Annotated in this window: 205 protein-coding genes, 1 other RNA gene, 4 pseudogenes and 1 riboswitch (2 of these 211 running past the window's edge); of the genes and pseudogenes, 109 read left to right on the plus strand and 101 right to left on the minus strand. The window is 64.9% G+C overall.

Translation table 11 applies throughout. The annotated features are described in order from the left end of the window. The 4 genes and pseudogenes from P6U27_RS08925 to P6U27_RS08940 all read left to right on the plus strand — a co-directional run. Positions 1-254: pseudogene (locus tag P6U27_RS08925) on the plus strand (hypothetical protein) (it extends 411 nt beyond the left edge of the window). Between the two features lie 297 nt (positions 255-551). After that, entirely contained in the window at positions 552-2,495 is a 1,944-nt protein-coding gene (locus P6U27_RS08930; protein WP_122401849.1) for a PrkA family serine protein kinase, read from the plus strand. Positions 2,496-2,525: 30 nt separating this feature from the next. Next, positions 2,526-3,803, plus strand: a complete 1,278-nt coding sequence (locus P6U27_RS08935; RefSeq protein ID WP_407194427.1) for a YeaH/YhbH family protein — start codon at positions 2,526-2,528, stop codon at positions 3,801-3,803. After that, positions 3,800-5,338 carry a SpoVR family protein gene (locus P6U27_RS08940; protein WP_129144077.1) on the plus strand — a complete coding sequence of 513 codons (1,539 nt, stop codon included), beginning with the start codon at positions 3,800-3,802 and terminating at the stop codon, positions 5,336-5,338. The genes P6U27_RS08935 and P6U27_RS08940 overlap by 4 nt, the downstream gene beginning before the upstream one ends. 56 nt (positions 5,339-5,394) lie before the next feature. On the opposite strand, the gene P6U27_RS08945 is transcribed toward P6U27_RS08940, so the two are convergent. The 4 genes from P6U27_RS08945 to P6U27_RS08960 are packed head-to-tail and all read right to left on the minus strand — an operon-like array spanning position 5,395 to position 6,849. After that, on the minus strand, positions 5,395-5,841 hold the full coding sequence (locus P6U27_RS08945) for a DUF1801 domain-containing protein (RefSeq protein ID WP_407194428.1): 447 nt from the start codon (positions 5,839-5,841) through the stop codon (positions 5,395-5,397). A gap of 13 nt (positions 5,842-5,854) precedes the next feature. After that, positions 5,855-6,058, minus strand: a complete 204-nt coding sequence (locus tag P6U27_RS08950) for a hypothetical protein (RefSeq protein WP_162500159.1) — start codon at positions 6,056-6,058, stop codon at positions 5,855-5,857. 42 nt (positions 6,059-6,100) lie between these two features. Continuing rightward, a complete protein-coding gene (locus P6U27_RS08955; protein ID WP_407193881.1) occupies positions 6,101-6,529 on the minus strand; it encodes an SRPBCC domain-containing protein in 429 nt (142 codons plus the stop codon). Beyond that, positions 6,526-6,849, minus strand: a complete 324-nt coding sequence (locus P6U27_RS08960) for a helix-turn-helix transcriptional regulator (protein ID WP_129144079.1) — start codon at positions 6,847-6,849, stop codon at positions 6,526-6,528. The genes P6U27_RS08955 and P6U27_RS08960 overlap by 4 nt, the downstream gene beginning before the upstream one ends. A gap of 165 nt (positions 6,850-7,014) precedes the next feature. Here P6U27_RS08960 and P6U27_RS08965 point away from each other — a divergent pair, with 165 nt between their 5' ends. Continuing rightward, a complete protein-coding gene (locus P6U27_RS08965) occupies positions 7,015-8,004 on the plus strand; it encodes an integrase core domain-containing protein (protein WP_160118749.1) in 990 nt (329 codons plus the stop codon). Between the two features lie 154 nt (positions 8,005-8,158). On the opposite strand, the gene P6U27_RS08970 is transcribed toward P6U27_RS08965, so the two are convergent. Both P6U27_RS08970 and P6U27_RS08975 read right to left on the minus strand, forming a co-directional pair. Beyond that, positions 8,159-8,620: a DsrE family protein gene (locus P6U27_RS08970; RefSeq protein WP_209295732.1), complete on the minus strand. Its 462-nt coding sequence runs from the start codon at positions 8,618-8,620 to the stop codon at positions 8,159-8,161. 38 nt (positions 8,621-8,658) lie between these two features. Beyond that, positions 8,659-9,282 carry a hypothetical protein gene (locus tag P6U27_RS08975; RefSeq protein WP_209295731.1) on the minus strand — a complete coding sequence of 208 codons (624 nt, stop codon included), beginning with the start codon at positions 9,280-9,282 and terminating at the stop codon, positions 8,659-8,661. Positions 9,283-9,802: 520 nt separating this feature from the next. On the opposite strand from P6U27_RS08975, the gene P6U27_RS08980 reads away from it, so the two are divergent. Then, positions 9,803-11,332, plus strand: coding sequence for an SUMF1/EgtB/PvdO family nonheme iron enzyme (locus P6U27_RS08980; protein WP_129144082.1), 1,530 nt, complete (start codon positions 9,803-9,805; stop codon positions 11,330-11,332). A gap of 16 nt (positions 11,333-11,348) precedes the next feature. Continuing rightward, a complete protein-coding gene (locus tag P6U27_RS08985) occupies positions 11,349-11,813 on the plus strand; it encodes a DUF4399 domain-containing protein (RefSeq protein WP_122401859.1) in 465 nt (154 codons plus the stop codon). On the opposite strand, the gene P6U27_RS08990 is transcribed toward P6U27_RS08985, so the two are convergent. From P6U27_RS08990 to pqqA, 10 genes are all read right to left on the minus strand, one after another. Further along, positions 11,814-12,869 (minus strand): 2-oxoacid:ferredoxin oxidoreductase subunit beta, encoded by a 1,056-nt coding sequence (locus P6U27_RS08990; RefSeq protein ID WP_122401860.1) that lies wholly within the window; start codon positions 12,867-12,869, stop codon positions 11,814-11,816. It lies immediately after the preceding gene. A gap of 130 nt (positions 12,870-12,999) precedes the next feature. Further along, on the minus strand, positions 13,000-14,847 hold the full coding sequence (locus P6U27_RS08995; protein ID WP_162500161.1) for a 2-oxoacid:acceptor oxidoreductase subunit alpha: 1,848 nt from the start codon (positions 14,845-14,847) through the stop codon (positions 13,000-13,002). Further along, positions 14,817-16,616: an FAD-dependent oxidoreductase gene (locus P6U27_RS09000; RefSeq protein WP_209295730.1), complete on the minus strand. Its 1,800-nt coding sequence runs from the start codon at positions 16,614-16,616 to the stop codon at positions 14,817-14,819. Before P6U27_RS09000 ends, P6U27_RS08995 begins: the two co-directional genes overlap by 31 nt. A gap of 238 nt (positions 16,617-16,854) precedes the next feature. Continuing rightward, positions 16,855-17,532 carry a DUF4286 family protein gene (locus tag P6U27_RS09005; protein WP_209295729.1) on the minus strand — a complete coding sequence of 226 codons (678 nt, stop codon included), beginning with the start codon at positions 17,530-17,532 and terminating at the stop codon, positions 16,855-16,857. Positions 17,533-17,641: 109 nt separating this feature from the next. After that, entirely contained in the window at positions 17,642-18,628 is a 987-nt protein-coding gene (gene pip / locus P6U27_RS09010) for a prolyl aminopeptidase (RefSeq protein ID WP_122401864.1), read from the minus strand. Further along, positions 18,618-19,811: a pyrroloquinoline quinone biosynthesis protein PqqE gene (gene pqqE / locus P6U27_RS09015; RefSeq protein WP_209295728.1), complete on the minus strand. Its 1,194-nt coding sequence runs from the start codon at positions 19,809-19,811 to the stop codon at positions 18,618-18,620. Before pqqE ends, pip begins: the two co-directional genes overlap by 11 nt. Next, entirely contained in the window at positions 19,808-20,119 is a 312-nt protein-coding gene (gene pqqD / locus P6U27_RS09020) for a pyrroloquinoline quinone biosynthesis peptide chaperone PqqD (RefSeq protein ID WP_129144088.1), read from the minus strand. The genes pqqE and pqqD overlap by 4 nt, the downstream gene beginning before the upstream one ends. A gap of 12 nt (positions 20,120-20,131) precedes the next feature. Next, positions 20,132-20,887: a pyrroloquinoline-quinone synthase PqqC gene (gene pqqC / locus P6U27_RS09025; RefSeq protein ID WP_407194429.1), complete on the minus strand. Its 756-nt coding sequence runs from the start codon at positions 20,885-20,887 to the stop codon at positions 20,132-20,134. Positions 20,888-20,907: 20 nt separating this feature from the next. Continuing rightward, entirely contained in the window at positions 20,908-21,837 is a 930-nt protein-coding gene (gene pqqB / locus P6U27_RS09030; RefSeq protein WP_209295726.1) for a pyrroloquinoline quinone biosynthesis protein PqqB, read from the minus strand. A 132-nt stretch (positions 21,838-21,969) separates the two neighbouring features. Then, entirely contained in the window at positions 21,970-22,050 is an 81-nt protein-coding gene (gene pqqA, locus P6U27_RS09035) for a pyrroloquinoline quinone precursor peptide PqqA (RefSeq protein ID WP_007595659.1), read from the minus strand. A gap of 262 nt (positions 22,051-22,312) precedes the next feature. On the opposite strand from pqqA, the gene P6U27_RS09040 reads away from it, so the two are divergent. The 5 genes from P6U27_RS09040 to tarD all read left to right on the plus strand — a co-directional run bounded on the left by P6U27_RS09040 (position 22,313) and on the right by tarD (position 26,257). Then, positions 22,313-22,570, plus strand: a complete 258-nt coding sequence (locus tag P6U27_RS09040) for a DUF6894 family protein (protein WP_122401869.1) — start codon at positions 22,313-22,315, stop codon at positions 22,568-22,570. A gap of 212 nt (positions 22,571-22,782) precedes the next feature. Beyond that, positions 22,783-24,183, plus strand: a complete 1,401-nt coding sequence (locus P6U27_RS09045; RefSeq protein WP_407193882.1) for an amidase family protein — start codon at positions 22,783-22,785, stop codon at positions 24,181-24,183. 2 nt (positions 24,184-24,185) lie between these two features. Then, entirely contained in the window at positions 24,186-24,662 is a 477-nt protein-coding gene (locus P6U27_RS09050; protein WP_122401871.1) for a glutathione peroxidase, read from the plus strand. Positions 24,663-24,673: 11 nt separating this feature from the next. After that, a complete protein-coding gene (locus P6U27_RS09055; RefSeq protein WP_035730878.1) occupies positions 24,674-24,916 on the plus strand; it encodes a DUF3297 family protein in 243 nt (80 codons plus the stop codon). Positions 24,917-25,087: 171 nt separating this feature from the next. Further along, complete coding sequence (gene tarD, locus P6U27_RS09060; RefSeq protein ID WP_407193883.1) at positions 25,088-26,257, plus strand: D(-)-tartrate dehydratase; 1,170 nt, start codon at positions 25,088-25,090, stop codon at positions 26,255-26,257. Positions 26,258-26,404: 147 nt separating this feature from the next. On the opposite strand, the gene P6U27_RS09065 is transcribed toward tarD, so the two are convergent. The 3 genes from P6U27_RS09065 to P6U27_RS09075 all read right to left on the minus strand — a co-directional run bounded on the left by P6U27_RS09065 (position 26,405) and on the right by P6U27_RS09075 (position 30,206). Then, on the minus strand, positions 26,405-27,544 hold the full coding sequence (locus tag P6U27_RS09065; RefSeq protein ID WP_209295723.1) for a DUF418 domain-containing protein: 1,140 nt from the start codon (positions 27,542-27,544) through the stop codon (positions 26,405-26,407). 176 nt (positions 27,545-27,720) lie between these two features. Then, positions 27,721-29,073 (minus strand): malonyl-CoA decarboxylase, encoded by a 1,353-nt coding sequence (locus tag P6U27_RS09070; RefSeq protein WP_122401874.1) that lies wholly within the window; start codon positions 29,071-29,073, stop codon positions 27,721-27,723. 332 nt (positions 29,074-29,405) lie between these two features. Then, a complete protein-coding gene (locus tag P6U27_RS09075) occupies positions 29,406-30,206 on the minus strand; it encodes an AraC family transcriptional regulator (RefSeq protein WP_407193884.1) in 801 nt (266 codons plus the stop codon). 63 nt (positions 30,207-30,269) lie between these two features. On the opposite strand from P6U27_RS09075, the gene P6U27_RS09080 reads away from it, so the two are divergent. Continuing rightward, positions 30,270-31,442 carry an MFS transporter gene (locus tag P6U27_RS09080; RefSeq protein ID WP_407193885.1) on the plus strand — a complete coding sequence of 391 codons (1,173 nt, stop codon included), beginning with the start codon at positions 30,270-30,272 and terminating at the stop codon, positions 31,440-31,442. 431 nt (positions 31,443-31,873) lie between these two features. After that, positions 31,874-34,129: a cation:proton antiporter gene (locus P6U27_RS09085; protein ID WP_122401877.1), complete on the plus strand. Its 2,256-nt coding sequence runs from the start codon at positions 31,874-31,876 to the stop codon at positions 34,127-34,129. 227 nt (positions 34,130-34,356) lie between these two features. Here P6U27_RS09085 and P6U27_RS09090 read toward each other — a convergent pair whose 3' ends face one another. Together P6U27_RS09090 and P6U27_RS09095 are read right to left on the minus strand one after the other, a co-directional pair. Beyond that, entirely contained in the window at positions 34,357-37,506 is a 3,150-nt protein-coding gene (locus P6U27_RS09090; protein ID WP_407193886.1) for an efflux RND transporter permease subunit, read from the minus strand. 12 nt (positions 37,507-37,518) lie between these two features. Then, positions 37,519-38,712 (minus strand): efflux RND transporter periplasmic adaptor subunit, encoded by a 1,194-nt coding sequence (locus P6U27_RS09095; RefSeq protein ID WP_122401879.1) that lies wholly within the window; start codon positions 38,710-38,712, stop codon positions 37,519-37,521. A 240-nt stretch (positions 38,713-38,952) separates the two neighbouring features. Here P6U27_RS09095 and P6U27_RS09100 point away from each other — a divergent pair, with 240 nt between their 5' ends. After that, on the plus strand, positions 38,953-39,471 hold the full coding sequence (locus tag P6U27_RS09100; protein ID WP_209295721.1) for a GNAT family N-acetyltransferase: 519 nt from the start codon (positions 38,953-38,955) through the stop codon (positions 39,469-39,471). Between the two features lie 68 nt (positions 39,472-39,539). Here the strand turns inward: P6U27_RS09100 and P6U27_RS09105 are convergent, their stop codons facing one another. The 3 genes from P6U27_RS09105 to P6U27_RS09115 form a co-directional block, all read right to left on the minus strand. Next, positions 39,540-40,613 (minus strand): hypothetical protein, encoded by a 1,074-nt coding sequence (locus P6U27_RS09105; RefSeq protein WP_407193887.1) that lies wholly within the window; start codon positions 40,611-40,613, stop codon positions 39,540-39,542. Positions 40,614-40,684: 71 nt separating this feature from the next. After that, a complete protein-coding gene (locus tag P6U27_RS09110; protein ID WP_209295719.1) occupies positions 40,685-42,172 on the minus strand; it encodes an NAD(P)/FAD-dependent oxidoreductase in 1,488 nt (495 codons plus the stop codon). Positions 42,173-42,272: 100 nt separating this feature from the next. After that, positions 42,273-42,722, minus strand: coding sequence for a cupin domain-containing protein (locus P6U27_RS09115; protein ID WP_024339447.1), 450 nt, complete (start codon positions 42,720-42,722; stop codon positions 42,273-42,275). Positions 42,723-42,909: 187 nt separating this feature from the next. Here P6U27_RS09115 and P6U27_RS09120 point away from each other — a divergent pair, with 187 nt between their 5' ends. Continuing rightward, positions 42,910-43,935 carry an AraC family transcriptional regulator gene (locus P6U27_RS09120; RefSeq protein ID WP_122406495.1) on the plus strand — a complete coding sequence of 342 codons (1,026 nt, stop codon included), beginning with the start codon at positions 42,910-42,912 and terminating at the stop codon, positions 43,933-43,935. Between the two features lie 125 nt (positions 43,936-44,060). On the opposite strand, the gene P6U27_RS09125 is transcribed toward P6U27_RS09120, so the two are convergent. Further along, positions 44,061-44,693, minus strand: a complete 633-nt coding sequence (locus P6U27_RS09125; protein WP_209295718.1) for a cupin domain-containing protein — start codon at positions 44,691-44,693, stop codon at positions 44,061-44,063. Positions 44,694-44,910: 217 nt separating this feature from the next. On the opposite strand from P6U27_RS09125, the gene P6U27_RS09130 reads away from it, so the two are divergent. From P6U27_RS09130 to P6U27_RS09165, 8 genes are all read left to right on the plus strand, one after another. Further along, positions 44,911-46,602 carry a peptide ABC transporter substrate-binding protein gene (locus P6U27_RS09130; protein ID WP_407193888.1) on the plus strand — a complete coding sequence of 564 codons (1,692 nt, stop codon included), beginning with the start codon at positions 44,911-44,913 and terminating at the stop codon, positions 46,600-46,602. Positions 46,603-46,629: 27 nt separating this feature from the next. Then, complete coding sequence (locus P6U27_RS09135) at positions 46,630-47,580, plus strand: ABC transporter permease (RefSeq protein WP_122401886.1); 951 nt, start codon at positions 46,630-46,632, stop codon at positions 47,578-47,580. A 3-nt stretch (positions 47,581-47,583) separates the two neighbouring features. Continuing rightward, complete coding sequence (locus P6U27_RS09140) at positions 47,584-48,459, plus strand: ABC transporter permease (RefSeq protein ID WP_209295716.1); 876 nt, start codon at positions 47,584-47,586, stop codon at positions 48,457-48,459. A 40-nt stretch (positions 48,460-48,499) separates the two neighbouring features. Further along, positions 48,500-49,828 (plus strand): NAD(P)/FAD-dependent oxidoreductase, encoded by a 1,329-nt coding sequence (locus P6U27_RS09145; protein ID WP_407193889.1) that lies wholly within the window; start codon positions 48,500-48,502, stop codon positions 49,826-49,828. A gap of 8 nt (positions 49,829-49,836) precedes the next feature. Beyond that, positions 49,837-50,763, plus strand: coding sequence for a glyoxylate/hydroxypyruvate reductase A (locus tag P6U27_RS09150; RefSeq protein WP_209295714.1), 927 nt, complete (start codon positions 49,837-49,839; stop codon positions 50,761-50,763). A 207-nt stretch (positions 50,764-50,970) separates the two neighbouring features. Further along, positions 50,971-52,752: an ABC transporter ATP-binding protein gene (locus tag P6U27_RS09155; protein WP_407194430.1), complete on the plus strand. Its 1,782-nt coding sequence runs from the start codon at positions 50,971-50,973 to the stop codon at positions 52,750-52,752. Positions 52,753-52,890: 138 nt separating this feature from the next. Beyond that, positions 52,891-53,709 carry a hypothetical protein gene (locus P6U27_RS09160; protein ID WP_407193890.1) on the plus strand — a complete coding sequence of 273 codons (819 nt, stop codon included), beginning with the start codon at positions 52,891-52,893 and terminating at the stop codon, positions 53,707-53,709. A 241-nt stretch (positions 53,710-53,950) separates the two neighbouring features. After that, positions 53,951-57,274 carry an adenylate/guanylate cyclase domain-containing protein gene (locus P6U27_RS09165; RefSeq protein WP_407193891.1) on the plus strand — a complete coding sequence of 1,108 codons (3,324 nt, stop codon included), beginning with the start codon at positions 53,951-53,953 and terminating at the stop codon, positions 57,272-57,274. A 49-nt stretch (positions 57,275-57,323) separates the two neighbouring features. Here the strand turns inward: P6U27_RS09165 and P6U27_RS09170 are convergent, their stop codons facing one another. Beyond that, positions 57,324-58,547 (minus strand): polyhydroxyalkanoate depolymerase, encoded by a 1,224-nt coding sequence (locus P6U27_RS09170; RefSeq protein WP_407193892.1) that lies wholly within the window; start codon positions 58,545-58,547, stop codon positions 57,324-57,326. 165 nt (positions 58,548-58,712) lie between these two features. Between P6U27_RS09170 and P6U27_RS09175 the strand changes: the two genes are divergently transcribed. Continuing rightward, a complete protein-coding gene (locus P6U27_RS09175) occupies positions 58,713-59,369 on the plus strand; it encodes a glutathione S-transferase family protein (RefSeq protein ID WP_407193893.1) in 657 nt (218 codons plus the stop codon). 280 nt (positions 59,370-59,649) lie between these two features. Here the strand turns inward: P6U27_RS09175 and P6U27_RS09180 are convergent, their stop codons facing one another. Beyond that, positions 59,650-59,874, minus strand: coding sequence for a hypothetical protein (locus P6U27_RS09180; protein ID WP_024339451.1), 225 nt, complete (start codon positions 59,872-59,874; stop codon positions 59,650-59,652). 182 nt (positions 59,875-60,056) lie between these two features. Here P6U27_RS09180 and P6U27_RS09185 point away from each other — a divergent pair, with 182 nt between their 5' ends. After that, a complete protein-coding gene (locus P6U27_RS09185; RefSeq protein WP_122401894.1) occupies positions 60,057-60,413 on the plus strand; it encodes a hypothetical protein in 357 nt (118 codons plus the stop codon). Positions 60,414-60,420: 7 nt separating this feature from the next. Here P6U27_RS09185 and P6U27_RS09190 read toward each other — a convergent pair whose 3' ends face one another. After that, positions 60,421-61,524: a mandelate racemase/muconate lactonizing enzyme family protein gene (locus P6U27_RS09190; RefSeq protein ID WP_407193894.1), complete on the minus strand. Its 1,104-nt coding sequence runs from the start codon at positions 61,522-61,524 to the stop codon at positions 60,421-60,423. 172 nt (positions 61,525-61,696) lie between these two features. Here P6U27_RS09190 and P6U27_RS09195 point away from each other — a divergent pair, with 172 nt between their 5' ends. From P6U27_RS09195 to P6U27_RS09220, 6 genes are all read left to right on the plus strand, one after another. After that, positions 61,697-62,530 (plus strand): AraC family transcriptional regulator, encoded by an 834-nt coding sequence (locus P6U27_RS09195; protein WP_164936978.1) that lies wholly within the window; start codon positions 61,697-61,699, stop codon positions 62,528-62,530. A gap of 136 nt (positions 62,531-62,666) precedes the next feature. After that, the gene (locus tag P6U27_RS09200; protein ID WP_407193895.1) at positions 62,667-63,593 is read left to right on the plus strand and encodes an SMP-30/gluconolactonase/LRE family protein; all 927 of its coding nucleotides are present in this window, start codon (positions 62,667-62,669) and stop codon (positions 63,591-63,593) included. A gap of 128 nt (positions 63,594-63,721) precedes the next feature. Then, a complete protein-coding gene (locus P6U27_RS09205) occupies positions 63,722-64,315 on the plus strand; it encodes a GNAT family N-acetyltransferase (RefSeq protein ID WP_122401897.1) in 594 nt (197 codons plus the stop codon). 111 nt (positions 64,316-64,426) lie between these two features. Continuing rightward, entirely contained in the window at positions 64,427-66,073 is a 1,647-nt protein-coding gene (locus P6U27_RS09210) for a GMC family oxidoreductase (RefSeq protein ID WP_407193896.1), read from the plus strand. Between the two features lie 708 nt (positions 66,074-66,781). Beyond that, positions 66,782-67,882 carry an IS4 family transposase gene (locus P6U27_RS09215; RefSeq protein ID WP_122404748.1) on the plus strand — a complete coding sequence of 367 codons (1,101 nt, stop codon included), beginning with the start codon at positions 66,782-66,784 and terminating at the stop codon, positions 67,880-67,882. Positions 67,883-68,267: 385 nt separating this feature from the next. After that, positions 68,268-69,227 carry an IS110 family transposase gene (locus tag P6U27_RS09220; RefSeq protein WP_122406484.1) on the plus strand — a complete coding sequence of 320 codons (960 nt, stop codon included), beginning with the start codon at positions 68,268-68,270 and terminating at the stop codon, positions 69,225-69,227. 532 nt (positions 69,228-69,759) lie between these two features. Here P6U27_RS09220 and P6U27_RS09225 read toward each other — a convergent pair. Beyond that, the gene (locus tag P6U27_RS09225; RefSeq protein WP_407193897.1) at positions 69,760-70,602 is read right to left on the minus strand and encodes an AAA family ATPase; all 843 of its coding nucleotides are present in this window, start codon (positions 70,600-70,602) and stop codon (positions 69,760-69,762) included. A gap of 102 nt (positions 70,603-70,704) precedes the next feature. Beyond that, positions 70,705-70,950 (minus strand): GlsB/YeaQ/YmgE family stress response membrane protein, encoded by a 246-nt coding sequence (locus tag P6U27_RS09230; protein ID WP_129146197.1) that lies wholly within the window; start codon positions 70,948-70,950, stop codon positions 70,705-70,707. A gap of 174 nt (positions 70,951-71,124) precedes the next feature. Here P6U27_RS09230 and P6U27_RS09235 point away from each other — a divergent pair, with 174 nt between their 5' ends. The 4 genes from P6U27_RS09235 to sseA all read left to right on the plus strand — a co-directional run bounded on the left by P6U27_RS09235 (position 71,125) and on the right by sseA (position 75,134). Beyond that, positions 71,125-72,300, plus strand: coding sequence for a vWA domain-containing protein (locus tag P6U27_RS09235; RefSeq protein ID WP_407193898.1), 1,176 nt, complete (start codon positions 71,125-71,127; stop codon positions 72,298-72,300). Between the two features lie 110 nt (positions 72,301-72,410). After that, the gene (locus P6U27_RS09240) at positions 72,411-72,824 is read left to right on the plus strand and encodes a rhodanese-like domain-containing protein (protein WP_018641027.1); all 414 of its coding nucleotides are present in this window, start codon (positions 72,411-72,413) and stop codon (positions 72,822-72,824) included. Positions 72,825-73,036: 212 nt separating this feature from the next. Further along, on the plus strand, positions 73,037-74,206 hold the full coding sequence (locus tag P6U27_RS09245; protein ID WP_122402679.1) for an IS481 family transposase: 1,170 nt from the start codon (positions 73,037-73,039) through the stop codon (positions 74,204-74,206). A gap of 73 nt (positions 74,207-74,279) precedes the next feature. Next, positions 74,280-75,134: a 3-mercaptopyruvate sulfurtransferase gene (gene sseA, locus P6U27_RS09250; RefSeq protein ID WP_122401903.1), complete on the plus strand. Its 855-nt coding sequence runs from the start codon at positions 74,280-74,282 to the stop codon at positions 75,132-75,134. 54 nt (positions 75,135-75,188) lie between these two features. Here the strand turns inward: sseA and P6U27_RS09255 are convergent, their stop codons facing one another. Next, positions 75,189-75,968 (minus strand): hypothetical protein, encoded by a 780-nt coding sequence (locus P6U27_RS09255; RefSeq protein WP_209294246.1) that lies wholly within the window; start codon positions 75,966-75,968, stop codon positions 75,189-75,191. Positions 75,969-76,333: 365 nt separating this feature from the next. On the opposite strand from P6U27_RS09255, the gene P6U27_RS09260 reads away from it, so the two are divergent. Together P6U27_RS09260 and P6U27_RS09265 are read left to right on the plus strand one after the other, a co-directional pair. Further along, positions 76,334-77,530 (plus strand): L,D-transpeptidase family protein, encoded by a 1,197-nt coding sequence (locus P6U27_RS09260; protein WP_407194431.1) that lies wholly within the window; start codon positions 76,334-76,336, stop codon positions 77,528-77,530. 152 nt (positions 77,531-77,682) lie between these two features. Continuing rightward, positions 77,683-78,651 carry an NAD-dependent epimerase/dehydratase family protein gene (locus P6U27_RS09265; RefSeq protein ID WP_407193899.1) on the plus strand — a complete coding sequence of 323 codons (969 nt, stop codon included), beginning with the start codon at positions 77,683-77,685 and terminating at the stop codon, positions 78,649-78,651. 49 nt (positions 78,652-78,700) lie between these two features. On the opposite strand, the gene P6U27_RS09270 is transcribed toward P6U27_RS09265, so the two are convergent. Beyond that, positions 78,701-79,663, minus strand: a complete 963-nt coding sequence (locus tag P6U27_RS09270; RefSeq protein WP_407193900.1) for a D-2-hydroxyacid dehydrogenase family protein — start codon at positions 79,661-79,663, stop codon at positions 78,701-78,703. Positions 79,664-79,793: 130 nt separating this feature from the next. Continuing rightward, a complete protein-coding gene (locus P6U27_RS09275; RefSeq protein ID WP_407193901.1) occupies positions 79,794-80,009 on the minus strand; it encodes a hypothetical protein in 216 nt (71 codons plus the stop codon). Positions 80,010-80,243: 234 nt separating this feature from the next. Between P6U27_RS09275 and ettA the strand changes: the two genes are divergently transcribed. Further along, positions 80,244-81,893 carry an energy-dependent translational throttle protein EttA gene (ettA, locus tag P6U27_RS09280; protein WP_129146201.1) on the plus strand — a complete coding sequence of 550 codons (1,650 nt, stop codon included), beginning with the start codon at positions 80,244-80,246 and terminating at the stop codon, positions 81,891-81,893. Positions 81,894-81,900: 7 nt separating this feature from the next. Further along, entirely contained in the window at positions 81,901-83,127 is a 1,227-nt protein-coding gene (locus tag P6U27_RS09285; protein ID WP_407193902.1) for a lytic murein transglycosylase, read from the plus strand. A gap of 74 nt (positions 83,128-83,201) precedes the next feature. Here the strand turns inward: P6U27_RS09285 and P6U27_RS09290 are convergent, their stop codons facing one another. Both P6U27_RS09290 and P6U27_RS09295 read right to left on the minus strand, forming a co-directional pair. Further along, a complete protein-coding gene (locus tag P6U27_RS09290; protein ID WP_122401911.1) occupies positions 83,202-83,483 on the minus strand; it encodes a hypothetical protein in 282 nt (93 codons plus the stop codon). 210 nt (positions 83,484-83,693) lie between these two features. Beyond that, complete coding sequence (locus tag P6U27_RS09295; protein ID WP_129146203.1) at positions 83,694-84,014, minus strand: hypothetical protein; 321 nt, start codon at positions 84,012-84,014, stop codon at positions 83,694-83,696. Between the two features lie 152 nt (positions 84,015-84,166). On the opposite strand from P6U27_RS09295, the gene P6U27_RS09300 reads away from it, so the two are divergent. The 3 genes from P6U27_RS09300 (at position 84,167) to bfr (ending at position 85,532) form a co-directional block, all read left to right on the plus strand. Beyond that, on the plus strand, positions 84,167-84,475 hold the full coding sequence (locus tag P6U27_RS09300; RefSeq protein WP_407193903.1) for a hypothetical protein: 309 nt from the start codon (positions 84,167-84,169) through the stop codon (positions 84,473-84,475). Positions 84,476-84,637: 162 nt separating this feature from the next. After that, positions 84,638-84,910, plus strand: a complete 273-nt coding sequence (locus tag P6U27_RS09305) for a bacterioferritin-associated ferredoxin (RefSeq protein ID WP_122401913.1) — start codon at positions 84,638-84,640, stop codon at positions 84,908-84,910. A 133-nt stretch (positions 84,911-85,043) separates the two neighbouring features. Continuing rightward, a complete protein-coding gene (gene bfr, locus P6U27_RS09310) occupies positions 85,044-85,532 on the plus strand; it encodes a bacterioferritin (protein ID WP_025034463.1) in 489 nt (162 codons plus the stop codon). Positions 85,533-85,648: 116 nt separating this feature from the next. Here bfr and P6U27_RS09315 read toward each other — a convergent pair whose 3' ends face one another. From P6U27_RS09315 to P6U27_RS09325, 3 genes are all read right to left on the minus strand, one after another. Continuing rightward, entirely contained in the window at positions 85,649-86,251 is a 603-nt protein-coding gene (locus P6U27_RS09315; protein ID WP_407193904.1) for an MSMEG_1061 family FMN-dependent PPOX-type flavoprotein, read from the minus strand. Positions 86,252-86,321: 70 nt separating this feature from the next. Then, complete coding sequence (locus tag P6U27_RS09320) at positions 86,322-86,675, minus strand: hypothetical protein (RefSeq protein ID WP_122406499.1); 354 nt, start codon at positions 86,673-86,675, stop codon at positions 86,322-86,324. Between the two features lie 166 nt (positions 86,676-86,841). Next, a complete protein-coding gene (locus P6U27_RS09325) occupies positions 86,842-87,918 on the minus strand; it encodes an alpha/beta fold hydrolase (protein ID WP_407193905.1) in 1,077 nt (358 codons plus the stop codon). A 125-nt stretch (positions 87,919-88,043) separates the two neighbouring features. Between P6U27_RS09325 and P6U27_RS09330 the strand changes: the two genes are divergently transcribed. Both P6U27_RS09330 and P6U27_RS09335 read left to right on the plus strand, forming a co-directional pair. After that, positions 88,044-88,313, plus strand: a complete 270-nt coding sequence (locus P6U27_RS09330) for a DUF2277 domain-containing protein (protein WP_407193906.1) — start codon at positions 88,044-88,046, stop codon at positions 88,311-88,313. Between the two features lie 94 nt (positions 88,314-88,407). Next, positions 88,408-88,623 carry a hypothetical protein gene (locus tag P6U27_RS09335; RefSeq protein WP_407193907.1) on the plus strand — a complete coding sequence of 72 codons (216 nt, stop codon included), beginning with the start codon at positions 88,408-88,410 and terminating at the stop codon, positions 88,621-88,623. A 9-nt stretch (positions 88,624-88,632) separates the two neighbouring features. Here P6U27_RS09335 and P6U27_RS09340 read toward each other — a convergent pair whose 3' ends face one another. The 3 genes from P6U27_RS09340 to P6U27_RS09350 form a co-directional block, all read right to left on the minus strand. Further along, positions 88,633-89,154, minus strand: a complete 522-nt coding sequence (locus P6U27_RS09340; RefSeq protein ID WP_407193908.1) for a collagen-like protein — start codon at positions 89,152-89,154, stop codon at positions 88,633-88,635. A gap of 107 nt (positions 89,155-89,261) precedes the next feature. Further along, a complete protein-coding gene (locus P6U27_RS09345; protein WP_027572640.1) occupies positions 89,262-89,510 on the minus strand; it encodes a helix-turn-helix domain-containing protein in 249 nt (82 codons plus the stop codon). 262 nt (positions 89,511-89,772) lie between these two features. Then, on the minus strand, positions 89,773-90,540 hold the full coding sequence (locus tag P6U27_RS09350) for an SDR family NAD(P)-dependent oxidoreductase (protein WP_407193909.1): 768 nt from the start codon (positions 90,538-90,540) through the stop codon (positions 89,773-89,775). Positions 90,541-90,651: 111 nt separating this feature from the next. Here P6U27_RS09350 and P6U27_RS09355 point away from each other — a divergent pair, with 111 nt between their 5' ends. Continuing rightward, positions 90,652-91,137, plus strand: a complete 486-nt coding sequence (locus P6U27_RS09355; protein WP_129146205.1) for a J domain-containing protein — start codon at positions 90,652-90,654, stop codon at positions 91,135-91,137. Between the two features lie 88 nt (positions 91,138-91,225). Here the strand turns inward: P6U27_RS09355 and P6U27_RS09360 are convergent, their stop codons facing one another. The 3 genes from P6U27_RS09360 to P6U27_RS09370 all read right to left on the minus strand — a co-directional run bounded on the left by P6U27_RS09360 (position 91,226) and on the right by P6U27_RS09370 (position 92,464). Next, on the minus strand, positions 91,226-91,477 hold the full coding sequence (locus P6U27_RS09360) for a hypothetical protein (protein ID WP_407193910.1): 252 nt from the start codon (positions 91,475-91,477) through the stop codon (positions 91,226-91,228). Between the two features lie 199 nt (positions 91,478-91,676). Then, positions 91,677-91,937, minus strand: a complete 261-nt coding sequence (locus tag P6U27_RS09365; RefSeq protein ID WP_122401920.1) for a hypothetical protein — start codon at positions 91,935-91,937, stop codon at positions 91,677-91,679. 143 nt (positions 91,938-92,080) lie between these two features. Beyond that, on the minus strand, positions 92,081-92,464 hold the full coding sequence (locus tag P6U27_RS09370) for a RidA family protein (protein WP_122401921.1): 384 nt from the start codon (positions 92,462-92,464) through the stop codon (positions 92,081-92,083). Positions 92,465-92,936: 472 nt separating this feature from the next. On the opposite strand from P6U27_RS09370, the gene P6U27_RS09375 reads away from it, so the two are divergent. After that, positions 92,937-93,371, plus strand: coding sequence for a hypothetical protein (locus P6U27_RS09375; RefSeq protein ID WP_129146209.1), 435 nt, complete (start codon positions 92,937-92,939; stop codon positions 93,369-93,371). Between the two features lie 70 nt (positions 93,372-93,441). Here the strand turns inward: P6U27_RS09375 and P6U27_RS09380 are convergent, their stop codons facing one another. From P6U27_RS09380 to P6U27_RS09395, 4 genes are all read right to left on the minus strand, one after another. Further along, entirely contained in the window at positions 93,442-94,551 is a 1,110-nt protein-coding gene (locus tag P6U27_RS09380) for an IS110 family transposase (protein WP_407193911.1), read from the minus strand. 317 nt (positions 94,552-94,868) lie between these two features. Further along, entirely contained in the window at positions 94,869-95,561 is a 693-nt protein-coding gene (locus P6U27_RS09385; protein WP_407193912.1) for a glutathione S-transferase family protein, read from the minus strand. A gap of 219 nt (positions 95,562-95,780) precedes the next feature. Further along, the gene (locus P6U27_RS09390; RefSeq protein ID WP_407193913.1) at positions 95,781-96,428 is read right to left on the minus strand and encodes a glutathione S-transferase family protein; all 648 of its coding nucleotides are present in this window, start codon (positions 96,426-96,428) and stop codon (positions 95,781-95,783) included. Between the two features lie 351 nt (positions 96,429-96,779). Continuing rightward, entirely contained in the window at positions 96,780-97,292 is a 513-nt protein-coding gene (locus tag P6U27_RS09395; RefSeq protein ID WP_129145540.1) for a mismatch-specific DNA-glycosylase, read from the minus strand. Positions 97,293-97,321: 29 nt separating this feature from the next. On the opposite strand from P6U27_RS09395, the gene P6U27_RS09400 reads away from it, so the two are divergent. After that, positions 97,322-97,891 (plus strand): DUF4262 domain-containing protein, encoded by a 570-nt coding sequence (locus P6U27_RS09400; RefSeq protein WP_129145541.1) that lies wholly within the window; start codon positions 97,322-97,324, stop codon positions 97,889-97,891. A 100-nt stretch (positions 97,892-97,991) separates the two neighbouring features. On the opposite strand, the gene thiC is transcribed toward P6U27_RS09400, so the two are convergent. The 6 genes from thiC to P6U27_RS09430 form a co-directional block, all read right to left on the minus strand. Continuing rightward, complete coding sequence (thiC, locus tag P6U27_RS09405) at positions 97,992-99,890, minus strand: phosphomethylpyrimidine synthase ThiC (protein WP_407193914.1); 1,899 nt, start codon at positions 99,888-99,890, stop codon at positions 97,992-97,994. A gap of 165 nt (positions 99,891-100,055) precedes the next feature. Then, the gene (locus P6U27_RS09410) at positions 100,056-100,682 is read right to left on the minus strand and encodes a thiamine phosphate synthase (protein ID WP_407193915.1); all 627 of its coding nucleotides are present in this window, start codon (positions 100,680-100,682) and stop codon (positions 100,056-100,058) included. Continuing rightward, positions 100,669-101,451, minus strand: coding sequence for a thiazole synthase (locus P6U27_RS09415; RefSeq protein WP_407193916.1), 783 nt, complete (start codon positions 101,449-101,451; stop codon positions 100,669-100,671). Before P6U27_RS09415 ends, P6U27_RS09410 begins: the two co-directional genes overlap by 14 nt. A gap of 175 nt (positions 101,452-101,626) precedes the next feature. Continuing rightward, complete coding sequence (gene thiS, locus P6U27_RS09420; protein ID WP_122401929.1) at positions 101,627-101,824, minus strand: sulfur carrier protein ThiS; 198 nt, start codon at positions 101,822-101,824, stop codon at positions 101,627-101,629. Then, positions 101,815-102,825 (minus strand): FAD-dependent oxidoreductase, encoded by a 1,011-nt coding sequence (locus P6U27_RS09425; RefSeq protein WP_407119963.1) that lies wholly within the window; start codon positions 102,823-102,825, stop codon positions 101,815-101,817. The genes thiS and P6U27_RS09425 overlap by 10 nt, the downstream gene beginning before the upstream one ends. Continuing rightward, a riboswitch (TPP riboswitch) is annotated at positions 102,813-102,954 on the minus strand. (Overlaps the previous gene by 13 nt.) Positions 102,955-103,142: 188 nt before the next feature. Next, a complete protein-coding gene (locus tag P6U27_RS09430; protein WP_407193917.1) occupies positions 103,143-103,676 on the minus strand; it encodes a transglycosylase SLT domain-containing protein in 534 nt (177 codons plus the stop codon). A 230-nt stretch (positions 103,677-103,906) separates the two neighbouring features. Between P6U27_RS09430 and P6U27_RS09435 the strand changes: the two genes are divergently transcribed. From P6U27_RS09435 to P6U27_RS09445, 3 genes are all read left to right on the plus strand, one after another. Further along, on the plus strand, positions 103,907-104,107 hold the full coding sequence (locus P6U27_RS09435; protein ID WP_122401932.1) for a hypothetical protein: 201 nt from the start codon (positions 103,907-103,909) through the stop codon (positions 104,105-104,107). A gap of 463 nt (positions 104,108-104,570) precedes the next feature. Beyond that, complete coding sequence (locus P6U27_RS09440) at positions 104,571-105,092, plus strand: PRC-barrel domain-containing protein (protein ID WP_122401933.1); 522 nt, start codon at positions 104,571-104,573, stop codon at positions 105,090-105,092. Between the two features lie 167 nt (positions 105,093-105,259). Then, entirely contained in the window at positions 105,260-106,426 is a 1,167-nt protein-coding gene (locus tag P6U27_RS09445; protein WP_407119947.1) for an IS110 family transposase, read from the plus strand. Between the two features lie 526 nt (positions 106,427-106,952). Here the strand turns inward: P6U27_RS09445 and P6U27_RS09450 are convergent. The 8 genes from P6U27_RS09450 to P6U27_RS09485 form a co-directional block, all read right to left on the minus strand. Then, positions 106,953-108,164, minus strand: coding sequence for an ABC transporter substrate-binding protein (locus P6U27_RS09450; RefSeq protein WP_407193918.1), 1,212 nt, complete (start codon positions 108,162-108,164; stop codon positions 106,953-106,955). 388 nt (positions 108,165-108,552) lie between these two features. Next, a complete protein-coding gene (locus tag P6U27_RS09455) occupies positions 108,553-109,380 on the minus strand; it encodes an ABC transporter permease (RefSeq protein WP_162500166.1) in 828 nt (275 codons plus the stop codon). Further along, positions 109,377-110,627, minus strand: a complete 1,251-nt coding sequence (locus tag P6U27_RS09460; RefSeq protein ID WP_407193919.1) for an ABC transporter permease — start codon at positions 110,625-110,627, stop codon at positions 109,377-109,379. Before P6U27_RS09460 ends, P6U27_RS09455 begins: the two co-directional genes overlap by 4 nt. Before the next feature lie 282 nt (positions 110,628-110,909). Beyond that, positions 110,910-111,959 (minus strand): ABC transporter substrate-binding protein, encoded by a 1,050-nt coding sequence (locus P6U27_RS09465; protein ID WP_407193920.1) that lies wholly within the window; start codon positions 111,957-111,959, stop codon positions 110,910-110,912. Positions 111,960-112,024: 65 nt separating this feature from the next. Then, positions 112,025-113,134 (minus strand): ABC transporter ATP-binding protein, encoded by a 1,110-nt coding sequence (locus P6U27_RS09470; protein ID WP_407193921.1) that lies wholly within the window; start codon positions 113,132-113,134, stop codon positions 112,025-112,027. A gap of 332 nt (positions 113,135-113,466) precedes the next feature. Then, on the minus strand, positions 113,467-115,038 hold the full coding sequence (locus P6U27_RS09475; protein ID WP_407193922.1) for a DUF4403 family protein: 1,572 nt from the start codon (positions 115,036-115,038) through the stop codon (positions 113,467-113,469). Positions 115,039-115,179: 141 nt separating this feature from the next. Then, positions 115,180-115,818, minus strand: coding sequence for a DUF5074 domain-containing protein (locus P6U27_RS09480; RefSeq protein WP_164937171.1), 639 nt, complete (start codon positions 115,816-115,818; stop codon positions 115,180-115,182). Between the two features lie 30 nt (positions 115,819-115,848). Beyond that, positions 115,849-117,069 (minus strand): helix-turn-helix domain-containing protein, encoded by a 1,221-nt coding sequence (locus tag P6U27_RS09485; protein WP_407193923.1) that lies wholly within the window; start codon positions 117,067-117,069, stop codon positions 115,849-115,851. 150 nt (positions 117,070-117,219) lie between these two features. Between P6U27_RS09485 and P6U27_RS09490 the strand changes: the two genes are divergently transcribed. Next, positions 117,220-118,014 (plus strand): DUF899 domain-containing protein, encoded by a 795-nt coding sequence (locus P6U27_RS09490; protein WP_407119958.1) that lies wholly within the window; start codon positions 117,220-117,222, stop codon positions 118,012-118,014. Next, positions 118,007-118,330 (plus strand): hypothetical protein, encoded by a 324-nt coding sequence (locus P6U27_RS09495; RefSeq protein WP_407193924.1) that lies wholly within the window; start codon positions 118,007-118,009, stop codon positions 118,328-118,330. The genes P6U27_RS09490 and P6U27_RS09495 overlap by 8 nt, the downstream gene beginning before the upstream one ends. A gap of 135 nt (positions 118,331-118,465) precedes the next feature. Here P6U27_RS09495 and P6U27_RS09500 read toward each other — a convergent pair whose 3' ends face one another. Beyond that, positions 118,466-118,885, minus strand: a complete 420-nt coding sequence (locus P6U27_RS09500) for a cytochrome c family protein (protein ID WP_122406503.1) — start codon at positions 118,883-118,885, stop codon at positions 118,466-118,468. A gap of 112 nt (positions 118,886-118,997) precedes the next feature. Then, positions 118,998-119,713, minus strand: a pseudogene (locus P6U27_RS09505) (L,D-transpeptidase). Positions 119,714-119,986: 273 nt separating this feature from the next. Between P6U27_RS09505 and P6U27_RS09510 the strand changes: the two are divergent. The 3 genes from P6U27_RS09510 (at position 119,987) to P6U27_RS09520 (ending at position 122,555) form a co-directional block, all read left to right on the plus strand. Then, positions 119,987-121,039, plus strand: coding sequence for a glycosyltransferase family 4 protein (locus tag P6U27_RS09510; RefSeq protein WP_407193925.1), 1,053 nt, complete (start codon positions 119,987-119,989; stop codon positions 121,037-121,039). 34 nt (positions 121,040-121,073) lie between these two features. Continuing rightward, the gene (locus tag P6U27_RS09515; protein ID WP_036038402.1) at positions 121,074-121,763 is read left to right on the plus strand and encodes a methyltransferase domain-containing protein; all 690 of its coding nucleotides are present in this window, start codon (positions 121,074-121,076) and stop codon (positions 121,761-121,763) included. Positions 121,764-121,895: 132 nt separating this feature from the next. Continuing rightward, on the plus strand, positions 121,896-122,555 hold the full coding sequence (locus P6U27_RS09520; protein ID WP_407193926.1) for a hypothetical protein: 660 nt from the start codon (positions 121,896-121,898) through the stop codon (positions 122,553-122,555). 329 nt (positions 122,556-122,884) lie between these two features. Here the strand turns inward: P6U27_RS09520 and P6U27_RS09525 are convergent, their stop codons facing one another. Continuing rightward, positions 122,885-124,549, minus strand: coding sequence for an aminotransferase class III-fold pyridoxal phosphate-dependent enzyme (locus P6U27_RS09525; RefSeq protein WP_122401946.1), 1,665 nt, complete (start codon positions 124,547-124,549; stop codon positions 122,885-122,887). A gap of 35 nt (positions 124,550-124,584) precedes the next feature. Here P6U27_RS09525 and asd point away from each other — a divergent pair, with 35 nt between their 5' ends. Further along, positions 124,585-125,448 carry an archaetidylserine decarboxylase gene (asd, locus tag P6U27_RS09530; protein ID WP_122401947.1) on the plus strand — a complete coding sequence of 288 codons (864 nt, stop codon included), beginning with the start codon at positions 124,585-124,587 and terminating at the stop codon, positions 125,446-125,448. 69 nt (positions 125,449-125,517) lie between these two features. Next, a complete protein-coding gene (locus P6U27_RS09535) occupies positions 125,518-126,105 on the plus strand; it encodes an NUDIX hydrolase (RefSeq protein ID WP_122401948.1) in 588 nt (195 codons plus the stop codon). A 261-nt stretch (positions 126,106-126,366) separates the two neighbouring features. Here P6U27_RS09535 and P6U27_RS09540 read toward each other — a convergent pair whose 3' ends face one another. Further along, positions 126,367-127,827, minus strand: a complete 1,461-nt coding sequence (locus tag P6U27_RS09540; protein WP_244607930.1) for a FecR domain-containing protein — start codon at positions 127,825-127,827, stop codon at positions 126,367-126,369. Between the two features lie 296 nt (positions 127,828-128,123). Beyond that, complete coding sequence (locus P6U27_RS09545; RefSeq protein ID WP_122401950.1) at positions 128,124-128,900, minus strand: DUF2147 domain-containing protein; 777 nt, start codon at positions 128,898-128,900, stop codon at positions 128,124-128,126. Between the two features lie 537 nt (positions 128,901-129,437). On the opposite strand from P6U27_RS09545, the gene P6U27_RS09550 reads away from it, so the two are divergent. Continuing rightward, on the plus strand, positions 129,438-130,640 hold the full coding sequence (locus tag P6U27_RS09550; RefSeq protein WP_122401951.1) for an extensin family protein: 1,203 nt from the start codon (positions 129,438-129,440) through the stop codon (positions 130,638-130,640). A 78-nt stretch (positions 130,641-130,718) separates the two neighbouring features. On the opposite strand, the gene P6U27_RS09555 is transcribed toward P6U27_RS09550, so the two are convergent. Then, positions 130,719-131,054, minus strand: coding sequence for a DUF6665 family protein (locus tag P6U27_RS09555; RefSeq protein ID WP_122401952.1), 336 nt, complete (start codon positions 131,052-131,054; stop codon positions 130,719-130,721). A 43-nt stretch (positions 131,055-131,097) separates the two neighbouring features. Then, the gene (locus P6U27_RS09560) at positions 131,098-131,733 is read right to left on the minus strand and encodes a TetR/AcrR family transcriptional regulator (protein ID WP_122401953.1); all 636 of its coding nucleotides are present in this window, start codon (positions 131,731-131,733) and stop codon (positions 131,098-131,100) included. A 195-nt stretch (positions 131,734-131,928) separates the two neighbouring features. Here P6U27_RS09560 and P6U27_RS09565 point away from each other — a divergent pair, with 195 nt between their 5' ends. The 4 genes from P6U27_RS09565 (at position 131,929) to P6U27_RS09580 (ending at position 138,520) form a co-directional block, all read left to right on the plus strand. Next, positions 131,929-133,227: an HlyD family efflux transporter periplasmic adaptor subunit gene (locus P6U27_RS09565; RefSeq protein ID WP_407193927.1), complete on the plus strand. Its 1,299-nt coding sequence runs from the start codon at positions 131,929-131,931 to the stop codon at positions 133,225-133,227. A gap of 95 nt (positions 133,228-133,322) precedes the next feature. Beyond that, entirely contained in the window at positions 133,323-134,909 is a 1,587-nt protein-coding gene (locus P6U27_RS09570) for a DHA2 family efflux MFS transporter permease subunit (protein WP_407193928.1), read from the plus strand. 338 nt (positions 134,910-135,247) lie between these two features. Then, the gene (locus P6U27_RS09575) at positions 135,248-137,047 is read left to right on the plus strand and encodes an ABC transporter ATP-binding protein (RefSeq protein WP_162500168.1); all 1,800 of its coding nucleotides are present in this window, start codon (positions 135,248-135,250) and stop codon (positions 137,045-137,047) included. A 66-nt stretch (positions 137,048-137,113) separates the two neighbouring features. Further along, on the plus strand, positions 137,114-138,520 hold the full coding sequence (locus tag P6U27_RS09580) for an MATE family efflux transporter (protein WP_407119950.1): 1,407 nt from the start codon (positions 137,114-137,116) through the stop codon (positions 138,518-138,520). 50 nt (positions 138,521-138,570) lie between these two features. Here the strand turns inward: P6U27_RS09580 and P6U27_RS09585 are convergent, their stop codons facing one another. Beyond that, positions 138,571-139,314 (minus strand): sulfite exporter TauE/SafE family protein, encoded by a 744-nt coding sequence (locus tag P6U27_RS09585; RefSeq protein ID WP_122401957.1) that lies wholly within the window; start codon positions 139,312-139,314, stop codon positions 138,571-138,573. 231 nt (positions 139,315-139,545) lie between these two features. On the opposite strand from P6U27_RS09585, the gene P6U27_RS09590 reads away from it, so the two are divergent. After that, a complete protein-coding gene (locus P6U27_RS09590) occupies positions 139,546-139,806 on the plus strand; it encodes a hypothetical protein (protein ID WP_162500169.1) in 261 nt (86 codons plus the stop codon). A gap of 7 nt (positions 139,807-139,813) precedes the next feature. Here the strand turns inward: P6U27_RS09590 and P6U27_RS09595 are convergent, their stop codons facing one another. Continuing rightward, complete coding sequence (locus P6U27_RS09595) at positions 139,814-141,184, minus strand: PLP-dependent aminotransferase family protein (RefSeq protein ID WP_407193929.1); 1,371 nt, start codon at positions 141,182-141,184, stop codon at positions 139,814-139,816. Positions 141,185-141,263: 79 nt separating this feature from the next. Here P6U27_RS09595 and P6U27_RS09600 point away from each other — a divergent pair, with 79 nt between their 5' ends. Beyond that, entirely contained in the window at positions 141,264-141,692 is a 429-nt protein-coding gene (locus tag P6U27_RS09600; protein WP_162500171.1) for a DUF983 domain-containing protein, read from the plus strand. 270 nt (positions 141,693-141,962) lie between these two features. Here P6U27_RS09600 and rnpB read toward each other — a convergent pair. Beyond that, positions 141,963-142,443: RNase P RNA component class A (gene rnpB / locus P6U27_RS09605), an RNA gene on the minus strand. A 150-nt stretch (positions 142,444-142,593) separates the two neighbouring features. Between rnpB and P6U27_RS09610 the strand changes: the two genes are divergently transcribed. Together P6U27_RS09610 and P6U27_RS09615 are read left to right on the plus strand one after the other, a co-directional pair. Continuing rightward, a complete protein-coding gene (locus tag P6U27_RS09610; RefSeq protein WP_122401961.1) occupies positions 142,594-142,947 on the plus strand; it encodes a YciI family protein in 354 nt (117 codons plus the stop codon). A gap of 22 nt (positions 142,948-142,969) precedes the next feature. Further along, positions 142,970-144,202, plus strand: coding sequence for an RNA polymerase sigma factor (locus tag P6U27_RS09615; protein ID WP_407193930.1), 1,233 nt, complete (start codon positions 142,970-142,972; stop codon positions 144,200-144,202). Positions 144,203-144,387: 185 nt separating this feature from the next. On the opposite strand, the gene P6U27_RS09620 is transcribed toward P6U27_RS09615, so the two are convergent. After that, complete coding sequence (locus P6U27_RS09620) at positions 144,388-145,248, minus strand: N-acetylmuramoyl-L-alanine amidase (protein WP_174221563.1); 861 nt, start codon at positions 145,246-145,248, stop codon at positions 144,388-144,390. A gap of 437 nt (positions 145,249-145,685) precedes the next feature. Between P6U27_RS09620 and rsmH the strand changes: the two genes are divergently transcribed. From rsmH to ligA, 20 genes and pseudogenes are all read left to right on the plus strand, one after another. Further along, the gene (gene rsmH / locus P6U27_RS09625; protein ID WP_407193931.1) at positions 145,686-146,675 is read left to right on the plus strand and encodes a 16S rRNA (cytosine(1402)-N(4))-methyltransferase RsmH; all 990 of its coding nucleotides are present in this window, start codon (positions 145,686-145,688) and stop codon (positions 146,673-146,675) included. A 3-nt stretch (positions 146,676-146,678) separates the two neighbouring features. Continuing rightward, a complete protein-coding gene (locus P6U27_RS09630; protein ID WP_122401964.1) occupies positions 146,679-147,071 on the plus strand; it encodes a hypothetical protein in 393 nt (130 codons plus the stop codon). Beyond that, positions 147,068-148,822: a peptidoglycan D,D-transpeptidase FtsI family protein gene (locus tag P6U27_RS09635; RefSeq protein ID WP_407193932.1), complete on the plus strand. Its 1,755-nt coding sequence runs from the start codon at positions 147,068-147,070 to the stop codon at positions 148,820-148,822. The genes P6U27_RS09630 and P6U27_RS09635 overlap by 4 nt, the downstream gene beginning before the upstream one ends. A gap of 84 nt (positions 148,823-148,906) precedes the next feature. Continuing rightward, complete coding sequence (locus P6U27_RS09640; protein WP_407119944.1) at positions 148,907-150,379, plus strand: UDP-N-acetylmuramoyl-L-alanyl-D-glutamate--2,6-diaminopimelate ligase; 1,473 nt, start codon at positions 148,907-148,909, stop codon at positions 150,377-150,379. Further along, a complete protein-coding gene (murF, locus tag P6U27_RS09645) occupies positions 150,376-151,758 on the plus strand; it encodes a UDP-N-acetylmuramoyl-tripeptide--D-alanyl-D-alanine ligase (protein ID WP_122401967.1) in 1,383 nt (460 codons plus the stop codon). The genes P6U27_RS09640 and murF overlap by 4 nt, the downstream gene beginning before the upstream one ends. 182 nt (positions 151,759-151,940) lie before the next feature. Then, complete coding sequence (gene mraY / locus P6U27_RS09650; protein ID WP_122401968.1) at positions 151,941-153,044, plus strand: phospho-N-acetylmuramoyl-pentapeptide-transferase; 1,104 nt, start codon at positions 151,941-151,943, stop codon at positions 153,042-153,044. 12 nt (positions 153,045-153,056) lie between these two features. Further along, entirely contained in the window at positions 153,057-154,454 is a 1,398-nt protein-coding gene (gene murD / locus P6U27_RS09655; protein WP_122401969.1) for a UDP-N-acetylmuramoyl-L-alanine--D-glutamate ligase, read from the plus strand. A 219-nt stretch (positions 154,455-154,673) separates the two neighbouring features. Next, positions 154,674-155,610 (plus strand): annotated as a pseudogene (locus P6U27_RS09660) (IS630 family transposase). Between the two features lie 123 nt (positions 155,611-155,733). Then, a complete protein-coding gene (locus P6U27_RS09665) occupies positions 155,734-156,885 on the plus strand; it encodes an FtsW/RodA/SpoVE family cell cycle protein (protein ID WP_122401970.1) in 1,152 nt (383 codons plus the stop codon). A 98-nt stretch (positions 156,886-156,983) separates the two neighbouring features. After that, positions 156,984-158,087 carry an undecaprenyldiphospho-muramoylpentapeptide beta-N-acetylglucosaminyltransferase gene (murG, locus tag P6U27_RS09670; RefSeq protein ID WP_122401971.1) on the plus strand — a complete coding sequence of 368 codons (1,104 nt, stop codon included), beginning with the start codon at positions 156,984-156,986 and terminating at the stop codon, positions 158,085-158,087. 121 nt (positions 158,088-158,208) lie between these two features. Beyond that, positions 158,209-159,612 carry a UDP-N-acetylmuramate--L-alanine ligase gene (murC, locus tag P6U27_RS09675; RefSeq protein ID WP_122401972.1) on the plus strand — a complete coding sequence of 468 codons (1,404 nt, stop codon included), beginning with the start codon at positions 158,209-158,211 and terminating at the stop codon, positions 159,610-159,612. A gap of 4 nt (positions 159,613-159,616) precedes the next feature. Next, positions 159,617-160,534, plus strand: coding sequence for a UDP-N-acetylmuramate dehydrogenase (gene murB / locus P6U27_RS09680; RefSeq protein WP_122401973.1), 918 nt, complete (start codon positions 159,617-159,619; stop codon positions 160,532-160,534). 121 nt (positions 160,535-160,655) lie between these two features. Continuing rightward, positions 160,656-161,642 carry a D-alanine--D-alanine ligase gene (locus tag P6U27_RS09685; RefSeq protein ID WP_122401974.1) on the plus strand — a complete coding sequence of 329 codons (987 nt, stop codon included), beginning with the start codon at positions 160,656-160,658 and terminating at the stop codon, positions 161,640-161,642. Between the two features lie 346 nt (positions 161,643-161,988). Beyond that, the gene (locus P6U27_RS09690; protein ID WP_122401975.1) at positions 161,989-163,011 is read left to right on the plus strand and encodes a cell division protein FtsQ/DivIB; all 1,023 of its coding nucleotides are present in this window, start codon (positions 161,989-161,991) and stop codon (positions 163,009-163,011) included. After that, a complete protein-coding gene (gene ftsA, locus P6U27_RS09695) occupies positions 163,008-164,330 on the plus strand; it encodes a cell division protein FtsA (RefSeq protein WP_122401976.1) in 1,323 nt (440 codons plus the stop codon). Before P6U27_RS09690 ends, ftsA begins: the two co-directional genes overlap by 4 nt. 87 nt (positions 164,331-164,417) lie before the next feature. Continuing rightward, positions 164,418-166,205, plus strand: a complete 1,788-nt coding sequence (gene ftsZ / locus P6U27_RS09700) for a cell division protein FtsZ (RefSeq protein ID WP_122401977.1) — start codon at positions 164,418-164,420, stop codon at positions 166,203-166,205. Between the two features lie 364 nt (positions 166,206-166,569). Then, positions 166,570-167,532 (plus strand): UDP-3-O-acyl-N-acetylglucosamine deacetylase, encoded by a 963-nt coding sequence (gene lpxC / locus P6U27_RS09705; RefSeq protein WP_122401978.1) that lies wholly within the window; start codon positions 166,570-166,572, stop codon positions 167,530-167,532. 243 nt (positions 167,533-167,775) lie between these two features. After that, positions 167,776-168,666: an outer membrane protein assembly factor BamD gene (locus P6U27_RS09710; protein WP_122401979.1), complete on the plus strand. Its 891-nt coding sequence runs from the start codon at positions 167,776-167,778 to the stop codon at positions 168,664-168,666. Positions 168,667-168,680: 14 nt separating this feature from the next. Further along, complete coding sequence (recN, locus tag P6U27_RS09715) at positions 168,681-170,354, plus strand: DNA repair protein RecN (RefSeq protein ID WP_122401980.1); 1,674 nt, start codon at positions 168,681-168,683, stop codon at positions 170,352-170,354. A 178-nt stretch (positions 170,355-170,532) separates the two neighbouring features. Further along, positions 170,533-172,680: an NAD-dependent DNA ligase LigA gene (ligA, locus tag P6U27_RS09720; protein WP_122401981.1), complete on the plus strand. Its 2,148-nt coding sequence runs from the start codon at positions 170,533-170,535 to the stop codon at positions 172,678-172,680. A 113-nt stretch (positions 172,681-172,793) separates the two neighbouring features. Here the strand turns inward: ligA and P6U27_RS09725 are convergent, their stop codons facing one another. Together P6U27_RS09725 and P6U27_RS09730 are read right to left on the minus strand one after the other, a co-directional pair. After that, positions 172,794-174,071: a multidrug effflux MFS transporter gene (locus P6U27_RS09725; RefSeq protein WP_407193933.1), complete on the minus strand. Its 1,278-nt coding sequence runs from the start codon at positions 174,069-174,071 to the stop codon at positions 172,794-172,796. A 323-nt stretch (positions 174,072-174,394) separates the two neighbouring features. Beyond that, positions 174,395-176,224 carry an aminopeptidase P family protein gene (locus tag P6U27_RS09730; RefSeq protein ID WP_407193934.1) on the minus strand — a complete coding sequence of 610 codons (1,830 nt, stop codon included), beginning with the start codon at positions 176,222-176,224 and terminating at the stop codon, positions 174,395-174,397. A 187-nt stretch (positions 176,225-176,411) separates the two neighbouring features. Between P6U27_RS09730 and P6U27_RS09735 the strand changes: the two genes are divergently transcribed. After that, on the plus strand, positions 176,412-176,591 hold the full coding sequence (locus P6U27_RS09735; protein ID WP_122401984.1) for a hypothetical protein: 180 nt from the start codon (positions 176,412-176,414) through the stop codon (positions 176,589-176,591). A 67-nt stretch (positions 176,592-176,658) separates the two neighbouring features. Here P6U27_RS09735 and P6U27_RS09740 read toward each other — a convergent pair whose 3' ends face one another. Beyond that, positions 176,659-177,546, minus strand: coding sequence for a 50S ribosomal protein L11 methyltransferase (locus P6U27_RS09740; protein WP_407193935.1), 888 nt, complete (start codon positions 177,544-177,546; stop codon positions 176,659-176,661). Positions 177,547-177,709: 163 nt separating this feature from the next. Between P6U27_RS09740 and P6U27_RS09745 the strand changes: the two genes are divergently transcribed. Next, the gene (locus P6U27_RS09745) at positions 177,710-177,865 is read left to right on the plus strand and encodes a Flp family type IVb pilin (protein ID WP_122406505.1); all 156 of its coding nucleotides are present in this window, start codon (positions 177,710-177,712) and stop codon (positions 177,863-177,865) included. Positions 177,866-177,985: 120 nt separating this feature from the next. Here the strand turns inward: P6U27_RS09745 and P6U27_RS09750 are convergent, their stop codons facing one another. After that, positions 177,986-178,171: a hypothetical protein gene (locus tag P6U27_RS09750; RefSeq protein ID WP_407193936.1), complete on the minus strand. Its 186-nt coding sequence runs from the start codon at positions 178,169-178,171 to the stop codon at positions 177,986-177,988. Positions 178,172-178,343: 172 nt separating this feature from the next. Then, positions 178,344-179,954 (minus strand): phytoene desaturase family protein, encoded by a 1,611-nt coding sequence (locus P6U27_RS09755; RefSeq protein WP_407193937.1) that lies wholly within the window; start codon positions 179,952-179,954, stop codon positions 178,344-178,346. A gap of 229 nt (positions 179,955-180,183) precedes the next feature. Between P6U27_RS09755 and P6U27_RS09760 the strand changes: the two genes are divergently transcribed. Continuing rightward, positions 180,184-182,463, plus strand: coding sequence for a fused MFS/spermidine synthase (locus tag P6U27_RS09760; protein ID WP_407119937.1), 2,280 nt, complete (start codon positions 180,184-180,186; stop codon positions 182,461-182,463). Between the two features lie 83 nt (positions 182,464-182,546). Here the strand turns inward: P6U27_RS09760 and P6U27_RS09765 are convergent, their stop codons facing one another. Continuing rightward, on the minus strand, positions 182,547-183,542 hold the full coding sequence (locus P6U27_RS09765; RefSeq protein WP_407193938.1) for a glycerophosphodiester phosphodiesterase: 996 nt from the start codon (positions 183,540-183,542) through the stop codon (positions 182,547-182,549). 38 nt (positions 183,543-183,580) lie between these two features. Then, on the minus strand, positions 183,581-184,354 hold the full coding sequence (locus P6U27_RS09770; protein ID WP_407193939.1) for a L,D-transpeptidase: 774 nt from the start codon (positions 184,352-184,354) through the stop codon (positions 183,581-183,583). A 301-nt stretch (positions 184,355-184,655) separates the two neighbouring features. Here P6U27_RS09770 and P6U27_RS09775 point away from each other — a divergent pair, with 301 nt between their 5' ends. After that, entirely contained in the window at positions 184,656-184,976 is a 321-nt protein-coding gene (locus P6U27_RS09775) for a hypothetical protein (RefSeq protein ID WP_407193940.1), read from the plus strand. 48 nt (positions 184,977-185,024) lie between these two features. On the opposite strand, the gene P6U27_RS09780 is transcribed toward P6U27_RS09775, so the two are convergent. Together P6U27_RS09780 and P6U27_RS09785 are read right to left on the minus strand one after the other, a co-directional pair. Beyond that, positions 185,025-185,786 (minus strand): ABC transporter permease, encoded by a 762-nt coding sequence (locus tag P6U27_RS09780; protein WP_122401991.1) that lies wholly within the window; start codon positions 185,784-185,786, stop codon positions 185,025-185,027. Next, positions 185,783-186,706: an ABC transporter ATP-binding protein gene (locus P6U27_RS09785; RefSeq protein WP_407193941.1), complete on the minus strand. Its 924-nt coding sequence runs from the start codon at positions 186,704-186,706 to the stop codon at positions 185,783-185,785. Before P6U27_RS09785 ends, P6U27_RS09780 begins: the two co-directional genes overlap by 4 nt. 289 nt (positions 186,707-186,995) lie before the next feature. On the opposite strand from P6U27_RS09785, the gene P6U27_RS09790 reads away from it, so the two are divergent. Together P6U27_RS09790 and P6U27_RS09795 are read left to right on the plus strand one after the other, a co-directional pair. Beyond that, complete coding sequence (locus tag P6U27_RS09790) at positions 186,996-187,715, plus strand: hypothetical protein (RefSeq protein ID WP_122401993.1); 720 nt, start codon at positions 186,996-186,998, stop codon at positions 187,713-187,715. Between the two features lie 101 nt (positions 187,716-187,816). Then, positions 187,817-188,758, plus strand: a complete 942-nt coding sequence (locus P6U27_RS09795) for a LysM peptidoglycan-binding domain-containing protein (RefSeq protein ID WP_129146010.1) — start codon at positions 187,817-187,819, stop codon at positions 188,756-188,758. 43 nt (positions 188,759-188,801) lie between these two features. Here P6U27_RS09795 and P6U27_RS09800 read toward each other — a convergent pair whose 3' ends face one another. After that, positions 188,802-189,875 carry a tartrate dehydrogenase gene (locus tag P6U27_RS09800; RefSeq protein WP_407119934.1) on the minus strand — a complete coding sequence of 358 codons (1,074 nt, stop codon included), beginning with the start codon at positions 189,873-189,875 and terminating at the stop codon, positions 188,802-188,804. 21 nt (positions 189,876-189,896) lie between these two features. Next, the gene (locus P6U27_RS09805) at positions 189,897-191,195 is read right to left on the minus strand and encodes an MFS transporter (RefSeq protein ID WP_407119933.1); all 1,299 of its coding nucleotides are present in this window, start codon (positions 191,193-191,195) and stop codon (positions 189,897-189,899) included. 280 nt (positions 191,196-191,475) lie between these two features. Between P6U27_RS09805 and P6U27_RS09810 the strand changes: the two genes are divergently transcribed. After that, positions 191,476-192,393, plus strand: a complete 918-nt coding sequence (locus P6U27_RS09810; protein WP_122401997.1) for a LysR family transcriptional regulator — start codon at positions 191,476-191,478, stop codon at positions 192,391-192,393. Positions 192,394-192,429: 36 nt separating this feature from the next. Beyond that, a complete protein-coding gene (locus P6U27_RS09815; RefSeq protein ID WP_122401998.1) occupies positions 192,430-193,254 on the plus strand; it encodes an aspartate dehydrogenase in 825 nt (274 codons plus the stop codon). A 3-nt stretch (positions 193,255-193,257) separates the two neighbouring features. Here the strand turns inward: P6U27_RS09815 and P6U27_RS09820 are convergent, their stop codons facing one another. The 8 genes from P6U27_RS09820 to P6U27_RS09855 all read right to left on the minus strand — a co-directional run bounded on the left by P6U27_RS09820 (position 193,258) and on the right by P6U27_RS09855 (position 201,176). After that, positions 193,258-194,562, minus strand: coding sequence for a PQQ-dependent sugar dehydrogenase (locus P6U27_RS09820; RefSeq protein ID WP_407193942.1), 1,305 nt, complete (start codon positions 194,560-194,562; stop codon positions 193,258-193,260). 174 nt (positions 194,563-194,736) lie between these two features. Continuing rightward, positions 194,737-195,363, minus strand: coding sequence for an isoprenylcysteine carboxylmethyltransferase family protein (locus P6U27_RS09825; protein WP_028178310.1), 627 nt, complete (start codon positions 195,361-195,363; stop codon positions 194,737-194,739). A 27-nt stretch (positions 195,364-195,390) separates the two neighbouring features. Next, complete coding sequence (locus tag P6U27_RS09830; RefSeq protein ID WP_407193943.1) at positions 195,391-196,422, minus strand: NAD-dependent epimerase/dehydratase family protein; 1,032 nt, start codon at positions 196,420-196,422, stop codon at positions 195,391-195,393. A 28-nt stretch (positions 196,423-196,450) separates the two neighbouring features. Further along, positions 196,451-196,969, minus strand: a complete 519-nt coding sequence (locus P6U27_RS09835; protein WP_162500174.1) for a DUF962 domain-containing protein — start codon at positions 196,967-196,969, stop codon at positions 196,451-196,453. 170 nt (positions 196,970-197,139) lie between these two features. Then, entirely contained in the window at positions 197,140-197,808 is a 669-nt protein-coding gene (locus P6U27_RS09840; RefSeq protein WP_129144021.1) for an OmpA family protein, read from the minus strand. Beyond that, positions 197,808-198,224: a hypothetical protein gene (locus tag P6U27_RS09845; RefSeq protein ID WP_407119930.1), complete on the minus strand. Its 417-nt coding sequence runs from the start codon at positions 198,222-198,224 to the stop codon at positions 197,808-197,810. The genes P6U27_RS09840 and P6U27_RS09845 overlap by 1 nt, the downstream gene beginning before the upstream one ends. A gap of 88 nt (positions 198,225-198,312) precedes the next feature. Further along, the gene (locus tag P6U27_RS09850) at positions 198,313-198,600 is read right to left on the minus strand and encodes a type II toxin-antitoxin system HicB family antitoxin (RefSeq protein WP_129144020.1); all 288 of its coding nucleotides are present in this window, start codon (positions 198,598-198,600) and stop codon (positions 198,313-198,315) included. A gap of 8 nt (positions 198,601-198,608) precedes the next feature. Then, positions 198,609-201,176 (minus strand): ATP-dependent helicase, encoded by a 2,568-nt coding sequence (locus P6U27_RS09855; protein WP_407119928.1) that lies wholly within the window; start codon positions 201,174-201,176, stop codon positions 198,609-198,611. A 235-nt stretch (positions 201,177-201,411) separates the two neighbouring features. On the opposite strand from P6U27_RS09855, the gene P6U27_RS09860 reads away from it, so the two are divergent. Then, positions 201,412-201,585: a DUF1328 domain-containing protein gene (locus P6U27_RS09860; RefSeq protein ID WP_008556598.1), complete on the plus strand. Its 174-nt coding sequence runs from the start codon at positions 201,412-201,414 to the stop codon at positions 201,583-201,585. Between the two features lie 56 nt (positions 201,586-201,641). On the opposite strand, the gene P6U27_RS09865 is transcribed toward P6U27_RS09860, so the two are convergent. Beyond that, positions 201,642-202,148 (minus strand): thioesterase family protein, encoded by a 507-nt coding sequence (locus P6U27_RS09865; RefSeq protein ID WP_122402005.1) that lies wholly within the window; start codon positions 202,146-202,148, stop codon positions 201,642-201,644. A gap of 83 nt (positions 202,149-202,231) precedes the next feature. Between P6U27_RS09865 and P6U27_RS09870 the strand changes: the two genes are divergently transcribed. The 4 genes from P6U27_RS09870 to P6U27_RS09885 all read left to right on the plus strand — a co-directional run bounded on the left by P6U27_RS09870 (position 202,232) and on the right by P6U27_RS09885 (position 205,500). After that, positions 202,232-203,656: an FAD-binding oxidoreductase gene (locus P6U27_RS09870; RefSeq protein ID WP_122402006.1), complete on the plus strand. Its 1,425-nt coding sequence runs from the start codon at positions 202,232-202,234 to the stop codon at positions 203,654-203,656. 100 nt (positions 203,657-203,756) lie between these two features. After that, positions 203,757-204,092, plus strand: coding sequence for a hypothetical protein (locus P6U27_RS09875; RefSeq protein ID WP_407193944.1), 336 nt, complete (start codon positions 203,757-203,759; stop codon positions 204,090-204,092). Next, positions 203,999-205,102 carry a Spy/CpxP family protein refolding chaperone gene (locus P6U27_RS09880; RefSeq protein ID WP_407193945.1) on the plus strand — a complete coding sequence of 368 codons (1,104 nt, stop codon included), beginning with the start codon at positions 203,999-204,001 and terminating at the stop codon, positions 205,100-205,102. The genes P6U27_RS09875 and P6U27_RS09880 overlap by 94 nt, the downstream gene beginning before the upstream one ends. Before the next feature lie 32 nt (positions 205,103-205,134). After that, the gene (locus P6U27_RS09885) at positions 205,135-205,500 is read left to right on the plus strand and encodes a hypothetical protein (protein ID WP_122402008.1); all 366 of its coding nucleotides are present in this window, start codon (positions 205,135-205,137) and stop codon (positions 205,498-205,500) included. 133 nt (positions 205,501-205,633) lie between these two features. Here P6U27_RS09885 and P6U27_RS09890 read toward each other — a convergent pair whose 3' ends face one another. Continuing rightward, positions 205,634-207,109: a caspase domain-containing protein gene (locus tag P6U27_RS09890; protein ID WP_407193946.1), complete on the minus strand. Its 1,476-nt coding sequence runs from the start codon at positions 207,107-207,109 to the stop codon at positions 205,634-205,636. A 424-nt stretch (positions 207,110-207,533) separates the two neighbouring features. Between P6U27_RS09890 and P6U27_RS09895 the strand changes: the two genes are divergently transcribed. The 5 genes from P6U27_RS09895 (at position 207,534) to P6U27_RS09915 (ending at position 214,290) form a co-directional block, all read left to right on the plus strand. Further along, entirely contained in the window at positions 207,534-208,565 is a 1,032-nt protein-coding gene (locus P6U27_RS09895) for a TRAP transporter substrate-binding protein (protein WP_129144015.1), read from the plus strand. A 22-nt stretch (positions 208,566-208,587) separates the two neighbouring features. After that, complete coding sequence (locus tag P6U27_RS09900; RefSeq protein WP_407194432.1) at positions 208,588-210,441, plus strand: TRAP transporter large permease subunit; 1,854 nt, start codon at positions 208,588-208,590, stop codon at positions 210,439-210,441. A 12-nt stretch (positions 210,442-210,453) separates the two neighbouring features. Next, positions 210,454-211,431: a hydroxyacid dehydrogenase gene (locus tag P6U27_RS09905; RefSeq protein WP_407193947.1), complete on the plus strand. Its 978-nt coding sequence runs from the start codon at positions 210,454-210,456 to the stop codon at positions 211,429-211,431. A gap of 250 nt (positions 211,432-211,681) precedes the next feature. Then, on the plus strand, positions 211,682-212,977 hold the full coding sequence (locus P6U27_RS09910; RefSeq protein WP_122402011.1) for an MFS transporter: 1,296 nt from the start codon (positions 211,682-211,684) through the stop codon (positions 212,975-212,977). A gap of 383 nt (positions 212,978-213,360) precedes the next feature. Beyond that, positions 213,361-214,290 carry a helix-turn-helix transcriptional regulator gene (locus P6U27_RS09915; protein WP_407193948.1) on the plus strand — a complete coding sequence of 310 codons (930 nt, stop codon included), beginning with the start codon at positions 213,361-213,363 and terminating at the stop codon, positions 214,288-214,290. Between the two features lie 8 nt (positions 214,291-214,298). Here the strand turns inward: P6U27_RS09915 and P6U27_RS09920 are convergent, their stop codons facing one another. Continuing rightward, positions 214,299-214,586: a hypothetical protein gene (locus P6U27_RS09920; RefSeq protein ID WP_407193949.1), complete on the minus strand. Its 288-nt coding sequence runs from the start codon at positions 214,584-214,586 to the stop codon at positions 214,299-214,301. Between the two features lie 39 nt (positions 214,587-214,625). After that, the gene (locus P6U27_RS09925) at positions 214,626-215,237 is read right to left on the minus strand and encodes a TetR/AcrR family transcriptional regulator (RefSeq protein WP_129144011.1); all 612 of its coding nucleotides are present in this window, start codon (positions 215,235-215,237) and stop codon (positions 214,626-214,628) included. Positions 215,238-215,368: 131 nt separating this feature from the next. On the opposite strand from P6U27_RS09925, the gene P6U27_RS09930 reads away from it, so the two are divergent. The 4 genes from P6U27_RS09930 to P6U27_RS09945 all read left to right on the plus strand — a co-directional run bounded on the left by P6U27_RS09930 (position 215,369) and on the right by P6U27_RS09945 (position 222,044). After that, a complete protein-coding gene (locus tag P6U27_RS09930) occupies positions 215,369-216,598 on the plus strand; it encodes a cytochrome P450 (protein ID WP_407193950.1) in 1,230 nt (409 codons plus the stop codon). Positions 216,599-216,728: 130 nt separating this feature from the next. After that, on the plus strand, positions 216,729-220,397 hold the full coding sequence (locus P6U27_RS09935) for an AsmA-like C-terminal region-containing protein (protein WP_407193951.1): 3,669 nt from the start codon (positions 216,729-216,731) through the stop codon (positions 220,395-220,397). A gap of 239 nt (positions 220,398-220,636) precedes the next feature. Continuing rightward, positions 220,637-221,761: a DUF2336 domain-containing protein gene (locus P6U27_RS09940; RefSeq protein ID WP_407193952.1), complete on the plus strand. Its 1,125-nt coding sequence runs from the start codon at positions 220,637-220,639 to the stop codon at positions 221,759-221,761. Between the two features lie 40 nt (positions 221,762-221,801). Then, positions 221,802-222,044: a hypothetical protein gene (locus P6U27_RS09945; RefSeq protein ID WP_122402016.1), complete on the plus strand. Its 243-nt coding sequence runs from the start codon at positions 221,802-221,804 to the stop codon at positions 222,042-222,044. A 122-nt stretch (positions 222,045-222,166) separates the two neighbouring features. Here P6U27_RS09945 and P6U27_RS09950 read toward each other — a convergent pair whose 3' ends face one another. The 5 genes and pseudogenes from P6U27_RS09950 to P6U27_RS09970 form a co-directional block, all read right to left on the minus strand. Beyond that, positions 222,167-222,664, minus strand: a complete 498-nt coding sequence (locus P6U27_RS09950) for a GNAT family N-acetyltransferase (RefSeq protein WP_407193953.1) — start codon at positions 222,662-222,664, stop codon at positions 222,167-222,169. 223 nt (positions 222,665-222,887) lie between these two features. Further along, positions 222,888-223,121 (minus strand): hypothetical protein, encoded by a 234-nt coding sequence (locus tag P6U27_RS09955; protein ID WP_407193954.1) that lies wholly within the window; start codon positions 223,119-223,121, stop codon positions 222,888-222,890. Between the two features lie 280 nt (positions 223,122-223,401). Then, a pseudogene (locus P6U27_RS09960) lies at positions 223,402-223,889 on the minus strand (GNAT family N-acetyltransferase). A gap of 170 nt (positions 223,890-224,059) precedes the next feature. Then, the gene (locus P6U27_RS09965; RefSeq protein ID WP_407193955.1) at positions 224,060-224,341 is read right to left on the minus strand and encodes a hypothetical protein; all 282 of its coding nucleotides are present in this window, start codon (positions 224,339-224,341) and stop codon (positions 224,060-224,062) included. A 909-nt stretch (positions 224,342-225,250) separates the two neighbouring features. Then, positions 225,251-225,738, minus strand: partial view of a ferrous iron transporter B gene (locus tag P6U27_RS09970; protein ID WP_122402021.1) — the final stretch only. 1,384 nt of this gene lie beyond the right edge of the window; only the last 488 of its 1,872 coding nucleotides appear in the window; its start codon lies beyond the right edge, outside the window; its stop codon occupies positions 225,251-225,253.

Here is a 225,738-nt window from a genome sequence, read left to right on the forward strand (position 1 = left end):
GATTTCGGCTGACGAACGCCGCGGCCACAAAGCGATCGTGCTGACGCCGTCGCCGGCATTGCGGCGCCAGCTGTGCGCCATCCCGACTCTGGCCCGTTGCGCGCGGGATGGTCGCATCCGCGCGGACGGCCTGGCGACCGATTTTGATACATTGCTGCGCGCCCGCCGCGACCGCCACGCTGCCAGCAGCGCGCGCCGCATTGCAGCAGGAAGATGACCGCGGCGCCCAAAGCTTCGCCGTACAAGTGTCATAAGATCGCCGCTCCCGGATCGCTATGTTGCATTGCCGGATCAGCACATCCCCGGGAACGCCCGGATGTTGCGACCAAGTGACATTTTCTGGAAATGAGCCAATATAGACAGAGATTCGCACAAAATACAGGCATGTGCCTGTTCGTAACTCATAGAGTGCCTACGTTGTGCGTTGCGTCGTATCGGCACCCGGGTGTCCAATGATCGTCATGTGCTCACGCTGATTCGAAACGGCCTGAGGAACGGTCCGGTAACTGCTTTCGTTTCAGCTTGTAGCGGAACTCACGCGGAGAGGGATCATGTACAACGATTCTCTATTCAACGCTTTCGCTCGGTCGTTCGAGGCGAGAAGCCAGCACGACATGTCGATGGCGGAATATCTGGAATCGTGTCGAAGCGATCCCATGAAATACGCGAACGCGGCCGAGCGACTGCTAGCGGCGATCGGTGAGCCTCAGACGATCGACACGGCCAAGGACCCACGCCTTGGCCGTATTTTTTTGAACCGCACGATCCGCACCTATCCGGCCTTCGCCGGCTTCTACGGCATGGAAGAAACCATCGAGCGCATCGTCGGCTTCTTCCGCCACGCGGCGCAGGGCCTCGAAGAGCGCAAGCAGATTCTTTATCTGCTTGGCCCGGTCGGTGGCGGCAAGTCTTCGCTCGCCGAGCGGCTCAAGTCGCTGATGGAAGTGAACCCCATCTATGTGCTCAAGGCCGGCGACGAACTCTCGCCCGTGTTCGAGAGCCCGCTCAGCCTGTTCGATCCCGATCAGCTCGGTCCGATGCTGGAGGAGAAGTACGGCATTCCGCGCCGCCGTCTCACCGGCCTGATGAGCCCGTGGTGCTACAAGCGGCTCGAAGCCTTCGGCGGTGACATCTCGCAATTCCGCGTCGCCAAGATCCAGCCGTCGCGGCTGCGCCAGATCGCGGTCGCCAAGACCGAGCCCGGCGACGAGAACAACCAGGACATCTCCTCGCTGGTCGGCAAGGTTGATATCCGCAAGCTCGAGACCTACGCCCAGAACGATCCCGACGCCTACAGCTATTCCGGCGGCCTCAACCGCGCCAATCAGGGCATCCTCGAATTCGTCGAGATGTTCAAGGCGCCGATCAAGATGCTGCATCCGTTGCTGACCGCGACGCAGGAAGGCAACTATATCGGCACCGAGAACATCGGCGCGATCCCGTTCACCGGGATCATCCTGGCGCACTCGAACGAAGCCGAGTGGGCGAGCTTCAAGGCCAACAAGAACAATGAAGCCTTCATCGACCGCATCTGCGTGATCAAGGTGCCCTACTGCCTCAGGGTCACCGAAGAGCAGAAGATCTACGAGAAGCTGATCCAGGGCTCCGAGCTCGCCTCGGCTCCTTGCGCGCCTTCGACACTGGAGACGCTGGCGCGGTTCTCGGTGATGTCGCGCCTGCGCAAGCACGAGAACTCCACCTTGTTCGCCAAGATGCGGGTCTACGACGGCGAGAGCCTGAAGGAATCCGATCCGAAGGCGCGCAGCGTGCAGGAATATCGCGATGCCGCCGGCGTCGACGAGGGCATGGACGGTGCCTCCACCCGTTTCGCCTTCAAGGTCCTGGCCGCGACCTTCAATCACGATCCGCAGGAGGTCGCCGCCGACGCCGTGCACCTGATGTACGCGCTGGAACAGGCGATCCGCCGCGAGCAGCTTCCGGAGGAAACCGAGAAACGCTATCTCGAATTCATCAAGGCGGAGCTGGCGCCGCGCTACGCCGAGTTCATCGGCAACGAGATCCAGAAGGCCTATCTGGAATCCTACTCGGATTATGGCCAGAACCTGTTCGACCGCTACGTCGACTATGCCGACGCCTGGATCGAGGACCAGGACTTCAAGGATCCCGACACCGGCCAGCTGCTTGATCGCGAGCTTTTGAACCAGGAGCTGACCAAGATCGAGAAGCCGGCGGGTATCGCCAACCCCAAGGACTTCCGCAACGAGGTCGTCAAATTCTCGTTACGGTCGCGGGCCCAGAACGGCGGCAAGAATCCGACCTGGACCTCCTATGAGAAGATTCGCGATGTGATCGAAAAGCGGATATTCTCCCAGGTCGAGGACCTGCTTCCCGTCATCTCCTTCGGGTCGAAGAAGGACGGCGAGACGGAGAAGAAGCACGGCGAGTTCGTCGCACGCATGGTGGAGCGCGGCTACACCGAGCGCCAGGTTCGCCGGCTCGTCGAATGGTACATGCGCGTGAAGCAGGCCGGCTGAGGCGGATGGGAGGCGGATGGTAAAGTGCCCATTCACATCATCGACAGGCGCCTGAATCCAGGCGGCAAGAGTCTTGAGAACCGCCAGCGGTTCTTGCGTCGGGCCAAATCCCTGGTGCAGGGCGCCGTCAAGAAGACCTCGCAGGAACGCGACATCAAGGACGTCCTGGAGGGGGGTGAGGTCACGATCCCGCTCGACGGCATGCACGAGCCGCGTTTCCGCCGTGAAGGCGGAACGCGCGACATGGTGCTGCCCGGAAACAAGAAGTTCGTCGAGGGCGACTATCTCCAGCGCCAGGGCCAGGGCAGCGCCAAGGATACCGGCCCCGGCGAAGGCGACAGCGAGGACGCCTTCCGCTTCGTGCTGAGCCGTGACGAGTTCGTCGATCTTTTCCTCGATGACCTCGAGCTGCCGGATCTCGCCAAGCGCAAGATCGCGCAGACCGAGAGCGAAGGCATCCAGCGCGCTGGCTACACCACGTCGGGCTCGCCCGCCAACATCTCGGTGAGCCGGACGGTGAAGCTCGCGCTGGCGCGCCGCATCGCGCTCCGGCGTCCCCGCAAGGAGGAGATCGAGGAACTGGAGGCGGCGATCGCTGCCTGCACCGACGAGGACGAACGGGCGGAGCTGGTCGCCGAGCTCGAAAAGCTGAAGGCGAAGTCCAAGCGCATCCCCTTCATCGACCCGCTCGACATCCGCTACCGACGCTTCGAGACGGTGCCGAAGCCCGTCGCGCAGGCCGTGATGTTCTGCCTGATGGACGTTTCCGGCTCGATGTCCGAGCACATGAAGGACCTGGCAAAGCGCTTCTACATGCTGCTCTACGTGTTCCTGAAGCGGCGCTACAAGCACGTCGAGATCGTCTTCATCCGCCACACGGACCGCGCCGAGGAGGTGGACGAGCAGACCTTCTTCTACGGTCCGGCCTCGGGCGGCACGCTGGTCTCGAGCGCGCTGCAGGCGATGCACGAGATCGTGCGCGAGCGCTTCAACCCGTCGGACTGGAACATCTACGCCGCGCAGGCCTCCGATGGCGACAATTCCTATTCCGACGGCGAGCTCACGGGGCTGCTGCTGACCGACAAGATCCTGCCGGTCTGCCAGTTCTTTGCCTATCTCGAGGTCGGTGAATCCGGCGGCAGCGCCTTCGATCTCTCCGACTCCTCGCTCTGGGCCCTCTATGAGCGCCTGCGCAACAGCGGCGCGCCGCTCTCGATGCGCAAGGTCTCGGAGCGCAGCGAGATCTTTCCGGTGTTCCACGATCTGTTCCAGCGCCGCGAAACTGCCCAGGAGAAGACCGCTCCATGACGGAACGTTTGTTCGAAGGCGCCGATTGGGATTTTCACACCTTGCAGCGCATCACCGATGCCTGCGAGCAGGTGGCGTTGAAGGATCTCGGGCTCGACGTCTATCCGAACCAGATCGAGGTCATCACGGCCGAGCAGATGCTGGACGCCTATTCGTCGGTCGGCATGCCCCTGTTCTACAAGCACTGGTCGTTCGGCAAGCACTTTGCGTTCCACGAGGCGTCCTACCGCAAGGGCCTGATGGGGCTCGCCTATGAGATCGTGATCAACTCCTCGCCCTGCATCTCCTATCTGATGGAGGAAAACACGGCGACGATGCAGACGCTGGTGATCGCGCACGCCGCCTTCGGCCACAACCACTTCTTCAAGAACAATTATCTGTTCAAGCAGTGGACCGATGCCGACGGCATCCTGGACTATCTCGACTTCGCCAAGAACTACGTCATGCAATGCGAGGATCGCTACGGCCGCATCGAGGTCGAGCGCACGCTCGATGCCGCGCATGCGCTGATGTCGCACGGCATCGACCGCTATCCCGGCAAGAAGAAGCTCGATCTGCGCGCCGAGGAGAAGCGGGCAGGGCGCCGCCGCCAGCACGAGGAGGAGGTCTTCAACGATCTCTGGCGCACGGTCCCGAAGGGCGCGGCCAAGAGCCGGTCCGCGCTCAGCATCGAGCGCCGCCGCAAGCTGCTCGGCCTGCCGCAGGAGAATTTGCTCTATTTCCTGGAGAAGAGCGCGCCGCGGCTGGCGCCCTGGCAGCGCGAGCTGCTCCGCATCGTCCGCCACATCGCGCAATATTTCTATCCGCAGAGCCAGACCAAGGTGATGAACGAGGGGACGGCGACCTACGTCCACTATCGCATCATGACCAAGCTGCATGAGCAGGGTCGCATCAGCGACGGCAACTTCCTCGAATTCCTGGGATCGCACACCAACGTCGTGTTCCAGCCCGAATTCGACGACCCCCGCTTCTCCGGCTTCAACCCTTACGCGCTCGGCTTTGCCGTGATGCAGGACATCGAGCGCATCGTCACCAAGCCGGAGGATGAGGACCGCGAATGGTTCCCCGACATCGCCGGCAAGGGCGACGTCATGGGCGTGCTGCGCGACGTCTGGGCCAACTACCGCGACGAGAGCTTCATCGGCCAGTTCCTGAGCCCCAGATTGATGCGGCACTTCCGCATGTTCCATCTGCACGACGATCCCGAGGAGCGCGCCGGCATCCGCGTCGATGCCATCCATGACGAGCGCGGTTTCCGCCGCGTGCGCCGCGAGCTGGCGCGGCAGCACGACGTCGGCTTCATCGATGCCAACATCGAGGTGGTCGATGTCGATCTCTCCGGCGACCGCCGCCTGATCCTGCATCACCACGTCATCAAGGGCTCGCAGCTCAACGAGACCGATGCCAAGCGGGTGCTCCAGCATCTCGCCGACCTCTGGACCTACGACGTCGCGCTGATCGAGGTCGATGCCAAAGACAAGGTCCTGCGCGAATATGTCGTGAGCCCGCGCCCGATCCCGGCGGCGGTGGCCTGAGGCCAGCGGCCAAAGCATGATCCGGAAAACCGCTTCGCACTTTTCCGGATCATGCTTTAGACCGATCGCTTCTTCGCCGGCTTCTTCTTTGCCTTCGACGCATTCAGCTGCACCGCCGCGCGGATCAGCGTCTTCAACGCCTTCTCGTTGATCTCTACGCCCTCGCGAATATCGATCGCGCGCCGCACATTGCCCTCGAGACTGGAGTTGAACAGGCCCGCGGGATCCTCCAGCGCCGCGCCCTTCGCGAAGGTCAGCTTCACCACGTTCTTGTAGGTTTCGCCGGTGCAGATGATGCCGTCGTGCTCCCAAACGGGAACGCCGCGCCATTTCCACGCCTCGACGACGTCGGGGTCCGCCTGCTTGATCAGACCGCGGATCCGCGCGAGCATCTCGCCGCGCCAGTCGCCGAGCTCCTTGATCCTGCCGTCGATCAGTTTCGAGGGCGAAGGTTCATTCGTTTCTTTCACGCGTACCTTTTTCGATGTCATGGCCTTCTGCATCATCCCGCCTCGTTCACGCGTTGCCGCGGCTGACATGGGGCAACGCGAACAGATAGAGCCCGGTCGCGAGCAGCGGGATGAGCGGCACGAGCGCCAGGACGCCGATCCACACGGCCTGGAGCTGCATGGTCATCGCCACGATGTTGGCGATGACCGCGAGCGTGAACGCCATCGACAGCCAGCGATGAATCTGCCGAATCCACATTTGGGTGCTCATTGAGACCTCCTCCGAGATTGATCGAAATGGACGCCGGCGGAGCTAGCCTGCCCGCGCCAGTACTTCGTCCAGCTTGGCCAAAAACTGCTTCCAGCCGGCATGCGCGCCGCCAAAGGCCTGCTTCTGCGTCGGGTGGAAGCCCGCCTGCTCGACGCGCAGGCGCGTGCCCGCGCCCGTCGGTGTCAGCGTGAAGGTCACCACGCTCTTGAGATCGAAGGCGGCGTCCTCATGCGAGAAATTCCAGGTGTAGGCCAGCGTCTTCTGCGGCTCGATGGTGAGCACCTCGCAGTCCAGCACGCCGCCCCATTCGCCGCGCAGGTTGAAGCGATGACCGACGACGGGCTTGAAGTCGTTCTTCATCAGCCATTCCTCGATCAGATGCGGCTGCGTCAGTGCGCGCCACAGCCGCTCCACTGGGGCGGCAAATTCGCGCTCGAGGACGACGGAGCGTGTCTCGGCAGGTTCGTTCATTGGTCCATCCTCTTCAGGAGATCGTCGAGGGCGTCGAGCCGCCTCTGCCAGAAGCCGGTCATCTGGCTAGTCCAGTCGACCAGCGGGTTGAGCGCGCCGGGCTGCGCGCTGTAGTGCGTCTGTCGTCCTTCATGGCGGTCGCGCACCAGCCCAGCCTGCTTGAGCGCGCCGAGATGTTTCGAGACCGCCGGCTGGGACACACCGGATCGCGCGGTCAGCGCCCCGACGGTCTGCTCGCCCTCGCGGCACAGCCGCTCGAAGATCGCCCGCCGGGTCGGGTCGGCAAGCGTCCTGAACAGGAGATCGTGCGCGGCGGACATGCGAGATCCATAACCGGGAAGTTATGGGTTTAATCTATAACCGTAGAGTTATGGGTAAGTCAAGCGGGGTGGTGATGAGGCGAGAGGGCGCCACGTACTCCGCTGTCATTGCTGTGCATGTTCAATAATTCGCTGATTGGATCGCTCCAGCGGAGGAACGATCCGATGCGAGACAACAGCTATGACCGAACGGTTGAACGCAACTATCTGCAGAAGTGGCGTTTTCTGATTTCGGAGTATGAGGCGGTGAAGGCTGGCCGATCGCCGCTGTTCAAGCGGGTCGGCGACTTCTACCGGCACCACGGGACCTGCTCGCAGACGTTCCGCAAGTATTACAATCGCTATCTGCAGAGCGGCGAGGACGCGGATCTGCTGCCGCGGCGGCGCGGCCCGAAGTGGCGGGAACGGCGCGAGCCGGAAGGGATCGAGGCGGAGATCGTCGCCCATCGCAAGCGGGGGATGAACCGTTATGAGATTCATGCCGTCTTGCGCGAAACGCGCGACACGGTACCTTCGCCGATCACGATCTATCGGGTGCTGAAGCGCCACCGCCTGAACCGCCGCACGCCGGCGATGCGCGAGGAGAAACGCCGTATTATCAAGGACAAGCTCGGGGAGCTGGGCCACGTCGATCTGCATCAATTGCCGCGCGATATGTTCCTCGCGCCACCCCCGGTCACGGCCTACATCATCAGCCTGATCGACAGCTGCTCGCGTCTGGCCTGGGCCGAGGTCCTGACATCCAAGAAGGCGCTGCCGGTCATGTTCAAGACCCTGAAGATGATCAACACCCTCAACGTCACCTATGGGCTCGTCTTCCAGGAAATCCTGTCCGACAACGGCGCCGAGTTCGCCGCCCGCACCAAGCCGGCCGAGCATCCATTCGAGGCCATGCTGCTCGAGCTCGGCATCAAGCACCGCTACACCAGGCCCTATCGGCCGCAGACCAACGGCAAGGTCGAACGCTTCTGGCGTACCCTCGATGACGACGTCATCGAGGGTACGACCTTCGACAACCTGGACCACTTCGCCAATGAACTGTTCGAGTACCTCGTCTACTACAACAACCACAGACCCCATCAGGCCTTGGCAGGACAAACTCCCAAGGCTTTCGCCGCTTCCAAGACCACCGCAATCCAATCAGCGAATTATTGAACATCGACAATTGCGAGGAGCCCTTGCGACGAAGCATCCAGATTGTCTCGGCGCAGGGATTCTGGATTGCTTCGCGGAGCCTGTCATCGGGCCGCGCTTCGCGCGGACCCGTTGGCTCGCAATGACGGTGGATGAGGTGACGCCATCCACAACGCTACGGCCGCAAATACAGATACCCCTGCGACTGCAGCTCGGCCAACCGCACTACGCCGCCCTTCTCGGCGCTGACGAAGCCCGGCAGCAGCTCGTTGAGCGTAACGTTCTGCGCCTTCATCGTGTTGCCGCAGGCGGCAAGCTCGACGCCGTCTTTGGAGAAATCGCCGACGCGTTTGCTGACCTCGGGGTTGGCCTGCGCCGAGTGAAACGCCCTCAGCGCCGGGCCATGGATCACCAGCGCGATCGTCACATGCTCGGGCCCGCCGACGCCGTCGATGTGGTTCTGGATATTGCCGAGCACGAAATTGACCTTCTCGGCATCGCTGAGATGATAGACGACCTTCAGCTTGCTGCTCGCGCCCGCTTCGGTCGCGGCTTTCGCACTGGAGGCGCCAAGTGCGGCGCCAAGTGCCGCGCCCAAGGTCGAGGCGGCGCTCCACAACATGTTCCGCCGGTTCATGGCGATCTCCTTCGGCTGACTGAGCCCGGCGACCGATATCACTTGTGGCGCAGTGCGGCGAGCTCCTTGCGGTCGGTCACCAGCGAAGCGCATTCGCTGGTGTCGGTGCGGTCGAGGCGGAAAATCTTGTCGTCGGCGCCGGCGACCAGCGATCGCTCGGCCTCGTCGTCCGGCTTGTTGTTCTGCCAGACCCTGATCTGCTCGAGGCGGATGATCGCGGACTTGTTGTCCTTGGACAGCGCCACTTCGATGCCGCCGCCTTCGCAGTCGACGCCGCAGCCCATGCGGACCTCGTCCCCCCGGCTGAGAAGGACGGCATGGCTGCCGCACGAGCCGCTGGAGTCGAAATCGCCGGAGCGGTGCCGATAGCGGAAGCCCAAGCGGAAGGAATTGTGCAGCTGCTTGTCCTCCTTGTCGGTTTCCGCCGAGATCAGCAGCTTCATGGATGCCACCTTCTGCTTGGGATGCCGCGCCAGGTGTTCGGCATCGTAGCGGCGGACGAAGCAGGCGTAGGACTTGTCGGCGGGTGTCCCCGCATAGAGCCGCGCATTGAAGGCGTCGGCTTCGGCCGTTGTGGTCTCCCGGACCTTGTCGGCCTCGTCGGCGTGGGCGACGCCGACGAAGGCGGCAAGGACGAGCGGCAGGAAAAGAGCAAGCTTCATGATAGCACCCAGCGTGTGAACCGTCGTCAATCCGCAACGAGCAGGCGGGAGCCGACTGGCGGTTAGTCGCAGGCGGCGAGCGGCGCGTTCAAGCGCTTCTGGGCACGCCTTGCGCACGCTCTGGACGCTGCTCTTCTCCAGGGCGCCGGTCGTGTTCATCACTCGGGTCGGCATTCGCGACACTGGGATCGCCGATGACACCATTGCCTGGAGATCGGTCTGCGATGTATCGGCCCGGCAATTTTGCGACCAGGGCGCAGCCGAGGCGGTGGCCGCATGCGTGGCGCGTTCAGCTCGCACACGCGCGCAGAGCGGAGCGGGCAGCGCGGTTCCATGCACCGCCTTAGTCGAGCGTAAGGCCGCAAAGGTTCAATCGAGGTGGGCCCTTCGCCCCTAGGGAACTCGATGTCGCGCAGCCTTCGACATTGTTCCCATTCGGCGATGTGATAGCCTTCACAGGCGATTGCTCTTGGCAGTCGTAGAGTGGGACCGCCTCTTGTCGTGTGTGGAGTCCCCCCGCATGGGCGAAATTCGCAACTTCAGATCCGGAAATCAGGATGAGCCGCCGCCGCACGGCGCAATGCCTCGTCGTCTCGCCGCGATCATCGTCGGCGACATCGCCTCCTACAGCCGGTTGATGCAGGCCGACGAGGAAGGCACGCATGCTCGCGTCAAGCGGATCGAGCGAGATCTCATCCAGCCCAGCATCATCGAACACCATGGAAGCCTGGTGAAGACGACCGGCGACGGCTTCATCGCCATTTTCGACAGTCCCGTGGAGGCCGTTCGATGCAGCATCGTCATCCAGCAAAATCTCGTCGCTCGCAACGCTTCGGTTCCCAAGCATTCCCGGCTCGAATATCGGATTGGCGTCAATCTCGGCGACGTCATCGTGGAGCCGGACGACATCTATGGTGACGGCGTCAACATCGCCACGCGTATCGAGGGCATCGCGGAGCCGGGGCAGGTCTACATCTCCGGCGCGATCTACGAGCAGATCAAGCACAAGATCGTGTGCGGCTATGAGTCGCTCGGCGACCGCAAGGTCAAGAACATCACCGATCCCGTGCGCGTCTATCGCGTGCTGCCGGATGCAGATGCCGTCGGCAGGACAAGAAGCCGGCGCGAGAACGCGCTGATCTTTTTCCTGGCCGTCACGCTGCTCGTCATTGCCGCCGGCGCACTCTGGTATTTGCTGGCACAGCCGCAAGGCAGGGGCGGCCAGCAGGTCGCAGCGCCCGCCGTCTCTCCGGCGCCATCCCCGGTCCCGCAAGCTCTGCCGCGCGAAGCCGCGACGCAGGCGCCGCAACCATCTCCTTCATTGGCGTCGGCGCCTTCATCGCCCGCACCGGCGCCGAGCCCGTCCTCGACACCGCTGCGCGAGCCCGAAATGATCGCCATTCGCGGCGGCAGTTTCGCGATGGGAAGCAACGACGATCCGACCGAGCGTCCCGTGCACCAGGTCACGATCAAGCCGTTCTCGATCGGAAAATATCCGGTGACCGTGCAGGAGTGGAACGAATGTGCGGCTGCGAAGGCGTGCTCCTTCACGGCCACCGGCAAGGACGATGCGCCGGTCAGCAATGTGAGCTGGACTGACGCGCAGCAATATGCCGCCTTTCTCTCGCAGGCGACGAAAAAGCAGTACCGGCTCCCGAGCGAGGCCGAATGGGAATACGCAGCCCGCGGCGGTACGCAAACGAAGTATTGGTGGGGCGACAAGCTCCAGCCGGGCATGGCCGGATGCAAGGATTGCGGCGACCTCGCGGCCGAGCAGCCGGCGAAGGTAGGCAGATTCAAGCCCAATCCATTCGGCCTCTACGACATGGGCGGCGGCGTCGACCAATGGGTCGAGGATTGCTGGCACAAGAATTACCAGGGCGCGCCCGTCGACGGCTCGGCATGGACCGGCGGCGACTGCTCATCGCACGTCCTGCGCTCGGGCTCCTGGAAGAACGATTCGAGATATGTGCGGCCGTCCAACCGCGATGGCTATGATACCAATGTTCGTTACCCGACGCATGGATTCCGTGTCGCGCTCAGTCCTTAGGTCTGGAGTAGGTTTGATGAAAATCATTCGCTGCGCCGCGCTGGCAGCGGCGCTCGCATTGCTGCCCATCGTTCTGCTGACAAGCGCTGCTTACTCTCAGGGCAAGACCGCTCCCAAGGACGCCAAGCTCTATTTCATCACCCCGCAGGACGGCCAGAAGGTCCGTGGTGGCTTCTGGGTCCGGTTCGGTCTGCGCAATATGGGCGTGACGCACGCCGGCGATGACTACCAGAACGCCGGTCATCACCATTTGCTGGTCGACGTCAACGACCCCATCGATACCAAGGAACCGATCCCGCAGGACAAGTCCCATCTGCATTTCGGAGCAGGGCAAACCGAAACGCTTCTCGAGCTTCCGCCCGGCACGCACACGCTGCAACTGGTGCTGGGCGATGCGAAGCACTATCCCTTCGATCCGCCCGTCGTGTCTGACAAGATCACCGTACGAGTCAGGCAGCCCGGTTCAGTGCGGCGCCGTTGATCACCGCAGGCTGGCGTTGATCTTGTCCAGAACCGCCGAGCCTGGGCAGAGCGTGTCCGCTTCCAGCGTGTTGAGCGGGGTCTCGACCGTGTTGAGATGCTCGTGCAGATCTTCCGCGTCCGGGTCGACATAGAGCAGGCCGGTGACGATCTGCCCCTTGGCCGCGTGCCTCGCGAGGAAGGTCTGGGCTCCCAACCGGTCATGCGGATCGTAGTCGGCGTCGATCTTGCGCAGCGCGACCTTGCTGCCGTCGTGCTGCTCGACCACCTGCACCGTGCCCGGTGCGTAATCGACGGCGATCGGATCGCGGCTGACCAGCACGTCGAGCCGGTTCACGGCATCGTTGTGCTCGCGGACGTAGTCAAAACTCTTGGTCGAGCCGGCGTGGTTGTTGAATGCGATGCAGGGGCTGATGACGTCGATGAAGGATGCGCCCTTGTGGCGGATCGCGGCCGCGATCAGCGGCACCAGCTGGGCCTTGTCGCCGGAGAATGAGCGCGCGACGAAGGTTGCGCCCAGCTGCAGCGCGATCGCGACGAGGTCGATGGCGTTGTCGGTGTTGGTGACGCCCTTCTTGCTCTTGGAGCCGCGGTCGGCGGTGGCCGAGAACTGGCCCTTGGTCAGGCCGTACACGCCGTTGTTCTCGACGATATAGGTCATGTTGACGCCGCGCCGGATCGAATGCGCGAACTGGCCGAAGCCGATCGAGGCGGAATCGCCGTCGCCGGAGACGCCGAGATAGATCAAATCGCGGTTGGCGAGGTTGGCGCCGGTCAGCACGCTGGGCATGCGGCCGTGAACCGAGTTGAAGCCGTGCGAATTGCCGAGGAAATAGTCCGGCGTCTTCGACGAGCAGCCGATGCCGGAGATCTTCGCCACCCGGTGCGGCTCGATCGAGAGCTCATAACAGGCCTCGATGATCGAGGCCGTGATTGAGTCGTGGCCGCAGCCCGCGCACAGCGTCGAGATCTTGCCCTCGTAGTCGCGATGCGTGTAGCCGAGCTCATTCTTCTTCAGGCCGGGATGATGGAATTTCGGCTTGGCGATATAGGTCATGCGAGCACCTGAAATTTCCGCGGCGTCATGGCCGGGCTTGTCCCGGCCATCCACCTCTTGGCCAGGAGAAAGAAAGGCGTGGATGCCCGGCTCAAGCCCGGGCATGACGGAGAAGAGCGCAAGGTGTTGTTCATGACACGGCCTTGCGGAGCGGGGTCACCTTGAGGTGATCCTGGTGGTCGCCAATGGCTTTCGCGATGAAGCGGGCGGTGATCGGCGTGCCGTCGTAGTGCACGATCGGCACGAGCCGGACGGGATCGATGCCGTTCTCATTGACGATCAGCTGCCGCAGCTGGCTGTCGCGGTTCTGCTCGACCACGTAGACGAAGTCGTGCTCGGCGAGGAAGCTCGCCACGCTCGAATGGAACGGGAAGGCGCGGATGCGCAGGCGGTCCAGCTGATGCCCGCGCGCCTCCAAAAGTCCGATCGCCTCGTCCATCGCCGGCGAGGTCGAGCCGAAATAGATCACGCCGTATTTCGTCGGCCGTTCCGCATTGGCCTGCAGCGGCCGCGGCACCAGGTCTTGCGCGGTCTCGAACTTGCGCACCAGGCGCTGCATGTTGTCGGCGTAGACCGTGCCTTCCTCGGAATAGCGCGCATAGCGATCACGCGAGGTGCCGCGCGTGAAATAGGAGCCCTTGGTCGGGTGCGTGCCGGGATAGGTGCGGTAGGGAATGCCGTCACCGTCGACGTCGAGATAGCGGCCGAAGTCGCGGCCCTCCTCCAGCATCTCCGCGGTCATGATCTTGCCGCGGTCATATTGCCGGGCATCGTCCCACTTCAACGGGCGGCAGAGCCGGTGGTTCATGCCGATGTCGAGGTCGAGCATCAGGAAGATGGTGGTCTGCAGCCGGTCGGCGAGATCGAACGCGGCGGCCGCGAACTCGAACGCTTCGGCCGGATCTTCCGGGAACAGCAGCACATGCTTGGTGTCGCCATGGGAAGCATAGGCGCAGGCGATGATGTCGCATTGCTGGGTGCGCGTCGGCATGCCTGTGGAGGGGCCGGCACGCTGGATATTCATGATCACCGCCGGAATCTCGGCGAAGTAGGAGAGGCCGATGAACTCCGTCATCAGCGAGATGCCGGGGCCGGAGGTCGCGGTGAAGGCGCGGGCGCCGTTCCAGGAGGCGCCGATGACGATGCCGATCGAGGCCAGCTCGTCCTCGCCCTGCACGATCGCGTATTTCGCCTTGCCGGTTTCCGGATCGTGCCGGTACTTCTTGCAATGGGCGGTGAAGGCCTCCGCCACCGACGAGGACGGCGTGATCGGATACCACGCGCACACCGTGGCGCCGCCATAGACGGCGCCGAGCGCGGCGGCGCTGTTGCCCTCGATGAAGATGCGGTCGCCGACCTTGTCGGACTTCTTTACCCGCAGCCCGATCGGACATTTCAAATTCTGCAGCGCCCAGTCGCGGCCGAGATGCAGCGCATGGACGTTGGAGGAGAGCAGCTTCTCCTTGCCCTTGTACTGCTCGCCGATCAGCTGCTCGATCAGCTTCGGGTCCATGTCGAGCAGCGCACTGAGCGCGCCCAAATAGATGATGTTCTTGAACAGCTGGCGCTGGCGCGGATCGGTATAGGTCGAGTTGGTGATGGCGGTGAGTGGCACGCCGATCACGGTGATGTCGTCGCGGAACTTGGTCGACGGCATCGGCTTGGTGGAATCGTAGAACAGGTAACCGCCGGGCTCGATGCCGGCGACGTCCTTGTCCCAGGTCTGCGGGTTCATCGCCACCATCATGTCGACGCCGCCGCGGGCGCCGAGATGTCCGGCCTCCGTCACCCGTACCTCGTACCAGGTCGGCAGGCCCTGGATGTTGGAGGGGAAGATGTTGCGCGGGCTCACGGGGACGCCATGGCGCAGGATCGCGCGCGCGAACATCTCGTTGGCGCTGGCCGACCCCGAGCCGTTGACGTTGGCGAAGCGGACGACGAAGTCGTTTACGCTGCTGATCGGCTTTTTGTCGGGCATGTCGAACCTGCGTGAGTCATCTCGATGAAATACTTCTGCATGTCCCAGGCTCCGGTGGGACAACGCTCGGCGCAAAGCCCGCAATGCAGGCAGACATCCTCGTCCTTCACCATCACGCGCCCGGTCTTGAGGTCGCTGGATACGTAGAGGTCCTGATCCGGATGCAGTGAGGGCGCCTTCAGGCGCTGGCGCAAATCGCTTTCCTCGCCGTTACCCGTGAAGGTGATGCAATCCATGGGGCAGATATCGGCACAAGCGTCGCACTCGATGCAGAGCGAGGTCGAGAACACGGTCTGTACGTCGCAGTTCAGGCAGCGATGGGCCTCGCCGAGGGCGAGCTTGACGTCATAGCCGAGCTCGACCTCGGCGCGGATGTCCTTCAGCGCGACGACCTTGTCGCGATGCGGCACCTTGAAGCGCTTGTCGATCGAGATGTCATTGTCATAGCTCCATTCGTGGATGCCCATCTTCTGTGAGGAGATTTGCACCTCCGGCAGCGGACGCTCACTGATGTCCTCGCCTGACAGCATCTTGTGGATCGACAGCGCGGCGTCATGGCCGTGCGCGACCGCCCAGATGATGTTCTTCGGACCGAACGCGGCATCGCCGCCGAAGAACACTTTCGGATTGGTCGATGCAAAGGTCTTGGGATCGACCTTCGGCATGTGCCATTTGTCGAACTCGATGCCGCAATCCTGCTCGATCCAAGGGAAGGCGTTCTCCTGACCGACCGCGACCAGCACATCGTCGCATGCGAAGGTCTGGTCCGGCTCGCCCGAGGGAACGAGGTTGCGGCGGCCCTTGGCGTCGTACTCGGCCTTCACCTTCTGGAACGTGACGCCGGTGAGCTTGCCGTTCTCGTGCACGAAGGCGACGGGGACCAGGAAATTGAGGATCGGAATGTCCTCATGGATCGCATCCTCCTTTTCCCAGGGCGAGGCCTTCATCTCCTCGAAGCCGGAGCGCACGATCACCTTGACGTCCTCGCCGCCGAGACGGCGCGCGGTGCGGCAGCAATCCATTGCGGTGTTGCCGCCGCCGAGCACGATCACGCGCTTGCCGATCTTGTCGACATGGCCGAACGAGACCGAGGCCAGCCATTCGATGCCGATATGAATGTTGCTTGCTGCCTCTTTCCGGCCGGGAATGTCGAGCTCGCGGCCGCGCGGCGCGCCGGAGCCGACGAAGATCGCATCGTACTTCTCTGCAAGCAGCGACCTCATGCTGTCGATGCGGTGGCCGCCCTTGAAGTCGACGCCGAGACCCAGGATGTAGCCGGTCTCCTCGTCGATCACGGAGTTGGGCAGGCGGAATTTCGGGATCTGCGTCCGCATCATGCCGCCGGCTTCCGGATCGGCATCGAACACGGTGCAGTGATAGCCGAGCGGCGCGAGATCGCGCGCCACCGTCAGCGAGGCAGGGCCGCCGCCAACGAGCGCGACACGCTTGCCGTTCGTCGGCACGGGCTTCGGCAGGCGCTGCTTGATGTCGTCCTTGAAGTCGGCGGCGACGCGCTTGAGGCGGCAGATCGCCACCGGATTCTCCTCGACGCGTCCGCGGCGGCACGCCGGCTCGCAGGGACGATCGCAGGTGCGTCCCAGAATTCCGGGAAACACGTTCGATTTCCAATTGATCATGTAGGCATCGCTGTAGCGGCCTTGTGCGATCAGTCGGATGTATTCGGGAACCGGGGTGTGCGCAGGACAGGCCCACTGGCAATCGACCACTTTGTGAAAGTAGTCGGGGGCCGCGATATCGGTCGGTTTCATTCCTACCCTGTCCGCCCAGGCTCAAAGGACCCGGCGGCCTCTTCTTGAGCTTGGCGAACGCTTAACGCGCGTCGATCTGGTTTCTGAATGACGTCATTAGGTTAGCTTATTAGAACCACTCCGAAGTACAACGGCAAATTTGCGCGCTTCCGCTCTTTCATGGGAGCCAAGCGCGCACAGCATCAATGGCCGCACGCAATGTGCGTGCGGTGCAACATGCTGCGATGGGGATGCGGGTTCAGCTGCGTGCGATATCGCTCTTCGCGAGGTCCCACATCAGGCAATAGGTGCCGACGGAGATCGGAAGCGGGAAGGGCGCCGCAGCCGGACCGGTGAAGCGCTCGGCGATGACGGCGGAGACCGCGCCAACATGCGTGCCGTCGATCAGCACGAACCAGTCGCGCGCGCCCTCGTTGCGCACCGCCGGTATTTCCGCCGTTGCACCCGACAATTCCGGCTCGCTTTCGAGCAGATGCATCGAGATGATGCCGTCGCGCTCGTCCGGCGTCAGTCTGTCTTGCAGTGCATCCCGCCAGGACGCTGCATTGTCGGGCGTCGGCCGCAGCCGTACAACGCCGAGCGCAGCGCCGCGTCCGGTGCCCTTGCTGATCGTGATGCGTGCGACGACCCGGAGCATGTCCTTGAAGCGCGCCATGGTCTGCCGCGACCAGTCGGTCGGGTTCGCGAGCCGCGCCTTGTAGGCGGGACTATCGAGCACGTCGAGCCTCGCGGTCGAGTACAGGCACAGATATTTGGGATTGCCGGCATGCGCGACATAGCGCCGCGCTTCGAGGAATCCGTCGATCGCGACACGCTCTTCCAGATGCTCGCGATCATACCAACGGTTGAAATCGATCTCATCGGCGGCGTCAATATTCATCGACGTCAGCAGCATGCCTTTCCCGGCGAGCGGCATTGTTCTTGTCCTTCCATGCTAGCCCCTCATGGTGAGGAGCGCGTCTCTCGGCCTTCATCCTTCGAGACGCGCGCGAAGGGCGCGCTCCTCAGGATGAGGGGCTAGATCCTTATCGCGGAATCTTCGAAGCAAGGTCGGCGATCGACTTCATGACGGCATCCCTCACGCCGCCATCATAAAGCGAATGTCCAGCCTCTTCCACGATGCGAAGCTCGGAACCGGACCAGACTTTCGCAAGGGCCTGGGACGTCGCGGGAGGACACAACAGATCATAGCGCCCCTGCACGATAATGCCGGGAATGCCTTCGAGCCGGCCCGCGTTTCGCAGCAGCTGGTTTTCGCTCATGAAGCTGTCGTTGACGAAATAATGCGCCTCCATGAACGGCGTCGCCGGCAGCGTCCGCCACACGTTCAGCGAGGCCAGGTCCAGCCGTGTCTTTGCGGGCTTGTGCTCCGAGAGCGTGCGCTCGGTGTCGTGCCAGGCCTTCGCCGCCGGGCCGTGCACGGCCGGATCGGCATCGAGGATGCGGCGCCAATAGGCCTCCACCGGCCGGTCGCGTTCTTCCCGAGGCAGCGCGCTGAGGAAATCCTCGTACAGCGCGGGATGGAATTGCGACAGGCGCGAGGTGAAGGCCGTCTCGACCTCGGCCCGCGTGCCGAGAAACGTCGCGCGCAGCGCGATGCCCGACACGCGCTCGGGGTGCGCTTCGGCATAAGCCAGTGCCAGCGTCGCACCCCAGGAGCCGCCGACCACGATCCAGCGCTCGAATCCGAACTTTTCGCGGATCTTCTCCATGTCCGAGATCAGGTGCGCGGTGGTGTTGTGCGCGCGCGATCCCTTGGGACGGCTGCGGCCGCAGCCGCGCTGGTCGAACAGCACGGCGCAGAAGCGATCGGGATCGAACAGCCGGCGATGGTCGGGCTGGCAGCCGCTGCCGGGCCCGCCATGCAGATAGACCGCAGGGATTCCGTCCGCGCGCCCGATGCTCTCGACATAGAGCTCATGGCCGTCGCCGACGTCGAGCATGTCCGCGGTCAGCGGCGCAAAAGGATCGGCGCGCCTGATCGAGCTGGCTGCGTCGGCGTCAGGCGTCATTCTCGGATTCCAGAGTGCCGCCGGCGAAATTGCGATACAGGAAGCGGTTGGTCTCGCCCTCGGCCTCGCGCTCGGCCTGTTTGAAGATGGTCTCGTGCAATGGCGACAGCGCGCAGGCCGGGTCGGTGTTGGCGGCATCGCCCGTCAGCGCAAAGGCCTGGCAGCGGCAGCCGCCGAAATCGATCTCGCGGAATTCGCAAGACTTGCACGGCTCCTTCATCCAGCCGGTGCCGCGATAGCGGTTGAAGGCCTCCGAGTTCTGCCAGATCCAGGCGATCGAATGGTTGGAACGCACCGATTCGAACTCGAGCCCGGTGATGCTCTCGGCGGCGTGGCAGGGCAGCACCTTGCCGGCGGGCGAGATGTTGAAGAACTGCCGGCCCCAGCCGCCCATGCATTTCTTCGGCCGTAGCGCGTAATAATCGGGCACGACATAGTCGATGGTCAGCCGGCCCTTCAGCCGCTCGCGCGCCTCCTCGACCAGGCGGGTGCATTCGTCCAGCTGCGCCACAGTCGGCATCAAGGCAGCGCGGTTCTTCAGCGCCCAGCCGTAATATTGCACGTTGGCGACCTCGAGCCGGTCGGCGTCGAGATCGAGGGCCATCTGGATGATATCAGGGAGATGGTGCAGGTTCTGCCGGTGCATCACCGCGTTCACGGTGAGCGGCAGATCGAGCTCGCGCGTCCATTTCGCCACTTCGAGCTTCTTGCGATGAGCGTTCTTGTAACCGGCGACGCGATCGGCGAGGCCTTCCTCGACACCCTGGAACGAGATCTGCACATGGCAGAGCCCGGCATCCGCCAGATCGCTCAGGCGTTCGCGCGTCAGCAGCACGGCCGAGGTGATCAGATTGGTGTAGAGGCCGGCGTCGCTCGCATGCTTGACCAGCTCGACCAGGTCCTTGCGCGCCGTCGGCTCGCCGCCGGAGAAATGCACCTGCAGCACGCCAATCTCGGCGAGCTCGCTCAACACCTTCTTCCATTCCTCGGTGGTCAGCTCCTTGCCGGAGCGGTCGAGCTCGACCGGGTTGGAGCAATAGGGGCATTGCAGCGGGCAGCGATGGGTGATCTCGAGCAACACCGCGAGCGGGATGCCAAAAGTCTCCGCCGTCGAGCGCTGCTTCTCCAGCACCGCGAGGCTGTCGCTGGTCTCTGGCGGGGTGTTGCCCAGCACATCGCTCATGACGTCTTCTCCCGGGCTTCGGTGAGAAAGCCCTTGTCGGCGAGATCCTGCAGCATGGCGATGACATCGGTGAGGATCGCCTCGCGCGGCGCGGCATATTTCGCGGCCAACTGATCTGCGACGTCGCCGACGCTGCGCTCGCCGTTGCAGAGCTGCAGCACCTCGACCGCGATCTCGTCCGGCGCCAGCACCCGTTCCGGCGCCAGGATCACCCAGACCTTGCGGGTCTCGTCGAACTTCAGCTTGGCATGCCGCGGCAGCACGGGGCGGCTTGCCTCGCTGACGCTGATGTTCCGCGGCCCAGCCATCGATCCTCCTCTTCAGCTCGCTTTGGGCACGAAGGCGCCCGGCGGAATGTGGCCCTCGACATAGGCATGCTGGAGCGCATCGAGCTGCACCCACAGCACGTTGGTCTTGAAGATCAACGCGTTGCAGACCTGCGCGCGCTGCTCCGGCGTCGTGGCGTGCGTCTTGACATAATGAAGCGCGAAATTGGCATCGCGCGGTGCCTGGGTCAGGCGGCGCTTGAAATAGCTCATGATATCAGGATTGACGAAGTCGTAATGCTCCAGCATGCCGGAGATGCGCTCTTCATGCAGGTTCGGCGCGAACAGCTCGGTGAGCGAGGAGGCGATCGCCTCCAGCGGGCTTTTTTCGCGGCAGTAGTGGACGTAGGCTTCGACCGCGAACCGCGTCGCCGGCAAAATGCCTTCGGTGGATTCGACGTAGGCGGTGTCGAGGCCAAGCCCTTCGGTCAGCTTGAGCCAGCGTTCGATTCCACCCTCGCTGCCGACATCGCCGTCATGGTCTTCGATGCGGTGGCGCCATTCCACGCGCGTGGCGCGGTCGCGGAAGCGCGAGATCACCACCGCGTCCTTCATCGGGATGGTGCTCTGGTAATAGTAGCGGTTGAGCGCCCAGGCCTGCACCTGGCCCTTGTTGAGCTTGCCGCCATGCAAGAGCTTGTGGAACGGATGCAGGCTGTGATAGCGCGTCGCCCCGATATGGCGCAGCGTCGCCTCGAGCTCCTCGGCAGAGTTGAGCTTGATGTCCTTGCCGATCGAGAGCGCGGTCATTCCAGTCGATGATGCGGCATTCACAGCACGATCTCCGTTCCATCCGCGGGTATCTGCCAGCCCGCCTCCTCAGTGATCTTGCGCTCGGGCGAGCCGGGCAACAGCGCCGGATTCGAGTTATTGATATGCAGAAACAGCTTCCTGTCGATATTGAGGTCGGCCAGCCGTGCGATGGCGCCGTCGTCGCCGGACATGGCGACATGTCCCATGCTCTTGCCGGTCTTGTGGCCGAGGCCGGCCCTGATCATCTCGTCGTCGCGCCAGACCGTGCCGTCGAAGAACACCAGCGCCGCGCCGTCGATCTCGGCCTTCAGCGCGTCGGTCACCTCGGCGCAGGCCGCAATGAAGTAGAAGAACTTGCCCGTGGCCTTGTCGGTGATCTTCAGGCCCAGAGTGTCGCCGTCGCCGCTCCCGCCGCCCGGATGCACCTTGCCTTCGAGATACCAGGCCGACTTGCCCGGCACTGCGAAGGGTAGCACCTCCAGGCCGGAGCGCGCCCCATCCGGCAGCCGGGGCTCGAACGGCTCACTGACACCGATCGGCTGGCGCCGCACGTTCTTCTCATTCAGCACATTGAAGATGCTGTTGCTGGCAAGGATCGCCAGCACCTTCTCGTGCGCATACACCGTAAAGGGCGAGCCCTCGCGCATCGACAGCAGGCCGGCTACGGCATCGACTTCGCCGTTGGTCAAAATCACGCCCGCAATCGGCGTGTGACGCAGTGCGCCCGCCTTGGGGTGCAGCTGCGGCGTGGCATTCAATTGCTGCCGCAGGTCGGGAGAGGCGTTGATCAGGAACCAGTGCTCGCCGTCACCGCTGAAGGCGACCGAGGCTTGGGTCCTTTGAAGCTCGTGGCCGTCGCTGCGGGCCGCTCGGCAACCCTCGCAGCCGCAATTCCATTGCGGAACTCCGCCGCCGGCCCCGGCGCCCAGGACGACGACGCGAAGCATGATCCGTCTCCTGGAGACAAATTCGCGAGGTGGATCTCAGGCCGACACAAAAGCTGTCTTCCGGACATCATCGTGACCGGAAGAAGTCGGGCCGAAAGATCCACCTGCGCAGAACGCGATCTCACCAACCGCTTACTTGCGGGTGGCGCTCACATACATGTTGATTTCCATGCCGCAGGGCACTTCGACGATCTTCGGGGCTTTCCAGGCCATTTCGGCTCTCCATCTTGCGAATTCGGGACGTATCCGCCCGCCCGTTAAACTAATGCTGGCGGAAAAGTTCGCCAGTGAAATTTTCCCGACCTAGGTAGTAGCCAGCGGAATTGTTGCACTGCAAAGTGAGCGCATTGCGGCCGTAAAGATGAACGAATGCCGTCCGCAAAATCGCCGATAGGTCGTGATCCCTGTCGGGATAAACGAGTTGTGAGTATGCAACGGCTTCTGTTCGGCTCCAGGCGACCCCATTGGATCAGGCATGCCCAGATATTTCTTCAACACCCGTATCGGCGACGAATTGATCGTGGATCCCGACGGCGAGGACCTGCGTAACCCCGATCGCGCCTGGGAGGTCGCGCGCCAGATGATCCTTGAGGTCGTGAAGTCGGAAGGCACCCAACGGGCCTTGCTGGACGCGGTGATCGAGGTGACCGATACCGACGGCGAGATCGTGCTGGAGTTTCCCTTCACCGAGGCCCTGCTGGATATGCCGGACCAGTCGGCGACGAAGCATTAGCCGGACGCGCGGTCGGGTAAGGGGCCCGCCGCTCTCTCCACCGTGATTGCGAGCCAACGGGACCGCGCGAAGCGCGGCCCGATGACAGGCTTCGCGAAGCAAATCCAGAATGAGGCACCAGCCAGCGCCAAACCTGCCCTTCACCCCCGCGAAATCCGCATGGCTTTGCCGCGTTGCCGGCGCTAAAAGACGCCGATCATACGGAGCAAACCATGCAAGACCTCTGGCGCCTGTCGGCCGCCGACCTCGCGACCCTCGTCAAGTCCAAGAAAGTCTCTGCCAGGGAGGCCGCGCGGGCTGGCCTCGCGCGGCTCGATGCCGTCAATCCCCAGCTCAATGCCGTGATCGACCACCGGCCGGAGGACGTGCTCAAGCAGTCCGATGCCGTCGATGCGGCCATCGCGCGGGGCGAGGACCCCGGTGTGCTCGCCGGCGTGCCCGTCACCATCAAGGCCAATGTCGACCAGGAAGGCTTTGCCACCACCAACGGCCTGAAGCTCCAGCGCGACCTGATCGCGCGCGAGGACAATCCGGTGGTCGCCAATTTCCGCAAAGCCGGCGCCGTCCTGCTCGGCCGCACCAATTGTCCGGCCTTCTCCTACCGCTGGTTCACCACCAATCTGATCCATGGCGACACCAAGAACCCCCGCGACGCTTCGCTGACCCCGGGCGGCTCCTCCGGCGGCGCCGGCTCGGCGGTCGCGGCCGGCATCGGCCACATCGCCCATGGCACCGACATCGCCGGCTCGATCCGCTATCCCGCCTATGCCTGCGGTGTGCACGGATTGCGCCCGACGCTCGGCCGCATCCCCGCCTTCAACCCGGCACTGCCGGAGCGCCCGATCGGGCCGCAGATCATGGCGGTGTCAGGCCCGCTGGCGCGCACGGTCAACGATTTGCGCATCTCGCTCGAAGCAATGTCGGCCCGTGACGTCCGCGACCCCTGGTTCGTGCCGGTGCCGCTGCACGGCCCGACACGGGAAAAGCGCGCCGCGCTCTGCCTCAATCCGGGCGGCCTTGCCACCACGCCGGAGGTGAAGGCGGCGGTGAGCGATGCCGGCAAGCGCCTCGAACGCGCCGGCTGGACCGTCGACATCATCGCGGACACGCCGCCAATGCGCGAGGCGGTCGAGTGGCAAATAAAACTCTGGCTCGGCGACGGTTATGAGGCGCAGCTGGAAATGGCCGAGCGCGAGGGCGATCCCGGCGCGCTGGCCTGTCTGCGCGGCAACCGCACAAGGGTCACGCCGATGGACCAGGCCAATTACGCCAAGGCGCTGACCCGAAGAGCCACGCTGACGCGCGAATGGATGCTGTTCTTCGAAAGATACTCGGTGCTGCTGACGCCGGTCTCAGGCGAGTTGCCGTTCCCGGATCATCTCGACCGCAAGGACGACGAATCCTTCAAGCGCGTCTGGGAAGCGCAGCTGCCGCAGATCGCCATTCCCTTCATGGGCTTGCCGGGCCTCGTCGTCTCCACCGGACTCGTCGGCAAGGCCCCGGTCGGTGTGCACATCGTTTCCGGCCGCTATCGCGAGGATCTCTGTCTGCTGGCAGGTGAAGCGATCGAGGCCGGCGGCGTGCCGCCGTCGCCGATCGATCCCGTGGGCTAGCGATGAGCACCATCTACGACTTCAAGGCCAACTCGCTTGCCGGCGAGGAGGTGCAGATGCGCCGGTTCGAGGGGCAGGTGCTCTTGATCGTCAACACCGCGAGCAAATGCGGCTTCACGCCGCAATATCGCGGTCTCGAGGATCTCTATCGCGACCTCTCCCCGCGCGGTTTCTCGGTGCTCGGCTTTCCCTGCAACCAGTTCGGCGCGCAGGAGCCGGGGCAGGCGAGCGAGATCCAGGAGTTCTGCTCGACCCATTACGACGTCACCTTCCCGCTGTTCGAGAAGATCGACGTCAACGGGCCGAAGGCGCATCCTCTGTACGAGTACCTGAAACGTCAGCAATCCGGCCTGTTGGGCGCCTCCATCAAATGGAATTTCACCAAATTCCTGGTGGACCGTGAGGGCCGCGTGGTCGCGCGCTACGCGCCGACCGCACGGCCTGAAGGATTGCGGCAGCAAATCGAAACACTGTTGTGAGCGAGACAAGCATGAGCGACGAATTTCCCGACCGCCTGTCGGTCGACCCGAACAGCCCGTACTACAACGCGGACATCCTGGCGCGCGACGTCGGCATCCGCTTCAAGGGCATCGAGAAGACCAATGTCGAGGAGTATTGCATCAGCGAAGGCTGGGTCCGCGTCACCGCAGGGAACGCCAAGGACCGCTACGGCAACCCGCTGACCATCAAGGTGCACGGCCCGGTGGAGCCGTATTTCAGGGATAAGAAATAGTTTGAACTGAGCGCGCGCCGCTCTCTCCTCGTCATTGCGAGGAGCTCGCGACAAAATTGCGCAGCAATTTTGCGCGGATGCGACCAAGCAATCCAGGATCTTTCCGCGGTGACAATCCGGATTGCTTCGCTTCGCTCGCAATGACGACAACAACCACCAAAGGCCAACCCCATGTCCGTCCGCATCACCGACGTCCGCGAGATCACAAAACCGATCTCGTCCCCGATCCGCAACGCCTATATCGACTTCACCAAGATGACGACGAGCTTAGTTGCCGTCGTCACCGACGTCGTTCGTGACGGCAAGCGCGTCGTCGGCTACGGCTTCAACTCCAACGGCCGCTACGGGCAGGGTGGCCTGATCCGCGAGCGCTTTGCCTCGCGCATTCTCGAGGCCGATCCGAAGTCGCTGCTCAATAGCGCCGGCGACAATCTCGACCCCGACAAGGTCTGGGGCGCGATGATGACCAACGAGAAGCCCGGCGGTCATGGCGAGCGCTCGGTCGCGGTCGGCACCATCGACATGGCGGTGTGGGATGCGACGGCGAAGATCGCCGGCAAGCCGCTGTTCCGCCTGCTCGCCGAACGCCACGGCGTCACCGCCAATCCGCGCGTCTTCGTCTACGCCGCCGGCGGCTACTATTATCCCGGCAAGGATCTTTCGATGCTGCGCGGCGAGATGCGCGGCTATCTCGATCGCGGCTACAACGTCGTCAAGATGAAGATCGGCGGCGCGCCGATCGACGAGGATCGTACGCGTATCGAGGCGGTGCTGAAGGAGATCGGCAACGACGCGCAACTCGCCGTCGACGCCAACGGCCGCTTCGATCTGGAAACGGGAATCGCCTACGCAAAAATGCTGCGCGACTATCCCCTGTTCTGGTACGAGGAGGCCGGCGATCCCCTCGACTACGCGCTGCAGGCGGCGCTCGCCGAATTCTATCCGGCTCCCATGGCGACAGGCGAAAACTTGTTCAGCCACCAGGACGCCCGCAACCTGATCCGCTACGGCGGCATGCGCCCCGATCGCGACTGGCTGCAATTCGACTGCGCGCTGTCCTACGGCCTGTGCGAATACCAGCGCACGCTCGAGGTGCTGAAGACCTACGGCTGGTCCCCCAGCCGCTGCATACCGCACGGCGGCCACCAGATGTCACTCAACATCGCCGCCGGCCTCGGCTTAGGCGGCAACGAAAGCTACCCCGACCTGTTTCAGCCCTACGGCGGCTTCCCGGACGGCGTCCGCGTCGAGAACGGCCACATCACCATGCCCGAGCTTGCAGGCATCGGCTTCGAAGGCAAGTCCGATCTCTACAAGGAAATGAAGGAGCTGGCGGAGTAGCCCGACTGTGGCGACACACACGTCATTGCGAGCGAAGCGAAGCAATCCAGAATCTCACCGCGGAGGCAAGTCTGGATTGCTTCGCTGCGCTCGCAATGCCGGCGGAAAGAGCCGTGACGTTCTCGTATGTCTCCGCCTGCGGCGGCTTCATCGCTCTTTCCCCGCCTCCACCGCCGCCATCGGCTGTCGCGCCCCATACATCAACGACCGCCACAGCCATTCGAGCGGGCCGTAGCGATAGCGACGCAGCCACCAGACGCTGAACAGCGCCTGTGCGGCGTAGACGGCAATGCCGATGGCGAGAGCCTCGGCGACGCCAAGCCGGCCGAACAGGCCGAGGCCGTAGCCGTAAAAGATCCAACCGAAGATGAGGGACTCCGCTATGTAGTTGGTGAAGGCCATCCGTCCCAGCGGCGCGGCCCAGCCGAGCAGCTTCTTGCCGCGATCGAAATGGGCGATGCCGAGGATGGCGGCGCCATAGCCCAGCGCCAACAGGGTGGCGCCGAGCGGCTCGATGCCGCGATAAAGCAGGCCCGCGCCGAGAGCGAGCGCGGGAAGCCCGATGACGAACAGGGCGCGGGTGTTTTGCACGATGCCGCTCCGCCAGGCCAGTATTCCCAGAAGAAATAGCCCGATCGTACGCAGAAAGACGAATGCGTGGAGCGAAGCGATCAGGGGAATTTCGCGCAGCCGAAACGCCAGCACATCGAGAAAGCCGCCCGTCGCATAGATGCGATTGGCGTCCATGGCATCGCGCCAGATCATAGTCCGGCTGGGAAACAATCCAGCCGGCGGAAAAGCCTGCATCGCCAGATACAGCCCCAGAGATGTCACTGCGGCGAAAGCGAGCAGCCAGCGCGGGCCAAACAGCAATGGTAGCACGATGAATCCGGCTAGCGCATATTCGGCGAGGATATCGCCATTCCAGATCAGGCAAAGGTGGATAATGCCGAACATCAGCAGCACGGCAAGCCGGCGCAGGAGCAAAACGGTGCGACGTTTGCTGGCGGCGAGCCGGTCGAATTGAATGGCAAGACCTGCGCCGAACAGCAGCGAAAACAGCGCGAATGCCTTGAGCTCGATAGCCTGTGTCAGGATCGTTTCGATGGTCTGGTCGATGGGCGAAGCGAGTGTCTTGGGGCCGAGAAACTGCTCGAAGATCGAAACGCGAAATTCCATCACGAGATTGATCGCCATGACGCCGAACAGGGCGATGCCCCTGAGCACGTCGATGGCATCGATCCGCTCTACGGACGGTGTCGGAGCTGCCGGGCTATATGGCGTCATGCAATTCTCGGCTAATTCGGCCTTGCTGCCGCAGCTGCGCCCGGCCAGGCTCGGTGCAGGCGAGGTGCCGCCACGTTCTTTGTCATTGCGAGCGAAGCGAAGCAATCCAGAGTCTGTCCGCGAAGGCAGTCTGGATTGCTTCGCTGTGCTCGCAACGACGCTGTGACGCGGCCTCTTTACGACAGCCGCATGTCCAGCAGCCTTCGTCCCTCGCCCTTCAGCAGCTTCTTCACCGCACTGGACGCCACCACCTCGCCGTCGTTCGCATAGGCCTCGTGGTTCTTCTCGATGTCGTCGAGGCGGTAGAGGTAGTTGACCATCACGCCGGCGGACTCCCGCACGCCCTTGGGCGAGAGGTCGCCCATCCAGTTGATGCGCTCGAGCCGGGCACCGTTGCCGAGATGGAAGCGGGCGACGGAATCGATCAGCCGGCCCTTCGGCGTGCGCGCCCTCAGGAAATAGTAGGCGGCGAGCGGCTCCAGCACGCCGCGAAGCAGTGCTGCCGTCTCGGGGCTTTCGAACCATTTGGGATCATCGAGACGCTTCAGCGCCTCGCGGTCCTCGTCCGCCAGCGGCAGCTCCTTGTCCTGCTTCACCCAGGCCATGAAGCCGGGCACCGGCGACAGCGTCACGAAGGTGTCGAGCTTCGGCAATTCGCGGCGCAGCTCCTCCACCACCTGCTTGATCAGGAAGCTGCCGAAGGAGATGCCGCCCAGGCCGCGCTGGGTGTTGGAGATCGAATAGAACACGGCGGTGCGCGCCTTCTCGATGGGAAGGTGCTGGCGGTCGACCGCGAGCAGCGGCGCGATCGCGCCCGGGATCGTCTCTGTCAGCGCCACCTCGACGAAGATCAGGGGCTCGTCCACCATTGCGGGATGGAAGAAGGCGTAGCAGCGGCGGTCGACCGGGTCGATACGGCGGCGCAGATCGTCCCAGTCGGAGATCTCATGCACGGCTTCGTAACGGATGATCTTTTCGAGGATGTTGGCCGGGGTCGACCAGTCGATCCTGCGCAGCACGAGAAACCCCCTGTTGAACCACGAAGAGAGAAGGTGCGAGACGTCGCGGTCGAGCGCGGCGAGATCGGTGTGCCCGTTCATCATGCCGAGCAGATCGGCGCGCATCTTGACGAGATCGCCGGTGCCACCCGGCGCGCGGTTGAGGCGGCGGATCAGTTCCTGCCGCCGCGGCTCGGAGGCGAAGTGCAGGGCACTGGCATCCTCGTCGCTCGGCTTGGCGCGCCATTGTTCGATCGCCTTGGAAAGTCGTTCCCGGTCGGGGCCGAAAAAGCGCACCAATCCTTCGAAAAAGGCGCGGCGTCCCGCCGCATCCAGCTCCTGATAGAGATCGAGCACCTCGCGCGCCATGGCGGTGCCGGAGGCTTCGCCCCGGCCGGACAGCAGCGCGCCGCAAAGCTCGAGCAGTCCATCGGCATCTCGTTTGGTGTCCGAGGCGTCGCCGCGGCGAAGCAGCGTGCGGCCGCGCTCGGAGATGGTGGCGAGCAGGTCGGAGAAGAAGGCGTTGGCCATCTGGGCTTTCGATTCAGGTTTGTGCGTTGCGGAAGCTTACATGGGATTTGGGCAGAAGCCGATCACAATCAAGGAGGGGGATGCGGCATCTTTAGTTGGAGTGTGCATTTGGCGAATGACGGCATGTTCAGACCAGCGGGATTTGGAGAACGTGGCGGCCACCTCACCCGCCGTCATTGCAAGCGCAGCGAAGCAAATCCAGACTGCCTCCGAGGAGGGATTCCGGATTGCGTCGTCGCATCCGGGCAAAATTGCTGCGCAATTTTGTCGCGAGCTCCTCGCAATGACGGGGGAGAGAGTTACGCAAGGCGCTCGCAATGACGAGATTGGGGCTACCCCTTCCCCGCAAACTCCGTCGGCGTCCGCCCCGTCACCTGGCGGAACGCCGCCGAGAACGCCGGCACGCTCGCATAGCCAAGCTGCGTGGCGAGCTGTTTCACCGAGACATTTGCATCCGTCGACAGCCGCTGGATCGCAGCCGCAATCCGCGCGCGCTGGCACCAGCTCTTGAAGCTGAGCTGCGTCTCGGTCGAGAACAGCCGTGACAGCGTCCGCACGGAGGTTCCGACCGCGCGCGCCAAGGTGTCGATGTCGTGCAGGCCGGTGGGATCGTCGAGCACGATCATCGCGGCGCGGCGGCAGCGCACTTCGCGCGGCAGCGGTACGAACGTCGTGGAATCCTCGGCCTGGTGCAATTCCAGCATCACCAGGCGCACCAGCAGTTCGGTGCGCTCCTCGCTGTTGCCTGCATCGAACAACGCGAGGATCGCCTGATTGAGCAGCGGTGACACCCGCACCACGAATTCCCTGGTCAGGCCGTCATAGCGCTGCTGGCGCTTCAGCCAGGACAGGTCGAAATACAGCGTGCGCATCTCGATGTCGGCGAGCAGGTCGATGGCGTGCTCGAGCCCGGCCGGCACCCAGACCGCCCGGTCCGGCGGCACCAGCCAGCGTCCCCCGGGCGTCGTCACCTGCATGGTGCCCCTGGTCGCATAGATCAGCTGCGCCTCGCGGTGCAGGTGCGGCTCGATCCGCATCCCCTTGGGATAATCGCGGGCGACCAGGTGCACGCCCGCGGGCGAGCGGTGGTTGCTCCGGACCTCGCGGAGGATTGGCGTTTCCAAGACAGTCATTGGCAGCATCCCGTCATTCGCAAGACATATACCTCATTTTCGGAGCAGGAGAGGATTCGGGAAATGAACAGCCCCAGCCGGGTCATCAGTTTCGTCAATGCAGGCCATTTCATCGACCATTATTCGATGCTGATCTTCGCCGCCGCCGTCATCATCATGGGCCCGGCGCTCGGCATGGCCTATTCGGAACTCCTGCCTTACGCGACGCCGGGCTTCGTTGCCTTCGGGGCGGGCTCGCTGCTCACCGGCTGGCTCGGGGATCGCTGGAGCCGCCGTCACATGATGCTGATCTTCTTCATCGGCATCGGCGCCTCCATGATCGCGGTCGGCTTCGTGCAGACTCCCGTGCAGCTCGGCGCCGCGCTGCTCGCCATCGGCATCTTCGCCTCGATCTATCATCCCGTCGGCACTGCCATGATCGTGTCCTATGCCGACCGGCTCGGTCGCGAGATGGGCATCAACGGCGTCTGGGGCAATCTCGGCGTCGCCTCGTCGGCCCTGGTCACCGGCGTGATCGGCCAGTATCTCGGCTGGCGCTTTGCGTTCATCGTTCCCGGCGTGGTCACGATCCTGATCGGCATCGGCTTAGCGATGAGCGTCGTGCATGAGGACCGCAAGGCCTCGAAGCAGGCGGCGGCCCAGGCGCGGGTGGCAAAACAGGACATGTGGCGCGTGGTGCTGTCGCTGCTGATCGTGGTGATCGCGATCTCCACGACCTTCAACGCCGTCACAGTCGCGCTGCCAAAGCTGTTCGCCGAGCGGCTCGCTGATCTCACCAAAAGCCCGGCGCTGCTCGGGGTCATCGCCGCCTGCGTCTACGTGTTCGGCGCGATGACGCAATATACGATCGGCCGGCTGCTCGACCGCTACTCGCTGAAGACGGTGGCGCTGCCGCTGTCCTTCATGCTGGCGCCGTTCCTGTATCTGGCCGCGAGCCTGAACAATCTGCCGCTGATCGTGGTCTCGATCGGCATCGTCATGGGCGCGTTCGGCCAGGTCACAGTGAACGATGCCATGGTCGGCAAGTACACCACCGAGGAGTGGCGCTCGCGCGCCTATGCCGTGCGCTATTTCGTCGGCTTCACCGCGGCCGGCGCCTCCGTCGGCCTGGTCGCCTGGCTCTACGAGCAGGGCGGCTTCGTCACCATGCTGCACGCCTTCGCCGCCCTCTGCCTGCTCGCGATCGCCGCCGCGCTGATTCTGCCGCGCGAGATCAGGACGCCGCAGCCGGCGTGAGAGGCTCTCGTGTCCCGGACAAGCTGCAACGCGTTGGCGTTGCTGCGCAGAGCCGGGACCCAGAAAAAAATTACAGGCGAGTGTCTCGGCGGCATGGGCCCCGCCTCAGCAGCGCACCGTCGAAGAGACGCAGCGCTGCGCCCGCAATGACGGGGAATGTGGCGGGCGGCGGGACCTGCGGCGGTACTTCCCCCGCTGCCTGCCCATTATCCCATTCTGCCAGTGTTTTGCCCGACGGAGCAAGTCGTTTCGGCAAGTCCGAAATTTCGTGAGGTTTTTCAACCCCATCTCTACTGTGCATGGGGTTGTTTTCGCACTTTTTGTTTTCGCCCCCTGAACCCGCCGGTGCGGCGGAACCCGCTCTGCCTTCCGCGGGTTCTATCCCCTGTGGCCCCGACGCCCGGGATAGATCAAGGGGGAAAGATACCTGCATGCCATGGCGCCTGCTCCGAACGGTCGGCCTTGTCCCCGCGGCGCTTATCCTCACCACCATTGCAGTCGCCGCCGAACGCGGCAAATCGGCCGGACCCTCCGAGTCGCTCCTGATCCTGCAGATCGCGCTGCTGATGGCGCTCGGCCGCGGCCTCGGCGAGATCATGCAGCGGATCGGCCAGCCCTCGGTGATGGGCGAACTGCTCGCCGGCATCATCCTGGGGCCGTCGCTGTTCGGCTGGATCTGGCCGGAGGCGCAAGCCGCGATCTTCCCCAAGACGCCCGAGCAGAAGGCGATGATCGACGGCATCGCGCAAGTGGGCATTCTGCTGCTGCTCTTGCTGACCGGCATGGAGACCGATCTCAAGCTGGTCCGGAAGGTCGGCAAGGCCGCGATCGCGATCTCGATTGCCGGCATCCTGGTGCCCTTCGCCTGCGGCTTCGCACTCGGCGAGTTCCTGCCGGATGCACTGCTGCCCAATCCGCAGGAGCGCCTGGTGGCGTCGTTGTTCATGGGCACGGCGCTGTCGATCTCCTCCGTGAAGATCGTCGCCGTGGTGGTGCGCGAGATGAATTTCATGCGCCGCAATGTCGGGCAGATCATCGTCGCGACCGCCGTCATCGATGACACCATCGGCTGGATCATCATCGCCGTCATCTTCAGCCTGGCCTCGCACGGCACGCTCGACATCGCCTCGGTGGCCAAAGCCGTGCTGGGGACGCTCGCCTTCCTCGCCATCAGCTTCACGATCGGCCGCCGCCTGGTGTTCCAGCTGATCCGCTGGGCCAACGACAACCTGGTCAGCGCCGCGCCTGTCATCACGGTGATCCTGGTGCTGATGGGCGTCATGGCGCTGATCACGCACCTGATCGGCGTCCACACCGTGCTCGGGGCCTTCGTCGCCGGCATTCTCGTCGGCGAGTCCCCGATCCTGACGCGGCAGATCGACGAGCGCCTGCGCGGCCTGATCTCGAGCTTCTTCATGCCGGTGTTCTTCGGCCTGGCGGGGCTCAGCGCCGACCTCTCGGTGCTGCGCGATCCCAGCCTCCTGATGCTCACCGGCCTCCTGGTCGTGATCGCCAGCGTCGGCAAGTTCGGCGGTGCCTTCGTTGGCGGCACCTTGGGAGGGCTGAATGCCAGGGAGTCGCTGGCGCTCGCCAGCGGCATGAATGCGCGCGGCTCGACCGAGGTGATCATCGCAACCATCGGCCTCTCCATCGGCGTGCTCAGTCAGAACCTGTTCACGATGATCGTGACCATGGCAATCGTGACGACGATGGCGATGCCGCCGATGCTGCGCGCGGCGCTGGCCAGGCTGCCGATGAACGAGGAGGAGAAGGAGCGGCTCGAGCGGGAAGAATTCGAGAAGCGCGGCTTCATCGCCAATCTCGAGCGTCCCCTGCTGGCGGTGGACGAGAGCCCCAACGCTACCTTCGCCGCCCACGTCGCCGGCCTGATCGCCGGCATGCGCGGCCTGCCGATCACGGTGCTGCATATCGGCAAGCACGCCGAGGAGCAGGAGAAGGGCCGCCATGAGAGTCACGAAGCCGTGGTCAAGAAGGCCGCCGAAACCGTCTCCGCCAACGGCGATGGCAATGCCGGCAGCATCGACGTCGTCACCCGCACCGGGCGCGCGGAGCTCGGCGAGACGATTGCCGACGAAGCGCGCAAGGGCTTCGACCTCCTGGTCGTCGGCGTCGCCAAGGTGGCCGCCGCCAAGGACCGTTTCGATCGCAAGATCGAGGATATCGCCGCAACGTTCGACGGACCGCTCGCCATCGTGGCCGCCAAAGGCAAGCATCTGAAGCAGCCAATGCCCGATGCGCTCAACATCCTCGTTCCCGTTTCCGGCAGCGCCGTTTCCAAGCGCGGTGCGGAGATCGCGGTGGCGCTGGCGGGCTCAGGCTCGCTCCGGGTGATCTATGTGACGACGACGCGCGACAAGGGCGCACAGCGCGGCACTTCGCGCGGGCTGAGCCAGGAGATGGGCATCCTCAAGGACACCAGCGATCTCGCGGCCCGATACGACGTCGACATCACCACCACGCTGCGGCTGAACCGGGCGCCGGAGGCCGCGATCCTGCGCGAGATCGATACCACCGACGTCGACCTCGTCGTCATGGGTGTCGACCGCATCCAGGCCGATCACCTTTCCTTCGGCGGCGTCGCCGACGCGGTGCTCAGGCAATCGAAGGTCTCGGTGCTGCTGGTGTCGAGCGGCGAGGCGCGGCAGGCGCCGCCGGAGAAGGCTTAGGCTACATCGAGTTCAGTCCGGCTGCACCTGCGCAGGAGGTGCGCTCCCTCTTGCGCTTGCGGGAGAGGGTTGGGGAGAGGGCTGTCTCCTCATTGAGACACTCCCCTTAGCGCCGATCCCTCTCCTCCGTCATTGCGAGCGCAGCGAAGCAAATCCAGACTGTCACCGTGGAAAGATTCTGGATTGCTTCGCTGCGCTCGCAATGACGATGTGGATGCCTCGGCGCCTTAAGTCTTCACCGCCACCGCCTTCGGCGCCTTCTTCGAAGCGCGCCAGTTCTCAAACCGCTGCACCACCACGAAGAAGGCCGGCACGAACAGTACCGCAAGGCAGGTCGAGGCCAGCATGCCCGAGAACACGGTGATGCCGATCGACTTGCGCGCGCTGGCGCCGGCGCCGGTCGCGAGCACCAGCGGCACGACGCCGAGGATGAAGGCGAAGGAGGTCATCAGGATCGGGCGGAAACGGGCACGCGCGGCTTCGATCGCGGACTCCAGGATCGGCTTGCCGTCGCGGCCGTGCAGCTCGAGGCCGACCTCGACGATCAGGATGGCGTTCTTGGCCGACAGCGCGATGAGCAGGATCAATCCGATCTGGCAATAGAGGTTGTTGTCGATCTTGAGCCCGGAGAGGATCAGCATCGGCCCGAGCAGCGACAGCGGCACCGCGAGGATCACCGAGATCGGCGCGTACCAGCTCTCATACTGGCCGGCGAGCACGAGATAGACCAGCAGCATGGCGAGGCCGAACACCCAGTAGATCTGGTTCGAGACCGCCTTCTCCTGATATGACATCGCGGTCCACTCATAGCCGGTGCCGGGCGGCAGCGTCTTGTCCGCGATCTCCTCCATCAACTTCAGCGATTGGCCCGATGAATAGCCCTGCGCCGGCAGGCCGATCACCGTCGAGGACGGATAGAGGTTGTAGAGGCTGATCAGCGACGGACCGGTGGCCGGCGTGATCTTGGCGACGGTGCCGATCGGGATCATGTCGCCGTTGGAGTTGCGCACCTGCATGTTGGCGATGTCGCGCTCGGTGACGCGGAAGGCCGGATCGGCCTGGGTGTAGACCTGGAAGACGCGGCCGAACTTGTTGAACTGGTTGACGTAGGACGAGCCGAGATAGGTCGATAGCGCCGAGAACACCTGGTCCGTCGTGACGTGCAGCGTCTGGGTCTTGATGCGGTCGATCTCGACGTTGAACTGCGGCACCGACGAGCGGAACGAGGTCTGCACGCGCTGCAGCGCGCTCTGGCTCTGCGCGTTGCTGACCATCGCACCGGTGATGGCCTGCAGCTTGGCGAAATCGCTGTTGCCGTCGCGCAGCTCGACCTGCATCGAGAAACCGGCGGCGTTGCCGATGCCCTGGATCGGCGGCGGCGGCAGCACAATAGTGCGCGCCTCCATGATGGTTGCGAGCTTGTCGTTCAGCCCGAAGACCAGCGAGCGCAAATCCTCGCCGGGTCCTTTGCGCGCGTCCCAATCCTTCAGGATGATGTAGGCGACGCCGGCATTGGCGAGGCTGGCGCTGTTGTCGAGCGCGGAGATGCCGGCGATGGTGATGACCTGCTGGACGCCGGGCGTATCCTTGATGATCTCGCTGGCCCTGTCGAGCACGTTCTGGGTCCGCTCCAACGCTGCGCCGTCGGGCAGCTGGATCGCGGCGATCAGATAGCCCTGGTCCTCGATCGGCAGGAAGCCCGTCGGCACCCGCGACAGGCCGTAGCCGCCGGCTCCGATGACCAGCAGCGCGAACGCGACCGAGATGGTGGCGTTCTTCACCAGGAACGTGATCAGCCTGGTGTAGCCGCGCTCGACGCGGTCATAGACGGCGTTGAAGCCTCGATAGAAGAAATTGCGCTGCTCCGGCGGCACCGCCGGCCGCAGCCATAGCGCACACTGCGTCGGCTTCAAGGTCGCCGCGTTGATCGCGGAGAGCAGCGCGGTCGCCGCGATCACCAGCGCGAATTGCGAGTAGATGCGCCCGGTGAGGCCGGCAAGGAACGAGGCCGGCAGGAACACCGAGATCAGCACCAGGGTGATGCCGACGATCGGCGCGAACAGCTGGTCCATCGCCCTGATCGCTGCGTCGTGGCCGTTCATGCCCTGCTCGATGTTGTGCGCCGCGCCTTCCACCACCACGATGGCGTCGTCGACCACGATGCCGATCGCGAGCACGATCGCGAACAGCGTCGACATGTTGATGGTGAAGCCGAGCGCCGCCATCGCGGCGAAGGCGCCGATGATGGTGACGGGCACGGTCGTCGCGGGCACCAGCATCGCGCGCCAGTCCTGCAGGAACACGAGGATCACCACCAGCACCAGAAGGCCGGCCTCGATCAGCGTCATGTAGACCTCGTGCACCGAGGCTTGCACGAACTTGGTGGTGTCGAACGGCGTGTCGTATTTGATGCCTTCGGGGAAGCGCTTGGCGAGCTCGGCCATCTTCTTCTCGACGGCCTGCTCGACCTGGAGCGCGTTGGCGCCGGGCGACTGGAACACGCCGATGCCGGTGGCGGGCTGCTTGTTGAGCGAGAAGATCTGGCTGTAGGTCTGTGCGCCAAGCTCGACCCAGCCGACGTCGCGCACCCGCGTGACGTCGCCGCTGGTCCCTGTCTTGACGATGATGTTCTCGAACTGGGTGGTGTCGTCGAGCCGTCCGTTGACGTTGAGCGTGTACTGGAACGCCTGGCCCGGCGGCGTCGGCGGTGCGCCGACCTGGCCGGCGGAGACCTGCTGGCTCTGCTGCTGGATCGCGTTGATGACGTCCTGCGGTACCAGGCCCCGGGCCTGCAGTTTGCTCGGGTCGAGCCACACCCGCATCGAATACTGGCCGGCGCCGAACACCGTGACGTTGCCGACGCCGGGCAGGCGGGAGAGCTCGTCGCGGATGTTGATGGTGGCGTAGTTGCTCAAATAGAGGCTGTCATACTTCGCCTCGGGCGAGGTCAGCGTCACGAACAGCAGGATAGCGGTCGATTTCTTCTGGACGGTGACGCCCTGGTTCTGCACCGCCTGCGGGAGCTGCGCCAGCGCACTGGAGACACGGTTCTGCACCAGCACCTGTGCGAAGTTGAGGTCGGTGCCGATCTTGAAGGTCACGGTCAGCGTGTAGGTGCCGTCCGAGCCGCTGTAGGACTGCATGTACAGCATGTCCTCGACGCCGTTGACCTGCTGCTCGATCGGCAGCGCCACGGTGTCGATCACGGTCTTGGCGCTGGCGCCGGGATAACGCGTGGTGACCTGCACCGTCGGCGGCACCACGTCGGGGTATTGCGCGATCGCAAGGTTGAACAGCGCGACGCCGCCGATCAGGATCATCAGGAGTGCGATGACGTTGGAGAGGACCGGCCGCTCGATGAAGAATTTTGAGATCATGGCTGGCGGCTCCTACTTGGTGGACGCCTGGGACTGGTCGATCTTCGTCACCTGCGGGTCGATCTTCTGCCCCGGGATCACCCGCAGCAGTCCCGCGATCACGACGCGGTCGTCCGGCTTGAGGCCGCTTTCAATCACGCGCAGGCCGTTGTCGGTCGGCCCGATCTGCACCTTGCGCTGCTCGACGACATTGTCGTTGTTGACGACGAGGAGATAGCGGCCGCCCTGGTCGCTGCCGAGCGCGGTGTCGGGAACGAGCAGGGCTTCCTTCTCCTGGGTGAAGGGTACGCGGACGCGCACGAAATAGCCGGGCAGCAGCACCCGCTTGTCGTTGGGTATGACGCCGCGCACGGCGAGCGTGCCAGTCGATGTATTGAGGGTCGGCGAGACGTAGTCGAGGTGGCCTTCATGCGGGTATCCGGTCTCGGTCTGGAGGCCCACCTGGACCGGCAACTGTCTGAGATCGGCGACCGTCAGCCCGCGGCGGGCCGCTTCGGCGCGGATGCGAAGGACGTCCTGCTCGTTGACGGTGAAGTTCACCCAGATCGGGTCCAGCGCGACGATGGTCGCGAGCTGGGTCGGGGAGGAGACGCCGACGAGCTCGCCGATCGAGACCAGGTGCGCGCTGACGATGCCGTCGAACGGCGCCGTCACCTTGGTGTAGCCGTAATTGACCTCGGCGAGCCTGGTATTGACCTGCGCCTGTTGGAGACTGGCCTGCGCGTTTTCGCGGTTCGAGGTCGAGGTGTCGAGGGTGGACTGCGAGACCGCCTGGCGCTGCACCAACTCGGTCTGCCGCTTGAAATCGGCCTCTGCCTGCTTCAGCGTGGCCTGCGCGCCGGCCTCGGCTGCCTGTGCCTGCTCGAGCTTGAGCTTGTAGGTCTCCGGCTCGATTGTGAACAGCTGGGTGCCCTGCTTGACGAAGGTGCCGTCCTGGTAGTCGATCGATTGCAGGAAGCCCTGCACGCGCGCGACCAGATCGACGCTCTTGATCGGCGCGGTGTTGCCGGTCGCCTCGACGTAGCGCGTCACTGCGCGCTGCACCGGCGTCGCGACGTCCACCTTGGGCGGCGGTGGCGCCACGAAGGTGTTCTTGTCCTCGCAGCCGGCGAGCGCGATGACCGCGGTTGCCGTTGCCAAGGCCCGCCCGACATGTTTCCGCGCTTGCCTAGTTCGTGCGGGAGATGCGAGATTCGCGCGCGTCATTCGGTGGCTCCCGGGTTGCTGTCTGTCGGTGCGGCAGGCTACCAACAAATGCCCGGCCGCGGAACACCATAGCCATGGCAGTCAGAGGCCTTGCACTGCAAACGGCGGCGTGCCCTTTGGCAGGTTCATCATGACAAATCGCTTTTCACTGAGCGCATGATCGACCAGAATTGGCGAAGGCGGTGTGATTGATGCGCCGGAAGGATTCGCCGATCCGGACGGAGTAGCGGCAGCGGCTGCATGACAACTGAAATTCAGATTCGCGCCTTCGCGCCGCTCGATGCGGTTCCTGTGCGCGAGCTGTTCATCCGGGTAAATCGTCTGTTGGCACCCGCGCATTTGGCGGAGGCGTTCGAAAAATACATCACTCGCTCGCTCGTGGAGGAGATAGATCGAATCGCCGAATACTATTCGAGCCGGGACGGCGGTTTTTGGGTCGCTGTCGACGACGACGAAATTGTTGGCATGTTTGGGCTGGAGAGCGTTGGCGGGGAAGCGATGGAGCTGCGGCGCATGTACGTCGCTCCCGGCGCGCGACGCCGGGGAATTGCGCGGAACATGCTGGCGTTTGCGGAGCAGGAATGCCGCCGCCGGAAGCGGTTACAATTGCAGCTGAGTACGTCCGAGCTTCAGCAGGATGCGCTGGCGCTGTACCGTAACGCCGGATACGAGAACGCGGGCGAAGAGATCGCCGATGCCGCCACCAACAAGACGCTAGGCGGTGGCATTCGCCGCTACCATTTCATCAAGCGGCTCTGAGGTGAAAACTGGCTCTGCCGAGAGGAGGATGCGCATGCGATTGTCCCTGGTGATAGCTTCGTGATCGTCTACCGCCTCTTGATCTCCTCATACTTCGCCATCGCGCGCTCGAACTTCCGGTTGAACAGCCACATCGCAGCGAGGATCTCGCGGAAGCTCGCCGAGGTGCGCGCCCGGTCGGTCTGTCCGAAAGCAAAAATGCTATTGTTGCGCAGGTGCTTCATGATCATGGGGCTGGACACCCTATAGTTCAGGAGATCGCCCGATTTGAGCGCAGCCCGCGTCGGCGTGGGAACGATCTGGATCAGTTCGAACAGCTTCATCTGGTCGATCGGATCAGGCAGCGTCTTCACGATTTGCGGGATCTCACGGAACAGGTCGGCATGCGCGTTCATCAGCCCGTCCCGCACGTTGGTCCAGTGGTTGAAGCGGTGATCTGTGCCGCGGGCGCGTGCCTCCTCCTTGTCGTCGCGCGCGCTCAGCGCCGGATCGATCGCGGCGATGTCACCCTTGACGGCCTCCCATTTCCGGCGGCCGTTGCGGTCTTCGGAGGGGCCGGTCTGGAAGCTGCCCATGTAGGTGTTCGAGCGCGCATTGCGGACATTCTGCTTGCCGTTGGTCTCGGCGAAGAACAGCCCGAGGCTGATGCGCCCCGCGGCCTCCGCATGCTCAGGCGCAAGCCCCCTGGCGCGCGCAATGGCGACCGCGAGATCGACGACGTCCTTGAACGGCGTTGGCGAATTCTGCGCGCTGGCAGGCGGCGCCTCCATGATGTCGAACAGCTTCGAATATTCGTCGATCAAAGGCTCGATGTCGGCGTCGAAATAGGCCGGAGGAATCTCGAACTTGTTGGGCCTCCCGATCCGCGCCGGCATGGCGTCCGTCAGGTCCTTGTAGCTGCTGATCACCGCGACGCGCGCGAGATAGAGCGCCTGTCCCGGCAGATTGGGCAGCGGCTCCTTCGCCTCGATCTGGCGTCGTCGCTCGGCGAGGATGGATTTGAAATCGGCGAGCGCCCGCTCGTAGGTGGCGAGCGCCTCGGATTGCCTTGGCGTTGGCGCGCCTTTCTGTGCAACGACGGGCGCCGCGACGAAGAAGGCAGCGGCCGCAAAGAACGCGGCGGCAAGTCGTCTCGATCCCATGGTTGGTTCCCGTCGATTCGATGGCCAGGGAGATCGTAAGCATCAGACGCGAGCTGCCGCAATTCTTCCTCTCACGCGGCCCGGTAGTCCGGCGCGGTCGCCAGGAACTTCGCGTAGATATCCGCGTCCGGCGGCGAGAAGCGCCCGGCGAACCCGCCGCGCTTCCAGTTCTTCGCACCGATGTCGGCCATCAGCTCGTCGAAATGACGGTAGTGATAGGGCGCGACGCAGAGCCCGCCATAGACGCCTGCCGCCGGCCGCTCGACGCGCTTGAAGTGCAGCATCATCTCGATGTTGTCGCGCATCTGCTTGGTCGACGGCTGGTTGGCGAGCTGGCCGTCGGCGTAGCGCACCAGCCAGTTGGCGGCGAGATCAGCGCAGAGCACGGTGCAGAACGACGAGTTGAAGCCGACGAAGCCGAGCTCCGGCAGATCGGGGTTGGCGATCAGACGATAGAGCCGGTACTGGCCGTCGGCATCGACCAGTTTCTGCCGGTAGGCCTCGGGCAGGAACGGCACGCCGAGCTTGTAGCCGATCGCGAGCACCGCGAGGTCGGCCTTGATGCGCTCGCCGCCGCTCATCACGATGCTGTCGCCTTCATAACGGTCGAACGTGCCGAACACCGCCTTGATGCGGCCGTCGGCGACCATCGGATAAAAGCCCGGCGTTGCGATCGGCACCGAGCAGTTGACGCCGTCCTCGATCCGCTCCTTCGGGACCATCTTGCAGCGGCCGAGCTTGAGCTGCGCCTTGAGCAGGCTCTCCAGCCCGCGCCAGTTCGCCCAGACCAGCGGCGCGGCTATGCGATGTGCAAATCTCGCCATCGCGCTCGCGCCCCAGCCCAGAAACATTTCCTCTTGCGCGCGGATGTAGAGGATGCGCTTGAAGTTCACGAGTCCGCCAATGAAGTAAGGGATGCGCCAGACCGGCTCGCGCATTACGATCGTGACCTCGCGCGCGCCTGACTTCACCGCGTTCACGGCGATGTCGGTCGCGGACTTCGAGCCGCCGAGCACGACGACGCGGCGTCCTTTTGCAAGTACTGGGTCGCCGTATTTCGACGAGTGCAGGATCTGGCCGCCCTGCGCCAGAAAACCGTCCTCGCCGGGGCAATGCAGCTCGCGCGGCTCATTGAATTGGCCGGTGCAGACGGCGACGAAATCGAAGTCTTCGTTCGTCGTGCCGTCTTTGCTCGTCAGGGTCAGCGTCCAGCCGGGTGTGCCGTCCGCGCGACGCGTCATGCCGGCAACTTCGGTGTCGAGGCGCAGCATGCGGTCGAGGCCAAAACTCCTGGCGTAGTCGGCGAGATAGGCATGGACCTGCGGCCCGGTCGGCCATTCCGGATAGGCATCCGGCATGGCGCGGTCGGTGTAGCGATAGAGTTCCTTCGGGCTCTGCGTCTGCACCTCAGGATAGGAGCGCGCCGGCTCCCAGACGCCGCCGAGATCCGAGCTGCGCTCGACGATGGTGACGCGGTGGCCGCGGCCGGAGAACGCCTTGGCGGCGGCAAGGCCGGAGACGCCGGCGCCGATCACGCAGACATGTTTGGGACTGACCATGGGATTGCTCGCTATCGATGTGTTTTCCGGGCAAGCGGCCACGTTCGGCCGCAAGGCGCGGCCGGTAGGCCTGCAAGCAGATGACAGTGGACGAGGAAGCCTAGTCGTTGGCCTCGGGCGGCAGGAAATCGACCTCATGCAGCGCCGAGATACGCACCACTTCGGCAGGGTCGGTCAGATTGTGCAGCTGGTTGAACAGCGCCTCCAGCTTCTGCATCGGCGAGACCCAGAACAGCGCGCGGCACGGCTTGTCGGACTTGTTGAAATAGCCGTGCGGAATGCCGCGCGGCATGCGCACGAGGTCGCCGGCATGGGCCTTGACCCATTGGCCATCCAGCTTGAGGTCGAGCGTGCCTTCCTGCACCAGGATGAACTCGTCCTGGGTCGGATGGATGTGCACCGGCACGAACTGGCCGGGATCGCTGTTGGTCTCGAACGCGAAGGTGGAGTCGGTCACGGCTTTGGGGAAATAGACCTGGCCAAGGATGTTCCAGCTCTTGCCGCCATAGCCCGTGCCGTTAGCGGTAATGCCCTTTTCGAGTGCAGTCATGGCTTGCTCCTCATGGATTCCGGCGGGGACGGAGCTTTCGCCAGCGATAGGCGCCTGTCTATCCGCTAAACGAATCCGAACGCCGCCATTGCCATGCAGCACGAGGATTTTGCAGGAGCCGCTCTTTTCGCATCCGCGGAACTATTATAGGCTTAAAGCAATTCCGTGACGCGAAGCGTGGTCGATGATGTCCGCAGCCGTGCTGGAAATGAACGCAAGGGCGCCTGCAGCCGAGCGGCTTGCGGCCTTCGCGCGCGTCACCACCGACAATGTCGACGAAGCCGCCGAGCAGATCGGGCGCATCTTCTGCCCGCACGATCTCGAGCCGGGAGAGGCGCGGGCGGCCGGCTTCTCCGCCCGGCACAATTGCGCTGATTTCGCCGGCTTCTCCATCAACTATGTCGCCTATGGCGGATCGGTCAGTATCGATCCCGGCTGCCTCGAGCGCTTCTTCCTGGTGCAGGTCCCGCTGGCTGGCGCCGCCCGCATTCGTGCCGGCGGCTGTGAACTCGATTCCGCGCCGGACCGGACGGCGTCACTGCTGTCGCCGACGATCCCGACGCGGATGATCTGGACCGACTGCGCCCAAGCGATCCTGCTGCTCGAGCGCCGCATGGTCGAGCAGCGAGCCGCGGCGCTGGCGGGCAGGACGGTCGGCACGGTCGAATTCGATCCCGTGATCGAACTCGACGCGCCCTCCGGACGGGCCCTGCAGACCAGTCTTGCCGAGTTGATGACGCTCGCCGAGCGTGTCGGTCCCTCCGGCAGGCTGTCGCCGGTCGCGATGGCCGATTGGCGCGAAGCGCTGCTCGATCATCTCCTCAACGGGCAGAGGCATGGCCTGTCGGACGCGATTCGAACGTTCTCAGGGCAGGCCGAGCGCTTGCCGCGCGCGCTCCGGGCCGCGCGCGACCATCTGGCGGACAATGCCGGCGAGCCGCTCGATCTCGCGCAGCTCGCCTGCGTGTCCGGCATCGGCATTCGCGCGCTTCAGCTCGGCTTCCGCCGTCACTTCGGCGTGTCCATCTCGCAGATGCTGCTCGACATGCGCCTTGCTGGCCTGCACGCGCGCCTCGCGCAGGCGGCACCCGATGCCTGCATCACCGAGATCGCCTTCGATCTCGGCTTCACCCATCTTGGCCGCATGGCCGGCGCCTACCGCGATAAATTCGGCGAGACACCGTCGGCCACGCTGCGGCGACGGATGAGCTAGATGAAGTGAACTCGGGCAGCTGTTCGCGGTTTGCCTCTCCTACAGGAGCCCTACAGGATAGGTGTTCCGAGTTCTGGGCGCCGTCAACTCAACCAAAACTCATCCAACTCTGCTTCCGTGCCGCCTCAACCCGACGGCGAATCGGTCTGGAGCAGCGTCGTCACCCAGATCGCGCGCGCCACCTGCTGCGTCGGGTTGTCGAACATGTGCGGCACGATGCTCGGGAAACGAAAGCTGTCGCCGGCTTCCAGCAGGTGAGCCTGGTTGTCGAGCCACAGCCGCAGGCTGCCTGAGAGGATGTAGCCCGCCTTCTCACCGGTGTGCTGCAGGAAGTCGGTGCCGGACGAGGCTCCGGGATTGAGCGTGAGCTCGTAGAGCTCGAGCTGGCCTTTTCCTGCAGGGGTCAGCGCTTCCTTGACGACGCCGCTGGCGGTGAGCCGCAGCAGCCGCCGGCTGTTCTTGCGCACGATGTAGCGTTGCCCGTCGGCGGGATCGCTGCTTTCGAAGAAGTAGGAGATGGGAACGTCGAGCGCGATGCTGAGCAGGCGCAGCGTACGGACCGACGGCATGGCGCGCGCGCGCTCGAGCTGGCTGATCATGCCGGTGGACAGGCCGGTCTTGTTGGCGACGTCCTGGATCGAGAGGCCGGCGCGCTGACGCAGCAGCCGCACCGTTTCACCCAGGCGCTGGTCGACCGCATCGTCAGCTTCGATCGCCGGAGCGTCCTTGGTGCCGTTCGTGTCGCCGCGACCATCCATGTCGCTCTCCCATGCATCATCTCAGCCTCGGGCATCGGCTCCGTGACTTTAGTCAGAGTGAAAAGATTGCGCATACTAGCAATGTGATTGACAGCTGTATTTAGTCATGATGAACTTTTGATCGAAAAATTTAGAAGCACTAAAGCCCACTCCTGTCCCTCTGCCGGGGTCTCGGGGCGCGGGAGACGGTGCCGCGTGCGGAAACGGAGAGTGGGTGATGGCACACGACACTGGCAAGCGTGGCGTTGGGGCACTGCTTCTCGGCATTCCGAATCGCCGTCAATTCGTCCAGCTCGGCGCGGGCGCCGCAGCGGGATGGACGCTTTCAGGCAACGCCTTCGCCCAGACCGAACGTCCCACCAATCCGCCGGACAAGCCGCGCGGCCAGGTGATCGCGGCGCTGTCGCAGGAGCCGACCGTCTTTCATCCCTTGATGCCGGGCATCGAGGTCGACCAGGGCATCTGGTGGCAGGTGTTCTCGCTGCTCTGGTACATCGATCCCGCCGGCAATTTCGTTCCAGATCTCGCGCGCGAAGTCCCGACCCTCGAGAATGGCGGTCTATCGGCCGACGGTCTGACCTGGAAGATCAAGCTGCGCAATGACGTGAAATGGCACGACGGCACGCCTTTCACGGCCGAGGACGTGAAGTTCTCGCTCGAATTGATCAACGACCCCAATTTCCGCGCCCGCAGTCGCGTCGGCCACAGCCTCGTCAAGGACATCAAGGTCGTCGCGCCCGACGAGATCCATTGGCGCATGGAAGCGCCCTATTCGCCCTACATGTCGATCCTGGGATCGCTGACCTTCATCGTGCCAAAACACATCCTGGAGAAGGTGTCCGATCCGAACGCCTCGCCGTTCCACAATGCGCCTATCGGCACCGGGCCGTTCCGCTGGGGCGAACGCGTGCCCGGGGACCACATCCTGCTCAACGCCCACATCGGCTATCACGGCAAGGGGCCTTACGTCGAACGCGTGGTCTTCAAGTACATCCCCGACCTCACCGTGCTCTACACCCAGTTCCGCACCGGCCAGGTCGACTACACCGGCCTGCAAGGCATCTTGCCGAACTTCGTGCAGGAGGCGAAGACGCTGAAGGGGCGCAATATCGTCGTCTCCTCGACCTCCTCGGTGGAGCATATCGCGCCCAATCTGGAGTTCGGTCCCTTCGCTGATCGCGCGGTGCGCGAGGCGCTCTATCTCGCCATCAACAAGCAAGCGATCATCGATGCGCTCAATTACGGATTGCCAAAGCAGACCGAGAGCTTCGTGCCGCAGCAGGCCTGGTCGTTCCAGCAGGGACTGCCGCAGCATAAATACGATCCGGCCAAGGCCAACGCGCTGCTCGATGCCGCCGGATGGGTACGCGGCGCCGGTGGCATTCGCGAGAAGGGCGGCGTCAAGCTCGAATTCGCCAACTCCACGACGTCAGGCAACGCGGTGCGCGAGCAGACCCAGCAGCTTCTGATCCAGGACTGGCGTGCGATCGGCGCTGCGATGCGCGTCAACAACATGCCGGCGGCCGTGATCTGGGGCGACTTCTGGCAGCAGTCGAAGTTCAACTCGGTGATCGTGGGCGTGAATTTCATGTTGGGCAGCGACCCCGACGTGACGCCGCGCTTCGGCTCGGGCTCCATTCCCGCCAAAGGCGGGCGCGGCTACAACACCTATCAGTACCGGAGCGCGGAGGCCGATCGGCTGCTCACCGAAGGCGCCAAGCAGTTCGATCTGTCACAGCGCAAGGCGACCTATGGCGAGCTGCAGAAGCTGATCCGTAACGATCTCGCCATCCTGCCGCTGTTTCAGGGGTTCATTGCCGAGGGCGTCAAGGAGGGCCTGCAGGGCTTCCGTCCCAACATCAACACCTCGATCAACTGCTGGAATATCCGCGAATGGTATTGGGCCTGATGTCCTGGCCACGCCGGATCGCCTGAGATGGCCCGTTACGTCGTCAATCGCCTGGCGCAGGCAATCATGCTGCTGGTGATCGTCTCGGGAATCGGCTTTGCCGTCCTGCATATGGCGCCCGGCGGTCCGCTGTCGCAATTCGCGGCCTCCGCGCAGATGACGCAGGAGGATCTCGATCGCGTCACCAGGCAGCTCGGGCTGGATCGGCCGCTCCCGATCCAGTATCTCGACTGGTTCGGCCGCATGCTCAAAGGCGATTGGGGCCGCTCCTACCGTGACGGCGAGGCGGTGCTGTCGGTGATCTCCTCGCATCTCGGCGCCACGCTGGAGCTGATGGCGACGGCGACGATCATCGCGGTGCTGCTCGGCTGCTGGATCGGCATCCTCGGCGCGCTGCGCCGCTATTCGCTGTTCGATGCGCTCGCCACCGTCGGCGCCATGATCGCGCTGTCGATTCCGACCTTCTGGTTCGGCCTCGTCACCATCTACGTCTTCTCGGTGAAGCTCGGCTGGTTGCCGTCCGGCAACCGCGAGACCGTTGGCGACGGCTCCTTTCTCGACCTGCTGCATCATCTGATCGCGCCGGCCATGGTGCTGGCGCTGGTCGAGACCGCGATGTGGGGCCGCTTCATGCGCTCCTCGATGCTCGAGGTCATCAACCAGGATTACATCCGCACTGCGCGCGCCAAGGGCATGCCGGAATGGCGCATCCTCACCGTGCATGCCTTGCGCAACGCGCTGCTGCCGATGATCACGGTGGCGGGCCTTCAGTTGCCGACGCTGCTCGGCGGCGCGCTGGTCGCCGAGACCGTGTTCACCTGGCCCGGCATGGGCCGGCTGTTCCTCGATTCCATCGGCTATCGCGACTATCCCGTGGTGATGGGCATCCTGATGTTCTCGGCGACGATGGTGCTGATCGGCTCGCTGCTCGCCGACATCCTCTACGCCGTGGTCGATCCGCGCATTCGGGTGGGCTAGGCGATGGCGACCGCAGTCCTCTCCACCGCCCAGCTGGCGCCCGGCCAGGCCGCATGGCGGCGCTTCCGCCGGCACCGGCTGGCGCTCGCGGGCGCCGTGATCATCCTGGTGCTCGTGCTCGGCTCGGCCTTCTGTCCGTATCTGCTGCCGTTCGACGACACCTATATCGACATCATGAAACGGTTCGCGCCGCCGCTTTCCGGCGCGCACATCCTCGGCACCGACGAGCTCGGCCGCGACGTGCTGGCGCGGCTGATGATGGGCGGGCGTGTCTCGCTCTCGATCGGCATCGTCGCGATGGTGATCGCGATGGCGGCCGGCATCGTGGTCGGCGCGTTCGCCGGATTCTATGGCGGCGTGGTCGGCGCGGTGCTGATGCGGCTGGTCGATGCCGTCTTGTGCTTTCCGACGATCTTCCTGCTGCTTGCGCTGGCGGCTCTCACCGAGCCGGGCCTCGTCACCACCACCGTGCTGATTGCGGCCACCGCCTGGATGGCGGTTGCCCGCGTCGTCGAAGCCCAGGTGCGGTCCTTGCGCGAGCGTGAGTTTGCGGTGGCCGCGCTCGCCTTCGGCTCGTCGAACTTACGGATCATGTTTCGCGAGCTGGTGCCCAATGCGATCGCACCGATCGTGGTCGCTGCGACGCTCAACGTCGCCAAGGCGATCCTGCTCGAATCCTATGTCAGCTATCTCGGCTACGGCATCCAGCCGCCGGCGGCGAGCTGGGGCAACATGCTCAACAACGCGCAGATCTATCTCACCAGCGCGCCCTGGCTCGCGATCGCGCCGGGCATCGCCATCACGCTCGCCGTGACCAGCTTCAACTTTCTCGGTGACGGCCTCCGCGATGCGCTGGATCCGCGAATGAACATCCCATGACGAGCAAGATCTCGATCGAACTGACCTCCAGGAGTGCCCCATGTCCCCGCCGCTCAACCGTACAAATAGCGACGAACGCCTGCCGACGCAGGTGGATGTCGTCGTCATCGGCGGCGGCGTCATCGGCGTTTCCGCGGCCTATCATCTGGCCAAGAAGGGCCATTCTGTCGCGCTGGTCGAAAAGGGCCATGTCGGCGGCGAGCAGTCCAGCCGCAATTGGGGCTGGTGCCGCCAGCAGGGCCGCGCGCGCGAGGAGATTCCGCTCGCCCGCGAGGCGCTGCGGCTTTGGGAGGACATGCAGAACGATGCCGGCGTCGATGCCGGCTTCCGCCGCACCGGCGTCCTCTTCCTCACCAAGAGCAAGGATGAACTCGCAAGCTGGGAGCGCTGGGCGGCGATCGCGCGCGAGCAGCAGGTCCACTCCACCGTGCTGACTCCGGCGGAGGTTGCCGAGCGCATGCCTGGGAATGCGGACCAATGGGTCGGCGGCCTGCACACGCCCGGCGACGGCCGCGCAGAGCCATCGATGGCCGTGCCCGCGCTCGCCACCGCCGCGCGAAAACACGGCGTCACCATCCATCAGGGCTGCGCCGCGCGCGGCCTGGAGACGCGAGGCGGGAAGGTCAGCGCGGTCGTCACCGAGAAGGGCACCATCCGCACGCAAGCGGTGCTGCTGGCGGGCGGCGCGTGGTCCTCGTTGTTCTGCCGCCGCCACGGTATCGAGCTGCCGATCGGTCTCGTCAACGCCACCGCGTGCCGGACCACGCCGGGGCCGGAGATCACCTCCGGCGCGCTCGGCACCGATTTCTACTGCATCCGCCGCCGCCTCGACGGCGGCTTCACGCTGGCGCTGCGAAACCGCGGCACGGTCGAGCTGTCGCCGGACCTGTTCCGCTACGCGCGCACCTTCTGGCCGACCTATCAGCATCGCAGGAACGGCCTGAAACTGTCGTTCGGCAAGTCGTTCTTCGACCAGCTCATGCGCGGCACGCGCTGGAGCTTCGACAAGCCGTCGCCGTTCGAGGCCGAGCGCGTGCGTGATCCCGCGCCTGACATGTCGCTGGTCAATTCGGCGCTGGCAGCGCTGATCAAGTCGAATCCGGAATTGAAGGACATCGAGATCGCGGAAGCCTGGGGCGGCACGATCGACTGCACGCCGGATACGATTCCGGTGATCTCGCCGGTCGATGCGCTGCCCGGTTTCTTCCTCGCGACCGGCTTCTCCGGCCACGGTTTTGGCATCGGCCCCGCGGCCGGCAAGCTCGCCGCCGACATCGTGACGGGCTCGACGCCGCTGGTCGATCCCGCCGCCTACAGCCACAAGCGCATGATCGACGGTCGGCGGCTCGCGCCGGTCAGCCCGTTCTGAGGGCCGGTATGACGGTTCTCTACAAGGCCAACATGGTGCGCGGCGCCGAGTGGGCGCGCTTGTTCGCCGAGCGCGCGCCCGAGATCCCGTTCCGGCTCTGGCCCGACATCGGCAATCCCGCCGACGTCCGCCATCTCGTGGCATGGGTGCCGCCGGATGACATCGCGACGACCTTTCCCAATCTCGAGCTGGTCTTCTCGGTTGGTGCAGGCGTCGATCAGTTCGACACCTCGAAAGTCCCAGCGCACATTCCGCTGGTCCGCATGCTGGAGCCCGGCATCGCCGAGACCATGGTCGAATACGTCACCATGGCCGTGCTCGCGCTGCATCGCGACCTTCTGCACTTCATCAATCAGCAGAAGCAGCAGGTCTGGCGCGAAATCCGGATCACGCCGGCCAAGCGCCGGCATGTCGGCGTGATGGGGCTCGGCCAGCTCGGTCAGGCCGTGCTCGCACGTCTCAAGGCGTTCGGCTTTCCGCTATCGGGGTGGAATCGCTCGCCGCGCCAGATCGAGGGCGTCACCTGCTACGCGGGTGCCGACGCCTTGCCGGACTTTCTGGCGCAGGTCGACATTCTCGTCTGCCTGCTGCCGCTGACGGATCAGACGCGCGGCATTCTCAATGCCGATCTGTTCGCGTGCCTGCCGCGCGGGGCAGGGCTCGTTAATGTCGGGCGTGGCCCGCATCTCGTCGAGTCCGACTTCCTTGCGGCCCTCGACAGCGGCGCGCTGTCAGGCGCGGTGCTCGACGTCACCGATCCCGAGCCGCTGGCTGCAGGACATCCGTTCTGGAGCCATCCGCGTATCCTGCTGACCCCGCACAATGCCAGCATGACGACGCCCGATACGGCCGTTGATTTCGTGCTCGACGTCATCGCCCGTCACCGCCGCGGCGAGGAGCTGCCGGGGCGTGTCGATCGCACGCGCGGTTATTGAGGTGATGATGGGAGCATCGGTGCAGCCACGAGCGCAGTTCACCTCTCCCGCTTGCGGAGACACCCTCTCCCCAACCCTCCGCAAGCGGGGGAGGGAGCGCACTTTCTCCGCGGCAGGCTCCGAGGTCCATCTGTGAGCGGCGCCGCGACCAAACCCGTCATTGCCGAAGCCCCCGTGCTCTCGGTCGCCGGCCTGACCACCTCCTTTATGCTCGACCGGAGATGGATCCCTGTCGTCCGCGACGTCTCGTTCGATATCGCGCCGCGCGAGACCGTCGCGATTGTCGGCGAGTCGGGCTCGGGCAAGAGCGTCACCGCGCTCTCGATCATGCGGCTGATTCCGCAGGAGGTCGGCCGCGTCGAGGGCCGCATCATGCTTGCGGGGCGCGATTTGCTCGGGCTGCCCGAAGCGAGCATGAAAGACATCCGCGGCAATGACGTCGCCATGATCTTCCAGGAGCCGATGACGAGCCTCAACCCGGTGCTCACCATCGGCTTCCAGATAGCGGAGGCGCTGATCCAGCATCGCGGTCTGTCGCGCGCGGCGGCGGAAGCCGAAACCATCCGTCTGCTCGATCGCGTCCGCATCCCGGCGGCGACATCGCGCTTCCACGAGCATCCGCATCGCTTCTCCGGCGGCATGCGCCAGCGCGTGATGATCGCGATGGCGCTGGCCTGCAAGCCGAAGCTCTTGATCGCGGACGAGCCGACGACCGCGCTCGACGTCACCATTCAGGCCCAGATCCTCGAGCTGTTGAAGGAGCTCCAGCGCGAGGAGGCGATGTCGATCCTCTTCATCACCCACGACATGGGCGTGGTCGCCGAAATCGCGGATCGCACCGTGGTCATGTATGGCGGGCAGGCGGTCGAGCTCGATGCCACCTCGCGCATCTTCGCCGCGCCCTCGCATCCCTACACAAGGGCACTGCTCGCCGCCGTGCCGCGCCTCGGCTCGATGGACGGGCGAGCGCGGCCGATGCGGTTTCCGATCGTCGACAAGGTGACGGGGACTTCGGACGAGCCGGCGGAGACGCCAGACACGGTCTCGACCGCCGAGCGGCCGCTGCTCGAAGTCTCAGGCCTCACCACGCGCTTTCCGATCCGCTCGGGCCTGTTCGGCAAGGTCTCGGGCCGCGTCCATGCGGTCGAGAACGTCTCCTTCACCCTCCGCGCCGGCGAGACGCTGGCGCTGGTCGGCGAATCCGGTTGCGGCAAGTCGACCACGGGCCGATCCATTCTGAAGCTGACGGAGCCGGACAGCGGAACGGTCCTGATCGATGGCCAGGATGTACTGGCCATGAACGGCCGAGCTCTACGCGATTTCCGCAAGAACATGCAGATCGTGTTTCAGGATCCGTTCGCGAGCCTCAATCCGCGCATGTCGGTGGGAACGGCGATCGCAGCACCATTGCTCGCCAACGGACTCGCCTCGGCGTCGCAGGCGCGCGACAAGGTCGCCGACCTCCTCGTCCGCGTCGGCCTCGTCGCCGACATGGCCGCGCGCTTCCCGCACGAATTCTCCGGCGGCCAGCGCCAGCGCATCTGCATCGCGCGCGCACTCGCGCTCGGACCGAAGCTGATCGTCGCGGACGAAGCCGTCTCGGCGCTCGACGTCTCGGTCAAGGCGCAGGTCGTCAATTTGATGCTCGACCTCCAGGCCAGCATGGGCCTTGCCTACCTCTTCATCTCCCACGACATCGCCGTGGTCGAGCGCATGAGCCACCGCGTCGCCGTGATGTATCTCGGCGAGATCGTCGAAATCGGCCCGCGCGCTTCGGTGTTCGGCAATCCCCAGCATCCCTATACCAGGAGGCTGATGGCCGCCGTGCCGGTGCCCGACCCGTTGCGCCGCGGTATGCGCCGCGAAGCATCCAACGACGAGATCAGAAGCCCGGTGCGCGCGCCGGATTATCAGCCGCCAGTGCGTCAATATCGAGAAGTGTCGCCCGGCCACGTCGTCCAGGTCTGGGGTGAGGAGTGGTCGGGCTGACACTGCGAACTTCACGATGCCAAGCGCGGATCTTCGATTATCGGCAAGACCGGGGCGCTCCTGACCAACCGCGCGTTGCAGATCCAGCGTGTTCGCGGTCCGGTTAGCGCGACGGTGCAGACGCGTCCTCCGGAAAATGTGACCGAATGGAGCGACAGCGAAGAGCAGTGTGTGAACCGCTTCATACTCGATCGCTCGGTTTCTGAACTACCACTCCCGCAAGAAATTGCCGCACCCGCACATTTGCCAAACTCGGGTGAGATGCAATGCCTGCGCAGCCGCATGCTCGCAGCTTTGGATTGGCTCCGTTTTGCTCACGAGCAGGCCAATCCCATCACTCAGCATCTTTTCAGAAATTGGAATGGAAGGGCATCGCGCAACTCACGCAGCTTCTGTTCGGGGTCGGCCGGTAGGCTGCTACTAGCTCAGAAGGAGCTCCCTATGAAGATAAGCAGCGCAATTTCCAGCGCCTTCTCTTTGACCAGGCGCGTCAGCAATCTCCGGATCGCCCGTTCCAGTCTGATCAAAACGGCTCATCTTCTTGAAAGGATCGGACTGGCAGCCGTTGGGGGCTCTTGCGGCCTGTATGTTGGTGCGACCCTGTTACGTCAGAAAGGTGGACTGTTTGAAAGCGGCTGGATCGTGCTGATAACGATGCTCTATGGGGCTCTCGGCTATTACGTCGGAATTGATTTGTCCGGCAATGTTGCAAGGAGGCCGACGTCGAGCATCTCGGAAGAATGGAACGGTTCCGAGCCGGTCGAGATCATGAGTGCGGCCGGAACGTTCAGCGCGGCGATCGCCGCAACCATGTCCGTCAGCATCCTTGTCCTTGACCAAAACCTGCCTAACGGCCTGATAGGCTTTGTTGCCGGCTGTTGGGTGGTTGGTTCTTCGCTTCAAGTTGCGGCGGGCACGATGGCTCGCAGCTATGAAGCGCCGATCAGCGAGCAATGAAGTGAACTGCGGTGACGGAAAAAGCCCGCCTGGTACTGTAGGTGAGCACAAGCCGCAGTATTGCAACGATGTGTAACGGCAAGGCCGTTCGCATCGAGTGGTGCCGTTGCTTGAAAGCGGTATCGGTAACCTAAGCTGTCGCGAACAAACAAGACGTGCCATCATGGTGGCATTGGTATATTGTCCCCCGCGCCGTGATCCAAAATTCTGCTAATTGCCAACCACACGATCGGTGGAGCCAATGCAGATTGCGGAGTGGCTCGAAAAGCTGGGGCTAGCGCAATACGCAGAGCGCTTTGCGCAAAATGGGATCGACATAGGCGTCCTTCCCGAACTGATGGACGAGGACTTCGATAAGCTCGGAGTCCTGCTCGGCCATCGCCGCAAAATGTTGCGTGCGATCGCCGACCTCGATCCAGCCGCGTCGATCGCATCGCCGGTTCATCCTCATGACGCCGAGCGCCGTCACCTCACCGTCATGTTCTGCGATCTGGTCGGCTCGACTGCGCTCTCGGCGCGTCTCGATCCCGAGGATATGTGGGAAGTGATCCGGGCCTACCGCGCGGCCTGCGCGAGCGTTGTTGCGGCCTATGATGGCAGGATAGCCCGGTTCGTCGGTGACGGAATACTCGTCTATTTCGGCTATCCCCGCGCTCACGAGGATGATGCGGAACGGGCAGTGCGGGCGGGTCTCGAGGCGATCTCTGCGGTTGGGCAACTCAATACAGCCGATGGCGAACGGGTCGAACTGCGAATCGCAATCGCGACAGGGCTTGTGGTGGTTGGCGACCTCATCAGCGGAGAGGCGTCAGAGGAGCACGGAACGATCGGCGATACACCAAACCTCGCCGCCCGGCTCCAGAGCCTTGCGGAGCCGGGGGCGGTCGTCGTTGCCTCGTCCACGCGCAGGCTGCTGGGAGATCTCTTCACTTTTCGCAATCTGGGCCGCCGCGAGGTCAAGGGAATAGCCGAACCCATCGCGGTCTGGGCGGTCGAGGGAGCGACCGCATCGGAGAGCCGTTTCGAAGCGGTCCGCCCGGCGCGCTCGATCGGGTTTGTCGGCCGCAAGAACGAGATCGAATTCATCCTCTCGCGGCAGCAAGAGGCATGGCAGGGTCAGGGCCGGATCGTATTGATTTCTGGTGAAGCGGGCATCGGCAAGTCGCGTATTGTCGCAACGCTCTCCGAAAGCCCCTCGCTGGGGGTGCACCGCCGCGTGCGGTATCAGTGCTCGCCTTACCACACCAACAGTGCGCTTCATCCCTTTGTCGCGCAGCTCGAGCGCGGCGCCGGCATCCGCCCGCATGACACGCCCGGGCAAAAGCTCGATAAACTCGAGGCTATGCTGGCGCTCGGAACACAGCAGGTCGTTCAAGCGACACCGCTCATCGCGGCTCTCCTTTCTATTCCCACCGGCGACCGTTATCCGTCGCTCGGATTGAGCCCGGCGCAGCAGCGGCGACAGACGTTTGCCGCGCTTCTCGACCAGCTCGAGGGCTTGGCGCGAGAGCAGCCGCTGCTGATCGTTTGCGAGGATATGCATTGGGCCGATGCCACCACGCTTGAACTGTTCGATCTCGGAGTCGACCGGATCAGGGGGCTGCCGATCCTCGTGCTCATGACCTCCCGGCCGGAGTTCGAGCCCTCCTGGTCGGGCCTTGCCAACGTCAGTCTGTTGCGGCTCGATCGGCTCGACCGACAGGATACGCGCGCGCTGGTCGAGCAGGTGGCGGTCGGCCGCCAGCTGCCGCGCGAGATGATGGAGCAAATCATCGACAGGACGGACGGCATTCCATTGTTCGTCGAGGAACTGACCAAGATGGTGCTGGAGTCCGGATTGCTCGTCGAAGAGTCCGGACGCTATCGCCTCGACAGTCCGCTCCCGCCGCTCGCCATTCCAGCGACGCTGCAGGACTCGCTGATGGCGCGGCTCGACCGGCTGGCTCCAGTCAAGGAGGTGGCACAGATAGGCGCCGCCATCGGCCGCGACTTTTCATACGCTCTGCTGAGATATGTGACGGGACGCGACGATCTGACGCTGAGCAATGCGCTGGGACAACTGGAAGAGGCCGAACTGCTGGTCCGTCGCGGCACTCCGCCTGAAGCAAATTATAGCTTCAGGCACGCTCTCGTTCAGGAGGCAGCCTATGGGGGCCTGCTCAGGAGCAAACGGCAGGTGCTTCACAAGCGCATCGGCGATGTCCTGCGCGACAAGTTTCCAGTCGTTGCCGAGACTGAGCCGGAAGTTCTGGCGTACCACTTCACCGAGGCGGGACTGAACGAGATCGCTCTCGAATGGTGGCGCAAGGCGGGCCAGCAGGCGCTCAAACGCTCGGCCTATTCCGAGGCGATCGCACATCTCGGCAAGGCGATCGCCGCCGCCGATCAGTTGCCCGATGATCCCGGCCGGATGATGGGCCGGCTTCATCTTCAAATCGCATATGGCCGCGCATTACGGGGCGGCCTCGGGCACAACGCTCCCGAAACGGTAGCGGCATGGACGCGCGCGCGACAGTTCGCGGCCGATATCGATGATCCCGTTGAACTTGCGCCGGTCCATTCGGGTCTCTTCAATGCTTGCCTGACACACGGCGAACTCGCTCCGATGCGGGAGCTGGCGGATGCCATCTGGAGCGTTGCCGACCGACGGCCAGACTCGCCGGTGGCCGCCGTCGTTGCCCATTGGACGAGTGGCGTCACCTGCTGGTTCGGAGGCGACTATTTGAACGCGCGAACGCATCTTGAGCGGGCGCTGGCGATCTATGGGGCCGAACCGGATCCCGCGACATTCAGGGCTTCGGCGCTGGATCTTCCGTTCGTGATCATGAGGTTTCTCGCCCTGGTGCTCTGGCCGCTTGGCGCAGTCGCTCGCGCGCGCAGGCTCGCCGCCGACGCGGTGAGTGCTTCAGGAGAAAAGCGGGCGCTTTCCCAGGCCAACGCGCTTGTTCATCGCGCCGTGTTCGATGGACTATGCGGGGGCATGTTGCAGCAGACAGAGACGATCCTGGCGCTCGGTCTCGCGCGCGACCATACGATGCCGCTGTACGTGGCCGCCGGCACCTACCTGAATGGCCTCGCCAAGTGGCGTGCCGGCGACCGAATCGCCGGTCTGGCGGACATGCGTCACGGCTGGACCTTGCTGCACGAGAACGACTGCTACCTCTGCGAACCGTTTTGGGGAATGCATGTCGCCATGGCGGAAGCAGAGGTGGGCCAGGTCGACACCGGGCTCGAACTATTGAACGAGTTGATCGCCTCGACGGGACAATCCGGCCAGCATTGGCTTGATGCCGAGCTGCACCGCGTGCGGGGAGAACTCCTGTCGCGCCATGATCCTTCGAACAGTGCCGAGGACGCCCTCAAGCGAGCGTTGGAGATCGCCCGACACCAACAGACGAAGACCTTCGAATTGCGCAGTGCCCTTGGACTTGCGCGCCTGCACAAGATGCACGGTCGAGCGGGCGCGGCATTCGATGTGCTCGCTCCCACGCTCGCCGAATTCGGTGCCGAGGGAAATCTTCCCGAAGTCGAACAGGCGAAGGAGCTGCTCAAGCAAGAGCATTGAGGCATGTCCCGTCAACTCTTGCTGGCGCCTTGGGGGCCAGGCGTGACGGTCACGAATTGACGTGCACGAAATCCCGCAGCAGCGGGTAGATCTCGTTGTTCCAGCGCTTGCCCGAGAACACGCCGTAATGGCCGACGCCGGCCTGCATGTGGTGGACGCGGCGATAGGCGCGCACGCCGGTGCAGAGGTCTTGTGCTGCGAGGGTCTGGCCGATCGAGCAGATGTCGTCCTTCTCGCCCTCGACCGTCATCAGGCCCATGCGGCTGACGGCTTTGGTGTTCACCGGCCGTCCGCGATGCATCAGCTTGCCCTGTGGCAGGAGATGCTCCTGGAATACGTCGCGCACGGTCTCGATGTAGAATTCCGCCGGAAGATCCATCACGGCGAAATACTCGTCGTAGAACGTCTTGATCGTCGCGGCCTTCTCCTTCTCGCCCTTGGCGATGTGGTTGGCGAGATCGAGATGCTGCTTGATATGGCGTTCGAGATTCATCGAGACGAAGGCGGTCAGCTGCACGAAGCCGGGATAGACCTTGCGCAAGGCGCCTCGGCACTGCATCGGCACGTAATTGATGAGGTTGCGCTCGAACCACTCGATCGGCTTGCTCTTGGCGAACTCGTTGACCCTGGTCGGCTGGATCCGCGTATCGATCGGGCCCGCCATCAGCGTCAGCGTCGCCGGGCGCGAGGGATGGTTGTCCTCGCACATGATCGCGGCGGCCGCGAGCGCCGACACCGACGGCTGGCAGATCGCCACCATATGCGGCCGCGGGCCGAGTTGTCCGAGGAAATCGATCAGGTGCTCGGTGTAGTCGTCGAGCCCGAAGCGGCCTTCGCTGCGCGGAATGTCGCGCGGATTGTGCCAGTCGGTGATGTAGACGTCGTGGTCCTGGAGCAGCGTCTTAACGGTGCCGCGCAGCAGCGTGGCGAAGTGTCCGGACATCGGCGCCACCAGCAGCATGCGCGGCTGCTCGGGGGCGCCATCCTTCTTGAAGTGCAGCAGCGAGCCGAACGGCGTCGCGTAGGCGATCTCCTCGGTGACGGCGATTTCGCGATTGCCCACCATGACGCTGTCGATGCCGTAGGCCGGTCGGTCATAGGTCAGGGTGGAGCGCGAGATCAGCTCCAGCGCGGCCGAGAGCCGGCCGACGACCTGGTCCGACAGGCCCTGCGGCACCAGATTGAGGAGTTTGAGCGCGGACGAAGCCCCCGCGCGCCACGGCGCCGTCAGGTCCATGTGGTTCTGAAATGCCTGATAGTACATCGACATCATACCGAAATGCCCATCTGTCCCCCGTCGTGATGCAATATCGAAGCCAGACGGGAGCCGGACCGCCCGGAAAATTGGCACGTCGCTTGCTGCTCTCTGGGCGGGAAGCACCGGTCACGGGCCCGCACGCGTGGCGGTGCGTTGCCCCAGGCGTGAGGGAAGGGCTCTATGGCGAAGGCGACACTGACCATCAGCAGCAAGAACTACTCGTCCTGGTCGCTGCGTGGGTGGCTGCTGACGAAATTCTCTGGGCTCGATTTCGAGGAGATCGTCACCGCGCCCGACGATCCGTCGGCGCGCGCCGAAATCCTGCTGCTCTCGTCGTCGATCCTGGTGCCGTGCCTGCGACGCGAGGGCGCCGTGGTCTGGGATACGCTGGCGATTGCCGAATATCTCAACGAGGTGATGCCGGACGCCGGCCTGTTGCCGGCCGACCGCATCCAGCGCGCGCATTGCCGCTCGATCTCAGGCGAAATCCATTCCGGCTTCACCACGCTGCGCGCCTCGTTGCCGGTCAACCTGAAGGGGCACTTTCCCGGCTTCAAGATCTGGTCGCGGGCGCAGGCCGACATCGACCGCGTCTGGTTCATCTGGCGCGACTGCCTGGAGAAATCGGGCGGGCCCTTCCTGTTCGGCGCGCAGCGCACCATGGCGGATGCGATGTATGCCCCGGTGGTGACGCGCTTTATGACCTATGACGTCAAGCTGGCGCCGCCGCTGAAGGCCTATGCCGAAACCATCATGGCCATGCCCGAGATGCAGGAATGGATCGCGGCGGCGAGGGAGGAGCCAGCCGAGATCGAGGAACTCGAGGTCGAATATTAGGCAGGTATTGCGCAGCCCTGCCTGTTTCGGCGGCGGGGCCCCTGCCGCGGCGGCCTCACGGCGATGCCTTTGCCACGATTAACCTTTGGCGCCGGTGCCAGGCCCGGCCCATCCAGCGCGCCGCCGAGATATTGTACACGTCCCTAAAGCTGCATCGACATCTAGCCGTGAACAGGTGCGTACACGGCCTTTCAGCTGATTCGGACGTGATTCGTTCGGGCCGCGTTCCGAAGGTTAAAGCGAAGCGCGGCCCCGTCGCATTTTGAAACAGAGACCGCCTTCAGGCGGCACCGCGCTGCTTCACGCGTGGCAGGCGCCAGCCGATCACGGTTGCTTCGACCGCGATGCCGGCTTCGTGATTCTGCCAGCGTCCCTCGACATAGCGGCAGGCGAACGGCAGTTGATACGTTCCGCTGTGATCCTCGCACAGCACTTCGAGTGGCAGGCCCGGCGGTGGTTCTCCGGCGCCATCGAACTCCGCCAAACGTCTATCGCGCGTTGCCATTCCAAAAATCTCCCTAATCAAAGCGCGGGAAGAGCGCCCACTTCTTCCGCGTGCGGTTCACTGCTCCCCGTCCCGGGGCAACGAGCCAAGCTCAACGCGAGAATGCGGTGCGAGTGTGGTAGCTTCACGCGGCTGTGCGCAAACAGCGCACATTGCCGTGATCGACTGGCCGAGGAACTTTCATGCTGCTTCGAAACGCTGGCATTCGTTTCGCGATGTTGCTGCTCGCAGCGCTGGCGCCTCTGCCGGTGCACGCGCAGGACGTGCCCGGCATCGAGATCTGCACCGTCGAGAAGACGATGGAGCGGCGCACCAGCTGTCTGCAGAGCAATGTTGATTTCCTGCAGAAGACCATCACCAAGCTCAATCTCGACCATCAGCAGAAGCTGGATGCGGCCAACCGCCAGATCGACGCGCTGAAGACCAGCCTCGCCGGCTTGCAGAAGACGCTCGGCGACCTGCAGGCTGCGCAGGCGAAGACGGCCGAGGATCTGAAAAAGAAGCAGGACGCGCCGCCGCCCAAGGACGCGGCGAAATAACCGCCGTTCACGCGACGCGATATCGCTCCATCACGCCACGATCGGGCTCGTAACCGAGCCCGGGGCCTGAGGGCACCGCGACATGGCCGGTGGCATCGACATCGGCGCGGCCGTTCCAGAGGCAGGCCTCGCGCTTCAAATAGAACATCTCGACCGGCCCGTCGTCGCGCGTCGCGAGCAGATGCAGCGTCGCCAGGAGGCCCGGGCCAAAATAAGGAGAGTGCGGAACGATCTTGACGCCGGACCGATCGGCCAGCGCCGCGACCTTCAAAAATTCCGTGATGCCGCCGACCTTGATCACCGAGGGCTGGGCGTGGCTCACCGCGCCGGCCTCCATCATCTGGCGGAATTGATATTCAGTGCAGGCATTCTCGCCGGCAGCGATCCCGAGTCCAGCCTTGCGGCGCACCTCGGCGAGTGCGGTGAAATCCTCGGGCGGCCAGACCGGCTCCTCGAGAAACATCGGTTGCGCGTCCCGGCACGTCGCCGCGAATGCGATCGCCTGCTCGGCCGTGAGCGGGCAGTTCATGTCCACCATCAGCGGAACGGTCGGCCCGATCGCCTCGCGTGCGGCGAATACCGCCGGCTGCGTGGTTTCGTGCAGCTTGATCGCGCCATAGCCGAGCGCGAGCGCCTTCCTGCATTCGGCGGCGATGTTGTCGGGCGAGCCGATCCGCAGCAGGCTCGCGTAAGCCGGAATGGCCGTGCGCCTGATCTCGCCCAGCAGGCGATGCACCGGCACGCCTTTGACCTTCGCGGCCAGGTCCCACAATGCGATATCGAGCCCTGATGTCGCGAACATGGTGATGCCGTAGCGGCCGAACAGATGCAGATTGCGCTGGATCTGTTCCATCACCGCGGGAATGCCGGCGGCATCGGGCACCTTCAGCCCGCGGGCCTGCGGCGCGATCATCTCCTCGACGGCGCTGCGCGTCGTGCGCGGGCAGACATAGGCGAAGGCATCGCCCCAGCCGGTCAGCCCGGAATCGGTCGTGACCTCGACGAGGACCATGTCGAGCGCCGTGATGGCGGAGGCACCCTGGCGAAAGCTCGCGACACCGGCCTCATAGGGAACGCGGATATGGTGCGCCCGCACATCGGTGATTTCCATGATCCGGTTCCTCTTTCTGGTGAGCGGTTTCGACGAATGTAGCCACGAACGGCAGGGCGTTGCCAGTGGCGATTGCCGGACTATCCTTAGGCGAAGCACAGCAATGCCGATCAAGCGGAGCGGTCGAGACAGGCGCATCATGGCCGCGCTTCGAACGAGGGCCCGAACCGCCATGAATCCAGCCCAGCGCGCGCTCTGGTATATCGAGAGCCATCTGGCCGAGCCGATGACGCTCGACGAGATCGCGGAGATCGCCGGCGTGTCGCGGTTCCACCTTGTGCGTGCGTTCGCCGCAGCGGTCGGTCTTCCGGTGATGCGCTACGTGCGGGCGCGGCGGCTGACGCAAGCGGCGCGCAGTCTGGCAAAGGGCACGCCCGACATCCTGTCGCTGGCGCTGGAGGCGGATTACGGCTCCCACGAAGCTTTCACCCGCGCGTTCCGCGACCAGTTCGGCACCACGCCCGAAGCGGTCAGGGCGGCAACGTGCGTCAGCCACCTCAATCTTCAGGAGCCGATCCTCATGGATTCCACGATGCTGGATACTCTCGCCCCACCGCGTTTCGAGACCGCCAAGGCCTTTCTCATCGCCGGTCCCGCCGAGCGCATCTCCTGCGACAATGGCGCCGTGATCCCCGGTCTGTGGCAACGTTTCCACCAGGAGGTCGCCGACATCCCCGCCCGCGTCGGGAACGTCGCCTACGGCGTTTGCTGCAACGCCGATGATGCCGGCAATTTCGACTACATCGCCGGCGTCGAGGTCGCCGACTTCTCCGACCTGCCGCGCCGCTTCGCCCGCATCCGCATCCCCGAGCAGCGCTACGCGGTGTTCTCCCACAAGGACCACGTCGCCTCGATCCGGCGCACAGTGAATACGATTTGGAATCAGTGGTTGCCGGCGTCGGGTTTCAAAGCCGCGGACGCGCCGAACTTCGAGCGCTATGACGAGAAATTCGACCCCGCCACCGGCAACGGCGGCTTCGAGATCTGGGTGCCGGTGAAGGAGTAGCGCGCAACGCTGGCATACCGTCCCGCTTGCTTGGCAAGCCTTGGCGACTTTGCCATAACCGCAGGCAAATCTTGCCTGCGGGGCCCGTGCTGGACATCCCGTGCAAGCCATAACAAGCAGCCGGGAGGGTCCCAAAATGCCTGACGTCCGCGTTCTCGCCACCGACCTCGAATTTCCCGAAGGGCCGGTCGTGATGCCGGACGGCTCGGTGGTGCTGGTGGAGATCCGCGGCCAGCGCCTGACGCGCGTTTATCCCGACGGCCGCAAGGAGATCGTCGCCAAGGTGCCCGGTGGCCCGAATGGCGCCGCCCTCGGCCCCGACGGCAAGATCTACATCTGCAACAATGGCGGCTTCTCCTGGATTCCGACCCGCAACATGATCATGCCGGGTCCGCAGCCGGACGACTATCTCGGCGGCTCGATCCAGCGCGTCGATCTGCAATCCGGCAAGGTCGAGACCGTCGTCGCCAAATGCGGCGCGCACGATCTGCGCGGGCCGAACGACCTGGTGTTCGACAGGCAGGGCGGCCTCTGGTTCTCCGATCTCGGCAAGCGCCGCGCCCGCGAGATGGATGTCGGCGGCATGTATTACCTCAAGCCCGGCATGACCGAGATCGTGGAAGTCGTGCATGGCGTGCTGCCGGCCAACGGCATCGGGCTGTCGCCGGACGAGAACACGGTCTACATCGCGGAGACGCCGACCGGCCGGCTTTGGGCCTATGAGCTCTCGGCGCCGGGCACGCTCAAGCCGCGCGATGCGATCTATCGCGGCGAGCGCGGCAAGCCGATCTGCGGCCTCGGCGGCTACCAGATGTTCGACTCGCTCGCAGTGGAAGCGAACGGCAATGTCTGCGTCGCCACCCTCGTCTCCGGCTGCATCTCCGTGATCGCGCCCGACGGCACCCTGGTCGAGCAGGTTCCGACCGGCGACCGCGTCACCACCAACATCGCCTTCGGCGGCCCCGAGCTGAGGACCGCCTACATCACGCTGTCGGGTAAGGGCGAGCTGATCGCCATGGACTGGCCGCGCGGCGGTTTGCCGCTCAATTTCCTAAACAAGTAAACGGTGCTAGTGACCGTCATTGCGAGCGAGGCAAAGCAACCGGAATGCGTCCACGGTGACAGGCTGGATTGCTTCGTCGCTTCACTCCTCGCCTTCACTCCTCGCAATGACAACGGAGAGTAACTCAAATGCCCTGGCCCGATCCCATCACCCTGCGCGGACAGCACGCCCGTCTCGAGCCGCTGTCGCATCAGCATCGCGAGGGTCTGGTCGAGGCGGTCAAGGACGGCGAGCTGTCAAAACTCTGGTACACGGCGATCCCGCTGCCCGAGAACATGGGCAAGGAGATCGACCGCCGCCTCGGCTTGCAGGCCGCAGGGTCGATGCTGCCGTTCACCGTGTTCGATGCTGGCGGCAGGATCGTCGGCATGACCACCTACATGAACATCGATGCCACCAACCGCCGCGTCGAGATCGGCTCGACCTGGTATGGCAAGAGCGCTCAGCGCGGTCCGCTCAACACGCAGTGTAAGCTGTTGCTGCTGCGCCATGCCTTCGAGACGCTGAACTGCATCGCGGTCGAGTTCCGCACGCATTTCTTCAATCACCAGAGCCGCCGCGCCATCGAGCGCCTGGGCGCCAAGCAGGACGGCATCCTGCGCAGCCACCAGATCGCGCCGAACGGCACGCTGCGCGATACGGTTGTTTACAGCATCACCGCCGCCGAATGGCCGACGGTACAGGCGCATTTGGAATTCCAACTCAACGACAAGCCGCGCTAGACAGATGTGCACCGCATCGGCCGCGCTCTCGATCACCTCTCCCATGGGGAGAGGTGTCGGAAACCCGCAGCTGCAGTTCACTCGAATTCACGACATGCTGGGAGTAGCCGAATGGACAGATTTGATTATGTGATCGTCGGCGCGGGTTCCGCCGGTTGCGTGCTCACCAGCCGGCTCAGCGAGGATCCCAATACGACCGTCTGCGTGCTCGAGGCGGGCCCTTCCGACTGGCACCCGTACATCCATCTGCCGGCGGGTTTCATCAAGACCTTCCACATGAAGAGCATCAATTGGGCCTACCAGCAGGAACCGGGGCCCTGGACCGGCGGGCGCAGCATCTATGCGCCGCGCGGCAAGACGCTCGGCGGCTCGTCCTCGATCAACGGCCACATCTACAACCGCGGCCAGCGCATGGATTTCGACACCTGGGCGCAGATGGGCAACCGCGGCTGGGGCTATGCCGACGTGCTGCCGTACTTCCGGCGATTGGAGAGGCGGGTCGGCGAGGGCGAGGACACCTATCGCGGCCGCGACGGCAATCTCATCGTCACCACCATGAACTGGCGCGATCCGCTCTGCGAAGCCTTCATGGAAGGCGCGGTCTCGCTCGGCATCCCCCGCAACCCCGATTATAACGGCAAGACCCAGGAGGGTGTCTCCTACTGCCAGCGCACCATCAACAACGGCCTGCGCGTCTCCGGCGCCACCGCATTCCTCAAGCCCGCGATGAAGCGGCCGAACGTGCACGTGCACACGCATGCGCACGCGACCGAGATCATTTTCGAAGGCAAGCGCGCCGTCGGTGTGCGCTACATGAAGGGCGGCCGCGGCGGCCATCCTGTCGAAGTGCGCGCCAACAAGGAAGTCATCCTCTCCGGCGGCACCTATAATTCGCCGCAGCTCCTGCAGCTCTCCGGCGTCGGCTCGCCCGATCTGTTGCAGCAGCACGGCATCGCGGTGCGTCACGCGCTCCCCGTTGGCGAAGGCCTTCAGGACCATTACGCCCCGCGCACGGTCGCGCGCGTCAAGAACATCAAGACCATCAACGAGCTTCGCCGCGGCTTCTCGCTGTGGATCGAGGCGATGAAATGGGCCACCGCGCGGCGCGGGCTGCTGTCGCTGTCGCCGACCATGGTCTACTGCTTCTGGCATTCCGGCGAGAGTGCCGAGAGCTCTGATCTGCAACTCACCTTCACGCCGGCCAGCTACAAGGAGGGCGTGCAGGGCCAGCTCGAGGACGAGCCCGGCATGACCGTGGCGTCCTGGCAGCAACGCCCCGAGAGCCGCGGCTATGTCCGCATTCGCTCGGCTGATCCGTTCGCGCCGCCGATCATCCAGACCAATTATCTCGACGCCGAGCTCGACCGCCGCGTCATCGTCGGCGGCATGAAGCTCGCGCGCAAGCTTTTGAAGAGTGCCCCGCTGTCGCCCTACTACGCCTACGAGGATTTCCCCGGCCCCAACGTCAACACCGACGACGAATTTCTGCACGCCGCCACCCAACGCGGCACCACCACCTTCCACCCCGGCTGCACCTGCCGCATGGGCCCGGCGGACTCAACCTGGGCCGTGGTTGACGACCACCTCCGCGTCCACGGCCTGGAGGGCCTGCGCGTCATCGACGCCTCGGTGATGCCGCGCATGATCTCGGCCAACCTCAACGCCTCCACCATGATGATCGCCGACCGCGCGTCGGACCTGATCCGCGGCAAGCAGCCAATGGAAGCGGCGCGGATTCCGGACGCCGCGGTGGCGTGAGGCGCCACTTCTGCCGATATGGAGGTCCGGATGGAGCGCAAGCGCAATCCGGGGGCGTTGGCCCCGGGTCCGACGTTTTGCCCGGATTACGCTTTCGCTTCATCCGGGCGACGAGGTGTAGCGACCTGTGACTGTCTCGTCGGGCAAAACACCTTGCCGCCCGTCAACCCCTGCTCGCGAAAATATTCTCCTTTGCCGAAATTCGGAAATGCAGCATAAGCCGAAACAGCCCGGCTCACGGAAAGAGGGGCGGTTCGCGAGTCGTTCGAAATGCGGGCCGGGTTGCGGTGGACGCGGCAGCGTCGTGCGCGAGATGTCAAGGGCAGGGCGGATTGCTCTCCGTGAGCCCGAGGCTTCGTGCGGACGAGCGGCGCTGTGTGCGTACGGCAAAACCGTGTGGTCCTGGCCGTCGTTGCTACGGTCAAGCTCTTGCGGATGCGGCAGTCGCGTCAACCGGCGCGATGGCCGGTGACTTTCGCGGGAGTGAGGGAGGCCAGAACGAATTCGGCTCCCGGGAGAGCGCGGCATAAGCCGTCCGACCATCGCGCAGGGAAGGCCGTGTGTTCGGCACCACCTGTATGCTGCTGTGCGGTTTTCTGCGTGTGCCTTTTGCGCAGCAGACCGCGGGTGCGAGGTCAGCACCCGGCCTTCCCCATAGGCGTTAAGTTTGTTCTTGAGTGTTGGAATCACACGTGATTCCAAGGCGGGATGGCAGACGAATCGCTTCTGAACGAGGACTGGACGAGAGTGGTTACGCAGCTCGGCGGGGCTGCGCAGCTTGAAATAAGTGCGCGCCAGACGAAGGCTTTCGTGCGGCGGCGCCAAATTCCAGATGCGGTGGCGTTACTTCGGCTGATGCTGGCCTATTGTCTGGGTGAAAGAGGGTTGAGATCGACAGCCGCGTGGGCCGCTTCTGTTGGCCTTGCCGACCTCAGCAGCGTGGCGTTGTTCTATCGCCTGCGTCAATGTGGCGATTGGTTTGCAGTGCTGGTGGAGGGCTTGCTCGCTGCGGCAGCCCCGAAAGCGAGCCGAGGCCGCCTGATCCGCATTATCGATGCGACGACAGTGCCTCAGGCAGGACCGGCTGCGCGCAGGAACAGTGAGCTTTGGCGCGTTCATAGTGCATTCGATCTGCCATATGAGCGCTTTGGTCACTTCGAGCTGACAGATCAGCAAGAAGGCGAAACGTTTGACCGGATACCGGTGGTCAAGAACGAGATCCGCATTGCTGACCGCGCTTATCTACAACCTGACCGCATCGCCGCTGTGCGCGACGCCGGGGCAGACGTTTTGATCCGAGCGGGCTGGAAGAACGCACGTTGGCTTGATGCCAAAGGCCTTGCGTTCGATCTGATGGCCCAATTGCGTGCGGCGAAGGCGCACGGACTGATCGATCGGAGGATTTGGATCAAACGCAAGGACGGTGCGCCTCTGGCTATGCGTCTGGTCGCAGTCAAGAAGCCCGCCGGTGCAGTCGCGGCTTCGCGCCGTAAAGCCCGGCGCGACGCACAAGACGAAAACCGCGTCATCTCCAAAGAAACTCTGGAAGCCGCGGATTGGGTCATTCTGGTCACGTCGCTCGCGCGGGACGAGTTCTCCACCAAGGATGTACTCGCGCTCTATCGACTGCGATGGCGCATCGAACTTGGCTTCAAGCGACTGAAGAGTCTGATTGGTCTCAAGACGCCACCTGGAACCGATCCGCGCTCCGCCAAGCCCTACTTGCTGGCACACCTCTTGATCATCCTGCTGCTCGAGCCGCTTGCCCGCGACTTCGAGGACTCTCCCCGCTGGACGCAGGCCGCCTGACGGCACCTGGCGCTTGGCGTGTTTTGCAACAACTCGTTGCATCCTTGCTACAAGCGATCATTCCACAACCAACCATCCGTTGCTTTCGCCGCAGAAAGCGAGCGCTTGGGCGGCACCTGCGCGAGCCTCCTCGAAAACGTCCGTATCAATCGATGCTCGCGCTACCTTAACGCCTATGCGGCCTTCCCTGCGCCCTTGTGTCCCCGAAATCTGCCAGAATGTGGCAACGGGCGGTTGGATCAGAACCGCCCGTTGCCGGAACTGAGCCCGTTGCGCCCAAAGGCGACAGAGCCTGCTAAAGAGCAAGGGACAGCTCCGGTGTCTTCCTCAACCCGAACAGTTGCAAGGGCTGCGAGCCCGTACCAGGCAAGGAAGGGAGTGGATGATGACACAAGACGATCTGGTTGTCGTCGGCATCGATGTCGCTAAAGACAAGATTGATGCGTGCATTCGGACCGTAACGGAGCGGAAGACTTGCCCAACAACCGCGGCGGGGCGACGGAGCTTGATTGCATGGCTTCGCAAGCATCAGGTCGGCAAGGCAGTGATGGAGGCAAGCGGCGGCTACGAGCGGGTATGGGCCAAGGCGTTGCGCCAAGCAGGGCTGGAAGTACGGATCGTCGATCCCAAACGGGTTCGCCACTTTGCGGAATCGGCGGGACGCCTTGCGAAAAATGACAAGATCGACGCGGAGATGATCTCCTGGTTCGCCGAGACATTCGGCGAGGCTCCCAGCCAAGTCGACAATCCCGCTCACGAGGAGATGAAGGCACTGGTGAAGGGACGCCAAGGCCTGCTTGACGTCAGGGCTCGCCTGGAAATGCAGAAGGAGCATGAGGCGCCGGCCCTTGTTCAGAAGGCTCGCGCGCGTCTTCTTAAGAAGCTGGCTGACGAAATCGCCGCGCTCGAGACCGCGATCGCGGCGACGATCAAGACAACGCCGGACTTTGCCAAACGCGCCGAGATCATCCAGAGCGTACCAGGCTTTGCTGAGGGGACCGCAATGGCGCTGCTTGGAGGACTACCGGAGCTGGGGCAGGTGAGCGACGAAGTTGCCGCCGCGTTGATGGGCGTTGCTCCTTATGACGATGATAGCGGCAAACGTCGAGGTGAACGCTGCATCAAGGGTGGCCGCCGCTGGGTGCGAAATGCCCTCTACATGCCCTGTGTCGGTGCCGCAACGCTGAACAATCCGGTGTTCAAGGCCTTCTACGAACGGCTGATTGCCAAGGGCAAGCCGCCAAAGGTCGCGATCGTCGCCTGTATGCGCAAGCTGATCATCATCCTCAACACCATGATCGCGCGCGGCGAGACGTGGGATCCGAAGAAATACAGGGTGGCCTGACGAGCGCGCCTATCTCGCGCTCGGACCTCGGCCGAGCGCATGCAAAGCCAACAGACCGGTGAGCGGACGGGGTCAAGGCCGTCAGCCGCCGCAGGCGGGGGCGCGCCAGCGCCAGCCTTGAGGCCGGCCGATCGCCGGGCTACTTCGCCACAGTTGCTCTTTCTTCGGAAGAGGCGATGGAATGAAGCAAAGCTCGGGCGAGATGAGCCGCGAGGCTGCGAAGCTGTGTCTGCTGGTCAAAACGTGAGTCAGAGAGCGACGCCATGCGTCTTCGTCATTGCGAGGAGCTCCTGCGACGAATCAATCCAGACTGCTGCGGTGGAGGGATTCTGGATTGCTTCGCTGCGCTCGCAATGACGATGTGAGGCAGCGTGCACAAATCTCTCACCATCACCCTGAGATGGCCGCTTCTTCAGCGGCCCGCGAAGGGCGACGGCCCGGCTGCATCTCGGCCATTCATCCTTCGAGGCTCCCCATGGGACGCTTTGCGTCCCATGCCTCGTACGTCAGGATGACGGGAGCTGCAACGAGCTCAGACTTCCCGTCGGCTCAAAAACGCCAGCCGCTCGAACAAATGCACGTCCTGCTCGTTCTTGAGCAGCGCGCCATGCAGCGGTGGGATCAGTTTGCGCGGATCCCGCTCCCGCAGCTGCTCGGCGCTCATGTCCTCGTTGAGCAGCAGCTTGAGCCAGTCGAGCAGCTCCGAGGTCGACGGCTTCTTCTTCAGGCCGGGCACCTCGCGCACCTCGAAGAAGATGCGCAGCGCCTCTTCAACGAGGCGCTTCTTGATGCCGGGGAAGTGGACATCGACGATGCGGCCCATCGTGTCGGCATCGGGGAACTTGATGTAGTGGAAGAAGCAGCGGCGCAGGAAGGCGTCCGGCAGCTCCTTCTCGTTGTTGGAGGTGATCATCATGATCGGGCGCTGTTTGGCCTTGATCGTCTCGCCGGTCTCGTAGACATGGAATTCCATGCGGTCGAGCTCGAGCAGGAGGTCGTTCGGGAATTCGATGTCGGCCTTGTCGATCTCGTCGATCAAGAGCACCGGGCGCTGCTCGCTGGTGAAGGCTTCCCACAGCTTGCCACGCTTGATGTAGTTCTTGATGTCCGAGACGCGGGCATCGCCGAGCTGGCTGTCGCGCAGGCGCGACACCGCGTCGTATTCGTAGAGGCCCTGCTGCGCCTTGGTGGTGGACTTGATGTGCCAGGTCAGCAGCGGGGCGTTCAGCGCCTTCGCCACTTCCTCCGCCAGCACCGTCTTGCCGGTGCCGGGCTCGCCCTTCACCAGGAGCGGGCGCTCCAGCACGATCGAAGCGTTGACGGCGACCTTGAGATCGTCGGTCGCAACATAGTCCTTGGTGCCGGTAAATTTCATCGCGCGTCCTTGTTGGTCGTCGTCCGAGGCATCGCCACTTTCATCGCGGTCGCGACATGGGAACGGCCGCGTAGCGCGGCCGTTCCTGGTTCGGTCAGGCTTTCAGACCCGTCTTATCAGCGAAAGGATCACCAGCACAATCACCGCGCCGATCGTGGCGTCCACGATGGCGCCAACCGTGCCGGTGGCGAGCGCGATATGCAGCTGCGGCAGCACCCAGCTCGCGACCAGCGCGCCGATGATGCCGACGACGATGTTGCCGATCAGCCCAAATCCCGCCCCGTGGACAATCTTGCCCGCGAGCCAGCCTGCGATCGCGCCGATGATCAGCGCCGCGACAATTCCCATTGCAAACGTCCCCAAAACAACCCCTTGAGGCCGGCAATTCTAGAGCAAAAAGCCCTTGGGTCCACGCTGAATCACCGCGGTCGTGATCCTGCTTCGTCTCTCCCTATGGGCCCCTATGGGAGAGGTGAAGCGCCGCCCCTTGACGCCAGCCACCCGACGGGCAATCTGTCACCCATGTTCCTGCAATTCTTCACCTCTCTGCGCGATGCGCAGGTCCCCGTAACGCTGCGCGAATACCTCACGCTGATGGAGGCGCTCGACGCTGACCTCGCAGACTACACGGTCGAGAATTTCTACTATCTGTCGCGCGCTTCGCTCGTGAAGGACGAGCGAAATCTCGACAAGTTCGACCGCGTCTTCGGCACCGTTTTCAAGGGGCTGGAAAGCCTGCTCGACGCCATGGAGAAGGCCGAGATCCCCGAGGAATGGCTGAAGAAGCTCGCCGAGAAATACCTCACCGAGGAAGAGAAGAAGCAGATCGAGGCCATGGGCTGGGACAAGCTCATGGAGACGCTGAAAAAGCGCCTCGAGGAGCAGAAGGGCCGCCACCAGGGCGGCTCGAAGTGGATCGGCACCGCCGGCACTTCACCCTTTGGGGCCTACGGCTACAACCCCGAGGGCGTCCGCATCGGCCAGGAGAAGAACCGCAACAACCGCGCCGTGAAGGTGTGGGACAGGCGCGAGTTCAAGGATCTCGACGGCAATGTCGAGCTCGGCATCCGCAACATCAAGGTGGCGCTGCGGCGCCTGCGCAAATTCGCGCGCACCGGCGCGCCCAACGAGCTCGATCTCGACACCACCATTCGCGAGACCGCCAATCACGGCTATCTCGACGTGCACATGCGCCCCGAGCGCCGCAATGCGGTGAAGCTCTTGGTGTTCTTCGACATCGGCGGCTCCATGGACGCACATATCGAGCAGGTCGAGGAGCTGTTTTCGGCGGCCAAGAGCGAGTTCAAGCACATGGAGTATTTCTACTTCCACAACTGCCTCTATGAAGGCGTGTGGAAGCAGAACAAGCGCCGCTTCACCGACCGCACGCCGACCTGGGATGTGCTGCACAAATACCCGCACGACTACAAGGTCGTGTTCGTCGGCGACGCCTCGATGTCGCCTTACGAGATCATGGTGCCGGGCGGCTCGGTCGAGCACGTCAACGAGGAGCCGGGCTCGGTCTGGCTCGACCGCATCATCCGCACCTATCCGCACGCGGTGTGGCTGAACCCGGTGCAGCAGAAGCACTGGGACTATTCGGAATCCACCACCATCATCAAACGCATCTTCGCGGGCCGCATGTACCCGATCACGATCGAAGGCCTGGAAAGTGCGATGAAGGAATTGACGCATTAGCGCTGCCGTCATTCCGGGGGCGCGTGCAGCGCGAATTCCGGAATCTCGAGGTTCCGGGTTCGCTCGCTTCGCGATCGCCCCGGAACGACGGAAGAAGAAGGGAAGACCCCATGCCCCAGACCATTACCCGCGGCATCAAGGCGCTGATCGACGAGGCCAATGCCGAGATCGAGACGCTGACCGCCAAGGACGCCATCGAGATCTCCAAGAACGGCGATGTCGTCATCGTCGACATCCGCGACCCCCGCGAGATCGAACGCGACGGCCGCATCCCCGGCGCCTTCGCCTGCACCCGCGGTATGCTCGAATTCTGGATTGACCCGCAGAGCCCCTACGCCAAGCCGATCTTCCAGGAGGACAAGAAGTTCGTCTTCCACTGCGCTGGCGGCCTGCGCTCCGCGCTCGCGGCCAAGACCGCGCAGGATATGGGGTTGAAGCCCGTCGCCCACATCGCCGGCGGCTACGCCGCCTGGCGTGACGCAGGTGGCCCGACCGAGCAATGGGAGCCGAAGAAGAAGGGGTGAGAAGGTGCTGCGCTGTTGCGCCATTCTCCGCTGTCATTCCCCGCGAAAGCGGGGAATCGAGTACGCCGCGGCCTCTCGACTCAATCACAACCGCCTCTGGAATACTGGATCGCCCGGTCAAGTGTTCAGCCCGGGGACATGACCGACGGGTGTTCGGGGACATAGCCGACACATCATAGTGCAGGGATTTGGCAGTAAAGGAGGCCAAGTCCATGCCCTGGCGAGAGGTGTCGGTGATGGATCAGCGGCGGGAGTTCGTGCGGCTTGCGATGCAGGAGGGAGCGAACCGGCGGGAGCTCTGCCGGCGGTTCAATATCCATCCCGACACGGGCTACAAATGGCTTGCACGATGGCAAGCGGATCAGAATGTCGACGACCGCTCGCGCCGACCGCATGCGAGCCCGGGACAGACCGATTGCGAGCTTGAGGCACGTATTCTCGCGGTACGCGATGCCCATCCGGCATGGGGAGCTCGCAAGATAGCTCACTGCCTGGAGCGCAATGGCTTGCGTTCGCCAGCAGTCTCAACAGTTCATCAGATCTTGCGTCGGTCTGGCCGCATCAAGCCTCCGATCGGCGGCCCGACGGCAAGCCAGCGTTTCGAGATGCCGGCCCCCAATCTGTTGTGGCAGATGGACTTCAAAGGCTGGGTTCGGCTCGGCAATGATACCCAGTGCCATCCTCTGACGGTGGTGGATGACCACTCCCGCTATGATCTGTGCCTGCAGGCCTGTGCCGATCAACGCACAGATACCGTGCGCAGCCGCTTGGAGAAGACCTTTCGCCACTACGGGCTCCCGGAGGCTTTCTTCGTCGACAATGGTTCGCCCTGGGGTGATCCTTCCGGCGAGCGATGGACACGGTTCTCGGTGTGGCTGCTCAAGCTTGGCGTCGCCGTCATCCACAGCCGCCCATATCACCCGCAAAGCCGCGGCAAGAATGAACGATTCCACCGCACCCTCGCGGCTGAGGTGTTCGCACTGCGACAGTTCCGCGATCTCGCAGAGACGCAGCGTGCCTTCGACGCCTGGCGGGAAGTCTACAACTTCGAACGGCCACACGAGGCGCTCGGACAACAGGTCCCGGCCAGTCGATATCGGCCCAGCCAGCGACCAATGCCCGATCGATTGCCACAGGTCGAATACGACAGCCATGAGATCGTGCGCCGCGTCTCCACGACCAAAGCCTATGTCAGCTTCAAGGGACGTCTTTGGAAAGTGCCACAGGCCTTCCGTGGCGAGCGCCTCGCCATCCGCCCCTCGGCAAACGATGCGCAATACGGGATCTTCTTTGCCGCCCACCAAGTCGCTATCATCGACTTGGCGAGCGGAGAATGTGTCGGCTATGTCCCCGAACACCCGTCGGTCATGTCCCCGGGCTGAACATCAAGCCGGGCGATGACAGCGGAGTTCGATGCGCATTGCCTCAACTTCGGAACGACAAGAAAGACATCATATGACCGCCACCGACCCCCTCGTCTCCACCGAATGGCTCGCCGCCCACATGGGCGATGCCAACATCAAGATTCTCGATGCCAGCTTCAAGCTGCCGGGCGTGCTGCCGCTGCCGAAGGACGACTATCTCGCCGCGCATCTGCCGGGCGCGGTGTTCTTCGACGTCGATGCGGTGTCGGATCATTCCAACCCGCTGCCGCACATGTATCCGAGTGCCGAGCAGTTCGGCCGCGACGTCGGCAATCTCGGCATCGGAAACAGCGACACGGTCGTGCTCTACGATGCCGGCGGCTGGGTTGCAGCGCCCCGCGCGTGGTGGATGTTCCTGGCCTTCGGCCACGGCAATGTGCGCATCCTCAATGGCGGCCTGAAGAAGTGGCGCGCCGAAGGGCGTCCGGTCGAGAGCGGCGAGGTGAAGCCCAAGCCTACGACGTTCAAGGCGAGTTATGATTCAAAACGCGTGCGCAGCATGCAGCAGCTCATCGCCAATCTCGAAAGCAGCAAGGAGCAGGTGATCGACGCGCGCGCCGCCGACCGTTTCGAGGGGCGCGCGCCGGAGCCGCGGCCGGGCATCCGCTCCGGCCACATCCCCGGCGCCCGCAACGTGCCCTACAATCTGCTGTTCGATGCCGCGACCGGTGAGATGAAGCCGCTCGACGATCTCCGCGCCGCCTTCACGAATGCCGGCGTCAAGCTCGACGCGCCCATCGTGACGAGCTGCGGCTCCGGTGTGTCCGCGGGCGTGCTCACGCTCGCCCTCTATCGCCTGGGGATCACCGACACCGCGCTCTATGACGGCTCCTGGTCGGAATGGGGTCAGGCCGGCGGCCCGCCGATCGCGACCGGGCCGGCGTAGTCGCCACGATGACAGTGCGCTCCCTCGCCCCCTTCTTACGGGGAGAGGTGAAGATCAGCGCGTGCGCGCCGTCGCCGTCGCGGTGAACGCCTGCGGCTGACCGAATGGATCGAGCTGCTGCTGCACCTGCTGAGGCGGTGGGCGGCGCACCACGCGGTGCCGCTTCTTCGCCTTCGCCTTGCGCTTGGCCGCCTTGCTGTCCGATGCGCTGCTGTCCGGCTTCTTGCTCTCGGCTTTGGCCTTCGCCGGCGCAGCCTTCACCGCCGTCGTCGCCGGATCGTTCAGCACGGCCAGCTTCGCGGAGGCGGTATCAACCGCCGGGGAGGCGAGGGCGGCAGTGGGCTCGGGCGGCGCCGGCTCGCTGTTCGTTGCGGCGGGCTGGGCCGCTGCAATCGACGCCGTGGTGTCGGCCGGGGTGAGCGTGTCGGTGGCCGTTGGCGGTGCAGCCTCTACCGTCGCTTCGGGCTTGGCTGGTTCGACAGCCGGGACTTCAGCCAGAGGCGCGGTGGCCTGCGGCTGAACGGCGGTCTCGGTGGCCAGCGCGGCCACCTGTTCGGGCTCGCTCGCCGGCAATCCAATGGTCGGCACCTGGTCACGCAGCGATAGCGTGGTCTCGGCGGGCACCTCCGGCTCCGCCCGCAATACCGCGAGCACCGGCTGGGCCGGTTCGGGGCTCTGCGCAAACACCTGCTCCTGCGGGCCGTTCCGCCAGGAGGGGTTGCTGACATACTGCTGATGGGTCGCCCGCAGCAGCGCGGCGGCACCTAGGCCGAACACCAGGATGGAGGTTGACAGCAGGATCGCGGCAAACAGGAAGCGAAAGCCGGGAAGCATCGAGCGATTGCGAATTTCCGCCCCGGCGGCGACTGGGCCGGGGCCAAAGAGCCATCTGAACGCGGTGACGGTACTGCTTGCCGCGTTCGCCACGCGGATCCGAGCTCAAAAGGTGGCGAATCAGGCTGATTCGACCATATCGCAACGCTTCGGCATCGTTCTGTTAAAATCGCGACCGAACATCGCGGCAATTGATGCCGCGATACGATTTCAGCCCCGTGATGCAACGGGGCAACGGTAGTCTTGCGGATCACAAATCGGCCAATCCGGCGCAAATAAGCCTGATATGTCTTGAATGTGCCGCTATCTTCCGTCATCTGGCCGTTAACGGTCCGATCGGGCTTGGGGACTATACAAGAGCGATGATGATCAAACACTTTCTGACGATATGCGCTGCCGCGACAGTCGCTGCGGCGGGGACCTCGCTCGCTCAGGCTCAGAGCTATCCGGTCCAACAGGCGCCAGGTTATGGTGCCCCGGCCGAATATCGGCCCGGCGACCGCATGCCGAATTTCGACGCGCTGGACGAAGACGACGAGGCGATGCCGCAGGCTTCGCTGCCGCCGCCCGGTCCGGCTGACGATCCGCGCTACGGCCGCCCGGCCGGCGCGCCTCCGGTTTATTCGGCCGCCCCGCCGCAGGGGCCGGTGATGTCGCCGGATGATCCGCGTTATGGCCGTCCGGCTGGCGCTCCGCCGGTCTATTCGGCGGCGCCGCCCCAGGGCCCCGTGATGTCGCCCGACGATCCCCGCTATGGCCGGCCCGCCGGTCCGCCGTCGGTGATCTACGCCGACCGTCCGGCTCAGGCGCCGGCCAACGATGGCCTACGTCCGCCGGAGGCAGTCGGTGGTCCGGCCGCGACCGGAGCGGTGCAGTCCGGCCAGCCGCCTGTTGGCGCCGACGGCCGGCCGATGACGGTCGCCTCGCTGCCACCCGAGGAGCAGCCGGATGCTGCGCCGGCGCAGCTGCCGCCGAATCTGCGCCGCCAGGAAGTTGCGTTCCAGACCAAGGAGCCGGCCGGCACCATCGTGGTCGATACGCCCAACACCTACCTCTATTACGTGCTCGGCAACGGCCGCGCGGTCCGCTACGGCGTCCGCGTCGGGCGCGACGGCTTCACCTGGACTGGCGTGCAGAAGATCACCCGCAAGGCCGAGTGGCCGGATTGGCATCCGCCGACCGAGATGATTGAGCGTCAGCCCTACCTGCCGCGCTTCATGGCCGGCGGCCCCGGCAATCCGCTTGGCGCCCGCGCGATGTATCTCGGCTCGACCGTCTATCGCATCCACGGCACGAACCAGCCTTCGACGATCGGCAAATTCGTGTCCTCCGGCTGCATCGGCATGCTGAACGAGGACGTCTCGGACCTGTTCGACCGCGTCAAGGTCGGCACCCGCGTGGTGGTGCTGCCGGGCGGCCCGTCGCCGGGAACGGCGACTGCCTCCGCTGCGCCGACCCCCGGTGCCGCCGGTCCGGCTCCGATGGCCGCTCAGGCCGGTCCGGTGCCCGGCACCCAGCCGACGGTGGTGCCGCCGCTCCCCGCGCCGGTGACGGTGCGCTAAACCGGCTCGCAGAACCGACCAATCGGCGGCGCGTGTGCTTTGGCCACGCGCCGCACTCATTTGACGCATGCTCGTTCGCGCCTCCGCTCGCTTGAATCCACGCCCGGCCCGACTACGTCCCGGCTGATTGCAGCGAATGCGAGGAGCACAGGATGCGAATCTTTGTTGCGGGCGCCACTGGCGCCGTGGGCCGTCAGCTCGTCCCTCTCCTTCTTGCCAGCGGCCACTCGGTCGTCGCTTCGACGCGGAGCGCGGCGAAAACGGGCATGCTCGAGAATTTCGGCGCCGAACCTGTCATTGCCGACGGCCTCGACGCGGCGGACATGCGCGCGGCCGTAATCGCGGCAAGGCCTGATGTGGTCATCCATCAGATGACCGATCTAGCCGCCGCCACGGATCTGCGGCATTTCGATCGCGCGTTCGCGCGGACCAACGAGTTGCGGACCCGCGGAACCGACATTCTGCTCGCGGCCGCGCGCGAGGCCGGTGCCAAGCGCTTCATTGCACAGAGCTTCTGTGGCTGGACCTTCAGCCGCGATGGCGGAGCGATCAAGACGGAAGCGGACGAACTTGAGCCGAATCCTCCGGAAGAACTGCGTCGTACACTCGAGGCGATCCGGTATCTGGAGCGAACGGTTACGGCATCGTCTGCACCCGAAGGCATCGTGTTGCGCTACGGATTCTTCTATGGCCCGGAAACCGGCACGCTGTCGCCGGCGATGCAAGATCAGCTTCGCCGGCGGCGAGTGCCGGTTATCGGCGATGGCGGCGGACATTGGTCGTTCATTCACACCGAAGACGCTGCGTCAGCGACCGTGGCTGCGGTCGAGCGCGGACGCGCCGGCAACATCTACAACATCGTCGACGACCATCCGGCACTGGTCAGGGATTGGCTGCCGGCGCTCGCCGAGTTCCTTGACGCCAAACCCCCGCTTCACGTTCCGGCGTGGCTCGGGCGACTGCTTGCGGGCGAACACATGGTTGCGATGATGACCGAGGTGCGCGGGGCCTCCAATGCCAAGGCCAAGCGCGAGCTCGGTTGGCTGCCGGCCCATCCCTCCTGGCGAGACGGCTTCGTCGACGCTGTGAGGCATTCCGTGGGCCATCGCACGGCGGCTTGAGCTTCTATGTGAGGGAGCGATGACGGTTGATGCCCGGCCTCATCGCGTTTCAGGCAAGCCGCCGCGGCAGCTCGCTGCCCCTGGTCCAGGCGTCGATCGCCTCGACCATCTGGCCGTAATGGATGCGCAATCCATCGGTGGTGGCGTAGCCGAGATGCGGCGTCAGCACGAGATTGTCGAGCTTGCGAAAGGGGTGGCCGGCCGGCAGCGGTTCGATCGAGAACACGTCCAAGCCGGCGCCCGCGATCTGGCGCTGCTGCAGCGCCTCGAGCAGCGCTTGCTCGTCCACGATCGGCCCACGCGCGGTGTTGACGAGGAAGGCCGTCGGCTTCATCCGCGCGAGATCGGCGCGGCTGACGAGGCCACGCGAACGCTCGCTCAGCACCACGTGGATGGTGACGATGTCGGCCTTGGCGAACAGCTCCTCCTTGGTAGCGTAGCCGACGCCGACTTCCCTGCACTTCTCGGGCGTGAGATTCGGGCTCCAGGCGATCACGTTCATGCCGAACGCCTTCGCGATCCCAGCCATCTTGCTGCCGAGCTTGCCGAGCCCGACGATGCCGAGCGTCATCCCCTCGATCTCGACGCCGGCAAAGCTCTGCCAGGGCTCGCCGGCATGCATGCGTGCATTCTCGCGGCCGATGCCGCGGGTCAGCTCCAGGATCAGGCCCATGGCGAGCGGCGCGGTCGGATCGCGGGAATATTGGGTGCCGCCCACGGCCACATTGCGCGCCTTCGCAGCCTCCATATCGATGGAAGCGTTGCGCATGCCTGAAGTCAGCAGCAGCTTCAGCTTCGGCAGGCTCTCAAACAGGCTCTTGGGAAACGCGGTGCGCTCGCGCATCGCGCAGACGATCTCGAAATCGGCCAGTGCGCTGGCTGCCGCCTGCTCGGAGGCGAAGGGATGGCTGAACACGGTGACGTCAAGGCGGTCGGATAGTTTCGGCCAGTCGGCGACATCGAGAGCGAGGTTGAAATAGTCGTCGAGAATTGCACAGCGCAGCCGCGTCATCAGCGTTCATCCATGGCGAGAGGTGACGGCGCGAGCGGGGCGCCTTCGTCGGAACCGGACCATGGTTGCGCGCAATCAGGACGGCGCGCAAGCCGCCGAGGTCTTCAAAAGTCCGACAGGAAAGAGGGGATCAACGGTCGCGGGGCTTCAGGCGGAACGGCGCATCCATGCCGTGCTTGGCGCGCCAGGCCGGGCCGGGGCCGCGCATGTAGTGCAGCTCGGGCCGATACGGGTTGAAGGCGGTGGTGACGAAACGCTTCCAGAAGGCCTTGATCTCCGAGGCGAACTCGGAGACGTGCCCGGCTGCCGCCGGAACAGGAAGAGAGTTGGTCTCGATCAGAGCCATGATGCGGCCTCGCTGTGCTGCCCGTTCGTTCTGAGCGGGTGGCGCTGTTTCCGCGCGAAACCGAGCTTTGGCCTGCTTTATTAAAAAATGGTTTCAATTGTCCGGATCGGTGGCCGGATGGTGTCCGTCCCGTATTCAACCGTGGTGAACGGACGGAAAACGTTGCCCTTTGGGGGCGGGATCGTTACATCGGCGGCAAGCAAATTTCCTCAAATCGAAGGTTTCACGGGACCGATGGCGCGCCAGTTCATCTATTTCATGCAGGGCCTGACCAAGAGCTACCCGACCCGGAAGGTGCTCGACAATATTCACCTGAGCTTCTATCCGGACGCCAAGATCGGCGTGCTCGGCGTCAACGGGTCGGGTAAGTCGACCCTGCTCAAGATCATGGCTGGCCTCGACAAGGAATACACCGGCGAGGCCTGGGTCGCCGAGGGTGCCCGCGTCGGCTATCTCGAGCAGGAGCCGCAGCTCGATCCCAAGCTGACCGTGCGCGAGAATGTCATGCAGGGTGTCGCCAAGCAGAAGGCGATCCTCGACCGCTATAACGAGCTCGCCGTCAACTATTCGGACGAGACCGCCGAGGAGATGACCAAGCTTCAGGACGAGATCGAGGCGCAGGGCCTGTGGGATCTCGACAGCAAGGTCGACCAGGCCATGGACGCGCTGCGCTGTCCACCCGACGACGCCGACGTGACCAAACTCTCCGGCGGTGAGCGCCGCCGCGTCGCGCTGTGCCGCCTCTTGCTCGACCAGCCCGAGCTCCTGCTGCTGGACGAGCCGACCAACCATCTCGACGCGGAATCCGTATCGTGGCTGGAAGGGCACCTGCGCAACTATCCCGGTGCGATCCTGATCGTCACCCACGACCGCTACTTCCTCGACAACGTCACGGGCTGGATCCTCGAGCTCGACCGCGGTCGCGGCATCCCCTATGAGGGCAACTACTCCTCCTGGCTGGTGCAGAAGCAGAAGCGGCTTGAACAGGAGGGCCGCGAGGACGCTGCGCACCAGAAGACGCTGGCCCGCGAGCAGGAATGGGTGGCATCCTCGCCGAAGGCGCGCCAGGCCAAGTCGAAGGCGCGTTATCAGCGCTATGAGGAGCTGCTCAAGAAGGCGAGCGAGAAGCAGACCCAGACCGCGCAGATCATCATCCCGGTCGCCGAGCGGCTCGGCACCAACGTGGTGGACTTCGAAGGGCTCAGCAAAGGTTTTGGCGATCGTCTCCTGATCGACAATCTCACGTTCAAGCTGCCGCCGGGCGGCATCGTCGGCGTGATCGGTGCCAACGGTGCCGGCAAGACCACGCTGTTCAGGATGATCACCGGCCAGGAGCAGCCGGACTCCGGCACAATCACGATCGGTGAGACCGTGCATCTCGGCTATGTCGACCAGTCGCGCGACGCACTCGACGGCAAGAAGACCGTGTGGGAAGAAATCTCCGGCGGCAACGAGCTGATCCTGCTCGGCAAGAAGGAAGTGAACTCGCGCGGCTATTGCTCGGCGTTCAACTTCAAGGGCGCGGACCAGCAGAAGAAGGTCGGCGCGCTCTCCGGCGGTGAACGCAACCGCGTGCATCTCGCCAAGATGCTGAAGTCCGGTGCCAACGTGCTGCTGCTCGACGAGCCGACGAACGATCTCGACGTCGACACGCTGCGCGCGCTCGAGGAGGCACTGGAGGACTTCGCCGGCTGCGCCGTCATCATCAGCCACGATCGCTGGTTCCTCGACCGCATCGCGACCCACATCCTGGCCTTCGAAGGCGACAGCCATGTCGAATGGTTCGAGGGCAACTTCCAGGACTACGAGAAGGACAAGATGCGCCGGCTCGGCCAGGACAGCATCATCCCGCATCGCGTGAAGTACAAAAAGCTGACGCGGTGATCCCGGCATGATGCGGCGGGCGCTCATCGCGGCCGCGATCGTCGTCACCTGCGGCTGTTCGTCCGCCCACGCTGCCGACGCGGCCTTCACGCAGTTCGTTGATTCGCTCTGGCCGGAGGCGCAGGCGGCCGGCGTCTCGCGCGCGACATTCGAGCGTGAGACGCGCGGGCTCGAGCCCGACTACAAGCTGCCCGATCTGATCCTACCCGGACGGCCCGCGACCGGCGCGCCGTCGCAGGCCGAGTTCGTGCAGGTCCCGGCTGACTACGTCAAGGAAGCTTCGATCGCGCGGCTTGCCGGCGAGGGACAGCGACTGCTGCAGAAATATGGCACGGCACTGACCGGGATCGAGAGAAGCTCCGGCGTGCCTGCCACCGTCATGCTCGCGATCTGGGGCCGTGAGACCGATTATGGCCGCTACACGCTGCCCTACGATCTCGTCCGCGTGCTGGCGACGCAGGCTTATGTCGGCCGCCGCAAGGACCAGTATCGCAACGAATTCGTCCTCGCGCTGAAGATCCTGGGAGAAGGCGTGGTGACGCGCAAGGACATGCGTTCGTCCTGGGCCGGCGCCACCGGGCTGACGCAGTTCCTGCCCTCGGAATACTACAAGCATGGCGTCGACTTCGACGGCGACGGCCGTATCGATATCTGGCACTCCGTGCCGGATGCGCTGGCCTCGGCCGCGCAGCAGCTCGTCAACAAGGGCTGGCAAAGCGGCCTGCGCTGGGCCTACGAGGTGCAGGCGCCGGCGAACGTCGATTGCACGGTTGGCGTGCCGGAGGTGACGAAGCCGATCGGCCAATGGCTGCGCGAAGGTTTTGTGCCGGTGCGTGGGCAAAAGCTCAGCGCGGCCGAGCAGGCCCAGCCAGCCTCGCTGCTCCAGCCGGAGGGCATCTACGGCCCGTCGTTCCTGACCACGAAGAACTACTTCGTCATCAAGGAATACAATTTCTCCGATCTCTACGTGCTGTTCGTCGGCCATCTCAGCGACCGCATGATGAGCCCGCTGCCGTTTGCAACGCCCTGGTCGGCCTCCAAGCAGTTGCGCACCAAGGATGTCGAGACCATGCAGCGCGGGCTGACGCGTATCGGGCTCTACAGGGACAAGATCGACGGCAAGGCCGGCATGCAGACACGCGCAGCGCTCGGCGCCTATCAGAAGTCGGCGGGTTTGAAGGTCGATTGCTGGCCCAGTGAAGAGGTGCTGCGCTCGATCCAGGCTGCGCGATAGCAGAGCAGCAAAAGAAAAAGCCCGGCCGAGATGCTCGGCCGGGCTTCGATCGCGGCGCGCGCGTAACGATCAGATCAGTAGCAAACGCGGACCGGGCGGACGACCCAGCCGTAACCGTCCCAATACCGCTCACGACGCCAGTAGCAGGGCGGGGGCGGCGGGCCGGGCTCGGCGACATAGACGGGGCCGCCATAGGCGGGACGGCTCGACGCAATGGCGCCGCCGACGATCGCGCCGCCAATCAGGCCAGCCGCGATGCCGGCACCGACGTCACCGGCTTTGGCAGGCGGGGTGGCGGTCACCAGCGAACCGGCGACCGTCGCAACCGTGAGGGCGGCAACTAAAGTCTTCTTCATGCTCAGGGCTCTCCTGGGAGATGGGCTCCCCTTGTTAGAGGTGCCCGGGTTTCAAAGGTTCACGCACACTCTGATGGAATTGGCCGTTGGGCTAGCAAGCGCGCAAATGGTCAATCCACGGTAAACGCACACGGAGCTGTGACGAGAAAAAGCGGTCTTTTTCGGGCTCCGAGATGAACGGCCCATCCGTGGTGAGCCGGTCCTGGCGACTTAGCCACAGACTCTGACACGGCGGACGCGCCAGGCATAGCCGTCCCAGAAGCGCTGCTTCTGCCAGACGCAGCCGCCGTAATAGTCGTCGGCAACATAGCCCGGGCCCGGTGCGTAGTAGCGCGGCGGGTAGTAGCCGGGTTCATAATAGCCATAGCCGGGTCCGTAGTAATACGGAGAGGCAAGCGCGCCACCGACAATCGCGCCGCCGATGATCCCGGCGGCCACGCCCGCGGCGACGCCGCGCTGGGCATGGGCGGGTGTTCCGGCCGTCAGCGCCAGGGTGGCGACGGCGGCAACTGCCAGGAGCGACTTCTTCATCGGCTTGACCTTTTCGCACAATCACGCGGGAACTCTTTGGGAGCAGAGTTCCACAATTGGGAGCAGAGTTCCACAATTCGCTTGAATGATCAATGAACGGCGCCTTCGCCGGCTCGACCAATTGACATGGACGCAACTCCGCCAAGGAGACGATGATGGGCAACGCGACGGTCAATGCATTGATTGCTGCCGGAATCGTCTTCGCGATCGGCTACGGCTGGTTCATCCACCTCCAGAATCGCGGACGGCGCTCCCGCGCAGCGGCCGGTAGCGACGGAGGGAGCAGCGGCAGCGACAGTTATTCCGGGACGAGCGACGGCTTCTCGCTGGGAAGCTGGTTCTCCAGCGACAACTTGGGGAGCGCGACCGACGGCGGCAGTTGTTCCAGCAGCGATGGCGGCAGCAGCGGCGGGGATTGCGGAGGTGGCGGCGATGGTGGAGGAGGCGGAGGTGGCGATTAGAACCCCCGCAATCTTGATCCAGCGCAACAGCTCGTTTTAGAGCCGTTCTAGGCTGTCGACCGGGCCAGTTTGGAATAGCTTCAAATACCAGTTTTTCCTTTTGCATCCGGCCAGCCTGTTAAATATCGATGATGGCGCATCACCGAAGGACCTTCCGCTTCCATGATCGTTTGTTCCTGTAACGTGCTGAGCGATGATGATATCCGCGCCGCCGTCGCCGAGTCCGAGGACGCCGTGCGCCATGCCAAGCAGGTCTACGGATGCCTCGGCTGTAGCGCCGAATGCGGTCGCTGTGCCCGGACCATCAAGACGATCATCGACGAAGCCCTCGGCCCCTGCGCCCAGTCCTGCTGCGCCGGCTGTCCTCATAGCCACACCGTGCCTGCCAATGACGAGACGGCCGAACCCGCGCAGTTCGCCCTCGCAGCCTGCTAAAAACTTCCACAACACCGGCTGAGCTTTTCCCCCGGCTGCGTCCGCGTGGCTGGTTGCTCTCGTCCGCGAACTCATTTAGAAGCGTTCTAAATTCGGTTAGGGCCGATTTGGACTGCGAAAGCTGGAGTGAACCATGCAGGGCGACGCAAAGGTCATCGACTATCTCAACAAGGCGCTGCGTCACGAGTTGACTGCGATCAATCAGTACTGGCTGCACTACCGCTTCCTCGACAATTGGGGTCTGCTCGACATGGCCAAGGTCTGGCGCAAGGAGTCCATCGAGGAGATGGAGCACGCCGACAAGCTCACTGAGCGTATCCTGTTCTTCGACGGCTTTCCGAACATGCAGGTGCTCGATCCCCTGCGCATCGGCCAGAATGTCAAGGAGATCATCGAGTGCGACCTCGCCGCCGAGATGAGCGCCCGGGCGCTCTATCAAGAAGCGGCGACCTACTGCCACAGCGTCAAGGACTACGTCACGCGCGACCTGTTCGAGAAGCTGATGAGCGACGAGGAGCACCACATCGACTTCCTCGAAACCCAACTCGATCTGATCGGTCGCATCGGCCTCGAGCTCTACACCCAGAAGCACGTCGGCGGGCTCGAGGGCGACGGGCATTAAGCTCCGGCCCGGCTCCCTCCATTCGTCATGGCCGGGCCTTGACCCGGCCATCCACGTATTGCCGCACGACGAAGACGTGAATGCCCGGGACAAGCCCGGGAATGACGGACCCCTAGCTACAGCTGCGTCTTGTAGATTTCTTCAACGGTCTCCTGGCTCGCCGGTTCGCCGAGGCCGGTCTGATCGTGAATGACCGTGCCGATGCTCGGCATCACCGAGCGCTGCACCTTCTCCGACGACCACAGCTTCGAGCGCATCAGCGCCTTGCCGCAATGGAAATAGACCTCGCTGACCGCGACATTCAACACCGCGCGCGGAGGCTTGCCGAATTCCACCATCGAGGCGAGCAGATCCGGGTCAGCCGACAGCGTGCCGCGTCCGCCGACGCGCAGCGTCTCGTCGATGCCCGGCACGAAGAACAAGAGGTGCACGAAGCCCGAGCCTTCGACCACGTTGCGGAAACTGTCGATGCGGTTGTTGCCGGAGCGGTCGGGCATCAGCAGCTGGTTGGGGCCGGCGACGCGGACGAAGCCGATGCCGCCGCCGCGCGGCGAAGCGTCGACGCTCCCGTCCGCTCCCGATGTCGCGAGCACGCAGAACGGCGACATCTCGATGAATTTCTTCGCATGCGCATCGATCGCGGGCCGTGCCTTCGCGATCACGCGCGGGCTCGGCTTGGCATAGATGGTGGCGAGGTCTTCGGCGCTCAGATCGTTCAACGGCGTGCCTCCGCTTCAGTTTGGCCGAAGCTATCCGATCAGGCGCGTTCAGCCAACGAAATCAAACGCGCTAAACTGCGTCCGCCGGCACGAAGCAGCTGATAATGACGGCACCGCGGTGATGGACGTACCACACCACGGCCTGCCCGACCGGGTTGCCGCGATCGCGAATGATGGCGCGCTCAGGCACCTCGATCCATTGTCCATCGATCGGTACCCAATAGGCGCCGCCGCGCACGTCGTAGTCGGTGCGATGGCCGTCGGAGATGTCGCAGCAGGGCACGCCATTCGGCGCGATCACGCTCTTGAACCAGGCGCGGATATCCGGCGGGACGTGATCATATTGCCCGTTGTCGAATGCGAACGCGGCGCTCGTCAGCGCCGTCATTGCAGCCAGCCAAATGCACAGTGCCAGCCTGTGCATGATCCTCCTCGTCGCGTCTTGCCATTCGCGCATGATTCGTCCGCGCGTCGATTCGACTGTTAAGACGATTAAGCCCGAGCTGTCAGCGCATTGCATGCTCAAATAATATGCGGCGGCGGAGCGCCGCATATGATGCATTGCGATATGGGCGTGTTCTTGGTGATCCCTACATCGCGCGCTGCGGCGCGGATTGCAGCAATTGCCTGACATGCTCGGCGTAGAATTTGGCGTTGCTCGTGGTGCCATGGCCGCGCGTCTCGGTGCTCGCCGGGATCAGGTACAGGCGCCCGTTCTTGACCCGCTTCATGGCGGCATCCGTAATTCCGGTCTCCGGCGGGTTGCGTTCGTCGTCGGCGGAATTGATCAGCAGCAGCGACGCTTCGATTGCCTCCAGCTTCTCTGAGGCATTGTAGTCGTGCGAGGACTCCCACTGATAGACGAAGTCGTTGGCATCCGCCGTGATCGGCGCTGCAAGACGCTCGTCGACCATCTTGTCGGCCTTGGCCGCGGTCGGCGACTGAGATTGATAGGCGAGCGTCCCGCCGATGCTCGCGATGCCGTACGCCGTGATGGCGTATTTCATCATGCGCGGCTGGCTGGTGTAATTGCCGCCATTGTAGTCGGGATCGTTGCGGATGGTGTCGAGCATGATCCGCCGCAGCATCCAGTTGCGCGACGCCATCTCGGTCGGCTGCGAGGCCATCGGGATCAGTGCGTCCATCGCGTCCGGATATTTCTCGCCCCACAGCCAGGTGTGCATGCCGCCCATCGAATTGCCGATCACGAGCCGCAAATGCTTGATGCCGAGGCCTTCCGTCACCAGGCGATATTGCGCCTCGACCATGTCGTCGTAGTTGTATTTCGGGAAGCTCGTCTTCAGTCCGTCGGACGGCTTCGACGATTTGCCGTGGCCGACATTGTCGGGAATGATGATGTAATATTTGGAAGCGTCGAGCGGCTGCCCCGCGCCGAACAGCTCGCCGGCAAAGGAGGGAGTCAGCATGCCCGCACCCGAGCCGCCTGTTCCGTGCAGCACCAGCACCGGTTGGCCTGAGGGCTCGCCGACAGTGGTGTAGTGCAGCTTCAGTTCCGGCATGATCTCGCCGGTGTGGAACTTGAAATCCCTGGCGATCCAGTCTCCCTGCTTTGGGGGCGGGTAATCGGCGGACAAGACCGGTGTGGAGATAGCCAGCGTCGAAAGGGACAGCAGGATGGCAGACAGCGCCGCGCGACAAGCTCTCATGTTCATTTCCCCCATGCGGCTCATGGTCGGCGGCCGCGTTGCGGTGGAATTTAGCAGAAGTCTGGGAGGGATGTAGGATTTCGGCTCGGCCGATCGTCTTTCAGGCTGACACCGGGAGATCCTGCATGTGCCGCAACATCAAGACACTATTCAACTTCGAGCCGCCCGCGACGGAGGATGAGATCCATGCCAGCGCGCTGCAGTTCGTGCGAAAGCTGTCGGGTTTCAACAAGCCGTCGCAGGTGAACGAGGCGGCGTTCGAGCGTGCGGTGGCCGAGGTCTCTGAGGCCGCACGAAAACTCCTGACGTCGCTGCATACGCATGCGCCGGCGCGCGACCGCGAGGTTGAGGCGGAAAAGGCGAAGGAACGCTCACGGCTGCGCTTCGGCTCGTGAGCGCGAGCAACGCGTTCCGTGATCTGGCTCACGGTATCTGCTGCGTCAACTTGCGATGCTGGCGGCCGGGGTTTTGATCGCCCGGAGCACGACCATGAGCCGCCCCCTTCTTCCTTTGAAAGCAGGTGCCATCGTCTTCACGATGCTATGGACCGCGTGGATGATGTGGTGGAGCGGCTCGTTCTCGAGCGCACACGTGATCATCCTCGGCCTGTGCGGCGCGGCGGTGGGCTATCTCTGGTATCGCGCCATGCGCTGGCAGTTCGAGCGCATGGGCATGCTGCCGGGGCCTGAGAACCGGTCGAAATAGCCTCGCCCGCTAGCCCTTGGGAGCGTGCTTCTTCTTTTTCTTCCTCTTCGTCTTCTTGTGATCTTCGCCGTCATCGCTCTCGTCATCGACGATTGCCTCGCCGGTTTCCTGGACGGCGGCCTCGAGCGCATCGCGCTCGGCGGCTTCGCGTTCGCGCTGGCGGCGGCGTTCGTCCCAGGCGTCGAAGAGCTGGTCGAGCCACGGCAGCACTTGCTCGATCGATGGCAATTGGCCGGGTTGACCCGGCTCGCCGCGCGGGCCTTGCGGCCCCGCCGGCCCCTGCGGTCCGAGAGGTCCCTGTGGTCCGGCGGCTCCGCGTGGGCCGGCTTCGCCCTGCTTGCCTTGCGGACCGGGCTTGCCAGGCGGGCCGGCCTTGCCGATCGGTCCCGGCTTGCCCTGCGGCCCCGGCTTGCCGCGCGCCCCGTCGGGGCCGCGCCGGCCCGGATGACCCTGCGGTCCAGGCCGTCCCGGCTCGCCTTGCCGTCCGCGCGGGCCCGGAGGTCCCTGCCGTCGTCCCTGATCGTCTGCCACGCCACTGCTCCCTGCACCCGAAGCAAGCTACTTAGCGACGTTTGACGACAGCAGCAATTCTGCGCGCGTGAGATCGGTCAACATCAATCGGCACGCCGTCGCACGTGCTAGTCTTGATAGGCTGGCACGTCGATGCCGGAGGCGGCATAGAGCCTGATCTTGTTGCGCAGCGTGCGCACCGACAGGCCGAGCACGCGCGAGGCGCGCGTGCGGTTGCCGTCGCAGCGCGCCAGCGTCTGGAGCACGAGCTCACGTTCGACCTCGTCAACGGTGGCGCCGATCAGAAGCGGAACGATCTGGTTTGGAGCAAGGAACTGTGCGTCCGGCTCGGACGCAGCGACGTGAACAGTGGTCATCAACACCTCCCGACCAACGCCCGCTTCCATCGTTGGAAGCGGATCGAGAACCAACGACCCCCAAGCCGTAGATCCACGGTGGTCGGGTTTGGTTAATGAAGGGTTAACCGGGGACGATCGCACCAATTGACCTCAGGAATGCCGCGAAGCCGCCGCGATTGGTGGGAGATGCATCGCGATGCGGACCTATCTCGTGCCGATCACGCGTGTGATGCCCGCGCAAACGGGCATCACACGCAGATGCGGATGGGTGAGTCGTGCCTCACACCGTGCGATACCCGCCGTCCACCATCACGATCGTTCCGGTGACATAGGCCGACATATCCGAGGCGAGGAAGATCGCAGGTCCCACGATGTCCTCCGCCTTGCCGGTGCGCGCCAGCGGGGTGTGGTCGACGAAGGCCTGCACCAGCGCCGGATTGGTCGCGCGCACATTGGCGTTGATGTTGGTCTCGATGAAGCCCGGCCCGATCGCGTTGACGCGCACGCCCTCCTTGCCGAGCTCGACCGCGAGCGCCTTGGTGAAGCCGAGCACGCCGTGCTTCGAGGTGGTGTAGGCCGCCGAGCTCGGCGTGCGCAGATGCACGAAGGACTGGATCGAGCCGATATTGACGATGCGGCCCTTGCTGGCGCGCAAGGGGGCGAGGAACGCCTGCGTCATGTTGAAGACGCCGTTGAGGTTGAGCGAGATGATGTCGTTCCAGTCCTTCGCCACCGTCTCGGTCTCCGCGGTGAAGGCGTTGCGGCGGGTGATGCCGGCATTGTTGACGAGGATCGACACCTGTCCGACCTTGCCTTCGACCTGCTTCGCCAGCGCGAAGCAATCCTCGCGCCGGGTCACGTCGAGCGCAAAGCTTTCGGCCTTGCCGCCCGATGTTCGGATCTCCTGCGCGGCCTCTGCCACCGTCTCGGCGTTGACGTCGAGCAGCACGACCTCGGCGCCCTCGCGCGCATATCCGGCGGCGATCGCCCGGCCGATGCCGGAGCCGGCACCCGTGACGACGGCGATGTGGTTTGCGAGCAAGGCCATGACATATTCCTCCCGATTTCTTTTCGAAGTTTCACGAAAAGCTAACTCGAAATTAAGGGGTCGGAAACGGCGGCCTTGGCATACTGATCTTCATTGCTACACGTTGCGCGCATGATGGAACGGCTCGACTCCTGGAAACTCGCTCTGGAACGCCTTCGGTCGGCGCACTCGCCCGATTGGGCCGAGGCCGGCCGGCTGCTGGCGGAGATCGCGCGGATGAGCGGCGACCTCACGCTGCGCCAGGCCGCCGAGCAGGCGCTTCCGGTGCTGCGCCAGGCCGTGGACAATGACGAGCACGGCGTGATGCTGGCGGCCCAGCGCCGTCTCGGTGTGGTGCTCGATGTCGTGCATGATCTGAGTGTCCCGCGCTTCGGCCGCCGCAACGCCATGCCGAAACAGCTGTCCAGCGAGGATCGCGCCCGCAAGATGCTCGGCCTGCCGCTCGCCGTGCAGCTCACCTGCGAGGAAATCAACCGGGCCTATCGCCGCGCCGCCAAGGGCCTGCATCCCGACCAGGGCGGCAGCGCGGACGCCTTCATCGACCTCGCCGACGCGCGCGACATCCTGATTCATCCCGGCGCGCACAAGGACGCGTGAGCGCGCGTCAGCCCCCGCTTGCGCAACACAAAAACAACCGGGCAAGGATGCGAGTCCTTGCCCGGCTCTTCGTCCGCCGATCGAATGGTTACCAGCTGCAGTGGCCGTTCTTCAGCGCGGAATCCTTCACCGCGAGCGCGTCGATGAAGGTCGGCACGGTCGTGCTGGCGCGGTGATAGCCGGCCGGCCACGGTGTGGTCGGGATGCTCTCGTCCCAGATCTGGCAGAAGCCGGTGTCGTGCCAGCGGATCAGATGATAGCTGGCTTCGGCAGGGCTCGCAGCGACGAACGCAGTGACGGCAAGACCGGTGGCAGCGCACAGCATGGAAAGACGACGCATGATCAGCTCCTCAAAATGAATGATGTGATGCGCCTCCCGACAATGACGGGAGGAGGGTGCGGGACGCCTTTGGGGGATGCGCCCCGGACAAGATGTGAGTAGCGGCTCGCGCTGATCGGGTTCAAACAAGGCGGGCAGGAAAAGACGAGGGCGGATCGCTCGCCCGACCCGCCCTTGAAATGCGATCTCCTGCCTGAGTTCAGAGCGTGCAGCGGCGCTCGGTGCGCATCTGGATCTGGAGGTCGGAGGCCTGCTGGAAGGTCGGGAGCGGCTTGCTGACGACCTTGTAGGTCGACACCCCAATCTGGAACGGCTTGTACTGCAGGTCCTCGTTCCAGACCTGGCAGATGCCGGTGTTGTCCCAGCGGATCACGTAATAGCCGACCTTCGCGGATGCGGGCACGGCGAACACGGAACTAGCAATGCCGGCAACGGCACAGAGCGCGAAAACGCGACGCATGAAGTATCTCCTTGTGGGGAAGTGGGATCTGAAAATTCGTGCGGTAAAAGCAGGTCCTTTGCAAGCCGGGGAGCCGCCGTTCACGGACATGTCAGCTGCTCCCCAAGCATTTGGTTTGGCCGCGTGCCCGACAAGCAACACGCTCACCGCGCCAGTGACGCGACTGCCTCGATCTCGATCAGCATCTTCGGATCGGGCAGCGCGTGCACCACGCACGTTGTCCGCGCCGGGTAGGGCGGCGGGCCGAAGGCGCCGGCATAGAGCGCGTTCATGGCGGCGACATCCGAGGCGCGGGTCAGGAGCACGTTGACCTTGACGAGATCGTGCGTGCCGGCGCCGGCCTCGCCCAGCACACGCTTGATGTTGACCACGACGTTGGCGAACTGCGCCTCGAAACCGTCGGGCAGCGCGCCATTGGCATCGAAGCCGGGAATGCCGGAGACGAACAGGAGGTCACCGACGCGCGTCGCAAACGACAGCGGCGGCGCCTTGACGTGCGGCGGGGGCGCGAAATGCTGGATCGGCATGGGCTCACCTCAGGAAGGGCTAAGACCTATGAGCGTAACGGCAGGAGCGGCGCGCTCCAAACAAAAAGTACGAAAACAACCCCATGCACAGGAGCGATCGTGCGGAGATCATTAGGATTTTTAAAATTCGGAAAGAGCGAAATAATCAACTTGCTCCGTCGGGCAAAACAGGAGCAAGATGGCATCGTGGCGGTTGGCGTGCTGTGCAGTGCTTCGCCTCTCCCCCGCGCGGCCCGCCCGCGGTGAGAGGACGGGCCATTGACCCCGTCATTGCGAGGAGCTCTTGCGACGAAGCAATCCAGGCTGGCTCCGCGGCGAACATTCTGGATTGCTTCGCTGCGCTCGCAATGACGGAGAACGAGGCTATCCGGGGCGCGCAGCCGCACCCCATCATGTTGCCGCCGCGATCGATCGGATAGATTCGCTGCGTCTGATTCGATTCCCCCCTTGAAGAACAGCCCCCGGAGACCCCATGAAGCTCGCATCCACCTTTCGCGCCGCATGCCTCGCCATTGCCGCGCTGGCCGGCCTCTCGACCGCGGCACAGGCCGACAGCGGCTTCGTGACGCTGACGATCTACAAGGCGGGCTGGATCATCGGCGGGTCGGGCGGCTCGGGCGTGCTCAACTTCCGCGGCCGCAGCTACGGGCTTTCCACCGGCGGCCTCGACTACGGCCTCGTGTTCGGGGGATCCAAGACCGTGCTGCGCGGCCGCGTCTCCAACATCAACCGCCCCTCCGACGTCGCCGGCGTCTACGGCGCCGCCGGTGCGGGCCTTGCGGTCGGCTCCGGCGCCCGTGCCATCGTGCTGACCAACCAGAAGGGCGCGGTGCTGGAGCTGACGGGCACGCAGGTCGGGCTGATGGCGAATGCGGATCTCAGCGGGCTTGCGATCACGATGCGGTAGAAGACGGTGTCGTAGCAACCATTAGATTCGCCCGATCGCTGAGGGTAGCATGACGCCGTGCTTGCGGCCGTCAAGGCGTGGCCTGGCGGCAGCGGAGATGGAGTTGAGGCCAGGGCGACGGCCAGCCTTTGACGGCCGCGGCGCGCGGCGTCTTTGTGACGGCAGGTCGGGACGAAGAAACGGTGCTTCGGCCGAACAAAGAAACGCCATCAGGTAGCCGGAGCCCTCGCGATCTCGGGCGGTTTTGTCTGCCAAGGCGTGCCGCGGGCGACCACTGTGTGGCGAAGATTAATAGCTTTCTGGCGCAAGCGATCAATGCGCGCTTGTGTTCCTTGCCTGCTCCCATCAGCCTTCCATAGAGCGTGATGAGCTGCGGATTCCAGCGAAATGACGCCGGCAGCGCCGCAGTAAAGAGCGCACGTCGCAGCCGTTCACGCCCGCCGGCGATGTGACGAACGCCGGTGCGATCGCCGCTGTCGTCATCGTAAGGGGCAATGCCAGCCAGCGCGGCCGCTTGCTCGCGCGTGATCTGACCGATCTCGGGCATCCGCACCAGAATGACCATGGCGGTCTTTAGCCCGATACCATCGATGCTGTTGATCAAGTCGAGCCGCTCGGCAAGATCGCGATGCTCACGGATTGCGGCGGCCAGCGCCTTCAGTTCGACCTTCTCGCGCTTGGCCAGGCGAGCGATATCCTCCTTCCACAGCTTCTGGAGCCGCATATTGCGGCAGCTCTCGATCCGGTTCTTCAGCCGAGCAATGTCCTCGGTGATCTGGTCGATCATCGTCAGGTGCTCGGCAAATGGCAGCAAGCGGGGATCCGGAGCTGCGTGGATCTTCTTGACCGCGGCGGTGCAGGCCGCAATCAGCGCGGCATCGATCTTGTCGTTCTTGGCGCGCTGCAGCTGGAACACGGCATAAGCGCGCACCTGGGCCGGCTGAAATACGACGACCACAAACCGCTGGCGCCGCAACTCGGCGACGACAGCCTGCTCATAGCCGCCGCTCGCCTCGATCCCGACCCGTTTGACCTTGTGGCGCTGCAACCATTCCACCAGCACTTTATAGCCATCCGGCGTGTTATCGGCCTGAAGCCGCTCCAAACTGCCATCAAGTGCCACATCGAGCTTACGTTTACCGGTATCGATCCCGGCACAGATCGTGATACGCTTGGCCATCTTCGTCGACCCTCCCTTGTGTGTGCGAACCTAAAGTTCGTTCAACCATCCGGGTCCCGATGAAGTACCGATCGCGATCCTGCTACGAAAGGCAGCCCTCAAGGCTTCGGTGGGCATCGATCCGATCGATCGGCAGCCCAGCTCGGGCGGCCACCCGAGCTGGGCCATTCCTCACGGAACGAGGCCATTCTAGTCCGGTGCGCTAAAACAAGGGTGGGCAAAGGTGCGCAAGCGCCGTGCCCACCATTCCTCTCCTGTGGTCGCGGTGACGAAGTTGGTGGGCACGCTCCGCTTTGCCCACCCTGCGAGAGCGTGGACTACGCACTCACCATCGCACGAATCCGATCGCAATGCCGAACGAGATTCTCACGCGCATCGACGAAGGCCTTCAGCGGCGTCGAGATCGGAAAGAGATAGATGTTGGCGATGAAGCCGTAGACGCCGGCATCAACGCTCGTCGGCGCCGCGCCGTGCACGAAGCCTTGCACTGGGACGATCTCCGCCAGCACCTGCAAGTCGGCGAGCCCCCGCGCATAGGCCTGCTCGGGCGCGTAGCGGCCGATGCCCTGGAACTGATAGCGCTGCGCGTTGTAGGCCTTGGCCTTCTCGAAGCCGGCAGCATCGATCTGCGGATGCTGCGCGATGAAGGCGTCGCGGAACGCCGGATAGAAGCGCTCGTCCTTCCAGCGCGAATAGGACATCACCCAGTAGAGATCGTCCAGCATGCGCGTGACGAAATGGTTGGTGCGGCGTGCGGCCTGCGACAGGCCGGCATCGATCGTCAGGCGATATTTCGCGGTCGCATGCGCGATGATGGTCTCGCTGTCGCCGATGGTCTCACCGTCGTCAACGACGTAAGGCAGCTGCCCGCGCGGCGCAGCGGAGGCATCGAACACGTGCTCATGCACCAACGGCACGCCCGCAAGCTTGAGGAAGGCGTAAACCTTGAGGCCGTAGCCGTTGTTGTCGGCGACACCGAAGAGGTCTGGGTAGGAGTAGAGGGTCAGCATGGGCGGGCTCCTCTGGCGGGCCTAGAATGCAGGGGCGCCGCGATGGACGCAATGGGTGCGGCGTTTGTAGGGTGGGTTAGCCGCTCACGAGTGCGGTGATTGAACACGCGAAGGCGCAAGGCGTAACCCACCAATTCAGGAAGCGCGGCGACGGAAGTGGTGGGTTGCGCCGCACGGCCTGCGCTTTCGCGCAGCCGCGCGTCTAACCCACCCTACGAATCACGGACGCGACGCCGCGTTGAACACCGCCAGCTGCGCCTCGAAGGCCCGCCTGAACGCCGGCCGCGCCTCGCCGCGGGCGACATAGGCGGCGATATCAGGGAATTCGTCGAGCAGGCCCGACGTGTTCAATCGCCGCAACACGGTCACCATCATGAGATCGCCGGCGCTGAAGGCGCCGTCGAGCCAATCGGCCTCACTGATGTGGCGGGACAATTCGCCGAGCCGGACACGGACGCGGTCGTGCAACATCGGCAGGCGCTCGGCGTACCAGCCCTTGTCGCGCTCGAACAGCATGGCCATGGTGAGCTCGACGATCGGCGGCTCCACCGTGGCAAGCGCGGCGAACATCCACGCGATCGCGCGAGCGCGCGCGTTGGCATCCTTCGGCAGCAAGCCATCTTGGCGCTCGGCGATGTGGAGGACGATTGCCCCGGACTCGAACAGCGTGAGATCGCCATCCTCATAGGTCGGGATCTGCCCGAACGGATGCAGCGCAAGATGCGCCGGCTGCTTCATCGCCGCGAACGAGAGGAGGCGAACGTCGTAGGGCTGGCCGACCTCTTCGAATGCCCAACGGACGCGCATGTCGCGGGCGTGGCCCTTGCCGCGGTCGGGGGAGTTTTCGAAGGCGGTGATGGTGGGCATGGGGGGACTCCGGGGGATCGTGCTTTGGTTCGGAGGACGAACGACGGATGCGGCTTCCGACAGACTACGTGCGAAATATCGGCGGTGGCGTGCCCCGGACGCAGTGCAGCGCGCCCCTGGCGATGCGAAGCATCGTCCAGTGCGGCGTGATGCGCTGCAGAGCCGGGGCCCATGATCAGCAGCGGAAGTTCTGGGTCCCGGGTCTGCGCTGCGCTTGCCCGGGACACGAGAGCTGATGCAATCCGGCAGCGCCGTAGGGTGGGCAAAGGCGCGCTCTTCGCGCGCCGTGCCCACGTCTTGCGGGACCCACGGAAAGATCGTGGGCACGGCGCAAGAGCGCCTTTGCCCACCTTACGCAGCGATCCACTTGGCTAACTCACGCCACGGCTCCAGCGTCCAATGCCCGGATGCTGCACCCGACGGCGAGGGCAGCACGAATGTCTCCGGCCAGCTTGCATCGGGCGGCTGCCGCCCCAGCACAATCGCAGCCGACGGCCTGCCGTAAAACAAGCTCGCCGCCTTCTTGCTCGTGAACGCAATCGTTCGCGGCCGGTACGTCTCGATCTTCGCCCTGAAGCCCGGCACGTCGATCGCCTTCGCCGCGATCTGGTGATCCATCCCGGCGCCCGTCTTGCAGAGATCGGTGAAGCCGATCCCGAGCTCGATCAGCGACGCGAACTCGCCTGGCTGATAGCGCCGCGGCGTGATCCCGGCCTCATGGATCGCGCGCCAGAAGCGGTTGCCGGGATGGGCGTAATAGTGCCCGAGCTCGGCCGATCGCGTCGAGGCGGCGGTGCCGACGAAGACGAGGTGGAGGTTGGGACGGAGCTGGTCGGGGAGGCGGTGGAGCTTGCTATCGGACAAAATCAGTTATCCGTGGAGTTGTAGCCCGCATGAGCGTCAGCGAATGCGAGGCGACAAAGACCCCGAATGTCGCTACGCTCATCCGGGCTACGCTTGTTTCATCTGAGGAGAAAATGCAAGATCAGTTCGAATGGCCCGAGCCCGAGCACGAAGCCGACAAGATAATCTTGCGTAACGTCCGCAATCACGGCTGCCATATCACGGGCATACCAGATGCGAATCCATCGTTTTCATTTTCGATCGGTCTGCATCTGAACTATGGGCATCCCGAACTCATCATTTTCGGACAGAGAGCCGAAACGGCGCAGGCCATCATCAACCTTATCCGCGACCGCGTTGCAGCAGGGCATCAATTCGTCGATGGCGATGTCGCCGACGACATGCTGGAGAACGGCTACAAGCTCGGCTTCTGGCAGGTGCCGCTCGGTGTCTATCGCGAATATCTTGGCACGGCGATCTGGTTTTACCAGAAGTCGCGGTTCGCGTTCCCGTGTCTCCAAGTCATCTGGCAAGACGCCAATAGGCGTTTCCCCTGGGAAAAGGAATGCTCACCCACTGTCAAAAAGGATCAGCCGCTGTTGAAGAAAATGGTTTCTTGAAGGGATGCCTCGCAAAAAAGCCGGGCTTTTTGCCCGGCCTCTCAATTTTCAGATGGATGCCCGGGTCAAGCCCGGGCATGACGAGCTGAGCACCAGCCCCTCACAACACCCGATTACTCTCCTTCACCTTCTCCGCATCCAGATACAGGCTCTCGCCCATCTCCTTGAACTTCGCGCTCATCTTCGCCATGCCGTCCTCGGCCGTGCCGCTCATCGACATCCCTACGCTGTTCGGATCGTTCAGCGTCGCGGCGTAGTCCCGGACGTCCTGGGTGATCTTCATCGAGCAGAATTTTGGGCCGCACATCGAGCAGAAATGGGCGACCTTGTGGGCTTCCTTCGGCAGGGTTTCGTCGTGGAAGCTTTTTGCGGTGTCCGGGTCGAGGCCGAGGTTGAACTGGTCGGTCCAGCGGAATTCGAACCGCGCGCGGGAGAGGGCGTCGTCGCGCAGCTGCGCGGCGGGATGGCCCTTGGCGAGGTCGGCGGCGTGGGCGGCGATCTTGTAGGTGATGACGCCGGTCTTGACGTCGTTGCGATCGGGCAGGCCGAGATGCTCCTTCGGCGTGACGTAGCAGAGCATGGCGCAGCCGAACCAGCCGATCATGGCGGCGCCAATGCCGGAGGTGATGTGGTCATAGCCCGGCGCGATGTCGGTGGTCAGCGGTCCAAGCGTGTAGAACGGCGCCTCGCCGCATTCCCTAAGCTGCTTGTCCATGTTGATCTTGATCTTGTGCATCGGCACGTGGCCGGGGCCCTCGATCATGACCTGGCAGCCCTTGTCCCACGCGATCTTGGTGAGCTCGCCGAGCGTCTCGAGCTCGGCGAACTGCGCGCGGTCGTTGGCGTCGGCAATCGAGCCCGGGCGGAGGCCGTCGCCGAGCGAGAACGAGACGTCGTACTTGCGCATGAGGTCGCAGATCTCGTCGAAATGCGTGTAGAGGAAGCTTTCCTTGTGATGCGCCAGGCACCACTTCGCCATGATCGAGCCGCCGCGGCTGACGATGCCGGTGACGCGATTGGCGGTGAGGTGGATGTATTGCAGGCGCACGCCGGCGTGGATGGTGAAATAGTCGACGCCCTGCTCGCACTGCTCGATCAGGGTGTCCTTGTAGAGCTCCCAGGTCAGCTTGACCGGATCGCCGTTGCACTTCTCCAGCGCCTGGTAGATCGGAACGGTGCCGATCGGCACCGGCGAGTTGCGCAGGATCCACTCACGCGTGGTGTGGATGTTGCGTCCCGTCGAGAGGTCCATCACGGTGTCGGCACCCCAGCGGATCGCCCACACCATCTTCTCGACCTCTTCCTCGACCGACGAGGTCACCGCCGAGTTGCCGATATTGGCATTGATCTTGGTCAGGAAGTTGCGGCCGATGATCATCGGCTCGAGCTCGCTGTGGTTGATGTTGGAGGGGATGATGGCGCGGCCGCGCGCGATCTCCGAGCGCACGAACTCCGGAGTGATGAAGGCGGGCACCGATGCGCCGAAGCTTTCGCCGTCGGCAAGCGCCGCTTCCGCGCGTTCGAGCTGGGCCTTGCGGCCGAGGTTCTCGCGCTCGGCGACGTAGATCATCTCCTTGGTGATGATGCCGGCGCGGGCGAATTCGAGCTGGGTCACCTTGTGGCCGTCGAGGCCGCGCAGCGGCTTGTGATAGGCCGAGAAGGCGCGGGCGGCCTTGTCGGTGGAGACGCTGCCATTGTCCTCCGGCTTGATCTGGCGGCCCTCATATTCCTCGACGCCGCCGCGCTCCAGCACCCATTGCTTGCGGTTGCGGGGCAGGCCGGCGTTGACGTCGATGGTGACATCAGGATCGGTGTAGGGGCCGGAGGTGTCGTACACCGGCAGGTTGGGCTCGCCGGCGCCTTCGGAGAGGATGATCTCGCGCAAGGGCACGCGCAGATCGGGCGCGGCGTCCGGTGTCGCGAAGATCTTGCGCGAGGAGGGCAGCGGGCCGGTGGTGACAGCGGGGACGGTCTTCTCGGGGTTGGAGCGGATGTTCATGGGATCCTCCGGTTTAATTCTGTGGTGCGTGCGTTTGAGCGACGGCGGTGAATTCTTGCCCCGTCATTGCGAGGAGCTCTTGCGACGAAGCAATCCAGACTGTCTCCGCGGAGGGATTCTGGATTGCTTCGCTTCGCTCGCAATGACGAGCGGAGAGAGTTTCGGTCATGCCGCCTCCTTTGACAGGCCGAGCCACTGCCGCACGCGCGCATCGGGGTCGGCATTCTGGGTGACGTCGCTGACGACGGCGATGGAATCCGCCCCCGCCGCAAAGATCTCCGCGGCGTGCTCGAACTTGATGCCGCCGATCGCGACCAGCGGGATGGTGCCGATGCGCTTTTTCCATTCCGTGATCTTGGGAATGCCCTGCGGCTCGAAACGCATCGACTTCAAGGTGGTGAAGAAGATCGGGCCGAGCGCGACGTAGTCGGGTTTTGCCGCGAGCGCGGTCGCAAGCTCCTCGTCGTCATGGGTGGAGATGCCGAGATTGAGGCCCGCCTCGCGGATGGCCTTGAGATCGGCCTCGGCGAGGTCCTCCTGGCCAAGATGCAAGTACTTCGCGCCGGCGACGATCGCGGCGCGCCAGTAGTCGTTCACCACCAGCTTGGCTTGCGTGCCCTCGGTGATCGCCAGCGCGTCGGTGACGATCTGCAGCGCGTCGGCGTCGTTCAGCTCCTTGGCGCGCAGCTGGATGGTGCCGACGCCGAGCTTGGTCAGGCGCTCGACCCATTTGAGGCTGTCGACGATGGGATAAAAGCGATCAGGATACGCGTGGCGATCAGGATACGGCATGCCAGAACGGGGTCCCAACGACGGGGGTGGAGGGGGAGGCGAAGTCGCGGGCGTTCATCAGCCCGGCCTCATAGGCGGTGCGGCCGGCATCGCAGCCGAGGCGGAAGGCATTCGCCATCGCGACGGGATCGGCGGCCTTGGCGATGGCGGTGTTGAGCAGCACTGCGTCATAGCCGAGCTCGAGCGCCTGCGCCGCATGGCTCGGCGCCCCTAAGCCGGCGTCGACCACCAGCGCGATGTCGGGAAGGCGCTCGCGCAGCAGCTTCAGCGCATCGCGGTTGGTGATGCCTTTCGCGCTGCCGATCGGCGCGGCCCAGGGCATCACCACCTTGCAGCCGGCGTCGACCAGGCGATTGGCGACCGAGAGGTCTTCGGTGCAATAGGGGAAGACTTCAAAACCGTCCTTGATCAGGAGGCCTGCTGCTTCGACCAGGCCGACGACATCGGGCTGCAGTGTGTCGTTGTCGGCGATGACCTCCAGCTTGATCCAGCTGGTGCCGAACAACTCGCGAGCGAGCTTGGCCGTCGTCACCGCCTCGCGCACGGTGCGGCAGCCGGCGGTGTTCGGCAGCACGGTGACGTCGAGCTCGCGGATCAGCTTCCAGAACGCATCGCCGGTCTTGCCGCCGGCGGATTCGCGCCGCAGCGACACCGTGACGATGTTGGCGCCGGAGGCGCGGATCGCGCTTTGCATGATCGCCGGCGAGGGATAGAGCGCGCTGCCGATCAGGAGGCGGGAAGGGAAGGTCTTGCCGTAGAAGGTCACCATGTTGAAGGTGTCTCCTTGAATGACGGTGTCATCCCCGCGAAAGCGGGGGTCCAGTATTCCCGAGGCCGTGCCGCAATGCGGAGAAGCCGCGGCGTACTGGATCGCGCGGTCCAGCCGGGCGATGACAGCGGCGTGTTTGGTGCGCGCCGGGGCGACAAATGGACAGCCACCATCCTCACCCTCCCTGCCGCGGCGTGATGATCTCGATCTCGTCGCCGGCCTTCAGCGCGGTCTCGGCCCAGCGGCTTTTCGGCACGACGTCGTAGTTGAGTGCGATGGCGAAATGGGTGCCTTCGTAGTCGAGCTCGGTGAGCAACGCGCCGACGCTGGCCGCGCTCACCTCGCGCTGCTCGCCGTTGACGATCACAAGCACTGCATCACCTCGTTGTCGATCTGGCCGCGATGGACATAGGCGAGCGTCAGCTCGGCGAGGGCCGGCGCGAGCAGGAAGCCGTGGCGGTAGAGCCCGTTGACGCTGATCCTGCTGTCGCGAATGCCGATGCGCGGCAGGTTGTCGGGAAAAGCAGGCCGAAGCCCTGAGCCGAATTCGACGATGCGCGCCTCGCCGAAGGCCGGATGCACCGTATAGGCCGCGCCCAAAAGCTCCAGCGCCGAGCGCACGCTGACGCCGGTGTCTTCCGCCTCGATCGAGGTCGCGCCCAGCATGAACAGGCCGTTCTCGCGCGGGATCACGTAGAGCGGCCAGCGCGGATGGATCAGCCGCACCGGGCGCGCCAGCTGCACCTCACGGGTCTCGATCAGGATCATCTCGCCCTTGACGCCGCGAAGCTCGCCCTGCTCGTCGCGCGCACTGATCCCGCGGCAGTCGATCACGATGCCGTCGAGGTCGTTTGCGCTGACGTCGCTGCAAAACTTGATGGTGCCGCCGGCGGCGCGGATGCGCTCGTGCAGCTTCGGCAGCACGCGCCGCGGCTCGACATGGCCCTCGGCGGGGAAGAACAGCGCGTCGCGGAAGCGGCCCTCCAGCGACGGCTCGAGCTCGGCGAGGCCCGCGGCATCGAGCCGGCGGTGATTCTCGGTCATGCGCGCAAAGCGCTCGAAATCGTTGCGCTCGCGCGGATGGGCGACCACGAGCGAGCCGTTGAAAGGCGTGTCGGGCAGCTCGCGCCGCCAGATGTCCAGGGAGCGAAGCCCCAATCGGCTGATGATGGGTTCTGCGACCTCGGCTTCGCAATAGGGCGCGAGCATGCCGCCGGCCCAATGGCTGGTCGAGTCCGTCATCGCCTCGTCACCGCGCTCGTGCAAGGTGACGGCGTGACCGGCCTGTGCGAACAGCAGGGCGTGCCAGGCGCCCGCAATGCCTGCGCCGATGATGGATACCGGTGAATCCGGCCGCTTGGTGGTCTGGTACATCCCTGTCCCTTCGCCGGCATGACCCGGATCAGGTTCAAAGGGTCACCGCGGTCTTGAGCAGCCGGTGTTGGCCGAATTGCCCATTTAGCGGTATCTCAGCTCCTCCTCGGAGCACCCCTCGGAACGGCGTCAATGTATGCCAGTGGGGCGGAGTGGTCAACGCGTGTTGGCACGGAACTGCACTGCAGCCGTGCCCCGGACGCACGCGCCTTTTGCGGCGTGGTGCGCCGCTGAGCGGGGGCCCATCTTCGTGGAGATGCTGGGTCCCGGCTCTGCGCAGCAACGCTACACGTTGCAGCGCGTCCGGGACACGGAAGTTACTTCGGCGCCTGCGCCCGCGCGTTACGGACGCCCGGTGCCAGCTTGCGATGTGGCGGCGTGCCGAACATCGGCTGCGGATTGCCGTTCGGCTCGAGCAAGGTCTCGCCCGCATTGGCGACCTGCATCGCCTCCTGGCGCTGGCGCTTTGCAGCGTAGGAATAGCCGCCCGCGAAATAACGCACGGCTCGGGCGTGGTCGCCGTTGGCGGCGCGATAGGCGCCGGCGAGGTACTTGACCGCATAAGTGAGGTTGGTGTTGGGATCGCGCAGGCCGGCGGCATCGCCGGTGTAGCCGACCCCGCGGGCGGTCGCGAGCTTGATCTGCATCAGGCCGATGGTGCCGCCACGGCCGACGAGGTGCGGCTGATAGCGGCTTTCGCGCATGATGACACGATGCACCAGCGCCTCCGGCACGCCGTTGGCGCGGGCATGGGCTGCAACCATCTCGGCGTATTCGGCTTCGCCGGCGAATGCAGCCTGCGGCATCATCAGCCCTGCCGCTGCAAGCACGGCAATACGCAAAATTTTCATCGAAATATTCCTCGGCAGAACGGACCTGCACCCTCGCGCGTTAGGCAGTGGGAACACGGCGATGATGTGGCGAAACGTCACCCGCGGCGATTTTCGCCGGCTCGTCGCTTTTACGACTTAAACCTGGGTTAAGCTTGGAGCTGGCGGCGCGCCCTTACGCGACAGCGGGTCTGTCCATTGGCGCATTCGCCCAAAATCGCTGATCCAAACCAGCACTCGGGAGGACGTCCATGACCCCAGCAGACATCGACGACATTCCCAGGCAGAACCCTTGTGCACAATGTGGCACACCGATCCCGTTCCCGGACTGGATCGAGCCGGGCGAGGGGCGCGTTTCCTATCTCTGGAAGTGCCAGGCCTGCGGCTACCGCTTCGAGGCGGTCGCGATCTTCGATGAGCACGCGATCGAGCATCCGCCGCTCGCCGCCTGAGGCTTTGCCACACATCGCGGTCTCTTCACCTCTCCCATAGGGAGAGGTCGGCGCGTAGCGCCGGGTGAGGGGTTGCGTTCTCTCGTGGGATCTGCACCCCCTCACCCGATTTGCTACGCAAATCGACGTCTCCCTGCTTGGGAGAGGTGAAAAAAGAAGTGCCTAAGCGCCAGCCGCGGCTCCCGACAGACCGGCAATTGCATGCGCACGATCAAGCCGTGCGGCTTGCGGTCGTGCAGCGACAGCTTCCAGGTCGGCGCGGTCTCGCAGCGGTCATGCTTCACCCAAGGCGCATGATCGTCGGCGGGGAACCGTGCGTCGCAAAATGTTCCTGAGTGACGCAGGAACAAGTCTCGTGAATTCTCCGCTCGCGCATTGCGCAACGAAATTGCGGTGCGCACGGAACTGCGCGTGATCAGCGCTGTTCTCTCCACACAAGGTTTTCGTTGAAGGAGAGGACAACATGATGAAATCGATCGTTGCCGGCCTTGCCGGCACAGCACTGCTGGCGACCGCTGCGTTCGCGCAAGCGCCGACCGCGACCACCGACAAGGCGGCACCGGCGGCCACCGCCACGACGACGAGCGCGTCCGACCAGTGGCGCGTGTCGAAAATGTCGGGCGTGAAGGTCTATAACGAGGCCAACGAGAACATCGGCTCGATCAACGACCTCTTGATGGACAAGAGCGGTAACGTCAAGATGGCCGTGATCGGCGTCGGCGGCTTCCTCGGCATGGGCGAGCACCTCGTTGCGGTGCCTTACGAGAAACTGAAGTTCGTCAACGAGCCCGTCGCCTACACCGGCACGGCCGCCACCAACCCGCCCGGCCGGCCGGCCTCGACCACGACGACCGGCGCAGCGACCGGAACCGACAAGACCGCGACGACCACGACGTCCGCGTCGAAGTGGTACCCCGACCACGCCGTGTTCAATGCGAGCAAGGACGAACTGAAGAACATGCCCGAGTTCAAGTACTCGGAGTAATGGACTTCTAGTCGGCTGAACGAAGCGCGCCTGGTTTCCACCGGGCGCGCTGTCGTGTCTCCGTCATTGCGAGGAGTTCTTGCGACGAAGATTCCATGGGGAGTGGATAGCGACCAGGTCTGAGGCCAGACTGAGGGTTGCTGAATCCATTCAACCTGGAGACGACGATGTTGCTCGATCATCCTTCCGACGGACTGGCCGCTATCCGCACGCAGTTTGGCGCAATTTTTGTGTCATTGGAACTGAGCCGTTCGACATGGCTGGTCACTTCGCTGTCGCCCTGCAAGGGCGAGAAGATGTCCAAACGCAGCATGAAGGCCGGCGACCTTTCGGAACTGTTGAAGCTGTTTGCGGAGCTGAAGCGCAAGGCGCAGGCGCGAACGGGTGAGAGCTATCCGATCATCGCGATCCAGGAGGCGGGGCTGGACGGGTTCTGGCTTCACCGCGCCCTGCAGCAGGAAGGCATCGAGAGCCACGTAGTCGATCCGGCCTCGATTGCGACGCCGCGCCGGCGCCGGCGGGCCAAGACGGACCGGCTGGATGGCGAGACGCTGTTGCGGACGCTGCTGGCCTACAAGCGCGGCGAGGTACGGGTCTGCGCCATGGTCGTTGCGCCCTCTCCGGCAGAGGAGGACCGCCGTAGGCTGTGCCGCGAGCGAGAGACCTTGATCGCGGAGCGGATCGAGCATGTGAACCGGATCAAGGGTCTTCTGTTCGCGCAAGGGATCTTCGACTACGCGCCGCTGCGGCGAGACCGGCGGAAGCGGCTGGAGGCCTTGCGGACGGGCGACGGGCGCGCCTTGCTGGCGCATCTGAAGGCGCAGATCAGCCGCGAACTCGACCGGCTCGAACTGCTGCTCGACCAGATCACGGCGGTGGAGCGCGAGCAGGATGCGTTGCTGGCCGCGAGCAAGGCGGCGGGGGAGAAGACCGTATCGAACCCGGTGGCAATGCTGCTCGAACTGAAGAGCCTGGGCCCGAACTTCACGGCCGTTCTCTGGTCGGAGGCCTTTTACCGGCAGTTCGCCAACCGCCGCCAGATTGCATCCTATGCCGGCCTTGCAGCCACGCCATGGCGCAGTGGCGGCATCGAGCGCGAGCAAGGCGTGTCGAAGGCTGGCAATCCGCGCCTGAGAACCACGATGATCCAGCTCGCCTGGCTCTGGGTACGCCACCAGCCTCAATCGGCTTTGACCCAGTGGTTCAAGGTGCACAGCCAACGCGGCCGCAAGCGCGCGATCGTGGCGCTCGCGCGCAAGCTGCTCGTGGCCCTCTGGAAGTACGTGACCGCGGGCGTGGTGATCGAGGGAGCCGAGATAAAGGCCGCCGCCTGACACCACGCTCCTCAGCCTCAAAGCCAATCCGCCGAGATTGATCAGCCTCGGCCGATCCGGGTGGACGAACCGATGGATTGCATGGCTTCAAACGCCGTAACGAAGAATGGTCTCGTCCTCTCGAGCCTGCCCGCCGCAAGCGGAATGTTGGTGCAGCCGCCGCCGCGCGGCGACCGAATGTGAGTTTGATCTGGCAAGCAAACCAGATTGCAACAACCGGCTCGACCTTGGATCGCCTGACGAAAAGGAGTTATCCGCCCGCTGCCCCGACTGCCAAAGCCTGATGGCGTGCTCGCTCGAGTCAAGGCCAAGTCGCTTCGCGACGGCCCTACGGGCCGACCTTGACTCGATCTGCGCGCGCCATCCTACGTGCTCCACGGTCGGGACGAAGAGCTGGCCTGCAATCGAACAAAGAGCTGAACAAACCGCCTTGACACACCAAATCCCCATGTGAGCAATCCAGACTGTCGCCGCGGAGGGATTCTGGATTGCTTCGCTTCGTTCGCAATGACGGAAGTTGCGGAGGCTAATGCGTCACCAGCGGGCAGCCGCCCTTGTCGAGCGGGCGGAAGGCCTCGTCGCCGGGCACGGTGGCGATCAGCTTGTAGAGGTCCCACTCGCCCTTGGATTCCTCGGGCTTCTTGACCTCGAACAAATACATGTCGTGGACCATGCGGCCGTCGATGCGGATCTTGCCGTTCTTCGCAAAGAAGTCGTTGACCGGTGTCGCGCGCATTTGCTCCATCACCTTCGGCGCCGCGTCAGTCTTGATCGCGTCGATCGCCTTCAAATAGTGCATCGTTGCCGAATAAAGGCCGGCCTGGATCATGGTCGGCATGTGCCCGACCTTCTCGTTGAAGCGCTTCGAGAACGCGCGCGTCTCCTCGTTCATGTCCCAGTAGAAGGCGTCGGTGACGATCAGGCCTTGCGTCGACTTGATGCCGAGCGAATGCGTGTCGGTGATCTCCTGCAAGAGCGCGATCATCTTCTGGCCGCCCTGGGTCAGACCGAATTCGGAAGCCTGCTTTAGGGCATTGGTGGTATCGCCGCCGGCATTCGCCAGCGCGACAACCTTGGCCTTGGAGGCCTGGGCCTGCAGCAGGAATGAGGAGAAGTCCGACGAGTTGAGCGGATGGCGGACGTCGCCGAGCACCTTGCCGCCACTCTCCCTGACGACGTTGGCGGCGTCGCGCTCCAGCGCCATGCCGAAGGCGTAGTCGGCGGTGACGAAGAACCAGGTGTCCTCGCCGCGCTTGACCATTGCCTTGCCGGCGACGTTCGACAGCGCATAGGTGTCGTAGGTCCAGTGCACGGTATTGGGTGAGCAGGCGGTGCCGGTGATGTCGGACGAGCCACCGCCGGAATTGATGTGGATCCTGTTCTTCTCGCGCGTCAGCGCCGAGACCGGCAGCGCTACCGATGACGTCGGCACGTCGAAGATCGCGTCGACCTTGTCGTTGTCGTACCAGTTGCGGGCAATGTTGACGCCGACGTCGGGCTTGTTCTGGTGATCGGCAGCGACCACCTGCACCGGTTTGCCCGCGACCTTGGCGCCGTAATCGGCGACCGCCATTTCGACCGCGGCGAGCGAGCCCTTGCCGGTCGCGTCCGCATAGAGGCTCGACATGTCCGTGAGCACGCCGATCTTGACGACGTCGTCGGAGATCTGGGCGTGCGCGGCGCCGGAAGTCGCGGCGAGCGCGAGGCCGGCCGCGACGGCGGCGAATAGCTTTTGCATCGTGTTTCTCCCTGTATGTTGTTGTTCGGGCGTTGTTGCGGGCACGGTTGTAGCGGCAATCGGTCGCGGCAGCTAAGCGGCGCGCGTCATAGCGGAATGCAAAATCAGAAGGGGCGGGGTGTTCCCTTCGCCTCTCCCCCGCCTGCGGCAGGATAACCGCATATGGGAGAGAGTCCCCTGTGGCATCCTTCGAGACGCCCGCCGTTGGCGGGCCCTCAGGATGAGGACCGAGTGTGCGGCAGTCGTTTCAACAAGCACCGATGCCGCTTAGCCTCATCCCTGAGGAGACCGCGGAGCGGTCGTCAAGGACGAGGCGCGCGCTTAGGTTGCGCAGAATGCCATATGTGATTGCCATTCCGCGCGCGGGGAGAAGGAGGAGCGCCGCCTTTCAGCCGCCGCCCTTGAGCCGTTCGTTACGCCGGCGCAAGCCTTCCAGGGTGGCGAGGAGGATGACCGAGACCGTCGTCAAGATCACCGCCGCTGCCGTGATGGTCGGGCTGATGTTCTCGCGGATGCCGCTGAACATCTCGCGCGGCAGGGTGCGCTGCTCGGGACCTGCCATGAACAGCACGATCACCACCTCGTCGAAGCTGGTCGCGAAGGCGAACAGCGCGCCTGAAGCGAGGCCAGGCAGGATCAGCGGCAGGATCACGCGGCGGAACGCGTAGATTGGCGAAGCGCCGAGCGAGGCGGCGGCGCGGGACAGATTGGTGTCGAAGCTTTGCAGCGTCGCGCCGACCGTGATCACCACGAACGGCGTCGCCAGCGCGGTGTGGGCCAGGATCAGGCCGAGATAACTGCCGGTCAGTCCGATCGGCGCGAAGAAGAAATACAGGCCCACCGCGGTGATGACCCCGGGCACGACCACCGGCGACAGCACGAAAGCCAGTACGAGCGGCTTGAACCGGCTCTTCCACTGCGCCAGCCCCAGCGCGGCCAGCGTGCCAAGCACCATCGACAGCGCCGTCGAGGCGACGCCGATGATCATGCTGTTCTTCAACGAATGCATCCAGCGCGGCGAAGTGATGAAGTCGTCGTACCAACGCAAGGACAGGCCCGGTAACGGATAGGTCAGGTACGAGCCCGAGCTGAAGGACAGCGGCATGATCGCAAGGATGGGCGCGATCAGGAAGATGAACACCAGCGTCGAGACGACGATGGTCGCGGTCCACGCGATGCGCTGGCTGGGCGTGCGGAGGGAGGAATTGTCGCTCAATTCTTCATGCCTCCCGTGACCTGCTGTCCCTGCACCAGCTTGCCGTAGACGAGAGCGAGCAGAACGGTGGCCAAGAGCAGCACCGCCCCCAATGCCGAAGCAAGGCCCCAATTGGCCGTCTCGGTGGTGTAGAGTGCGATGAAGTAGCTGATCATCTGGTCTGCGGCGCCGCCGACCAGGGCCGGCGTGATGTAATAGCCGAGCGCGAGGATGAAGACGAGCAGACTTCCCGCGCCGATGCCGGGCAAGGTCTGAGGCAGGTAAATCCGCAGAAAGGCGGTGAGGGGAGGCGCGCCGAGCGAGGCGGCGGCACGCATGTATGCAGGCGAGATCGCCTTCATGCTGCTGTACAGCGGCAGGATCATGAACGGCAGGAGAACGTGGGTCATGGCCACGCAGACGCCGAAGCGATTGTAGATCAGGCGCAACGGTTCGTCGATGATGCCAAGCCAGTGCAGGCTGTCGTTCACGATTCCCTTGCTCTGCAACAGCACGATCCAGGCGCAGGTGCGGACCAGCAGAGACGTCCAGAACGGCAGCAGGACGAAGATCATCAAGAGGTTCGACCGGACCGGCGGCAGCGTCGCCAGCAAGTAGGCGACCGGGAAGCCGAGGATCAGGCAGAGTGCCGTGACACCGAGGCTGATGAGGAAGGTGCGGGCGAAAACCTCGCGGTAGATGGCCTGATCCTTCGGGGCTGCGACGATCGCGCCGTCCGCGTTCCGCGTCAGGTCGAGCGCGGCGAGAAGGTAGAATCCGGTGATGGGACCACCGGCGTCCTTGATCGTCGCCCAGGTGGCGCGTTCGCGCCAGGCCGGGTTGATCTTGCCCAACGTCTCCTTGGCCGTGCCCGGCTCCGGAGCCGCCTTCAGATTGCGCGCCGTGCTGGTCAGGATCGTGCGGAAGCCGTTGAGTGCGTAGTTCAGCCGCTTGGCCGCGATGGCGATGCTGCCGGCACCACGCGCCGCCATGATGTCGCTTGCCAGCGCGGCATAGGCCTTTTCGTTGGGGAGGTCCTTGCCGTCCCAGTCCGCGAGAACAGCAATGGTTTGCGGCAGAACCTGGCGCACCTCGCGGTCATCGACCGCGCGCCAGAGCATGCCGGCGATGGGGCCTGCGAAGGTGAAGAGCAGGAAGACAAGAAGCGGCAGGACCAGCGCCAATGCCTTGACTTGGCGTGCCCGCTCCGCTCGCCTCAACCGGCGCTTGAGCGGCACTTCGGTCTCGGTCAGGGACGCCGCTGTCATGGCGCGAACCTTTTTGACCGGACGTCCCCCGCCATTTCCGGGCGGGCAATCGCATATGGCATTTCGGGCCGGTCTGAGCGCGCGCCTCGTCCTTCGAGACGACCGCTTCGCGGCCTCCTCAGGATGAGGCTCCTCGACATCGGTGTCCGTAAAGTCGCTGCCACAGACTCAGACCTCATCCTGAGGGCCCGCCATGGGCGGGCGTCTCGAAGGATGCACCGCGGGCGAGCTATCCGCCACGTTTTTCCCTCCGCCTGCGCCGCACGCCGGTGCTGTCGGGACCTACTTCGCTGCCCATTTGTTGAAGCGCTCGGTCAGGCGGTCGATGTTCTCGAGCCAGAAGCCAACGTTGATCTCGACCGCGTTCTTGATGTTGTCAGGCGCTGTCGGCAGGTCCTTCAGGACGGCGGGCGCGAGCCGGCCGGCGGCGTCCTTGTTCGAAGTGCCATAGGCGATGTTCTCCGAGAGCTTGGACTGGTTCTCCGCCTTGCCGACGAAGTCCAGGAATTTGTAGGCCGCCTCCTTGTTCGGGCTGCCCTTCAGGATCACCCAGCTGTCGAGGGTGAACAGCGCGCCGTCCCACACCATGCCGAAGTTCTTCTTCTCGTTCTTGTTCGCGGTGTCGATGCGGCCATTATAGACCGAGGTCATCGCCACCTCCCCGGAGGCGAGCAATTGCGGCGGCTGGGCGCCGGCCTTCCACCACACGATGTCGCCCTTGATGGTATCCAGCTTCTTGAAGGCGCGATCGACGCCTTCGTCGGTCGCCAGCACCTTGTAGACGTCCATTGGTGCGACGCCGTCGGCCATGAGGGCGATCTCCAGCGTGGTCTTCGGGCCCTGGCGCAAGGCGCGCTTGCCGGGAATCTTCTTGGTATCGAAGAAGTCGGCCCAGCCTTGGGGTGTCTCCTTCAGCTTGTCCTTGTCGTAGCCGAGAACGAAATCGTAGAGGATGGCGCCGACGCCGCAAGGATTGACCGCCGGCGGGATGTAGGCGGCCTCGCCGCCGATCTTGGAATAGTCCAGCTTCTCGAACAGGCCTTCCTCGCAGCCGACTGCGAGCTCGTCGCTTTCGACCTGGACGACGTCCCAGGTGGCGGCACCACCCTGCACCTTGGCGCGCAATACGCCGACGCCGCCGTCCCAGGCCTCGTCGTTCATCGCAACGCCTGTTACCTTCTTGAACGGCTCGAAATAGACTTTCTTCTGAGCATCCTGATACGCGCCGCCCCACGATACGACGGTGAGGTCGCGCGCTTGCGCAACTGTCGCCAGCGCAGCACTGGCGCTCAGTGCCGCGGCGAACTCCAGAGCGATCTTGCGATTCAGCATGGTCTTCGTTCCTTCTTGCGTGAGTTGCGTCGAGATTGATTGTTTCATGTCCGCTTTGCGTTGGATCAGACGGGGTCGAGAGCCAGGCAATCCTCGGGGCGGAAGGTGATGAAGACGCTTTCCCCTTGTGTGAGGCTGTGATGCGCTCCCGGTTGAAGCTTGACCATGAACTCGCCGTTGCCGGCGACCTCGAGTACGGCCAGCGCGTGGTCGCCGAGATAGATCGTGTTCTGGACTTTTGCCGGCAGGCGATTGACCCCGTCGCTGGTGCTGCCGTCCGGGACGATGGCGATCCGCTCCGGCCGCACTGACAGCGAGGTCGACGCACCCGCGCCTGAGATGTTGACAGCCCGCGCGGTCACGGCGCCGCCTCCGGCCAGCACAACCCGGCAAAACTCCTTGTCGATCGTCTCGACGGTGCCGGCCAGCACATTGTTCTCGCCGATGAAGTGAGCGACGAAGCTGTTCACCGGATGCTCATACAGCGCGTCGGGCCCGTCGATCTGCTGCACGATGCCGTCGTTGAACACGGCGATCCGATCCGACATCGTGAGCGCTTCACTCTGATCGTGGGTGACGTAGACGATGGTGATGCCCATCGTCTCGTGCAGCTGCTTGATCTCCAGCTGCATCTGCTCCCGCAGGCGCTTGTCCAGGGCGCCGAGCGGCTCGTCCATCAGCACGAGCTGCGGATTGAAGACCAGCGCGCGGGCCAGCGCCACGCGCTGTTGCTGGCCGCCGGACAACTGCCCGGGCCGCCGCTGCGCCAGGCTTTCCATCTTGATCATGCGCAGCGCCGCGCTGACGCGCTCCTGCACGTCCGCCTTGCTCGTGTTGCGAACGGATAGTGGAAAGGCGATGTTCTCCGCGATGGTCAGGTGCGGAAACAGGGCGTAGTTCTGGAACACCATGCCGATGTCGCGCTTGTGCGGCGGCACGTTCTTGATCGGGCGGTCCGCGAGGTAGATCTCGCCATGGGTCGGCACCTCGAAGCCGGCCAGCATCATCAGCGTGGTGGTCTTGCCCGAGCCCGACGGGCCGAGCAGGGTGATGAACTCGCCCTTCCTGATGTCGAGATCGAGGTTCTTCACCACGAGATGCTCGCCATCATAGGTCTTCTGAATGCCGGAAAAGCGCACCAGCGCCGGCGCGGGTGTGACCATGCCGGCTTCCATGTTGTCCTCGCGTTGTCCCCTACCGTGCCGTGCGAGATTAGCATCCTCCAGCGAGAATGCCAGCGGCGCAAGCGACGAAGAGGCGTGCGAGGCCTGGTGAGTGGGCAAGGCATCGCATGCGACTCGTCGCGGAGGCCTGCGCGCACGCCTCGTCCTTCGAGACGGCGCTTACGCGCCGCCTCAGGATGAGGCAAATCGGCGGCAGGGCTCGTTGAGACTGCAGCCGCGCACTCCGTCCTCATCCTGAGGAGCCCGCCTAAAGCGGGCGTCTCGTAGGATGGCCGCGGGGAGAAGCTCTCAAATGCCATAGCCTCGCGGTGAGTGGGGGCGCGCTACATTCCGGGCAGCTTCGTCACATACACATTCAGCGAGCCGCCGGCTTCCGCGACCACGCGCAGGGTCTTGGAATCGAACGCGATGTCGGCGAGAGTGAGGCTTTCGATCCTGGCCTCGACCTTGAGGCCGTCCTCGCTCTTCTGGTAGTCGGCGATGGCGGCCGCGATCTTCTCGCGCGCGTTGGCGGCGATCGGCTTCAGGTCGAGGGTTGCCTTCTGGAGCAGCGCCTGCTGCATCTGCGGCACCACCGCGCGCGCGGCGGCGCCCAGAAGGCCGAAGGCGGCCTCGGACTCCACCGCGAGCTGGATGTCGGCGAGGCGCAGCGTCTGCCGCGCCTGGTCGAGCACCGGCCGGCCCCAGATGTGCACCGTCGCCTCGGCACCGAAGCCGAACCAGCTCTTCTTCTCCTTGGCGCGCACCAAGAGCGAGATCAGCAGCCGGTCACCCGAGGGGATGACGTTGGCGCTCTTGACGGTGACGTCGACCGGGCCGGAGCCGTCCTCGGGATAGGTGTGGCCGACCATCTGCGCTGCGATCAGCTTGTTGATCTCGGTGAAGGGCACGTCGATCGGCACGCCGATGTTCACGCCGGTGCCGGTCGGCGGCACGATCGAGATCTTGTCGGGGAACGGACACTCCGGCTTGGTCTGCGTCGAGGTGACGCGCGTCTCGGCCTCGAGGCCGAGCAGCAGCGTCACGGCCTGCGCATCGACGCGCGGCTGCGCCGCGATCGCCCGCACCGGCTTCATCTCGAGCCAGAGCGGCGGCAGCGCGGCCGATGAACCCGAGCCTTGCAGCGGGATCGAGCGGCAGGCCTTGACCCATTGCGCCTTCGCGTTCTCGCGCAGCGATGGATCGTTGCGGATGCGCTCGGAGACGGCGTTGATCTGCTCGCCGACATTCTTGTCGATCAGCGGCTTCACCTGCGCCGGCACGTTGACCTTCGCGCCGGCGACGTTGAGGTTGGTGTCGCCGAGATTGACCTGGGCGCCGAGATTGGGCTCGAGATGCCAGGCAGCGGCGAGCTTCGGGCGCGAGGTGACGACGACGTTGCCCTTGATCTCGGCGCTGGCGTTCAGGTTCTTGATGTTGACCGCGCCGATCCGCTTCGCTGCGTCACCGCCGAGTACGCTGCCGAGTGCGTCGCCAAGCGCGCCTGTGGCTTTCGACGACAGCGAGCCCGTCACGTTGAGCTTTCCGGTGAGCGGCGTCGAGATCGTCAGCACGTCCTTGTCGCCGCTCGCTGCCATCGGCCCGCGCGCGGCGGACCAGCCGATATCGGCGTTCTCCAGGATCTGCGAGATCGGGTTGTCGGCCTTACCGGCGAAATTGCGCGGCGCGGCCTTCTCGGCCTGCTCGCGGATCGCAGATATCGCGATGGCGACCGGCGCGACGACGATGGAGCTCTTCGAGGCGGGCGGCAGCGGCGGCAGCTGCGCGACGACCGGCGGCGCCGAATTCGTCGCGCGCGGCGACAGGACGTCCATCACCTTCAGGCTGATGAAGAACAATCCCGCGAGCACTGCGACGCCGATCAGGATGGTCTTCAAATTCAACGTGAGTCGCATCGATCCCCCAAGCCGCCCCGGCGGAGATTTTACAGGGCGGGCGAGGAGGGCGCTAGAGCGCACCGGTTGGGTGGAATTGGGGCGAACAGGTTAACGGCTGCGAACGCGCCGTCGCCGCGCTTCAAGTCATCACGACGGGGGCTAGCTGCGCCGAGGACGGCGGACCGCTCTCACGTTGCCGCTACCACCGCCGCCGCAGAAGAAGCGATCGCCGCCATCTGACTCCAACCCTGACACGATTGCCCCGGCGGGCAGGTCGAGTTGCTCGATCACTTTGCCCGTTTCAGGGTCGATCCGCCGCAAATCGCTCTCCTCGCCCTCCCAGGTGCCATGCCAGAGCTCGCCGTCGACCCAGGTCACGCCGGTGACGAAGCGCTTGCTCTCTATGGTGCGGAGAACCTTTCCCGTTTCGGGATCGACCTGATGGATCTTGCGCTCACGATATTGTCCCACCCAAAGCGACCCTTCGGCCCAGGCCAGGCCGGAATCGCCGCCGCCGCCGGGCGCCGGGATGGTGCCGAGCACCTTGCCCGAGGCCGCATCGATCTTCTGGATGCGATCTTCGGCGATCTGGAACAGGTGCCGGCCGTCGAACGCCGTTCCCGCATGCGCCGCGACGTCGATGGAGCGCACGATTTTGCCGCTGGCCGGATCGACAGCGTTCAACTTGTCGCCGGATGCGAACCAGACATGCTTGCCGTCATAGGTCACGCCGTGCACGGCCTCGACACCCGGAAACGGTCCATACTCCGTGACGATCTCGGCGGCTGAACGTTTCATGTGCTCGATCCCTGTGAACTGGTGCACACCTTATGTCTTCAGGAGCGGCGTGGGGAGTAACAAGCCTGTCGGGAAACCCGGAACGGGAGGCGTCATCCAGCGGCGCGCGCGTCCGTGTCCGAAGGACTGCACCTTGCCCGAGCGCGCCAGCTCCTCGAGGGCGCGCTGCACGGTGCGCGGACTGATCCCAAGCGCAAGTGCGAGCGCCGAGCTCGACCACGGCTCGCCGTCGGCGAGAAAAGCGAGGACAGCGGCGTGCTTCTCCTCATTGGGCCGCGCCAGCACGAGGACGTCGCGAATCTTCCGCGGCGCCAGCACAAAGCCCTGCTTGGTCGCGCTGACATCGGCCAAAGGCCTGAGCTGGGTGCGGAGCCGTCCGATCTCGACGCGCAATCGCGCGCGGTGCGACTCGTCCGCGTGCTTGGCTTGAAACGCGCCTGATATCAACGTCTCTCGCGAGACATCCGCCGGCCATGCCTGCGCCAGCAGACGAGCGAGCGCGAACAGCACGGGGCGCGTTCCCAGCGACACCACGACGCCTTGCCTGCGCACCACATGATGGAAGGTGTCCACGACGAGCGCCGTCGAGGTCGCCAGTCGTTCGATTTCTCCAAGCAACAACGGGTGTTCGCTGCCGCGCGCGATCAGGCGCGCTGCCGGCGTGTCGAGTATGATGTTCGCGCTCTCGACCTCGGCCACGAGCGCCGGGATTCTCGCAAGGCGCGCCGCGTGAGCCGCGCGGCCGAGGGCCGCGCGTGCCTCTTTCGTCCTGAGCCGCCTGATTGCGATGCCGGCGACCACGAGCTCGCGGACGACCTGGGAGGCAGGCGGGAGCGGCGCAGGGCGGACTTCGGCCAGCGTGCGCTCGGCCTCATCAAGGCGCCCGACCAGAAGCAAGCGACGCGCCTCGACATGGCCTGCATGGGCGGCATTGACGAGATCGCCGTGGTTTTCGAGCGTCGCGCGCGCCGCCGCGAGCGTCTTCACCGGCCAGCTCAGATCGCGCGAGACCAGCGCGATCTCGGCTTCGGCGACGATGCACCTCGCGCGTGCCACGGCCTCGCGCGGACCGAAGGCGCGCGCGGCGGTGCGCAGCAGCGACTTGGCTTTGGCGAACTCGCCGAGCTGTGCCATCGCGATGCCGCGCAACGCCAGCGACGGCGCATCGTTGCGCAGCGCAACGCGGTTCAGGGCACCGAGCGGATCGCCGGCTTCGAGCGCGCGCGCGGCGGCGGTGATCAGCGACTCCATGTCAATCCCGCCACACTTGTTACTCCCACCGCCCAGCCGCTTGGTGCCAGACATCGCTGACGGCCGACAATGTGCGGCGAGGGACGATCGGTTCCGCGAGACGCGGGAAGGTCGCCCGGACGAGACATCAGGCAAGGAGTTTGGAGAACCATGATGACTTCAGCAGACAAAGCAGGGACGAACGGACAGACCGCCATGCAGACCCCACCGGTGGTGTCGCCGCAGGATTGGGAGGCCGCCCGCCAGCAACTGCTCGTGAAGGAAAAGGCGCATACCCGTGCCCGCGACGCCCTGGCCGCCGAGCGCCGGCGCATGCCGTGGATGGAAGTCAGCAAAACCTATGCGTTCGAGGGCCCCGGCGGCAAGCTCAGTCTGCTCGACCTGTTCCAGGGCCGGCGGCAGCTGATCGTCTACCGCGCCTTCTTCGAGCCAGGCGTGTTCGGCTGGCCCGATCACGCCTGCCGCGGCTGCTCCATGGTCGCGGACCAGGTCGCCCATGTCGCCCACCTCAACGCACGCGACACCACGCTCGTGTTCGCCTCGCGCGCGCCGCAGGCCGACATCATCAGGCTGAAGAAGCGGATGGGCTGGATCATGCCATGGGTCACCATCACCGACAGTTTCGACGCCGATTTCGGCGTCGGCGAATGGCATGGCACCAACGTGTTCTACCGCGACGGAACGCGCATCTTCCGCACCTATTTCGTCAAGAGCCGCGGCGACGAGCAGATGGGCGGCACCTGGAACTATCTCGACATCACCCCGCTCGGCCGCCAGGAGGTGTGGGAGGATTCGCCGGCAGGCTATCCGCAGACGCCGACCTACAAATGGTGGAACTGGCACGACAGCTACACGGAAGGCGCGGCGCCCGATCAGAAGTGGGTCGAGATCTCGGACGCCGGCGAGAAGGCGTTTCGCAAGGAGGCCGCGGAAGGTCGTGACTAGTCCGCTGAGCCCAACCGCGCCCGCCCGTCGCGATGGCATGGTGGCCGCGCGCCACCTCGCCAGATGGCTTGGCCTTGCGGCCACGCCAACCTTCGCGGTCATGGCGCTGCTGACGGCCGTGCTCGGCGACGGAGCGGCAAACATGCTGTGCGGCGCCGGGCAGGGATCGCTGCTCGGCGGGATGGTGCCGATGTATCTCTTGATGAGCGCGTTTCATTCGGCGGCATGGCTGAGGTTGATCTCGAACCGGTCGGCTTCCGCCGGTGTGAACGCCTCGTCCTTCGAGAGGCGCGCAAGGGCGCGCTCCTCAGGATGAGGCTGACTGGCCGCGGCCCGGCGGCGAAAATGCAGCCGCACACTCAACCCTCATCCTGAGGGCCGCCGCCGGCGGGCGTCTCGAAGGATGCGCCGCGATTTTCGATGCAAGCCCCAACACGCGGCGCCTGCGCCGCTATTGCGCTCCCGCCGCCTGCAGATACGCAACGATCTTGCCCGCTTCATCCACCGAGATGCCGCCATAGGGCTGCATCTTGTTGCCGGAGACGACCTCGTCCGGCTTGACCATGAAGCGGGTCAGCTTGTCCTGATCCCAGACGAATCCGGCTTCCTTCATCGACGAGGAGTAATTGTAGTTCGGCAGCGAGCCGGCCTTGCGTCCGACGATCTTGTTGAGGTTGGGACCGAGGCGGTTGTCGCCTTCCTTCACGGAGTGGCAGGTGCGGCAGGAATTGTTGAAGGCCTGCTGGCCGCTGTCATCGCTCGCCGGCTGCTGCGCCAGCGAGGAGGGTGCCGATAGGAGCAGCGTCAATGCGCCCGCGCCTGCAATCGAGCGCAGCCGCGTGCCTGACGATGGTTGCTGGCGTGATTGCATCTGCGCCTCCGTCGGAGACCGCACCGCAGCGAGCGCGCGTCGGGATCTCGAGGGCAAACGAAAACGGCCCCGGTGGGTTCCGGGGCCGTTTGCGTCACAATGTCCGGTCGCTTTAGCGCGTCGCGGTGCCGAGATCCGCGCGCCGCTCGGTCATCGGCAGCACGATCACCTTGGTGCCCACTTGACGCGGGAATAGAGGTCGGTGACGTCGTCGTTGGTCATGCGGATGCAGCCGGAGGAGACGTGCTTGCCGATGGTCTCGGGCGCGTTGGTGCCGTGGATGCGGTAGATGGTGCTGCCGAGATACATGGCGCGCGCGCCGAGCGGATTGCCGGGGCCGCCGGCCATGTGGCGCGGCAGATAGGGCTGGCGGGCGATCATCTCCGGCGGCGGGGTCCAATCCGGCCACTCGGCCTTCTTGCTCACCGACTGGATGCCGGACCAGGTGAAGCCGTCGCGGCCGACACCGATGCCGTAGCGCAGCGCCTGGCCGTTACCGAGCACGTAATAGAGATAGGTGTTGGGCGTATCGATGATGATCGTGCCCGGCGCCTCGCGCGTCGCGTAGGAAACCGTCTGGCGGCGGAAGCGGGCCGGCATCTCGACGGTGTCCTGATCCTCGGACGGCGCGGCCTGGTAAGGCGCTGCCTGATAGGGCTGATAAGGCTGGATCGGCTGCGGCGCGGCCATTGGCGGCAGCGGCTGGAAGAAGGGGAAGAGCTGCACCGGCGCGGCCTTGGCTGCACCAGCGAATGCGATTGCGGAGACCGCGACTGCGCCGAATGCAACGGCGCGCGAAAACGTCTTGAACGTGTCCAGATTGAACATGTGATCGCCCCTGTTTGCTCGGTGTTCTGCTCACCGCGGCACCGTTTCGGTGCTCCGTTGCGTGGATCATTAACTGCAAAACGTTTCGGGACATTTGCGCGGAAAACCGAAAACGGTTTCATGGCGGCAAGGATTGTTTCATGACAGTTTCGTGGCTCCGCGAGGCCATTAACGAACAAAACAGTGGGCCGACACTTCTGTGACGTCACACGCCTGAAATATCCTTCGTTGATGGTCGGTACCTGAGAATCATCAAACTCTCGGGACTTTCCCATGCGGGTATTAATCGCGACCGACGCCTGGCATCCGCAGGTCAACGGTGTGGTCCGCACCCTGACCTCGCTGGCGAATGCGGCCAAGGCCCTCGATGTCGAGATCGACTTCCTCACCCCCGACGGCTTTCCGTCCTGGCCGCTGCCGACCTATCCGGGCCTGCGCATTGCGCTGCCGAGCGGGAAGGAGATCGCACGGCGGATCGAGAGGGCGACGCCCGAGGCGCTGCACATCGCGACCGAGGGCCCGATCGGCTGGGCCGCGCGGGCCTATTGCCGCCGCAACCGGCTCGCCTTCACCACCTCCTACACCACGCGCTTTCCGGAATATGTCTCGGTGCGGACCGGCATTCCGGCCGCGGTCGGCTATGCCGTGCTGCGCCATTTCCACGATGCCGCCGCCATGACCATGGTGGCGACACCCTCGCTGCGGCAGGAGCTGTCCGAACGCGGCTTCAAGCGGCTCGGCTTCTGGACGCGCGGCGTCGACACCGAGCTGTTCCATCCCGACGCTCCCGCGAGCCTCGATCTGCCGCGCCCGATCTTCATGACCATGGGGCGCGTGGCCGTGGAGAAGAATCTCGAAGCGTTCCTCTCACTCGACCTGCCCGGCACCAAGGTCGTCGTCGGCGACGGCCCGCAGAAGGCTGCGCTCGAAAAGAAGTATCCGGACGCGGTTTTCCTCGGCGATAAGAAGGGGGCGGATCTCACCGCGCATCTCGCCGCGGCGGACGTCTTCGTGTTTCCGAGCCTGACCGATACCTTCGGCGTGGTGCAGCTCGAGGCGCTCGCCTGCGGCACGCCGGTTGCGGCCTTTCCGGTCACGGGTCCGAAGGACGTCATCGCCGATCACCCGATCGGCGCGATCGACCACGATCTGCGCATCGCGTGCCTGCGCGCACTCACCATGTCGCGCGAGACCTGCCGCAATTTCGCGCTGGAGCGCTCCTGGGAGAACAGCGCGCGCCAGTTCGTCGGCAATCTCACCTCACTTCAGCCCAGCCGTGTCCTGCGCGCCTCGCCTCGCATGGCGCGGCGGCCGGTGCGCAGCTGATCGTCAATTCGAACCCACAGCGAGAACCTCATCGATGGCCAAGATCATGAACCTTGACGGCACCCAGCAGCTCGACCTCACCCGCGGCACGGTCGAGCAGGCCTATGACCGCTGGGCGCCGGTCTACGATCTCGTGTTCGGCGGCGTGTTCGCCAAGGGTCGACAGGCCGCGATCGCGGCAACCAACAAGATCGGCGGCCGCGTGCTCGAGGTCGGCGTCGGCACCGGCATCTCGCTGCCGCTCTACGCGCCGAACCTGCGCATCTTCGGCACCGACATCTCGGAAGCGATGCTCGACAAGGCGCGGCGGCGCGTGAAAGAGCAGAAGCTGAAGAACGTCGAGGGCCTCGCGGTGATGGACGCCGAGAAGCTCGAATTCCCCGACAATTCCTTCGACGTCGTGATGGCGCAATACGTCGTCACCGCCGTGCCGAACCCGGAGAAGGCGCTCGACGAATTCGCCCGCGTGCTGCGTCCCGGCGGCGAGCTGATCATCCTCACCCGCGTCAGCGCCGACACCGGCATGCGCCGCTTCATCGAGCAGAAGCTGCAGCCGGTGGTGCGTCCGCTCGGCTTCCGCACGGCGGAGTTCGCCTGGTCGCGTTACGCCAAATGGCTCGCCGGCGCGCACGGCATCGAGCTCGCCGAGCGCCGGTTGATTCCACCGCTGGGGCACTTCTCGCTGGTGCGCTTCCGCAAGGTCGACGTCGCCAAGGCGGCTTGAGAAGGCGGCGTGAGCTCACGCGTCGCGTGCGTCATCGCGCCGCTGCACATCGTCACATGACGAAATGATGATGTCACACGGCCTACATCGAATCCCTGTAATCCCGGACCCGAAAGCATTTTGGGGGAGAGCATGATCAAGAACTATCTCGAGCAGCTGCGGATCCAGCGCTGGGACGACCATCGCTACTATCACCACAGCCGCATCAATCAGAGCCTGCATTTCGTCAGCGCGCTGAGCTTCCTCTTCGCCTATATCTGGCTGTTCATCGATCCCGTGGTCTCCGCGCTGGTCGGTTGGCTGGTCTCGATGACCTCGCGCCAGGCCGGTCACTTCTTCTTCGAGCCGCACACTTACGACCACATCAACCAGGCGACGCACGAGTACAAGGAAGAGATCAAGGTCGGCTACAACCTGCAGCGCAAGGTGGTGCTGATGGCGATCTGGGCGCTCTCGCCGCTGGTGCTGGTTGCCGATCCCACCCTGTTCGGCCTGTTCACGCCGTGGCAAAGCGCGACCGACTTCATGCGTCAGGTCGCCAAGATCTGGCTCGTGGTCGGCGGCGGCGGCCTGCTGTTCCGCACCGTGCACCTGTTCTTCATCCGCGACGTCGAGACCGGTCTCGTCTGGATGACCAAGATCCTGACCGATCCGTTCCACGACCTGATGCTCTATCGCAAGGCGCCGCTGGCCCTGATGCGCGGCGAGCTCATGGACCCCGGCCTGCATCTCAACCCCGAGCACACCCTCGGCCTGATCGGCGAGCCCACGCTCGAAGAGCAGCACGCCTGAGCGCGCGGCGGACACAACGCACTCCTATGTCTGCTGGTTACGTCATGCCCGGCCTCGTGCCGGGCATCCACGTCTTGGGGGCTGCATCTTCGCCTCTCTCCGCGCGCGGTGGGGCAATCGCACATGGTGCACACAATGCAGCGGCATTGAAAGTAGGCTCCCTCTCCCGCTTGCGGGGGAGGGCTGGGGTGGGGGTGTCTCCGCGTCGGGATTGTCGGGGATTGCTGACGGCGTCCCCGTGTGGCGAGAACCCTCACCCGCCGCGCTCTGCGAGCGCGGCGGCCTCTCCCGCAAGCGGGAGAGGCGGAGCAAGCCCGCGCGATAAAGCCTCAGCGCCCGAACCGCTTGGCCAGCATCTCTTTCAGGATCTGCCGCTTGATCTGCTTGTTGGTAAGGGCGCCATCGTGCCACCAGAAGCCGTCGGCCTTCATCTTCCGCGCGGCGCGGACGAAGCGCTCGGCGACCTCGGTGAAGTCGGCATCGGTGTAGTTGAGGCTGAAGATCAGCCTTCCGGTGCCGACCCAGCTCAGCGCCAGGCCCTCGGCGCGCAGGTAATATTGCAGCATCCAGTTGTAGCGGGACGGGGTGGTGTATTTCACCGTCCAGATCGAGGAGAAGTTGGCGAAGCGCACCGGCAGGTCGGCATCGGTCATCATTTGGTTGAGCTTTTGGACACGGCCATTCCAGGTCTCTTCCAGCCCGTCATAGACGGCGCGGAAGTTGGGGCTGGCGAGCCGGCTCAAGAACTCGTCCATCGCCGTCATGACGTAGGGGTGCGAGTTGAAGGTGCCGCGGGCGAAGCAGATGTCGGCTGGGCGATCATCGCGGAAGCGGCGCATCAATTCGCGCTTGCCGCAGACGACGCCGACCGGCAGGCCGCCGGCAAGGCTCTTGCCGTAGGTCACCATGTCGGCCTTGACGCCAAAATATTCCTGGGCACCGCCGGCGGCGAGACGGAAGCCCACGAAGACCTCGTCGAAGATCAAGACGATGCCGCGTTGGTCGCAGACCTCGCGCAGCTTCTTCAGCCATTCTGTATAGGCCGCGCGATCAAAGTCGCCGCCGCGGGAGGAATCGACCAGCGAGGAATCGCCGGGCGCGTTGACGTTGGGATGCAGGCCCTGCAGCGGATTGACCAGCACGCAGGCGATGTCTTTGCGCGTCTTCAGCACATGCAGCGTCCTCTCCGACATCTCGGCGAGGGTGTAGGTCTCGTGCGCAGGAATGGGGTTGCCGACGCCGGGCTGCACGTCGCCCCACCAGCCGTGATAGGCGCCGGCGAAGCGGACCAGATGCGTGCGCTTGGTGTGATAACGCGCCAGCCGCACCGCCTGCATCACGGCCTCGGTGCCGGACATGTGGAACGAGACTTCGTCGAGGCCGGAGATATGGCGGAGCCGGCTCACGTTCTCGAGGATGACCGGGTGGTAGGGGCCGAGCACGGGACCCAGCGCATGCGCGCGCTTCTCGGCGCCCTCGATGCACTCCTTGTAGAAGTCGTTGCCGAAGATGTTGACGCCGTAGGATCCGGTGAGGTCGTAGGAAGTGTTACCGTCGACATCGGTGACGGTGACGCCGCGCGAGGATTCCATGAAGGTCGAGGTGCCCAGGTGCTCGCGCACGAGACGCGAGAACTGGAATGGCACACGGTAGCTCTCGGTGAAGTTCAGGTCGGAGATCGCCTCCGCCGCCTCCTTCGTCAGGGCGCGGCCCTTCGGGTAGCGCTCGGCGTAAAGCCTGGCGAGGCGGAAGAAGGCGTCCTTGCGCTGGGCCACGATGTTCGCGGGCGCGCCGTCGCATCCGAAGTACCTGTCACCCTCGAACTCGTAGAATGGGAGCAGCCGCGCCATCCGCCGCGACATTTTGGAGTGCCCGGCGAGCGAGCGGTGCTTGGCGCGGGACAGTTCGACCCGCGCCTTGATCTTCGGGAGGACGGCGGCAGCGGAGGCTGCGGCGGCCACGGACATCGAGAGAATCGGGAGTGTCGTTTCCATGACAACAAGCGCTAAACCTGCGAGCTGACAGATTCATGACAGTCAAAGCCCTCATCGCCTCTTTCACCCAGCAGGAAGACCTCAACTTCCTGTTGACCAACCGCATCCCCCGCGCGGCGCTGACCCGCTTCATGGGCTGGTTCTCCAAGATCGAGAATCCCTTCGTGCGGGACTTCTCGATCGCGCTGTGGAAGCTGTTCTCCGACCTCGACCTGTCGGAGGCGCGCAAGACCCACTTCAAGAGCCTGCACGACTGCTTCACCCGCGAGCTGAAGCCGGGCCTGCGGCCGTTCGATCCGGACCCCTCGATTGTTGCCAGCCCTTCGGACGGCATTGTCGGCGCTCACGGCAAGATCGCGGACACCGAGCTGTTCCAGGTCAAGGGCGCGCCCTATTCGCTACTCGATCTCCTCGGCGATTCCGCGCTGGTCGATCAGCACCGCAACGGCTCCTTCGTCACGCTGCGGCTGACCTCGAGCATGTATCACCGCTTCCACGCGCCCTATGACGCCCATATCGAACGCGTCACGCTGATTCATGGCGATGTCTGGAACGTCAACCCGATCGCGCTCAAGCGCGTCGAGCGTCTCTTCTGCAAGAACGAGCGGGCGGTGATCCGGACGCACCTAGCGACCGGCGAAGCGGTGACACTGGTGCCCGTTGCGGCGATCCTGGTCGCGAGCATCCGCCTGCACTTCCTCGACATGGTGCTGAACGCGCAGACCCGCGGCCCGGTCAATTTCCCCTGCGACGTCAATGTGGCGAAGGGGGAGGAACTCGGCTGGTTCGAGCACGGCTCGACCATCATCATCCTGGCGCCCGGCGATTTCATCTTCTGCGATGGCATTGCCGAGGGTACGCGCATTCGCGCCGGTCAAGCGCTGCTCAGAAAAAAGTAGCCTTCAATCCGCCGTCCCCGCTGCCTATATCGTCGTTCGGGGACGATTCGATCGACACGGATTTGAGCGATGGCGCGGGCGCCGGTGATGGCAGCGGGTGGAATTGTGCTGCGGCGTGGACCTGCGCCACGGATCGCGGTCGTGCGCCAGCGCAAGCGCAACGAATGGGTCCTGCCCAAGGGCAAGCTCGATGACGGCGAGACGCCGAAGCAAGCCGCGCACCGTGAGGTGCTGGAGGAGACCGGCCACGACGTTGCCGTGCACGAATTTCTGGGCACGCTCGCTTATCAGTCCGGCGGGCGCTCCAAGATCGTGCATTTCTGGCGGATGCAGGCTGACGGAGCGCCGGTCCGCAAGCTGATGAACGACATCAAGGCGGTCGACTGGCTGACGCTGGACGATGCGATCGCCCGCCTTTCGCGCGAATATGAGCGTGCGTTCCTCAACGAAGTTGGCCCGATCGCGCTCGCGGCGGCGGGGTTGGCGCCTCTGTCCGCGCCGGAGTCGAAGCAGGATTCCGAGCCGGTATCGCCATTGGCCACCGACGATATCGAGTCAGCCCTGCAAACGCTGACACCGGCGGAAGCTGCGTCCGTGGATGAACTGCGGCACGGCCTGTTGCAGAAGGTGAAGGCCTGGTTGCGCGGCGAAGCGTGAAGTCTCGAGCCGCGCTGCTCGCAGGTGAGACGGCATCCGCAGGTTGATGCGATCAGGTGAGCGTCAACTTCCTCCACATCGTCATTGCGAGCGCCGCGAAGCAATCCAGAATCTCTCCGCGAAAAGATTCTGGATTGCTTCGTCGTTTCGCTCCTCGCAATGACGTGGAGATGGCGGAGTGCGCCTCTCTCGCACTCTTTGCTCAGAGGCCACCGCCGGGCCGAAGATGCACATGCGGGCGCGACGGGCGAAAGTGAAATGTCACCGCCGCTCCTTCTCTTTGGGAGCCGGCTTGCGCGGCGCGGCGGGGCGTTGAGCGCCCGGCAGGCGTTGCTGGACTCCGCCGGAACGCTGCATGCCCGGCTGTTGGATCGCCGGCGGCTGGCCTGGCTGCAATCCTGTGCGCGGCATTTGCGGCTGCGGGGTGAGCCCCGGCTGTGGCGGCGCGATGACTCCGGGCTGCACCGGAGCTTGTCCACTGCGCTGCGGCTGGGCTCGCGGCGTGCCGCCCGGCTGGATGCCTTGCTGAGCGCCTTGTCCGGCGCGAGGCGCGCCCATCGGGCGACCAGCGCCCTGTTGCCGCGGCCCTTGCTGCTGCCCTTGCTGCTGCCCTTGTTGCGGCCCTTGGCCGGTACGCGGCGTACCCGGCTGCACCGCGCCACCTTGTTGTCCTTGTCCCTGTCGCTGCGGCGGTTGCGCGCCTTGCTGCGTTCCTTGCCGGCCCGGCGTGCCCGGCTGTTGCTGACCTGGACGATTGTTCTGACCGGGCTGTCCGTTCGGCCGCTGCGGTTGCTGGCCCGGCGCCGTCGTCGGCCGCAATTGTTGCTGCTGCGGCGGTTGCACCGGCCGCGGAATGCGGCTGATCGCGGCCGGATTGGCGCGGCGGAAGTCGCGCTGCTCGATGACGATTTGCCGGCCCGCGGTCTGGGCGAGATGTACCTGGCTGACGAAGCTACGGTCGCGCGCGATCTGCTGCGCGGGAATCGTGATCGGTACCGCGGTAAAGCGCATGACGCCGCCGGTGCCGCTCGCGCCAGGCCGGATCGCAAAGCCGCTCGCGGCCTGCGTCAGCGCGCCGAGCCGCGCCCCGCTGCTGCGGTCGTCGACATCGATGTGGCCGACCCGGCCGTCGGCGTCAGGATAGAGTTTGATGTTGACGTTGCTCGCCCTGTTCGCCGCCGCACTTTCGGGAACATCGATAACCCCCGTTGTGCCGCGGATGCCGAGCGTTGCCGTCGGCGTCGTGATCTTCATGTCGCCGGTCTTCGCCACGGCCGCTGCGACGAAGGCCACCGTGCCCTTACCGACGTCGAAGATCGCCGAATTCTGCTTGCCGCTATCTTCATAGACGTAATTGTCGATGGTGATCTTCGCGCTGGCCGAAAGGTTGAACGTCGTCGCATCGTTGAAGGTGATGCCGAGTGAGGAGTTCGACGAGGTCTGCACGACGTCGTTGAGATAGATATCGTCGCGCACCCGCAGCGGATAGGAATTCCTGTCGCGGATCACGGTCGCGATCCCCGTCACCGTCGCGACGTTGCCGATCGGCTCGACGGCGGCGGGCTGTGCGTCCGGGGACGGTGTCAGCGAGGCTGATGGCGTCGGTGAAGGCGCGGGCGTCGGCTGCACTTGTGGCTGTGCCTGCGCAAGCTCGATGGCATCGGACGCGAACGCCACACCTGTGCCTGCCAGCGGCAAGGCCAGCAGGGCGAGCGCGAACATGGAGCAGCGCCAAGCTACCAATGAAGTCACGAGGAGGTCCCGGAGAGAAGGCGAGGCGAGAGCCGCGGATTTCAGCCGGGCGCATCTGAATGGCGGATGAACGTCTGTCGCACGGGAAGGGACGAGCGTTCGAGCGGTGCGCGGCTCCGGCGTGGGTTGGCTCTCTCGACAACGTCATGGCCGGGCTTGTCCCGGCCATCCACGCCTTGTTTGGCGACACCAAGAACGTGGATGCCCGGGACAAGCCCGGCCATGACGAAGATCGCGAATCTCTCAGGGACCACGCGCTCCGCGCATCAGCTCACGCGCTTCCAGGTCTGACCGCCGCAGAACATGCCGCCGAAGGCGCAGCCCTGCACGCGCATCGCATTCGGGCTCTTCATCGAGATCGTCGAGTCGTAGTTGCGGCCGGAGTTCGGATCGCGAATGCGGCCGCTCCACTTCGAGCCCTCGGGCTTCATGTTGATCAGGATGCGCTCGTTGGTCTTCTCGGCATAGCCGCAGAGATTGGGGCCACATTGTTCGACGCGGACATTACCTTTGTTCTCTTCGGTCGCCCACACGCCGATCGGCGAATTCGGTACCGCGACGGGCGCGGCGGCAACCGGAGCCGGCACGGGAGCAGCAGCGACGGCCGCGGGCGCGGCAACGGGAGCAGGAGCCGCAACAGGTGCGGGCTGCGTGTTGTCGAAGCTGGCGGACGGGGCGGAAGCTGCAGGCGTGGTGACGGCCGACGCGGTGGGCGCGGTCGCCTGCACTGGCGACTGCGGCACCGGCTGCTGCGGCGCCGGAGCCGGCGCGGGCTGCGCCGTTGTGGTCGCGGGAGCCGGCGTTGTGTCGACGTCATCGTCCTTGGAGCCGCCAAGGCCCTTGAGGTTGATGCTGTCCAGCTTGATCGGCTTGTCCGACAGGCCCGGCGCAATGATGGTCACGCAATTCAGTGAGGCGCAGTTGCGCGGCGTCTCGATGCGGATGTGCTGGCCCTCGATCTGAAACGAGATCGAGTTGCCGGCATGCGCGGCGGCGGTCGAAACGAGGAAGAGCGCGGCAGCGGCGATGGTGAGCTTGTTCATGACAATCTCCGAAATTGCGCGGTCCCGAGATGGACTGAAGTCGCTGGCGGTTGAAGCGTGGCTCGACCCTACGCCGAGGTGGTCAGGCGTTCTGTGATGGACGTCACAACGGCGCCTGGCCGGGGCTCTCGCTGGAAGCCCGCGCAGCCGACCGTTCCTGTCTCCACGAGGCCGGCGCGCGAGGATAGAACCCCTCATCCGTCGCGCTTCGCGCGCCACCTTCTCCACAAGGGGAGAAGGGAAGAGAGATACCGTGTGCTGAGCCTCTAAATCATGCCGAGCACGATGGCGCCGACGAAGGCCATGGCGAGGTAGGCGGTGATAACGCTCAGTCTCCCGGCGAACGTCATGTCGCTCCCTCCATGCGCGCCGCTTGGCGCGCAGCCTTATGGTTAACAGAAAGTTCCTTCTCGAAAAAGTCAGGCTCGCTGTCGCTCATCGGCGGCAGCGTTCGAGCCAGCGCAGGCCGTCATGGTTAAGGAAGGCTGAAGTCAACACGTTGAAGAGTCCTTAAGTAAATTCATCGAACGTGCGTGCATGACGCGCGGAGTTCGTTTGTATCTCGTCGGCTCCATCGTCCTTGTTTCGCTAGCGGGTTGCGGTCGCGGCTTCTTCCAGGCCGAACGTGAGCCATGGCGGGCCGAGGCGGAAGCGGCGTGCCTGAAATCGGGCGCGGTCAAGGAGAGCGCCGACATCGTCCGCATCGATCCGATCTCGGGGCCCGGCATGTGCGGCGCCGAGTATCCGCTGAAGGTTGCCGCGATCGGCGAGGCCTCGAGCACCTATGGCTTTACCGACGAGACGTTGCGCCCGCCCGGCAACATCGGCAACCAGCCGCGCTGGCCGGTGCAGCCGCAGTCGAACTATCCGCAGGGCCAGAATTATCCGGCATCGTCCTATCCGCAACGCTCGACCTATCCCGAGAGCGCGGTACACCAGCCCGCGGGCTATGGCGCCTCGACCGGGCCGATGTCGCTGAACGCACCGGGCGTAGCGCCGCAGGAGGACGAGATCGATCTGCCCCCCGAGGGCACCGATGCCGCGGGCGCAGCGCGCTACATGAATGCACCGAGCTATCCGGCTCGTCCTGCGCCTTACTCGCAGGCGCCTGCGCAGCAGCCGCTGCCGCGTCTTGGTCCGGCGCAGGGCAATTCCGTCACGGCCGTCGGTCCTGTCGCGATCAAGCCGACCGCGACGCTCGCCTGTCCGATCGTATCCGAGCTCGACCGCTGGCTCGCCGACACGGTGCAGCCTTCGGCGATGCGCTGGTTCGGCGTCCGCGTCGCCGAGATCAAGCAGATCTCCGCCTATTCCTGCCGCGGCATGAACGGCAATCCCCATGCTCATATTTCCGAACACGCCTTCGGCAATGCACTGGACATCTCCGCCTTCGTGCTGGCCGACGGCCGCCGCATCACCGTGAAGGACGGCTGGCGCGGTATGCCGGAAGAGCAGGGATTCTTGCGCGATGTGCAGTCGGGTGCGTGCGCGCATTTCACCACCGTGCTCGCGCCGGGCTCGAACGTCTATCACTACGATCACATCCACGTCGATCTGATGCGTCGCGCCAGCCGCCGCCTGATCTGCCAGCCCGCCGCCGTCTCCGGCGAAGAGGTCGCCGCGCGCGCGCAATCGCGCAGTCCCTATGCGAATGCGCGCGAACCGTCAGTGACCGGCTCGCTCGGTGCACGCAAGAGCGCGACACGCAAGCGGGAAGAAGACGAGTACGCCGACGATTAGCGGCGCTCTTGCCTGTCGCCCGGATGACGCTGCGCGCAATCCGGGAAAGTCCCCGCATTCCGCTTCGCCCCATGCGGGCTACGATCTCGCCGGCTTCGACGGCGCCACCCCCATGCATAGCTGCACCTCGCCCGGAACGTTGTAGGTGCGCATGATATGGCGGCTGTCGCGCAAGCCGGACGCCTCACGTTGCACCACGAACATCCAAAGCGCGTAGCCGGCTTCCATCACCAGCTTGCGCCTGGCCGGTTGCATCGAGGTCGGCACCTCCGAGGCTGCGTGGGCAGCGTCGAACTCACGCAAGCGCGCCAGCGCCTGTTCGAGTGCGCGGCCCATCCGTCCAAGTGCCGAGGCCTGTTCCTGGACGATCTCGTAGTGGAGGATATCGACCGGCGGGCGAAGATCACGAGACATGGCCGCAATATAGTGCTGCCCGGCCCGCAGGTGCAACGCGCAGCTACGTCGTCTTGTATGCCGCCAGGAACATCCGTGTTGCGCTGTCGACCACCGTGGTCATGCGCTCTTCCGACGGCGCGGGTGCGGCCTGGAACACGAAGGGCAGGAAGAGCGAGGCTTTGCACAGCTCCATGAATTGCGAGGCGGCGAGATTGCAATCGTCGATCTCGAGATCGCCGGAGGCGACCTGGGCTTTGAGATAGTCGGAGAGGCGATTGATGCTCTTGTCCAGCACGCGCGCATAATAGCGGCGGCCGACATCGGGCATGCGCTCGGCGATCGCCATCACGGTGCGGATCGCCGATCCGCCGCCGGGCCGGCAGAGCAGATGGATATAGGCCCGACCGAACTCCTTCAGCGTGGTCTCGGCATCGCGCGCGGGATCGAAATTGAACACGACCTGGCCGTGCTGGAGCGCTTCCTGCTCGAGGATGGCTTCGAACAGCGCGGATTTGTCGGCGAAGTAGACGTAGAGCGTGCCCTTGGAGACCTGCGCGGCGCGCGCGATCTCGCCCATGCTGGCGCCGTCGAAACCAAGATCCATGAACACCTTGCGGGCACCGTCGAGAATCTGGCGGCGCTTGGAGCCGTCGTCCTCCTGGATGACGTGCAGATGTTCGCTGGCAGTTACAACCATTGGTTCAGCGTCTCGAAAGGTTTTTGGGCCGGCTCAGGGCCATGAAACCCGAATAAAGGATTCGCGGCGGTACAGTCTTGGCCGGGAACATTATTGTATATTGACCGAACCGTTCGGTCAATGATATCTGGGATCGGCGAGAGGAAACCGGCTGCGCAGCGGCCGCCCTCGGTCGCGCTTATTGGGGAGGCCTTTATGGCCGTATCGAGAGACCAGGCTGCTCGCGTCCTTCGCCAGGAAGCGGCGGAGGACCGGGCCGGCGGTGATGCTGCGTCCGAGACATCGGCACCCCCTGCCGAGCAGTTGCGCGCTCATGTAGCCGAGGAAACGAAGCGTCCGACCCGCGAGGCGCCAGAGAAGCCCGTGGTCGACAAGCCGGCCGCACCCGCTGCCGCTGCGCCCAGGTCCGGCAAGCGCAAATTCGTCCTGATGGGCGTCGGCCTCGTCCTCGCACTCGCTGTTGCAGGCTATGCAGGCTACTACACTCTGGTCGGCCGCTTCTACATCTCCACCGACGACGCCTATGTCCGCGCCAACAACACCATGCTCGGCGCGCGCGTTGCCGGCCATATCTCCTCGATCCTCGCCGGCGACAACACGGCGGTGCGTGCCGGCGACATCGTCTTCCGCATCGACGACGGCGACTACAAGATCGCGGTCGAAGCCGCCGCGACCAAGATCGCGACCCAGCAGGCCACCATCGATCGCATCGGCCGCCAGGTCGCCGCGCTCGACAGCCAGGTCGCGCAGGCCAAGGCGCAGCTCGTCTCCGCCGAAGCGGGCCTCAAGCGCGCCGACCTCGATTATGAGCGCCAGCAGGCGCTGAGCAGCAAGGGCTTCGCCTCGCGCGCCACCTTCGAGAGCTCGGAAGCCGGACGCGATCAGGGCGCCGCCGCGGTCAAGGCCGCGCAGGCTGCCTACGACGTCGCGGTCAGCAATGTGGACGTCGCCAAGGCGCAGCAGGCCGAAGCACAGGCTCAGCTTGCCGAGCTCAAGACCACGCTGGCCAAGGCCGAGCGCGACCTCGGCTTCACCGCGGTGCGCGCGCCGGTCAACGGCACGTTCTCGAACCGCCTGGTCAACACCGGCGACTTCGTCGCGGTCGGCCAGCGCCTCGGCAACGTCGTGCCGCTGGACGAGGTCTACATCGACGCGAACTTCAAGGAGACGCAGCTCAAGCGCATCCGTCCCGGCCAGCCGGTGACGATCAAGGTCGACGCCTACGGCATGCGCAAGTTCTCCGGCGTGGTCGACAGCATCGCGGCGGGCGCGGGCTCGGTGTTCACGCTGCTGCCGCCGGACAACGCGACCGGCAATTTCACCAAGATCGTGCAGCGCGTGCCGGTGCGCATCCGCGTGCCGAAGTCGGTGGCGAAGCAGAACCTGCTCCGCGCCGGCATGTCGGTCTACGCGACCGTCGACACCAACAAGGGCGCCGCCGACGCCGACAGCGAGGTCGATCTCGACGATCCCACCGCGATTCATCCGCAGTAGGGGCGCTATGATGTTCGAGACGAGCGCCGCTTCGTCTTCCACCTCCCCCGAAGGGAGAGGTGGATCGTGCCGCCTCGCCCGAGCCGAGTGAGAGAATGGCCACCGCCACCACCGCTTCGCCTGCCATGATGGCAGCTTCCGCTTCGGAGCGCATCGCGCCGAAGCGGCTGTTTGCGTTCATCATCATGGTGTTCGGGATGTTCATGTCCATCCTGGACATCCAGATCGTCTCGGCGTCGCTCAGCGAAATCCAGGCCGGATTGTCGGCGAGCTCCAGCGAGGTCTCCTGGGTTCAGACCGCCTATCTGATCGCCGAGGTGATCGCGATCCCGCTGTCGGGATTTTTGTCGCGCGCCTTCGGCACGCGGCTGTTGTTCGCGATCTCGGCGGCCGGCTTCACCTTCTCGAGCCTGCTCTGCGGCTTCGCAACGACGATCGAGGAGATGATCCTCTGGCGCGCGCTGCAGGGTTTTCTCGGCGCCGGCATGATCCCGACGGTGTTCGCCTCGGCCTACACCGTGTTCCCGCGCACGAAGTTCCACATCGTCGGTCCCATCATCGGCCTCGTCGCGACGCTGGCTCCGACGGTCGGGCCGACGGTCGGCGGCTACATCACCGACCTGATGTCGTGGAACTGGCTGTTCTTCATCAACGTCGTGCCCGGGATCGGCATCACCCTCGGCGTGCTGGCGCTGGTCGATTTCGACGAGCCGCATTTCGAGCTGCTCGACCGCTTCGACTGGTGGGGCCTGCTGTTCATGGCCGGCTTCCTCGGCACGCTGGAATATGTGCTGGAGGAGGGACCGCAATATGAATGGATGCAGGACACCTCGGTCGCGATCTGCGCCTGGATCTGCGCGATCTCGGCGATCGCCTTCTTCTGGCGCGTGTTCACGGCGGCCGAGCCGATCGTCAATCTGCGCACCTTCTCCAATCGCAATTTCGCCGTCGGGTGCACGCTGCAATTCTGCATTGGCATCGGCCTCTACGGCTTGACCTACATCTATCCGCGCTATCTCGCCGAAGTGCGCGGCTACAGCGCGCTGATGATCGGCGAGACCATGTTCGTCTCCGGCATCACCATGTTCCTGGTCGCCCCGCTGGTCGGGCGGCTCATGGCCAAGCTCGACATGCGCTACATGATCGCGTTCGGCCTCATCGTGTTCGCGATCGGCTCCTACCAGATGACCTGGATCACCCGCGATTACGATTTCTACGAGCTGTTGGTGCCGCAGATCCTGCGCGGCATCGGCATGATGTTCGCGATGGTGCCGACCAACAACATCGCGCTCGGCACGCTGGCGCCTGACCGAGTGAAGAATGCGAGCGGCCTGTTCAATCTGATGCGCAATCTCGGCGGCGCGGTCGGTCTTGCCGTCATCAACACCGTGCTCAACGACCGCACCGACCTGCACATCACCCGCCTGCAGGAGCGCGTGACCTGGGGCAACGCCACTGCGACCGAAACCCTGACCATGTTCATGCAGAAGTTCCAGGGTCTCGGCGATTCCACGCTGATGGCGATGAAGCAGCTCTCCCAACTCGTGCATCGCCAGGCCGTGGTGATGAGTTTTGGCGACGCCTTCCTCATGCTGACGCTGTTCTATCTCGGTCTCAGCCTGCTGGTCGCGCTGCTGAACAAGCCGGCTTCGCCGTTCGGCGCCGGCGGCGATGCGCACTAATTTGCAACACTCGTGCGTGATCTCGCGCGAGCCCCGTTGCAATTCACGAGCGACACATCTATAAAGCGCACCTCATTCAATCGAACCGGGAGGGATTTGCATGATTTCGTCGCAATCGCAGATCGTACGCCCGCGCTCGATGATCTCCTGGCTCGGTATGTACGCGGCCCGTTAGAGGCCTCTTCCGCCAGCTTCGATTGGGCCAAGGTTTTGGCCAAGCGTCCCGATCGCTTCGCTTCCCAAGTCAAAATCAGTTCTACATGACGCCGTTGCGGCCTTCGGGCCGACTTGCGTCCATTCGATGGAGCCGGCCCGCGCGAAAGCGGCCGGATGATGCCATGACCGCTCTGTCAAAGAAGCCCGCGGCGATTCGCGTCGTGCTGCCCTTCGTGTTCCGGCACTGGCTGAAGCAGCCGGGGCGCGGCCTCGTCGTGGCCGGCGGCCTGCTCGGCGCGACCGTCGCCGATTTGTTCATGCCGGTGTTCTCCGGACACCTGATCGATGCGCTGACCCGCGGTCCGTCCGATCCCGATGCGCGCCACGCGGCATTGGTCGCGTTCGGCGCCATCGTGGCGCTCGGCGCGGCCTCGATGGTGCTGCGGCTCGCAGGGCTCCAGGCGATCGTGCCGTTCACGCTCAAGATCATGTCGGACGTCGCGCAGGACGCGTTCACGCGCGTGCAGCGCTTCTCGACCGACTGGCATGCGAACTCTTTTGCCGGCTCCACGGTACGCAAGATCACCCGCGGCATGTGGGCGCTCGACCTGCTCAACGACACACTTCTGTTGGCGCTCTTGCCCTCGTTTGTCGTTCTGATCGGGTCGATGATCCTGCTCGGCGTGCACTGGGCCTCGCTCGGCGCGGTGATTGCGCTCGGCGCGCTGGCCTATGTCACCATGACGGTGCTGTTCTCGACCCGCTACATCGCGCCGGCCGCGCGCGTCTCCAATGCCTGGGACACCAAGGTCGGAGGCACCTTGGCGGATGCGCTGACCTGCAACGCGGTGGTGAAATCCTTCGGCGCGGAGCTGCGCGAAGACGCGCGGCTCGCCCGCGTCATCAAACGCTGGCGCGTGCGCGTGCGGCGGACCTGGTTTCGCTACAACTACACCGCCATGGCGCAGCTCTCGCTGCTGCTGGCCTTGCGTGCCTCGGTGATCGGCGGCTCCGTGCTGCTGTGGATCTCGGGATATGCCTCGCCGGGCGACGTCACCTACGTGCTGACGAGCTACTACGTCATCCACGCCTATCTGCGTGACGTCGGCATGCACATCAACAACCTGCAGCGCTCGGTCAACGACATGGAGGAATTGGTGGCGATCCATGACGAGCCGATCGGGATTGCGGATGCGGTCTATGCGCGGCCGATCGCGATCGAGGGCGGCGAGATCGTGTTCGACGACGTCACCTTCCATTATGGCGGCCATCGCGCGCCGCTATACGACGGCTTGTCGGTCAGGATCCGCGCCGGCGAACGCGTCGGTCTCGTCGGCCGCTCCGGCTCCGGCAAGTCGACCTTCGTCAAGCTGGTGCAACGGCTCTACGACGTCACCGGCGGTCGCGTGCTGATCGACGGGCAGGACATCGCGCTCGCCACGCAGCAATCGCTGCGCAGCCAGATTGCGATCGTGCAGCAGGAGCCGATCCTGTTTCACCGCTCGCTCGCCGAGAACATCGCCTATGGCCGGCCCGGCGCCAGCTTTGATGCGATCGAGCAGGCGGCGCGGCTCGCGAATGCGCACGACTTCATCCTGCGTCTGCCGAAGGGTTACGGCACGCTGGTCGGCGAGCGCGGCGTCAAACTGTCGGGCGGCGAGCGGCAGCGCGTGGCGCTGGCGCGGGCGTTCCTGGCGGATGCGCCGGTGCTGATCCTGGACGAGGCGACCTCGAGCCTCGATTCGGAATCGGAGGCGCTGATCCAGGAGGCGATGGAGCGGCTGATGAAGGGCCGCACGTCGATCGTGATCGCGCACCGGCTGTCGACGGTGAGGAGCCTCGATCGCATCCTGGTGTTCGACCGCGGCGAGATCGTCGAGCAAGGCACGCATGCTCTGCTCGCGGCCAAGCCGGCGGGCATTTATCGCGGCCTGTTCGAGCGCCAGGTGGTGGAGCTCGGGCAGATCGCAGCAGCGGAATGAGGCGCGGCCTGCGGACGGAGGAGAACGTCCGCAAGCCGCGAAGGATCAGGGCAGGGATGGATTGACATGAAAGACCTGACGCGCGGCTCCATCGTGAGCCACATCCTGCACATGGCGCCACCGATCGTGGTCGGCATGATCACGATCATGATCTGCCAGCTCGTCGACCTCTACTTCGTCTCGAGCCTCGGCGAGGCCGCGATCGCGGGCGTCGCCGCGGCCGGCAACGCCGGCTTTCTCGTCAACGCCTTGATGCAGGTGCTCGGCGTCGGCACGGTTGCGTTGATGGCGCATGCCGTTGGCCGCAAGGACCGTGACGATGCCAATCTGGTGTTCAACCAATCGGTCGTCCTGTCGGTGCTGTTCGGGCTGCTGACGCTGGTTGCGGGTTTCGCGCTGTCGCGTCCCTATATGCGCGCGGTCGCGGCCGACGACGCAACGATCGAAGCGGGCACCCTCTATCTGCTCTGGTTCATGCCGGCGCTGGCGCTGCAATTCGCGACGCAAGTGATGGCGTCCGCATTGCGGGCGACCGGCATCGTGCGGCCGAGCATGCTGGTGCAGGCGCTCGCGGTGGGCATCAACATCGCGCTGGCGCCGGTCCTGATCTCGGGCTGGGGCACCGGGCATCCGCTCGGTGTCGCTGGAGCTGGCCTCGCAAGCTCGATCGCCGTCTGTATCGGCGTGCTGATGCTGCTCGCGTATTTCCTGAAGCTGGAGCGCTACGTCGCCTTTCATCCTGCGCAATGGCGGCCTCAGCTTTGGCAGTGGAAGAGAATCCTCAATGTTGGCCTGCCTGCCGGCGGTGAGTTCGTGATGGTCTTCATCATCATGGCCGTGGGCTATTATGTACTGAGCGTTTTCGGCCCGGCGGCGCAGGCCGGATTTGGTATCGGCACGCGTCTCCTCGGCCTGATCCAGATGCCGGCGCTCGCCATTGCGCTGGCTGCGGGGCCCATCGCCGGCCAGAACTTCGGCGCCGGCAACGGCGCGCGCGTGCGGGAGACCTTTGTCAAGGCGGCGCTTGTCGCGACCGCCGTGATGATCGTGTTCCTGGCCCTCGCGCAACTCGCGCCGGGTCTGTTGCTTGCCGGCTTCTCGAGTGATCGGGAAACGTTGGCGGTTGCGTCGCTCTTCCTGCGCATCGTCTCGTTCAACATGGTGGCGCAGGGGCTGATCTTCACCACCTCCAGCATGTTCCAGGGACTCGGCAACACCAAGCCCGTGCTGGTGAGCTCGGCAATGCGGGTCCTCACCTATTCCCTGCCGTCGATCTGGCTCTCGACGTGGCCGGGCTTTCGGATGGAGCACGTCTGGTATTTGTCGATTGTGACAACGACGCTTCAGGCTGCGTTGAGCGTGTGGTTGCTGTACCGCGAATTCGGCAAGCGCCTGGCTCCGCTGCGGCACGCCGAGGTTCCGGAGGAGGTGGAGACTGAGCCTGAAGCGCCTCCTGCGCGCGCGCCGGCATAGCGACAGCCTGGTCGTGTCGCGACAAGGACGCATCTTCGTTGGCGCACACGTCAGTGCGCGCCAACGCTATTCCAGACCAGGGTGAGGCCCGACAGGAACAAGAGGCCGAGCACGACATCGCCGAAATGCTTGTCGTTCAGCGCGTGATAGACGCGCGCGCCCGCCCATGCGCCGATCAGCGTGCCGGGAAAGGCGACAGCCGCGAGCCAGACCACCTTGAAGGCGACGAGGCCCGATGCCGTCTGCAGCACCAGCGCGGTGGCGAGCACCGTGAAGTTGAAGAGCTGGAAGATGCCGCGCCGCTCGTGCTTGTTCCAGCCGCGGATGTTGGCCCACAGGATCGGCAGCGGCCCCGAGAGTCCGGCGAGGCCGCCGAGAATGCCGCCGGCAAAGCCGATCGCGCCGTCGGCAATCCGGCCGCCGGCCTTGAAGGCGAGCGGCCTCTTGTTGAGGTACAGCGCGCTCGAGAAGATCAGGATCAGCACGCCGACGCTCAGCTTGAACACTTTTGGATCGGCCGACGCGACCATCATGGTCCCGAGCGGCACGCCGATCAGGCCGCCGATCAGGAACGGCCAGACCAGCGAGAGATCAAAACTCTTCCACATCGAGGGCAGCGTCGAGGTCTGCGCGATCACCGAGCAGATCAGCACCAGCGGGACCGCGAGCGTGGGCGGCAGGACGTAGAGCCAGATGCCGAGCGCCATCAGCGCCGTGCCGAATCCGGCCAGTCCCGAGACGAAGCCGCCGGCTAGCGCGCCGAACAGCAGCAGCGCGTAAGTGGACGTTTCCACCTGTCATTTCCTGTCGTTAGCGGCGATGCCGAACTTCGATCGCTGCTTTTGAACGTCATCTGGCGCATAGCACAGATGCGGCCGGGAAGGTCAATTTCAAAACCGCACGCAAGCGTGATGCCGGAGGGCGGGCATTCGCGGAAGACGCGCCTACATGATGCTCGCACTTTAATCTTGGGGCCTGCCGGGCGTCACGCCGCACCGTCCCTGATGAGATGATGGAGCATGATCATGACCCGCATGAACATTGCCGTTGCGGCCGCGCTGTTATCGGTCGCCGGCCTGACGCCGACATTGGCGCAGGCGCAGTTTTCCGAGCCTGCAGCCTATCAGGCCGCACATCCCGACCGCGATGTGCTCAATGGCGGCCAGCTCACGCCCGCGGGGCGCGCAGCCCGCGGCGAGGCGTTGGCCCCGAGCGAGGCCTATGCGGCCTATCCTGCAGCCGTTGCGCCAGTCGTTCGCCCACGCCACCGTCGTCATCATCGATAAGAAGAGTCTAGACGATCTGTCTGGTGTCGGCGGGCTCGTGTAGCGCGCCGATCAGGATGCGCAGCGCTTGCGTCAATTCCGCCCTGTTGCGTGCCGCCCCCAGCGAGACACGCGCCGCATGCGGCGGTGCTCCATCCACGGTGAAGGCATCGCCTCCCACGATCGCGAGTCCATTGCGCAGCAGATGTGCCGCGACATCGCGCCGGCCCTCCGGCAGCCGCAGCCAGAGATGATGAGCGGCAGGCTTGGCCAGGAACTGAAAACCCTTTAGGGCGCGTTGCGCAATCTGTTGGCGCCCGACTGCCTCGTTGCGGATGGCCGTGATGATGCGGTCGGCGATACCGGCCTCGATCCAGTGCGTCACCAGAGCGACCATCAGTGGCGCCGGCATCTGGACGGTGGCCTGCAAGTGGCCGCGCATCTGAAGCTGCGCGTCGGCATCTGGCGTCACCAGATAGGCAACGCGTAGCGCCGGCGCAATGCATTTTGACAGCGTGGTTGCGAGATAAGTCCGCTCCGGAATGAGGTTCGCGATCGGCGACGCCGAGCGATCAAGCAGCCCGTAGGCGTCGTCCTCGATCAGGATCGTGCCGGCATCGCGAACGATCTTTGCGACAGCGCTGCGCCGCTCAGCCGAAAGCGTTGCGGTGGTCGGATTGTGCAGCGTCGGAATGAGATAAACGGCCTTTGGCCGGTGCGCGCGGCACGCCTTTACCAGCGCATCGGGCAGGATGCCGTCCTCGTCCATCGGGACGCCGACGAGCTTGACGCCGAGCTGTGCTGCGGCGGCCTTGATGCCGGGGAAGGTGAGGGCTTCGGTCAGCACGGTTTCGCCGGGCCGCGCAAGATGAGCGAGCAGGTTGAAGAGGATCGTCTGTGCGCCCGGAAAGATCACGAGCCTTTCGGCCTGCGCATGCGGAGCGCGTGCGCGCATCCAGCGCGCGGCGATCTCGCGCTCATGCGCGCTGCCGCCGGGCGGCTGATAATTGAGATGCGCCGTCAGGCCCGATTGCGTGCGGATGGCTTCCATTCCGGCGACGATGCGCTCGTCGAGCTGCGCCTCGAGCGGATGCGGCGGCACGTTCATCGAGAGGTCGATCGCGACCGGATGCGGCAGGTCGACCGCGCGCCGCGCGCTGGTCTCCGACACAAACGAGCCCTGTCCGACGCGGGCTTCCATGATGCCGCGGCGCCGGGCTTCAGTGTAGGCGCGCGTCACGGTGGTGAGGTCGATGCCGAGTGCTTTTGCCAGCGCCCGCTGCGTCGGCAATTGCTGGCCGCGCACCAACCTCCCGGCGGCGATATCGGCCTCCATGGCCTCGACGATGCGCTGGTAGCGCGGCCCCGAGAGCTCCGAGATTGTAGGGATCCAGCCCATGCAATTTAGGCCTATAAGCTTTGAATGTATGGATGCATGATATTATTGTATGGATCGTCGAAAAGGAAGAGGTGTGGTCATGGCGACGGTCTCTCTGGCAAAGGCGATGTGGCGCGGTTTCAGCGGCAAATGTCCCAATTGCGGGGAGGGGCATATGTTCGGCCGTTTCCTGAAAGTGACCGAGGCTTGCGATCATTGTGGCGAGGAGCTGTTTCACCAGCGCGCCGACGACTTTCCCGCCTATCTCGTGATGGTCGTGGTCGGCCATCTCGTGGTGCCGGCAATTCTTGCGATCGAGACCGCTTACGCGCCGCCCGAGTGGCTGCAGCTTGCGGTGTGGCTGCCCGTGACGCTGTTCGCTTCGCTCGCGCTGCTGCAACCAACCAAGGGCTGCATCGTCGGGCTGCAATGGCAGCTTGGCATGCACGGCTTCGAGGCGAGCAAGCTGCGGCGGGAGACGGGCGGGCTTGCGCCGGTGCCGGTGAAGGTGGACACGCGCGCCGCCTGAATCGAGCGCGCCGATGGCGGTGTTGCGAGATCGTGGTGTAACTCTTGTCGTCGTTCCGGGGCTCGCGCAGCGAGAGCCCGGAATCCATTCATTTCACCAACACTGCGGCCCGATGGATTCCGGATTCGTGCTGCGCACGCCCCGGAATCACGATGGTGGTCCAAATGGTGAGGGGTCCGATGCGCTAGCATCGAACCCCTCGTTGCTTCCTCAGCAGGACGCGTTTTCTTCACGCGAACCGGAAAACCACTTCGCTCGAAAACGCTTCAGAGTATCAGCCGGCCTGTAAGCCGGGTTCTGTAGGGCACCGCCCGCTTGCGCGAACGATACGCGACGGCCATTCCTCTGGAACCATGTTTGCACATGGCCTCGAGCAACCTACCCGGACGGCGGGCCTGACATCGCCCCGCGGCGTTATCGCTTTCGCGAACAGCCCGCTATGCCGTCCCTATTCGGTTTTGCTCCCGGTGGGGTTTGCCATGCCGGCTCCGTTGCCGGAACCGCGGTGCGCTCTTACCGCACCTTTTCACCCTTACCCGCCTACGCTGCTTGCGCAGCTTCGGCGCGGCGAGCCTTGAGGGCTTGTCGCGCCATAGCCCCGAAGGGGCGACGGCGGGCGGTTCGTTCTCTGTGGCACTTTCCCTGGGGTCACCCCCGCCGGACGTTATCCGGCACCGCATGTCAAGGGAGCCCGGACTTTCCTCCCCGGCGGCCTTTCGGCACCTGCCGGAGCGGCCGTCCGGCCGACTGACGGGACTACGCATGGGCATTTGTGACGGTTCCGTCAAGCCGATATCGCGACGTACGATCCGCCCGAAATAATTTATCCTGAAGATGTCGTTTGGACCGTACCCCGTTCGACTGGATGTCGGCGAGTGAGCCGAACAACAGGAGTGAAGCCATGCAATATCTGCTGATGATCTATCAGAACGAGGTCGAGTACGCGAAGAACGACGCGGCGACCAGCCAGAAGATGCTGGCCGAATACCAGGCCTTCACGCAATCCATCATCCAGAGCGGCAACTTCAAGGCCGGCGACCGCCTGCAGCCGACCACGACTGCAACGACCGTGCGTGTGCGCGAGGGCAAGACGCTGACGACCGATGGTCCGTTCGCGGAAACACGCGAGCAGCTCGGCGGTTACTACCTGGTCGAGGCGAAGGATCTCAACGCGGCGATCGAGATCGCGGCGCGGATTCCCAGCGCGCGCATCGGCTCGATCGAGGTGCGGCCGATCTGGGTCTACGACAAGTGACGGCCGAGCCGCGCGTCGCCGCATGACCCCTGGCGAGATCGACAGGATATTCCGTGACGAGGCGGGGCGGGCGCTGGCCACGCTGATCCGCCTCGTCGGCGATTTCGATCTCGCCGAGGACGCACTCCAGGATGCTTTCGCCGTTGCCCTGGAACGCTGGGCGGGGTGTGAGGCCCCTGACAATCCGCGCGCCTGGCTGGTCAACGTCGCCAAGCACAAGGTGATCGACCGCATCCGCCGCCAGGTGGTCTTCCGCGGCAAGCAGCAGGCGCTGGTGCATGAGCTCGAGCTCAACGCGCTGGGCCCCGACGAGCCGCCGGCAACGCTCGATGACGACATGCTGCGGCTGATCTTCACCTGCTGCCATCCCGCCTTCGCGCCCGAGGTGCAGGTCGCGCTGACGCTGCGTACGGTCTGTGGGCTGTCGACGGCGCAGGTGGCGCGCGCCTTTCTCGTCAGCGAGGAGGCGATGGCGCAGCGGCTCGTCCGCGCCAAGCAGAAGATCAGGCTTGCCGGCATCCCCTACGAGGTGCCGGAGCGCGAGGCGCTGGCGCCGCGGCTCGATGGCGTGCTGGCCGTGATCTATCTCGTCTTCACCGAGGGCTATGTCGCGACCGAGGGCACGGACCTGATGCGGCCCGATCTCGCCGTCGAGGCCATCAGGCTTGGTCGCCTGCTGGACCGCTTGCTGCCCGATCGCGCCGGGATCAAGGGCCTGCTGGCGTTGATGCTGCTGCACGACGCGCGCCGCGCCGGGCGCGAGACGCCGGCCGGCGACATCGTGCTGCTCGAAGAGCAGGACCGCGCGCTGTGGGACCGCGCGCAGATCGATGAGGGCCTGCGGCTGGTGGAGGACGCGCTGCGCGTGCCGGGCCGGCCGCAGCCCTATGCGGTGCAGGCCGCGATCGCCGCGCTGCATGCGCGTGCGCCGAGCTTCGAGGAGACCGATTGGCCGCAGATTGCGGGGCTCTACCAGGTGCTGCTGCGCATCAGTCCTTCGCCGGTGATCGAGTTGAACCATGCGGCGGCGGTGTCGATGGTCGATGGGCCGGCACGAGCGCTCGATCTCGTCGATGCCATCACCGCGCGCGGCGGGCTTCGCGGCTATGAGCTGTTGCCCGCGGTGCGCGCGGATTTGTTGCGGCGGCTCGGCAGGACGGAGGAGGCGCGCGAGGCGTATCGTGCGGCGACCGGGGCAACGCAACTCGAGCCGTTGCGGCGGCTCTATGCGCGAAGGGTGAGGGAGATGGGGTAGGGCTGTATCAACGTCATCATGCGAGCCAACGGGTCCGCGCGAAGCGCGGCCCGATGACAGGCTCCGCGAAGCAATCCAGACTGCCTCGGGGGAAACAGTCTGGATTGCTTCGTCGCATCAGCGCAAAATTGCTTCGCAATTTTGTCGCGAGCTCCTCGCAACGACGGAGGATGTAGCTGTCGCCCTCACTTCGCAACCGTCGTCGCGTCCGACGGCAAGCTCGCCAGCAGCGCCTGCAATGTCGAGAGCGTCGAATGATCCGCGACACCGTCGAGCCGGGCCGGACGGAAATGGCGCTGGAAGGCGGTGACGACCTCCATGGTCGCGGCGTCGTATTTGCCGTTCAGGGGCACGCCATAGCCGTACCGTGCGAGTGCCTGCTGCATGCTCAGTACCGCGTCGCTGATGGTGCCGAGCATCAGCTTCTCGCCCCGAACGATCGGCGCGGGTGTTACCCAGTGACCGACGCCGGAATTAGCCAGCGAATGCCACGGAAATTTTTCGCCGGGGTCCTTCTTGCGGGCGGGCGCGACGTCGGAATGGCCGAGCACCCGGTGCGCCGGCACCTTGCGGCGGAGCATGATACCGCGGCACAGCGCGATCACGGCGGCGATCTGGCGCAGCGGATACTCCGGATAGCCCCAGTCATGGCCGCGATTGATGATCTCGATGCCGATCGAGCAGGAGTTGATATCGTCCTCGCCGGCCCAGGAAGAGACGCCCGCGTGCCAGGCGCGCTTGGTCTCGGGCACGCATTGCACGATGCGGCCGTCCTCCAGCACGACATAATGCGCCGAGACCTCGGTGCCGGCCGTGCAGAGCCGCGCCAGCGCGCCCTCGACATCGGGCATGCCGGTGTAGTGCAGCACGATCATGTCCGGCTGCCGTCCCTTGTTGCGCTCGCCATAATTGGGCGAGGGGATGATGTCGGACACGATCGAGGAATCGGGCTCGAACGTCCGCAGGCCCGCCACGGTCTTGGGAACCGGGAGAACACGTTGTCGCTTCGAATCGGATCCAGACGGCGTGGACGAACCGGAGGGCATGAGCAGCTCAAACGGACGGAGAGTGGGGCAAGCCCTTCTCTTTACTATTCCTTTACCCTGCACCGTGCGCAATCACGCGACGCGGTTAACGGATGCATTTTGGCGATGTGTGTGGATGAAGCATCACCCCCACGTCACCTTTTCCACTTGTCACGAGCCGAGCAACGCTTTCTTAACGCTAAGGGCCGTTACTGAGAGATGAAGAGCCGACCCGCGTCCGGAGGCGGCCAAAGCGTATTTTGGCTCGAAATCCCATGGCTGCCCGACAAATTCCACTGGGAACACTGGGTTGGTGGCCCGGGACGACCGGGCTCGGTTACCATGCAGGACGGGGGCTTTGTCGTGGAACCGCCGCGACGCGCAATGATTCGAGGCGTTATGGGCTTGTTCGACCCCGATCTCGCTTGGTCAGGCTGGGTGGTCGGCAGGCGTCGCGCATGAGCTCGGCGCCGCATATCCCTGTTCTTGGCCGTGAGGCCATCGCGCATCTCGCTCCGCGCGAGGGCGGCGTCTATGTCGACGCCACTTTCGGTGCCGGCGGCTATAGCCGCGCGATCCTGGAGGTGCCAGGAACCCGACTGATCGCCATTGATCGCGACCGCACCGCGATTGCCGGCGGTGCCGAGCTGGTCGAACGCTCCGCGGGCCGGCTGACGCTGGTCGAGGACCGCTTCTCCAACCTTGCCGAGGTCTGCGCCGCGCAAGGCGTCGAGGCGATCGACGGCGTCGTGATGGACGTCGGCGTGTCCTCGATGCAGCTCGACCAGGCCGGCCGCGGCTTCTCCTTCCGCCTCGACGGTCCGCTCGACATGCGGATGGGGCAGACAGGCCCGACCGCGGCCGACGTCGTCGCGCGCGCCTCCGAAGGCGATCTTGCCGACATCATCTATCTCTTCGGCGAGGAGCGGCATTCCCGCCGCATCGCGCGCGCCATCGTGGCGGACCGGCAGGAAACGCCGTTCACCACCACGCGCGCGCTCGCCGATCTCGTCGGCAGGGTGGTGCGATCGAAGCCCGGGGACATTCACCCGGCGACGCGGACGTTCCAGGCGCTGCGCATCTTCGTCAACGAAGAGCTCGAGGAACTCCAGAGCGCGCTCGCTGCGGCCGAGCGCGTGCTCAAGCCCGGCGGCCGCCTCGTCGTCGTCTCGTTCCATTCGCTGGAAGACCGTATCGTCAAGAATTTCCTCTCCGAGCGTTCCAAGACGGGCGGCGGTTCGCGGCATCTGCCGGAAGTCGCGCAAAGTGCGCCGAGCTTCCAGCTGCTGACGCGGCGGCCGGTCGTCGCCGGCGAGGACGAAGTCGCGCATAATCCGCGCGCGCGCTCGGCAAAGCTGCGCGCCGCCGAGCGCACCTCGGCGCCGGCGCACGAGACCGACGAGACATCGTCCTGGCCAAAGCTCTCGGACGTGATGAGGGGCGGCTAGCGCATGCGCATCATCCACCTCCTCGTCATCGGTGCGCTGATCTTCGCAGCCGCCCATGTCTACCGGATCAAGATGGACTCCACGGCGCGCACCGAGAAGGTGCTGCGGCTGCATGCGGAGATCCGCGAACAGCGCGATGCGATCGCCTCGCTGCGCGCAGAATGGGCCAAGCTCGATGCGCCCTTGCGCCTGCAAGGCCTGTCCGACCGGCATCTGTCGCTGAAGCCGATCAACGGCACGCAATATGATTCGCTGAAGAACCTGCCGGAACGTCCGCCGCGAATGTTCAGGCCGGGCGAGCCCGATCCGATCGGGGCCATGCTCAAGACCATCGAAGCCGCGAGCGACCCTGACACGGTGACGGGTTCCGTGCCTCAGCCCGAGGACAAGCAATGAGCCCGGCAACGTCTGCAAGATCAACCGAAAAGTCGGCCGAGCCTTGGCGGCAGCGGCTGATCCGAAGCCTGCTCTACGGGCGCAATGTCGATCGCGCCGCGAAGGCGCGCGCGCGCGTGGGCCTCGCAATGCTCGCCTTCGCCTCGGTCTACGCTTTGATCGGCGGCCGGCTCGTGATGTTCGCGATCGGCGCCGACGCCCATAGCGCGCGCCGCGCTGCGGCGCAGGAGGTGGTTGCGACCGCGCGGCCCGACATCGTCGACCGCAACGGCGCAATCCTTGCGACCGACGTCAAGGCGGCGAGCCTGTTCGGCGAGCCGCGCCGCATCATCGACAAGGACGAGGCGATCGAGCTCTTGACCGCGACCATTCCCGACCTCGACGAGGTCGAGGTGCGCGAGCGCCTCAGGACGCGCAAGGGCTTCGTCTGGCTCAAGCGCGAGGTCACGCCGGCGCAGCAGCAGGCCGTCCACAAGCTCGGAATTCCAGGCATCGGCTTCCTGCGCGAGAACAAGCGCGTCTATCCCACCGGCAACGAGGTCGCCCATCTCATCGGTCTCGTCAACATCGACAACCAGGGCATCGCTGGCCTCGAGAAGTGGCTCGACAACCAGGGGCTGGCCGATCTCCACCGCGCCGGCTTTGCCACCGACCGGCTGCAGAAGCCGATCGAGCTCTCGGTCGACCTGCGCGTCGAGCATGCGCTGCGCGACGAGCTGTTGAAGGCCAAGGACAAGTTCCACGCCAAGGCCGCCTCCGGCATCGTCTCCAACGTCAAGACCGGCGAGATCGTGGCGATGGTCTCGCTGCCGGATTTCGATCCCAACAATCCGAAGGAAGCGCACGACCCCGACCGCATCAACCGCCTGACCACCGGCGTCTACGAGATGGGCTCGACCTTCAAGGCGTTCACGCTGGCGATGGCGCTCGATTCCGGCAAGATCAACTTGAACTCGATGTGGGATGCGCGCGGAAACCTGCACTACGGCAAGTTCACGATCCACGACAGCCATCCGCTCGGACGTTTCATCAACACCAAGGAAGTGTTCACCTACTCGTCCAACATCGGTGCCGCACGGATCGCACTCGGCCAGGGCGTCGAGGCGCACAAGGCCTTCCTCGCCAAGATGGGGCAGTTGACGCGGCTGCGCACCGAATTGCCGGAGAGCGCGGCGCCGCTGATCCCGCGGCGCTGGAGCGAGCTGAACACGGTGACTGCCGCGTTCGGCCAGGGCCTCTCCGTGGCGCCGCTGCAAGCGGTGATGGGTATCAACGCGCTGGTGAACGGCGGCTACCTGATTCCGCCGACATTCATGAAACGAAGCGAATCCGAAGCCATGGCGATGGCCAAGCGCGTCATCAAGCCGGAGACCAGCGACAAGATGCGGTTCCTGATGCGGCTCAACGCCGAAATCGGCACCGCCAAGACCGCCGACATCAAGGGCTACTATGTCGGCGGCAAGACCGGAACGTCGGAAAAGGTCATCAACGGCCGCTACGCCAAGAAGCGCGTGCTCAACTCGTTCACCGCCATCATGCCCTGCGACGATCCGAAATATCAGATCCTGGTGATGCTGGACGAGCCGCAGGCGATTCCCGAGACGAAGGGTTTCATCACCTCCGGCTGGAACGCGGTGCCGACCGGCGGCAAGGTGATCGAGCGGATCGCGCCGCTTCTGGGCGTCGAGCCGCGGTTTGACCTGCCGCCGTCCGAGCGCCTTATTCTTGCAGCATCCAGGACAACCCAGTAATCAACCGGGTGGGCCGTCGCCGGTGCTGAGTCGGGATTTTCCCAAGGATTCGGCTTTCCGGCCGGGCATGTCGACTGGAAGACCATGAAGCTGCGCGACCTCTTAGGTCAAGACGTTCTGGGCAATGATGCCGCGATCGAGCCCGCCGTTGCGGCGCTCGACGTGAGCGGCGTTGCGCTCGACAGCCGCGTGGTCAAGCCGGGCGATCTGTTCTTCGCGCTCGCGGGCAGCAAGACCGATGGCGCTCGCTTCATCGATGCTGCGGTTGCTGCGGGCGCGATCGCAATCGTCGGCGATCATGCGCCGGCAGCATGCAAGGTGCCGTTCATCGCCGCCACCAATCCGCGCCGCGCGCTGGCGCTCGCCGCCGCAAGATTCTTCCCCGCGCAGCCTGCAACGATTGCGGCGGTGACCGGAACCAGCGGCAAGACCTCGGTTGCCGCCTTCACGCGTCAGATCTGGGAGCGGCTCGGACATGCCTCCGCCAGCATCGGCACCATTGGTCTCGTTTCGCCGAAGCGCACGGTCTACGGCTCGCTGACGACGCCGGATCCGATCGCGCTGCACCGGCAGTTGGACGAGATCGCGCGCGAAGGCGTCACGCATCTCGCCTTCGAGGCGTCCTCGCACGGGCTCGACCAGTACCGCCTCGATGGCGTGCATATCTCGGCCGGCGGATTCACCAATCTCTCGCGCGACCATATGGATTACCATCCGACGGTCGCGCATTATCTCGCGGCAAAGCTTCGCCTGTTCCGCGAGCTGATTCCGCCGGGCGGCGCCGCCGTGATCTCGGCCGATCATGATTGCTCAGCGGAAGCGATCGATGCGGCGAAGGCGCGCGGCCTGCGCATCATGGCGGTGGGCCGCAACGGTGATGGCGCAGGCGAGGGCATCCGCCTCACCGAGGCCGTGGTCGAAGGCTTTGCGCAGAAGCTCACGGTCGAACATCGCGGCAGGGGCTACGCGATCCGGCTGCCGCTGGTCGGCGAATTCCAGATCGAGAACGCGCTGGTGTCGGCCGGCCTTGCCATCGGCACCGGCAGCGACGCTGCAAACGTGTTCGCAAGCCTCGAACATCTCGAAGGCGCCAAGGGCCGGCTCGAGCGCGTCGGCGAGCGCAACGGCGCGCCGATCTTCGTCGACTATGCGCACAAGCCCGACGCGCTGGCGAAAGCGCTGCAGGCGCTGCGGCCCTATGCCAAGCGCAGGCTGGTCGTCGTGTTCGGTGCCGGCGGCGACCGCGATGCCGGCAAGCGTCCGATCATGGGCGCGATCGCGGCGGAGAATGCCGACGGCGTCATCATCACCGACGACAATCCGCGCAGCGAGAAGCCGGATGCCATCCGCGCCGCGATCCTCGCCGCTGCGAAGGGCGCACGCGAGATCGGCGACCGCGCTGCCGCGATCCGCGCCGCGATCGAGGAGCTGGAAGACGGCGATGCACTGCTCATCGCCGGCAAGGGCCACGAGACCGGGCAGATCGTCGGTGGAGAGGTGCTGCCCTTCAGTGATCACGAGGCGGTTGCCGCCGCACTAGCGTCGAGGATTGCATGAGCGCGCCGATATGGACGGTTGCCGAGGTCGCGCGTGCGCTGGGCGCCGCCGGATCTTTCCCGGATACGCCGATCGATTTCGTCACCCAGGACAGCCGACTGGTGAAGCCGGGCAGCCTGTTCGTCGCGCTCAGCGGCACGCCGAGCGGCGGCTTCATCTCGGCCTTCGCCAGCGCGCGCGACGGCTGGGAGTTCGCGGACAAGGCGGAAGCCGCAGGCGCGGTCGCGATGATCGTGCCGCACGAGATCGCGGGCATCCGCATCCCCCAGATCGTCGTGAAGGATACGCTGATCGACGGCCTCTGGGGCCTCGCGCGCGCTGCCCGCGCCCGCTTCCACGGGCCGGTGATCGGGCTCACCGGCAGCGCCGGCAAGACCAGCACCAAGGAGTTTCTGGCGGCTTATCCGAACGCCTATGCCAGCCCCTCGAGCTTCAACAATTTCTGGGGCGTGCCGCTGACGCTGTGCAATGCCAAGCCGGACGCCAGCCTCTGGGTCGTCGAGATGGGCATGAACCAGCAAGGCGAGATCGCGCGGCTCAGCGAATTGACGCGGCCGACCGTCGCGCTCGTCGTCAACGTCCAGCCGGTGCATCTGGAGAAGCTCGGCTCGCTCGACGCTATCCGGCGCGAAAAGGTGTCGATCGCGCTCGGCCTGCCCGAAGATGGCGTGCTGGTGCTGCCCGCCGGGATCAAGGCGCCCGAGTGGAAAGGCAGGGTCGTGCGCTTCGGAGGCGAGCACACCGAGGTGCACGAGGTCGCGCATGCGCCTCACGGCGAGAGGTGGCAGGTCGTGGCCGCGATCGGCAAGAAGGAGATCGCCTTCAGCCTCACCCCCGGCGCGCCGCACCGGGTGCACAATGCGCTGGCTGCGCTGGCCTCGATTCATGCTGCGCATCTCGACGTCGCGACGCTCGCGATCAAGCTCGACCGCGTCGGCATCATGACCGGCCGCGGCGTCGAGCAGGCAATCGGCGACATCACCGTGATCGACGACAGCTTCAACGGCAATCCGGCCAGCGTGGCGGCTGCGCTGCAAAGCCTTGAGGCGCGCAACATCAGCGGCGGTCGCCGCATCGCGGTGCTCGGCGACATGCTCGAGCTGGGCGAGGACGCACCGAGCTATCACACCGGCCTCGCCAGGCATCTCGAAGGCATCGACGCGGTCTACTGCGTCGGCCCGCTGATGCGTCACCTCTACGACGTGCTGCCACCGGGCAAGGGCCTCGGCTGGCACGACGATCCCGCCACGCTGAAGCCGAGCGAGGTTGCGCGCCTGCTGAAGGCAGGCGACGTCGTGGTTGTCAAGGGCAGCAAGAAGATGTTCTGGGTCAACAAGTTTGTGCCGGGGCTGGTGGCCGCCTTGCAGGCAAAGGCGTAAACTGCTTGGAAGGCGCTGTTCCCGAATCCCTCTTTTGCGGCACGAAGCCGTCCGTTTCCCCTGAGGTCGCGTCCGACCCGATGATGAAGACCAGCGAATGCGCGTGAGGCACGTTGAGGCCAAAATGAAGGCCGAGAACCAGGCCAAGGCTGCGCGTGCGAAGGCGCCATAGGACCGTCTGAATGTTTTACTGGCTGATCGAGCTCTCCAATACATTTCCGGGCTTCGGTGCAATCCGCACGGTCCTGAACGTCTTCCGCTACATCACCTTCCGCACCGGCGGCGCCGTCGTCACCGGCGCGCTGTTCGTGTTCCTGTTCGGACCCTGGATCATCGATCATTTGCGCATCCGCCAGGGCAAGGGCCAGCCGATCCGCACCGACGGTCCGCAATCGCATCTCGCCAAGAAGGGCACGCCCACCATGGGCGGGCTGATGATCCTGTCCGGGCTCACGGTCGGCACGGTGCTGTGGGCCAATCCGCTCAACCCCTATGTCTGGATCGTGCTCGCAGTGACGCTCGGCTTCGGCTTCGTCGGCTTCTACGACGATTACCTCAAGGTCACCAAGCAGACCACGACCGGGTTCGGCAGCAAGCTTCGCCTGCTGATCGAGGCGGCGATCGCGCTGGTCGCCTGCTATGCGCTGGTGCGGCTGAACCGCGATCCCGCATCGACTGCGCTGACGATTCCCTTCCTGAAGGACACGGTGCTGCATTTCGGCTGGTTCTTCGTCATCTTCGGCGCCTTCGTCATCGTCGGCTCCGGCAACGCGGTGAACCTCACCGACGGTCTCGACGGCCTCGCCATCGTGCCGGTGATGATTGCGACCGCGAGCTTTGCGATGATCGCTTATCTCGCCGGCAACGCCGTGTTCGCCGAATATCTCCAGATCAAATATGTCGCGGGCACCGGCGAACTCGCCGTGCTCTGCGGCGCGCTGCTAGGGGCGGGCCTCGGCTTCCTCTGGTTCAACGCGCCGCCGGCCTCGATCTTCATGGGCGACACCGGCTCGCTCGCGCTCGGCGGAATGCTCGGTGCCATCGCGGTCGCGGTGAAGCACGAGATCGTGCTTGCTGTGATCGGCGGCCTGTTCGTGCTGGAGGCGGTCTCCGTCATCGTGCAGGTGGTGTCGTTCAAACTCACCGGAAAGCGCATCTTCCGGATGGCGCCGATCCATCATCATTTCGAGCAGCTCGGCTGGACCGAGCCGCAGATCGTGATCCGCTTCTGGATCATCTCGGTGATGCTGGCGCTCGCCGGTCTCTCGACGCTGAAGCTGCGCTGACGGTCCCCCGCGATGATCCCGGTCACATCCTTCGCCGGCAAGACGATCGCGGTGTTCGGCCTCGGCGGCTCGGGGCTCGCCTCGTGCCACGCGCTGAAGGCCGGCGGCGCCGAGGTGGTCGCCGCCGACGATAATGCCGAGAATGTCGCCAAGGCCGCGCAGGCCGGCTTCATCACTGCGGACCTGCGCAACGTCTCCTGGGCGAAGTTTGCAGCGCTCGTGCTCGCGCCCGGCGTGCCGCTGACCCATCCGGTGCCGCACTGGAGCGTGCTGAAGGCGCGCGAAGCCGGCGTCGAGGTGATCGGCGATATCGAACTGTTCTGCCGCGAACGGCGCCGGCATGCGCCGAACGCGCCGTTCGTTGCCATCACCGGCACCAACGGCAAATCGACCACGACGGCGTTGATCGCGCATCTGACCAAGGTCGCGGGATACGATACCCAGATGGGCGGCAATATCGGCACCGCGATCCTGTCGCTGGAGCCGCCACGCATGGGCCGCGTCCACGTCATCGAGATGTCGTCCTATCAGATCGACCTCACGCCCTCGCTCGATCCCTCCGTCGGCATTTTGCTCAACGTCAGCGAGGACCATATCGACCGTCACGGCACGCTCGCGCACTACGCCGCGGTGAAGGAGCGCCTCGTCGCGGCCGTGCAAGAAGGCGGCACCGCGATCGTCGGTGTCGACGACGGCTATTGCCGCGATGTCGCCGACCGGCTCGATCGCGCCGGCAAGAACGTGGTGCGGATCTCGGTCAAGAATCCGCTCGCGTCAGGCCTTTACGTCGAGCACGGCAACATCGTGCGCGCGTCGGGCGGCGCCCGCAGCGAAGTCGCCGCGCTCGGCGGTATCGGCTCGCTGCGCGGCCTGCACAACGCACAGAATGCGGCCTGCGCGGCGGCGGCCGCGCTCGCGATGGGCATCAGCCTGGACGTGCTGCAGAATGGCCTGCGCAGCTTTCCGGGCCTTGCGCACCGCATGGAGCAGGTCGGCCGACGCGGCAATGTTCTGTTCGTCAACGATTCCAAGGGCACCAACGCGGATGCCACCGCGCATGCGCTGTCGTCCTTCGCCGACATCTTCTGGATCGCCGGCGGCAAGCCGAAGGCCGGCGGCATCACCAGCCTGACCGGCTTCTTCCCGCGCATCCGAAAAGCCTATCTGATCGGCGAGGCCGCGCAGGAGTTTTCGGGCACGCTGGGACAAGTGCCGCACGAGATCAGCCAAACCCTCGATGTCGCGGTCGAGCACGCCGCGCGCGACGCGGAAGCGTCGGGCCTCACCGACGCAGTCGTGCTGCTCTCGCCAGCCTGCGCATCCTTCGACCAGTACCGCAATTTCGAGATCCGCGGCACCAAGTTCCGCGAACTGGTGCAGGCGCTGCCGGGTGTGAAGCCGGTGGTCTGAGGCATCCCCTCTCCACAATCTCCGTTGTCGTCGCCCGGCGTGACCGGGCGACCCAGTATCCCAGAGGCGGCGCTTGAGCCGAGAGGCCGCGGCGTACTGGATGCCCCGGTCGAGCCGGGGCATGACAGTTAGAGCATGTTGTTTTTGGCTGGAATCGGGATTCCCACCGGGAGCGATTTCTGATTCAACATCCATGCTGGAGGGCGGAGGCCGGCATGGATGACGCGACCCTATTCGGAAGACATCCGGGAACGGGCTTTGGCGCGAGCTGAGGCGGGAGAAACAGTTCGTTCGATTGCCGAGGCGCTCCAGATCAGCGCCTCCTGCGTGACGAAGTGGAAGAATCTGAGACGGGATACCGGAGGCCTGTCACCTGGCCAAATCGGCGGCCACAAGAAGCGGGTTCTGTCGGATGCCAACGCCGACTGGCTGCGCAAACGCATTCGCTCGGGGCCATTCACTTTGCGCAAGCTGACGCAGGAACTGGCTGCACGCGGGATCAAGACAGACGTGCGGGCGGTGTGGACTTTTGTTCACACCGAAGGGCTCAGCTTCAAAAAAACGATTCTACCAGCCGAGCAGGATCGTCCCGACGTCGCCCGTAAGCGGACCCGCTGGAAAGCACATCAAGGCAGGATCGACGTCGCGCGGTTGGTGTTTATCGACGAGACGTGGATCAAAACCAATATGGCACCACTGCGCGGCTGGGGGCATTGCGGGCAGCGCCTCCAAGCCTCTGCACCTTTCGGCCATTGGAAGACAATGACCTTCATCGCGGCGCTGCGTCACGATCGGATCAGCGCGCCTTGGGTGATTGATGGTCCCATCAATGGTGAGCTCTTCACGCTGTACGTCGAGAAGGTGTTACACCCTCGCACCGGGTGAGATCGTCGTTCTCGACAATCTTGGCAGCCACAAGGGCAAAGCGGCTCGCCAAGCCATCCGCGCCAGAGGCGCCCACCGCATCTTCTTGCCGCCCTACAGCCCGGACCTCAATCCGATCGAGCAGGTCTTCGCCAAACTCAAACATCTCATGCGAGCTGCCGAGCCCCGTGACGTGGAGGCAACCTGGAGAAAGGTTGGTGAACTCCTCGATCTCTTCTCCAAGGAGGAGTGCACCAACTACTTCAAAAACTCAGGCTATGTTTCCGTATAAAAACATCATGCTCTAGTTGTGTGGCGGCGGCGGAGATCATCTCCACACATCCGGATTTCCTTAACCCTGCGGTAACCAACCTCGGCGACCAATGGACGGACCTCTGTCTGAAAGCGGCCGCCCATGCTCTCCCGTGAAGAACGCACCCCCTTTTCCGAGTGGTGGTGGACCGTCGACAAGCCGCTGCTCGGGGCGATTCTGGTGCTGATGCTGACCGGCGTCATCCTGTCGCTGGCGGCGAGTCCGCCAGTGGCGACCCGCATCGGGCTTGATCCCTTCCATTTTTTCAGCCGGCACGTGCTGTTCCTCCTGCCGTCCTGCCTGGTGCTGCTCGGCGTGTCCTTCCTGTCGCCGCGATCGATCCGGCGCAGCGCGCTGATCATCTTTGCGATGAGCATCGTCCTGATCGCGGTGACGCTCGCCATCGGTCCCGAAGTGAAAGGCTCGCGGCGCTGGATCACACTGCTCGGCGTCAACATCCAGGCCTCGGAAATCGCAAAACCATCGTTCGTCGTCATCGCGGCATGGCTGTTTGCGGAATCGACCAGGCGGCCGGAGATGCCGGCGACGTCGATGGCGCTGGTTCTGCTCTTGATGCTGGTGTCGCTGCTGGTGATGGAGCCGGATTTCGGCCAGACCATGCTGATCCTGATGGTGTGGGGCTCGCTGTTCTTCATCGCGGGCATGCGCATGATCTGGGTGTTCGGTCTTGCCGGCGCCGCCGCCGCGGGCCTGTTCAGCGCCTATCTGTTCGTCCCGCATGTCGCCGGCCGTATCAAGCGCTTCATGAACCCGGCGTCGGGCGACACCTTCCAGGTCGATACCGCCATGGAGGCTTTCTACAATGGCGGCTGGTTCGGCCTCGGACCAGGCGAGGGAATTGCAAAACGCAGCCTGCCGGACAGCCATACCGACTTCGTGTTCGCGGTCGCCGCCGAAGAGTTCGGCATCATCCTGTGCCTTGCGATGCTGGCGCTGTTCGCCTTCGTCGTCATCCGCACGCTGTCGCGCGCCTACGCCAATGAGGACATGTTCTCGCGCTTCGCGGCCTCTGGGCTGGCGATCCTGTTCGGCGTGCAGGCGGCGATCAACATGTCGGTGAACCTGCAGCTCGTCCCCGCCAAGGGCATGACGCTGCCGTTCATCTCCTATGGCGGCTCCTCGATCGTCTCGCTCGCCTATGGCGTCGGCATGATGCTGGCGTTGACGCGGCTGCGCCCGCGCACCGAAGTCGAGGCGAGCGGCCACGCCGAAGCGATGCGCAGTTACGCGTAAGCCGTCATTGCGAGGAGCGAAGCGACGAAGCAACGGAGGTAGTCTGGATTGCTTCGCTTCGCTCGCAATGACGTGAGGGACCCTGTAAAAGGGCGCTTATGGACACATCTTCCCCCTTGATTCTCCTCGCCGCGGGCGGCACTGGCGGCCATCTGTTCCCGGCCGAGGCGCTTGGCGTCGAGCTGATCCGGCGCGGCTTTCGCGTTCGCCTCGTCACCGACGAGCGCGCGCTGCGCTATAGCGGGCTGTTCAGCAAGGACATGATCGACGTCGTCAGAAGCGAGACTGCGCGCGGCCGCAATCCATTCCAGCTCGCCTATGCCGGCCTCACGCTCGCCGTCGGCACGCTCTCCGCCTTTGGCCTGATCAAGCGATTGAAGCCGGCTGCCGTCGTCGGCTTTGGCGGCTATCCGACGCTGCCGCCGCTGGTCGCGGCGAAATTCGCCGGCGTTCCCAGCATCATCCATGATGCCAACGCGGTACTCGGCCGCGCCAACCGGTTCCTGTCGAGCCGCGTGCGCGCGATCGCGACGTCCTTGCCCGGCGTGCTCGATCGCGATCCGGCGCTGGCAGGCAAGACCACGACCGTCGGCACGCCGATGCGCCCGGCGATCCTCGCGGCGGCTGCGGTGAAATATGCCGCGCCCGAGGTGAACGGGCCGCTGCGCGTGCTCGTCGTCGGCGGCAGCCAGGGTGCCCGCATCATGGCCGATATCGTGCCGGGCGCGATCGAGCGGCTCGAGCCTGCGCTATGGAGCCGCCTCGCCCTCACCCAGCAGGTGCGCGAAGAGGATATGGCCCGCGTGCGCGCGGTCTATGACAAGCTCAGGATCAAGGTGGAGCTCGCGCCGTTCTTCACCGATTTGCCGGCGCGACTCGCCTCCAATCATCTGGTCGTGTCGCGCTCCGGCGCGGGCACCGTCGCCGAGCTCGCGGCGATCGGCCGGCCGTCGATCCTGGTGCCGCTGCCCGGCTCGATCGACCAGGATCAGTTCGCCAATGCCGGCGTGCTGGCCAAGGTCGACGGTGCCGTCCGGATCCCGCAGACCGAGTTCACCTCGGATCGTCTCGCCGCCGAGATCTCCGCCTTCGCTGCCGAACCCGCGCGCCTTGCCGCCATGGCCGCCGCCGCGAAGGGGGCAGGGCGGCTCGATGCCGCCGAGCGGCTGGCCGATCTGGTGGTCAAGGTCGCGGGAATCTGACGCGAAAAAGCCCTTGTCTTCGCGTTCCAAAGCGGGGCATCCAGTGGGAAGGGCGCGCGGCTGATTTGGCCGTGACCTCCGCAGATGCCGCCGTTCCGGCGGCAAGGTCAGGGAACTGAGCATGAGACTGCCGCGCGAGATCGGACCCATCCACTTCGTCGGGATCGGCGGGATCGGGATGAGCGGCATCGCCGAGGTGCTGGTCAATCTCGGCTATGCCGTGCAGGGCTCCGACGCCGCCGACAATTACAATCTCGACCGTCTGCGCAAGAAGGGTGCGAAAGTCTCGGTCGGTCATAAGGCCGAGAATATCGACGGTGCCGAGGTCGTGGTCGTGTCCTCCGCGATCAAGCGCGACAATCCGGAACTGATGGCGGCGCGCGAGAAACGCATTCCCGTGGTGCGCCGCGCCGAAATGCTGGCCGAGCTGATGCGCCTGAAGAGTTGCGTCGCCATCGCCGGCACGCACGGCAAGACCACGACGACGACGATGGTCGCAACACTGCTCGATGCCGGCGGGCTCGATCCCACCGTGATCAATGGCGGCATCATCAACGCCTACGGCTCCAACGCGCGGCTGGGGGCCGGCGATTGGATGGTGGTGGAGGCCGATGAGAGCGACGGCACCTTCCTGAAGCTGCCGACCGATGTCGCGATCGTCACCAATGTCGACCCTGAGCATCTCGACCACTTCAAGACCTTCGAGGCCGTGCAGGACGCCTTCCGTCATTTCGTCGAGAACCTGCCATTCTACGGCTTTGCCGTGATGTGCATCGATCATCCCGTGGTGCAGAGCCTCGTCGGCAAGATCGAGGATCGCCGCATCATCACTTATGGCGAGAATCCGCAGGCCGATGCGCGGCTGGTCGACCTGACGCCGATGGGCGGCGGATCGAAATTCAAGGTCGCGTTCCGCGATCGCAAGACGGGCAGCGTGCACGAGATCGCCGATCTCATGCTGCCGATGCCGGGCCGTCACAACGCCTCCAATGCGACGGCCGCGATCGCGGTCGCGCGCGAGCTCGGCGTCTCCGACGAGGCGATCCGCAAGGCGATCGCCGGCTTCGGCGGCGTCAAGCGCCGCTTCACCAGGACCGGAGAGTGGAACGGCGTCACCGTGATCGACGACTATGGCCACCACCCCGTCGAGATCGCTGCCGTGCTGAAAGCTGCGCGCGAATCCACCAACGGCAAGATCATCGCCGTGGTGCAGCCGCATCGCTACACCCGCCTGCAATCGCTGTTCGAGGAATTCTGCACCTGCTTCAACGATGCCGATGCCGTTGTCGTCGCCGACGTCTATGCCGCCGGCGAGGCGCCGATCAACGGCATCGACCGTGACCATTTCGTCGTTGGCCTGCGCGCGCACGGCCATCGCGAGGTGATCCCGCTGCCGGCAGCAACGGAGCTCGCCGGCATCATCAGGGGATTGGCGAAGTCCGGCGATCTCGTCGTCTGCCTTGGGGCCGGCAACATCACGCAATGGGCGTATGCGTTGCCCGGCGAATTGAAGGCATTGGGGTAGGGCGGTGAGCTTCCCCGACATCACACCCTCGCTCAAAGCCGCAATGCCGGAGCTGCGCGGCCGGCTGCTGGCGAACCAGTCGCTGGCCGAACTCACCTGGTTTCGCGTCGGCGGTCCGGCGCAGGTGCTGTTCACGCCGGCGGATGAGGACGATCTCGCTTATTTCCTCGCGCATCTTGCCTCCGACATTCCCGTCTATGTCATCGGCGTCGGCTCCAACCTGATCGTGCGCGACGGCGGCATTGCCGGCGTGGTGATCCGTCTCGCGCCGCGCGCCTTCGGCGAGGCGACCGCGAGTGGCGACATCGTCACCGCAGGCACGGCTGCGCTCGACAAGCGCGTGGCGGAAGTGGCGGCTTCCGCCAATATCGGCGGACTCGAATTCTTTTTCGGCATTCCCGGGACCATCGGAGGCGCGCTGCGCATGAATGCCGGCGCCAATGGCGGCGAGACCAAGGATGTGCTGATCGAGGCGAGGGGTGTCGCGCGCGACGGCACGAAGCATGTCTTCTCCAACGCCGACATGAAGTTCGTCTACCGCAACAGCGGCGTCGATCCTTCCATCATCTTCACCTCCGCCCGGTTTCGCGGTGAGATCAGGGCTGCGGAGGCAATCCGCGCGCGCATGGCCGAGGTGCAGAGCCATCGCGAGACCGCGCAGCCGATTCGCGAGAAGACCGGCGGCTCGACCTTCAAGAACCCGCCGGGCCACTCCGCCTGGAAGCTGGTGGATGCCGCCGGCTGCCGCGGCTTGCGTGTCGGCGGCGCGCAGGTCTCGGAGATGCACTGCAACTTCCTGATCAACACGGGCGATGCCACCGCGCGCGATATCGAGACACTCGGCGAGACCGTGCGCGAGCGCGTGAAGGCGAATTCCGGAATTGAGCTACACTGGGAAATCAAGCGGATCGGGGTTTCATGATTTCCGTCATTCCGGGGCGATGCGTTGGCATCGAACCCGGAATCTCGAGCTTCTCAGGTGGGCAATTGCGCACCACAGTTCGCGCCTCGCGCGCCCCGGAATGACCAATATGAGGACACGAATGCGCATCACCATCCTCTTCGGCGGCTCCAACCGCGAGCGTCTTGTCTCGGTCGCCTCGGCCCAGGCGCTGCATCAGGCATTGCCGGAGGCCGACCTGTGGTGGTGGGACGTCGAGGACAAGGTGCATGTGGTGCAGTCGAAGCAACTGCTCGAACACGCCCGTCCGTTCGAGGACGAGTTCAAGCCGGGCACATCAGGCATTCCGCTGGACCGGGCGCTCGACCAGGCCAAGGCCGAAGGCCGCGTGCTGGTGCTTGGCCTGCATGGCGGGCGTGCCGAGAACGGCGAATTGCAGGTGATGTGCGAGGCGCGCGGCGTGCCCTTCACCGGCTCGGGCTCGGCGTCGTCGCATCTTGCCTTCGACAAGATCGCCGCTAAGCGCTTCGCCGCGCTCGGCGGCGTGACGCCGCCTGCGAACGTTGCGCTTGATGACATCGAGGAGGCCTTTGCCGAATACGGCCGGTTGATCGCAAAGCCGGCCCGGGATGGGTCGAGCTATGGCCTGATCTTCGTCAACGCCAAGCAGGATCTCGTCGCCGTCCGTAACGCGGCAAAGCACGAGGAATACGTGATCGAGCCCTATATCGCCGGCGTGGAAGCGACCTGCGGTGTGCTGGAGCGCACCGACGGCTCGATCATCTCGCTGCCGCCGATCGAGATCATTCCGGGCGAGGGCAATTTCGACTACGCGGCGAAATATCTGCTGAAGTCGACCCAGGAGATATGCCCCGGCCGCTTCGCACCGGAGATCACCGCCGCGCTCAAGGAGCAGGCGATGCTGGCCCATCGCGCGATGTCCTGCACCGGCTACTCGCGCTCGGACTTCATCGTCTCGGACAAGGGCCTCGTCTATCTCGAGACCAACACGCTCCCCGGGCTGACAAAGTCCTCGCTCTATCCCAAGGCGCTGAAGGCGGAAGGTATCGCGTTCGTCGATTTCCTGCACGGGCTGGTCGAGCTCGCCGGGCGCGGCGTACGGAAATAATTAGGACTGGTTAACGGCCGGATTGGCGAAACGGCCGGGTTTAGCGGCCAAAACCGGTAAAATGCCGGATATCGCGGCACAAAGGCCGGATATCGCGGGGCAAAATGCGCAAATCGTTAACGAATTTTACCTTTTGTTTACCAGGACGTCCGAAGGTTAACGCTGGCGGCGCATATGGCGCTTTGGCTGCCGGCGCGTGAGCTGTCGCGGGTGATGTCACCTCCAGCGAACGCATTGAAGGGGAGAGGCTTCTTCTGCTGAAGACCAGCACCCGGCCCGGCACCGAGACGTCATGTTCGCCAGGATCCGCGCGATGTCGCGGGCAAACTGTTGACGAGCTCGTGCAATGGATGGAGCAGGAAGCCTCTCCCGATCGGTTTTCAGATCGCTGAGGCCCCAAGCTGACCTGAAGGCGGCCGCTATCGGAGCGGTCGTGCTTTTGCGCGAGTGGGTACAGGACAAGCACGCAGAGGCGCGCGCTGCCGCCAAGGACAAGGCCAAAACCAGAGCCAAGGCCGCCGTCGAGCGTGAGCCGCCGCCGCGCGTGGTTGCACTGGTCGAGCGCTATCTGCCGCGCCGGGTCGGCCTCACCATGACCGTGCTGCTCCTGATCGGAAGCTGCGGCTTTGGCATCGTCAAGGGCGGCCATCTCCAGGATTTCATCACTGCGGTCAGTGATGCCCGCAACGCGCTGGCCAATTCCGCCGGCTTCCGCATCACCTCCGTCGTGATCAACGGCCGCAAGCAGCTGACCCAGGACGAGATTCTCGCGATCGGCGGCGTCAGCGGCCGCTCCTCGCTGCTGTTCCTCGATGCCGATGCGGTACGCGACAAGCTGAAGGCCAATCCCTGGATCGCGGATGCGACCGTGCTGAAGCTCTATCCGGGCCAGCTCATGATCGAGCTCACCGAGCGCAAGGCGTTCGCGCTGTGGCAGGAGGCCGGCCGCCTCTCGGTCATCGCCGACGACGGCGCCGTGCTCGAACCCTACGTCTCGCGGCGCTTCCTGACGCTGCCGCTCGTGGTCGGCAAGGGCGCCGAGACGCAGGCCCGCGATTTCCTGGCGCTCCTGGCGCGCTATCCGCAGGTCAAATCGATCACCAAAGCCGCGATCTTCGTCGGCGAGCGACGCTGGAACCTGAGGCTCAAGGACGGCCTCGACATCCGCCTGCCCGAGCAGGACGTCGGCAATGCGCTTGCGATGCTTTCGAAGCTCGACAAGGAAGACAGGCTGTTCTCCCGCGATATCGTCGCCGTCGACATGCGCCTGCCCGATCGGCTGGTGGTGCAGCTGTCCGAGGACGCCGCCAAGGCGCGCGAGGAGCAGTTCAAGGACAAGAAGAAAAAGAAGGCCGGGGATTCCGCATGACCGGTCTCGATCGCACCCAGACGCCGAAGACGCGCCCGATGCCGCACAAGCGCGGCGGCCTCGTCGCCTGCCTCGACATCGGCACCAGCAAGATCGCCTGCATGATCGCACGGCTGAAGCCGTCGCCGCCGAGCGATGCGTTGCGCGGCCGCACCCATGCGGTGGAATTGATCGGATACAGCCAGATCCAGGCGCGCGGCATGAAGGCCGGCGCGGTGATCGATCTCGGCGAATGCGAGCAGGCGGTGCGTCACGCCGTCGGGCTTGCCGAGAAGATGGCCAAGGTACGGGTCGAGTCGGTGCTGCTGTCGGTCTCCGGCGGCCGGCCCGCCGGCCAGCTGGTCGAAGCCGCCGCCGACATCCGTGGCGGCGCCGTGACGCCGGCCGATGTCAGCCGCGTCACCTCCACCGGCATGCGCCATGCCACCGGCGAAGGTCGCACCGTGCTGCACGCGCTGCCGGTGGGCTACACGCTCGACGGCGTCAAGGGCATCCGCGATCCCCGCGGCATGGTCGCGCACCAGTTCGGCGTCGACATGAACGTCGTCACCTGCGACGCCACCGTGGCGCGGAACCTGATGCTGGCGGTGGAACGCTGCCACATCAATGTCGAAGCCATGGCGGCGAGCCCCTATGTCGCCGGTCTGTCGGTGCTGACCGACGACGAGGCCGATCTCGGCGCTGCCGTCGTCGAGATGGGCGCGGGCACCACCACGATTGCCGTTTATTCAGGCGGCCGCTTCGTGCATGCGGCGGGTTTTGCGGTTGGCGGGCAACACATCACGATGGATCTTGCGCGCGGACTCTCGGCCACCATTGCCGATGCCGAGCGAATCAAGACCTTATACGGGACCGTCATCACCGGCGGATCGGACTCGCGTGAGCTGATGTCTGTGCCGACAGCCGGTGACGAGCAGGATCTGCCGCAGATCGTTTCTCGCGCCACCATCGCGAATATCGTCAAGCACCGTGCCGAGGAAGTCTTCGAAATGGTTCGGGACAAGCTGAAGGATTCGCCCTTCGCCTCAGAGCCAAACGGCCGCGTCGTGCTCTCGGGCGGTGCCTCGCAGCTGACCGGTCTCGTCGAGCTCGGCACCCGGATTCTCGGCCGGCCCGTGCGGGTCGGCCGTCCGCTTGGTTTCGGCCGGCTGCCCGTTGAGGCGAAGAACGCCGCGTTCGCGGTGCCGACCGGACTTCTCGTCTACCCGCAATATGTTCACCTCGAACATGTCGAACCGCGGCATACGCGGCAGCAGGTCAAGACAGGGACCGGCGGATATCTCGGAAAGGTCGGACGATGGCTACGCGAGGGCTTCTGATGACTGCTTTCCGCAATCTTCGATTTTCACCAACTCCCGCGGCCGCCGGCCGGGGCGAACCCACGCGCGCGTGATCGAGAGGCAACCATGACCATCAGCATCAATGTTCCTGATATTCACGAACTGAAGCCCCGGATCACCGTGTTCGGCGTCGGCGGTGCCGGTGGCAACGCCGTCAACAACATGATCACGGCGGGGCTGCAGGGTGTCGACTTCGTGGTCGCCAATACCGACGCGCAGGCGCTGACGATGTCGAAGGCGCAGCGCATCGTGCAGATGGGCACGGCGGTCACGCAAGGCCTCGGCGCCGGTTCGCAGCCGAACGTCGGCGCCGCGGCGGCGGAAGAGGTGATCGACGAGCTGCGCGACCATCTCTCCGGCGCCAACATGGTGTTCGTCACCGCCGGCATGGGCGGCGGCACCGGCACCGGCGCTGCACCCGTCATCGCCAAGACCGCGCGCGACATGGGCATCCTCACCGTCGGTGTCGTGACCAAGCCGTTCCACTTCGAGGGCGGTCGCCGCATGCGCACGGCCGAAGCCGGCATCGCCGAGCTGCACAAGGTCGTGGACACGCTCCTGATCATCCCGAACCAGAACCTGTTCCGGGTCGCCAACGAGAAGACCACCTTCGCCGACGCCTTCGCGATGGCCGACCAGGTGCTCTACTCGGGCGTCGCCTGCATCACCGACCTCATGGTCAAGGAAGGCCTCATCAACCTCGACTTCGCCGATGTCCGCGCCGTCATGCGCGAGATGGGCAAGGCGATGATGGGCACCGGCGAAGCCTCCGGCGACAAGCGTGCGTTGACCGCCGCTGAAGCCGCGATCGCCAACCCGCTGATCGATGACAGCTCGATGAAGGGCGCCAAGGGCCTCCTCATCTCCATCACCGGCGGCAAGGACCTCACGCTGTTCGAGGTCGACGAGGCCGCGACCCGCATCCGCGAGGAAGTCGACCAGGACGCCAACATCATCGTCGGCGCGACCTTCGACGAGGCGCTCGACGGCCTGATCCGCGTCTCGGTGGTCGCAACCGGCATCGAGCAGGCCGCGATCGCCCGCAACAGCCAGGCGACCTCCGCTCCCGTCGCAAACCCGGCCCCGCAGGTGCAGCAGGCCGCGGCGCCGGCCGCCGCTGCCGAGAGCCGTCTCGCCGACCTCACCGCGCGGCTCCGTGCCGATAACCAGCGTCTGGCCGAACGCGCCCAGAAGCTGGAAGCCCAGACCCCGGCCGGCGCGCCGGCTCCGGCTGCTGCCGCGCCCCGTCCGAACGTCGAGCGTGCTGCGCTCGCCGCCATCGCCGCTGCCGTGGCTGAAGCCCCGCAGGCGCCCGCGCCGCAGACCTATGGCGATGTCACGGTGCGACCGATCGCGCAGAAGCCGACCCTGTTCCCGGAGCCGGACATGGCCCCGGTCGCAATGCAGGAGCCGATGACGCCCGAAACCTTCATCCCGCCGCAGGCGGAGCGTCCGGTGCGCGCGCCGCGGATGCCGCGCATCGAGGAACTGCCGATTCCGGCCCAGGCCGAGATTCGTCAGGCCCGCGGCGAGGTCGAAGAGGAGGCCCCGCAGAAGACCCGCCTGTCGCTGCTGCAGCGCCTCGCCAATGTCGGGCTTGGCCGTCGCGACGAGGAAAGTGAGCCGCCGGTCGCGGCCCGCACCGCCGGTCCCGCTATGCCGCCACTGCCCGAGCGCCGGCAGCAGAAGACCGTGGCGCAGCAAATCGCATCCAATGAGCCGGTATCAGAGTACGCCCGCCGTCCCGCGCCGCAGGGTCTGGACATGCATGGCCGCCCCGCGCCTGTTGCGCCGGCGCCACAGGGTGACGACCATCTTGATATCCCGGCCTTCCTGCGCCGGCAGGCGACCTGAGGATTGTTACAATAAGGCAGACGAAAAGAGGTCCCGGCGAGAGGTTCGCCGGGACCTTTCCTTTTGCCCCGTACATGCCCGGATGATGCTTCCAAGCGACTGATTTTAAATGATTAATTACGCATTTGGTGGTTCAGTCAACCCGCCGCCGGCGGCCTCAAACCTCGGTGCAATTTGGTTAAGCCTTGGCGCGAATACGGCAGGTTTGGGGTAACAATCGGTAAAAAAGCGTGAGTTGGCGCTGTTTGAGGCAGCAACTATGGTTCGCCGTGACTTGGGGATACGGAGATTCGCAACTGTCGGCACTCGCCGGCCAAGCGGGTCTCGTATAAGTCGCAGTGGGTCGTAGTGGGGCGGATTCCTGATGAAGTTTAGCCGGCAAACAACGCTTCGTGCGCAAGCCTCTGTGGCAGGCGTGGGCGTTCATTCCGGTCTTCCCGTCACTCTCACGCTTGGGCCTGCGCCCGTGGACGCGGGTTTCATTTTTGTCCGCACCGGCCTTGACGGAAGTGACCGCGAAGTTCAGGCGACCGCCGAGCAGGTGATCGCGACCGACTTTGCCACTGTTCTCGGGGACCACGATGGCCCGCTGGTGTCCACTGCCGAGCACGTGCTCGCAGCGCTGCGGGGCATGGGCGTCGACAACGCCACCATCGAGATCGACGGTCCCGAAGTACCGATCATGGACGGCAGCGCTGCGGCCTTCATTGCGGCAATCGACCAGGCCGGCATCGTCACCCAGCCCGCGCAGCGCCGCTTCATTCAGGTTTTGAAGCCGATCTCGGTCAAGATCGGCGACTCCTTCGGCGAGATCAGGCCCCACGCCAGCGGTTTCCGCGTCGAGGTCGAGATCGACTTCACCAATCCCGTCATCGGCCAGCAGGCTTACGCCTTCGACCTCAATCCGGAAGGCTTCCGCCGCGAAGTCGGGAGGGCCCGGACTTTCGGCCTGATGGGCGATGTCGCGCGGCTCTGGAGCGCCGGCTATGCCCTCGGCGCCTCCTTCGATAACACCGTCGTGTTCGATGACGAGCGGCTGCTCAATACCGAGGGCTTGCGCTACGCCGATGAATGCGCCCGTCACAAGGTGCTGGATGTGATCGGCGACCTCTCGCTGGCCGGGCTGCCGCTGCTTGGTGCCTATCGCTCGGTGCGTGGCGGCCACAAGCTCAACCACGCAGTCCTGACCGCGCTGCTCGCCGACCGGACCGCCTGGCGGGTGGTCGAGGGCGAGGCTGCGCGTCGCACCACGCGTCCCGTCGGCGAAGTCGGTCGCGGCATCGTCGGTGGCCGGATCGCCGCGGCATTCGGACCGGATGTGTCCTGAAGCGACCTGTCGCTCCCGCGTATGGCTGGCGGCTTCCCTGGGAAACTCCTGGTAAGCATGATCGGCTAGCATTGGGGCAGGTTCGCCTTAATCCGGGCGAAATGCCTGCCTATCCGGTTCGTTACGATCGTTTTTCGGATACATCGGCGTGGTCGCATGGCAGGCACCACGGCACATTTCGCGCCCATGACGGGGGTCGTGGGCTGGCGGACACCGCATCACAGGGCGTCAGGTCTTAAACTCATGTCGGCACAGCGTATGACGCGCGGATATTTCTCGGTCTCGTCGCGAGCCCGTGGGCTGCTTCAGGCCGTCACTTTCATCATGCTCGCGCTGCCGCTCGCCGGCTGCGGCACCGGCTCGCTCTGGGACAAATTCACCGCCAAGGACGACACCTTCGTCGAGGAGCCCGCTGACAAGATCTACAATGAGGGCCTGTACCTCATGAACGAGAAGAAGGACATGAAGGCGGCGAACAAGAAGTTCGAGGAGGTCGACCGCCAGCATCCTTATTCCGACTGGGCCCGTAAATCGCTGCTGATGTCGGCCTATGCGTCCTACCAGGGCGGCGACTATGACGGCTGCATCGGTGCCGCCACGCGCTATGTCACGCTGCATCCCGGCAGTCCGGACGCGGCCTATGCGCAATACCTGATCGCCGCCTCCCATTACGACCAGATTCCGGATATCAGCCGCGACCAGTCCCGTACCGAAAAGGCGATCGCCGCGCTGGAAGAGGTGGTGCGCAAATATCCGAACTCGGAATATGCGACTTCGGCCAAGGCCAAGATCGAGGGTGCGCGCGACCAACTCGCCGGCAAGGAGATGAATGTCGGCCGCTACTACGCCCAGAAGCGCGACTACACGGCCGCGATCAACCGCTACAAGGCCGTCGTCACGCAGTACCAGACCACCCGCCATGTCGAGGAGGCGCTGTACCGGTTGACCGAAGCCTATATGGCGATCGGCATCGTCGGCGAGGCACAGACCGCGGCGGCCGTGCTTGGTCACAATTTTCCTGACAGCCGCTGGTACAAGGACGCCTATAATCTTGTAAAATCCGGCGGTCTCGAGCCGAGCGAGAATCAGGGGTCCTGGATCAGCAAGACCTTCAAGAAAATGGGTCTCGGCTAGGAAATTGGGGTTCCATGCTGGCGCGTCTGTCGATCCGTGACATCGTCCTGATCGAACGGCTCGATATCGAATTCGCCTCCGGCCTCGCGGTTTTGACCGGCGAGACCGGTGCAGGCAAATCCATCCTGCTCGATGCTTTTGCGCTGGCGCTCGGCGGCCGCGGCGATGCCGGCCTCGTGCGCCACGGTGCGGAGCAGGGGCAGGTCACCGCCGTGTTCGATGTCCCGAAAAATCACCCGGCGGCCAAGATTCTGGCCGAGAACGGCCTCGACGATACCGGCGAGATGATCTTGCGCCGCGTGCAGCTTGCCGACGGCCGCACCCGCGCCTTCATCAACGATCAGTCGATCAGCGTGCAGACGCTGAAGGCGGTCGGCACCGCCCTGGTCGAGATCCACGGTCAGCACGACGAGCGCGCGCTGGTCGATGCCGCCACCCACCGCCGCCTGCTCGACGCCTTTGCCGGCCTCGAAAAGGACGTCGCGGCGGTTGAAGCGCTCTGGGACGAGCGCCGCAGCGCCAACACCGCGCTGGAGGAGCATCGCGCTGCCATGGAGCGTGCCGCACGCGAGGCCGATTATCTGCGCCACGCCTCCGACGAGCTGAAGCAGCTTGCGCCCAAGGAGGGCGAGGAGACCGCGCTGGCCTCGCGCCGCACCACCATGATGCAGGGCGAGAAGATCGCCTCTGACCTGCGCGAGGCGCAGGAAGCGGTCGGCGGCAATCATTCGCCGGTCGCCGCCCTGTCGGCGGCGGTGCGCCGGCTGGAGCGCCGCGGCGTCAACTCGCCGGCGCTGGTCGAGCCCGCGGTGAAGGCGATCGACGCGGCGATCAACGCGCTGGAGGAAGCCGACCAGCATCTCCAGGCAGCGCTGGCCGCAACCGATTTCGATCCAGCCGAGCTCGAGCGCATCGAGGAGCGGCTGTTCGCGCTCCGCGCCGCCTCGCGCAAATATTCGACGCCGGTCGACGGGCTCGCCGCGCTGGCCGCCAAATATGCCGCGGACGTCGTTCTGATCGACGCCGGCGCCTCGCGCCTGAAGAAGCTGGAGCAGGCGGCGATCGAGGCAGATAGCCGTTATGCGGCCGCCGCCAGGAAGCTGTCGCTGGCGCGGCAGAAATCGGCGGAGAAGCTCAACAAGGCCGTCAATGCCGAGCTCGCGCCGCTCAAGCTCGAACGCGCAAAATTCATAACCCAGGTCGAGACGGACGAAGCCGCACCGGGGCCGCAAGGTTTCGATCGCGTCGAGTTCTGGGTGCAGACCAACCCGGGCACCAAGCCGGGTCCGCTGATGAAGGTCGCCTCCGGCGGCGAGCTGTCGCGCTTCCTGTTGGCGCTCAAGGTCGTGCTGTCCGACCGCGGTTCGGCGCCGACCCTGGTGTTCGACGAGATCGATACCGGCGTCGGCGGTGCGGTCGCGGACGCCATCGGCGGGCGCCTGGCGCGGCTCGCCGGTAAGGTCCAGGTCATGGCCGTGACCCACGCCCCACAGGTCGCCGCCCGCGCCGACCAGCACCTCCTGATCTCCAAGGACGCCCTCGACAAGGGCAAGCGCGTCGCCACCCGCGTCAATGCGCTCGCCGCCGACCACCGCCGCGAGGAAATCGCCCGCATGCTCGCCGGTGCCGAGATCACCGCCGAGGCGAGGGCAGCGGCGGAACGATTGCTGAAGGCGGCGACGGCTTAGAGTCGTTTCCCGGACGCGGCGCAGCGCGTAGCGCTGCTCCGCAGAGCCGGGACCCAGAGCTCCCGCCGCATGGGCCCCGGCTCAGCAGCGCATCGCTGAAGAGGCGCTGCGCTGCATCCGGGGCACGAGATTTCCACAAGCCTTTACCCTCCCGCCCGCTCCGTCGTATCCAAGCACCATGGCCAGAGCAGCAAAATCGAAACCGCTTCGCGACCTCGCCGACCTCACCAAGGCGCAGGCCAAGGTCGAGCATATGCGGCTGTCGCTCGAGATCGAGGGGCACAACGAGCGATACTATCAGGAGGACGCGCCCAGCGTCACCGACGCCGAATATGACGCGCTGCGTCAGCGCCTCAATGCCATCGAGAAGCGCTTCCCCGAATTCGTCACCGCGGATTCGCCCTCGCAGAAGGTCGGCGCCGCGCCGTCAGGCCGCTTCAAGAAAGTCCGGCATTCCCTGCCCATGCTGTCGCTCGACAATGCCTTTGCGGAAGAGGACGTGCGTGATTTCGTTGGGCGCATCGTCCGGTTCCTGAAGCTCGACGACGACAAGGTCGATTTCTCCGCCGAGCCGAAGATCGATGGTCTCTCGATGTCGCTGCGCTACGAGGGCGGCGAGCTCGTCACCGCCGCGACGCGCGGCGACGGCGCGGTCGGCGAGGACGTCACCGCCAACATCCGCACGCTCGAAGACGTTCCGCAGAAGCTGAAGAGCCGCAACGTCCCCGATATCTGCGAGGTACGCGGCGAGGTCTACATGACCAAGAAGGCGTTCCTCGCGCTCAACGAGCGGCAGAAGGCGGAAGGCGGCACCATCTTCGCCAATCCGCGCAATTCGGCCGCCGGCTCGCTCCGGCAGAAGGACGCGACCATCACCGCCTCCCGTCCCCTCGGCTTCTTCGCCTATGCCTGGGGGCAGATGAGTGCGATGCCGGAGGATACGCAGAGCGGCATGATCGGCTGGTTCGAGCGCTGCGGCTTCAAGACCAATCCACTGACCAAGCTCTGTCACTCCGTCGAGGAGCTGCTCGCGTTTCATCATGCGATCGAGGAGCAGCGCGCACGGCTCGACTACGACATCGACGGCGTCGTCTACAAGGTCGACCGCATCGACTGGCAGGAGCGGCTCGGCTTCGTCTCGCGCACGCCGCGCTGGGGCATCGCGCACAAATTCCCGGCGGAGCGTGCCATGACGGTGCTGCGCGACATCGAGATCCAGGTCGGCCGCACCGGCTCGTTCACGCCGGTCGGCAAGCTCGAGCCGGTCGGCGTCGGCGGCGTGATCGTGCAGAACGTCACGCTGCACAACGAGGACTACATCAAGGGCATCGGCAACAAGGGCGAGGTGCTGCGCGAGGGGCGCGACATCAGGATCGGCGACACCGTCGTGATCCAGCGCGCCGGCGACGTCATCCCGCAGGTGGTCGACGTCGTCCTCGACAAGCGGCCGAAGACCGCAAAGGAGTTCCACTTCCCGAAGAAGTGCCCGTGTCCGCTGCACACCGACGTCGTGCGCGAGGAGACCGCGACGGGCGAGGAGGGCTCGCGCGCCCGCTGCACCGGCGAGTTCGCCTGTCCCTACCAGAAGATCGAGCACCTCAAGCTGTTCGTGTCGCGGCGGGCCTTCGACATCGACGGCCTTGGCGAGAAGCAGCTCCAGTATTTCTTCGACGAGGGATGGGTGAAGGAGCCCGCCGACATCTTCACGCTGGAGCAGCGCAACGCGAAGCTCAAGCTCGAGGAGGTCGAGGGCTACGGCGCGACCTCGGTGCGCAACCTGTTCGGCGCCATCGAGAACCGGCGAAAAATCGCGCTGGAGCGCTTCATCTATGCGCTCGGCATGCGCCATGTCGGCGAGACCACGGCGCTGGCGCTGGCGCGCGGCTACGGCTCGTGGGACGCCTTCCACGACGCTTGCCTCAAGGTCGCTCGCGGCGACGAGGAGGCGATTGCGGACATGGACGCGCTCGATCAGATCGGTGACACCGTGATCAAGAGCATCGCCGATTATTTCGGCGAGAGCCACAACCGCGGCATCGTCGAACGGCTGACCAGTGAGGTCGAGATCGTCGACGCCGAGAAGCCGAAGAGCAACTCGGCCGTCGCCGGCAAGACCGTGGTGTTCACAGGCTCGCTGGAGAAGATGACGCGGGATGAAGCCAAAGCGACAGCTGAGCGGTTAGGGGCCAAGGTGTCGGGCTCGGTTTCGAAGAAGACCGATCTGGTGGTCGCCGGCCCCGGCGCGGGCTCGAAGCTCGCCGAAGCCAACAAGCACGGCGTCAAGGTGCTGACCGAGGACGAGTGGCTGAAGCTGATCGGGGAGTGAAGGTTTTCTTTCCTCATTGCGAGCGCAGCGAAGCAATCCAGAATCCTTCCGCGACGACAGTCTGGATTTGCTTCGCTGCGCTCGCAATGACGGAAGAGGGCGGCGGCCGCTCGTCACATCATCCCCGTCTCTTCCTCCTCCGCCTGCTCGATCAATTCCTCACTCACCACGACCTCGCGGCGCGGCACGACGAAGATCATTGTGCACGCACAGAGCAGCGAGATCGCGAGGACCGCGGAGGTGAGGGGCAGCGTCGTTGCGGAGTGGCCGCCGAGATAGGCGCCGAATTGCGACATCAGCGCGCCAATGCCCTGCTGCAGGAAGCCCATCGCGCCTGAGGCGGTGCCCGCCGCTTCGGGGCGGATGCTGATCGCTCCGGCTGCGGAATTCGCCATCACGAAGGCATTGCCGACCATCACGATCATCTGCGTGCCGAAAAGCCAGCTTGGGGCCTCGTTCCAGCCAGTCACGCTCCAGAGCAGGTTCAGGAGGCCGCCGCAAAGCTGCAGGCCAAGCCCGAGCCAAATGAGCCTTTCCAGCGAGTGCCTGGGCGCAAATCGCACGCAGAGCAGGTTGCCGACGAGATACGCAAAACCCGTCGTGGCGAACCACGCGCCGTATTCGGCGCTGCTCCGTCCCATCTGCGTCACCACGATGTAGGGCCCGCCGCCGGCGAAGGTGAAAATGATCTGCGAGGCCAGCACCTGGCACATCACGTAACCGACGAAGGCGCGGTTCGTGATCAGCATGCCGACGTCGCGGCGAAAGCTGCTGCCGACGCCGCGGGTGCGGCGCGTCTCGGGCAGCGCCACCCCAATCCCGACGGCGACAATAATCGCACCGATCGTGATGGCGTAGAAGATCGCGCGCCAGCCGAACGCGGTCTCGATCAGGCCGCCGGTGAGCGGCGAGACCATCTGTCCGATCATCAGCGCCGCGACCACGAGGCTGATCATCGAGGCGACGCGATCGCGCTCATAGATGTCGCGGATGATGGCGCGGCTCACCACCATACCGGCGGCGCCGCCCAGCGCCTGGAAGAAGCGTGCTGCGATCAGCTGCGGCAGGTTTTGCGCGAGGATGCAGCCGATGCTGGCCGCCACCATCAGCGCCAGTCCTCCGAGCAGCACCGGACGCCGTCCGAACCGGTCCGACAGCGGACCCATGATCAGCTGCGACAGCGCGATGCCGACCATGTAGAGCGAGACCGTCATCTGCGCGATCGAGATGTCGCTGCCGAAATTCGTCGCCAGCACCGGCAGCGCCGGAACCAGCATGTAGAGCGAGATCGGCGCGATCCCGGTCATGATGACCAGCAGCAGCAGCACCGCGCGCGAGGTCGCGATGGTCTTCGTGGCCGCTTCCGGCGGCCCGCTGATCATGCCGTGCATAAGTGTCCGTCTCGTCCAAATCCGAATCGGACTGTAGCGTCGCTACACAAGACGGATATCGGCGTTTCGGAATGCGGCTATACGGATTTTGGGATGGTTACAATAATAGCGCGATGGCGACCGATTGGGCGCGTTGCTTGCGCCGCAAATGCGATGTCATTCGCCGCGAAAGCGGGGAATCCAGTACGCCGCGGCTTCTCCGCGTGCGTTTGCTGTCTCTGGAATACTGGATGCCCCGCCCCAGTGCGCAACTGCGCACAAGGCGGGGCATGACACCTGTGGTGAGGAAGCAGCGTTGCGCAAATCAGGTAGCGCCATGCGCACTACGCCTTCAACTCCGCCGTCGCCTGACCGAGCCAGGCCCTCGTCGCATCGTCCAGCGCCGGCCGCACCTCGGCCTTCACGCGCGCATGGTAGGCATTGAGCCAGTCGAGTTCGTCCTTGCTCAGCATCGCCACGTCGACCAGCCGGCGGTCGATCGGCGCCAAGGTCAGCGTCTCGAACGCGTTCATCGGCTTTTCGGCGCCCTTGATGTCGGCCGCGACCACCAGCTCCAGGTTCTCGATGCGGATGCCGAAGCCGTCGGTCTTGTAGTAGCCGGGCTCGTTGGAGAGGATCATGCCGCGCTTCAGCGGCGTGGTGCCGAGCTTCGAAATTCGCGCGGGCCCTTCGTGCACCGAGAGATAGCTGCCGACGCCGTGGCCGGTGCCGTGCTCGAAATCAAGGCCCGCGGACCAGAGATATTGTCGTGCCAGCGTGTCGAGTTGCGCGCCCGTGGTGCCGTCCGGAAAGACGGCGCGCGCGATCGCGATATGGCCGCGCAACACGCGGGTGAAGCGGTCGCGCATCTCGTCCGTCGGCTCGCCCACCGCCATGGTGCGCGTGACGTCGGTGGTGCCGTCCTCATATTGCGCGCCGGAATCGATCAGCAGGAGATCGCCGGGTGCGATCCGCCGGTTGCTCTTGCGGGTGACGCGGTAGTGCACGATGGCGCCGTTCGGACCGGTGCCGGAGATGGTCGGGAACGACACGTCCTTGAGCGCGCCGGTGTCGCGGCGGAAGGTTTCCAGCGCCTCGACCGCGTCGATCTCGGTGAGCTTGCCGCTCGGCGCCTCGCGATCGATCCATGCGAGGAAGCGCGCCAGCGCTGCGGCGTCGCGCACATGGGCCGTCTTGGTGCCATTGATCTCGGTCGCGTTCTTGACCGCTTTGAGCAGTGCAACCGGATCGTTGCCACGCACCGGCTTGCCGCCGGCGCCCGCGATCAGGCGGCTGAGTGCGTCGGCCGCGGTGGCGTTGTCCAGCGCGATCGCCGCGCCGCTTTTGGCCAGCGCCATCAGCGTCGGCGCCATGGCGTCCGGTTCGCGCACGTCGGCGGCTTGCTCGAGATGGTCGCGTGTGAGGTTGGAGAGCTTGCGGTGGTCGATGAAGATGGTGGGGCGGCCGTCCTTCGGCACCAGCGCGTACGACAACGGCAGCGGCGTATGGGCGACGTCGGCGCCGCGGATGTTGAAGGTCCAGGCCACCGCATGACTGTCCGACAGCACCAGCGCATCGGTGCCGAGCTTGGCGATCTCGGCCCTGATCTGCGTCAGCTTTTCCGCTTCAGTGACACCGGCATGTTGGAGGCTGTGCACGGCGACGGGGGCGAGCGGCGGCCGCGGCCGGTCCTGCCAGATCACGTCGATCGGATTGCTGTCGACGGCCACCAGCTCGGCGCCGGCCTTGGCGCAGGCTGCGGACAGGCGTTCCGCTGCTGAAAAAGTGTGCAGCCACGGATCAAATCCAAGGCGGTCACCGGCTTTCAGATGCGCCGACACCCAGCTCTCCGGCGGTGGGTCGACCAGCGATTCCACGGCCCAGGCCTTGGCGTCGACCTGCTTGGCGGCCTGAAGCGTGTAGCGGCCGTCGACGAACACCGCAGCTTCCTGCGTCAGCACCACCGCCAGGCCCGCCGAGCCCGTAAAGCCGGTCAGCCAGGCCAGCCGCTCTTCCGATGGCGGCACATATTCGTTCTGCTGCTGGTCGGCGCGCGGAACGACGAAGCCGGTCAGCTTGCGACGGGCGAGTTCTTCGCGAAGTGCAGCCAGCCGTGCCGTCAATGCGACGCCGGCCTCCGGCTCCTCGAATGTCTGGAAGTGTGCTTCGAACATGGTGGATCACTTTAGGATCATGGGCATCGGTCCGCAATGTAGACGCATTTGCGGCGCATCTGGCATGGACTGTGCTTGAAATAGTTCCATTCGCATTGAGTGGAGCAAAGGATGCGGCAGTTGCGCTTCGTCCGAATAACAGGGAAATTCGAGCAGGTGGTTCATCTCAACGGCGAGGGGACACACGATGCCAGCGTTCACGTTTGAGAAGATTTCGCCGCCGGTGCGCCGGGCCCCGACTGCGGCGGTACCGAAGAAGCCGCGCGGCCTCATCAGCCAGATGATCGACCGTTTCGCCGAGCGGCGCGCGCGGCGCACTTTGCAGGACGATCGCGCGATACGCCGCGACGAGAAGCCGGCGGAGTAGCGCGGCGTCGCTCGTTACCTTTCCCCGCAAGCGGGGCACGGGAGCGCACCGGCGCCGCGGAGGCGTTTTACCCCAGCTTCCGCAGCAACAGGCTGCTCCATCCCTCGATCCTCACATGCCGCAGTGGCACCAGGCCGCGCGCGCGGTAGGCGGCGATTACGGCCGGGGCCTGATGCGTCAGCAGGCCGGAGAGGATGACGCGGGCGCCAGGCGCGAGGTGCCGCGCCATCGGGCTCGCCAATTGCCGCAGCGGATTGGCTAGGATGTTGGCGAGCACCAGGTCGAACGGACGCGCGCGCGCAAAATCCGGCGCGGCAAAGCCCGTGGCGCGGATCACCCGCACATGATTGCCAACTTCATTCAGCGAGGCGTTCTCAGCCGCCACCCGCACCGAGGGCGGATCGATGTCGGAGGCCAGCACTGCGCGATGCAGCGCCTTCGCGGCTGCGATCGCCAGCACGCCGGTCCCGGTGCCGAGGTCGAGCACGTTGCGCGGCCGGGAACTCTTCAGGAAATGGTCAAGCAGAAGTAAACAGCCGCGCGTGGTGCCATGATGGCCGGTGCCGAAGGCGAGCGCCGCCTCGATCTCGATGGCGAGCTTGTTCGGCGCCACACGGTCACGGTCATGGCTGCCGTGCACGACGAAGCGCCCGGCCGGGACCGGGACGAGATCCTCCAGGCTGGCCTTGACCCAGTCCTTGGCCTCGATCGTGTCGAAGGCGAGCGTCGCGGCGATCTCATTTCCTGCGGACGTTGCAACGAGTTCGCGCAGCCATGCCTGATCCGGCGCCTCAGCGAAGTGGAGCGTGACGTCCCATTGTCCGTCCGGCCGCTCGAAGGCGGCGACCGCCGCATCGCCATCGAAAAACACCTCGGTGAGCACGTCGACGACGCGTCTGGCGTCGGCCTCACTGCCGATCGAAAAGCTGGCGCGATGGGTGGGGGAAGGCTGCATTCAGGGTTCCGTTGAGCTCAATTTTTGCAACTTTTGCTGCCAATTTTCCGGACAAATTGCGGTTCGCCGGTTAATCCGCCCCTAGCTTGTCTCCCGTACATTTCCGGATGTTGAAGAAACCCGACACAGCTTGGGATTGAAACGGGAGCGAGTCTTGAAGCGCATGATTCAGAAGTTCTGGTCGGACGAGTCCGGTGCAACCGCGATCGAATACGGCTTGATCGCCGCGGGTATCGCCCTGGCGATCATCACCGTGGTGAACGGCCTGGGCACCACCATGAACGACAAGTTCACTTCGATTAACACCTCCTTGAAGTAATTTCCGCCGGCATTTCAGAGCGGGAGCTATTTTCTTCCAAGGCTGCTCTGATCACCGCCCGCCAGGGGATTCCCATGGTGGGCGAGGCCGTTTGGGCTCGCAGGAATGCCCGGCAATGCCTCAGTTCGAATTGGGCGGCCTAAAGCCAGAGACCAGTTGGATGTGAATGTCTTGGGCGACTATTTGGCGCGCCCATTCGGCCTGATCTTCCGCAATCAGTTTCGCGACCAGCAATTCATCCACGATCGAGGCGGCAATTTGCTCGCTCCAGCGGAAATCTTCTGCGTTTCTCTTCTCGTCGATCATGCGAGCGCTACCCGACGTCCACAGCCTCTCCGCTCGTCATTCGGAGGCCATCCACTGCCTTATACCTTACTTGTCCCGCGGCTTTTCCACAGCCTGTTCCGGGCTTGTCCTGAGAAGCCGTCCAGTTTCGCCACAGACCTTTCGACAGCCTGTCCACAACCAATCCGCAGTCCTATCCACGGCTTCCGAACAGGGACCGGTGATCCCGCAGGATCACCTGGGCGGCGTTGTGCCCGGGGGCGCCGGTGACGCCACCGCCGGGGTGGGCGCCGGAGCCGCAATGGTAGAGGCCCCTCAACGGCCCGCGATAGTCGGCGTGGCCCAGCATCGGCCGCGCCGAGAACAACTGGTTCAGCGTCAGCGCGCCGTGGAAGATGTCGCCTCCCAGCAGACCGAATTGCCGCTCGAGATCGAGCGGTGACAGGATCTGACGGCCGAGCACGCTCGCCGCAAAACCCGGCGCGTATTGATCCACCGTCGCGATCATGAGATCGGCGACCTCTTCACGATGGTCGTCCCACGACTTCCCACCGGGGAGCGTTGGTGCGACATGCTGACAGAACAGGCTCGCGACGTGTTTGCCGGCGGGCGCCAGCGTGTCGTCGAGCGTTGAGGGGATCAGCATCTCGACGACGGGCTCACGGCTCCAGCCCTGCGCCCGCGCATCGAGATAGGCGCGGTCCATGTAGTCGAGGCTCGGCGCCAGGATGATGCCGGAAGAGAGATGATCGCCTTCGCCCGGCAGCGCCGTGAAGGAGGGCAGGCGGTCCAGCGCCACGTTCATGCGGAAGGTGCCGGAGCCGTTCTTCCAGTGCCGGATGCGAGCGAGGAAATCCGCAGGGAGAGCGTCGGCCGCGATCAGTCGCGTGTAGAGCAGCTTCGGATTGACGTTGGCCGCGATATATTTCGCGCGGATGCTGGCGCCGTTCTCCAGCGCGACGCCGACGGCGCGGTCGCGTTCGACGATGATCTCACGGACGCCGGCATCCGTTTCGATCACGACGCCGCGCTCGCGTGCCGCGCGCGCCATCGCCTGCGTGATCGCGCCCATGCCGCCGATGGCGTGGCCCCAGACACCCTTCTTGCCGTTCACCTCGCCGAAGGCGTGATGCAGCATCACATAGGCCGAGCCGGGGGCGTAGGGGCTGGCATAGTTGCCGACGATGGCATCGAAGCCGAACAGCGCCTTGACCAGATCATGTTCGAAACGTTCGTCCAGCATTTCGCCGGCCGAACGGGTGAACAGATCGAGCAGGCTGCGGCTCTGTTCCAGCGTGAGGCCGCGCAGGATGTTGGCGCTCTGCAGCGCGTTCACGGCCTCGCGGATCGCATTCGTGCCGAAGCCCTCGAGCAGGTTCGGCGGCGCGCGCAGCACGAATTGCCTGAGCACGTCGGCGATGTCTTCCAGCTCGCGCGCGAAGCCGTCGAGAGCCTCCGCATCATGCGCGCTGAGCCGCGCGACCGACGCTTTCGTCCGCCCCTCGCCGGTGAGGAGATGGCTGGCATCCGGCGCCGGCAGAAAATTCTGCGCGCGCCGTTCGACGATGCGCAGGCCTTGTTCCGCAAGATTCAAATCGCGGATCACCCGCGGATTGAGCAGGCTCACGGTATAAGCCGCGACCGAATTGCGGAAACCGGGGTGAAACTCCTCCGTGACCGCTGCGCCGCCGACCACCTTGCGACGCTCGACCACGCGCACCCGCAGGCCTGCCATCGCGAGATAGGCCGCACAGGTGAGGCCGTTATGGCCAGCGCCGATGATGATGACGTCGGTTTCGGTCATGATTTCCTTGGCGTCATCTCCGGGGCGATGCGCAGCATCGAACTATGTTGCGGGCTCCGCACCGGAGAATCTCGAGGTTCCGTGTTCGCCTCTTCGAGGCGCCCCGGAACGACATCTCTACATCAAGCATTTCCCGCTGCAACATCACGACACCCTTTGTTGCCCGTTCAGGCGCCTTGTGCTCCATTGCGCGCGTCCGGCGCCCGCCGGGTTTTGAGCCGGAGCTCCCATGGATTCGATCGTGCAACCCGCGGCCACGGAGCAGTCGTCTCCTTCGCGCAACCGGCTGCTGCTGGCGGTCTACACCGCCGCGATCTTCGTCAGCGCGCTGCTGCTGTTCTCGGTGCAGCCGCTGTTCACGAAGATGGTGCTGCCGCGGCTCGGCGGCTCGCCTGCGGTGTGGTCGGTGGCCATGGTGTTCTTCCAGTCGCTGTTGCTCGCCGGCTACGCCTATGCACATCTGCTGATGCAGGTGAGGAACCGCATCGTTCCGGTGGCGGTGCATCTGGTGCTGCTGATCGCGGCCTTCGCCACGCTGCCGCTCGGCATCGCCTCCGCCTATGGCGAGCCGCCCGCTTCGGGCTACGCGTTCTGGCTGCTCGGCCTGTTCGCGGTCTCGATCGGGCTGCCGTTCTTCGCGCTCGCGGCCAACAATCCGCTGCTGCAGGCCTGGTTCGTCCGCACCGGCCATCCCGCGGCCCACGATCCCTATTTCCTCTATGCCTCATCGAACATCGGCAGCTTCCTCGCGCTGCTGTCCTATCCGTTCGTGCTGGAGCCGATGTTCACGCTGCAGATGCAGAACCGGTTCTGGACCGGCGGCTATGGCCTGTTGATCCTTCTCATCGGCGCCTGCGGCGCGCTGTTGCTGCGTTCGCCCAAGTTGGCGGTGGCCGACGCGCTGGCGGAGGACGTGAATGCGCCCGCGCCCGGCCTCTTGACGCGGCTGCGCTGGATATTCCTCGCCGCAGTGCCGTCGGGCCTGCTCATCGCCGTCACCGCGCACATTTCGACCGACGTCGCGGCGGCGCCGCTGCTGTGGGTGCTGCCGCTCTCGCTGTACCTTTTGACCTGGGTCGTGGTGTTCCAGTCGCGGCCGTTATTGCCGCACAAATGGATGCTGATGCTCCAGCCGCTCGCGATCGCAGGCGTCGTCGTCCTGCTGGCCTTTGGCGGAGAGCAGAACCTGCTGCTGACGCTCGGCGGACATCAATTGTGCTTCTTCGTCATTGCCATGGCCTGTCACGGCGAATTGGCGCGGACGCGGCCGGCGGCCAGATATCTCACCGGGTTTTATGTGGCGCTGTCGTTCGGCGGCATGGTCGGCGGCCTGTTCGCTGGGCTCGTTGCGCCTTTCACGTTCACATGGATCGCCGAATATCCGATCCTGATCGCGCTCGCCGCGCTGTGCCGTCCGCCTGCGACCGAGCGGCTGGCGGGCATTGTGAGATGGTACTGGTTGGCGCTCGCCGCGCTCGCGGTAGCGCTCGTCGCGCCGTCGTACACCACGGGCGACCTCTCGACCTGGTTCGGGGATCATCGCGTCTGGGTCGCCGGCGCCGTCGGCGTGCTCGCCGCGCTGCTCGCGCTGATCCTCAATGCCGGTCGCTGGAAGATCTTTGCCACCGTCGCGCTCGCGCTGGCGTTGATCCGGGTTTATCCCGCAGACGAGGGCCGCGTCACGACGGTGCGCAGCTTCTTCGGAGTGCACAAGATCGTGGTGACGCCGGGCGGCTATTTCCACGTGCTCATGCACGGCACCACCATTCATGGCGCCGAGCGCTTTCGCAACGATGACGGCACGCCGGTCATCGGCCGGCCCGAGCCGATCACCTACTATCATCGGGACGGTGGCATCGGTCAGGCCGTCAGCGCGATCCGCGAGCGCAAGGGCGCGCCGCTCAAGGTCGCCGCGATCGGGGTTGGCTCGGGCACGCTCGCCTGCGCTGCCGAGCGAGGGGAGAGCTGGACTTTCTTCGAGATCGACCAGTCCATGGTCGACGCCGCGCGTGACCCCAGGAATTTCCGCTACATATCGAGCTGCATGCCGGACATGAAGCCCGTGATCGGCGATGCGCGCCTCACCTTCGCCAAGGAGCCCGATGGCGCCTATGATCTCATCATCGTCGATGCCTATTCGTCCGATGCGATTCCGATCCATCTTGCGACCGAAGAGGCGATGAAGATCTACAAGGACAAGCTCGCGCCGCACGGCGCCGTGGTGATGCACGTCTCCAACCGGCATCTGGATCTCGAGACCGTCGTGGTCGGCATTGCCGACGCCAACGATCTCAAGAGCTGGGTCTTCAACGAGGATTCGGGCCGCGATTCCGACTACATCTTCTCGACCGACGTCGTCATCTCCGCCCGGGAGGAGGCCGACATCGGCAGGCTCGCGTCCTCCAAGCAATGGGAGCAGACCGAAGCCGATGACAGGGTGCGGGTCTGGACCGACGACTATTCGAACATCCTGGGCGCGCTGTATCGGCGTTTAAGGGATGGGGAGTAGAGCTCGCGGCTCGAGTGATCTCGTGCCCCCGCTCTTCGTCGCGTCATTTCATGCCGCGCCGCGCCCGGGACACGAGACCGGTTCTAAGGCGCCACCGGCGTCCCCGCCGGCAACGCAATTCCCCTCTCGCCGGCAACCTGCCGCAGCAGGTCCGGCCTGTCCGAGATGATCCCATCGACGCCGAGCTCGATCATGCGCGCCATGTCGTCTCGCTTGTTCACCGTCCAGACCACGACGCGCAGCCCGAGCGCGTGAGCTTCCGAGACGAGCGCGGTGGTCACATCGCCGAAATAGGGCGACCAGATCGCGCCGCCCGCAGCCTTGATCGTCCGTGGCAGCGAGCCGCCGTGATCGGCCGGATTGAAGCCGGCCGTCCAGTTCGTCGCCTTGTCGAGCGCCACCGTCTGGCCCGTGCCGCGCTGGAGCGTCAGGTACACGGTTGGAATCGTGGGCGCCTGCCGCTGGACGAGCTGCAGGGTCCTCCAGTCGAACGACTGGACCATGACGCGATCGGAAAATCCTTCGGTCTCGATCACCCCGAGCAGCTTTGCGACGAAGGCCGCCGGATCTGGCGCTTCGTCCGGATGGTTCGGATCGATCTTGGTCTCGATGTTGAAGCGGACCTGCGTGTTGCCGGACTTGCGCACCAGCAAGAACAGCTCGCGCAGGGTGGGAATGCGCGTTCCCGGCACCGCACGCTGGTCGGGGAATTGTTTCGCATAGGCGCTGTCCGGCCGGATCTGGCCGACGTCATAGGTCCTGACCTCGTCGAGCCGCAGTCTTACGAAAGGCGTGCCGGGCGGAGTGATGTAGGCTCCATCGGAGCTGCGTGCGAGATCCGGATTGAGCCCGCGCTCATGCGAGATGACGATTTCGCCATCGGCAGTGACGCCGACGTCGAGCTCCAGCGTGTCGACGCCCATCGACAGCGCGTTGGCGAAGGCGGGCAGGGTGTTTTCCGGCAACAGCGCCCGCCCGCCGCGATGCGCCTCGAGGTCGAAGGCCACATCAGCTCCCATGGCCGGTCCCGCTATCAGAATCCAGAGCACAGTCGGAATGATCGTGGCACGTGACGGCATGGTGCCTCGGTCGGCGAGGGCGGTTGATGGCAGTCGCGTCAGTTCTGATAGTAATAGCCGCGCGGCTGATAATATTGCCGGGGCTGCGGCTGATAGTAGCCCTGCTGGCCGTAGCCTTGATTGTAATATGGCTGCGGCTGCTGCTGATAGACCTGCGCGTCATAAAGCGGGCGGCTTGCCGAGCGCGGCGCGGGATAGCGGGCGCCGGTGTCGCTGCCGTCGGCCGGATAGATGTAGTTGTCGTCCTGCGGCATGTAGCGGCGCGCGGGCTGCGCCGGCGGCGCCAGGTTCACGGGATCGCCCGTGGTCGCGTATTGCTCTTCGGCCGGTTGCGGTGCGCGGGCCACGGCATTGCGGCCGCGCGGATTGCGCGCCAGCGCCACCTGCGCCGAGCCGGTCAGCGTCACCGTGGTGTTGAGCACGCCCTGCTGCTGCACCAGGGCATAGAGCGTCGAGGCGTTCTGCCGCGACAGCCGCACGCAGCCATGGGAGGCGGGCGTGCCGAGACGGCTGACCGAATCCGTGCCGTGGATGGCGTGCCCGACCTTGGTGAAGAAGATCGAATGCGGCATCGGCGCGTCGTCGAATTCCTTGGAGAAATGATCCTCCTCCATGCGGAAGGCGCGGAAGGCACCGTTCGGCGTTTCGCGCGAGGGGATGCCGGTCGATACCGGCCAGTGATAGCGCGCCACGCCATCCACGGCGACGGTCATCTGCTGATTGTCCTTGTCGATGGTGATCTCGACCTTGGCCTGCGCGGTGCCCGCGCTCAAAAGCATCAGGGAAGTGAAAGCGATAAAAAATGAACGCATCTGACTCTCGGCCTCCGGCCTGTTCACGCTAGCGCCGCGGCTCTCCGTCCCCGGCGTGCAATATGCCTGCAATCCGGCTTTCGTTCCAGCGGCCTGCCCGCCATCGTTAACGTGATGTCCGACGTAAGCAAGGCCGCTTTGTGCCGCGCCGCCAGCTGCGATGCTGATATTTTCGAGAGCGGACATGCGTTCACATCGCCGACAATTCGTCACAAAGGCGCAACCATTTGGCCGCCCGGTGCGTTGATGATGGCCTGCCGATTGGCGGCCTTTCGCCGCCGCTTTTGCCATTGGACTGAAGATGAACAAAGCCCGTGTCAACGCCGCCGTCCTGCCGGCCGGCTTCCCCGTCCGCATGCTGTTCGCAGCTGCCGCCCTTCTCGCGCTATCGTCCTTGCCGCAAGCCGGTCACGCGCAGGGCATCGTGCGCGGTGCCCAGGAAGGATCCTATGAGGGCAACCGGATCGCCGGTCCCGTAGGGGGCGTGGTGGGTGGCGCCGTCGGCGCCGGTGTCGGCGGCGCCGTGGGTGCGGTGGAGGGCGTGTTCGGCATCCCGCACCGTCACTATCGCCACTGCCGTGGCTATTATGACGGCTACCATCGCTTCCACTGTTACCGGTGACGACCTCGTAGCCCGGATTACCCTTGCGCTCGGTCCGGGCTACGCGGGTCAATTCTTCAGCCGATACCCCGTGCGGAAAATCCACCATATCACGATCAGGCAGATCACCAGGAACGCCAGCGTCATGCCGACGCTGACGGAGACGCTGACGTCGGCGATCTCGTAGAAGCTCCAGCGGAAGCCCGAGACCAGATAGACGACCGGATTGAGCAGCGCGACCGTGCGCCAGCCCGTCGGCAGCATGTCGATGGAATAGAAGCTTCCGCCGAGGAAGGTCAGCGGCGTCACCACCAGCATCGGGATCATCTGCAGCTTCTCGAATCCGTCGGCCCAGATGCCGATGATGAACCCGAACAGGCTGAACGTCACTGCCGTCAGCACCAGGAAGGTCAGCATCCAGACCGGATGATGGATGTGCAGCGGCACGAACAGCCCGGCCGTCGCCAGGATGATCAGGCCCAAGATGATCGACTTGGTCGCGGCCGCGCCGACATAGCCGAGCACGATCTCGAAATAGGAGATCGGTGCCGACAGGATCTCGTAGATCGTGCCGGTGAATTTCGGGAAGTAGATGCCGAACGAGGCGTTGGCGATGCTCTGCGTCAGCACCGAGAGCATGATCAGGCCCGGCACGATGAAGGTGCCGTAGCTGACGCCCTCGACCTGGCTGATGCGCGAGCCGATCGCGGCGCCGAACACCACGAAATAGAGCGAGGTGGAGACCACAGGCGAGACGATGCTTTGCAGCAGCGTGCGCCAGGTGCGCGCCATTTCGAACAGATAGATGGCGCGGATGGCGCGGTGATTCATGACGTCCTCACGAGGTCGACGAAGATGTCCTCGAGCGACGACTGCGTCGTGTCGAGATCGTTGAAGCGGATGCCGGCGTTGCGCAAGTCGCTGAGCAGGCTGGTGATGCCGGTGCGCTCGCCTTTGGTGTCGTAGTCGTAGACCAGCGTCGCGCCGGAATCGCAGAGGTCGAGCTCGTAGTGTGCGAGGCTCTCCGGCAGCGACGAGATCTTGTTCTGCAGGTGCAGCGTCAGCCGCTTCTTGCCGAGCTTCTGCATCAAGGTCGTCTTGTCCTCGACCAGCACGATCTCGCCCTTGTTGATGACGCCGATGCGATCGGCCATCTCCTCGGCTTCCTCGATGTAGTGCGTGGTGAGGATGATGGTGACCCCGGATTGCTGCAGGCCGCGCACCACCTCCCACATGCCCTTGCGCAGCTCGACGTCGACGCCGGCGGTCGGCTCGTCCAGGAACAGGATTTGCGGTTCGTGCGACAGTGCTTTGGCGATCATCACGCGGCGCTTCATGCCGCCGGACAGCGTGATGATCTTGTTGTCCTTCTTGTCCCACAGCGAGAGGTCTTTCAGCACCTTCTCGATATGCGCGGGGTTCTTCGGCTTACCGAACAGGCCGCGGGAGAAGCTCACGGTCGCCCACACGCTTTCGAAAGCGTCGGTGTGCAATTCCTGCGGCACGAGGCCGATCAGCGAGCGCGCCTTGCGGTAGGAGGCCTGGATGTCCTCGCCGCCGACCAGAACCTTGCCTTCGCTGGGATTGGCGATGCCGCAGATGATGGAGATCAGCGTGGTCTTGCCCGCGCCGTTCGGGCCAAGCAGCGCGAAGATTTCGCCGCGCTTGATATCGAGATTGACGTTCTTGAGCGCCTTGAAGCCGGACCCGTAGGTCTTCGACAGATTGGCGACGGAAACGATGGAGGACATGATGGCCGCAAGGCTGAGGGGCAAAAGGCTGGGGAGGGAGGCTGGAACCTGCCGGGAAGGGCGGGGCAGCGGAGCCCTGAGATAGGAATGCCCTTGCCCGGTCGCAATTGGCCGGAGAAAAATGGTCTCAAAACGGACCGTTGAGTGGCAGGTTTCGGGCAAGTGTTGCGCAACCGCCACGGGCTGCCGCTAAGATTGTCACTCACGCGGCTCTTTGTTGCGTCTGCGAGCAGGCCATGGCTACGATTCCGGCCTATCGCAAAGCGTATCCTCTCCAAGGAAAACACCGATGAGACCGAACGGCCGTCACACCGTCGGCGCCAGCCAGTTGTCCGCCCTCCGTGTTTGGGCGGTAGGCCTGCTCCTGCTGTCAGCTGTTGCCATCAGCCCGACCACCGCCAAGGCCGCGCCGAGCCAGGCCGCGGTGGCGACCACGCATGTCTACCTGCTCCGTGGCGTGCTCAACATCTTCTCGCTCGGGCTCGACACGATCGGCGCGCGGCTTCAGGCGCAGGGCATCCCGGTGACCGTCGCCAACTTCGTTTCCTGGTCCTCGCTCGCCGATGAAGCGGCAGCTGCCTACAAGGCCGGCCGGCTCAAGACGATTATCCTGGTCGGCCATTCCTCCGGTGCGACCGCGCTGCCGGACATGATCGCCAAGCTCAACCAGCTCGGCGTGCCCGTGAAGCTCGCGATCGGCCTCGATTCCGTCTTCAAGACCAAGCTCTCGAGCGGCGCCGAGCGCTACATCAACATCTATATCGGCGACGGTCCGGGCGAGCCGGTGCGGGCTGCAGCGGGTTTCCGCGGCAAGCTCGACAATGTCGATGTCCGCGGCACCGGTGTTGGCCATATCTCGATCGACAAGAACGAGGCGATCCAGCGCCGCGTCATCGCCGAGATCGACGCCGCGATCATGCGCTCGCGCGCCCCGGCTGCTCCCGTCGCCGAACCCGGCGCGCCGCGGCAGGCCCGGTCGGCGGCGGCCGCTGCGCCGGCGAGGAACTAGTCTCGCACGACAAGACTTCGGCGCCGCAAAATCCGCCAATTTTGCGGTCATGAAGTACCGCAGAGGAGGCAATCGTCTCCGGTGGTGGGACTTCTCGACTGATGGCTGATTCAAGGCGACTAGTCGCGCTGGCAGCAGTCGTGCTGCTTGCCTTGAGCGGCGGCATGGCCGCTGCTTCTCCGGCCAAGTCCAAGACCGCCGCGGCCGTCCCCGCCGCGCCGCCGCCTCCGCCGTTCGAGCCTTTGCCGCCGCCGAAAATCTACCTGTTTCGCGGCGCCATGGGCCCGATCTTCTCGACCGGCATGGATCGGCTCAGCGAGAAGCTGACGCAGGCCGGCTTCTCGGCCGACGTCTATGAATTCACCCTGTGCCGGCTGATCGGCAACCGCGTCGTCGCCGGCTACAAGGAGAAGGCGGCGCCAATCGTGCTGATCGGCCACTCCATGGGCGGGCTGTGCTCGATCGTCATCTCGGAGATGGCGGCCAAGGAGAACATCCCGATCAGCCTGGTCATCGCCATCGATCCCGCACATGCGACCGGCGACGTGCCGCTCAACGTCGAGCGCTTCATCAACATCTTCCTGTCCGACAGCGTGCTCGGCGGCGGCGACGTCGTGGCCGTGCCCGGCTTTCGCGGCCATTATGCCAGCTATGACCTCAAGGAGAACGCACGCGTCTCGCACATCAACATCGAGAAGTCCGACGACATCCACCGCCAGATCGTCGAGATGGTGACGCAGCTCCCGCGCATTCCGCCGCAGACCCAGGCCGATGCCGTGCCGCTGCGCTATCTCGTGCCCGCGGATACGCTGGTCGAATTGTGGGACAGCGGCGTGCGGGTGCCGGTGCGCCGCGGCGACACCATGGAGAGCATCGCCGCAGCCAACCGCGTGCCGCTGTGGACGCTCGCGCAGAGCAACTCGCTGCCCGAGAACGCGCAGCTCACCCCGGGCCAGACCATCATCGTCCCCCGCCATCTGACACCGCCCGAGCCGGCCGCCGCGATGGCGGTGCCGCCGCCGGCTCCGGCGGGGCGGAGATAGGGACATTCTTCGCCTCTCCCCGCGTGCGGGGAGTGGAAGAGAGCTACACATTCGACCCCTGGATCGCGTCGATCACGGCGTCCGTCACTTCCTTCGTGGTCGCCTTGCCGCCGACATCCGGCGTCAGCACGCTGGCCGCGCAGACGCGCTCGACGGCCGCCATCAACCGGCTCGCCGCATCCTTCTCACCGAGATGCTCGAGCATCTGCACACCGGTCCAGAACGTCGCGACCGGATTGGCGATGCCCTTGCCGGTGATGTCGAAGGCGGAGCCGTGAATCGGCTCGAACATCGAGGGAAAGCGCCGCTGCGGATCGATGTTGCCGGTCGGCGCGACGCCGAGGCTTCCCGCCAGCGCACCGGCAAGATCCGAGAGGATGTCGGCATGGAGGTTGGTCGCGACGATGGTGTCGAGGCTCTTCGGTTGCAGCGTCATGCGGACCGTCATGGCGTCGACCAGCATCTTGTCCCAGGTGACGTCGGGGAATTCGGTCGCGACTTCCGCGGCAATCTCGTCCCACATCACCATGCCGTGGCGCTGCGCATTCGACTTGGTCACGACGGTCAGTAGCTTGCGTGGACGCGACTGCGCGAGCTGGAATGCATAGCGCATGATTCGTGTGACGCCGACGCGTGTGAACACGGCAACCTCGGTGCCGACCTCTTCCGGCAGGCCCTTGTGGGCGCGGCCGCCCATGCCGGCATATTCGCCCTCCGAATTCTCGCGCACGATCACCCAGTCGAGATCGCCGACGCCGACATTGCGCAGCGGTGAGGCGACGCCCGGCAAAATCTTGGTCGGCCGCACATTGGCGTATTGGTCAAAGCCCTGGCAGATCGGCAGGCGCAGCCCCCACAGCGTGATGTGGTCGGGCACGTCAGGCGCGCCGACCGCGCCGAAATAGATCGCGTCGAACTTCTTCAGTTCGCTGAGGCCGTCGGCCGGCATCATCACGCCGTGCTTCTTGTAATAGTCCGAGCCCCAGTCGAACGTTTTCACGTTGAAGGCGAGGTCGCCGCTGCGTTTTGCGAGAGCCTCCAGCACGCGGATTCCGGCCGAGATGACCTCGGGGCCGATGCCGTCGGCGGGAATGGCTGCGATCGAATGGGTACGCATGGGAAGGCTCCGTTTGAGAAGTCAGCGAGATTGCGGGACGGGTTCGATGGGCGCGGTTTTCGCGCGCGACAATAGCAGGGTCAGGACCGCCGAGAGAACGAGCAGGCCGGCGACGAAATAGAGCCCGCCGACGAAGCTGCCGGTCTGGTCCTTGATCCAGCCGATCATGGCGGGACCAGCGAAGCCGCCGAGATTGCCGATCGAGTTGATGGTGGCGATGCCCGCTGCAGCCGCAGGGCCGGACAGGAACAGCGTCGGCATGCTCCACAGCGGCGGTTTTGCCGAGGAGATGCCGATGTTCACGAGCGTCAGCGCGACCAGCACCGCGATCACGCCAGCCGCGAGGCCGGCATAGGCGAGGCCCAAGGCGGCGATCAGGCAGGCCCAGACGACGTGCCAGGTGCGCTCGCCGGTACGGTCCGAATGCCGCGCCCACAGGATCATGGCGATGACCGCGGCGGTTGCCGGCAGCGCATTGAGGAAGCCGACCTGGAGCGAGGACAGGCCGAACTGCTTGATGATCTGCGGCGCCCAGACGCCGAGCGTGTAGAGGCCGGCCGAGGTACCGAAATAGATCAGCGACAGTGCCAGTACGCGCGGATCGGCAAGGCCGCGCCAGATGCTGTGGCTGGCGCTGGCAGCCTTGCTGGTGGTTTCCACGTTCATGGTCTCGACCAGCCAGCGGCGCTCGGGATCACTGAGCCATTTCGCTTTCTCCGGGCGATCGGTGAGGAAGCCGAGCACGACGAAGCCGAGCAGCACGGCCGGCAGCGCCTCCAGCACGAACAACCATTGCCAGCCCTTGATGCCTAGCAGCCCGTCCATCTCCAGCAGCGCGCCGGAGATCGGTGAGCCCAGCACGGTCGAGAGCGGCGCGGCCGCCATGAACAGCGCCGTCACCGCCGCGCGTTGCCGTGCCGGGAACCAGTAGGAGAGATAGAGGATGATGCCGGGAAAGAAGCCGGCCTCGGCGACGCCGAGCAGGAAGCGCAGGATGTAGAAGCTGGTCGGCCCCTGCACGAACGCCATCGCGGCCGAGACCAGGCCCCAGGTGATCATCACCCGCGCGATCCAGATCCGCGCGCCGATCCTGTGCAGGATGATGTTGGAGGGCACCTCGAACAGGAAATAGCCCCAGAAGAAGATGCCGGCGCCAAAGCCGTAGACCGTGGGCGACAGGCCGACGTCCCTGTTCATCGTCAGCGAGGCAAAGCCGATATTGACGCGGTCGATGAAGGCGACGAAGTACAGCAGCATGATGAAGGGAACGATGCGCAAGGTGATCTTGCGCAGCACGCGCGTCTGAATCTCGCTTGCCACCCTGGCCTCCCGGTTGCCTTGTTGTCGTGTGGCGGACCGTGAGAGGTCCACGCCGGCAATGAGCCTAGGCGGGCGGAAGAGGCATACTCAATTGGCGCTGGTTTATACAAAAAAATGATATAATCCTCGAAAGGCCGCCACGACGTCATGGCCGGGCTTGACCCGGCCATCCACGCCTTGCGCCGCGGCAGGAGAACGTGGATGCCCGGGCCTTCGCCTCGCCGAAGCGGCTTCGGCCGCGCAGGCGGGACCAGCCCGGGCATGACGATGAGGACCGCAGATGGAATTGCACCAACTCCGATGCTTCGTGGCGGCGGCCGAGCAATTGCATTTCGGCCGCGCGGCGCAGCAGCTCCAGATGCTGCCCTCCGCGCTCGGCCGGCAGATCCGGCTGCTGGAGGAGGATCTGGGGACGCGGCTGTTTGCGCGGACCACGCGCGCGGTGTCGCTCACCGAGGACGGCGCGACGCTGCTGCGCGATGCCCGCGCCATCCTCACCAAGGTCGAGGCGGTCGAGAGCAACTTGCGCAACCGCTCGCGCGCGGGGGCCGCGCGGCGGTTGCGGGTCGGTGCCATCGACAGCGCGGCGGCGGGATTGCTGCCGCCGCTCTTGCGCGATTTCCGTGTCAGGCATCCCGAGATTGCGGTGCAGCTGCTCGAAGACAAGACCGTCCGGCTGCTGCCGAAGATTCTGACCGGCGCGCTCGATCTCGCCTTCGTCCGTCCGCCTGACCGGCGGGACAAGCGGCTTGAATTCCGCGACCTGCTGCAGGAGAGCGCCATCGTGGCGTTCCCGCAGCGGCATGCGCTGGCCGGACGAAAATCGATCACACTGGCCGACATCGCCGAAGAGGCGCTGCTGGTGCCGGACCGCCGCTCGCGGCCGCACAGCCACGACCTCACCATCAAACTGTTCGAGCAGGCCGGCCTGACGCCGCGCATCGTGCAGGTCGCCGACGAGAAGCAGACCATCATCAACCTCGTGGCAACGAAGCTCGGCGTCGCGATCGTGCCGCGCTGGACCGCGCGGATGGCGGTCTCGGGCGTGCGCTTCGTGCCGCTTCGGCCGAAGCAGAGCGGCCCCGTCGGCCGCCTGCCACTCGCCGCCGCGTGGCTGCGCGCCTCGCGCGATCCGGCCCGTGACGCCATGCTGGCGGTACTCGAGGTGCATCTGCGCAGCTATGCGCGAGAGGCGTGAGCGGCTATGACCTAAGCTGGAGAGAAGGTGGATGCGATGAATGAACAGAATGCGTCGAATGGATTGCGGGTGGCCATTGCAGGGCTGGGCTCGATCGGCACCAAGATCGCGACGGCGCTCGACCAAGGCATCGAAGGGCTCGCGCTGTCGGCCGTCGCAGTGCGCGACCCCGCAAGGCATCAGGCCTTCATGAACGGCCTGCGCCGTTCGCCACAAATCCTGCCGATCGACCAACTCGGCGAAGCCGCCGACATCGTGGTCGAATGCGCTCCGAGCCAGCATCTGCGCTCCATCGTCGAGCCCGCGGTGAAGCGGGGCAAGTCGGCGGTCGTCGTCAGCGTCGGCGGCCTGCTCGACAATTTCGATCTGGTCGATCTCGCCCGCGCCAATGGCGGCCGCATTCTCGTGCCGACCGGCGCGCTGATCGGCCTCGACGCCGTCAACGCCGCCGCCATCGGCACCATCCATTCGGTGAAGATGGTCACGCGCAAGCCGATCGACGGGCTGAAGGGCGCCCCCTTCATCGTCCAGAACAACATCGACATCGATAATCTGCGCGAGCCGCTCAAGCTGTTCGAGGGCAGCGCGCGCGAAGCGGCGAAGGGCTTTCCGGCGAACGTCAATGTCGCCGTTGCGCTGTCGCTGGCGGGGATCGGGCCCGATCGCACCCGGATCCAGGTTTGGGCCGACCCGACCGTGACGCGCAACGTTCATCGCATCGAGGTCGAGGCGGATTCGGCGCGGTTCTCGATGGGCATCGAGAACATCCCGTCCGAGAATCCCAAGACCGGACTGATCACCGCGCTCTCTGTGATCGCGCTGCTCCGCAAGCAGCGCGCCACGTTGTGCGTCGGGACCTAGCTCTTACGCCCCCGTCACGCGCCAGATCACGTTGCCGACGTCGTCGGCCATCAGCAGCGACTTCTTGTCGGGGCCGATCACGACGCCGACCGGACGGCCGTAGGATTCCTTCTCGTCCGGGGACAGGAAGCCCGACAGGATGTCGCGCGAGGGGCCGGACGGCTTGCCGTTCTCGAACGGAATGAACACCAGCTTGTAGCCGGACAGCTTGCTGCGATTCCACGAGCCGTGCTGGCCGATCACCATGCCGTCGGGGAAGCCGGGCAGGGTGCCTGCGGGCATCCAGCACAGGCCGAGCGAGGCGGTGTGGCCGCCGAGCGCGTAGTCCGGTTGAATCGCCCTGGCGACCATCGCCGGATCCTGCGGCACGCGGTCGTCGACGGTCTTGCCCCAGTAGCAATAGGGCCAGCCATAGAATCCGCCCTCGCGCACCGAGGTGAGATAGTCCGGCGGCGTCTCGTCGCCGAGGCCGTCGCGTTCGTTGACGACGGTCCAGAGCACGCCCGTCGTCGGCTCCCAGGCAAGGCCGACCGGATTGCGCAGGCCGGCCGCAAAAATGCGATGCGTGCCGGCGACGAGATCGAGCTCATAGACCGCGGCGCGGCCTTCCTCGACCTCCATGCCCATTTCGGCGATGTTGCTGAGCGAGCCGACGCCGGCATAGAGCTTCCTGCCGTCGGGGCTGGCGAGCAGGCTGCGCGTCCAGTGTCCGCCTGGCTTGAATGTGGTGAGCCGCTTGCCCGGCGCGGTGATGCGATCGGCATTGGCGACGTAAGGAAACGCCATCACGCCATCGGTGTTGCCGACATAGAAGGTGTCGCCGACCAGCGCCATCCCGAACGGCTGGTTGAGGTTCTCCATGAAGGCGCCGCGAACTTCGGCGACGCCATCGCCGTCCTTGTCGCGCAGCAGCGTGATGCGATTGGCGGAGACACCGAGCGCCGCGGCGCGCCGCATCGTCGCCTGCATCGCATAGTGAAATACTGTGCGCGGGGGACCTGCGATCTGCGTCGCCTCCGCGATCAGCACGTCGCCATTGGGCAGCACCTCGATCCAGCGCGGATGGTCGAGGCCGCTCGCGAACGCATTGACCTTGAGCCCGGACGCGACGGTCGGCTTCTGGCCCTCGCGCCAGCCGCGCGCGGTCGGCATCTTCAGCGTCGGGATCGCGCCTTGCGGCTTCGCCTCGGGAATGGCCGGCCGCTCTCCCCACGCCGGCGCGGGCTCGGTGCCCGACAGTTTTCGCCATTGCAGCGCGATGCCGCCGATGAACGCGACGAACTGCGCGAAGATGCTGGAGAACGTCATGAGAAGCCCCTGTTTGCGCGCGCATCCAACTGGCTGGCGGGGCACACGTCAACCTGTGCGACACGCCGGCGGGGCCTATTCCCGTGGAATGGCGGCCGATCGAATTTGCATGGGACGAACGCTACGCGTTGCAGCGCGTCCGGGAACACGAAAGTGGCGCGACTTGCTACGCCTTCACCGCGGCGACAGGAACGGAATGATCATCGGGACGCGGCGGCAATAGGCGCCGTAGGCGTCCTCGCCGAGCTCCTTCGACAGGAACACCTCTTCCATTCGGCCCTTCTGCCACATGCCGAGCGAGATCAGGATGGCGCCGAGGATCGCGGTCACCGTGCCGACCGCGATGCCGGTGGCCAGCATGCCGGCGATCAGGCCGGTGTAGATCGGATGACGGACGATGCCGTACGGGCCGGTGTCGATGACGCGATGGTCTTCCTTGTGAGTGATGGTGTTCGACCAGAACTTGCCGAGATGCAGCCGCCCCCACCAGGTGAAGGAGATGCCGGCGAGCACGATCAGCGCCGTGATGTAAACGGCCGTATTGCTGAACACCCAGAGCGGCTTTTCGTTCAGCACCTCGGCGGTCCACGGCGTGAACAGGATGCCGCCGACCAGGATCGGAATGCGATAGCGGCCGGACTCCAGAGTCATCACCTGCTTCTGCGTGCGCCCTTGCCAGAACGAGGCGCCGACCCAGCTCGCGAGCCAGGCGAGCCAGATCAAGGCGAGCAGTTGCGTCGGCCAGGTCGTGGTCCAACCACCCCAGGCGACAGAGAGAAGTTTGCTGAAATCGAAGGACATGAAGGTTCTTTGCGTTTGGGCGGCGGCTCAGCTCGCGCGCGAGGAGAGCGCGGGATGCTCGATGGCGCCGGAGGGCTGCTGGCCGTTGCGGGCGAGGAGATGGGTGATGGTTTCGCGCAGGACCGGCTCGATCGGGCGCGGCGAATAGCCGAGCTCGGTGCGCGCCTTGCCGATCGAGAGGTCGCTCGCGGCGAGCGCGATGCGCACGCCCTCGGCGGTGCCGTTGGGCGGCCGGCGGGTGACATGATCGGCGATGTATTCGAGCATGATGGCGGAGAGCTCGGCGATCTTTCCGGGCACGACGACCGGAAAATGCCGGCGGCCGCTCATCGCCGACATCATGCGCAGGATGTTGCCGAGCGGGACGCAGTCCCCGCCGAGGATGTAGCGGTGGCCGAGGCGCCCGCGTTCCATGGTTAGAACGAGGCCCATGGCGACGTCGCGGACGTCGACGAGATTGACCAGGAAGTTGAGATGCGGCTGCACCTTCTTCTGCAGGAAGTACCAGAGCATCGCGGTCGGCGGCGTCAGATTGTGGTCCGCGGCGCCGATCGGCATGGTCGGCGTGCCGATCACGAGCGGGAAGCCTGCGGCCGCCGCCTTGGCGGCATGGTGCTCGGCGAGCGATTTCGATCGCGTATAGGCGCCGGGCATCGCCTCGGCCGGCTGCAGCGCTTCTTCGGCGGGAACGCCTTTGAGGTCGGAATACGGAAACAGGATCGATTCGGTCGAGCAGTGCAGGAAGCGCGACACGCCGCGCTTCATTGCCGCCGCGAGCACGATTTCTGTGCCGCGGCAATTCACGTCGTGAAAGTCCTGCTTGTTGGCGACCCACATGCCGGGCAGGCCGGCGAGGTGATAGACCTGATCGACACCGGCGATCGCAGCGTCGACCGCGGCGCCGTCCAGCACCGAGCCGTGGACGTGTTCAACGTCCGCGTTCGCCGCGGTCGGCGCACGGACATCGAGAACACGGACCCGCTGCCCACGGGCGCGGAGCGCTTCTACGAGGTGATGTCCGATGAAGCCACTGCCACCGGTAACCAGGACGAGAGCCATGCAGAAGGTTGCTGTTTCGCTTTTGGAGCTATCGGGTTGAAAGGGAATTGGCCGGAAGAGGCGCCAGAATCGCGGCAAGGTCGCGACGGAAGCCCAATGCAATGAATAATTTTGCCATCACGAACATCGGCCCCAGCAAAAGATGCGAGGGAAAAGTGAATAACGAGGCCTCACGGCCTTCGAAAACCTTGTGGCCGATGGCCTGCGCGGCGAGGCCGAGCACCACCAGCGTGGCGAAAATCGCCCACATCGACGCGGTGCTGACTTGCGCCGCAATGGTCGCCGCAACCGAAAACAGCACGACGGAGACGGCCAGAATACCGAGCCCGAGCGCCGCGTCGAGCAGCAGCCAATAGATCAATACCGGCAAGGCCAGGATCACAGCCAGGCTGACGTTGAACCCGAGCAGCGGAAGCTTGACCAGCGTCAGCGGCAGTACGGCGCCGGTGAACAGCAGCAGAATGCCGACCACATGCATCGCCGTATTCCGGGGATCACGATGGTACTCGACATACACGGCAAGTTGGCGCTGGAAAAAGCCACCCATTTCGGTCTCATGCAGCACAGGGTCGGGAAGGGCGAACATTGGCTATAGCACTGGACCGGGCGGTGCACAAACCGGCGCTTTTGTCGCGTGAAACCGCATTCGCGCGCCGGGGACAGGCTGCAAAATGGTCAGCACTTCAAGGGGTTCCTCAGCTGCGAGATCGCGTTCGCTCAGCGCTTCTTGGCGGGTTTTTTCGCCGCAGGCGCAGGAGCCGCAGCCGGACGCGGCGCTTCCTCGGGCAGCTTGGCATAGGTCAGGATCTGCAACTGGCCGTTGACGGCCGATGTCGGCTTGGCCCGGTCGAGAAATTGCTCCTCACCGAGACCGATCGGATGCAGCCGCTTGGTCGAGATCTTGAACGTGTTCACCAGGACGTCGCGGATCGCATCGGCCCGGCGCTGGCTCAGGATCGCATTGGCCTCGCGCGTCTTCGAATTGGATTCGACATGGCCGACGATCAGGAAGGTGTAGGGCAGCAGCGAGGAGTGAACCAGCGCGTCCGCGATGCGGCCGACGGTCTGGTAGGACGCCGGCTGGATGATCGGCGTATCGGCGTCGAACTGGATCTGCGCATTGAAGGCCGGCAGCTTGGCGAGATCAGGCGCGATCAGCGGCCGGTTCACCGGTCCCGGATCGTTCTTGATCCTGGTCTTGGCGCGCTCCATCACCTGCTGCTTCAGCGCGGGCAGATCGACCTCGGCGGCTTCTTCGAAATGGTTCAGCTTGCCGACGATGTCGTCGCGGGTCGGCGCCTCCGTTTGTGCGCCGGCGGTGCCCGCAAACAAAGCGAGCCCCAGCGCAACAATCGTTTCGGCAATGAAGAGCCTGTTCGCGCGCATCAGCGATACCCCGCGTCGTCGACGGCCTTGAGGCAGTTGTTGCTGATGCCCTTGGGCGTCGAGACCAGGCAGGGGATCGACTTGCTGGTCTCCTTGGTCGAGCCGCCGCAGACCCTCACGATCTCGCGCTGGCAGGCATTGGCCACCGTGACGCGCGCGGCGATGCGCTTCTGGATGGCGTCGAAGACGCCGAGATAGTCGCTCGCGCATTGCGGGGAGAGTACGTCGCGGTTGCGCGACAGGCACTCCTTCAGCCGGGTCGAATCCGGGTTGACGCCGCGGCAATTGGCGACGATTTCCGCGCCGCAGCTTGTCGCCAGCTTCCCGATCGAATCGCCAAAGCTCATGGTCTCCGCCGCCGCAAGCGACGGCATAACCAATGCAAGCACGATCAATGTGATGGAGCCCCGGACCATGGGTTTATCTGATACGGGGAAGTTCGCGGTGGTCAAGGGGCGTTCGGGCGAGAACTGTCGAGAGTTCGACAGGTGCGGCGAACAGTCCTCACTCCGTGGTCTCGTTCACGGGAGGCCATTCGATCAGGACGGCCGTGTGGTTTCTGAGGTCGTCGGCCAATTCCGGATCGGCCTCGAGCTCAGCCAGCGTCCGCGGCGAAGGAAGCTGGCGGCCGTCCTCGATCAGGTCCTGCGCATAGAGCGCGAGCGCCTCGGGCGCATTCTCGAGGGCCTCATCGACATCGTCGCCGCCGGAGATGCAGCCGGGGAGGTCCGGAAACCACAGGCTGACGGCGTCCGGATCTGCTTCCTCGATGATGGCGACGTACTGAGCCATATCGGGCCTCACGCCCGCTGCACAAAACTGTCCACGACCTTCTTCTCGCCGGCCTTGTCGAAGGCGATGGTGAGCTTGTTGCCGTCGATCTTGGTGACACGGCCGTAGCCGAATTTCTGGTGGAAGACGCGGTCGGACAACGAGAATTCCGAGGTGGTGCCGGTCGACTTGGCCACCAGCTCGCCCTCGATGGTCAGGGGCCCGCGGCGGCGCGAGGAGAAGCTGCCGAAATCGGGGCCGGCCGATGAGGAGGATGAGAACGTCGCAGCTTCTTCCTCGAAGCCGCCGCGTCCGCCACCGCGGTTGCGGTTGGCCTGCGCGCGCTGCCAGCCCGGCGTCGTGTAGCTGGAGCCGAACGCCTCCATGTCGTCGAAGCGCGAGGCGCCGTAGCCGCCGGTGCCGCCCCAGGCCGAGCCGCCCTTGGATTCCGTGATCTCGACATTGGCCGCGGGCAATTCATCGAGGAAGCGCGATGGAATCGTGGTCGACCAGGTGCCATGGATTCGGCGGTTGGTCGCAAAGTAGATCTTTGCGCGGCGGCGCGCCCGGGTCAGGCCGACATGGCCGAGCCGGCGCTCTTCTTCCAGGCCGGCGCGGCCCTGTTCGTCCAGCGTGCGCTGGCTCGGGAATAGCCCTTCCTCCCAGCCCGGCAGGAACACGTTGTCGAATTCGAGCCCCTTGGCCGAATGCAGCGTCATCAGCGACACCGCATCGTCCTCGGCGCCGCCCTCGCGGTCCATCACCAGGGAGATGTGCTCCAGGAATCCTTGCAGGTTCTCGAACTCCTCCATCGAGCGCACGAGCTCTTTCAGGTTCTCCAGCCGGCCCGCGGCGTCCGCCGAACGGTCCTTCTGCCACATCTCGGTATAGCCGCTCTCGTCGAGCACGATCTGGGCGAGGTCGGTATGCGCGGTGACCTCGCGCTGGGCGCGCCAGCGGTCGAACTGGCTGATGAGATCGCGAAGCGAGCCGCGCGCCTTCGGCTTCAGCTCGTCGGTCTCGACCACCGCGCGCGCCGCCTCGAACAATGGGATGCGGCGCTTGCGGGCGTGGTCGTGCAGCATCTGCACGGTGGCATCGCCTAAGCCCCGCTTGGGCGTATTGACGATGCGCTCGAAGGCGAGATCGTCGGCCGGCGAATTGATGACGCGCAAATAGGCCAGCGCGTCGCGGATCTCGGCGCGCTCGTAGAAGCGGGGGCCGCCGATGACGCGGTAGGGCAGGCCGAGCGTGACGAAACGGTCTTCGAACTCGCGCATCTGGTAGGAGGCGCGCACCAGGATCGCGATCTCGTTGAGCTTCTCGCCCTGGCGCTGCAGCTGCTCGATCTCCTCGCCAATGCCGCGCGCTTCCTCTTCCGAATCCCAGGAGCCCGTGACCGTGACCTTCTCGCCGTCCTGGTCCTCAGTGCGCAGCGTCTTGCCGAGCCGGCCTTCGTTGTGCGCGATCAGATGCGAGGCGGCGGCGAGGATGTGGCCGGTCGAGCGGTAATTGCGCTCGAGGCGAATGACCTTGGCGCCGGGGAAATCGTGCTCGAAGCGCAGGATGTTGTCGACCTCGGCACCGCGCCAGCCATAGATCGACTGGTCGTCGTCACCGACGCAGCAGATGTTCTTGGTGTGGGGCGCGGCAGCCACCGTCATTCCGGGATGCGCCGAAGGCGCAGACCCGGAATCTCGAACTGATGACTCATCTCCAGATTCCGCGTTCGGGCCTTCGGCCTGCCCCGGAATGACGGCATGTTGCGAAGGCCGTGCCGCCGGCGCCTGCGACAGCAGACGCAGCCACAAATATTGCGCGACGTTGGTGTCCTGGTACTCGTCGACCAGGATGAATTTGAAGCGCTGCTGGTACTGCCTGAGAATGTCGGGGTGCTCGCGGAAGATACGGATGTTCTCCAGCAGGAGATCGCCGAAATCGGCCGCGTTCAAAATCTTCAGCCGCTCCTGGTAGCTCGCATAGAGCTTGCCGCCTTTGCCGTTGGCGAACATTGCGGCCTCGCCCGAGGGCACCTGCGACGGCATCAGGCCGCGGTTCTTCCAGCCGTCGATCAGGCCGGCCAGCATCCGCGCGGGCCAGCGTTTTTCGTCGATGTTCTCGGCCTGGAGCAGCTGCTTGAGCAGCCGGACCTGGTCGTCGACATCGAGCACGGTGAAGTTCGACTTGAGCTGCGCCAGCTCGGCATGGGTGCGCAGGATGCGGCCGCCGATGGAGTGGAAGGTGCCGAGCCACGGCATGCCCTCGACGGCGTGGCCGAGCATCTGGCCGAGCCGGTGCTTCATCTCGCGCGCGGCCTTGTTGGTGAAGGTCACCGACAGGATCTCGGAAGGGCGGGCGCGGCCCTGGCTCAGGATATGGGCGATGCGCGTGGTCAAGACGCGCGTCTTGCCGGTGCCGGCGCCGGCCAGCACCAGGACCGGGCCGTCCAGCGTCTCCACCGCCTCGCGCTGCTCCGGATTGAGCCCGGAAAGGTATTTCGGGCCCACCGAGGCGCGCGCACGCGCGGCGATGCCGCCGGCTGCGGGCTGGTGGTCGGGTACGCCTGTGATCTTGCTCGGCTCGGTCATGCGAATCATTGGCCCCACGATGGCACCGCGGGGTGACGGAAGGGAGCCTTCTTAACAGGGATTGGTGCCTATATGGGGGCGCCAGGAAGGGTTTTCCACGTGCGTGGCAGGCCGATTTGTTCCAGCGCCGGCGGCGAATTTCGCTCCCGCCTGGGCCGGAACTATCGTTCCGGCGTCGAGATTGTCAGGCAGGTGGCGCGGCGAGCCGCGTCGACGCAGACGACATCAAGACGAGGGTTTGACCATGCTTGGCTGGGTTGTGACGTTCCTGGTTATCGCACTGATCGCCGGCATCCTGGGCTTTGGCGGCATCGCCGGCGCTTCGATCGAGATCGCCAAGATCATTTTCTTCATCGCAGTTGTCCTGTTCCTGGTCTCGGCCGTGGTCGGCTTGGCCCGCGGCCGCAACAGGATATAGCGGCTATCTTCACCTCTCCCCGTCGGGGAGAGGTGAACTACGACGCGGGCTAGGTGTCACCGCTTCGACGGCATCGCCACGCTTCGGCCGATGCCCTCAGGCCGCGGCACGGCGCTGTGGGCCTTTGTGACCGCAGCGATGCGCTCGCGGATATCGGACGGAAATGGCGCAACACGTCGCGCGGTCATGTCCATGTGCAGCGACATGTTCTCGGATGTTGCCGACAGCCAGCCTTCGGTTGCGTGCCGCATCTCCTCGAACGTGTGCAGCCGCTTGTCGTCGGCCTCCAGCAGCCAGACGAAAATCTGCACGGGATCGCCGAGGTGGATCTCGCGCAAGTACCGGACGTGGCATTCGGCGGTGAAGGTCGAGCCGCCTCGCTCCTTCATGTAAGTCGGCCCGATCCCGAGCTCGAGCCAGAGCTGGTCGATCGCGCGGTCGAACATCACATTGTAGTAGGCCATGTTGAGATGGCCGTTATAGTCGATCCACTGCGGCTCGATCTGCATGATCGAGGTGCGGAACGGCTCGGCTTTGGGTGCTGAGGCGGCGGTCTCCGGCATTGTTCCTTCCAGCTATGCGTCGGGTCGCTTGACTTGACCGGTTTTATGTCCTTTGCCACGGTTCTTCTGTCGGGAGGAATTCCGTGGGTACGACCATCACCAATAATCCGCCGCGGCCGGAGCCGAAAGCCCTCGCAAGCGCGCTGGAGCAGCTTGCCGCACGCTTCGGCAACCGCCTCATCACCTCGCAGGCCGTGCGCGAGCAGCACGGCCATACGACCACATGGATCCCCAACCAGCCGCCGGATGGCGTGGTGATGGCGCAGGAAACTGCCGACATCCAGGATGTGGTGCGGATCTGCGCGAAACATCGCGTGCCCGTCATTCCCTTCGGCACCGGCACCTCGCTCGAAGGCCAGGTCAACGCGCCCGCCGGCGGCATCTCGATCGACCTGCGCGACATGAACAAGGTGCTCGCGGTGCATGCCGAGGACCTCGACTGCGTGATCCAGCCCGGCGTCACTCGCAAGGCGCTGAACGAGCATCTGCGCGACCAGGGCCTGTTCTTCCCGATCGATCCCGGCGCGGATGCTTCGCTCGGCGGCATGGCCTCGACCCGCGCCTCCGGCACCAATGCGGTGCGCTACGGCACCATGCGCGACAGCGTGCTGGCACTGAAGGTGGTACGCGGCGATGGCGAGATCATCACCACAGGCACGCGCGCGAAGAAGTCTTCCGCCGGCTACGATCTGACCCATCTGTTCGTCGGCGCCGAGGGCACGCTCGGCATCATCTCGGAACTCACCATTCGCCTGCGCGGTATCCCCGAGACCATCGCAGCCGGCGCGGTGTCGTTCGAAACCGTGCACGGCGCCTGTCAGGCGGTGATCCTGGCGATCCAGACCGGCATCCCCGTGGCGCGCATCGAGCTGCTCAATGCCGCACAGGTGAAGGCCTGCAACGCCTACTCGAAGCTGACGCTGCCCGAGACGCCGCTGCTGCTGCTGGAATTCCACGGTAGCGAGATCGAGGTCGCCGAGCAGTCCAAGGCGTTCGGCGAGATCGCGAAGGAATGCGGCGGCGGCGATTTCTCCTGGACCACCAAGCCGGAGGACCGCACAAAACTGTGGCAGGCGCGGCACGACGCATACTGGTCAGTGAAGGCGCTGCGGCCCGGCGACAGCATCGGCGTGGTTGCGACCGACGTCTGCGTGCCGATCTCGCGGCTCGCCGATTGTGTCAGCGAGACCGAGGAGGATCTCAAGCGCCTCAATTTGCTGTCGCCGATCGTCGGCCATGTCGGTGACGGCAATTTCCACTGTTCGCTGGTTTGCGACACCAACGATGCCGCCGAGATGGCGCGCGGCGAGGAGTTCATGCATCGCCTGGTCGAACGCGCGCAGGCGATGGACGGCACCTGCACTGGCGAGCACGGCATTGGCCAGGGCAAGCAGAAATATCTCAAGGCCGAGCTCGGCCCCGAGGCGCTCGATGCGATGCGGGCGCTGAAGAAGGCGCTTGATCCGCTCAACATCTTCAACCCCGGCAAGATCGTGCCGGAGGCGTAGCACCGCGCCGCACGACCCGGGAACTTTAGGCATTCTTCCCGGTTCCAATTCCCGCCAAGTTCCGATGCCTCAATGGCAGGGCTGTGCGCGGGAGGGTGCGATGGTGCGACCGGTCATTCGAATTGCCGCGGTGGCCTTTGCCTGCATGCTGGCGGGTGCGGCGCTGGCCAAGGGCGGACATGGTGGCGGACATGGCGGCGGACATGGCGGCGGCCATGGCGGTGCCATGGCGGCGGGCATGGCGGTGGGCATGGCGGCGGGCACGGCGGTGGGCATCACGGCGGCGGCCATTTCCGTGGGCATGCCGGCGGGCACGCGCACGGCGGCGGGCATTATCGTGGAATGCGGTTCACAACCGGCGCCCGGCGTGGCGGCCCGAATTTCGGTCAGATCCGAAATGCCGCCATACGGCCGGCGAACTTCCGCAAGGCCCTGAACGCCAGCGCATTCCGGAACGGGCGGCTGATCAGCAATCCGGCGGCCCGCGCACAGATCGCTGCGGCAGCCGCGCTCGCTGGCTGGAGCGGCGCGAGCAGTGGATGGTGGCAGCATGCGGGCGGCGGCTATGGCTGGGTCGGACCGCTGTTCTGGCCGTTCGCCTATAACGACCTCTACGATTACACGATCTGGGGCGACGGGCTCGGCTTCTGGGGCTACGGCTATCCGGACATCTATGCCGGCATTTTCGGCCCCTACGGCTATGATCGCCTGTCGGCCTATCTGCCGCAGCAGCCGCAGGGACGACGGCGGGCGCGCAGCGCGCCGCTCGATCAGCTCTGCGGCAGCGATCGCCGTGCCATCGTCGGTGTGCCGATCGATCAGATTGCAGCCGCGGTGCAGCCGACGGATGCGCAGGGCGCCGCTCTCGATGCGCTCGGCAACGCCTCGATCGACGCGGCAGCGCTGATCCGCGCGTCCTGTCCGACCCAGGCCGCAGCGACTGCGCCGGGTCGGCTCGCGGCGATGCAGCAGCGTGTCGAGGCAATGGAGAAGGGGGTCGATCTGGTCCAGCCCGCGCTCGAGACGTTCTATGGTTCGCTTAACGACGAGCAGAAGGCACGTTTCAACGCGCTGGCCGAGGATCAGCGTCGTGCCACGGCATCGAACAATGCGAGCGGATCGCCGGTACAGAATTGCAGCGTGTCCGCCGCGTTCGATTGGCCCGGCGCCACGATCGAGGAAAGAGTTCGGCCCAACGATACTCAGCGCGCGGCGCTCCAGGTGCTCCAGGACACCAGCGCCAAAGTCAGCGCATCGCTCAAGGCGGCCTGCGAGCCCAATGATGTGATGACACCGCCCGCCCGCATGGCCGCGATCCGCAAGCGCCTCGATGTCATGCTGGACGGGATCAAGTCGGTGCGCGCGGCGCTCGACGATTTCTATGCCACGCTGAGCGACGAGCAGAAGGCGCAGTTCGAGGCGATCGGGTCGCGTCGCATGTCCTGAACGTCGCGAGCAATCAGATCAAGGGTGGGGCAATGAAGTGGTTCGCAACGCGGCAGCCGGCCGACATCTGGGATGAGCCGGTCGAGGGACCCGTCGGCGACATCGACGCGGTCGCGCGAATTCGCAACATCTGCCAGGCGGCGGGGGCGAGCGCCGAAGCTGTCGCAGGTTCCGCGCAGACCGGCAAGCGCGAGCGCTACGAACGGGCGGCCCGTGTCGCGATGGAAATCGCGATGAAGATCGCCGACGATCTGATGCGCGACGATGCGGTGCGCCGCATCGTCGACCTCTGCATGAAGGCTGAGGACATCAAGACCGCACAGATCCTCTCACGTGCAATCCAGGCGGCCTGGATCCGGGAGGCGTTAGCGCGGGATCATCCGACATTGGTGCAGTGAAAGTGCAGGGCCACGAATAGCCTTTGGGATCCGTGTCCCGGACGCGCTGCAACGCGTGGCGTTTTTGCGCTGCGTCCGGGGCACGAGAGTTCGTCGCCGGCCATCGACGGCAAGGTCCGCGCGGGTGGTACCCTCAGTACCGGCCGCGATCGTGATAGTCTCCGCCGCGGCCGCCCATTCCCATGCCGAGGCCGATACCAACACCGATGCCGATGCCTTGCATGACAGCCTCGGGCGGCGGACCGCGATCCGGCGGCGGCGCGCGCTCGTAGACCACCTGGTCGGACGGCGGTCGTCGCTTGGGTGGCGTCTCGACCACCTTGCGCTTCGGCGGCGTGTCGTCGACGCGCTTCTTGATGACGGGCGCGACCGCCGGGTTGACCGGCGTTGCCGGTGTCCTGGGCGCCGAGCACGGACAGGTCGGAGCCATCGCGACCGCGATAGGCGTCGCCGCGGCGGCAACCGGCAAGGCATAGTTGCGGTTCTGTACGCGCAGCAGCAGCCGGCGCGCGGTTGCCGCGAGATCGCTGTTGTCCCAGTTCGCGAGGTAAGCCTCGAACGAGGCGCGGGTGTTGACGGCGACCGCGCGCTCCCAGGCCAGCATCTGGCGCCGGCGCTCCAGCACCGTGCGCAGGCGCGGCGTGTAGGAAGCCTGCGCGTAGAGCTCGATATAGGCCTGATACGCTTCGACGGTGTCATCCGCGATCACGAGCTCATAGGCGGCTTTGGCATCCTTGCCCTGCAAATCCTTGCGCCAGTCCGCGACGCTGCGCGTGCCGCTGGCGAACGCCATCGCGGATGCGCCGGGAATAGCAGGCTGACTGCCGCTGCTGTCGCCGAAGAACTTGAAGTCGGTGGTCAGTGACGAGCTCTCCCAGGGGATCTGCCGGCCATCGGTCGATTGCGCCACGGCGACGCGGATGCGCTTGAAGACTTCCTCGATCGGCAGATTGGGCTGCTTGGCGATGCTCAACGCAGCAGTGGTGTAGGGGCTGTCGATGCCGTTGCCGTCCTCGGCCTCGGCGCCGGGCGAGGTCGAATAGGAGATGAAGGAGCCGGGCGCGCCGGCCTTGGTGTCGACGATCGCAAGGCCGTGGCCGGCGCCGCTGAGTGCGGGGAACGGGTTGTTGCGGCAGGCATCGAGCATGAAGATGCGCGCCCGCGTCGGCAGTGCGCCGAGCGTGTTGAGCAGATCGTTCAGCCGCACGCCCTGGAGCGGAATGTCGGCCTCGCGCTTGGGGTCGAGGTCGACGGGCACCAGATAGTTCTCGCCGTCGATCTGCAGCCCGTGGCCGGCATAGAACACCAGCGCGACGGTGTCGGCACCGCTGGCGCCGACCTTGCCGGCGAAGTCCGAGATCGCCGCGCGCATCTCGGTCTGCGCCAGGTTGGCGGCCGTGGTGACGGTGAAGCCGGCACTGCCAAGCAGCTCCGTCATCGCCTTGGAGTCATTGGCGGCGTTGGGCAGTTCCGGCACGGTGCGATAGGCGGATTGGCCGATCACCAGTGCAAGCCGCGCTTCCGCGGCGGCCTCGGTTGGCGTCATCAATTGGGCGAGTGCGAGAAGACCGGAGGCAAGGAACAAATTGCAAAGGACTGGATGGCGCATGATGTCACCTCCATCGGCAATGCGCACGATGATGTCACTTTTTGTAGGTCTGCGCCATGAAGCCGTCTGTGCGCTGGATCACGCAGGGGCCGCGGCAAAATGGGGCAGGGAGTCTGCCGAAGGCGCAGCATCGTTTCGGGGCAATCCATGTGAATTGCGCATCGATCCATGCTCCAATTGGATCGATACCCAACGTGCGCGACGGCGTCCTGCTCGGACATCGGCCGGCAAGCCGATCCTCAGCGATGATTTCCGGAAAAATCCCCTCGTTTCACCGTGTGGCCGCACTGCCGATGATCACCACGCACTGCTCCGCGACGGCTAGCCGCCACGCTTGCCTGTGCCGTCACTTTGACCATACAGTCCCGCAACAGCCTGCGGCAACGACCGCAGCGAACAAAAAGAATCGGGGAGAGACCGCACCATGACCATCGTGCCCGTGAACCGTCGCGCGTTCATCAAGTCATCGGCGGCGGTCACCGCCGGCCTCGTGCTCTCTCCCGCCATCATCGGGCGCGCCGAAGCTGCGACCCTGAAGCTGAAATGCTCCTCGTCGCTGCCGAACGATCCCAAATATGCCAACGGCCGCGTCTACTATGACAATCTCGTCAAAAACCTGAAGGCGAACGGGCTGGGCGAGCAAGTCGAGGTCGCCTTCTTTCCCGACAACCAACTCGGCCAGGAGATCGACGTCATCAATTCGGTGAAGCTCGGTGTCATCGACCTCATGGTGTCGGGCTCGTCGATCTCGGCCAATCTGGTGCCGCTGGTCGGCACCTTCGATCTCGGCTTCCTGTTCTCGAGCTTCCCGCAGCAGACCAAGGCGTTCGACGCCGGCGCCGCCAAGCCGATCGAGGACGCGCTGCTTAGGGGCGGCAACATCCGCATCATCGCCTGGGCGTATAATTTCGGCTCGCGCAGCGTGCTGGCGAAGAAGGCGGTGAAGACGCCGGAGGATCTCGCCGGGCTCAAGATCCGCACCCTGCCAAATCCCGTCATCACCGAATGTCTGCGCCTAATGGGCGCGGCCGCCACGCCGCTGGCGTTCGGCGAAATCTACACGGCGTTGCAGGCCGGCGTACTGGATGGCCTGGAGCACGATCCGCCGACGATCCTCGCCAGCAAGTTCTTCGAGACCGCGAAATTCTACGCGCTGACGCAGCACAATTTCTCGCCGCTCGCGATCTACTTCAGCGACATGACCTACAACCGCATGGATCCGAAGCTGCGCGAGGGCTTTCTCGATGCCGCAAAGAAGGCCGCAGCCGACACCCGCGCCCATGGACTCGCAGTCGAGAAGGAGGCGCTCGCGGCCTTGGCCGAGAGAGGCGTGACGGCGGCCGAATGCGACCGCGAGGCCTTCAAGAAGCGCGTCGCACCGCAGACCGAGAACTTCATCAAGGCGCGGCCGGAGTCCAAGGCCGTCATCGACATCATCCGCGCGACGCAAGCCTGAGATGACCAAATCCGACGTGGCAATGTCGGCCGCCGTGCCCGTCTCGGACGGCCGCCACGGAAGCATCACCCTGCTGCTTCGCGTCAGCGATGCGATCGCGGCCGTCCTGCTGGCCGCCGATCTCGTCGTGGTGTGCGCCTCCGTGCTGCTGCGCTTCTTCTTCAACGCACCGGTCGAATGGTCCGACGACGTCGCGCGCGGATTGATGGTCGGCTCGGCCTTCTTCGGTGCGGCGAGCGCACTCGCGCGCGGCGAGAATGTCGGCGTCTCCTTCTTCCGTGATCTCTTGCCGCTGCGGCTGCAGACGCTGGTCGATGCCGCCAGCGCGCTGCTGATCGTGCTGATCTCCGGCTACGTCGCCTATAACGCCATCAAGCTGGGTTCGCTCACCGCCGGCCAGACCACCGGTTCCGGCCTGCCGCTGGAGCTGACCTTTTATCCGATGGGCATCGGCGCGCTGTTCATGACGGTGTTCGCAATCGATCATCTCTGCGCGCGGCCGTTCCCAGACATTTTCAGTGGCCTCGCTGCGATCATCGTCGTGACCGGCCTCTATCTCGCCTGGGACTATCTGTCGCCAGCCTCGGTGCCGTCGGCGGGCACATTGATGCTGATCGGCTTCTTTGCAACCCTGTTCGGCGGTTTGCCGATCGGCTTCGCGCTGGCGCTCGCCGCGCTGATCTTCATCTGGGTCGAGGGCGCGCTGCCCGGCGTCATCTTCGCCCAGCAGATGGCGCGCGGCATCGACAATTTCGTGCTGCTCGCGATTCCCTTCTTCATCCTCGTCGGCTATCTCATGGAAGCCAACGGCATGTCGTTGCGGCTGATCGAGCTGCTGCAGCGCGCGGTAGGGCGTATGCGCGGCGGCCTCAACGTCGTGATGGTGGCCTCGATGGTGCTGTTCTCGGGAATATCAGGCTCCAAGATGGCGGATGTCGCCGCGGTCGGCTCGGTGCTGATCCCGGCCGCACGCCGTTCCAGGCAGAACCCCGGCGGCGCGGTGGCGCTGCTGGCGGCCTCCGCGGTGATGGCGGAGACCATCCCGCCCTGCATCAACCTGATCATTCTCGGCTTCGTGGCGAACCTGTCGATCGGCGGCCTGTTCATGGCCGGGCTGCTGCCGGCGGCGCTGATGGCGCTGGTCCTGATCGCGGTGTCCATCATGTTCGGCAAGCGGCCGGCGGAGGCCGAGGACGTTGCGCCACAGGCGCCGGTGTCCGGGCTCTGGAGCGGTGCGATCGCCGCGTTCGGCCTGATCTTCATGATCTTCTTCGGCTTCAAGACCGGCTTCGCCACCGCGACCGAGATATCGGCCTTCGCCGTGGCCTATGCGCTGGTCGTCGGCAGCGCCGTGTTCCGCGAGCTCGGCTTCAAATCGGCCGCGCATAGCTTCGTCCAGGCGGCGACACGCGCGGGTCTCGTGCTGTTCATCGTCGCTGCCGCGCAGTCGCTCGCGTTCACGCTGACCTTGCAGCAGGTGCCGCACGCGGTCGGCGATTTCATGCTGGGATTGTCGAAGACCTCGGGCGTCTGGCTGTTCATCCTGCTCGCGATCGCCGTGCTGATCGTGATGGGGTCGGTGCTGGAGGGCGCGGCCGCGCTGATCATCTTCGGGCCGCTGCTGCTGCCGGTCGCCGTGCAGCTCGGCGTCGATCCCCTGCATTTCGGCGTCGTTCTCGTCATCGCCATGGGCATCGGCCTGTTCGCGCCTCCTCTCGGGCTCGGCCTCTACGGCGCCTGCCTGATCGGCAACGTGCCGATCGAGCAGACGGTGAAGCCGATCATGGGCTATCTCGGCCTGCTGTTCCTCTGCCTGCTCGTCATCGCCTTCGTGCCATGGCTCTCGACCGCGCTGCCGCGGGCATTCGGCTACTGAAGGAGTTTTGTCGTGAAGGTCCTGCTCGCGCACACCCCGGAGATGCGGCGCAATTATTACGGCGATCGTAGCCTGAACGGCCTGCGCGCGGCCGCCGAGGTGGTCCTGCACGAGGGCGATGATCCGCTGGACGCAACCGGCCTCGTGCGCGCCGCCAAAGACGTCGACATCATCGTCGCCGATCGCATGACGGAAGGACGCGGCGAGATCTTTGCGCAACTGCCGCGCCTACGCGCGTTCGTCCGCTGCGCCGTCGACATCCGCAACGTCGACGTGGACGCGGCTTCACAAGCTGGCGTGCTCGTGACCCGCGCCGGTCCCGGCTTCGTGCAAGCGGTGGCCGAGCTCGCGCTCGGCTTCATGGTCGACCTCTCCCGCGGCGTGTCGCGGACCACGGCGGACTATCGGGCCGGGCGAAAGCCCGAGGCGCGGATGGGCCGCCAGCTCGCCGGCAGCCGGATCGGCATCATCGGCTATGGCAGTATCGGGCGCTATCTCGCCGAGATCGCAAAGGTGCTGCGCATGGAGGTGCTGGTCTCCGATCCCTTTGCGGCCGTCCGCGACAGCGCAATCCGGCAAGTCGGCCTCGACGAGCTGCTCGCCGCATCGGACTATGTCGTCTGCCTCGCTATCGCCAACGAGCAGACCGAGAACCTGATCGGCGAAGCGGCGCTGGCACGCATGCAGAAGCATGCCGTCTTCATCAATCTCTCCCGTGGCAATCTCGTCGACGAAGCGGCGCTGGCCCGCGCTCTGCGCGAAAACCGCATCGCCGGCGCGGCGATGGATGTCGGCCGCGCTCCCGACCAGATGCCGACACCCGAGCTGGCGAGGCTTCCCAACGTCATCGCCACCCCGCATGTCGGCGGACTGACGCCGCAGGCCATCGAATACCAGTCGCTCGAAACCGTGCGGCAGGTGGAAGCGATCGTGCGGGGCGAGGTGCCGCAAGGCGCCGTCAACGCCGAGCGCTGGACGCGCCGGCCCTGAGCTGCCCTACAGCCGGTCCACCGCCTTGAACGTCCCGTCCTTCTGAACTGGATTGGCGACAAATTGACGCCAACGTTCTCTGTGCTGGGGCAAGGCGTGGATGTCCGGGTCAAGCCCGGCCATGACGTTGTGCAAGCTTTGGCGCCCAAACTTTGACGTCACGTCGCGCAGCGGGCATGCGCGAAAAGCGCTTGACCGCAATATCCCAAGATGGTCCGAGAGTACCGTCTAGGGATGAAACAAGCACACCATGCGGCTTCCGTTCTTCTACGGCTGGGTCGTGGTCGCCGTGACCTTCGTCACCATGGCCATCGGCGTCAACGCGCGCACCGCCTTTTCATTGTTCTTTCCGCCGATCATCTCCGAATTCGGCTGGGAGCGCGGCGTCACCGCGGGCGCCTTCTCCTTCGGCTTCGTGGTGTCGGGCGTGGTCAGCCCGCTGATCGGCCGCCTGATGGATCGGGCTGGTCCGCGCGCGGTGATGGAGCTCGGCGTCGTGCTGATGGGCGGCGGGCTGCTGCTCGCACCGCTGACCAGCCAGCCCTGGCATCTCTATGTGACCATCGGCGTCATGGTCGGCGCCGGCAGCGTCTGTCTCGGTTATTCCGGCCAGTCGCTGTTTCTGCCGAACTGGTTCATCCGCAAGCGCGGCTTCGCCATCGGTATCGCTTTCGCCGGCGTCGGCATCGGCTCGGTGACGCTGCTGCCGTGGGTGCAGCACATGATCGAACAGACCGGCTGGCGCACCGCCTGCACGGCGATGGGACTGCTCGTCCTGATCGCGCTGGCGCCGATCAATCTGCTGCTGCGCAAGCGCCCCGAGGACATCGGCCTTCAGCCGGACGGCGATGCCGCGCCGGCCGCAGGCGCGACGAAATCCGTCTCCAACATCGTCGATCCGGTCTGGGCCGGCACCGAATGGACGCTGCAACGCGCCGTCACGACCGCACGCTTCTGGTGGATCGCGCTCGGCTATTTCTGCGGCCTTTACATCTGGTACGCGGTGCAGGTGCACCAGACCAAATTCCTGCTCGACATCGGCTTCAGTCCCAGCGTTGCGGTGTGGGCACTCGGCATCGTCAGCCTGCTCGGCATTCCCGGCCAGATCGCGCTGGGACATGTCTCCGATCGCATTGGCCGGGAATGGGTCTGGGCGATCAGCTGCGCAGGCTTTGTCGTCTGCTTCGCTGCGCTGATCGCGCTGAAGTATCAATCTTCGTTCTGGCTGGTTTATCTCATGGTGTTCACGCAAGGCGCGCTCGGCTACGGCCTCACCTCGATCATGGGCGCGGTGGTGTTCGAGATTTTTCAAGGCAGGCACCAGGGCAGCATCTTCGGCACGATCATGCTGGCGGCGCTGGCGGGTGGTGCGGCCGGACCGTGGGTGACGGGCTTCCTCTATGATCGCGCCGGTGACTACACGCTGGCTTTCGCCGTCGCAATGGTCGTGAGCGGATTGTCGGCGTTCGCGATCTGGCAGGCCGCGCCGCGCAAGGTGCGGGCCGTGGCCGGCCGGCTGCACGAGCTCGAAGCAGGATCCGAATAGGTTGCGTGCGCATCAAGATGCAATGAAGCCATCGGCATAGCACCAGCAAGAAGTCCACGCTCACGGCGAACCCGGCGCTCGATGCTCACGCTCGGGCGTCGGGGAAATTCACCGCTGGCCGGCATTCGGTCCACGTAGACGCCGACGCGCTTTCACAAACGCACGATCGACAAACGACGAGCTGTCGAAGCATTGAACGGAGATCCCGCGAGATCCGTTGAAATCTCTTGTGAAAACGCCTTGTGACAAGGGATGCGGCAGCAGTCACACGGCTACGGTTCCAACGCGCAGGTCTGGACCGTCGTTTGCCGATGTCGGACAATTGAATCTGATTTGGCGGTGGCGCTGCGCTCCCCAATCTCCTCACATAAGAGATGCATCCCATGGCACAGGGCGCCTTCGCGCAGAAGCTCGAACGATTTCTGCATTTGAAGGATGCGCCGCCGACGCTGGTCACGCGTTCGCTGCGCAGCGCCGAGCTCGCCGTCACCGAAACCCGCGATGATCATCCCATGACGCGTCTTTCCGAGTCGATGCCCGCGGAGGACGCCTATCTCGTCAGCCTCAAATTCCGCGATTTCGCCGATTGCGAGTGCTGGGAGCGCGGCCGATGCGTGGTCAAGAGCGATATCCGCGCCGGCGCCACCTATCTGTACGATCTGAAACGTGATCCGCGCTACGTGATCGACAAGCCCTTCCATTCCCTGTTCTTCCATCTGCCCCGGTCGGCGTTGGACGACATGGCGAGGCAAGCCGGCGCACCGCGCATCGGTGAGCTCGCCTATCGGCCCGGCGTCGGCCATGACGATGTGACGGTCCGCCATCTCGGCGCATCGTTCCTGGCGGCGTTGCGGCAGCCTGAAGAGGCCAACCAGCTCTTCATCGACCACATGATGCTCGCGCTCACCGCACATGTCGCGACGACCTATGGCGGTTTGCGGCGCGCCGCCGAGCCGGCGCGCGGCGGCCTTGCCGCCTGGCAGGTGAAGCGAGCTTGTGAAAGGCTGGAGTCCGATCTCCGCGGCAAGCTCTCGCTGGAGAAGATCGCAGCCGAGTTCGATCTCTCCGTCAGTCATTTTTCCCGCGCATTTCGCGTCTCGACCGGCCTGCCGCCGCACCAATGGCTGCTGCGTCAGCGCGTGGACACGGCCAAGCAATTGATGAGGGTGCGCGAGCTGTCGCTGGCGGAGATTGCGATATCGGCCGGGTTCGCCAATCAAAGCCACTTCACCCGGGTGTTCTCCTCGGTGGTCGGCGTCAGCCCGGGAATGTGGCGCCGTGAGGCGCAGGGCGCGCTGGACAGCGAAACCTGAGCTTCCGCTCAGCGGCGCCTGGTCCGGGAGATCGCGTAGGCAGCGCGCCGCGCCGCAAACATCTCGTCCGGCGGATGGCCGATGCCTTCGGCAAGGTTGGCTGGATTGAACAGAGCCGCGTCGCACGCCTCGTTTGATTCAGCGCCTGTTATCACGACCGCCCGCAGGGCCTCGACAAGGGATGTCGGCGTGGCTGCGCCGCTCGGGAACTCTGGCAGGACGGAACCCTGGCTTCGAACGATGGGATCTTGTTTGTGGCGCGGCGCGGATCGAAGCGTCTTTCCCAAAGCGAACATGCCTTGTCCGATCCTGCGACAAATCCCGCAGCCCGCCTGCTAGGCGGAAGCCAGCCCCGTCCTGCGCCTGAGATCCGTGATGGCGCGCAGAAAACTGTCGGCCGGCGTCGTCTCCGGATCGATCAGCCGGTGCAGGCGAAAGCCATCCTCCAGCGCGAGCACGACGGAGGCGATCCAGGGCGGATTCAGATTGTCGTTGCGCCCGTTGCTCTTCAATGTCGCCTCGACGATGTCGGCGACCAGCTTGCGTCGCGCCCGCAGGCGTTTGGCCAGTTCGGGCCGGCGCTTCTCGGCGCGCGCGACGAACAGGATCATCTCCATGTGGAGGAGGGGCGAGCGGCCGAGTGGATCCTGTCGGCTGCGATCCATCGCCTTCAGCGCCGCGATGAAGTCGTCGAGATTGTCGTGCTGCGCGAGGATGTCCAGGTTGCGCCGGATCGACTGCTCGACGTGGTCCTCGAGCATGGCGATGATCAGTTCGTCCTTGCTCTTGAAGTTCGAATAGAACGCGCCGCGGGTAAAGCCCGCCGCCGCCGCGATCGCCTCGATGCTGGCGCCGCCGATGCCGTCTTCTTCAAACACGCGGGCGGCCGCTTCGAACAGCTTGTCGCGCGTGTCGTCCCTGGTCGGTCTGGTTCTCACCCTTGACATCGGCGCAGATTAGGGCAGACTGCAACTCGATACAACAATGTATCGAGTTGATAATTTCAGGGATGGTTACGCCGGGCGATTGAGGGCAGCCTTGCGTATTCGTGTCATGCGGCAACCGATCTGAGGTCACCATGAACGAGCACGTGCAACCCGCCGGCGGACCGCTGTTCAACCCGCTCGCGCCGGATTTCATCCGCGATCCTTATCCGCACTATGAACGGCTGCGCACGATCGATCCGATCCATGTGACGCCGTTCGGCCAGTTCGTCGCCAGCCGCCACGCCGAAGTGAGTCTCGTGTTGCGCGACAAGCGCTTCGGCAAGGATTTCGTCGAGCGCACCACGCGCCGCTACGGTCCTGAGATCATGAAGGAGCCGGTGTTTCGCAGCATGAGCTACTGGATGCTGCAAGCCGATCCGCCGGACCACACCCGCCTGCGCGGCCTCGTGGTCAAGGCCTTCACCGCCCGCCGCGTCGAGGACATGCGGCGGCGGATCCAGGAGATCGTCGACCAGGCCATCGATGCCGTGATTGACCGCGGCCACATGGACCTGATCGAGGATTTCGCCTTCCGCCTGCCTGTCACCATCATCTGCGACATGCTCGGCATCCCCGAGGAACATCGCGAGGTGTTCTACAAGAGCTCGCGCGACGGCGGGCGGCTGCTCGACCCTGTGCCCCTGTCTCCGGAGGAGATCAGCAAAGGCAACGCCGGCAACCTGATGGCCCAGATGTATTTCCAGCAGCTGTTCGAGCTGCGCCGCCGCAGTCCCGGCGACGATCTCATCACCCAGCTGGTGCAGGCCGAGGAGGACGGCCACAAGCTCACCAACGACGAGCTGACCGCCAACATCATCCTCCTGTTCGGCGCCGGCCACGAGACCACGGTCAACCTGATCGGCAACGGCCTGCTCGCGCTCCACCGCAATCCGGATCAGCTTGCGCTGCTCAAGGCGCGGCCGGAGCTGATCGAAGGTGCGATCGAGGAATTCCTGCGCTACGATTCCTCGGTGCAGATGACCGGGCGCGTCACGCTGGAGGACATCGACGATCTCGGCGGCGTGAAGATTCCCAAGGGCGAGACCGTGCTGTGCCTGCTCGGCTCGGCCAACCGCGATCCCGCGGTCTACCCTGATCGGCCCGACCGGCTGGATGTCACGCGGACGAACGTCAAGCCGCTGTCGTTCGGCGGCGGCATCCATTTCTGCCTGGGTGCCCAGCTGGCGCGCATCGAGGCCGAGATCGCCATCACCACGCTGCTCCGGCGGCTTCCGGACTTGCGCATCGATGACGTCGAAAACCCGGAATGGCGGCCGACCTTCGTGCTGCGCGGGCTGAAGCGCCTGCCGGCGAGCTGGTGAGGGCCGCGCGTTAACCTCCGCGTGCAACAGTCGCTGTGACTTCGCCACACTTCCCCCTATATAAGGGGCTGTTCCGGCGCTCCTGAGGCCCTCAGGTTCGGCCCGGGCCGGTTTGGCCGAGGGGAGACCCGTGCAGACGACGCTGCTCGGATTGGCGATTGCCTTCATCATTGCGCTGCTGGCCGCGTTGATCGGGCCTTACTACATCGACTGGAACCAGTTCAGGCCCCAGTTCGAGGCGGAGGCTGGCAAGATCATCGGCGTGCCGGTGCGGGTGGGGGGTGAGCTCGACGCGCGGCTGTTGCCGACGCCGACGCTGCGGCTGCGCGCCGTCACCTTCGGCGGCAACAACGATCTCGGCCGCCTGCGCGCCGACAAGCTCGACGTCGAGTTCAGCCTGGGCTCCCTGATGCGCGGCGAATGGCGTGCCACCGAGCTTTCCGTGGGCGGCATGGCGGTCGATGTTGGCCTCGATGCGCGCGGGCGGGTCGATTTGCCGTCCACCGCGAGCGGCACCTTCAATCTGGCGTCCCTCGCCATCGAGCGGCTGAACCTCAGCGGCCGCATCGCCTTGCATGATGCCGCCAGCCGCTCGACGCTGGAATTGAACGACATCGCCTTCTCCGGCGACGTGCGCTCGCTCGCAGGCTCGGTGCGCGGCGACGGCAGTTTCATGACTCGTGGAGTGCGCTACCCGTTCCGCGTCTCCTCCGGCCCCAGCGCCGACGGCAGCGCGACCCGTCTCCACCTCAACATCGATCCCGGCGAGCGCGCCATCCTCGCCGATCTCGAAGGCGTGCTCGCCTTCGACAACCGCCAGCCGAAATTCGACGGCGCGCTGACGCTCGCGGTGCCCGCGACCAAGAAGGCGGGCGAGGTGGGGCCGACGCCCTGGAAGCTCGCGACCAGGCTCAAGGCCGATCCGGCCGGCGCGAAATTCGATCAGATCGACGCGAGCTTCGGCACGGAGGACACTGCGCTGAAGCTCGGCGGCGTCGGCGATCTCAGGTTCGGCGCCTCGCCGCTGCTGCGCGCGGTGCTGTCGGCGCGGCAGGTCGATGCCGACAGGCTGACCGCCAAGGACGATGCCGATCCGCAGCGCGTCGTGGCGGCGCTACGCGCTGGGCTCGCGGCGATCCCGCAGGTGCCGATCCCGGCGCAGATCGAGTTCAATGCCGATCAGATCATCCTCGGTGGCCGTCCGCTCCAGAACATCGCGACCGAGCTTGCGACCGACGGCAGGTCCTGGACCTTCCGGCGGCTCGAGCTGCGCGCGCCCGGCATGACGCAGCTCTCGCTCAACGGCGCAGCTCCCGGCGCCGACAGTTTCAGCGGCCGGCTCAGCGTCGAGTCCTCAGACCCCGACACGCTGGTGGCCTGGCTGCAGGGCCGCAGCGAGATCAACCGCCGCAGCACGCGGCCGCTGCGCCTCGCCGGCGACGTGACCATCGCCGCCAATCATTTCGCCATAGACAGGCTGAAGGCCGACATCGACGGCGGGGCGGTGGAAGGCCGCATCGCCTTCGTGCAGACAGGCGCGAGCAAGGGCTCGGGGATCGATGCGGCGCTCAGGGCCGACCGGCTCGATCTCGATGCCGCCGCGAGCTTCGTGCGCGCGCTCGCCGGCCCGCAGGGCGAGTGGCCGGAGGAAGCAAAGCTCTCGCTCGATATCGGCCGCGCGATCTCCGCCGGCCAGGAGCTGCGGCCGTTCGCAGCCAAGCTCTCTTACAGCCCAGCATCGCTGTCGCTGGAGCAGTTGCGCTTCGGCCAGCCCGGCGGCGTGACCACCGAGGCGAGCGGCAGCTTCGACCGCACCAACGCCACCGGCAAGCTCGCGCTGAAATCCTCGGCCAATTCGCTGCGTGAGCTCACCGCGCTGATCGAGCCGTTCGCGCCCGCGGTGCGCGCGCGCTTCGATGCCCTTCCGTCATTGCCTGGCGCGACCCGCATCAAGCTCGATCTCAGCCTCGACAAGAACGCCGAGCATACGGATCGCAGCAATGCCCGCGTCGCGCTCGAGCTCGACGCACCGCAGCTGAAGGCCACGGCGACGCTGGCGGCGCAGACACCGGCCGCCGCCATCGGCGGCCTCGACCTCGACCGCCTGCGCAACAGCGACTTCACGCTGGACTCGAAAGTTTCTGCGCCGCAGGCCGGCGTGCTGTTGGCGCTGCTCGGGCTCGATCGCATGGCGGCCGCGGGCGAGGGCGCTTCGCAATTCGAAGGCCGGCTGAGCGGCGCCTGGCACCGTCCAATGCAATTGAACGCTAAGCTCAGCGGCGGCGGGCTTGATGCGGACGCGCAGGGCAGCGTCGACCTGTCGGAGCCCAAAGGCAGCGTGAATTTGCGCGTGCGCAACGTCAACCTCGCGCCGCTGTTCGGGACCGGCACGACCGACAAGTCTATGCAGGGCGTCAGCCTGTCCTCGCGCCTCACGCTCTCCGGCAACCGCCTCACCTTCAACGATCTCGACGGCAGCGCGGCTGGCGCGCATCTGCGCGGGCGTTTCGCGGTGACGCTCGATCAGGACAAGAACGTCGACGGCGAGGTCGGTCTCGACTCGCTCGATCTGGCGCCGGCGCTCGCAATCGCCATCGGCGCGGCCGGACGTGAGTCCGGCGAGCCGCTCAGTGCAGGACTCGTCAGCGGCTGGCGCGGCCGCATCGCCTTCCAGGCGTTGCGCGCAACGTTGCCCGGCGGCATCGAGCTGCGCCCCTTCGGCGGCGTGATCCGGAGCGACAGCCAGTCGCTCGCGCTCGATGCGCTCAAGGGCGGCCTCGGCGGCGGCGAGATGTCCGCGAGCCTTGACGCGCGCAATGGCGCGGCTGGTCTTGCGCTGAACGCGCGCATCGAGCTCAGCAATGTCGACGCGGCGGCGCTGCGCTATCGCGACCTTGCGCTGCCCAAGGGGCGCGCCTCGGTGCAGATGGCGCTGACCAGCCAGGGTCGCAGCGTCGCGGCCTTGACCGGTGCGCTCGCCGGCAACGGCACGGTGACGCTCGAGTCCGCCGAGATCACCGGCCTCAATCCCCGTGCCTTCGAGATCGCCATCCGCGCCAGCGACGGCGGCCAGGTCAGTGACGACAACCGGCTGCGGCAGCTGGTGGAGCCCGCGCTGTCGGCGGGTCCCATTGCGGTGCCCTCGGCGCAGATTCCGTTCACGATCCGCGACGGCCGCCTGCGCGTCGGCGCGACGCCGCTGGAAGCGAAGAACGCCCGCGCCGTCGTCTCCGGCGGCTACGACATTCCCGCCGACCAGGCCGACATTCGCGCCAGCCTGACGCCGATCATGACCGGCCTCTCCGGCGCACCGCCCGAGATCCAGCTGTTCGCGGCAGGGCCTCCCGACAAGCTGAGCCGCACCATCGACCTCGCGCCGCTGTCGTCATGGCTTGCGGTGCGCACGATCGATCGGGAGACGCGGCGGCTCGATGCCATCGAGCGCGGCGAGCCGCCGCCGGCCACTGCCGCGCTGCCGACGCTGGTCTCGCCCGATCCGGAGCCCCCGCTGCTGGATGTGCCGCTGCCCGGCCGCGATCCGCGCCGCGCGCCGCCCAAGCCGAAGGCCGCGCCGACGCCGAAGGCGCCGCAGGCCGCTCCCGCCGCGCCAAGCCATCAACTCACAAGCCCTCAACTCACAAGCCCTCAACTCACAAGCCCTCCACTCACGAGCCCGCCGCTCGCAAGCCAGCAGGCCGCGCCGCTGCCGCCGCCGATCGACGTGAAGCCTGCCCCCGGCCCGCCACCTCCCAAGCCCAGGCCAAAGCCGCCGCTGGTGCTGACGCCGCAGAATCCGTGAGGCGACAGCGTTGGCGGCTGGGCTCGATTCACCTCTCGCTACGGGAGAGGTGAAGCACCTTGCCCGCCCGTTAACCCATTCCCTCGCATTTGAAGGAATTTTCGTCGGCAAAACTGATTTGCCGATTTTACTGAATTCTCGCGTTTCATCTCTAGCGTCGGTTCCCAGAGGAATTTGGCGTCTCGCCGCGAGCGGCGGGACGGCGTGCCAAAGGGCTACCAAGAACTGGGGTGATCGAGATGAACGGGGCGAAATCGCTTCTACAGGATCTGGACGACGCGATCGCGCGCGGCACCGACGAAAGCAGGGCGAAGGCGTTGTGGCATGCGACCGATATTCTGATCGCCGGCCGCTACAGCGACGATGAGATCAGCATGTTCGGCGAGGTCATCGGCCGGCTCGCCGACGAGATCGAGGTTGCTGCGCGCGCGCAGCTCTCCGAAGTCATGTCGGCGTGCGATCACGCCCCGCTCAACGTCATCGAAAAGCTCGCCCTCGACGACGAGATCGAGGTCGCAGGCCCCGTGCTGCGCGACTCCACGCGTATCGACGAGAAGATGCTGGTCGAGAGCGCCATGACCAAGGGCCAGGCGCATCTGCTCGCGATTTCCCAGCGCCAGTCGCTCGGCGAGGCCGTGACCGACGTGCTGGTCAAGCGCGGCAACCAGGAGGTCGTGACGTCGGTTGCCAAGAACGAGGGGGCGCGTTTCTCCGGATCTGGCCTGCTGCACATGGTCCGCCGCGCCGAGGGCGATTCGATCCTTGCCGAACAGCTCGGCCTGCGCAAGGACGTGCCGCGCCACATCTTCCAGCAGCTGATCGCGAAGGCGTCGGAAGACGTCCGCCGCCGCCTCGAGACCGAGCGGCCCGAGATGATGGCGCAGATCCAGAGCTCGGTGACCGGGGTCACCGGCGATCTCCAGTCCAAGTTCGGCCCGTCCTCGCGCAGCTATTTCGTCGCCAAGCGCGTGGTCACGACCCAGTACCGGCAGGGCAACCTCAATCAGGACTCCATCTCGAACTATGCGCGTCAGCACCGTTTCGACGAGGTGCAGATCGGCCTGTCGCTGCTCTCGTCACTGCCTGTGGACGTGATCGAGCGCGCGCTGATGGACCGCAACCGCGAGATGATCCTTGTCTTGTGCAAGGCGCTCGACTTCTCCTGGGACACGACGATGTCGCTCCTGTTCCTCGGCGCCAAGGATCACCTGATCACGGCGCGCGACCTCCAGGACAACGAGCGCGAGTTCGGCCGGCTCAAGATCGAGACCTCACGCAGCATCCTGAAGTTCTACCAGTCGCGCAAGACCGGCGCGGGTGCCGAAACCGCGACGGGCCGTCAGCCCGAGCTGCAAATACACTGAGCGGGTTCATTCAGCGGGAATCGAGAGGGGAGTATCTGCAATGTTGCCTCAATTCGGCACCGCCGTTCGCAAGAAGAATCTCGGCAATGCCGTCACCGCCGATCTCGGCGGCGCAGCTCCGGACAAGGCCTCGGTGGACGCCGCCTGGCTCGTGCTGGAAGCCGCCAACGACCTCGGCGACCACGCCGCGGTGGACGCCTGCCGGCGCGTCATCGACGCCGAGCTGAACGGCACGGCAGCGCGCAGCTCGGACGTCGATCTGGTGCTGGGGTATTTCAGGTAGGGCGCGTCCCTCGCGACCGCACCAAGACCGTCATTGCGAGTGAAACGAAGCAAATCCAGAATCCTTGCCTGGGACAGTCTGGATTGCTTCGCCGCGCTCGCAACGACCGACGGTTGTCTCGCTCATCGCCGCTTTCGATAGATCACGACGTCCTCGCCTTTGCGGTTCGTGCTCCGCTCGAGGAGATAGTTTGATCTTTCCAGCACGCGGCGGGATGCAGCGTTGGCGACATTGACGATGCCGATGAGGGACGGCAGCTTCAGGTGGGACAGCCCGATGTCCGTCAGCGCGGTCGCCGTTTCGCTGGCAAATCCCCGGCCCCAGAACTCGCGCTTGAACGCGTAGAGAATCTCGATCTCGTCGATGTCGTCCACGAGGATGTGCCGGAGGCCCGCTCGTCCGGCGAAGGCTCCATCTTTCGTTTGCAGTGTCCAGAGTCCGAAGCCGTGCTGGTCCCAATGGGCCATGTTGGTGGCGAGATAGGCCTTCGTTGTCTCCGCCGAACGCACGCCGCCGAGATAGCGTGACACCTCGGGATCCAGATGGAGCGCGACGAGATCGGCAAGGTGACTTTCGTTCAGCCTCTCGGCGGTGAGTCGGTCGGTCCTGAAATGGTTCATGGAGACAGATCGCCGCTTCCGTTGGCGGGTCGTTCATGCCGCCATCGCTGCGGGCTGATCATGGCATCATGCCCCTGTTTTGCCCGACGGGTCAACGGGCGTAGTCCGTAGATGGGGTAACGGGCCGACCAACCAAGCCGTTGCGTCCGACGCAAAACACAAAGAGGAAAACACAAAAAGGCCCCGCCGAAGCGGGGCCCCTTGTTCGATCGTGTGGCTCGCACTAATCGTCCCAATGATGATAACGACGGATCACGACGCCGCGGTCGTAGTCGCGGTCGTGATAGTACCAGCCACGATGCCAGCCGCGGTCATGCTCGTATACGCGCGCGCGGGGGCCGTCATAATGGTCCCTGTCGCCGCCGACATAGACGCCGAAGCCGCCCGCGTTGGCGATGGTGGGGGTACCGATTGCAAGCGTCGCTAGCGCTGCGAGAGCGTAAGTCAGCTTCTTCATCTGTTCCTCCTTGGTTTGCGTCCGTCGCGAGTCAACGATCGCCACCATCGTCTGTTGCAGGAACGGGCAGGAAACTTTCTTGAATGGCTGTTCAGGTGGGTTGCGTTCAAGAACTTCATCGAAGCAGCCCGATGGAACTGCGCTAGGCGAGTCCCGCTGTTCCAATTGGTCCCCAATGACACAAGACATTGAACGGGCTGTCGCATATGGGGCAGAATGTGTGAGAGCGGTTCGGCCTTCAACTGTGTCGCCATCCTACGATGCTAAGGTTGCTGCGTTCTCACCGTTTGATGCGATAGATCACGACGTCCTCGCTGTGATGAATCGTCGAGAACATAGTTCGCCTTCTCCAACACGCGGCGGGATGCGACATGGCCGACGAAGACGAGGCCGACGAGGGATGGCAGCTCGAGTTGCGCCAGCCCGATGTCGGTCAGCGCGGACGCGATCTGGCTTGCAAGTCCGGCCACCCAGAATTCGCGCTTGAACGTATGGGCGATCTCGATCTCGTCCACGTCATCGGCGAGGATGTGCCTGATGCCCGATCGCCCGGCGAACGCGCCGTCTTTCGTTCGGAGCGCCCACAGGCCAAAGCCGTGCTGGTCCCAATGGGCCATGTTGACGTCGAGAGGTCTTCGCCGCCTCCGCCGAGCGCACTCCGCCGAGATAACGCGACACCTCGGCATCGAGATGCAGTACGACGAGGTCCGGGAGATGATCTGCGTGGAGTCGCTCGGCGATCAGCCATTCCGTGCTGAAGCGATCCATGAATTCTGATGGCGATTGGGTTGGCTGCGATCCCGACTGCTTGAAGGCCGACGATGCCATCCTGCCAGTATTTTTCCCGACGGGTCAACCGGCCCAAGTATCGAGACCGGAGGCGGCTCAAGTTGCCTCCGGTTGATTGGATCGATTGTTGATGCGCTCGCGCGCGCGTCTCAATAGCAGGGCGGATAGGGGTAATATCCGCAAGCCCGGCGATAGCCATAGGCCCCATAGGCCGCAGCTCCCGCCGCTGCCGCGCCGTAATACGCCCGCCGATGGACCCTGCGGTTGACGCCTGCAACGCTCATCGGCGTCAGGGGACGCCCGACGCGGGCTTCGGCGGTATCGACGGATACGGCGAGTGCATCCGCCGGCGAGTAGCGGAGCGACAGGGGCGCTGCCGTGAACAGCGTAGCGGTGACGAACAGTCCGATCAGCTTGGCATGTCCAGCCATGTACTCTCTCCCTTTGCATGACGACGAGCTAGCCTGGCAGGCCGATGACCTCCGCCATTGACTAAAATCAATGGTCGCAGTTCCGACGGGATCGGGAGTATCGCCCCGCGACGTCGATTGCCGTCCTCACCCCAAATTCGACGAGCCGTTCGATTTGATCTGCATCAAGCGTGGCGGTCGCGCCCGCACCACAACGACAAGTCGGCCGCTTGTGCTGGATGGCTTCGCGCGGCGGCGAATCCGCGCGCACCATCGCAAGTGCATTGGCAACCGCGGTTGTCTCCGCTCGAACGACCGGCAGCTCCGCAGGGGCGCGGGGTGCAGGCTCAGTGATCGAAGGCGCGGATGTCTCCGCAGCGACCACCGGCAAGGTCGTGTCGAGGATCACGCGCTCGGGCCATTTTCGGTCCGAGTGAATGCGTATGGCCGGCCGCTCCACGGCCGTCCTCTCGGTGACGGCGCCTTGGGCACACAAAAGTCCGCCCCTAAGAGGAGCGCGAGCAATGCTGCGCCGATCTCCCAGAAGTACGCCAGCAACGGCATCTCGGTCGCTCCGTGCCCCCCACAATGGGCCCAGCTTGCGACGACCTTGCGTCATCCTTGGATTTGCTGCGAGAGCCGGCTTGATTCAAATCAAGCGCGCGAAGAAATCTCCAGCACCGCGTGGGTCATTGTTCGACCATGCCATGGTGCCCGTGTTTCACCCGACGGAGCAACAGGTACGTCGGGATCAAGTCATGTGAGCGCGGAGGGGGTCCAGCGATGCGTTATGCGAGGAAATGCCGGGTTTTGCGGCGCGCCATCCGGGCGACGGCCGGATGGTTCCTTGCACAGACGTAAGCCCTTGATTTCACAATCCCCGTCTACTGTGCATGGGGTTGTTTTCGCAGTTTTTGTTTTGGGAGGGGGCTAGCCCGCCCCCAGCGCGACGGCGACGTTGTACGTCACGAGGCTCGCGGCATAGGCCAGCACCAGCATGTAGGTGAAGGTCACGCCCATCCATCCCCAGCTTCCGGTTTCGCGCCGGATCACGGCGAGCGTGGAGGCGCATTGCGGGGCGAAGATGTACCAGGCCAGCATCGACAGGGCGGTTGCGAGCGACCATTTGGTCGCCAGCACCTGGCCGATCTGCTCGGCCGCCTCCTTGCCGCCTTCGATCGCATAGACGGTGCCGAGGGCTGCGACCGCGACCTCGCGGGCCGCCATGCCGGGGATCAGCGCAACCGCGATCTGCCAGTTGAATCCGACCGGCGCGAGCAGCGGCGCGAGCGCCTTGCCGATCATCGCCGCCAGGCTGAAATCGATGGCGGGCTCGGTGCTGCCTGCCGGCGGCTGCGGGAACGAGGCCAGGAACCAGATCAGCACCATCATCGAGAAGATCGTGGTGCCGGCGCGCA

Source organism: Bradyrhizobium sp. STM 3566 (assembly GCF_045571445.1).
In the GTDB taxonomy this organism is placed as follows: Bacteria; Pseudomonadota; Alphaproteobacteria; order Rhizobiales; family Xanthobacteraceae; genus Bradyrhizobium; species Bradyrhizobium vignae.

Coding starts and splice junctions, on each gene's coding strand:
- P6U27_RS08930 (WP_122401849.1), top strand. CDS start 552: ATGTACAACGATTCTCTATTCAACGCTTTCGCTCGGTCGTTCGAGGCG.
- P6U27_RS08940 (WP_129144077.1), top strand. CDS start 3,800: ATGACGGAACGTTTGTTCGAAGGCGCCGATTGGGATTTTCACACCTTG.
- P6U27_RS08945 (WP_407194428.1), bottom strand. CDS start 5,841: ATGCAGAAGGCCATGACATCGAAAAAGGTACGCGTGAAAGAAACGAAT.
- P6U27_RS08950 (WP_162500159.1), bottom strand. CDS start 6,058: ATGAGCACCCAAATGTGGATTCGGCAGATTCATCGCTGGCTGTCGATG.
- P6U27_RS08955 (WP_407193881.1), bottom strand. CDS start 6,529: ATGAACGAACCTGCCGAGACACGCTCCGTCGTCCTCGAGCGCGAATTT.
- P6U27_RS08960 (WP_129144079.1), bottom strand. CDS start 6,849: ATGTCCGCCGCGCACGATCTCCTGTTCAGGACGCTTGCCGACCCGACC.
- P6U27_RS08965 (WP_160118749.1), top strand. CDS start 7,015: ATGCGAGACAACAGCTATGACCGAACGGTTGAACGCAACTATCTGCAG.
- P6U27_RS08970 (WP_209295732.1), bottom strand. CDS start 8,620: ATGAACCGGCGGAACATGTTGTGGAGCGCCGCCTCGACCTTGGGCGCG.
- P6U27_RS08975 (WP_209295731.1), bottom strand. CDS start 9,282: ATGAAGCTTGCTCTTTTCCTGCCGCTCGTCCTTGCCGCCTTCGTCGGC.
- P6U27_RS08980 (WP_129144082.1), top strand. CDS start 9,803: ATGGGCGAAATTCGCAACTTCAGATCCGGAAATCAGGATGAGCCGCCG.
- P6U27_RS08985 (WP_122401859.1), top strand. CDS start 11,349: ATGAAAATCATTCGCTGCGCCGCGCTGGCAGCGGCGCTCGCATTGCTG.
- P6U27_RS08990 (WP_122401860.1), bottom strand. CDS start 12,869: ATGACCTATATCGCCAAGCCGAAATTCCATCATCCCGGCCTGAAGAAG.
- P6U27_RS08995 (WP_162500161.1), bottom strand. CDS start 14,847: ATGCCCGACAAAAAGCCGATCAGCAGCGTAAACGACTTCGTCGTCCGC.
- P6U27_RS09000 (WP_209295730.1), bottom strand. CDS start 16,616: ATGAAACCGACCGATATCGCGGCCCCCGACTACTTTCACAAAGTGGTC.
- P6U27_RS09005 (WP_209295729.1), bottom strand. CDS start 17,532: ATGCCGCTCGCCGGGAAAGGCATGCTGCTGACGTCGATGAATATTGAC.
- pip (WP_122401864.1), bottom strand. CDS start 18,628: ATGACGCCTGACGCCGACGCAGCCAGCTCGATCAGGCGCGCCGATCCT.
- pqqE (WP_209295728.1), bottom strand. CDS start 19,811: ATGAGCGATGTGCTGGGCAACACCCCGCCAGAGACCAGCGACAGCCTC.
- pqqD (WP_129144088.1), bottom strand. CDS start 20,119: ATGGCTGGGCCGCGGAACATCAGCGTCAGCGAGGCAAGCCGCCCCGTG.
- pqqC (WP_407194429.1), bottom strand. CDS start 20,887: ATGACCGCGCTCTCGATCGGCAAGGACATCAAGCTCAACTCTGCCGAG.
- pqqB (WP_209295726.1), bottom strand. CDS start 21,837: ATGCTTCGCGTCGTCGTCCTGGGCGCCGGGGCCGGCGGCGGAGTTCCG.
- pqqA (WP_007595659.1), bottom strand. CDS start 22,050: ATGGCCTGGAAAGCCCCGAAGATCGTCGAAGTGCCCTGCGGCATGGAA.
- P6U27_RS09040 (WP_122401869.1), top strand. CDS start 22,313: ATGCCCAGATATTTCTTCAACACCCGTATCGGCGACGAATTGATCGTG.
- P6U27_RS09045 (WP_407193882.1), top strand. CDS start 22,783: ATGCAAGACCTCTGGCGCCTGTCGGCCGCCGACCTCGCGACCCTCGTC.
- P6U27_RS09050 (WP_122401871.1), top strand. CDS start 24,186: ATGAGCACCATCTACGACTTCAAGGCCAACTCGCTTGCCGGCGAGGAG.
- P6U27_RS09055 (WP_035730878.1), top strand. CDS start 24,674: ATGAGCGACGAATTTCCCGACCGCCTGTCGGTCGACCCGAACAGCCCG.
- tarD (WP_407193883.1), top strand. CDS start 25,088: ATGTCCGTCCGCATCACCGACGTCCGCGAGATCACAAAACCGATCTCG.
- P6U27_RS09065 (WP_209295723.1), bottom strand. CDS start 27,544: ATGACGCCATATAGCCCGGCAGCTCCGACACCGTCCGTAGAGCGGATC.
- P6U27_RS09070 (WP_122401874.1), bottom strand. CDS start 29,073: ATGGCCAACGCCTTCTTCTCCGACCTGCTCGCCACCATCTCCGAGCGC.
- P6U27_RS09075 (WP_407193884.1), bottom strand. CDS start 30,206: ATGACTGTCTTGGAAACGCCAATCCTCCGCGAGGTCCGGAGCAACCAC.
- P6U27_RS09080 (WP_407193885.1), top strand. CDS start 30,270: ATGAACAGCCCCAGCCGGGTCATCAGTTTCGTCAATGCAGGCCATTTC.
- P6U27_RS09085 (WP_122401877.1), top strand. CDS start 31,874: ATGCCATGGCGCCTGCTCCGAACGGTCGGCCTTGTCCCCGCGGCGCTT.
- P6U27_RS09090 (WP_407193886.1), bottom strand. CDS start 37,506: ATGATCTCAAAATTCTTCATCGAGCGGCCGGTCCTCTCCAACGTCATC.
- P6U27_RS09095 (WP_122401879.1), bottom strand. CDS start 38,712: ATGACGCGCGCGAATCTCGCATCTCCCGCACGAACTAGGCAAGCGCGG.
- P6U27_RS09100 (WP_209295721.1), top strand. CDS start 38,953: ATGACAACTGAAATTCAGATTCGCGCCTTCGCGCCGCTCGATGCGGTT.
- P6U27_RS09105 (WP_407193887.1), bottom strand. CDS start 40,613: ATGGGATCGAGACGACTTGCCGCCGCGTTCTTTGCGGCCGCTGCCTTC.
- P6U27_RS09110 (WP_209295719.1), bottom strand. CDS start 42,172: ATGGTCAGTCCCAAACATGTCTGCGTGATCGGCGCCGGCGTCTCCGGC.
- P6U27_RS09115 (WP_024339447.1), bottom strand. CDS start 42,722: ATGACTGCACTCGAAAAGGGCATTACCGCTAACGGCACGGGCTATGGC.
- P6U27_RS09120 (WP_122406495.1), top strand. CDS start 42,910: ATGTCCGCAGCCGTGCTGGAAATGAACGCAAGGGCGCCTGCAGCCGAG.
- P6U27_RS09125 (WP_209295718.1), bottom strand. CDS start 44,693: ATGGATGGTCGCGGCGACACGAACGGCACCAAGGACGCTCCGGCGATC.
- P6U27_RS09130 (WP_407193888.1), top strand. CDS start 44,911: ATGGCACACGACACTGGCAAGCGTGGCGTTGGGGCACTGCTTCTCGGC.
- P6U27_RS09135 (WP_122401886.1), top strand. CDS start 46,630: ATGGCCCGTTACGTCGTCAATCGCCTGGCGCAGGCAATCATGCTGCTG.
- P6U27_RS09140 (WP_209295716.1), top strand. CDS start 47,584: ATGGCGACCGCAGTCCTCTCCACCGCCCAGCTGGCGCCCGGCCAGGCC.
- P6U27_RS09145 (WP_407193889.1), top strand. CDS start 48,500: ATGTCCCCGCCGCTCAACCGTACAAATAGCGACGAACGCCTGCCGACG.
- P6U27_RS09150 (WP_209295714.1), top strand. CDS start 49,837: ATGACGGTTCTCTACAAGGCCAACATGGTGCGCGGCGCCGAGTGGGCG.
- P6U27_RS09155 (WP_407194430.1), top strand. CDS start 50,971: ATGCTCGACCGGAGATGGATCCCTGTCGTCCGCGACGTCTCGTTCGAT.
- P6U27_RS09165 (WP_407193891.1), top strand. CDS start 53,951: ATGCAGATTGCGGAGTGGCTCGAAAAGCTGGGGCTAGCGCAATACGCA.
- P6U27_RS09170 (WP_407193892.1), bottom strand. CDS start 58,547: ATGATGTCGATGTACTATCAGGCATTTCAGAACCACATGGACCTGACG.
- P6U27_RS09175 (WP_407193893.1), top strand. CDS start 58,713: ATGGCGAAGGCGACACTGACCATCAGCAGCAAGAACTACTCGTCCTGG.
- P6U27_RS09180 (WP_024339451.1), bottom strand. CDS start 59,874: ATGGCAACGCGCGATAGACGTTTGGCGGAGTTCGATGGCGCCGGAGAA.
- P6U27_RS09185 (WP_122401894.1), top strand. CDS start 60,057: ATGCTGCTTCGAAACGCTGGCATTCGTTTCGCGATGTTGCTGCTCGCA.
- P6U27_RS09190 (WP_407193894.1), bottom strand. CDS start 61,524: ATGGAAATCACCGATGTGCGGGCGCACCATATCCGCGTTCCCTATGAG.
- P6U27_RS09195 (WP_164936978.1), top strand. CDS start 61,697: ATGAATCCAGCCCAGCGCGCGCTCTGGTATATCGAGAGCCATCTGGCC.
- P6U27_RS09200 (WP_407193895.1), top strand. CDS start 62,667: ATGCCTGACGTCCGCGTTCTCGCCACCGACCTCGAATTTCCCGAAGGG.
- P6U27_RS09205 (WP_122401897.1), top strand. CDS start 63,722: ATGCCCTGGCCCGATCCCATCACCCTGCGCGGACAGCACGCCCGTCTC.
- P6U27_RS09210 (WP_407193896.1), top strand. CDS start 64,427: ATGGACAGATTTGATTATGTGATCGTCGGCGCGGGTTCCGCCGGTTGC.
- P6U27_RS09215 (WP_122404748.1), top strand. CDS start 66,782: ATGGCAGACGAATCGCTTCTGAACGAGGACTGGACGAGAGTGGTTACG.
- P6U27_RS09220 (WP_122406484.1), top strand. CDS start 68,268: ATGACACAAGACGATCTGGTTGTCGTCGGCATCGATGTCGCTAAAGAC.
- P6U27_RS09225 (WP_407193897.1), bottom strand. CDS start 70,602: ATGAAATTTACCGGCACCAAGGACTATGTTGCGACCGACGATCTCAAG.
- P6U27_RS09230 (WP_129146197.1), bottom strand. CDS start 70,950: ATGGGAATTGTCGCGGCGCTGATCATCGGCGCGATCGCAGGCTGGCTC.
- P6U27_RS09235 (WP_407193898.1), top strand. CDS start 71,125: ATGTTCCTGCAATTCTTCACCTCTCTGCGCGATGCGCAGGTCCCCGTA.
- P6U27_RS09240 (WP_018641027.1), top strand. CDS start 72,411: ATGCCCCAGACCATTACCCGCGGCATCAAGGCGCTGATCGACGAGGCC.
- P6U27_RS09245 (WP_122402679.1), top strand. CDS start 73,037: ATGCCCTGGCGAGAGGTGTCGGTGATGGATCAGCGGCGGGAGTTCGTG.
- sseA (WP_122401903.1), top strand. CDS start 74,280: ATGACCGCCACCGACCCCCTCGTCTCCACCGAATGGCTCGCCGCCCAC.
- P6U27_RS09255 (WP_209294246.1), bottom strand. CDS start 75,968: ATGCTTCCCGGCTTTCGCTTCCTGTTTGCCGCGATCCTGCTGTCAACC.
- P6U27_RS09260 (WP_407194431.1), top strand. CDS start 76,334: ATGATCAAACACTTTCTGACGATATGCGCTGCCGCGACAGTCGCTGCG.
- P6U27_RS09265 (WP_407193899.1), top strand. CDS start 77,683: ATGCGAATCTTTGTTGCGGGCGCCACTGGCGCCGTGGGCCGTCAGCTC.
- P6U27_RS09270 (WP_407193900.1), bottom strand. CDS start 79,663: ATGACGCGGCTGCGCTGTGCAATTCTCGACGACTATTTCAACCTCGCT.
- P6U27_RS09275 (WP_407193901.1), bottom strand. CDS start 80,009: ATGGCTCTGATCGAGACCAACTCTCTTCCTGTTCCGGCGGCAGCCGGG.
- ettA (WP_129146201.1), top strand. CDS start 80,244: ATGGCGCGCCAGTTCATCTATTTCATGCAGGGCCTGACCAAGAGCTAC.
- P6U27_RS09285 (WP_407193902.1), top strand. CDS start 81,901: ATGATGCGGCGGGCGCTCATCGCGGCCGCGATCGTCGTCACCTGCGGC.
- P6U27_RS09290 (WP_122401911.1), bottom strand. CDS start 83,483: ATGAAGAAGACTTTAGTTGCCGCCCTCACGGTTGCGACGGTCGCCGGT.
- P6U27_RS09295 (WP_129146203.1), bottom strand. CDS start 84,014: ATGAAGAAGTCGCTCCTGGCAGTTGCCGCCGTCGCCACCCTGGCGCTG.
- P6U27_RS09300 (WP_407193903.1), top strand. CDS start 84,167: ATGATGGGCAACGCGACGGTCAATGCATTGATTGCTGCCGGAATCGTC.
- P6U27_RS09305 (WP_122401913.1), top strand. CDS start 84,638: ATGATCGTTTGTTCCTGTAACGTGCTGAGCGATGATGATATCCGCGCC.
- bfr (WP_025034463.1), top strand. CDS start 85,044: ATGCAGGGCGACGCAAAGGTCATCGACTATCTCAACAAGGCGCTGCGT.
- P6U27_RS09320 (WP_122406499.1), bottom strand. CDS start 86,675: ATGCACAGGCTGGCACTGTGCATTTGGCTGGCTGCAATGACGGCGCTG.
- P6U27_RS09325 (WP_407193905.1), bottom strand. CDS start 87,918: ATGAGAGCTTGTCGCGCGGCGCTGTCTGCCATCCTGCTGTCCCTTTCG.
- P6U27_RS09330 (WP_407193906.1), top strand. CDS start 88,044: ATGTGCCGCAACATCAAGACACTATTCAACTTCGAGCCGCCCGCGACG.
- P6U27_RS09335 (WP_407193907.1), top strand. CDS start 88,408: ATGAGCCGCCCCCTTCTTCCTTTGAAAGCAGGTGCCATCGTCTTCACG.
- P6U27_RS09345 (WP_027572640.1), bottom strand. CDS start 89,510: ATGACCACTGTTCACGTCGCTGCGTCCGAGCCGGACGCACAGTTCCTT.
- P6U27_RS09350 (WP_407193909.1), bottom strand. CDS start 90,540: ATGGCCTTGCTCGCAAACCACATCGCCGTCGTCACGGGTGCCGGCTCC.
- P6U27_RS09355 (WP_129146205.1), top strand. CDS start 90,652: ATGATGGAACGGCTCGACTCCTGGAAACTCGCTCTGGAACGCCTTCGG.
- P6U27_RS09360 (WP_407193910.1), bottom strand. CDS start 91,477: ATGCGTCGTCTTTCCATGCTGTGCGCTGCCACCGGTCTTGCCGTCACT.
- P6U27_RS09365 (WP_122401920.1), bottom strand. CDS start 91,937: ATGCGTCGCGTTTTCGCGCTCTGTGCCGTTGCCGGCATTGCTAGTTCC.
- P6U27_RS09370 (WP_122401921.1), bottom strand. CDS start 92,464: ATGCCGATCCAGCATTTCGCGCCCCCGCCGCACGTCAAGGCGCCGCCG.
- P6U27_RS09375 (WP_129146209.1), top strand. CDS start 92,937: ATGAAGCTCGCATCCACCTTTCGCGCCGCATGCCTCGCCATTGCCGCG.
- P6U27_RS09380 (WP_407193911.1), bottom strand. CDS start 94,551: ATGGCCAAGCGTATCACGATCTGTGCCGGGATCGATACCGGTAAACGT.
- P6U27_RS09385 (WP_407193912.1), bottom strand. CDS start 95,561: ATGCTGACCCTCTACTCCTACCCAGACCTCTTCGGTGTCGCCGACAAC.
- P6U27_RS09390 (WP_407193913.1), bottom strand. CDS start 96,428: ATGCCCACCATCACCGCCTTCGAAAACTCCCCCGACCGCGGCAAGGGC.
- P6U27_RS09400 (WP_129145541.1), top strand. CDS start 97,322: ATGAGCGTCAGCGAATGCGAGGCGACAAAGACCCCGAATGTCGCTACG.
- thiC (WP_407193914.1), bottom strand. CDS start 99,890: ATGAACATCCGCTCCAACCCCGAGAAGACCGTCCCCGCTGTCACCACC.
- P6U27_RS09410 (WP_407193915.1), bottom strand. CDS start 100,682: ATGCCGTATCCTGATCGCCACGCGTATCCTGATCGCTTTTATCCCATC.
- P6U27_RS09415 (WP_407193916.1), bottom strand. CDS start 101,451: ATGGTGACCTTCTACGGCAAGACCTTCCCTTCCCGCCTCCTGATCGGC.
- P6U27_RS09425 (WP_407119963.1), bottom strand. CDS start 102,825: ATGTACCAGACCACCAAGCGGCCGGATTCACCGGTATCCATCATCGGC.
- P6U27_RS09430 (WP_407193917.1), bottom strand. CDS start 103,676: ATGAAAATTTTGCGTATTGCCGTGCTTGCAGCGGCAGGGCTGATGATG.
- P6U27_RS09435 (WP_122401932.1), top strand. CDS start 103,907: ATGACCCCAGCAGACATCGACGACATTCCCAGGCAGAACCCTTGTGCA.
- P6U27_RS09440 (WP_122401933.1), top strand. CDS start 104,571: ATGATGAAATCGATCGTTGCCGGCCTTGCCGGCACAGCACTGCTGGCG.
- P6U27_RS09445 (WP_407119947.1), top strand. CDS start 105,260: ATGTTGCTCGATCATCCTTCCGACGGACTGGCCGCTATCCGCACGCAG.
- P6U27_RS09450 (WP_407193918.1), bottom strand. CDS start 108,164: ATGCAAAAGCTATTCGCCGCCGTCGCGGCCGGCCTCGCGCTCGCCGCG.
- P6U27_RS09460 (WP_407193919.1), bottom strand. CDS start 110,627: ATGACAGCGGCGTCCCTGACCGAGACCGAAGTGCCGCTCAAGCGCCGG.
- P6U27_RS09465 (WP_407193920.1), bottom strand. CDS start 111,959: ATGCTGAATCGCAAGATCGCTCTGGAGTTCGCCGCGGCACTGAGCGCC.
- P6U27_RS09470 (WP_407193921.1), bottom strand. CDS start 113,134: ATGGAAGCCGGCATGGTCACACCCGCGCCGGCGCTGGTGCGCTTTTCC.
- P6U27_RS09475 (WP_407193922.1), bottom strand. CDS start 115,038: ATGCGACTCACGTTGAATTTGAAGACCATCCTGATCGGCGTCGCAGTG.
- P6U27_RS09480 (WP_164937171.1), bottom strand. CDS start 115,818: ATGAAACGTTCAGCCGCCGAGATCGTCACGGAGTATGGACCGTTTCCG.
- P6U27_RS09485 (WP_407193923.1), bottom strand. CDS start 117,069: ATGGAGTCGCTGATCACCGCCGCCGCGCGCGCGCTCGAAGCCGGCGAT.
- P6U27_RS09490 (WP_407119958.1), top strand. CDS start 117,220: ATGATGACTTCAGCAGACAAAGCAGGGACGAACGGACAGACCGCCATG.
- P6U27_RS09500 (WP_122406503.1), bottom strand. CDS start 118,885: ATGCAATCACGCCAGCAACCATCGTCAGGCACGCGGCTGCGCTCGATT.
- P6U27_RS09510 (WP_407193925.1), top strand. CDS start 119,987: ATGCGGGTATTAATCGCGACCGACGCCTGGCATCCGCAGGTCAACGGT.
- P6U27_RS09515 (WP_036038402.1), top strand. CDS start 121,074: ATGGCCAAGATCATGAACCTTGACGGCACCCAGCAGCTCGACCTCACC.
- P6U27_RS09520 (WP_407193926.1), top strand. CDS start 121,896: ATGATCAAGAACTATCTCGAGCAGCTGCGGATCCAGCGCTGGGACGAC.
- P6U27_RS09525 (WP_122401946.1), bottom strand. CDS start 124,549: ATGGAAACGACACTCCCGATTCTCTCGATGTCCGTGGCCGCCGCAGCC.
- asd (WP_122401947.1), top strand. CDS start 124,585: ATGACAGTCAAAGCCCTCATCGCCTCTTTCACCCAGCAGGAAGACCTC.
- P6U27_RS09535 (WP_122401948.1), top strand. CDS start 125,518: ATGGCGCGGGCGCCGGTGATGGCAGCGGGTGGAATTGTGCTGCGGCGT.
- P6U27_RS09540 (WP_244607930.1), bottom strand. CDS start 127,827: ATGTTCGCGCTCGCCCTGCTGGCCTTGCCGCTGGCAGGCACAGGTGTG.
- P6U27_RS09545 (WP_122401950.1), bottom strand. CDS start 128,900: ATGAACAAGCTCACCATCGCCGCTGCCGCGCTCTTCCTCGTTTCGACC.
- P6U27_RS09550 (WP_122401951.1), top strand. CDS start 129,438: ATGACGCGCGGAGTTCGTTTGTATCTCGTCGGCTCCATCGTCCTTGTT.
- P6U27_RS09555 (WP_122401952.1), bottom strand. CDS start 131,054: ATGTCTCGTGATCTTCGCCCGCCGGTCGATATCCTCCACTACGAGATC.
- P6U27_RS09560 (WP_122401953.1), bottom strand. CDS start 131,733: ATGGTTGTAACTGCCAGCGAACATCTGCACGTCATCCAGGAGGACGAC.
- P6U27_RS09565 (WP_407193927.1), top strand. CDS start 131,929: ATGGCCGTATCGAGAGACCAGGCTGCTCGCGTCCTTCGCCAGGAAGCG.
- P6U27_RS09570 (WP_407193928.1), top strand. CDS start 133,323: ATGGCCACCGCCACCACCGCTTCGCCTGCCATGATGGCAGCTTCCGCT.
- P6U27_RS09575 (WP_162500168.1), top strand. CDS start 135,248: ATGACCGCTCTGTCAAAGAAGCCCGCGGCGATTCGCGTCGTGCTGCCC.
- P6U27_RS09580 (WP_407119950.1), top strand. CDS start 137,114: ATGAAAGACCTGACGCGCGGCTCCATCGTGAGCCACATCCTGCACATG.
- P6U27_RS09590 (WP_162500169.1), top strand. CDS start 139,546: ATGACCCGCATGAACATTGCCGTTGCGGCCGCGCTGTTATCGGTCGCC.
- P6U27_RS09595 (WP_407193929.1), bottom strand. CDS start 141,184: ATGGGCTGGATCCCTACAATCTCGGAGCTCTCGGGGCCGCGCTACCAG.
- P6U27_RS09600 (WP_162500171.1), top strand. CDS start 141,264: ATGGCGACGGTCTCTCTGGCAAAGGCGATGTGGCGCGGTTTCAGCGGC.
- P6U27_RS09610 (WP_122401961.1), top strand. CDS start 142,594: ATGCAATATCTGCTGATGATCTATCAGAACGAGGTCGAGTACGCGAAG.
- P6U27_RS09615 (WP_407193930.1), top strand. CDS start 142,970: ATGACCCCTGGCGAGATCGACAGGATATTCCGTGACGAGGCGGGGCGG.
- P6U27_RS09620 (WP_174221563.1), bottom strand. CDS start 145,248: ATGCCCTCCGGTTCGTCCACGCCGTCTGGATCCGATTCGAAGCGACAA.
- rsmH (WP_407193931.1), top strand. CDS start 145,686: ATGAGCTCGGCGCCGCATATCCCTGTTCTTGGCCGTGAGGCCATCGCG.
- P6U27_RS09630 (WP_122401964.1), top strand. CDS start 146,679: ATGCGCATCATCCACCTCCTCGTCATCGGTGCGCTGATCTTCGCAGCC.
- P6U27_RS09635 (WP_407193932.1), top strand. CDS start 147,068: ATGAGCCCGGCAACGTCTGCAAGATCAACCGAAAAGTCGGCCGAGCCT.
- P6U27_RS09640 (WP_407119944.1), top strand. CDS start 148,907: ATGAAGCTGCGCGACCTCTTAGGTCAAGACGTTCTGGGCAATGATGCC.
- murF (WP_122401967.1), top strand. CDS start 150,376: ATGAGCGCGCCGATATGGACGGTTGCCGAGGTCGCGCGTGCGCTGGGC.
- mraY (WP_122401968.1), top strand. CDS start 151,941: ATGTTTTACTGGCTGATCGAGCTCTCCAATACATTTCCGGGCTTCGGT.
- murD (WP_122401969.1), top strand. CDS start 153,057: ATGATCCCGGTCACATCCTTCGCCGGCAAGACGATCGCGGTGTTCGGC.
- P6U27_RS09665 (WP_122401970.1), top strand. CDS start 155,734: ATGCTCTCCCGTGAAGAACGCACCCCCTTTTCCGAGTGGTGGTGGACC.
- murG (WP_122401971.1), top strand. CDS start 156,984: ATGGACACATCTTCCCCCTTGATTCTCCTCGCCGCGGGCGGCACTGGC.
- murC (WP_122401972.1), top strand. CDS start 158,209: ATGAGACTGCCGCGCGAGATCGGACCCATCCACTTCGTCGGGATCGGC.
- P6U27_RS09685 (WP_122401974.1), top strand. CDS start 160,656: ATGCGCATCACCATCCTCTTCGGCGGCTCCAACCGCGAGCGTCTTGTC.
- P6U27_RS09690 (WP_122401975.1), top strand. CDS start 161,989: ATGGATGGAGCAGGAAGCCTCTCCCGATCGGTTTTCAGATCGCTGAGG.
- ftsA (WP_122401976.1), top strand. CDS start 163,008: ATGACCGGTCTCGATCGCACCCAGACGCCGAAGACGCGCCCGATGCCG.
- ftsZ (WP_122401977.1), top strand. CDS start 164,418: ATGACCATCAGCATCAATGTTCCTGATATTCACGAACTGAAGCCCCGG.
- lpxC (WP_122401978.1), top strand. CDS start 166,570: ATGAAGTTTAGCCGGCAAACAACGCTTCGTGCGCAAGCCTCTGTGGCA.
- P6U27_RS09710 (WP_122401979.1), top strand. CDS start 167,776: ATGTCGGCACAGCGTATGACGCGCGGATATTTCTCGGTCTCGTCGCGA.
- recN (WP_122401980.1), top strand. CDS start 168,681: ATGCTGGCGCGTCTGTCGATCCGTGACATCGTCCTGATCGAACGGCTC.
- ligA (WP_122401981.1), top strand. CDS start 170,533: ATGGCCAGAGCAGCAAAATCGAAACCGCTTCGCGACCTCGCCGACCTC.
- P6U27_RS09725 (WP_407193933.1), bottom strand. CDS start 174,071: ATGCACGGCATGATCAGCGGGCCGCCGGAAGCGGCCACGAAGACCATC.
- P6U27_RS09730 (WP_407193934.1), bottom strand. CDS start 176,224: ATGTTCGAAGCACACTTCCAGACATTCGAGGAGCCGGAGGCCGGCGTC.
- P6U27_RS09735 (WP_122401984.1), top strand. CDS start 176,412: ATGCCAGCGTTCACGTTTGAGAAGATTTCGCCGCCGGTGCGCCGGGCC.
- P6U27_RS09740 (WP_407193935.1), bottom strand. CDS start 177,546: ATGCAGCCTTCCCCCACCCATCGCGCCAGCTTTTCGATCGGCAGTGAG.
- P6U27_RS09745 (WP_122406505.1), top strand. CDS start 177,710: ATGATTCAGAAGTTCTGGTCGGACGAGTCCGGTGCAACCGCGATCGAA.
- P6U27_RS09750 (WP_407193936.1), bottom strand. CDS start 178,171: ATGATCGACGAGAAGAGAAACGCAGAAGATTTCCGCTGGAGCGAGCAA.
- P6U27_RS09755 (WP_407193937.1), bottom strand. CDS start 179,954: ATGACCGAAACCGACGTCATCATCATCGGCGCTGGCCATAACGGCCTC.
- P6U27_RS09760 (WP_407119937.1), top strand. CDS start 180,184: ATGGATTCGATCGTGCAACCCGCGGCCACGGAGCAGTCGTCTCCTTCG.
- P6U27_RS09765 (WP_407193938.1), bottom strand. CDS start 183,542: ATGCCGTCACGTGCCACGATCATTCCGACTGTGCTCTGGATTCTGATA.
- P6U27_RS09770 (WP_407193939.1), bottom strand. CDS start 184,354: ATGCGTTCATTTTTTATCGCTTTCACTTCCCTGATGCTTTTGAGCGCG.
- P6U27_RS09775 (WP_407193940.1), top strand. CDS start 184,656: ATGAACAAAGCCCGTGTCAACGCCGCCGTCCTGCCGGCCGGCTTCCCC.
- P6U27_RS09780 (WP_122401991.1), bottom strand. CDS start 185,786: ATGAATCACCGCGCCATCCGCGCCATCTATCTGTTCGAAATGGCGCGC.
- P6U27_RS09785 (WP_407193941.1), bottom strand. CDS start 186,706: ATGTCCTCCATCGTTTCCGTCGCCAATCTGTCGAAGACCTACGGGTCC.
- P6U27_RS09790 (WP_122401993.1), top strand. CDS start 186,996: ATGAGACCGAACGGCCGTCACACCGTCGGCGCCAGCCAGTTGTCCGCC.
- P6U27_RS09795 (WP_129146010.1), top strand. CDS start 187,817: ATGGCTGATTCAAGGCGACTAGTCGCGCTGGCAGCAGTCGTGCTGCTT.
- P6U27_RS09800 (WP_407119934.1), bottom strand. CDS start 189,875: ATGCGTACCCATTCGATCGCAGCCATTCCCGCCGACGGCATCGGCCCC.
- P6U27_RS09810 (WP_122401997.1), top strand. CDS start 191,476: ATGGAATTGCACCAACTCCGATGCTTCGTGGCGGCGGCCGAGCAATTG.
- P6U27_RS09815 (WP_122401998.1), top strand. CDS start 192,430: ATGAATGAACAGAATGCGTCGAATGGATTGCGGGTGGCCATTGCAGGG.
- P6U27_RS09820 (WP_407193942.1), bottom strand. CDS start 194,562: ATGACGTTCTCCAGCATCTTCGCGCAGTTCGTCGCGTTCATCGGCGGC.
- P6U27_RS09825 (WP_028178310.1), bottom strand. CDS start 195,363: ATGTCCTTCGATTTCAGCAAACTTCTCTCTGTCGCCTGGGGTGGTTGG.
- P6U27_RS09830 (WP_407193943.1), bottom strand. CDS start 196,422: ATGGCTCTCGTCCTGGTTACCGGTGGCAGTGGCTTCATCGGACATCAC.
- P6U27_RS09835 (WP_162500174.1), bottom strand. CDS start 196,969: ATGGGTGGCTTTTTCCAGCGCCAACTTGCCGTGTATGTCGAGTACCAT.
- P6U27_RS09840 (WP_129144021.1), bottom strand. CDS start 197,808: ATGCGCGCGAACAGGCTCTTCATTGCCGAAACGATTGTTGCGCTGGGG.
- P6U27_RS09845 (WP_407119930.1), bottom strand. CDS start 198,224: ATGGTCCGGGGCTCCATCACATTGATCGTGCTTGCATTGGTTATGCCG.
- P6U27_RS09850 (WP_129144020.1), bottom strand. CDS start 198,600: ATGGCTCAGTACGTCGCCATCATCGAGGAAGCAGATCCGGACGCCGTC.
- P6U27_RS09855 (WP_407119928.1), bottom strand. CDS start 201,176: ATGATTCGCATGACCGAGCCGAGCAAGATCACAGGCGTACCCGACCAC.
- P6U27_RS09860 (WP_008556598.1), top strand. CDS start 201,412: ATGCTTGGCTGGGTTGTGACGTTCCTGGTTATCGCACTGATCGCCGGC.
- P6U27_RS09865 (WP_122402005.1), bottom strand. CDS start 202,148: ATGCCGGAGACCGCCGCCTCAGCACCCAAAGCCGAGCCGTTCCGCACC.
- P6U27_RS09875 (WP_407193944.1), top strand. CDS start 203,757: ATGGTGCGACCGGTCATTCGAATTGCCGCGGTGGCCTTTGCCTGCATG.
- P6U27_RS09880 (WP_407193945.1), top strand. CDS start 203,999: ATGCGGTTCACAACCGGCGCCCGGCGTGGCGGCCCGAATTTCGGTCAG.
- P6U27_RS09885 (WP_122402008.1), top strand. CDS start 205,135: ATGAAGTGGTTCGCAACGCGGCAGCCGGCCGACATCTGGGATGAGCCG.
- P6U27_RS09890 (WP_407193946.1), bottom strand. CDS start 207,109: ATGCGCCATCCAGTCCTTTGCAATTTGTTCCTTGCCTCCGGTCTTCTC.
- P6U27_RS09895 (WP_129144015.1), top strand. CDS start 207,534: ATGACCATCGTGCCCGTGAACCGTCGCGCGTTCATCAAGTCATCGGCG.
- P6U27_RS09900 (WP_407194432.1), top strand. CDS start 208,588: ATGTCGGCCGCCGTGCCCGTCTCGGACGGCCGCCACGGAAGCATCACC.
- P6U27_RS09910 (WP_122402011.1), top strand. CDS start 211,682: ATGCGGCTTCCGTTCTTCTACGGCTGGGTCGTGGTCGCCGTGACCTTC.
- P6U27_RS09915 (WP_407193948.1), top strand. CDS start 213,361: ATGGCACAGGGCGCCTTCGCGCAGAAGCTCGAACGATTTCTGCATTTG.
- P6U27_RS09920 (WP_407193949.1), bottom strand. CDS start 214,586: ATGTTCGCTTTGGGAAAGACGCTTCGATCCGCGCCGCGCCACAAACAA.
- P6U27_RS09925 (WP_129144011.1), bottom strand. CDS start 215,237: ATGTCAAGGGTGAGAACCAGACCGACCAGGGACGACACGCGCGACAAG.
- P6U27_RS09930 (WP_407193950.1), top strand. CDS start 215,369: ATGAACGAGCACGTGCAACCCGCCGGCGGACCGCTGTTCAACCCGCTC.
- P6U27_RS09940 (WP_407193952.1), top strand. CDS start 220,637: ATGAACGGGGCGAAATCGCTTCTACAGGATCTGGACGACGCGATCGCG.
- P6U27_RS09945 (WP_122402016.1), top strand. CDS start 221,802: ATGTTGCCTCAATTCGGCACCGCCGTTCGCAAGAAGAATCTCGGCAAT.
- P6U27_RS09950 (WP_407193953.1), bottom strand. CDS start 222,664: ATGAACCATTTCAGGACCGACCGACTCACCGCCGAGAGGCTGAACGAA.
- P6U27_RS09955 (WP_407193954.1), bottom strand. CDS start 223,121: ATGAAGAAGCTGACTTACGCTCTCGCAGCGCTAGCGACGCTTGCAATC.
- P6U27_RS09965 (WP_407193955.1), bottom strand. CDS start 224,341: ATGGCTGGACATGCCAAGCTGATCGGACTGTTCGTCACCGCTACGCTG.